This window comes from Paraburkholderia dilworthii, assembly GCF_000472525.1.
GTDB classification, from domain to species: Bacteria; Pseudomonadota; Gammaproteobacteria; order Burkholderiales; family Burkholderiaceae; genus Paraburkholderia; species Paraburkholderia dilworthii.
This window is the reverse complement of record NZ_AWZT01000008.1, coordinates 1-208,559: the sequence shown is the minus strand read 5'-3', so window position 1 is coordinate 208,559 and position 208,559 is coordinate 1. Positions and strand designations below refer to the sequence as shown.

The window sequence follows — 208,559 nt, the reverse complement described above, 5'->3', positions numbered from 1 at the left end:
GGTGTGCGGTGTGCGGTGTGCGGTGTGCGGTGTGCGGTGTGCGGTGTGCGGTGTGCGGTGTGCGGTGTGCGGTGTGCGGTGTGCGGTGTGCGGTGCGCGGTGCGCGGTGCGCGGTGTGCGGTGTGCGGTGTGCGGTGTGCGGCTTGCGGCTTGCGGCTTGCGGCTTGCGGCTTGCGGCTTGCGGCTTGCGGCTTGCGGACGATATATCCGGCGCGGCGCATACGACGTGCCGTTGTTTGACGTGCTGTACGGCAGGCGCTGTTGCGTGACGTGGCGCATGACAGGCGCCGTTGCGGCGTACGGCAACGCGCTCTTATGAAGTGGCGCGGGCACACCAGACGGCGTTGCATCACGCGTCGGTGCGCAATCGCGCACTTCGACGGAGGCGGAAACCGGCGCCGGAAATCGCTGCCGAATCGCTGTGAACCGATTGTTGCTGGCAACTGTCAACACGACATCGGACGATCCGCCATAAAATAGAAGCATCCGGCAGCGTTTCCCGGCAACATCGGGCAAGTGCTGCAGCGTGACTCGCGGCCGCCGGCCCGGCCTTTCACTCCGGCGGCGACCTCATTCTCCTGAACCATGGCGCATGCGCCCCCTGAAGGCACGAATATGACAACCGCACTCGATCAACTCAAGCAATACACCACGGTCGTGGCCGATACCGGCGACTTCCAGCAACTCGCTCAGTACAAGCCGCAGGACGCGACCACTAATCCGTCTCTGATCCTGAAGGCCGTCCAGAAAGACGATTACAGGCCGCTGCTCGAAAAAACGGTGAAAGACCATGCGTCGAAGCCGTTGGGCGCGATCATCGACCAGTTGCTGATCGCTTTCGGCACCGAAATTCTGAAGATCATTCCCGGCCGCGTGTCGACGGAAGTCGATGCGCGTCTGTCGTTTGACGTACAGGGCTCGATCGCCAAGGGCCGCGAATTGATCTCGCTGTACAAGGCACACGGCATCGACCGGGAGCGCGTGCTGATCAAGCTGGCGTCCACGTGGGAAGGCGTGCGCGCGGCTGAAGTGCTGCAGAAAGAAGGTATCAACTGCAACATGACGCTGCTATTCTCGCTCGCGCAGGCCGCCGCCTGTGCAGACGCGGGCGCGAAGCTGATCTCGCCGTTCGTCGGCCGCATCTACGACTGGTACAAGAAGAACGCCGGCAGCGCGTGGGACGAAGCGAAAGACGGCGGCGCGAACGACCCCGGCGTCCAGTCCGTGCGCCGCATTTACGCGTACTACAAGAAGTTCGGCTACAAAACGGAGGTGATGGGCGCGAGCTTTCGCACCCCCGGTCAGATTCTGGAACTGGCGGGCTGCGATCTGCTGACCATCAGCCCGGATCTGCTGCAAAAGCTGCACGAAAGTACCGATAAGGTAGAGCGCAAGCTGTCGCCGGACAGTTCGAAAGACGCGGACATCGAACGCGTGCCGGTCGACGAAGCGTCGTTCCGCTTCCTCGTCAACGACGAGGCGATGGCAACCGAAAAGCTCGCCGAAGGCATCCGCGCGTTTGCCGCGGACGCAGTCAAGCTCGAAAAGCTGATCGAAGCGCTGCGTTAAACGGTTTCGTCAGCGGGTCCGGCCGCCGGCTTCGACGGCCAGGATCCGCGTCCAGCATTGTTTCGTCTCCGTGTTCCCGGTTTGAGAGTCGGCGCGCGCCACTGCAACGCGCGCAGTCACGGATAGCACCGCAACGCGGAGCCCCGAACCGGGAGGTTCGGGGCTCCGCGCCGTTTACCGCCGGTTCGCGCCTTCGCTGATCGGGCAACGATGGCCCGGTCGTCGCAGGCTAGTCGTCTTTTCTTCACGATAGAAAGTCACAATCATCCGAAAACCGTTACCTAAAATGGTCTGCACGTCTGCTCTTTGCTTGCCGGGCACGAAGGCGTCCCACATCCATATTTCGGGAGACGATGATGGAAGTTCAACCCTACGTATTTTTCAACGGACGCTGCGAAGAAGCGCTCGACTATTACCGCCAGCACCTCGGCGCCGAAGTCACGTCCATGATGCGCTTCAAGGACGCACCGCCCGATCCGCAGAATCAGCCTCGTCCGGGCGTCGAGGACAAGATCATGCATGCGAACGTGCAGATGGGCTCGACCCAGTGGATGGCGTCCGACGGCAATTGCGACCAGGACGCGAAGCCCATGAGCGGCTTCAGCCTGTCGTTGACCGCGGACGACACGGCATTGGCGCAGAAGTACTTCAACGCGCTCGCCGACGGCGGGCAGATCGTCATGCCTTGGGGCGAGACGTTCTGGAGCAAAGGCTTTGGCATGGCGGTGGACCGCTTCGGTCTCATGTGGATGGTGACGCTGCCGCATGAGTAATTGATGGTGAGCGGCCCTTGCCCGGCGCGGCGCGACGCGTGACGGTTTGGCCGCGACGCCGACGGTCGTGAGGGTAGTCGCAATGGCCGTTGCGGCGGGGACAGGCGGCGCTGTCACGCCCGCATGCCTAGGCGTAGCCGCTGCGCGGCTGTTACAGCCTCAGCCCTAGCCTTAGCCACAGCCACACCGCCAGACCCTCAACCGACAGCACCTCCGGCACAACCACCTAAGCCTTCTGCGAAGTCCGCGAGCGCCGCTCGATGTTCCAGTTGGGCTCGGTCTCTAGCAACGCCGCGCGCAAGCGATCGACCTGTTCCGCGAGCCGCTGCGCGAGCCAATACGGTCCTTGCAGGTCGGGCGGCAGTTTAAGCACCGCATTGCCCCTCGCTTGCTCGTGCGGCAATGCCACCGGATTGCCGGCCACCGGATTGCCGGCCACCGGACTGCCGGCCACCGGACTGCCAGCCACCGGTTCGCCAGCCATCGGTTCGCCGGCCGCCGGTTCGCCGGCCGCCGGAATACCGAAATGGGTCGCGCGGCCAAAGCGCAGAGCGCGCGCGATCGCCAGCAAAATGGCGCGCACCGCCTGCACCTGCGCGGCGCACTGCTCCGCATAGGCCGTGCGCGACGCGGCGTCGGCCTGCATCAGCGGACCGGTTGCGAGCAGTTCGAGCGAACTGAGTACCGAGCGATGCAGCCGCTGAATCTCCTCGAGCTTCGCCTGCGGCACGTCGATCTCCTTCGCTACCGAAGGCATCAGGGAACGCAGTTGCACGAGGCGCCGGTTGATTTCCAGAAAACGCTTGACCTGTTCCTCGTCGCCAACCGTCTCGCCTTCCAGCAAACGCGTGTAAATGCGCGCGCATTCGCGCAGATTGGCCGCGATCCCGTAACGCCAAGAATAAGTTGCGTGCAGCGGCAGCGCAAAGGAAAAAGCCAGCGCGATCACAATGCCGATCAACACATTGAGCGTGCGCCACAAGCCAACGTCGATCACATTGTCGCCATGCCCGGCGACGATACACATCGTGATGGCCGTCAACAACCCGATATAGCCCGACGCGCCGATCGCGAACCAGGCGCAGATCGCGGCGACAATCGACATCAGCACGAAGGTGAGCGGCAGCGAGCCAAGCAGATTCTGCTGCACGATCAGTAGCAGCCCGATGGACGCTCCGAGCAACGTACCGGCGGCCCGCTCCGCCGCTTTCTTGCGGATATTGCCGTGATGCTGCAAACCGCCGATCACCACGAGCAGCGTCACCGACGACCAGATGCCGTGCGGAATGTCGATGCCGGTGGTCGCAAGAATCGAGAACAACATCGCCAGGCCCACGCGCAGGCTGTGCAGAATCTTCGCGTGTCGATAGCGGTAATACGGCGACGTAACCGCGCGAACCATCCGGCTCACCGCCGAGCGGCGCGGAATCACGGTGCGGGAATCGGCAGGAGCCATAAGGGACGCGACGAACGCTTTGGGAGAAAGTCCTGCTATCGTGCCCTGGAGTGCGCTGTAAATACAAACGCCCGCGGGCTCTCGTCCGCGGGCGCTACGACTGTTGTGGCGTTGAGTCTTAGCTCTCGACCACGTCCAGATAGTCTTCCGGACGCGTGCGGTCTTCGGCGCGCTGCATACCGAAAGCGCGCACGAGCACGCTAACCACCACGGCCACCACCAGGTTCACGATCAGCGACCACACCGCCGCATAGCCGGGAATCGCCATGCCGAACAGGTGAATCGTAAAGATCGAACCGGCGAGCTTCAGCGAAATGGCCATCCATGTGCCGGTCGCAATGCCCACTGCCCAACCGAGCAGCAAGCCGCGATAGTCGAGCACGCGCGTGTAGAGACCCAGCACGATCGCAGGCAGCGTCTGAATAATCCAGATGCCGCCGAGCAACTGCAACTGGATCGCGTACGTCAGCGGCAGGCCGAGAATGAAGGCGACCGCGCCGACCTTGACGATCAGCGACACCAGCTTCGCGACGTTGGTCTCCTGCTCGTGCGTCATGTTGCGGTTCACGAACTCCTTATGGATGTTGCGTGTGTACAGGTTCGCCGCCGCAATCGACATGATCGCCGCCGGCACCAGCGCGCCGATGCCGATCGCCGCGAACGCGACACCGACGAACCACGACGGGAAGAAGTGCAGGAACAGCGCGGGCACCGCGAAGTTCGGGCCGAACGCCTTGAAGTACGGCGCGAATTCCGGCATGTCCTTCACGCCCGAAGCGAGCGCCATGAAGCCGAGCAGCGCGAGCAGGCCGAGCACCAGCGAGTAAGCCGGCAGCATCGCCATATTGCGGCGGATCGTGTTGCCCGATTTCGACGACAACACCGCCGTGATCGAGTGCGGGTACAGGAACAGCGCGAGCGCCGAACCCACCGCCAGCGTCGCATACGCGCTATAGCCGTTCAGGCTCGACACGTCCGGCGCCTTCAGCAGCAACTTGGCCGGCGGCACCGCGCTGAAGATGTGACCGAAGCCGCCCAGTTGTGGCGGAATCACGATGATCGCGGCGAAGATCGTGATGTAGATCAGGACGTCCTTGACGACCGCGATCATGGCCGGCGCCCGCAGCCCCGACGTGTACGTGTACGCGGCCAGGATCGCGAACGCGATGATCAGCGGCAGATCGCCGACAAAGCCCTTCGTGTCGAAGCCGAGCGCACCGATCACCACTTCGATGCCGACCAGTTGCAGCGCGATGTACGGCATGGTCGCGACGATGCCGGTCACGGCAATCGCGAGAGCGAGCATGCGGCTGCCGTAGCGTGCCGACACGAAGTCCGCCGACGTCACGTAGCCCTGACGTTTGGCGATACTCCACAGTTTCGGGAACACGACGAACGCGAACGGGTAGATCAGGATCGTGTACGGCAGCGCGAAGAAACCCGTTGCGCCCGCACCGAATACCAGCGCCGGCACGGCGATAAAGGTGTACGCGGTATACAGATCGCCGCCCAGCAGGAACCAGGTGACGATGGTGCCGAAGCGCCGGCCGCCGAGACCCCACTCTTCCAGATGGGCGAGATCGCCGCGCCGCCAGTGGGCCGCGATAAAGCCGAGAATCGTGACGCCGATGAAAAACAGGACGAAGACGAAAGTTGCGATGGCGTTCATTATCGTGCGTCCCCCTGCGGACGGCCCGACGAGCGCGTCTTGGTCTTGAAGTACACGAGCGCCGTGATGACCGCGCTGATCAGCACCCAGAGGAGCTGATACCAGTAGAAGAACGGAAACTCGAACAGAACCGGTTCGACCTTGTTATACGACGGCACCCAGACCATAGCGATCCAGGGCAACAGCAACAGCCAGAGCCAGTGCTTGCTGGCTTTTTTCGCGTCGGCGTCGTGAGCCATGACGTCTCCTCTTCCCTATTATTGAAATGTTGGCCCGTGTTCGACGGGTGGTGGCCCCCAACGTGGAGGACCGCCTCGCGGCAGCAAGCCCGCGGAAGATCGCCCCGCATCTGACACGAGTGCCCCGAAAGCCTCGAAAGAGTATAGGAGCCGCGAACGTGCGGTCAAGCAGGGACGACCCGAGGCATGGGCGCTGCTGTCAGAGCCAGCGAGACGGCGTTTCAGCGAATGCCGGCGAGCGGCGAACGGGCTTGGCCAAAGCAGCCGCGCGGCGTGCCTCTTGCGGCCTCAGTCGTATTTGCACCTGGTGGGAAAACGGCGGAGTTGCCGCTTCAATGCCGGATAGATCGCAGATCCGGGTTGCGTCGCGCGGATGCGACGTTTGTTGCGGTGAGGCCAGGCTGTCATGGCCTGGCCTCTTCGGAACCGGTCGGATTCAGATGGCGAACGACGCGCCCGTCCGCCCCGTCGACTCCTGCAGGCCCTTGATCCACTTGCGCGCCGGCAAGCCGAGCTCCGCTTCGATCAGCTTCGCGCGTGTTTGCAACGCCGTGAAAGGCACGTTGAGCGCCGGGCCGGAGAATGCAATCGCGATGCGGTTGCCGTCATGCACTTCCGGCAACGCGACGACGCGGCCGTCGAACGCTTCGTTCAGACGCTTCATGTTGCGCACGAAGCTTGGGTGATCGCCGAACAGATTCACCGTGACCACGCCGGCATCCGTCAGACACGCGCGAGCCGCACGATAAAACCCGACGCTGTCGAGCACCGGGCCGCGCGCCGTCGCATCGTAGATGTCTATTTGCAATGCGCCGATGGTGCCGTGATTCGCGCGGTCGTTGACGAAGTCCCACGCGTCCGTCTCATGCACCGTAAGGCGCGCGTCGTCTTGCGGCAGTTCGAACATCGTGCGGGCCGCGATGACGACCGCCGGGTTCACTTCGACCGCTTCGACCTTGGCGCGCTTCAAGAAGCGATGCGCGAACTTGGTCAGCGCAGCCGCGCCGAGACCGAGTTGCACGATGCGCTTTGGCGTTTCGATGAACAGCAGCCACGCCATCATTTGCTGCGCGTATTCGAGTTCGATGTGATCCGGCTTGCGCAGACGCATCGCGCCTTGCACCCATTCCGTGCCGAAATGCAGATAGCGCACGCCGCCTTCTTCCGAGAACGTGACGGGCGCGAAACGAGGCTTGCGTGGTGTTTCGATTTGCGGCGCGTCGTGCAGATCGTCGTCGTTCGACGCGCGCTTCCTGTTGCGCACTGCCTCGCGTTTGCCCGCGCCGTCGGCATTGCGGTTGCGGAATGCACGCGCTTCAGCCGAAGCGCGCTTGATGAGTTTCGTCATGTAAGGATGTCGCGCCACAGGCGCAATTTTTGATCGAACGAGAGCATAGCATTGGCCGGACTCGACGAAGGCAATACGAGGGTCGTGTAGCCGGCCGCGCCGATCACGGGCGCAAAGCGCCCCGCCGTCTTGCCGTTGAAGCAGACCTTGCGCAGGTCCGGCGCGTGTTCGCGCAGCGAAGCGAAGTCGTTTGGCTGCGCGTTGCGGATCGCCGCATCGAGACTGCCTTCGCGATGGCACGCGGCGAGCACATCCCACACGCCGATGCCGTGCGAAAGTACGCGCCGCAACCGCTCTTCATAGGCGAGTTCCGCGAGCGGTTCTTCGAGCACGGTGCCGAGCAAACGCCAGAACTGGTTGCGCGGATGCGCGTAGTACTGCGTCGCGGCAAGCGACGCTTCACCGGGAAAACTGCCGAGTATCAGCGTATGCGTGTCGCCGGCGGCAACGGGAGGAAAGCCGCGCAGCATCAGCGGCTCCGCTCATTGGCGGCACGCGTCGCGGGATGCCCGCGCGATGCCGTGTGTTCGATCTGCCTGCCATGTTCGCGCGGGCGCGAGTGGCTCGCGTGCGTGACGTTGGCGGCATCGGCAGCATCGGCGTTCGGGAGACCCGCGTGATCCGCTTCCGGCAAAGCTTCCGGCAAAGACGCAAGATGCGTCCACAACGCGGGCAAAAAACATTCGGTGACCATCAGGGGCTCGCCATGCCGCTCGAACACCGAGCGGCGCGCCACCAACGCATGCGGCGGCATTGCGCCGACTTCCCGCGAGGCCAACCGGTACAGCGGATGTCGTGCAGTCACGCGGCGGCTGACCAGCGCCGAACGCGCGACGCTGCTATCGCTATAGAGCAGTTCGGCAAGCGGCCGCGTGCGCAAACGCCGCGTGGCCTGCCATACGCCGACGCTCGCGGCCAGAGGCGCAACACTGTGCGCGGCGACGAACGGCACGGCGTTGACGGACAGGACGACCTCGCGCACCCACACCGGTCCGCGCACGCGAAGACCTAACGCGGCATGCTCGTCGGCCCAGGGCAACGCCACGCCTTCACGCGTGACGCGCACGGCGACGGCGCCGAGCGCGCGCAGATGCGCGGTCAGGGAACCGCCGCGGGTCAACCAGTCTTTGTGCGCGGCGCTAAAGCCAGGCAAGGGAGCGACGCGCCAGTGCGCGTCGGCGGCATCGAAACGAATAGGCATGGGTTCGGATTATAACGGCGCCACTGTCGGACGATTGCCCGGCCCGCACGCGCGTTTTCCGGCGATTTGGCTTGATCGCCGCATCGGGATCGAAACCCTCACTCAAGCTGCCGATTTCGGAAAAGTCCGATTCTCCGTCGCCGCGACGCACGATAAAACCTCCGTGCTTCACGAACCGGCGATTCGCCCACTATCGGCGGGCGCGCCACCCGATCTGCAAACGAACGAGAGAACAAACATGAAAAAACTTCTAGGCATGAGCGCCTGCGCAATGTCGGTGCTGCTGGTGGCAGGCTGCGCGGCACCGTTGAACCGCGACACCGAAACGTCGTTGAACAAGGCCGTGGGCATCGAAGTCGCGCAAGTCCCCGACGGCGTCGCCGTCAAGCTGCCGGAAACAGCGCTGTTCGATTTCAACAAGTCGCAAGTGCGCGGCGACGCGAGCGCGGTGGTCGACCGTTCCGCCGTCCTGCTCAAGCGCAGCAAGAAGCCGATCATCGTCGAAGGCTATACGGACAACGTCGGCACGCTCGAATACAACCAGCAGCTTTCGGAAGCGCGCGCGACCGCCGTGGGTTACGCGCTCGTGGCGCGCGGCGTGGCGATGGAGCGTATCCGCACGAAGGGCAACGCGTACAACAATCCCGTTGCAAGCAACGACACGCCGGAAGGCCGCGCGCTCAACCGCCGCACCGAGATCGTCGTGCGTGGCGAAACGATGGAAACCCTGATGGGCAAGAAGTAGCCACCAGCCGTTTCATACCAGGCCTGAACTGGGTCAATACGTTGGGGCCGGCTGCGCAGCGCGCGTCCGGCTCACGTCCCGAGATACTCCCGCAGCGCTTGCGCGACGTCAGCAAGCACCGCACCCCACTGATTCAACTCGCGCTGTCTGAAAAGACGCATTGACGGATACCACGGACTATCGGCGCGCGCCACCATCCAGCGCCAGTCGGTGAAGGTGGGCACCAGCACCCATACCGGCGCGCCGCATGCCCCTGCCAGATGCGCGACCGCGGTATCCACCGTGATTACGAGATCGAGCGACTGAATGATCGCCAGCGTATCCTGGAAGCTGTGAATCTCGGGCCCGAGCACATGCATGTCGATACTCTCGGACCAGGCCGCGGCGTCGTGCTGCGCATCGCCTTTCTGTAGCGAGAACCACCGCACGCCCGGCTGTTCCAGAAGCCGCCGCCATTGCCGAAGCGGAACGGAGCGGTAGCGATCGAGCTCGTAAGCCGGATTGCCTGCCCATACGATGCCGACGCGCTTTTTGAACGGGCCTTCTGAGTTCACGGCGCCGAGCGCTTCCACGCGATCATGCCAACGCTGCGCGTCTGCGGGCCTTGCTTGCAGATACGCCGTGGCAAGCGGCAACATCGACAACTCGAGGTTCATATGCGCCGGCATCCGCAACATGCGGCACCAGTAGTCGTAGGGGCCAGGCGGCACCGAGGTCCAGGCCGCATGCACGCCGGCCGCCTGGCGAGCCACATCGCCAAGCGGCTCTTCGACCCACACGTCCACCTGCGCGCCACGCCGATGCAGCCAGTCGGCCATGCGCAAGAACTGGATCTGATCGCCAAGTCCCTGCTCGCCGATCAACAGAAACCGGCTGCCCAGAACGCGCTCACCTCGCCACTCCGGGAAATCCGGGCGAACCAGGTTGTGATTTTCCGGCAGCGCGTCGTGCCACCGGTATTGTCTCCAGCCTCGTTCGAAGTCGCCCGCCCGCAGTTGCGCTGCCGCGAGATTGAACTGCATCGGTGCGCTCTCGGGCATCAGGCGAGCGGCCTCGGCGGTATGCACGTGCATCTGCTCGAAATCGCCCAGCATATTGAGCGCGAACGATGCATTGTGATGCAGCCACGCATTGTGCGGATCGAGACCGATCGCCTGTCTCGCGACGCTGATAGCGTCGGCAAATCGCTGCGCTCCATTCAGCGTAAATGCGAGTTGTTCGAGCGCTGCGGGATCGGTGGCGCAGCGTGCGCGCAGCGCCGGCAGCAGATCGTCGATCGCAATATCGCGCTGCGCCTTCGACAAAGCCGCGATCAGCCGGAACGCATCTTCAATGCTGGCGGAGTCGAGTGCCCATGCGCGCAGCCAGTACTGCGCTGCATCGGCGTGCTGCGCTTCATCCGTGCAGATCTGCGCGAGCGCGCGAACTGCATGGTGCAGCGTGGGCTCGAAGCTCAACGCGTTCAGATAGTGCTGGCGCGCCTCGGTAAGTCGCCCGGATAGCTTCAGACAATCCGCCAGATTCCGATGCAGGCAGGCACTGCCACCGCTCAAGTTCAGCGCCCTGTAGTAGAACGCCTCGGCCGCGATCCGCTCGCCGCGCAGCACGGCAAGCAACCCGCGATGCTCCCAGACGTCCGCACGCTCCGGCGCGACGGTCAATGCGCGATCGAGCTGCTCGCATGCACGGTCGAGCGCTCCGTCGCGGAAGTACGCAAGGCCGAGGTGATGCAGTGCGTCGGCATCGCTCGGCACAGCCTCGCCGGGTAATGGAGTTGAATCGTGCATGGGCGCCCTCATCAACCGTTGGTTGCCGGCTGCACTGCGTTGCCCGAACTCACGCTGCTCGCGCCTGCTGCGATCAACGATTGCAGGCGCGCCGTCACTCGCTCGATCACCGGGGCCCATTGTCCGGGCTGCGGCTGCCTGAACAACTCGAGCGAGCCGTACCAGCGCTGCGCCTCCTCGTTGCCCCAAGCCCAATGGGACACGTGGTCGAGCATCGCGAACACCGGCCGCCCTAACGCGCCGCCCAGATGCAACGGCGCGCTGTCGATCGTGACAAGCGCGTCCAGCGCAGTCAGATGAGCGGCGACGTCGTCGAACCCGGCGTGGTAATCCGCCGTCATATCGCACACGCGATAACCCTGCGCGGTCAGCACCGCGATATCGGCCGCGCGTCCTGGCGTGAGCGAATAGAACGCGACATCGGCCAGCGACAGCAGCGGCGCGAGCGCCGCGCGGGCAATGGAGCGCTTCTCGTCGCGACGATGCGTAGGACTTCCGGCCCACACGAGGCCGACGTGCAGTCTCACCTGCGGCGTCTGCTTGCCCAGCCGCTCGCGCCACATGGCCACCTTGTTCGGGTCCGTACGAAGATACGCGTCGCCCCGCACCTGCTGCGGCTGAATATCCAGCACGAGCGGCAGGCTCATCATGGGCAGGCTGTAATCCGGCGCGCCGAGCGGGCCGTCTTCGATCGACACGCAGTCCGGGTAAAAGCGCGCCAGCAGTGCGTGCAACGACTTGCGCACGCAGAACACCAGCCGGCCGCCCTCCTCATGCACGCGCGCGGCAAGTTGCGGGACGTAGCGCACCATGTGAATGTCGTCGCCGCTGCCCAGTTCGCTGTGCACGACAAGCGTCTTGCCGGCGAGCGCCTCGCCATGCCACCGCGGACAAAGGCGAGCCATGACGGAAACGATGTTATTGGGCTTGCGGTCGTCACGTGCGAGGCGCGCCTCGAAGCGCTTCCAGCCGCTTGTCCATGCGCCGCGCCGCAGGTCCAGGTCCGCAAGATCGATTGCCGGCGTCACGGCGTGGGGATTGACCTCTAGCGCTTCACGCAGCGCTGCCGCGCTTTCCTCGTAGCGCGCCTGCTCGCACAGATACAGCCCGATCGCGGCCAGCACATCGGCATTGCCCGGCGACGCGGCATTCGCGGCACGCATGGTTGCCTCGGCCGCTGCCGCGTCGTTGCACTGCCATTGCGCGTGGCTGAGCTGCCAGGCCATTTCAGCGTCGGCGGGATTTCGCGCCAGCGCTTCACGACACACCTGCTCGACGGCGGGCCAGTCGCGCACCTCGCGCAACGCCAGCGTGAGTTGCAAGGGCAACGCGGGATCGACGGACAGATCGAGCGCGTAGGCTCGCGCGAGCGCCGCACGCCGCTCCTCGCGCGTGCCCGGATTGCCCAGTGCACCGAGCGAAATAGCGACCCACCATGACGCGCGTGCGTCGTTCGGCTCTCGCCGCCGATAGGCGCGCAACATGTGCACCGCCGCCGAATGCGCGCCGCAGCCGTTGATCAGCCAGACGATCCATTCGAGCGTCGTGGCGAGCGGCTGCGCCGCGACCGCGGCTTCGCTGTGATGCCGTGCGGCTTCGCTGCGGTCGAGCGCGTCCGCGAACAACGCGAGGCGGGCATGGCGCGCGCCCTCGGCTTCCGCTGGCGCCTGCGACGCGCTGTGATACGCCTCTTCGAAGCGCCCGGCGCTCGCATGCAGGTCGGCATGCAACTGCGACGTGACGCCAGCGGCGGCCAACTCCGCCGCGCGCAGCACAGCCGCGCCGAACCCCTCCTGCCGCAGAATCGACCACAGAAGACGAACTGTCTCCAGAGGCGTTGTCACATTGACCAGAACGGCCGGGGCTGCCAAAGCGGGATCGGACATGAAAATTTACAAAGTGCCACAACGCGAGAACACTTCAATCACAAAAGGAGATTCCGACGCGCACGGCTTGTACAGAAAGTGGCTTAAAGAACCTGTGTGATTCCTGTAGCCTCGCAGTTTGAAGCGCGAGAGGCCAAGATAATGCCGTGCCCTGCATCTCATAAACCAATCTCAATTTATGATCGTTGATTAGTTTTAGTTAGTTAACCATAATTAATTTCGCCCGATGTCGGAAAGACCCGAGACGTCGAGCAATTCACAACTCGCAGCAGGGAGTCAGGTTGAATACTACTAACGGGAAGGAAACGTCCGATCGCATCGCGCATCTTGCATCGGCTGTATTGGCTCGCCAGGGGGCCACGCATATTGAGAAAGAGCTAGCCGGGTCAGCGCTTGCTCAGCACCACACTTCTAAACAGACCAGCGTGGCAATCGGCGGCCTCGCGGCGCAAGTGCTCGGCGATCATCATTCCAGTTTCGAGGCGAAGGAACTGGCCGGGAGCGTGCTCGCGTAAGTGCGTCACTTGCACGGGCTAACACTCGACCATTAATGCGCACGGAGCGTGACCGATCCGGGATTTTTCTCGGTCGGCTCACAACGCCACAGCGTGGGAGGCAAAAAAATGCGCTGCCGAAGCAGCGCATTCTCTCTTTCATTCAGCGTCGGTTCGACGTTACGTAATCACGCTCGATTCAGGCTGAATTCAGCCTGAACCCACGCTCAATCCGCACGCGCGAGCAACAACGCGTTCGTCCGCTTGACGAAGCTCGCCGGATCTTCGAGCGCGCCGCCCTCGGCCAGCAACGCCTGGTCGAATAGCAGGTGGCACCAATCGTCGAAGTTTGCGCTCTCGGCGTGCAAGCCCTTCACCAGCGCGTGTTCCGGATTCACCTCCAGAATCGGATGGAACGCCGGCGCCTGCTGCCCCGCGGCCTTCAGCATGCGCTGCAGGTAGCCGCTCATTTCGCCATCGTCGGCAACGAGGCAGGACGGTGAATCGGTCAGGCGGAACGTGAGACGCACGTCCTTTGCCTTGTCCTTCAACGCTTCCTTCATTTTCTCGACGAGCGGCTTGAGCTCCTCGCTCACCTTTTCCTGCGCCTGTTTTTCTTCGTCGTTCAGAGCGCCCAGATCGAGGTCGCCGCGCGCCACGCTTTGCAGCGGCTTGCCGTCGAATTCATTCAGGAACGACAGCATCCATTCGTCCACGCGATCCGTCAGCAGCAGCACTTCCACGCCCTTCTTGCGGAATACTTCGAGATGCGGGCTGTGCGTTGCGGCCTGCCAGGTGTCGGCGGTCACGTAGTAGATCTTGCTTTGCTCGGGCTTCATGCGCGCGACGTAGTCGGCTAGCGACACGTTCTGCTCCGGCGTTTCCGTATGCGTCGACGCAAAGCGCACGAGCTTGGCAATCCGCTCGCGATTCGCAAAATCTTCGCCGATGCCTTCCTTCAGCACCTGGCCGAACTCCTTCCAGAAGCCGGCGTACTTCTCCTTGTCGGCGTCGTTATCCGAGTTGGCCAACTCTTCCAGCATCGACAGCGCGCGCTTGGTCACGCCCTCGCGGATCGCCTTGACGTCGCGGCTTTCCTGCAAAATTTCACGCGAGACGTTAAGCGGCAGATCGCTCGAATCGACCACGCCCTTCACGAAGCGCAGGTACGCGGGCAGCAGCTGCTCGGCGTCGTCCATGATGAACACGCGCTTCACGTACAGCTTCAGCCCGCCGCGATGATCGCGGTTCCACATGTCGAACGGCGCGTGGCTCGGCACGTACAGCAGTTGCGTGTATTCGCTGCGGCCTTCGACGCGGTTATGCGTCCACGTGAGCGGATCCTGATGATCGTGCGACAGGTGCTGATAGAACTGCTTGTACTGCTCTTCGGTGATGTCGCTCTTTGCACGCGTCCACAGCGCGCTGGCCTGATTGACGGTCTCGTCCTCGTCCTTCGTGACCATCGCGCTCTTTTCCGCGTCCCACTCTTCCTTCTTCATCAGAATAGGCAGCGCGACGTGATCGGAATACCGCTGAACGATCGACTTGAGCCGATGCGACGACAACAGTTCGTCCTCATCCGCACGCAGATGCAGCGTGATGGTCGTGCCGCGCGCGGTGCGCTCAATCAGCTCGACGGCGAAGTCGCCCTCGCCTGCGCTTTCCCAGCGCACGCCTTCCGACGCCGGCAAACCGGCGCGGCGCGTCTCGACGGTGATCTTGTCCGCGACGATGAAGCCCGAATAGAAGCCCACGCCGAACTGGCCGATCAGCGCGGCGTCTTTCTGCTGGTCGCCCGACAGCTTGCCGAAGAATTCCTTGGTGCCCGAACGTGCGATCGTGCCGAGGTTCGCGATCGCTTCGTCGCGGCTCATGCCGATGCCGTTATCGTCGATCGTGATGGTGCGCGCGTCTTTGTCATATGACACGCGAATCCGCAGATTCGGGTCGTTCTCGTACAACCCGCTGTTTTCGATGGCTTCGAAGCGCAGCTTGTCGGCCGCGTCGGACGCGTTGGAAATCAGCTCGCGCAAAAAGATTTCCTTGTTGCTGTACAGCGAATGGATCATCAGGTGCAGAAGCTGTTTCACTTCCGCCTGAAAGCTCATGGTTTCTTGTGCCACGGTCGGAGTTCCTCTCTGTTGCGAATCGGGTTTTTCGAATCGGGTTTCGGGTGTGTTTCTGGCGGGACGTCGCGCGCGCGGCCGGGTTGCCTGTCACCGGATACCGGTCGCCGGATGCCTGTCACCGGATGCCGGTCACCGGATGCCGCCCCGGAATGCCGGTCGCCGGACATCCCACCGCCGTGCCGTGCCGTGCCGTGCCGTGCCGTGCCGTGCCGTGCCGTGCCGTGCCGCCAGATTGTGCGTCTACGTGAGGGCGGTGCCGCGCGGTTTCAAGAGGCACGGCGCGCGACGCCGTCGAGATAACGACACAAAAACGTGGCCAGTTCCGGATCGCCGCAATTGGCGATATTGAAGCGCATCCACGTGGTGGGCGACTGCTGCGGCGAAAAAAGGCTGCCTGGCGTGAGCAGAAAGCCGGCTTCGTGGCCCGCCGCCGCGAGCCCATCGGCATCGACGCCCGTGTCGGCCCACACGAACATCCCCGCGGTCGGTGTGAGAAAAAGCTTCAGACCGGTTTTTTCCAGCATTCGCACGGATTTTTGCCGCACGCTGTCGAGCCGCACGCGCAGCCGTTCGACGTGTCGCCGGTAATGACCTTCGGTCAGGATCTTGTACAGCACACGCTCGTTGAGCTCGGGGCTCGTCATGCCGACCAGCATCTTCTGGTCGCTGACCGCCTTCGCGACTTCGGGCGCACACGCGATAAAACCGACGCGCAGATTCGGCGCGAGCGTCTTCGAAAAACTGCCGAGGTAAATCACGCGCTTTAACTGGTCGAGGCTCGCGAGCCGCGTGCCGGCATAGCTCGGGGGGCAAAGGTCGCCGTAAATATCGTCTTCGACAACGATGAAGTCGTACGCCTCCGCGAGCCGCAGAATGCGGAACGCCTGCGCGGCCGTCAGCGAAGTGCCGGTCGGATTTTGCAGCACGGAATTGATCACGAGCATCTTGGGCCGCCACGTCTGTACGAGCGACTCGAGCGCGTCGAGGTCCGGGCCGTCCGGCGTGTACGGCATGCCGACAAGCCGCGCGCCTTGCGACGCGAAGCGCCCGAACATCTGGAACCACGCCGGATCGCCGACGATCACCGAATCGCCCGCCTTGACGTAAATGCGCGAAATCAGGTCGATTGCCTGCGTGATGCCCGACACCATCACGATCTGCTCGGGCGACGCGCCGATCTCCAGCTCCTCCATCCGCGTCTGCAATTGCTGGCGCAGCGGCAGGAAACCGAGCGGCGTGCCGATGCCGAGCATCTGCGCGCCGCTTTGCCGGCCGAGCGCGCGCAGTGCATTGGTGATCAACTCGCCGTCGAGCCAACGCGCCGGCAGATAGCCGAGACCCGGACTGCGCTCCGGGCGCGCGCCGGTGTGCAGCATATTGCGCAGCAGCCAGACGACGTCGATGGTAGCCGGCGCGCTCGCCTGCGTGACCGGACGAATTTCTGCGAGCGCCGCACCCGCCAGGCGCTCGCGCACGAAGAAACCGGAGCCGCGCCGCGACTCGAGATAACCCTGGGCCACGAGCCGCTCGTAAGCCTCGACCACCGTGAAGCGCGACACGCCTTTGTCGAGTGCAAGCTTGCGGATCGAGGGCATGCGCATGCCGGGACGAAACACGCGTTCCTCGATGCGGCGGCGCGCCCATTGCACGAGTTGCTCGACCAGCGTCAGCGACGCCGTGTCGTGCGGGGCGGGAATCTGCGTAAGCGGGACGGACATAGACGGGCTCCAACTGTACCGAACGGTATCGAGCCGATTGTACCGTTACTGTGCCGGTCCTCGCCGCTACATTTGAGACAGAAAAAGCACGCTGCCGAAGCGCGCGGGGCACGACGTTGGCGACCCTGACGGCGATCCTGCTCATCGGATTGTGCCTGGCGCGGGCGCTGCGGCAGGCGTCGCCGGAAAGCATTCCGCAAGCGAACCCGCAAACGAACCCGCGACCACATGGCCAAGCACCGGCAAGCGGCCGGAATTACGCCAGATAGTCCGCTGACCGGTCGGTGCCGCGCCGCGGCCGCCCTGCGAGCGGTTATGCTTACGACCCCGGCGCCCGCCGTAGCCGGTACGCGGCGCGGGTCCGGCCTACAGTAGAAACCCGTTTCCTCGATCCGCAATGACCGCACATCTGCTTCGTCTCGATCATCTCGTCGTTTCCGCACGCACGCTCGACGAGGGCACACAGTACGTCGCCGACATTCTCGGCATCGCACCGGCCGGCGGCGGCGCGCATCCGCTGATGCGGACTCACAACCGTCTGCTGAACCTGTGGGGCGGCGCCTATCTGGAAGTGATCGCAATCGACCCGCATGCGGAGGCCGCGCACGACTCCGCAGGCGCGGCGCCCCGCGCGCGCCTCTTCGCACTCGACGACCCCGCAACCCACGCACGCCTTGAAAACGGGCCGTATCTGTCGCATTGGGTCGTCCGGGTGGACCGTCCAAAACATCTGCCGACATGGCAGGCCCAGTACCCGCAGCGCATCCCGCCGATCGTGCCGCTCACGCGCGGCGACTTCGGCTGGGGCCTGTCGATCCCCGAAGACGGCGCATTCCCCGCCTGGCGAGGCGCCGGCGGCGGTGTGCTGCCGTCGCTCATCCAGTGGGACACCGCGCGGCATCCGTCGGCGGTCTTGCCGGAAACCGGCATCACGCTAAAAGCGTTGAAAGCGGTGCACCCGCAAGCCGATACCGTGGCAGCGCAATTGCAGTGGCTCGGCGCCGCGCATCTGATCGAATTACAACCGACGGACGACCCCGCGAGCCCGCCCGCACTGATTGCCGAGTTCGAAACACCCAACGGTCTACGGACCCTTAAATAAGCAGCGCGCGCGGGTCGCCGACTCGCGCGATAATCGAAGTTTTGACCAGTTCCAGAGATACCAGCAGAGGAGACCATGAACCAAAGCGACTTGAAAGCCCCCACGTGGCAATTGTCCGAGCGCGCACGCAAGCTCACGAGCTCGGCGATCCGCGAGATTCTGAAGGTCACGGAACGGCCGGAAGTCATTTCGTTCGCGGGCGGCCTGCCCTCGCCGGCCACCTTCCCGGCTGAACGCATGCGCGAAGCATCCGACCGCATTCTGCGCGACACACCCGCCGCCGCGCTCCAGTACAGCGCGACCGAAGGCTATGCGCCGTTGCGCGAGTGGGTCGCCGCGCGCTATTCGGTGAACGGCGCGCAGATCCGCGCAAGCCAGGTGCTGATCACAACCGGCTCGCAGCAGGCGCTCGATCTGCTCGGCAAGGTGCTGGTGTGTCCGCAAAGCCCGGTGCTCGTCGAGACACCGACTTACCTCGGCGCGCTGCAATCGTTCTCCATGTACGAACCGCGCTACGTCCAGGTGCCGACCGACGAACAAGGTCTGATCCCCGAAGCGCTCACGCCCGAACTCACCGCCGGCGCGCGCCTGTTGTACGCACAACCGAATTTCCAGAACCCGACGGGCCGCCGCCTGCCGGCGGAGCGGCGCCGCGCGCTGGCCGAATTCGCGAAATCCGCGCCGTTTCCGGTGATCGAAGACGACCCGTACGGCGCGCTGGATTACGCGGGCGAACCGCTGCCGACCATGCTGTCGATGGCGCCCGACCACATCGTCCACCTCGGTTCGTTCTCCAAGGTGCTCGCGCCGGGTCTGCGGGTCGGCTACATCATCGCGCCGGAGGAACTGATCTTCAAACTCGTGCAGGCCAAGCAGGCCACCGACCTGCATACACCGAGCTTCACGCAGCGCATCGTCCATGAAGTGGTCAAGGACGGCTTTCTCGACACGCATGTGCCGACCATTCGCGAACTGTACCGCGACCAATGCGCGGCAATGCTGGCCTCGCTCGAACGCTATATGCCCGAAGGCGTGCAGTGGAATCGTCCGGAAGGCGGCATGTTCATCTGGGTGAACCTGCCCACGCAAATCGACAGCATGAAGCTGCTCGCGGAAGCCGTCGCGCAGAATGTCGCGTTCGTGCCGGGCGGTCCGTTTTTCGCCGACGAAGCGCAGCACAACACGCTGCGACTGTCGTTCGTCACGGTGCCGCCGGCAAAGATCGACGAAGGCGTGTCGCGTCTCGCGGCGCTGATCCGCGCTAAGCTTTGAACCCAGCCGGCCGGCGTGCCACAACCACTTCTCACTACTGACCGAGGACACAACATGGCTCAAACGAATGTGTACGACAAGCTCAAGGAACTGGGCATCGAATTGCCGAACGCCGGCGCGCCGGCAGCCGCCTATGTGATGAGCGCGCAAAGCGGCAATACGGTGTACCTGTCCGGCCACATTGCCAAGAAAGACGGCAAGGTGTGGGCGGGCAAGCTCGGCGCCGAACTCGGCACTGAAGACGGCAAGGCTGCGGCGCGCTCCATCGCGATCGATCTGCTCGCCACGCTGCACGCGCATGTGGGCGACCTCAACCGCGTCAAGCGCATCGTCAAGCTGATGAGCCTCGTCAATTCCACGCTCGAATTCACTGAGCAGCATCTGGTCACGAACGGCGCATCGGAACTCATCGCCGACGTGTTCGGCGAGCGCGGCAAGCATGCGCGCTCGGCATTCGGCGTCGCTCAAATTCCGCTTGGCGCATGCGTCGAAATCGAGATGATCGCGGAAGTCGAATAGCGCATCGTGATGCAAAGGCCGGCTCGTCCGGCCGGTCGCATCCAACGCGTCGCGAGGTGTCATTCACCCGCGGCGCGTTTTGCATTTGTGGCGAGGTGGATCGTTCCCTCGGCAGCAGATAGAATCCGCGAACCTAGAACCTATTAACCGCAGGAATCGCCGGACCTCGCCCGATGCCCGCCACCACAGTACGTTTCAAACAGGTCGACGTGTTCACGTCGGTGCCGTTTAAAGGCAATCCGCTCGCCGTCATATTCGACGCCGACGTACTCAGCGCCGATCAGATGCAGGCGATCGCGCACTGGACCAATCTGTCCGAAACAACGTTCCTCCTGAAGCCGACCAATCCTGCGGCCGACTATCGCGTGCGCATTTTCACGACTCACGGCGAATTGCCGTTCGCGGGTCATCCGACGCTCGGCACCGCGCATGCGCTGCTCGAAAACGGCTATCAGCCGAAGCGGCCGGGCAAGCTCATCCAGCAATGCGGCGTGGGACTCGTCGAATTGCAGTCCATCGATGAAAACGCGGCGGACGCGCACGGCGCGTGGGCCTTCGCCGCGCCGCCCGCGCGGATCGCGCCGCTGCCGGAGCGACAATACGCTGCGCTTTCTACGGCCTTGCGTAGCGACGTAATAGACTTCGGCGCCGCGCCGTGCGCCGTCGACAACGGCGCGCCTTGGCTCGTCGTGCGCGTGAAGTCGGCGCGGGAGTGTCTGTCGCTTGCACCCGACGCCGCAGCGCTCGCAGAAATCGTGCATTCGGTCGGCACGCACGGTGTTGCCGTGTATGGTCCGCACGATGCCGGCGGCCCCGCCACGTTCGAAGTGCGCTGCCTGATGATGGGCGGCGGCTTCAGCGTCGGCGAAGACCCTGTCACCGGCAGTGCCAATGCAGCGCTCGCGGGTCTGTTGAGCGCGCAAAATCTGCGGCCCGGCATCCATTACACCGCGCGCCAGGGCACTGCGTTAGGCCGCGCCGGCCAGGTGACCGTGCGCTACGACGACGCGAACGGCAAGACGTGGATCGGCGGCTCGTCAGTGACGGTTGTCGACGGTACGTTCCGCATGCCGTGAGCGGCGCGTCGTTTGCTTACATCCGGCAGCGTCTGCTGGAACCATAGCAAGCTTGCTGCAAGCCGGTCCTGTGCAAGCCGGGCGCGACCTGCATAGTTCAGCCACGTTTGCCACGTTCAGCCACGTTTGACCACAAAAAGCCGCTTGCTGTGCCGAGACAATGCAATTCGCATAACAAAACTGCCTGAAAAGACCACGCACCTGAGCGCCGCCATGCCGGAACGCCGAATCCCGATGGAACATCCGAATATAACGACTACTAGCGTACGGTCGCGCGCATGCCGCGACTTACCGCCTGACGGACCAGAAAGCGGACCACGAAGCGAACCACCGCGCAAACCATCACGCGGACCACGAAACAAGAAGCGGAGGCGGTCGCAAAGCCGGCCGCAAAACGGGCTGCAAAACCGGGCCGATACGGCCACGGACCGCGCGAGCGTATACCCGATGCCCGGACCCTTCCTTAATCCAGTGGCATTAAGTAATATCGAAACGTACCCGACAAAGTGCGAACGATCAGGCGCCAGGCCACGCCCCTTCTTGCGCAGCAGTTCCGGCAACTTGATCACCATGCAGCCACCCATGAAAACAGCGCAGTCGACGCTCGCGCGTTCGCAACCGGCCGGCAGCTGGGTACGGGCCGCCTGATGAGCAAAACCCGCTTTTCCGATCAGCGCGAAGCCAGAAGTCGCCGCGATCCTGCCGCGTCGCGGCGGCGTGCTTTGCTCGCGATTCCGGCGCTCGGCGTACTGGTGCTGATTCTCCTTTGGACCGTGATCTTCGCGCGTCTTTCTGTCGAGAAAGAAGCCACCTATCGCGAAGCAATGGCATCTGCCGCGATTCTCTCCGCGGCGCTTGAGCAACACACGATCAAAGCGATCCACCAGGTCGATCAGATCACCCGGTTTGTCAAATACGAGTTCGAGAAAACACCCGGACGCTTCGATCTTGGCAGCACGGTCGAAAAAGGCGTCGTGCAAAGCGAGACGCTCGTGCAGGTGTCGTTGATCGATGAACATGGACAGTTGATCGCCAACACCGCCGAGCTCAATCCCAAGCGCATCGATCTGTCGGACCGCGAACATTTCAAGGTCCACGAACACGAAAACGACGACCAGTTGTATATCAGCAAGCCTGTGCTCGGCCGCGTGTCCGGTCACTGGACATTGCAGATGACGCGGCGCCTGAATCATCCTGACGGCTCGTTCGCAGGCGTCGTGGTGGTGTCCGAAGACCCCGCGTATTTCACGAGCGACTTCTACAACAACGCCGCGATCGGCCGCGAAGGCGTGATCGCAGTCATCTCCGACAACGGCGCGGTTCTCGCTCGGCGCACCGGCAGTACGGTGAACGCGAACGGCGCGTTCTCGGCAAGCGGTTCCTATCCGACCTCGGAACACGTTTCGGGCACCTACGTCGATTCGATCGACAACGTCACGCGCATCGTGTCGTACCGGCATATCGACGGTTATCCGCTCGGCGTGCTGGTCGGTCTGTCGCAAGCCGAGGAATTCGCCGACTACAACCATACGCGCAACGTCTATCTGCTGATGGCGGGATTCATCTCGCTCGCGATGCTGAGTTTCTTCGCGGTGGCAACCGGGTTGATCGGCAAGCTGCTCGGCCGCGAGCGCGAAATGACGCATCTGGTGGAATACGATCTGCTCACCGGCTTGCGCAATCGCTATGCAACGCTGCGCACGCTGCGGCAAGAAGTGGCGCAGCCGGCCAACCTCGGCCGCCTGGCGATTCTGTTTATCGACCTCGACAACTTCAAGACAGTCAACGACACGCTCGGTCACAATGCCGGCGACATCGTGCTGCAAATGACGGCCTCGCGGCTCGCCACCGCGGTCGCGGACGACGGCACGTTGAGCCGCATCGGCGGCGACGAGTTCGTCGTGGTGATCAAGGGCGAAGACGTCGAGAAGCGCGCCGTGGCGCTCGCCGAAGCGGCGGCGGAAGCCTTCGCGAAACCGTTCGAAGTGCGCGGCAGTTCGTTCGTGCTGCATGCGAGCATCGGCATCGCGCTCCATTCGGTGGCCAACGAGAGCGAGATCGATCTGCTGAAAAAAGCGGACCTCGCAATGTACAGCGCGAAAGATGCAGGCAAGAACTGCTACCAGTTCTATTCGCCGCAACTGTCGCATCGCGCCGACCATCTGATGAAGTGGGAGCAGCAGTTGCGCGTCGCGCTCGCCGAGGGGCAACTCTTTCTCGCCTACCAGCCGAAGATCGATCTCACGCGCCGCTGCATCACCGGTTTCGAGGCGCTGGTGCGCTGGAATCATCCGCAGCACGGTCTGATTCCGGCCAACGAATTCATCCCGGTCGCGGAGTCGACGGGCCTGATCGTGCCGATCGGCGACTTCGTGATCGAGACCGCGTGCCGGCAACTGGCGATCTGGCAACAGCAAGGCTACGACACGCTGTCGCTCGCGGTGAATATTTCAGCCGTGCAATTCTGGCGCGGCGATCTGTATGGAACCGTGTCGCACGCGATCGAGGAAAGCGGTATTTCCGCGCGCCGTCTGGAACTCGAAATCACCGAAACGGCGATGATGGAATACCCGGACCTCGTCTCCGAGAAAATCTTTGCGCTCAAGCGCCTCGGCGTGCGAATTGCACTCGACGACTTCGGCACCGGCTATTCGTCGCTGTCGTATCTCAACCGTTTTTCCGTGGATACGCTGAAGGTTGACCGTTCGTTCGTCCAGGCTATTCCGGGCGACCGCAGCGTTTGCGTGATGGTCACCGCGATCGTCAATCTGGCTCGCTCGCTTGGGCTGACGGTGGTGGTCGAGGGAACGGAAACCGAGGAGCAGATTGCATGGCTCGCAGCGCTCGGCAATATCGAGGCGCAGGGTTTCCTCTTTTCGCGCCCTGTTCCGGTCGACGCGATTCCGGCGCTGCTCGAACGTTTCGGCGTCTGCGGCATGGCTGGCCGGCGCCCCATCCAGGAGGCGAACACGAGTGCCAGCGCGAGCACGAACAGCTGAGGACATGACGCCCGATGTGCCGGCTGCGGGGCTTCGGCTTAACGCTGCAATTGAGCGAGCCCGCCGATATCGCAGCCGCACGCAACCGGCTACATTCTCGCTGTATTGCATTACCGCGCGATGCCGCCGGACCGGCCGGCCGCGTGCAACATCAAGATGATCCACAGGACGGGCGCCTGCTCAGCGGGCGCTCGTGGCGCCATGCACACGATAACAAGCCACGATGCAGCAAGACGAGGGGAACGGGAACCGCTATGGACGCTGTTTCGGGTCGTGCTCGGCCTGTCGGCGTTGTCATGGGGTGGCCTCGCGCTGATGGCGCAACTCGAGAACCACTACGTCGAGCGTAAAGGACGGCTCTCGCGGGTCGCGTTCTCGGATCTGATCGCGCTTGCGTGGATGGTGCCAGGGCCGGTCGGCTGCAATGTCGCCGTGCAGCTCGGACATGCGTTGCGCGGACGCGCCGGCGCGTGGGTGGCGGGCATTGCCAGCGTGCTGCCCTTCTTCATGCTGATGACGCTCTTCGCGATCTTCTATCGCACGCCGCTCGTGCGCGCCGCCGCGTCGCAGACTTTGCTCAATCACTTCAGCGTCGTGCTCGCCACGCTGATCGGCATCACCTGGTACAAGCAGACGCGCGCCCTCGTGCGCGGCAAGCTCGAATGGACCGCGGCGGTGGTTGGCTGTATTGCGCTTTTCTATGCGCATAGCCCCGCGGCCTACGTGCTGATGCTAAGCGCGGCCTTCGGCGCGGGATGGGCGGTTAGCCCCGTGCGCGACACGCGCTTTGTCGTGTCGTTTGCGCGCGGCGACTGGCAGATACTCGCCATGCTGTGCGTGTTCGTGCTGCTGTTCGCATTGCCGCTGCCGCATCGCTACGATCTCGCGCTGCTATGGCCGCGGCTCGCGGGCGCGGGCATGACGCTGTTCGGCGGCGGCTTCTCCGCGCTGCCGGTGCTCAAGACGCTGTTCGTCACACCGGCGATTGGCATATCAGACAACGACTTCACGTTGGCGTTTTCGCTGTCGCCGTTATCGCCGGGGCCGCTTCTGAATGTGGTGCCGTTCTTCGGCTATCTCGTCGACGGGTGGGCCGGCGCGCTCATTGCCACGCTTGCGTTGTTCGTGCCGTCCGGATGCCTCGTCGTACTCGCGCAGCGGCATCTGCATCGATTGAAGATGAATCCGCAATTCGAGCATGGCATGCGGATTCTGCGCGCGGTCACCACCGCGTTCCTGGCGGTGGCCGTACTGCGTATCGCCGGACGCGTGCCGCTGCAACCCGTCTATCTGATTACCGCGCTGTTCTCGGCGATGTGTTTCGCAAAGCTGAAGGTGCCGGTCTACGTGGTGTACGGCACCGTCGCGTTGGCATGCGCACTACGGCTCGCATACGGCGCATTGCTTTAGCAGCCGCCCGGTGATTCTCCGGCGACCGTTCACCGGGTCCACGAGCGTTATGTCAGAAGCCGCGCGAAAGCACCGCGAAGCCGACGGTCACCACGCCGAGCACGATATTGATCAACACCAGACGCCGGATCGTGCCGACAGCCTGCGCGCCGTCAGGCCACTTCTGCGCCTGCACCGCGCGGCGAATGCGCGGGAATACGGCGAAGCGGATATGCCCGAAGATCAGCATCATGACGATGCCGAGCCCGGCCATTGCATGCAACGGCCATGTGGCGTGACCGCCGCCGAATTGCATCAACATGAAGCCGCCTGTCAGCAGAATGACCAGCACCGAAGCGGCAACCCAATTGAAGAAGCGGCTAAACACCGACTCCCACAACGGCAAACGCAATTGTGGCGAAAGATCGGCAATTGCCGGGCGCAAGCAGAAATGCGCGAAGACCATCCCGCCTACCCACACGGCGACGGCGAGCAGATGTAGAAAAAGCGCGAGTTCGATAGCCTTGTTCATGTTGTATTCCTCTCAGACGACGCCACACCGCTTATGCCGAATGATATGAGCAGCGGCTATTGAGCGCGTTCGACCGCACGCCATGCGTGCAGTTCCAGAACGCCCAAGGCTTTGTCGTCGTTTTTTTCTTGTTGTTATCGCAGCGCGCCTGGTATCTCGACGAAGTACCAGACATTCGATATCGCAACGCCGCCCCCGGATTTCTTGCAAAGTGCCCTTCTGCTACTAGCCGGTTATTGCGTGGCTATTGCGTGGGTATTGCCTGATTACTGCGCACGGCCGGCGTCTCGCATGCTAGCAGACGCCGGCCGTCTTCAAGGGTCAATCTTTGTCAAGCCGCCAGCACTGGACGCATGCGTTCGAGCTTGAGCTTGCTTTCAGGCGCGCGCCCCTTGCGCGCCCGCTTGCCGACATGCGGCGTCAAAGCGGCGCCGCTCAGCTTTTCTTCGTCCAGACGTCCGCCGCGACGCGTGCCGATCAGCATGACGCCCGCCGCGTTGATGGCCAGCGCCTGCATCAACGTTTCCTTGTCGTCGAGCCCCATTAGCGTGACGCCGCGTCCGCCGCCCGAGAGCGTCTTCATTTCGTCGATACCGAATACCAGCAGGCGCCCGCTCGATGAGAGACACGCCACTTGCGTCGCGTCCGGCAGCATCGGCATGGGCACGAGCGGCGCGGCACCGGCATCGATCGTCATGAACGACTTGCCCGCCTTCACGCGGCTCACCATGTCGCCGACCTTCGCGATAAAGCCAAAGCCGTTGCTCGACGCGAGCAACAAGGCCTGGTCCGCGGAAGCCGCATAGTAATGCATCAGATGGCTGCCCGATTCCAGTTCGATCAGCGACGTAACCGGCACACCGTCGCCACGGCCGCCCGGCAGCAACGCCACCGCAACCGAATAGACGCGGCCATTGCTGCCCCACGCGACGAGCGTATCCGGCGTGCGGCACTGGAACGCGGCGTAGAGCCCGTCGCCCGCCTTGAACGTGAAGCCCGCGGTGTCGAGGCCGTGCCCCTTCAGCGCGCGCACCCAGCCCTTCTGCGATACCACGACCGTAACCGGTTCGTCGACCACGCGTGCTTCGTACGTCGCGCGCTTTTCTTGCTGGATCAGCGTGCGGCGCTCGTCGCCGTATTGCTTCGCATCGCCTTCGATTTCCTTGATGAGCAGGCGCTTCATTGCTGATTCGCTGCCGAGCAGTTCCTCGAGCTTCGCCTTCTCGTCGCGCAGTTCGGCGAGCTCCCTCTCGATCTTGATCTTTTCAAGCCGCGCCAACTGACGGAGTCGAATTTCAAGAATGTCCTCGGCCTGACGATCGGACAAGCCGAACGCGGCCATCAACGCGACCTTCGGTTCGTCGGACTCGCGAATGATGCGGATCACTTCGTCGATATTCAAAAAGACGATCATCCGGCCTTCGAGGATATGAATCCGGTCGTCCACCTTCGTCAAACGATGACGCGTGCGGCGCGTGACCGTCGCGAAGCGGAACGCGATCCACTCGTGCAGGATTTCGCTCAAGCCCTTCTGACGCGGCCGGCCGTCGCCGCCGACCATCACCAGATTCAGCGACGCATTCGATTCGAGACTCGTATGCGCGAGCAGCGTGGTGACGAACTCCGTCTGATCGATGCGGCTCGACTTCGGCTCGAACACGAGGCGCACGGGCGCGTCCTTGCCCGACTCGTCGCGCACCGCGTCGAGCAAGGCGAGCATGGTCTGCTTGCCCTGCAACTGTTCGGGCGTGAGCGCTTTCTTGCCGAGCTTGATCTTCGGGTTGGTCTGCTCCTCGATTTCCTCGAGCACCTTCTGCGCGGCCGTGTTCGGCGGCAATTCGGTGATGACCAGTTGCCACTGACCGCGCGCGAGGTCTTCGATCTTCCAGCGCGCGCGCACTTTCAAGCTGCCGCGGCCGGTTTCGTAGGCCGCCGAGATTTCCGTTTCGCTCGAAATGATCTGGCCGCCGCCAGGAAAGTCGGGACCGGGAATGTGCTGCATCAACTCCGCGTGCGAGATTTTCGGATTGCGGATCATCGCGACGGTGGCAGCCGCGACTTCGCGCAAATTGTGCGACGGGATTTCGGTGGCGAGACCGACGGCGATGCCTGAGGCGCCGTTCAGCAGGACGAACGGAAGACGCGCGGGCAAAAGTCGCGGCTCGTCGAACTCGCCGTCGTAGTTCTTCATGAAGTCGACCGTGCCCTGGTCGATTTCATCAAGCAGCAGCTTGGCAATCGGCGTCAGCCGCGCCTCGGTGTATCGCATCGCCGCCGCGCCGTCGCCGTCGCGAGAGCCGAAGTTGCCCTGGCCGTCGATCAGCGGATAGCGCATCGAGAAGTCTTGCGCGAGACGCACCAGCGCGTCGTATGCCGACTGGTCGCCGTGCGGGTGATACTTACCCAGCACGTCGCCGACCACGCGCGCCGACTTGACCGGCTTCGCGTTGTCGGACAGACCCATGTCGTTCATCGCGAACAGGATGCGGCGTTGCACCGGCTTCTGACCGTCGCACACATCCGGCAGCGCGCGGCCCTTGACCACGCTTACCGCGTAGTCGAGGTACGCACGTTCCGCGTAATTGCCGAGCGTCAAAAAATCGCCTTCCGGTGGCGGCGGCTCGGTGAAAAGGTCGAGGGTGTTATCGTCGTCCATCTAGATTCCGTATCGTGTTTGGCGTGAAGTTTCGTGGCGTTCCTGCTTTCATGCGAAAGCGCGAGCGCTGAAAACCGCTCAGATATCCGCTTCCACTTCATTGCCCTTTTCTTCCAGCCAGCTGCGCCGCGATGCCGCTTCGCCCTTGCCCATCAGCATGGTCATGCGCGCGACCGTGGCGTCGTAGTCGAGCTCGCCGAGCGCGACCGGCGTGAGTCGCCGCGTGTCCGGGTTCATCGTCGTATCCCACAGTTGCTCGGCGCTCATTTCGCCGAGGCCTTTGAAGCGGCTGATCGACCATTGCGTATCGCGCACACCGTCTTTGCGTAGCTTGTCGAGAATAGCTTCGAGCTCGCCTTCGTCGAGCGCATACAGTTTTTGCGCCGGCTTCTTGCCGCGCGCCGGCGCGTCGACGCGAAAAAGCGGCGGACGCGCGACGCACACATGCCCGCGTTCGATCAACTGAGGGAAATGCTTGAAGAACAGCGTGAGCAGCAACACCTGGATATGCGAACCATCCACGTCCGCGTCCGACAAAATACAGATCTTGCCGTAGCGCAGATTCGACAGATCGACCTTGTCGTCCGGACTATGCGGATCGACGCCGATCGCTACCGAAATGTCATGCACTTCGTTATTGGCAAAGAGACGATCGCGCTCGGTTTCCCACGTGTTCAGCACCTTTCCGCGCAGCGGCAGGATCGCCTGATATTCCTTGTCGCGGCCCATTTTCGCGGAACCGCCGGCCGAATCGCCCTCGACAAGAAACAACTCGTTGCGGCCGATTTCCGTCGATTCGCAGTCGGTCAGCTTGCCCGGCAGCACGGCTACGCCGGAGCTCTTACGCTTCTCCACCTTCTGGCCGGCACGCGTGCGCGCCTGCGCCTGCTTGATGACGAGATCCGCGAGCTTCTTGCCGTGCTCGACATGCTGATTGAGCCACAACTCGAGCGCCGGCCGCGCGAACGACGACACCAGCTTCACCGCGTCGCGGCTATTCAGACGCTCCTTGATCTGCCCTTGGAATTGCGGATCGAGCACCTTCGCGGATAACACGAACGACACGCGCGCGAACACATCTTCGGCGAGAAGCTTCACGCCCTTCGGCTGCAGGTTGTGCAACTCGACAAAGCTCTTCACCGCCTGATACAAGCCGTCACGCAAGCCCGATTCGTGCGTGCCGCCCGCGGGCGTCGGAATCAGATTCACGTACGACTCGCGCGTGAGCGAACCTTCCTCGCTCCACGCAACGACCCACGCGGCGCCCTCGCCTTCGGCAAATGTCTCTTCGCTCGATCGCGAGTTTTCGGCGTAACGCTCCCCTTCGAAAAGCGGAATCAGCAGGTCACTGCCGTTCATGCCTTCGAGCAGATAGCCGCGCAAACCGTCTTCATATTTCCAGCTTTGCTGTTCGCCGGTTTTCTCGTTGACGAGCGTCACTTCGACGCCTGGCAGCAGCACCGCTTTCGAGCGCAGCAGTCGTTGCAATTCGCCGAGCGGCAGATTGGGCGAATCGAAGTACCTCGGGTCCGCCCACGCGGTGACGCGCGTGCCTGACTTCTTCTCGCCCTTCGCGGCGGCGCGCACTTCGAGCGGCTTCGCCACGTCGCCGTGCGCAAAACTCAGCGCGGCGACCTTGCCGTCGCGCCACACGGTGACGTCGAGGCGCGTGGACAGCGCGTTCGTGACCGAGACGCCGACGCCATGCAGGCCGCCCGAAAACGTATAGGCGCCGCCCGCGGCTTTATCGAACTTGCCGCCTGCGTGCAGGCGCGTGAACACGATCTCGACGACCGGCACGCCTTCTTCCGGATGCAGGCCGAACGGAATGCCGCGGCCGTCGTCTTCGACCGACACCGAATGGTCCGCGTGCAGCGTGACCGTGATTTGCCGTCCGTAGCCGCCGAGGGCCTCGTCCGACGCGTTGTCGATAACTTCCTGAATGATGTGCAGCGGATTCTCGGTGCGGGTGTACATGCCGGGCCGTTGCTTGACCGGCTCGAGACCCTTCAACACCTTGATCGACGCTTCGCTATACGCGGCGTTTGGCTTTTTCGTGGACATGGTTGACTCGGGTGCGTCGGTTCATCGTTGTCCACAGGTCCTGTGGACAGGTCCGTGGACAATGCGTTGAGTTTTCAAAAAAAGCGAAACGAAACAACGTGGTTAGGTGGTGTGCCCACAGTGCGGGCAAGCTGTTTGTCGCATGGCTTCCGCGCGCATTCGATGGGATGGCCGCGCGGTTTCCTGCGCAGCTTCGTATTCGACGCGTAGAAAACGGCACCTCGCCAGGACTATTGCCGGGCACCGTCGACGCCCGCCTTAACGCCGGGGAAGCCTGTTCGCGGGGTATTTTACTGATTTCGAACCTGGCGGCAATTCACGGCTTACGCGATTGGCCGTCCGGACAAGGCGCGGCCCACGCACGAGCGAAAGCGCCGACGACGCAACACGTCCGCGCTCGCCGCTTCATTTGCGACGCTTTTCGAGTTCGTCCCAGCGCTCGAGCGCGACCAGTAATTCTTCGTCGATGGCGGCGTAGCGCTCGGAAAGACGCGTGCCTTCCTGCGCATCCTTCGCGAATATCGAGCCGTCCTCGAGTTGCGCACCAATGGTTTTCTGCTCGGCTTCGAGCGCAGCGATTTTCTCCGGCAACGTCTCCAGTTCGCGCTGTTCCTTGAACGACAGCTTCGCCGCGCGCTGCGGGTTGCGGCCGGCCGAGTTCTCCTTGGCCGCAGTTGCGTCTTTGGCGGCGTCTTTCGCGTCCTTGCTCGCCTCTTTCTGCGCTTCCTGCGCCAACTGCTGCGAGCGCTGGCTCTGGATCTGCCAGTCGGTAAAGCCGCCCACATACTCGCGCCACTTGCCCCCGCCCTCCGACGCGATCACCGACGTTGCCACGTTGTCGAGAAATGCGCGGTCGTGGCTGACGAGCAGCACCGTGCCGTCGTAGTCCGTAAGGAGTTCTTCGAGCAGTTCGAGCGTGGGAATGTCGAGGTCGTTAGTAGGTTCGTCGAGCACCAGCACATTGGCCGGCCGCGCGAACAGACGCGCGAGCAGCAGACGGTTGCGCTCGCCGCCCGACAGCGACTTGACCGGCGAACGCGCGCGCTCCGGTGCGAACAGAAAGTCGCCCAGATAGCTCATCACGTGCTTCTTCTGGCCGTTGACTTCAACCCACTCGCTGCCGGGGCTGATCGTATCGGCGAGACTTTTTTCCAGGTCCAGTTGCGCGCGCATCTGATCGAAATAGGCGACCTGCAAATTGGTGCCGACGCGCACCGCGCCTTCGTCCGGCTGCAATTCGCCAAGGATGATTTTCAGCAGCGTGGTCTTGCCCGCGCCGTTCGGACCGACGAAGCCGATTTTGTCGCCGCGCATGACGGTTGCCGTGAACCGGTCGATCACCGCGCGCGAACCGTAGCGCTTCGTGACCTCCGTCAGTTCGGCGACGATCTTGCCGGACTTCTCGCCCTGCCCGACGTCGAGCTTGACGTTACCTTGCACGTTGCGACGTTCGGCGCGCTGGTTGCGCATTTCGACAAGCCGCGCGATCCGGCCGACACTGCGCGTGCGGCGCGCTTCGACGCCCTTGCGAATCCACACTTCTTCCTGCGCGAGCAGTTTGTCGGCCTTGTCGTTTTCGACGCGCTCGATTTCCAGTTGCTGCGCCTTGCGCGTCTGATAAGCCGAGAAATTGCCCGGATACGACAGCAGACGCCCGCGATCCAGTTCGACGATGCGCGTGGCGACACGGTCGAGAAACGCCCGGTCGTGCGTGATGAAGAGTAGTGCCGCGCGCTGCGACACAAGCAGATCCTCGAGCCAGCGGATGCCGTCGAAGTCCAGGTGGTTAGTCGGCTCGTCGAGCAGCAGCACTTCAGGCTGTACGACGAGCGCACGCGCAAGCGCGACGCGCTTTTGCATGCCGCCCGACAGCGAACCGACGCGCGCCTCGCCGTTCAGGCCGATCTGCTGCAGCGTGGTGGCGACGCGCGTGCTCCAGTTCCAGGCGTCCGCCGCGTCCAGCGACGATTGCAGCGTGTTCATGCGCGCCATCAGCGCGTCGTGCTGCGCGCCTTCCGGTTCATCGGCAAGCTGGTTGGCGACCGCGTCATACTCATCAAGCAGCGCGCGAGCGTGCGTGAGCCCAGCGGCGACCGCGTCGAACACCGTGTCGTCCGTATCGAACTCCGGCTCCTGGGGCACGTACACCGTGGTCAGATTCTGCTGGCGCGTGACGAGACCGTCGTCGGGCTTCGCCAGTTCCGCGACGATTTTCAGCAACGACGACTTGCCCGCGCCATTGCGGCCGATCAACCCGACGCGCTCGCCCGGTTCGAGAGAGAAGTCCGCGTGATCGAGCAACGCGACGTGACCGAATGCCAGTTGGGCTCCGGTAATGGTGTAAAGCGACATGGAGAATTGGAGAAAACTGCGATGAGTCGGAACTGCTCATTGTACCGGGCGCACGGGCCAGTGCCTGTAAGCCTGACGACATAGGACGAACGACCGGCTCACGAGCGGCGGCCTGTTGGCCGTCGCGCTGGTGTCGTCGAGTGCATGCGAGGGGGCAGCGCAGCAGCGGCAGCGGCAGGCAGCGCGCCGTGGCAACGCCTGCGACGACCGGCAAAAGGAGCAAAAGGGGCGACAAGCAGCGACAAGCAGCGACGGCAGGGACCGCCGCTCGTGCGAGATCGCCGCTAGGCAACGTCCAATGTGCAGGGTCGGCACACGCCCGCTATTTCTCGCCTTGCAGCGCGTCGATTATTTCACATGCACCGTGATCGTTTTGCTGAGTTCCGGCCCATACGAACGATGTGCGCCGTCGCCGAATTGCAGCGTCAGCGTGTGGTCGCCCGGCGGCAGTGTCAGATCCGTTTCAGTCTGGCCCTTGCCGAAGTGCAGGGATTTGTCGTTGGCGGGAATCACCTCGCCTTTCGGAAGCGGCTTGCCGTCCACCAGCAGATGATGATGGCCCGTGCCGTCCGTCATGGTGCCCGCCGGCGCGATCTTCATGCCCTCGACGCCGAACACCACGTGAACGGGATTGCTGACCGTGGCGCCGTCTTTCGGCTGCACGAAGGACACGCCTGCTGCCTGCGCCGCGCCCGACGCCGCCAGCAACCCGGCCAGTGCCGCGCCGGTCAACCATCTGGTTTTGAACATCGCTTTTCTCCTGTTTAGAAACATGAACCGCGCACCAGAACGCCGCGCCGTTGCGAGTCAGAGGATACACGCTGCGCAAAATGCCTCGCGCGCGAGCACGCGCGTGCATCGGTAACTTCGGGCGCGTCTGGCAAATTCCGGTAACATTGCGGGTCGCCGCGCGTGCCCAAAAAAGGGTAAGACTCCGCGGATCATTGCATTGAAGAGAGAAGAGTGCGTCGTGAGTGAAGTAATGGAAGTGACTGAATATAAGAGCTGGGTGTGCCTCATTTGCGGCTGGATCTACAACGAAGAAGAAGGTCTGCCGGACGAAGGGATAGCGCCCGGCACCCGCTTCGCGGCGATTCCGGACGACTGGCGCTGCCCGTTGTGCGACGTCGGCAAGGCGGAATTCGCGGTGGTCGAGTTCTGAGAGCGCCAGGTTAGAACGTATTGAGCCGGCTTTAGCCGGCGGGATGCAAGACAAACGCGTCGGCGGTTCGAGCGGCCCAGCAGGTCATGCCTGCTGGGCCGCTTTTCTTTTGGGACCGGCTCATGGAGTCGGCCGGATCTGATCCCCCTGCCCCCGCGCCGTACGTTTGTACCGTCGACAAACGCGCCTGTCCGCTTCCGCAGTCCCCTGCTCTCCATCGCCTCCGCACCGTACCTGCGCACACGCCGCGTACCGTTCCGCGAATTGGCGCAGCCCATCACAGATGGCCGACGGTTCGTCCCCGAGCGCACATCCGTACCCACGTCGCCTGCGTAACATGGGCGCGTGGCGACGACGGCAGTTCCGGCTGTTGCGCCGGATGCTGACGATTCGGCTGCGGTCCTGTACCGACGGGCTTTGAAGGCGGCGTTCGTTTCGAACGTTTTTGCTATACTCTTGCCCTCGCTCGCGTAGCTGTACACGTGAGCAGCTGCCCCCGAATGGCGGCGCAGCGATCACACATCAGGGGTCCGGTCCGCCCCGTTAAAAAGCTATCCGCTCCCTGTAGTTCAATGGATAGAACAAGTGCCTCCTAAGCGCTAGATGCAGGTTCGATTCCTGCCAGGGGGACCAAAAAGCTTCGCCGCGCCTCGCGAGCAGCGCATCAATTACCCACAGGCGCTGCCGTCGTACGCGTCCTGGCAACCAGGCGCTTCACCATTCTGTTCAATGGGCCTTCGAGCCATTGATACGACGCAAGCCCCACCGCGACTGACACCGCCACCACCGTTACACAGACCATATCCCCGGGCAGGCGATGCTGCCGGTCGAACATTTGCAGCAGCTTGACGGAGACCGGCACCGAGAACACATGCGTCAGATAGAGCGAATAGGAAGAGTCGCCAACGAGCTGTAGCAATGCACTCCAACGCACCTTGCTCTCAAGCGACAGCCCCGCGACGACCACTGCCAGCGCGGGCAGCCCGAAGACCAGAAAGCGGTTCGTGTCCGTAAGCGTCGGCGCGAACGCTTTGCCGGCGATGAGCGTCAACAGCACAATCGCTGCCGCCACTGCTACCGGCACCGCGCGTCCCGTCACATAGACGAGTCCGACGACGGCACCAAACACAAATTCCATGACGATCGGGTTCGTGTAGAACGAATATGCAACGCCGCCAGCGTGAACAAAATGTAAAGCGGACGTAATCGTCAAAAATGCCGCAAGGGCGATTAGCCGGTAACGCGTCAAACACATCGCGGTGGCGAATACGCCGTAAAACCACATCTCGTAGTTCAGCGTCCATCCGACGCCGATCACAGGAGCCGTCACGCCAACCCAGTTCAGCCACGGAAAGAACAGGTACGAGGCAACGGCATGCCCGATATCGAACGAGGCGTTTCCAAATGCGCCCGGCACGATAAGAAGCAGGCCGATGAAAAGCGACGTGAGCGCCCAATAAAGAGGGACAACCCGCGCAAGGCGAGCAACTATAAATGCCTTCGCCGAAGGCAGACCGGGCGGCTTGCCGTGAGTGACAAGCACCATGACGAAGCCGGAAATGACGAAAAAGACGTCTACGCCGATTTCACCAAATCGCGAGATCTGGTGAAAAAAATGCGGCGCCCAGCCATATGTGGCGACGTTCCCTTCTGCATGAAATGCAACGACCCCCAGCGCAGCCAACGCACGCAACGCCTGGATGGATCTGAATTGTCGTATGCCGCCCATGCCTTCGAGCCCGAAATATCTGGAAAGGCGACATGTTACAAGACGGGCCGCAATGACGATCGAACAGGATCGACTTTGTCACAGCGGCATTCGCATTGCCGGCCCGCACACCGTGACGGTGCCCGCTCGCCCTTACCCCCGCTTCGGACTGTCCAGCCCTCGAACCACAGCCGGACGCGCAACGAACGCAGCCAGCACGCGTCTCACGTTCGGAAAATCGTCGATGCCGACAAGTTCGCCCGCTTCATAAAAGCCGATCAGATTGCGCACCCACGGAAAGATCGCGATATCCGCAATCGAGTACTGATCGCCAAGAATCCATTTGCGTCCTTCGAGACGCTGCTCCAGCACGCCGAGCAGCCGTTTCGATTCGGCGACATAGCGATCGCGCGGACGCTTGTCTTCGTATTCCTTGCCCGCGAACTTATGGAAAAAGCCGAGCTGGCCGAACATCGGCCCGATGCCGCCCATCTGAAACATCACCCATTGAATCGCCTCGTAGCGGCCGGCGGCGTCCTGCGGAATCAACTGGCCGGTCTTGTCCGCGAGATAGATCAGAATCGCGCCGGATTCGAACAGCGGCAGGGGTTTGCCGTCAGGACCGTTCGGGTCGACAATCGCGGGAATCTTGTTGTTGGGATTGAGTGACAGGAATTCCGGTGTCGTCTGATCGTTCGTGTCGAAGCGCACCAGATGCGGCTCATAAGGCAAGCCGGTTTCTTCGAGCATGATCGACACTTTGACGCCGTTCGGCGTCGGCAGCGAATAAAGCTGAATCCGGTCAGGATGCCCGGCAGGCCATTTCTTCGTGATCGGGAAAGCGGACAGATCTGTCATGTGGTGGTGTAGTCCTGTGCGGATGGCGGAAAAAATGGCATTGGAAGGTCGAAGTTGACCGGGTAACCGGCTTCGCCTGTCCAACGCGGAGCGCCAAATATAAACCGAGTCCGCACGGCGCGCGCGCACGCCGGCACGTCCGCGCTTCAATCGGAGTTCACCACAAGTCCTTGGTCGCGCTGCCCGCGCGCACGTCATAGCCCTCGCGCCACAACGCGGCGCCCACCGTCAACAGCAGCGCCCTTTGTTCGGCGCCGAGTTGCTCCCACGTCGATGCGAGCCAGCTCGCGAAGTTCGCGCAGGTCTCCTCGAGATCGACGGGCGCTTTGCCCTCGAGATACTGCCGTTCAAACATCGAAAGCGTTTTTTCCGGTGTCATTGGCGCGGCCTCCATGTTGGATGCCTTCAGTCTAAAGGCCCCGCGCCGGGCGCGGCACGTTCGACGCGCCGGACCCGGGTTACTCCCAGGCCGCGCAGCGACTCGCGCGCCGCAGACCCGACGAAGCGCGAGAACATCGGCGCGCCGCTTTGCGCCCACGCCCGGACGGCGCCCAAACCGGAAAAGGCGCCGAAGCGCCTTTTCCTCGAGACCGCATCAAGCCAGATTACGGGGTGTTGCGCTTGGCGTCGTCCTTCGCGTCTTCCTTCGCGTCACCGTAGCTTTGCTGCACCTTGCCCGCGCCCTGCTGGAGATCGCCCTTCAGTTCCTTGCCGGGGTTGTCGGTCGCCTTCCCGACGGTTTCGTTGATCTTCCCCTTCACCTGCTCGCCCACACCTTTTACCTGGTCCTTGTTCATGTTTGGCTCCGCTTATCTGGAATGCCGACGCGACATTGCGCCAGTAACCTGATCGAGCAACAGACATGCCCGACGGTTGCACGCACTGACGCGGCGAAAAAAGCGCTGCGGCGCGATGCAGGCCCCGATAAACCTTCGAAAAATATTTCATCGAAGCCCTAAAGTTTCCCTACAGCCTGCCGTAATAGCGGTCATGGAGGAGCCATGTACCGCCAACCCATCACCCTGTCGACATCATCCAAAGCCACTTTCATCGACGGCGACATCACGCATATTTCGCGCGCGATGCGGCTCTCCCTGCAAGGCGATCTGGCGGGGCCCATTCTGCCCCCGGCCTACTGGCGCGAGCGTCTTTACAAGCTGCTCGACACCGGCAGCCTGACGCACCCGCAGCTGTGCGCGGTGGACAGCCTGCTGTTGCAGCTCGACCAGTTCGAGGCACAGCCGCCGCTTCCCTGGGACGAGCTCGCGCCCGCCACCGCTGCCCTTTTTGCGCCAACGCACGAAGCCGGCGCCGTGCATCGTGCCTAGCGCACCGCTGCTGCCGCTTCTCTAACACACGCCGCCCCGCGATATCAGGTCAAAGCGGCGAGCCGCCCGCCATCGCTGTAGATGTTGCAAAAAAACGGCCGCGAGCCACGCCACGGCCTCAACACGTCGCAACGCAGGGACTTCGCGTCACGCTGCAAGCGTACACATCCAACTGTGACAAGCGCATTTCGTCGCTCGCGGGTCCGACGCGGCATATCGCGCCCTAAAATTCCTAGACAGGCGGTTATCGAACGGTCAAAATGTCCGCCAAAATTCCCAGCGAGAACAAGTGACATGACAACGGCCACGCGGCACGACCTGCTCTTACAAGCGTTGCAGGTCTACAGCCAAGGCGAAATCGCGGCACGCTGCGGAAAAGACGTCAGAACCATTCGCCGCTGGAAGACTGATCAAAGTTGCCCCCGGATCGCGGAAGCGGCTTTGCGCGAAATGCTGCACACCAAAGCGCGCAAGGCGCTCGCGCAGAGCGGGCCGGATTTCCAGTTCATCGACCTTTTTGCCGGCATCGGTGGGATTCGCCGGGGCTTCGAAGCGCACGGCGGTCGATGCGTGTTCACAAGCGAGTGGAACGAGTTCTCGAAGAAAACCTACAGGCAAAATCATCAGGACGCCGATCGCGCACATCAGTTCGTCGGCGACATCGTTTCCTTTGCGGAAGATGCGATTCCACCGCACGACGTGCTGCTCGCCGGCTTCCCATGTCAGCCGTTCAGCATTGCGGGCGTGAGCAAGAAAAATTCGCTCGGCCGTCCGCATGGCTTTGAGTGCACGACGCAAGGCACGCTCTTCTATGACGTCGCGCGCATCATCGATGCAAAGCGCCCGGTCGCGTTCCTGCTCGAGAACGTCAAGAATCTCGTGTCGCACGACAAAGGCAATACCTTCAGAACGATTCTCGAAGTGCTGCGCGAAGAACTGAAATACGACGTTCACTACAGAGTAATCGACGGACAACACTTCACGCCGCAGCATCGCGAGCGAATCGTCATTGTCGGCTTTCGCGAGAAGACCGAATTTTCGTTCGACGATCTGCGCTTGCCGGCAACCGGGCCGCGTCTTGCGTCGATCCTGCACAGGACGGATGGCAGCGAGCCGGTGCTGCCGCACGACGGCGAACGCTTCTTCGACCACGTCCGTCGCAACGTCCAGCCGAAATACACGCTCACGCCGAAGCTGTGGGCGTACCTGCAGGCATACGCCGACAAACATCGCGCAGCGGGAAACGGCTTCGGCTTCGGACTGGTTACGCCCGGGAGTGTCACGCGCACGCTTTCTGCGCGCTATCACAAGGACGGCTCGGAGATACTTCTCGCGCAAGGCGAAGGCGAGCGGCCGCGCCGTTTGACGCCGCGTGAGTGCGCGCGTCTGATGGGTTTCCCCGACGACTTCGTGATCCCCGTGAGCGATACGCAAGCGTATCGCCAGTTCGGCAACAGCGTGGTGGTTCCGGTCATGCACGAAGTGGCGCGCATCATGACTCCGCATATCGCAGCGCTGCTCGCGGTACATCGCGAACCTGCGCGAACGGAGATGCGCCTGCACGCATAGCCACTCGGGCAACGAACCGCCGTCCGTCAACCGTTCGGGACCGAGCGGCGAAAACGATCAGTTACCCGAAGCGATTGCCGCCTCATCAATCAGCGCGGCGACCTCCACGGGCCGCGAAGCAAGCGACGCATGACTTGCTGCCAGCGTACCGATCTTCCTCGCATTAAGACGGGCGGCCATCATCTTCTGATTGATGCGGTCGAACAATGCGTCGAGCCGGCGGATGTCTCGTCGTCCGCCGGCTCGTCCTGATGGTCATCGAACAGGCTTGCCGTCGCGCGTATTGAGAATGGCGGTTTCAAGGAAGAGAAGCGCGAATTCGAGCAGACGCGCCGTGAGCGTGGGCGGCCTCTCGACCACACTCTTGAAGATTACGAGTCGGACCTGCGCAGAAGAGAAAGTCTTTGCATGCCGGTGCGCAGGTCCTGACGCGGCCCGCACGGCTTCCCCATACGCGCTCGACGCAAACAATTTTGCGTAAACTGGCAAGTGCCGGCGTGAGCCGGCTGGCTTGCGCGCGATCCACATTCAGTGCCGGCGACGCCCGACGTGGCGCGCCTCGTGCTCACGCGTAGGCAATCGCTGCTTACCGGGGAGCTCACGCATGAATCGACACAACGCCCTTCGCCTACACCTTAGTGCTCGGGCGGCGCGAGTTCGCCGCAGTGCGGCATGCAGCCCGGCATAAAGCGCTAACAATGGTCGATATCGTCGATAGCGCGACGCGCAGCCGCATGATGTCCGGCATTCGCGGCCGCAACACGAAGCCCGAAGTCCTGATTCGCAGTCTGCTGCATCGACAGGGCTTTCGCTTTCGTCTCGATGCGCGCGATCTGCCGGGACGCCCGGATATCGTGCTGCCTCGCTATCGTGCCGTCGTCCTAGTGCACGGCTGCTTCTGGCATGGCCACGACTGTCATCTCTTCAAATGGCCGCAGACGCGCCCTGAATTCTGGCGCGAGAAGATCGGCCGCAACCGCAGCAACGACGACAAGGTCCGCGACGCATTGCTTGCCGGCGGCTGGCGCGTCGGCGTCGTATGGGAATGCGCTTTGCGCGGCGCCAATCGCGATATCGAGGGCGTGCTGACGCGGCTCGTCGAATGGTTGAAAAGCGACGCGCCGAGCTTCGAAGAGCGTGCATAAAAGCCGCCCGCAGCCGGGCGCCTTGCGAGCGAACCGAAAGCCCGCGGTGATACACTCGATTGGCTAACCCGAAGCGCGTTGGCGCGTCGAGCATGACGCTGGCGCCGCGCTGCAATCGCTCGCTTCGACCCTCGAAAACCCACCAAGAAGGGAGGCACACTATGGCTGATTTCCGTCTCTGGTCCGACGATTTCCCGAACAACGGCTTCATGCCGAAGGCGCATGAATTCGACGACAAGGCCTTCGGCGTCGACGGCGAAAATATCTCGCCCGCGCTGCAATGGGAAGGCGCGCCGGCTGACACGCAAAGCTTCGCGCTCACCGTGCACGATCCCGACGCCCCCACTGGCAGCGGCTTCTGGCACTGGGTTGTGGTGAACATTTCCGCCGACGTGCGTTCGCTGCCGCGCAACGCCGGCAAGGCCGACGGCTCGCTGCTGCCGCAAGGCGCGCTGCAAGTGCGCAACGATTACGGCACGGTCGGTTTCGGCGGTGCGGCGCCCCCGCGCGGCGACAAGACGCATCGCTACATCTTCCGGCTGCATGCGCTGTCAGTGCCGCATCTGCCGATCAATGCGGAGACCACCAATGCAGTCGCGCGCTTCATGACGCATATGAACGAGATCGACTCGACGACGCACACCGGCCTGTACGAACTCAAGTAACGGCGAACTTGCGAGGCCGCGCCGCCTGAGCATGACGCAGGCGTCGCCGGCGCATGGCCGACGCGTTCACCGCGCCGGCATCGCCGCGGCTCGCGCGAACCGTTGGCAACGGCACGCATTACCCACGGCTCACCATCAGATCGGCGGGCTGTTCAAGGCAAATCGAATAACCGATGCACGCACAACCATCGCGCAATGGCCGCGCCGTACCGCCCGACGCAGCGCAGACCCTCGCTCGCGACCACGCCGCTGCGCCTAATCCCGAACACGGCCTGCCGACGCCGCAACGCTATTGGGCGATGCTCGTCATCGCACTCGCCCTCACGCTGGCGGTGCTCGACAGCGCCATTGCCAATGTCGCGCTGCCCACCATCGCGCGAAACCTCCACGCGAGCGCGGCCGGCTCCATCTGGGTCGTCAACGCGTATCAGCTTGCCATCACGATTTCGCTGCTGCCGCTTGCGTCGCTTGGCGACCGCATCGGTTACCGGCGCATCTATCTCGGCGGCCTGATTCTGTTCACGGTGGCGTCTTTCGGCTGCGCGCTGTCCACCTCGCTGCCGACACTCGCGATCGCTCGTGTGGTGCAGGGCTTCGGCGCAGCGGGCGTCATGAGCGTAAACACGGCGCTTGTCCGCATGATCTATCCGCCGACGCAACTAGGGCGCGGCGTCGCGATCAACGCGATGGTGGTCGCAGTGTCGTCGGCGGTGGGACCCACGGTGGCCTCGGGCGTGCTCGCCGTCGCTTCGTGGCCTTGGCTCTTCGCGATCAATGTGCCGATAGGCATCGCGGCCATTGTCGGCGGCTTCAAGGCGCTGCCGATGAACCGCGGCCACGAGTCGCCATACGATCTGCTAAGCGCGGTAATGAACGCGTTCGTATTCGGCCTGCTGATTTTCGCGGTCGACGGATTCGGGCACGGTGAACGGCTCGGCTACGTCGCCGCGGAATTGGGCGGCGCGGTGGTGATCGGCTACTTCTTCGTGCGTCGTCAATTGAGCCGGCCAGCGCCGCTACTGCCGATCGACTTGCTGAGGATTCCGATCTTCGCGCTGTCGATCGGGACCTCCGTTTGTTCGTTCTGTGCGCAGATGCTCGCCTTTGTGTCGCTGCCCTTCATGTTGCAGGACACACTGGGTTTCTCGCAGGTCGACACTGGCCTCCTGATGACGCCGTGGCCCGCGATCATCATCATTGCCGCGCCGATTGCCGGCGTGCTGTCCGACAAGGTGTCGTCCGGCTGGCTCGGCGGCATCGGACTCGCCGCCATGACGGTGGGACTGCTGCTGCTCGCGACGCTCGGCCCGCATCCCGATGCCATGCAGATCGCGTGGCGCATGGCCTTGTGCGGCGCGGGCTTCGGCATTTTCCAGTCGCCGAACAACCGCACGATGTTGTCGTCGGCGCCGCGCGAGCGCAGCGGCGGCGCGAGCGGCATGCTGGGCACCGCGCGGCTGACCGGCCAGACGCTCGGCGCGGCGCTCGTCGCGTTGATCTTCGGGGTTGCGCCGCACAACGGGCCGGTCGTCGCGCTGTATGTGGCGGCGGGTTTTTCGGCAGTGGCCGCGGTGGTCAGCACGATGCGGGTAATGCAGCGGGTCAACGCGCAGCCCGTCTGATCTTTGTCTTCGCGAGGCCGACGGCAAAAGGGCGCGAATCGCATCACGCGATCCGCGCCCTTCCCTTCTTCATTCTTTCAGCACCCGCTCCGACGTGACGAGCCCGCGCGGCTCCGCGAGAACCGCGCTGCCGTCGATCCACCTATGACGACGCCGTCACGTCAGCGAGCTTTACCGCTTTGGCCGTGACTGAAGACGCTGTGGCGACGTTGCGCAGATCGCCGAGGAAGGTATCGCGCCACACGGACAGGTTGTTCTCACGCATCGGCGCCATCATGTCGGCGTGACGCGCCTGGCGTTCGGCGAGCGGCATCGACAGCGCGCGTTCGAGCGCCTCGGCCATCTGCGAGAGGTCGAACGGATTGACGACCAGCGCGCCCGGCAACTGCTCGGCCGCACCGGCGAATTGCGACAGCACCAGCACGCCCGGATCGGCCGGATCCTGCGACGCGACATATTCCTTCGCGACCAGATTCATGCCGTCGCGAAGCGGCGTCACGTAGCCCACTTGCGATTGGCGGAAGAGCGCCATCAGCAGATTGCGTTCGTATTTGCGGTTCAGGTACTGGATCGGTGTCCAGTCGAGCTGCGCGAAGCGGCCGTTGATGCGGCCCGCCTCGCCTTCCAGCGTCTGACGAATCCGCTGATAGGTCTGCACGTCCGATCGCGTCGGCGGTGCGATCTGCACCAGCGACACACGGCCGTGCCATCCAGGCGCATTGAGCAGCAGGCGCTCGAACGCCTGGAAACGCTCGACAAGCCCCTTCGAATAATCCAGACGGTCGACGCTCATAATCAGCTTGCGGCCGCGCATGCCGTCACGCAGGCTGCGCACCGGCTTGCGGTCGGTGAACTGCTCCGCCGCCTTGGCGATCGCGTCCGGATAGATGCCGATCGGATACGCGCCCACCTTGAGGAAGCGGTTGTACGCGTGAACCATACCGTCTTCGCTCGACGTGCCGTGATGGGCGCGTTCGATGAAATCGACGAACGACTGGCGATCCGCCTCCGTCTGAAAACCGACCACGTCGTAGCTGCACATCGCCTTCACGAGCTCCTCGTGCGGCGGGATCGTGCGCAAAACCTCGGGGACCGGAAACGGGATATGCAGGAAGAAGCCAATCGGGTTCTTCACGCCGAGATCGCGCAGGCATCGCGCGAAGGGCAGCAGATGGTAATCGTGAACCCAGATGATGTCGTCGGGTCTCAGCAGTTCCTTCAGCTGCTTGGCAAGCGTCGCATTGACGCGCTGATAGCCCGCATATTCCTGGCGGTCGTATCGCGACAGATCATTACGATAGTGGAACGTCGGCCATAGCGTCGCATTCGAAAAGCCGCGGTAATACTGGTCGTAGTCGCGCTTGGTGAGCCCGACGGTCGCATAGGTCACGTTGCCTTGCTTCTCGATCACGGGCGCCGACGGCTCGCTGACCGTCTCGCCGCTCCAGCCGAACCAGACTCCGCCTGTTTCCTTCAATGCGTCTAGCACGCCGATCGCCAGACCGCCCGCTGCGGGCCGGCCTTCCTGGGTCGGCGCAACACGATTCGATACCACGATCAGTCTGCTCATTGGTGCTCCACCTAGTTCAGTTGTTTCGTTGCGTACGGATATGTGCCGCAAAGGTGCATGCAAATCGCGTGCCGTTTTGCCGAAACCTGACAATAAAAAATGTATGCGAATGTGACGGGCGAGCAAAAACCCGCTGTACCGAAGCGCCGCGAAGAACTTCTTTTCGTTTCCTCCGACAAAACGGTGAACGCGTTTCTCGGGTAATTCGTTTGCAGGCAGCGAGCGTCACGCGTCCTGCTCGGAACCGAGATCGCGCTGGTAGTCGAGGCCTTCCTTGCGCGCGCCGCCCTGGTTGAACTCGCCATCAGGCGGCGCGTCGGGGGCCACACGGTTTTGCGCGGACGGGTCGTGATGCGGCGCGGGCGACGCCGGTGCGGGGAAAGAATCGGTAGCGGGCGCGGAAGAGGTCGCCGGAGAAAGCGGCGGAACGTTCTTGCTCGCCGCAGGGCGGCTGTCGCGCTTCGAGTGGCGTGCCGAACGCCGCAGTGCTGGGTGTCTCATGATCGATGCCTCCGGGCAAAGCCGCGCCGCCAGACAACGACGGCACCAACACAGTCGGGGAGCGACGACGATAATTGCCGGTAAAACATGCGCCGCATTTGTAACATGTACACAAATTTGCTACGCCCCGGCAAGGCGCAACGTCCCCTCAATGTCAGAGCCGCAGAGAGATTGGCGCCTGGCGACTGGCTTGCGGAGTTTGCGTCGGCTGCGGCGGCGGATCGCCTATCGGCGGCTCCACCGGTTCGATCGGTTGAGGACTCGGGTCGGGCACCGTGTCCGGCTCGCCCGGAGTGGGTGGCGCCGAGGGCGGCTCAATTGGCTCCGGACGATGCGCATGCTTGCGAAGAGGCAACGCGGGAGCGGCAGCGTATTCCGGCATATCAGTCATCCTCGTTATGCATTCGATCTGAATGCAGCAAAGCCTGTGCCGTCAGACGTGGGCTCCCGGCCGCAACGCGGCGGTTCGCCGTCACGCGTCCGCGCCGCCTAGCGCGCGCGATTCGTCGGCGGCATCGCCGTCTTCGCGCGCGTCGTTGCCGTATTCCACGAGGCGGTTATAGAGCGTCTTCAGGCTGATGCCGAGAATCTCCGCGGCGCGTGTCTTAACGCCGCCGCATTGCTCGAGCGTCGCCAGAATCAGCTGACGGTCCGCTTCCGCGAGCGACGTGCCGAACGGAATCGTAATCGCCGTGCCCGCCGCGGGCTTCGACAACGTGATCTGCAACGGCACCGTGGCGGTACTGTCCGAGTCCGTGCCGGACATGATGTGCGCGCGCTGAACGTAGTTCTTTAGCTCACGCACGTTGCCCGGCCACGGATACGACAACAACATTTCCTTCACGGCGGGTGGGAAATGCTTGCGCGTGCCGTGACGCTCGTTGAGTTCGTCGAGAAACGCCTGCGCCAGCAACTCCACGTCCTTGCCCCGGTCGCGCAGCGGCGGCAGGCTGATCGGAAACACATTCAGCCGATGGTAGAGGTCGAGCCGCAGCTTGCCCTCCAGCACCGCCTGCTCCGGATCGCGGTTGGTCGCGGCGATCAGACGCACGTCGGTCTCGATTTCCTTCGTCGTGCCCACTCGCATGAACATGCCGGTTTCGAGCACGCGCAATAGCTTCACTTGAAGCTCGATCGGCATCTCGGTGATTTCGTCGAGGAACAGCGTGCCGCCGTTCGCGCGCTCGAAATAACCCTTGTGCTGACGGTCTGCGCCGGTGAATGAACCGCGCTCGTGGCCGAACATTTCGGATTCGATCAGGTTCGGCGAGATCGCGCCGCAGTTCACCGCGAGAAACGCATGCTTGCGGCGCAAGCTGAGCTCGTGCAGCGTCTGCGCGGCGACCTCCTTGCCGGTGCCCGATTCGCCAACCAGCATCACGGAAGCTGCCGTCGGCGCGACCCGGCCAATCTGGTCGTAGACCTCCTGCATGGCCGGCGAATTGCCGAGCATCAGACCGAAGCGGCCCATGCGGCGCAATTCGCCACGCAGCGTGCCGATCTCCGCCTTGAGGTCGCCGGCGCGCGGCAGACGCGAAAGGATCGCCTTCACGCGCTGCATGTTGATCGGCTTGACCAGGTAGTCGGCGGCGCCCATTTTCAGCGCGTTCACAGCCGATTCCACCGTGGCGTGGCCAGTGATCACGATCACTTCCACGCCGGAGCGCGGATCGAGATCTTCGAACAATTCGACCCCGCTGCCGTCTGGCAGCTTGAGGTCGGTAAAGACAACGTCCGGCATTTGCCGGACCAGCTGGATACGCGCTTCGCGCAAATCGCCCGCGGTGGCGGTGGTCAAGCCGTCTTCCCCGATGATGGCGGAAAGCGCCTCGCGGGTACCTGCGTCGTCGTCGACAATCAGTACATGTGGCATCGCGTCTCGAAAGCCTGCAAGCGTGGGAGGAACAGCATGCGCAGCGCATGCTGAAAAAGCCGCGACGACCTCGCGCCGTGCGGTTGGCAATGCATCTCAACGTGAGCGCACACCAACCTGCATAAAGCACTTGGTCACCAATTCCATTCAATATTGCAACAATACACGCAAAAAACGGGACGTGATCGGCACTATTGTTGTGTATTTACCTATTATAAGGCCTTACTGAGACAATTTAACAGTCCCGGCAGTACGCCGATGCCAATGGATTGGACCCGGCGCGCTGCCGGAAAGCCGGCTCAACTGCTGTGTGGAAATGGCCAGGCGTCCGGATGCGCCGAGCCGTTGGGGCCGTGCGCGCCCGGGCTGCCGCCCACCGCCGAGACCTTGGCAGGCGCAGTGGACGAGGCCGAGGATGCGGCAACTGCGCCGCCCTCGTCTTCCCAGCGGTTCAGCTCACGCCCGGTCGCTGCCTGGGCGGCACGATTGCGCTGAACATAACGCACTGCGAGAAAGCCGCCAAGTGCCATGAGCGCACCGAAGATGCCAATTTTGGGTCGAGCCATCGTGAACTCCTTGTGGTCGTTAAACGGGAGAAGGTGAACGGGCGCGCCGTGTTGCCGGTCACCGTCGATAAATCGCCGGGCGTCAGGCGAAACGCTGCCGGTTGCCAGTCAATTTCGGCCGGGACGCGGCCGGTGCGGAGGCGATGCAGCCGATCGCAGCCGATCGCAGCCGTTTGCAGCCGTTCGCAACGGGTATGCAGCCGGCGTGCAACCGGCATGCGGCCGACGCTCAGTCGATAAACCGGCGCTCAACGCGCGCTCAGCACGCCCAGCACAAAGCCGAGCCCCGCCGCAATGGCAACCGAGCTCCAGGGGTTTTGCCGCACATAGCGTTCGGTGTTGACGGTCGCCGAGCGATAACGCCGCTGCGCGTTGTCCTGCGCGTCGCCAAGTGCGGATTGCAGCGTTTCGACATGAGTGCCCAGTTTCTGGCGCAATGCGCCAACGCCCTCGCCCGGCACATTGGCGGCGAGCCGCAGCATTTCCTCCGAATCTTTCACCAGCACTCGCAGATCCTCGACGATCTTCTGGCCGCCGAGTGCAAGCTGTTGCGTCGTGTCAGTCATCTTTTTACTCCTCGTCTGGGGTCAGCGCTCGCGAGCCGCGGCATTCGCAGCCGGAGCACGCGCGTGTCGGCAGCACGGCGCAAATCATGTGCCCGGTAAGTTTGCAAGACCGCTGCAGGGGAACGCGTCCACGCCGCGCAGTTTCGACCGAGTGGCCGCGGCAGTTCGTCGATAGCTGTCACATAGATTGCAGGAAGCGCCGTCGAAGTGGTTAAATTGACTATTGTGAGACACGACTTCAAGAGCTGTCTCGTTCCTAGGCCTGCGCGCCGCAACAACGAACTCATTTGCACAGGACTTCCCCGTTTATGGCGTCAATCGATCTGGACTCGCCCACTGTGTCCGCCGGCGGCAGTGCTTCCGCTCAGGCTAGACAGCGCGTCGCGGACGGCATCGCGGGACTGAAATCGTACGGCCTGCTGTACGGCTCGTCCCCGGTAATGCTCGATCTATACGAGCAGATCGAGCGCGTCGCGAGCACCGACGCGACCGCGCTGATCATCGGCGAGTCGGGTACCGGCAAGGAGCTGATCGCCCGTACGATTCACGATCAAAGCGGCCGCAAGGAGGCGCCCTTCGTCGCCGTGAATTGCGGCGCGATTCCCGACGAGCTGATCGAGGCCGAGCTGTTCGGTCATGAAAAAGGCAGCTTTACCGGCGCGGTTCAAGGACGCGTCGGCTACTTCGAGCACGCGAACGGCGGCACGCTGTTTCTCGATGAAGTCACCGAAATGGCGCCTGTGCGTCAGGTGAAACTTTTGCGCGCGCTCGAGACCGGCACCTTCTATCGCGTCGGCGGCAACGAGCTGATCAGCGGCAACGTGCGCGTGATCGCCGCGACCAATCGCGACCCGGCCGTGGCCGTCAAGGAAAACGGCCTGCGCGAAGACCTCATGTACCGGCTGGCAGTTTTTCCGTTGCGTGCGCCGCCGCTGCGCGAACGCGAGAACGATCGCGAACTGCTCGCGCAGCACTTTCTGGCGCAGCTGAACCAGCAGGAAGGCACCAGCAAGAGCTTCAGCAAACGGTCGATCGAAACGCTGCGCACCTGGTCGTGGCCGGGCAACGTGCGCGAACTGAAGAACGCGGTGTACCGCGCGTTTATTCTCGCGGAAAAAACGGTCGAGTTGCCGCATCCGCATCTCGCGTCGAAGGTGAAGCGGCCCGTCACGCAGGGCGACGCGATGAGCGTGTGGATCGGCACGCCGCTCGCGGACGCTCAAAAGCAGATCATTCTCGGCACGCTCAAGTACTGCGGCGGCGACAAGCGGCGCGCCGCCAAAGCGCTCGGCGTGAGTCTCAAGACGCTGTACAACCGCTTGAGCGCATACGGCGACGAAGGCGCGGAAGAAGATACCGAACGATAGACAGACTTCCGCAGAAGTTTCCTCGTCAATCAGTTCGCACCGCCAATCAAACCGGTCTGCCTCTGAGCAGAAACCGGTTTGGCGCGCATCATCTTTTGCAATTTCTTGCACTTTCCCTCTGCCATTTACAAACGCATCCTGCAAAATGCAGCAGCCCATTTTTAACGATGGGAAGACGTGCTGCTCGTTCGTCGACTGCGTTGCACGAACCCAGGCACTTGCAAGATTGAGAGAGGGAATGCGAAAGAAAATGGTGTGGGCCGGGTGCTTGAGACCGCGCTTAAAACAATCGGCCGCCCGCGGACGTGCTTATGCAACGATCATGGTTGCATTGGCGGTGGCGGGCTCGGCGGCGCTGAGCGGCTGCGGTTCGCTCTACACGGAAGGCGCCACTGCGGGCGCGGGTATCGCTGGCGCAGCGATCGCAGCGAAAGTGACCAACAATGCCGCCGTTGCCACGGGTATCGGTCTTGGCGCAGTGGCCGCGGCGAGAGCCGGCGTGCAGTACTCGGAACGCGTGGTCCACAGGAACACGCAAGACGGCATCGCGAAGATCGCCGGGCCGCTCGAAGTCGGCGCCGTCGCGCCGTGGAGCGTCACGCACTCCGTGCCAATTGAAGACGACGAGCACGGCCGCGTCACGGTTAGCCGCACGATCAGCGCGGGTACGCTGGACTGCAAGGAAATCGTCTTCTCCGTCGATCGCATCGCCACCAAGGACGTGCCCGCGAGCAGCGCGTTTTACGTCGCGTCGATTTGCCGCGACGGCGAGAACTGGAAATGGGCGTCGGCTGAGCCCGCTACCGAGCGCTGGGGCGCATTGCAATGAGAGCGCCTGCGCTTGCGACTGGAAAGCCGCTGTGTCGCCTGAGCCTGACGGCGCTTGCCGGCGCGCTGTGCGTCAGCGCGACTTTGCTGACGAGCGGTTGCTCGTCGATCGGTGCGGCCAGCGGCGCGGCTGCGGGTGTCGCGTCGGGCCTCGTCACATCGAACCCGGCAGTCGGCATCGGTGTGGGTATCGCCGTGCAAGCTGCGACGGACGAAGCCGTGGGCCGCTACATGCGCAGCATGCACACCGACCAGCAGAATCTGATCGCGGCATTGGCGGGCGCGATGCCGGTCGGCGAAACGCGGCTCTGGTCGGTCAAACACACGCTGCCCATCGAGAACGGTCACGGCGAGGTGCGCGTCACTCGCGCATTCGGTTCGGCGCTCGCACTGTGCAAGGAATTTGTGTTCTCGGTGCGGGACGGTGACGGTCCTGGCGCGCATGAAGACTGGTACACCGCCAGCGCGTGTCAGCAGGACAAGGGCTGGAAATGGGCGTCGGCGGAACCGGCGGTTGAACGTTGGGGCAACCTGCAATAAAACGGAGCCCCGTAAAAGCACGGAACACCGCAAAAGCGCCGCAGTAAGCGCTGCCTCGACTCACGCGGCAGAACGAAAAACGGCAGGGTCTCGCCTGCCGTTTTCATTGAGCGACGCGCTACAGCGCCGACGCGCTCAAGACTCCACGTCTTCCAGACTGAAGATTTCGGTCTGATCGTTGTACGAGAAAATTTCGCCGTAACGGCCCCAGTTGATGACGGCGTCGAGCGTTTCCTCGGCGGCGCTGTCGGACAGAAAATCCTCCAGTTCCTGCTCGAAGCGCACGCGCGGCGCCCGGTGCCCCGGACGCTCGTTCAATACCTTCTTGATTCGCGCGGCGAGCGGCACATGACGCAACAGATGCTCGGCGAACATCATCTTGCGTTCCTGCGTACCGAATTCGGCGAACACGCGCGCGGGCGGCGTCAGGAAAATGTCGCCTTCGCGCACGTCGGCGAAACCGAGGTGCTGAAGCACCTCCGCCACCGGGAACAGATCGTCCACTTCCAGATGCAGCGAGCGCGCGATTTCGGGCATGTCCGCGCGGCCGTGATACGGCGCGGCGGCGAGCGTCTCGATCAAACCGGCCATCAGGTTAGTCGACACATGCGGCAACCAGCTGTGCAGCTCAAGCCCCTTCCTGGTTTTCTCGTCCGTCTGACGCGCGGTCATCTTGGCGTAAATCTCATCGACCAGACGCCGGAACGCGGGGTCGAGACGATTGCGCGGATGCTTGAACGGCACCTTGATCTCGGCGATCACGCGGCCCGGATTCGATGACAACACCAGAATCCGGTCGCACATGAACACGGCTTCCTCGATGTTGTGCGTCACGATCAACACCGCCTTGATCGGCATGCGGCCTTGCGTCCACAAGTCGAGCAGATCGGTACGCAGCGTTTCTGCGGTCAGCACGTCGAGCGCGGAGAACGGTTCGTCCATCAGCAGCAACGTGGGATCGACCACCAGCGCGCGCGCAAAGCCGACGCGCTGGCGCATGCCGCCCGACAACTCGCGCGGATACGCGTTCTCGAAACCGTCGAGACCGATCAGGTCGATCGCGGCGAGCGCGCGCTCGCGTCGCTCGCGCGCGGCCACGCCCTGCGCCTCGAGTCCGGCTTCCACGTTTTGCAGCACGGTCAGCCACGGAAACAGCGCAAAGGTCTGAAACACCATCGCGACGCCCTTCGCGGGACCGTCGAGCGGCTTGCCCATATAGGTGACTTCGCCGTCGGTCGGCTCGATCAGACCGGCGATGATGCGCAGCAACGTCGACTTGCCCGAACCCGAACGCCCGAGCAGACCGACGATCTCGCCTTCGCGCAGCGACAGATTGGCGTCGTCTAGAACAAGCAGTTCGCCCTGCGACTTGTTGAAACCGCGGCACACGTCCTTGACGCGCAGGATCTCTTCACCGAGGCGCGGCGGCTTCGGCGGCGTCTGGATCGGCGCGGCGGTCATAGCAGCTTTAGGATTTTGCATCGCGTTATGCCTTCAATTCTCAAGAAACGCCAGGCCGCCCAAACTTTTCACGCCCCAAGGGCCTGTGCGGGCGGCAGGGTCGGGGGCGCTTAGTCCAGCCGAAGTTTGGCTTCGGCGTACGCGTACATCGGACGCCACAACAGGCGGTTGAAGAGCGTCACGAACAGGGACATCACCGCAATGCCCACAATGATCTTCGGATATTCGCCCGCGGCGGTGGACTGCGCGATATAGGCGCCGAGTCCGTGCGCCGCGACTTTGGTGTCGCCCCACTGCACGAATTCCGCGACGATGCTCGCGTTCCACGCGCCGCCGGACGCGGTGATCGCGCCCGTCACGTAGTACGGGAAAATGCCCGGCAACATGGCCTGACGCCACCATTGCCAGCCGCGAATGTGGAAATTCTTGGCCGCTTCGCGATAGTCGTTCGGATACGAGGTGGCGCCGGCAATCACGTTGAACAGGATATACCACTGGGTGCCGAGCACGATCAGCGGCGACAGCCAGATATCCGGGTTCAGATTGAAGCGCACGATCGCGATCACGAACACCGGAAACAGCAGATTGGCCGGGAACGCTGCCAGGAACTGCGCGAGCGGCTGAATCTTCTCGGCGAGCGCCGGCCGCAAGCCGATCAGCACGCCCACCGGCACCCAGATCACCGACGCGATCGCAATCAGCAGCACCACTCGCAATAGCGTGATGAGGCCAAGCATGAGGACGTGACCGACTTCGTCGAGCGAAACGCCGGTGCGCACGTAGATGAACACGCGATACACCACATAGACGGTGCCGATCAGCACCAGCGCGCCCCACACGATGTCGCCAACGCGCGAGCTCTTCTGGATCTGCGGAATCTGGAAGCGCGGTCTCTGCAACGCAGGCAGCCGGAACGGCACACGCGCGGCCTTCGCGAACATCCAGCCGAGCGGCACCAGCAAGCGGTGAATCAGGCGCGTGCGGCGAATCAGATCGAGCAGCCACGATTCCGGCGCGTCGCCCGAGCTGGTGGTTTCCATGCGGAACTTGTCGGCCCATGCGACGAGCGGACGGAACAGCAACTGGTCATACGCGAGAATCACGACGGTCATCGCGAGAATCACCCAACCGATCGCGTGCAGGTTCTTGACGACGATCGCCTGCGCCAGATAAGCGCCGATGCCCGGCAGCGTGATCGTGTTGTTGCCGACGGTAATCGCCTCCGACGCGACCACGAAGAACCAGCCGCCCGACATCGACATCATCATGTTCCAGATGAGGCCAGGCATCGAAAACGGCACTTCGAGCTTCCAGAAGCGCTGCCATGAAGTGAGGTGAAAGCCGCGCGAGACTTCGTCGAGATCGCGCGGCACCGTGCGCAGCGACTGATAGAAGCTGAACGTCATGTTCCACGCCTGGCTCGTGAAGATGGCGAAGATCGCTGCGAGTTCGGCGCCGAGCACGCGGCCCGGAAACAGCGCGAGAAAGAACGTGACCGTAAACGAGATGTAGCCGAGCACCGGCACCGACTGGAGTATGTCGAGAATCGGCACGAGCACGAGACCGGCGCGGCGGCTCTTCGCGGCGAGCGTGCCGTAGATCAGCGTGAAGATCAGCGACGCAACCATCGCCGCGAGCATGCGCAATGTGGTCCGCATCGCGTACTCGGGCAGATTCGCCGGATCGAGCGAGATCGACTGGGTCTTCAACGTCGACATCGGCGCGAGCGTCTCATGAAAGCCGATCGCCGCCATCGCGATGATGCAGATGATCAGCGGGAACGCAACGAAGTCCCAGCGGTTGGGCAGCACGCGCCATGCCGACGCATTGGCGGTGCGCTTCAGGTTAAAGCTGAAATCCATCAGACCCACTCCTCGTTCATACAGGCGAACAAACGCGCGAACGAGGCCGCGGCTGCCGCGCGGCGGTCTGACGATCGGTCCGGAAAGCGGAAATCAGGCATGGCAAAACGCGTGTGCGCGGTAAATCGTTAGCGTTGGAGACACGTGGACCAGCGACAGAAGTGCCCGGGAACAAACCGCCCCGGAACCGCAACCGTCAAGCCAGAATCCTGTCGCCGCGGGCGCCGCCCGTAGGCTGGCGAGCTTTCCTTTGTTTTGGACGGCACGACACTACACCATCCTATGTTTCAGGCACAACCTTTGAAGGCAAATCGCGGCAACTTGCAGCGACCGCCTGACAACGGCCCGGCAATGACCTGACAGCGGGCTTCCGCCAGGGACAGCCGGCCGTGCCGTGCGCCTCTTTGATGAGCACTCGCATGTCCATCGACGACAAGACCGGTGGCTCTCAGTGACGCCGCAATCGCGTGGCCCCGCCTCCCGGAGCCGAACGCGGCATCAAGAAACCGGCAAGGCTGCCGTTAAGAGCCTGATGGGTGCGGCCCACATGGATCTCATTGCTTCAATAACGGTGGCGTCTGGCCCCACGACGGTTAAAATCCACAAAGATGCTCCTGTCCTGGTGGTTTTATCCTGGGCCAAAACGGCCGCGCATGACCGGCAGCCCCCATAACCACGAAACGCCGGGCGAAACAGCGCTGCGGCGCTGCCACGAATAAGCTAGTTGCATGACTCAGCCAGACGGATCAGAGGGTCGATGAACAAGACAACCTTGCGCCAGGCAGCCGGCCCAATCGGCTTCATGCTGATCGTACTGGCTTGCTGGTTCGTGGCCGGTATGGTCGCGGACCGGATGGTACAGCAAGAACTCGGCGCGGCCTTGAACGCGCAGCGCCAGATGTCCGCGTCGATTGTCGACAACATGGCAGAGGTGATCGCGAGCGACCTCGCGATGTCGCGGGCCATCCCCGCAACCATGGCCGAAATGGACGTGGTCCAGAACGCCCTGGTGCAATCCCGGAATTATGCCGCGAACGGCGAGGCGACGGAACCCGCCCTGCGCGCCGCGTTGCTAAAAGATCCACGAATGACCGGCGTGAGCACTTTCCTGCATCGCGCTCAGGGCTTCTCCGGGCTCGATCAGGTGTGGCTCGTGAATGCCAACGGCGTCTGCGTGGCTTCGAGCGATGCCCCTACCGATACGCGGGCGGCGCGCAGCTCCTTCGTCGGCGTTGACATGCGCGTGCGGGCTTATCTGACGAGCGCGCTGCTGGGCGCGTTCTCGGAAGCGTATGGCGTTGGCCGCACGAGTGGCGAGCCGGGCATCTTCATCGCCGTGCCGGTCTATGCGGACGGCGAACTGACCGGGGCGGTCGTCGCCAAGGTGGGAATCGCGCGGCTGCGCCACTGGGTTGCGCATGCCGGCACCTTCGTCGCCGACGATAACGGCGTCATCATCATGGCGCACGACAGCAGGCTCGAAGGCCACGTGCTGCCGAACTCGCGCGTGACGACGATGAGTGCCGCGGACCGCACAACGACCTATCGCCGCGATATGTTCCCGGATATCCAGATTCACGTCGATGCTCAGGTGCGCGAGCAGGCGCCGTGGGTGTCCGCGGCTGTCGCGGGACAGCTGTTCGGTGCGGCCGGACAGCCCAGTCCATCGCTGTATCAGACTCGCGGCGGCCTGAATTCCGGACTGTCCGCGCATCTCGTCGAGCCGCTCTCCGCATGGCCCGAGCTGCTGCGCAACCATAAGCGCGATCATCTGCTGGTGTTCCTGACGCTGGCCGGCACGGTGGCGCTCGCGTGGGTGATCACGGTGTCGTACGTGCGCGAGCGGCGTCACCATCGGGCCACGCGCGATCTTGCCGAACAGCTGCAATCGGCCAATACGCTGCTTTCGGCGGAGGCGCGTCACGACGCGCTGACGGGCGCGCTGTCGCGCCGCTATTTCCTCGACCTGTTGCGCCATGAGATCGACCGCGCGCATCGGGGCAACCAGCCGCTGTGCATGGCGATTGCCGACCTCGATCACTTCAAGCAAATCAACGACCGCTTCGGCCATGCCGCCGGCGACCGCGCGCTCGAACATTTCGTCGATACCTGCCGCGCGGAACTGCGCGGCACCGATGCAATCGGCCGGCTCGGCGGCGAAGAGTTCGGGCTGCTGTTGCCGGCCACCGATCTTGCCGGCGGCCGCGAAGTCGTCGAGCGCTTGCGCTTGCGCCTGAAGGCCGTGCCATCGCCGAAGCTGCCCGCCTCCGTCACGCTCAGCGTGAGCATCGGCATCACCGAACTCTCCGTGGACGATCTCCCCGAGCGCATCATGAGCCGCGCCGACACGGCACTCTACGCGGCCAAGACCGGCGGCCGCGACCGCACGGAAGCGCTGCCGCCCGACGACACCGCCCCACCCGCGCGCACCGTCGCCAACATCTGGTAACGGCGAGTCCGCTATCTGACGCAGCGCAAGCCGGCGCGTGGAGCCTCCCGCAAGCAGCAGGTATGATCGACAATGACCTCGAGTTGTCGCTACCGCTTTAACGGGAGATTCGCATGAAGGGAAATCTGGTCATTGTTTGCCGCGATCAGGATGCTGACGCATTCGATCATCTGCTGGCTGAGTACGGCGCGTTCCAGACGCGCCTGTCGTCCACCGCGTGGTATCTGAAGCTGGAAGTCGCGCCTGAAGTCATTCAGGAAGAGATACTCGCGCGCCTCGGCAAATACACGACCCACTATATTTTCGAGGCCGAAAGCGTGACGTGGAATACGGTCGATAGTGAAGCGGCGAATGCGCTGAACACTCTCTTTTCCGACTAGGCAGGCGGTTTTCGGAACGCGCTGTGGGGTTCGGTCGCTTGCCTTCGTCGCCCCGGTTGTGACTGGCGGACGCGTGCAATGGACGTGTGCAATGGACGTGTGTAACGGAGGTTTGAAACCGGCGCGTGCAACAGGCGCGTGTAACGGACGTTTGCGATCAGCCCTTGGAATCAGCGCTTGCCACCAGCGTTTGCAATCAACGTTTGCAACCAGCACTTGCAGCCGTCGTAGCGACAGGCGCGGCGCAACGCCACGCCTGTGAGCCGGATCACCAGACGCTTTCCGACGCAGTCCTCGCCTGAGGCACGGCAGAGAACGGAAAGCTCATCAAGACTCGCAAGCCGCGGCCACCGTGGTTGCCTATCTGCCACTCTCCGCCCGCGCGCCGCACCAGCCTCTCGACGATGGCGAGCCCCAAACCGCTGTGGCCATTCCCGCCGCGCGCCGGATCGAGCCGCACGAAAGGCCGGCTTGCGTTGACGAGATCCTGAGCGGCGATGCCCTTGCCGTTGTCGCTCACCGACAGCGTAAAGCCTTCCGCCGTGCGCGCGGTTGCGACGACGATCGGCGGCGCGCCGTACGCGTGCGCATTGTCGAGCAGGTTCGACAGAATCCGGTCGAGCGTGGCGGCAGGCAGCATGAACCCGGAACCAGCCTGCAAGTCAGTTTCGACGGCCGGCGCCCCCGAGGCCACCGCCCGATAGCTGCGCACGACGCGCTCGCATTGCGCATCGACGTCGACCGGTTCGCTGCGATCCGCGCCGTCGTGCGCGAACACGAGGAACTGCTCGACGATGTGAGTCATCGAATCGACGTCGCGCACCACGCCGTCGCGCATCTTCACTTCGTCCATCATTTCGGCGCGCAGCCGCAAGCGCGCAAGCGGCGTCTTCAGATCGTGCGCGACGCCCGCGAGCATCACCGCCCGGTCGTTCTCGGTGCGCGCGACTTCCTGAACCATCTGGTTAAAGCCGTGCGTCAATTGCCTCAACTCGCGCGGTCCGCGCTCGGGCACCGGCGGCACCGGCAGACCGCGGCCGAACCGCGCAACCGCCTGAGCGAGCGAGCGCAATGGCTGCTGCAACGCCCATGCGGCAAACAACGCCGCCATGACCGCGAAAGAGAAAATCATTACGAGCCACAAGACGGTGCGATCGAGCGAGCGCGGCGGCCGCAGCGGCTGCACCGGCACGACGATCCAGCTCGGGTCGCCGGTTCCGCGTACCCATAGCGTGGGCGGCCGGCCCGGCAAGCCGACGCGCACCTGCGTGCCGGACGGCATGCGATCGCGCACGTCTTCGATAAACCGTTCGAGCGGCGGCGGCATGTCCGACGTTTCGGGCGGCACTTCGGGGCTCGCCGGATCGACGAGTTTCACCCGCGAGGGCAACGGCTGGTCGGGGTTGCGGACCACGTGCTGACGCACCGCGTCGACGAGGAAAGTAGCTTCCTCGACGGCGTAGCGCGCTTGCAACTGATTGCGCTCGAGACGCATGAGCGCGTACCACGCGAAATGCGACAGCAGCAACACTGCGACGACCAGCAGCGCCAGCCGTCCGAACAGCGAATCAATGGGCCGGCGCATGTTGTTCGCCGTCGGGCACGAACACATAGCCCCGCCCGCGCACTGTCTGGATGAAGCGCGGCGTGGACGGGTCTGTTTCGAGAATGCGCCGCAGACGCCACACCTGCACGTCGATGCCGCGGTCCGTACCGTCGTATTCCGGACCGTGCAGTAGTTCCAGCAGACGCTCGCGCGTCAGCGTGCGCATGGGGTGATTGACGAAGATTTTCAGCAGCGCGAACTCGCTGCCCGACAGCGTGAGCGGCCTGTCTTCGAGATGCAGCGTGCGCGATTGAAAGTCCAGCGTGAAGCGGCCGAAGCTGAACGGCTCGCGCTGCTCCGGCGCCGCCGCCGATGGCAGCGTACGACGCCGCCGCAACACCGCCTGCACGCGCGCGAGCAGTTCACGCGGATTGAACGGCTTGCCGAGGTAATCGTCCGCGCCGAGCTCGAGCCCGACGATCCGGTCGACGTCGTCCGCGCGCGCGGTCAGCATGATCACGGGAATGTCGTCGCCCGACGCGCGCAGCTTGCGCAATGCAGTGAGCCCGTCGACGCCGGGCATCATCAGGTCGAGCACGATCAGATCGGGGCGCTCGCGTTCGAGCCTGCGCTCGAGCGAGCCCGCGTCGTGCAGCACCGACACTTCGATGCCCTGGCGGGCCAGATAGTCGCGCAGAAGATCGCGCAATTCGACGTCGTCGTCGACAACAAGTATTTGAGTAGCCATGAGATGAAGTTTAACGCGCGGCAGGAACGGTTTTCGATTTCAAACGGGCCTCAAGGGTTACCGGGTGTTACGGTGAAAGCTGCACGTAATGGCCCGTAACAGCGGCGCGAAAGCGCGTAACACAGCGCGTGACGCAGTTCTCTACGCTGTGTCTTACCGAATGCAGGCCGTCAATCCGATCGGATGCATCGTCGGCTATTCCATTACAAAGGAGCCTTACATGTCCACCAGAAAAATCTCGCGCGCCCTCGCCGTTGCCGCCAGTGCTCTCGCCCTCGGCGCGGGCGCAGCCTATGCCGCTCAACCCGCTCATGAAGCGCACGGCGGCCCCGGCGGATGGCATGGACACTTCATGAAAGAACTCACGCAACTGCATGACCAGCTGAAGCTCAACGCAGATCAGGAAAAGCAGTGGCAAGCCGCGCTGGACACCATGAAGCAGAGCCATGAGGCGATGCGCGCGAATCACGAGCAGATGAAGAATCAGTTCAAGTCCGCGCAGCAACAGCCGATTCTGGATCTGAACGCAATGGCCGCCGCTCATCAGCAGATCGAACAGAAAGACGCGCAATTGCGCCAGCAAACCACGGACGCATGGCTCAAGTTCTATAACGGTTTGAACGACCAGCAGAAAACCACCGTCAGCACCGCGCTGAAACAGCGCTTTGCGAAGATGGAATCGCGTCACGAGAAGATGCGCGAGCGCTTGCAGCATCGCCACGAGGGCGCGGCGTCTGCGCCGGCTGCAAGTCAGTAAGCCATGCGGTAGCCGCACCACCGCAGTGACCCGCGTCGCAATGCGAGGCAGGCTGAACGAAGGCGGGCCGTGCGGCCGCCTTCGCAAAGCAGGAACGCCACGGAGATTCTCCGTGGCGTTCTTCCATGATGCATTGCATATTCACGTCGCGTTGCGGGTCGTTGCGGGTCGTTGTGGGTCGTTGCAGGCGCGGCGCGCGGCTGGTTGCAGGCGCAACGAACTCGCTATGAAGTACGCAGAACCAACCGCTTCAGCCTTCCAGCCGGCCCAGGTCGAATAGGAGCACTTCGGCGTTATGGCCTTTCTCCAGCGTGACCGTGTCGGTTTCGCTGACTTTGGCCGCATCGCCTGCATCAAGCACCTTGCCGTTCACCGTCAGCGAGCCGCGCGCCACGTGCACATAGGCGAGCCGTCCTTCAGGCATCGCGAACGTAGCTTTTTCGGTGCCGTCGATCAACGCCGCATAGATCGACGCGTCCGCGTGGATCGTCACCGAGCCGTCGCGCCCGTCGGGCGACGCGACGACGCGCAACCGGCCGCGCTTGTCGGCGGCTTCGAAACGCTTTTCCTCGTAGCCCGGCTGATCGCCCGCGCGTCGCGGAATCACCCAGATCTGCAGCAGATGCGCCTCTTCGTCCTGCGACGCGTTGAACTCACTGTGCATGACGCCCGTCCCGGCGCTCATGCGCTGCACGTCGCCCGGACGGATGGTCGAGCCGTTGCCCATGCTGTCGCGATGTTCAAGCGCGCCCTCGAGCACATAGGTGACGATCTCCATGTCGCGATGCCCATGTGTGCCGAAGCCCTGGCCGCCGGCAATGCGGTCTTCGTTAATCACGCGCAACGGACCGAAGTGGACATGCTCCGGGTCGCGATAGTCGGCAAACGAGAAGCTGTGATACGAGTCGAGCCAGCCGTGGTTAGCGTGGCCGCGCTCTTCGGAACGGCGAATCTCGATCATGAGGAACTCCCTGTGAAGTTTGGCGATGGCCAGAATGTATGGGCAGAGCGCTCGCCGGACAATCGGCCAGGAACGCACCGGATCGTTTCGCAAATCCGCGTAATCCGCTGAGAAGGCGGACGATCTATCGCGGCCGATCCGCCATACGCGTCGCGCATACACAACGCCTGTGCTTCAGCGCTGCCGCCGTGGAGATCGCGCACTGGCGCCGGGCCCCTGTTCGGGTAAAATACCGCGCTTTTCAACGCACATGGTGGCCGAAGGCGCGCCCGCGGGCGGGAGACCGCGCGGCAAAGCTATAGCGGCCCGACTATTTTGGCCGCCTAGAATAGCGACGGTCGGCCACAAGCCGGCGTTCGTCGAGATCGGACACCACGACGATCAGTTTGACCCAGGAGAAACATGAAGAAGCTCGCACTGTGCGTAGCGCTTGCTGTCATGGCCACCGGCGCCTTGGCAAAAGAATGGAAAACCGTACGCATCGGGGTTGACGCCAGCTACCCGCCGTTCGAATCGAAGGCGGCTAGCGGCCAGGTAGTCGGGTTCGACGTCGATCTGACCAAAGCGCTGTGCACAAAGATGAACGTCAAGTGCGTGTGGATCGAGCAGGATTTCGACGGCATCATCCCCGCTCTGAAGGGCAAGAAGTTCGACGCAATCGTGTCGTCGCTGACCGTCACGGACAAGCGTCGCGAGCAGATCGATTTCTCCGACAAGCTGTTCGACGCCCCGGCGCGCATGATCGCCAAAGCGGGCTCGCCGCTCCTGCCCACCGCTGAATCGCTAAAGGGCAAGCGCATTGGCGTCGAGCAGGGCACGACCCAGGAAGCCTACGCGAAGGCTTATTGGCAACCCAAAGGCGTGACGGTGGTGCCCTATCAGAACCAGGACCAGGTCTATGCGGATCTCACCTCAGGCCGGCTCGACGCCGCGCTGCAAGACGAGATCCAGGCCGACGCCGGGTTCCTGAAGACGCCGCGCGGCAAGGGCTTCGCGTGGGCCGGCCCGGAAGTCAAGGATCCGAAAACCATCGGCGAAGGCACGGCCATCGGTCTGCGCAAGGATGACACCGACCTGAAGACGATGTTCAATCGGGCGCTCGCACAGGTTCATCAGGACGGCACGTTCACGAAGCTCGAAAAGCAGTACTTCGACTTCGAGATCTATCCTGGGCACTGAGCGGCGGCCACTGAACCGGCCACTGAGCGACCACTGAGCGGGCCACTGTCCCGGCAGCAAGCCGGCGGTCCACCAGACGTCGCACTAACGGCTTCGAGCGTGGCATCAGGAGACTCGGGGCTCGCCCGCATGGGCTTCCCTCGGGCTTCGTAATACAGTCAGTCTAGTTTCAAAGAGAGTCGAAAAGCGCGCTGCAAGACCCGCAACGGTCATGCAGTCATGATTTGCACAGCGGTGCGCTGTGCGCCGCGGATCACGGCGAGCGAAGCTCGCGGTACATGCGGTGCGGAGCCTGCCGCGTCTTTCGCGGTGTGTCGCAAACGCATCGTCAAGGACCCGATATGTTCCTTCAAGGCTACGGCCCGCTGCTTCTCAATGGCACCTGGCAAACCGTCAAACTGGCGGTGTTGTCGTTGGTGCTTGCTTTCTTGCTGGGCCTCATCGGCGCGGCGGCGAAACTGTCGAAGAACCGTCTTTCGCACGGCGCCGGCACCGTCTACACCACGCTCGTGCGAGGCGTGCCCGACCTCGTGCTGATGCTGCTGCTGTTCTATAGCATCCAGATCTGGCTAAACAATCTGACCGACCTGCTCGGCTGGGACCAGATCGACATCGATCCGTTCGTGGCCGGCGTCGCGGTGCTGGGCTTCATTTACGGCGCGTACTTCACCGAGACATTTCGCGGTGCGTTCCTCGCGGTGCCACGCGGCCAGCTCGAAGCCGGCGCGGCCTACGGCATGACAAGCTGGCAGGTGTTCTCGCGCATCATGTTCCCGCAGATGATGCGCTTCGCGCTGCCCGGCATTGGCAACAACTGGCAGGTGATGGTCAAAGCCACCGCGCTGGTGTCGATCATCGGTCTCGCCGATGTCGTCAAGGCTTCGCAGGACGCGGGCAAAGGCACCTTGCGGTTTTTCTTCTTCACCCTGTTCGCGGGGGCGATCTATCTCGTCATCACCACAGTGTCCAACTTCGTGCTGATGTACCTCGAAAAGCGTTACTCGACCGGCGTGCGAAAGGCGGATCTATGATCGAGATCATTCAGGAATACTGGCGCAACTATCTTTATACCGACGGCTATCGCTTCACCGGCCTCGCGATCACGCTGTGGCTGCTGGTCGTGTCGATCGGGCTCGGCTTCTGTCTATCGATTCCACTCGCTGTCGCGCGCGTGTCGAAGAAGAAATGGCTCGCGGCTCTCGTGTGGCTCTACACGTACATCTTTCGCGGCACGCCGCTCTATGTGCAACTGCTGCTGTGCTATACGGGCTTGTACAGCCTCGAGATCGTCCGCAATCACGAGCTGACCAACGCATTTTTCCGCGAAGGCATGAACTGCACGCTGCTCGCGTTCACGCTGAATACCTGCGCATACACCACCGAGATTTTCGCCGGCGCGATCAAGGCCACGCCGTATGGCGAAATCGAAGCAGCGCGCGCGTACGGCATGTCGTCGTTCACGCTGTACCGGCGCGTGATCCTGCCTTCGGCACTGCGCCGCGCGTTGCCGTACTACAGCAACGAAGTGATCCTGATGCTGCACGCCACGACCGTCGCCTTCACCGCGACCGTGCCGGACATTCTGAAAATCGCGCGCGACGTCAACTCGGCGACGTATCAATCGTTCAATGCATTCGGCATCGCCGCCCTGCTTTATCTGTGCATTTCTTTTGCGCTCGTGTGGCTGTTCCGCCGCGCCGAGCGCCGCTGGCTCGCTTACCTGCGGCCGCAAGGCAAATAACCGGGGCACCGCGCCCAGCCCGTAAGCAAGCTCCAAGGATTCCGATGAACACCACGAAGCAAAAGCTCTTCGTCGACGAGCTTCACAAACAGTACGGCGACAACGAAGTCCTCAAGGGCGTGTCGCTGAAGGCCAACGCCGGCGATGTCATCAGCGTGATCGGCTCGTCTGGTTCGGGCAAGAGCACGATGCTTCGCTGCATCAACTTCCTCGAACAGCCGAACGCCGGGCGCATCTTCGTGGACGGCGAAGAAGTTCGCACGCAAACGGACAAACACGGCGCGCTGCGCGTGTCCGATCCAAAGCAGTTGCAGCGCGTGCGCACCAAACTGTCGATGGTGTTCCAGCACTTCAATCTGTGGTCGCACATGAACGTGCTCGACAATATCGTCGAGGCGCCCGTCAATGTGCTTGGGTTGAAGCGTAAGGAAGCGGAAGATCGCGCTCGCGAGTATCTGGAAAAAGTTGGCCTCGCGCCGCGTCTAGAAAAGCAGTATCCGTCGCATCTGTCCGGCGGCCAGCAGCAGCGCGTGGCGATCGCGCGCGCATTGGCCATGCATCCCGACGTGATGCTGTTCGACGAACCCACCTCCGCACTCGATCCCGAACTGGTCGGCGAAGTGCTCAAGGTCATGCAGACGCTTGCCGAAGAAGGCCGCACGATGATCGTCGTCACGCATGAAATGGCGTTCGCGCGCAACGTATCGAACCACGTGATGTTCCTGCACCAGGGCCGCGTCGAAGAAGAAGGCAAGCCCGACGAAGTGTTCAGGAACACTCGCAGCGAGCGCCTGAAGCAGTTTCTTTCCGGAAGTCTCAAATAGCGGATATATCGCACAGCCTGGTATTTGAGACGTGCTCGAAAGTCTCAATACCAGGCTGTAGTCGAAGTAGTTTTACAAGGCGCTTACGAGCGCCTTTTTTGTTTCGGTCACCTGCGTAATCTGCAGGTTTCGGCCACGAAAACTCCGCTGCATCGCCCTCTCAGCCGCGCGTTTGCGCCTTACCCTGCCTTATTGGAAGCGTCAATAGTGGCAATCCTTGATCTTCCCTCCGCCGATCCGTGATTCCCTTGTCCCATAAGGGATTCCGCTATTTTTCAGGGTGCCGCAGAGCGCCTTTGCACACATCGGTATTGCAATTTGGAGACACAGGTCAACGCCGGTACTAATTTCTTCTCCCACACAAGTGTATTTTTGATAAATTAGTAACCAAAGTAGCAAAACAAAGTTCATTAAAAGTAGTTTTACTTCAAAGCACAGAGGAGAACCGGTCGGCGAGGGATCGGCATGACGACGAGACAGTCCCAAGGCTGCACGTCAGGACAGGAGACCTAATCCGCCCGCTAATCTCCCTGGTACCGATTTCTGTTCGGCGCGGCTTGCGTCCGAACACCATTCGCAGTACTGGGTTTCACTTTTTGACAGGGTATGGAGGAGAAGATGAAGAAAGCTTTGCTCGCCGCTGCGCTGATGTCGGCCGGCGTTGTTGCGCATGCTCAAAGCAGCGTGACACTGTATGGTCGCCTGGATGCGGGTCTCGAATATATCAGCGGTCTGCCGAACGCCAACTACACCGGTTCCACCTCGCGCTGGCGCGCGGAAAGCGGTGACTGGGGCACGAGCCTGTGGGGCATGAAGGGCGTCGAAGATATCGGCGGCGGCAACAAGGTCCTGTTCCAGTTGGAAGGCTCGTTCAACACGATGACGGGCGCGGGTCCTGGCGGCGGCGGTCTCTTCAATCGCTGGGCAACGGTCGGTCTGTCGAACAATGCATACGGTACGTTCACGATGGGCCGTATGCTCTTCATCTCGAACGGCGTGTGGGACTTCGATCCGTTCGGTCAATCGAACTGGTCGTCGGCATCGCTGGTGCGTGGCCGCAACTGGCCGCAATCGAGCAACAACATCGCTTACCAGTCGCCGAAGTTCTACGGCTTCGACATGTACGGCCAGTACGCACTGTCGAACGCAACGAACTGGAACGGCAACGGCACGACCCCGCAAGGCCGTGAAGCTGGTCTGCAACTGACGTACACGTCGTCGCTGTTCCAGGTCCGCGGTATTTACGACGAAATTCGCAACAGCGCAAACGGCAACTTCACCGACCCGTTCAGCGCATCGCGCGAATACACGGCAGCCTTCAACGTGTTCCTCGGTCAGTTCAAGATCCAGGGCGCATACCAGGCAGTGCGCACGTCTGCTGCTGCAAGCGCTGCAGGCACGTCGCCGACGTCGCTCGATCATGAATGGGGTGGTGTGACGTGGCAAGCCACACCGGCTGCCGCACTGATCGCCGCTGTGTATCACGTGAACGCGAACAAGGGCGGCGGCAACGCAACGATCTATACGGTCGGCGGTTCGTACAACCTGTCCAAGCGCACGCTGCTGGACATCCAGATCGCGACCGCACGTAACAGCAAGACGGCTAACTTCGGTCTCGACGCGAACGCGGCCGGCCCTGGCGGCAACATCACTTCGGGCGGCACGACTACGTACAACGAGAACCCGCTGCCGGGTCACAGCCAGACCGGTGTGTACGCAGGTATTCAACACACGTTCTGATCGAACGGTGTTTCCCGAGGGATTTCCCTCGGGGCGCCCCGAGGAAGTCTTTTCGGGGCGTAGTCAGAAGTTCTTCAAGAGAATCTTTTTCACGCTGCTGCGAGAGGCGCGTATCGGTGCGATGTCCGAAAGGGTATCGCACCGTTTTTTATTGGCGCGGACTGTTTGACACGGACCGGTTTGGCGCCGTTCAATTCACGCGCCGGCGCACCGCTTCGGTGCGCGAGCGGCTTAGACTGCCGCTTCGTTTTCTTCGCCGGTACGAATGCGAATGACGCGCTCCACGTCGGCGACGAAAATCTTTCCATCGCCGATCTTGCCGGTGCGCGCCGCGCCGATAATCGCGTCGATCACCTGGTCGCACTGCATGTCGGCGACCACCACCTCGATCTTCACCTTCGGCAGAAAGTCGACGACATATTCTGCACCACGATAGAGCTCGGTATGGCCTTTCTGCCGCCCGAACCCTTTGACTTCTGTGACTGTCAGGCCCGTGAGGCCGACTTCAGCGAGCGCCTCGCGCACTTCGTCGAGTTTGAACGGTTTGATGACTGCGGTGATGCGCTTCATGGCGAACCTCGTCTCGTGACTGGAAGAGTGAAAGGGAAATGGATGATTTTTATTCTACGCCGCGCGCGATGCGTTGCGGCAGTCTGGCGGCGCACAGCGCTGCGACCGGGCGCCCGCCTGCCGCTTGCCGGCCACGGGCGACCGAGTCTGCTTACTCCACCGGTTCGGTGTAGCGCGATGTAATCGGATAGCGCCAGTCGCGGCCAAACGCGCGATGCGTGACGCGAATGCCGATCGGCGCCTGACGACGTTTGTACTCGTTGATCTTGATGAGCCGCGTGACCCGCTTCACGTCTTCGGCCGCGTAACCCGCAGCGATGATTTCCGCGAGCGAGCGGTCCTCTTCCATGTACATGCGCATGATCGCGTCGAGCACGTCGTAGGGCGGCAAGCTGTCCTGGTCCGTCTGGTTCTCGCGCAATTCCGCGGACGGCGCGCGAGTCAGAATCCGCTCGGGGATCACGTTCTGCTTGCCGAACGCGGCGGCCTCGTTGCGGTAGTGGCACAGGCGATAAACGAGCGTCTTGGCGATGTCCTTGATCACTGCAAAGCCGCCGGCCATGTCGCCATAAAGCGTGCAGTAACCCACCGCCATCTCGCTCTTGTTGCCGGTGGTCAGGACGATCGAGCCAAATTTGTTCGACAGCGCCATCAATAACGTGCCGCGAATGCGGGCCTGGATGTTTTCTTCGGTGGCGTCTTCGGCGCAGCCTTCGAACTCTTGCGCGAGCGAACTGCGGAACGCGTCGAACATCGGCGCAATCGCGATTTCGTCGTAACGCACGCCGACGCGTCGCGCCATGTCGGCGGCGTCCGTGGTCGAGATATCAGCCGTGTAGCGCGACGGCATCATCACCGCGCGCACGCGGTCCGCGCCCAGCGCGTCGCAGGCCACCGCCAACACGAGGGCCGAATCGACACCACCCGACAGACCGATCAACGCGCCCGGAAAGCCGTTCTTGTTCACGTAGTCGCGCACGCCCATCACGAGCGCCGCATAAACCTGCGCTTCGAGCGAGAGTTCCGGCGCCATGCCGCTGTTGGCGTTGTTGGCGTTGTTGGCGCCGTTTGTCTGGCCGCGCAATGGCGCGCCGTTTTGGAACTCGACGATCGCAGTCGCCTCTTCGAACTGCGGCATTTTCGCGACGAGCTCGCCCTGCGCGTCCAGCACGAAGGAGCCGCCGTCGAACACCAGTTCGTCCTGCGCGCCGACCATGTTGACGTAGACCATCGGCAACCCGGTCTCGCGAATCCGCGCGCGCAGAATGTCGAAACGCACTGCTTCCTTGTTCAGATGGAACGGCGAGCCGTTCGGAATCAGCAGCACCTGGGCGCCCGCCGCCTTCGCCATTTGCGCAGCCGACGCATGCCACGCGTCTTCGCAGATCACGACGCCGTACTTCACGCCGTCCAGCTCGAACACGAACGGCTGCGCGTCCGACGCAAAGTAGCGCTTCTCGTCGAACACCTCGGTATTGGGCAGATCCTGCTTGCGATAGGTGCCGGCCACCTTGCCGTCCACGAGTAGCGACGCCGCGTTGAACGTATCCACCGGCGGCACGCCGCGCTGGATTGGCGCGTTTGCATTAACATGACCCTGGGTCGGACTGTTGCCCACGTCGCGTAACGGATGGCCGACGATCACGTGCAAGCCCGAAAACGGCATCAGCTGCGCGGCAAGATCTGCCAACGCGGCAGCGCTCGCGGTGTAGAACGCGGGGCGCAGCAGTAGATCTTCGGGCGGATAACCGGACAACGCGAGTTCGGGCGCGACCAGCAGTTTTGCACCGGCGCCGTGCGCGTCACGCGCGGCAGCGACGATCTTCGCGACGTTGCCGGCGAAATCGCCGACAGTGACATTGATTTGAGCAAGAGCGATTCGTGTCTTCATGGCAGGATCGACGGGCAAGCGAAGGGCTTGCGAAGGGCTTGCAAAAAAGGCGGCTTGTTTTGGGTTCGACGGACCGGCCAACTTGGATAAACGAACGACGCAGCGCTTGATGGTATATAACGCGCGCCGCGTCGCTCATTGGGACAGTCACACAGATTGAATCAGGAACGCTTTGATTATCGCACGGGCATTCTGGCGTCGCCCTCCGAGGTGGACGCGCACGAATGGAACGCCCTTCTTGCTCAGCAGCTGCAGCCCACACCTTTTCTGCGGCATGAATTCCTGAGCGCGCTGCACGCGACCCGTTGCGCGGTTGCCGACACGGGCTGGGCGCCGCAATTCGTCACGCTGACCGATCCGCTGACGGGCAAGCTCGCCGCGGCCGCGCCGGTTTATCTGAAGGGCCACTCGTATGGCGAGTACGTGTTCGATTGGGCCTGGGCCGATGCGTACAAGCGCAACGGCTTGCCGTATTACCCGAAGCTCTTGTGCGCCGTGCCGTTCACGCCCGTGCAAGGCAACCGCCTGCTAGCCGCCGACACAGACGCGCTGCGGCATCTCGCGGCCACATTGATGGCGTTCGCCGAGCAGGCCGACGTGTCGTCGCTTCATGTGCTGTTTCCGACCGAGACAGAAGCCAACGCGCTCACCGAAATGGGCATGATGCAACGCGAGGGCGTGCAGTTTCACTGGCTCAACGACGGCTACCGCGACTTCGACGATTTCCTCTCGACGCTCGAACAGAAGAAACGCAAGAACATCCGCGCGGAACGACGCAAAGTACGCGAGGCCGGCGTCACGATGCGCCGGATTCGCGGCGAAGACATTCAGGACGCCGACTGGCGCCTGTTCAGCAAGTGCTATCGGCAGACCTACCGCGAGCACTTTTCGACTCCCTATCTGAACCTCGATTTTTTTCGCATGATCGGCGCGTCGATGCCGGAGAATCTGCTGCTCGTGATCGCCGAATACGAAGGCAAGCCGATCGCGAGCTCGCTCGTCGTTTATCAGCGCGACGCGAAAACCGGCGGCACGCTGTATGGCCGCTATTGGGGCGCGCTCGAACACGTGCCGTGTCTGCACTTCGAAACCGCGTACTATCAGCCGCTCGAATTCTGCATCGAAGAAAAACTCGGCGCGTTCGAAGGCGGCGCCCAAGGCGAACATAAAATGGCGCGCGGCTTTTTGCCGACGGTGACGCGCTCGGCGCACTGGCTTGCGCATCCCGCCTTCGCCGATGCCGTGGGCCACTTCCTCGACAATGAAAAGAACAGCATCCACTCGTATGTGGACGAGCTGCGCGAACATAATCCGTTCAAAGGCTGACGCGCATCATGGCGTGGTTTCTCTATCTGCTCGAATGCTCGGACGGCAGCATCTATACCGGCATCGCGACCGACGTGCAGGCGCGCTTCGACAAACACCTGAGCGGCGCGGGCGCGCGCTATACCCGTTCGCGCAAGCCGGTGCGCGTGCTGGCGTCGTTCGAACTGGCGGACCGCTCCAGTGCTTCGCGCGCCGAGTATTGGGTCAAGCGTCTCGCGCCTTCGGAAAAGCGCACGCTTGCCGCAGGTGGACGCACGCTGGACTCTGTCGTGCCGTTGGTCGAACTGACCTCGACTATCGCCGAGGAGGCGAACGAGGGAAACGGCATGCCGTGATGGTGCTGCGTTGGTGCGTTCGGGCAGCAGCTTCGTTCGCCTTTCGCTCTTCCCCGTCAGCTCTTACCTTCGTCGTCGAACCATCGCACGAGAGATCAACCCCGCGCCTCGCGCATACGCTCGGTGAGCAAGCGCTGCATCAACGCAAGCTCTCCCACCGCGTCGGCTTCCAGCGACGTCAGCCGATCGCGCGCCGGAAGCTCGTGCCGCAGCGGCAGGATGGTCCGATTCAGCGCGGCCTCGATATCGTCGTTCACCGCCGCGATCCATGCACGAAGCTCCTCGTGCATATCGTCCCTACCGTCCGGACGGCGCCCGTTCACACTCAGCCGAAGTTGCGTCGCCGTGCCCGCCATCTTGCGCAGCAGACTCAATACCGTCAGCGTCACAGTATCGACCAGCGAGTCCTCGAGTTTTTCGAGGCGAATGCGCGCAATCGCTTCCTCGGCGTTGTTGCTGCCGAGGCCCGCTGCCCGGCGCAAACGTTCCATGTCCTTTTCGCTTTGACGAGGCGACTCGAGCGCCGCGATCAGATACGCGATGTTGGCGCGCACCGCATCGCCAAGATACGTGCGGTAGTCGGTCTTTTCGCGCGTCGGCCACAGGTAGAACGTGGCGAAAAGCGCCAGTACACAGCCGAGCACATTGTTGCCGAGGCGCGTGAGCGCGTACGCGAATTCGCTCGCGCCCGGTGTCGCGAAGTCGGCCACGAGCACGAACGTCGGCGTAAGAAACAGCACGAACAGGCTGTAGCTGACGGGGCGCAACGCCATCGTCGCCATGACGAGCGGAAAGACCGCGAGCGAGATGCCGAGCGGCGAATGAATTGCATAGCCGATGCCCGCCGCCAGCACCCCGCCGACGATGCTGCCCGCCGCCCGCTCGATACTGCGTGGCCAGGTCGCCGCAATCGACGGTTGAAGGATCAGCAGCGTCGCCATCGTCGCCCAATATCCGAACGGCAAGCCGAGCGCACGGATCACGAGAAAGCCCGCGGTCGTGGTCACGCCCACGCGCGCCGCATGGCGCAAACCGACGGACGCGAGCGACAGATTGGCCTTCAGCGTCGCCCAGACTCGCGCAAGCATTGCGGCGATGCGGTCGGCGAAGCGCGGCGGCGTCTGCACCGGTGCGAAGTCGACGAGTTCGAAATCCGATTTGAGCTTCACCGGCTCCATCAGCGCGTTTTCCAGACGCCGCGCGAGCCGCCGCAAACGTAGTTGCAATTCGGCAAGATGCGTCCAGCGCCCTTCGTTCGCATCCGCGCCGAGGGCGCGTAGCGTCTCGCCCATGCCCGTCAGCAAATGAGCCGCGCGCGTCGCGCGCCGTTCATCGCCGGGCATTTTTTCGCATGCTCCCGACACGGCGATCAGATACGCGAACAACGCCTCGCCTTCGGTCAGCAAGGCGAGCAGCGTGTCATACGTCTCGCGCGCGCCTGTTCTCGTCGCCGGCACGCTCGCCAGCGCCTTGCGGGAGCGTTCGAGCGCGGCGCGCGCATCGGCGCGAAATCTCGCGGCATGCGTCGCCCACTCGCGCGGCGCGCTGCGCTGTTGAAGCAGACGGGCGCTGTCGAACGCAATGTCCGCGAGCCGCAGATACACCGTGCGCAACGAAGCGCGGCTTGCGCCAAACGGTTGAATGCGCCACACCGTCAGGCTCAGCGCAACTGCGAACAGGCAGCCGATCAGATAGACGCCGAGAAACGCGAGTCCTTCGCGAACATCGCGCATGGGCCGGTCGACCATGACGACGCAAGCGGTTGCAACGAGAATCGTCACTTGCGACGTCGCCGCGCCCCAGATGCGGCCGAATGCGCCGAGGGTCGTGAAAACGAGCACCGCGAGCGCGGCAAACGCCGTTCCCTCTGCCGACGCAAAAGCGGTGAGCCCGCCGCATAGCGTGGAGAGCAGCGCGAAGCCCATCATCGAAGCGAAGCGGGCGCGGTTGGAGCCCGCGGCATCCGCGAGACAGGTCCAGAAGGCGCCGATCGCCGCCCACGCGAAAACCGGATCGTGCAGCAGGTTGCCGAGCACGAGCATCGCCGTGGATGCGCACGCGGCACGCAAGCCTTCGGAGAGACTCGCCTCGCTGGCGGAAAACGACACCATCCATACCGGCCGCTTCCGATAGATCGCCGTCATGATCGCATACAGCCGGTTCGACCAGCGAGGCGAAGAAGTTGGCGGATTGGACTTGCGGTTGATCATCCGGACGGTGCGCTCCCAAGGCGGGGTTGTTGCGGGGTTGTTGCCGACTTGCTGCCGAGTTGCTGTGAATCGTGCGTTGCCGCAGCCATAGCCGCGGCCTGGACGATCCGCCGCAGGCCACAAATCATAAGGGTTTACACCGAGATATAAAAATGGCTTTGGTTCATCGCAGGGATGCACTGCGGCTATACCTGACTCGCATGCGACCTGGCAATGCGACATTAAGGCTTCTTGTCCAGGAATCGACGCCAAATAAAAAACCGCGCGGCCCTTTCAGGCTCGCGCGGTTTATGCATGAAGCGGCTGGATCGGCGAAGCGATGGTTCGGTTCGATCAGAGCGCCAACCCGCTTACTTCTTGTAGTTCGCCACGCCTTCGCTGATTTCCTTGTGCGCGGCTTCGAGGTCCGCCCAGCCTTCGACCTTCACCCACTTGCCCTTCTCGAGCGCCTTGTATTGCTCGAAGAAGTGCTTGATCTGGTCTTTCAGGTACGCCGGGACGTCGTCGATCGACTTCAGATTGGCGGTCATCGGGCAAATCTTGTCGTGCGGGACGGCGATCAGCTTGGCGTCCACGCCCGATTCGTCGGTCATTTGCAGCATGCCGAGCGCGCGTGCGCGAACCACCGAACCTGCCAGCAGCGGGAACGGCGTGATCACCAGCACGTCGACCGGGTCGCCGTCGCCCGACAGCGTTTGCGGAATGAAGCCGTAGTTGGCCGGATAGCGCATGCCGGTGCTGATGAAACGGTCGACGACGAGCAGGCCCAGATCCTTGTCGGCTTCGTACTTCACCGGGTCGCTTTGCGCCGGGATTTCGATGATGACGTTGAAATCTTGCGGAAGGTCTTTGCCTGCGGGGACGTGATTGAAGCTCATGAGCGCTCTCTGGTCAGGATGGAATTCGGAGCACGGCATGCGGCGCGTGGGCTCGAAGGGCATGCGTCGTGAAACTCGCCTCGAGCATGAGCGCTGCGGCCGGACAGTACGGAATGCGCCATTATAGCCAATCGGCCGATGGCATCCGCCGCCGGATCGGCGCGATAATCGTCTGGCGTCTCTCGGTTGTGCCCGTGGTTTGTGAACACCGCGTAACCGCGTCCGGTTGAATGTTCAGTCGACCGTACGCCTGCTGCGCGACATCTCAAGGAGTCTGCATGGAAGAAGCCCGACACTTCATCGGCGGCGAGTGGTCCGCTGCTTCAGGCGGCGAGACGATCGCCGTACTCGATCCCTCGGACGGCCAGCCGTTCACGCAGCTCGCGCGCGGCACGGCTGCGGATATCGACGCCGCCGTCCACGCCGCCCGCCGCGCCTTCGAAGGCGCATGGGGCGCGGCGAGCGCGGCCGAACGCGGGCGCGTGCTGTACCGGCTGTCGATGCTGGTCGCCGAGCGCCAGGAAGAGCTCGCGCAACTCGAAGCGCGCGACACCGGCAAGCCGCTCAAACAGGCGCGCGCCGATTCGGCCGCGCTCGTGCGCTACTTCGAGTTCTACGCCGGAGCGGCCGACAAGCTGCATGGCGAAACTCTCCCGTACCAGGCCGGCTACACGGTGATGACGATCCGCGAGCCGCATGGCGTCACCGGCCACATCGTGCCGTGGAATTATCCGATGCAGATTTTCGGGCGCAGTGTGGGCGCGGCGCTTGCCGTCGGCAACGCATGCGTCGTCAAACCGGCCGAAGACGCGTGTCTTTCGGTGTTGCGCGTCGCCGAACTGGCAGCCGAAGCGGGCTTGCCGCCGGGCGCGCTGAACATCGTCACCGGTTATGGACACGAAGCGGGAGCGGCGCTCGCGCGTCATCCGGGCATCGATCATATTTCGTTTACCGGCTCGCCCGAGACCGGCAAGCTGGTTACGCAAATGGCCGCCGAAAACCATGTGCCGGTCACGCTCGAACTCGGCGGCAAGTCGCCGCAAATCGTATTCGCCGATGCTGACCTCGACGCCGCGCTGCCGGTGCTCGTGTCGGCGATCGTGCAGAACGCTGGGCAAACGTGTTCAGCCGGTAGCCGCGTGCTGATCGACCGCGCGATTTACGAGCCCCTGCTCGATCGGCTGAGCGGCGCGTTCAATGCGCTGCGCGTGGGCCCCTCGCACGCGGACCTCGATTGCGGGCCGCTCATCAACGCGAAGCAGCAACGGCGCGTGTGGGATTTCCTCTCCGACGCGCAACACGACGGCATCGCGATGGCGGCTCACGGCGAAGTGATTCCCGAAGCGCCGGAAAGCGGCTTTTATCAGGCACCGACGCTCTTGCGTGACGTACCCGCAAACCACCGTCTCGCACGCGATGAAGTGTTCGGACCGGTGCTCGCCGCGATGCCTTTTAACGACGAGGATGAAGCGCTCGCGCTTGCGAACGGCACGCAATACGGTTTGGTGGCCGGCATATGGACGCGCGACGGCGCGCGGCAAATGCGTCTCGCGCGGCGTCTGCGCTCGGGCCAGGTGTTCATTAACAACTATGGCGCGGGCGGCGGCGTCGAATTACCGTTCGGCGGCGTCAAGCATTCGGGCCACGGCCGCGAGAAGGGTTTTGAGGCGCTGTATGGCTTCACGGTGCTGAAGACTATTGCGATCCGACACGGTTAGGTCATACGGCCCGGTTCGCGTATCAACACTTAGGGCTCGTCACTCACAACAAACAGCGGAGACATCATGCGGTTGACAGGTAAAACGGCCATTGTCACAGGTGGCGGCTCGGGTTTCGGCGAAGGCATCGCGAAGACCTACGCGCGCGAAGGCGCGAACGTCGTGGTCAACGATCTGAACGGGCCCGCCGCCGAGCGCGTCGCCAGCGAAATTGCGCTGGCGGGCGGCAAGGCTATCGCGGTCGCGGGCAACGTCGCGCAACGCGAGGACTGGCAAAAGCTGCGCGAGGCGGCGCTGGAAGACTTCGGTAGCGTGCAGATCGTCGTCAACAATGCCGGCACCACGCATCGCAACAAGCCGGTGCTCGAAGTCACGGAAGCCGAGTTCGACCGCGTGTACGCGGTGAACGTCAAGAGCATCTACTGGAGCGTGCAGGAGTTCGTGCCGTACTTTCGCGAGCAAGGCGGCGGCAGCTTCATCAACATCGCGTCGACGGCCGGCGTGCGGCCGCGCCCGGGGCTGGTCTGGTACAACGGCAGCAAGGGCGCGGTGATTATCGCGAGCAAGTCGCTGGCCGTGGAGTTGGGCCCGGACCGAATTCGCGTGAATTGCGTGAATCCGGTGATCGGCGAAACGGCGCTGCTCTCGGAATTCATGGGCGTCGAAGACACGCCTGAGAACCGCAAGCGCTTTCTCGCCGGCATTCCGCTTGGACGCTTTTCGACGCCGCAGGACATCGCCAACGCCGCGCTCTATCTCGCTTCGGACGAAGCGGAGTTCATCACCGGCGTGTGTCTTGAAGTGGATGGCGGGCGCTGCGTGTAGAGCTTGCGTTTTGCGTCGGCGTTGAGCGTTGGCGTTTCCCGTCAGCGTTGGCGTTCGCGTCGGCGTTCGCGTCGGCATTCGCGTTGGCGCTGCGTTTGCCTTCGGCTTTGTCGTCACAGCGCCGCTGATGGCGTCCGTAGAGGCGCGTTGAGCAAGCGCCGTTCGCGCGCGCTGCTTGCCCGGCTCAGTGTTTTCCCCCGGTATCTAATTGCCGTGCGAGCCGCGCCGCACGGCTAGAATCGACCGGCGCGGCATTTCAATTCCACAACAAGAGAGGAGACGTCATGGCTAGTCCCGCAGATCCGCTCCACCATCCCGGCGCCGGTGCGCCGCCCTCCACGTTCGAACAAGCGACCTATCGCAAGGTCAACTGGCGGCTCGCGCCGCTCCTGATGCTGTGCTACGTGGTCGCGTATCTGGACCGCGTGAACGTCGGCTTTGCGAAGCTGCAAATGACGACCGACCTTGGCTTGAGCGATGCGGTTTATGGCTTCGGCGCGGGCATTTTCTTCGTCGGCTATTTTTTCTTCGAGATCCCAAGCAATGTGATTCTGCACAAGGTGGGCGCGCGGGTGTGGATCGCGCGGATCATGGTGTCGTGGGGCGTGATCTCCATGCTGACCATGTTCGTCACCACGCCGACCATGTTCTACGTGATGCGCTTTCTGCTCGGTGTGGCCGAAGCGGGCTTCTTCCCGGGCATCATTCTGTATCTCACCTACTGGTATCCGTCGCATCGGCGCGGCCGCATGACGACGTGGTTCATGACGGCCATTGCGCTGTCGGGCGTGATCGGCGGGCCAGTATCGGGCTATATCCTCAAGACGTTCAATGGGACGAACGGCTGGCACGGCTGGCAGTGGCTTTTCCTGCTGGAAGGGATACCGTCGGTGCTGGTCGGCATTCTCGTGTTCGTCGCGCTCGACGACCGTATTTCGAAAGCGAAGTGGCTGACGAAGGAAGAGAAGGAACTGCTCGAGCGTCACGTGTCCGCCGAGGAAGCCACCAAGCACGACATGCCGATTCGCCAGGTGCTGACGAGCGGCCGTGTGCTGATGCTGAGCTTCACCTACTTCTCGTTCGTGATGGGCCTGTATGGCGTGAGCTTCTGGCTGCCGACCATTATCAAGGCGACCGGCGTGACCGATGCGCTGATGATCGGCCTGCTTTCCGCGATTCCGTTCGCGGCGGCTGTTGTCGCGATGGTGTTCGTTGCGCGCAGCGCAGACCGCACACGCGAGCGGCGCTGGCATATTGCGTTACCCGCTTTCGCGGGCGCGATCGGTTTGGTGCTATCGGTTGTGTGGGCGCAGAACACGCTGCTGGCGATGGCTTCTCTCACGCTCGCGACTATGGGCATTCTCACCACGTTGCCGCTGTTCTGGAGCCTGCCGACGGCGATTCTTGCTGGTACAGGTGCGGCAGCCGGGATCGCGATGATTAATTCGATTGGGAATCTGGCGGGGTTTCTTAGCCCGTATGCGGTGGGGTGGCTTAAGCAGGCGACTGCGGCTAACGATTCGGGGATGTACATGTTAGCGGCGTTTATGGTGCTCGGCGGTTTGCTTGCGGTTAGTGTGCCGGCGAAGATGGTTAACAGGTGAATTGACTGGATGACGTTGGCGCCTTGGCTTTAATCGGCCGCTGGCCCTTTGGAGTAGTCAGCTTGCGGCGAAAAGCGGCCGCTTGCCCGAAGCAGCACTGAGCGCAAACCAGAGGATCGGCTGCTGCCAGCGGTATGAGGCAGTAGTCGGCCCAAATCGGCTGTTCGAGTTGTCGCCTGGAAGCGGCCGCGCGCACCCTCGTCCACGACGATTCCGCGCAAAAGCCGCGACCGATCTGTCTTCTATCCCTTGAGTACGAGAGACAGGTCCGGATATTGATCGCACATGAACTCCACGAACGCGCGAACCTTCGGCGCAGGAAGACGCCGCGAGGTGTGCAAGACCCAGAGCGCAGTTTCCGCGCCCGCGACTGTTCCCCACTGAACCAGCTCGCCGCGAGTGAGCTGGTTCCAGGCGATGGACTGCGGAATCAGCGCAGCACCAGCGCCGGCAACAGCGGCGTCGCGGATCATCAGGAACGAGGACAGCGTTATCTTGGGAATGGGCGCGAGGATCAAACGCCCTTCGTCGAGCGTCCAGTTGGTGGGTTGGAAACCCGCAAAGACGATGCCGGGAACCGCCCGCACCGCGCCCGGGTCCGGCATCGGTACGCCGGGCGCCGCGACTACAACCAGCCGGTCTTTCGCAAAGCACCGGCCCACCAGACTACTGTCCGGGCTCGGATTGACCCGGATCGCGACGTCGAACTGTTCCTCGACAAGATCGACCGCGCGGTCGTCGGCGACCACTTCGACCGTGACTTCCGGATATGCCGCAAAGAACTCGGCGCAGATCCGCCCCATAGCAAGCTGCGAGAACAGCACGGGCGACGCAACGCGCAAGCGTCCGCGAGGCGTCGACAGCCCCTCCCGCGTCGCCGTCATCGCTTCGGCCACCTCGTGCATCGGCCCCTCGGTTCGGGTCATCAGCATCTCGCCGGCTTCGGTAAGCCTCAGCCCCCGGGCGCTGCGCTCGATGAGCCGCACGCCCAGTTGCTCTTCCAGGTCGGAAATCCGGCGGGAAAGAGTCGCCTTCGACTTGCCACTCGCACGGCTTGCCTTTCCCAGTCCTCCGTTCGTTGCGACTAGCGCGAAGTCAGCTAAAGCGTTCAGATCCATGGTGTTCCATTTTTGAAACGACGTGTCTTCATTTTCGCGTCTTTGTTTTAACTTCGCAACGGCCTATCTTCTCCTCACCGCAACTTGACATGAGGAACCTGCAATGAACACGACTCAACGTGCTGTACTGATCCGGTCTTACGGAGGTGCCAGCGCCGCCGAAGTAGGCCGGATCGAGAGGCCGGAAGCGAGACAGGGCCAGGTACTGGTCGGCGTTCGCGCCGCCGGTGTGAACGGCATCGATTGGAAAGTCCGTGAGGGCTATGTTCGCGACGCCTTCCCACTTCAAGTGCCCGCCGTTCTGGGCATCGAGCTCGCCGGTGTTGTCGAGGCCGTTGGTCCCGGCGCCTCGCGGTTTCGTGTCGGCGATCGCGTCATGGGGTCGCTCGGCGGGCTGGGCGCGTACACCGATTTCGTCACGGTCGACGAAGCGAACCTGTCCCGCACGCCTGATGGTTTGGACGATGTTCAGGCGGCCGCCATCCCCGTGGCGGCCGTGTCGGCCTGGCAAAGCCTTTACCACGCGGGCCCAGTCCGCTCAGGCCAGCGGATCCTGATCCACGGCGCAGCGGGCGGGCTCGGCGGCTATGCCGTGCAGTACGCGAAGCGCGCAGGTGCCGAAGTCTTTGCGACAGCGGCCACTGCTCATGTCGAATACGTGCGCAGTCTCGGCGCGGACCATGTCATCGACTACCAGACTCAACGTTTCGAGGACATCGCGCGAGACATCGAACTGGTGCTCGATTACGTTGGCGGCGAAGTGCTCGATCGCTCGTGGCAAGTGCTGACGCAGACCGGCGCCGTCGTTGGCACGTCGTCGCCCGACATTCTGGCGCGCACGCCAGCGGGCCGCCGCGGCCTGTGGTTCATGAACCGGCCGGACGCGGGTCTTCTGGAAAAGCTGGCCGCAGACATCGCAAACGGCACTTTGAAATTTAGGGTGAGCGAGGTGGTCGGTTTCGAGGACATCCCCGCAGCCATCGAACGCAATCGCACCGACTCCCGCACCGGCAAGGTCGTGGCGGACTTCTCTTACTAACCAACCTCTGGCTGGAGATTCACATGAGCATTCTCGTTACCGGTGCTACGGGCACCATCGGCTCTCTGATCGTCGAACGCCTTGCCGATGCTGGCGCCGACGTCAAGGCGCTCGTTCGCAAGCAGGGCAAGCTGAACCTTCCCGCAGGCGTCGCCGAGGTCATAGGCGATCTTACGGACGTGACCTCGATGCGCGCAGCGCTGCGCTCGGTGCGAACGCTATTCCTGTTGAACGCCGTCACGCCCGATGAAGCGACACAAGCGCTGAACGCGCTGAACCTTGCGCGCGAATCTGGCATCGAGCGCGTCGTCTACCTGTCGGTGATTCACGCGGACAAGTACACGAACGTTCCGCACTTCGCGGGCAAGCACGCAGTCGAACGCATGATCGAGAGCCTCGACATTCCAGCGACTATCCTGCGACCCGCCTACTTCATGCAGAATGAACGCATGATCCAGCAGGTCATCCAGGACTATGGTGTCTATCCCATGCCGATTGGGTCAGCAGGCGTTTCGATGATCGATACGCGAGACATCGCAGACGTCGCTGTCGTCGAACTCCTGCGCCGCGACAGGGCCTCGACTGCGCTTGCGCGAGTGACGTTGGAGCTCGTCGGTCCCGATGCGCTGACGGGCGCATCAGCGGCAACGATCTGGAGTTCCGCCCTGGGACGCGAGGTGACCTATGGAGGCGATGACGTGGCAGCCTTCGAAGGGCAGATGGCCTCGCTCGGTCCCGCGTGGCTCGCATACGACATGCGTCTGATGATGGCCGGCATCCAGAAGTTCGGCATGCGCGGCACGGAGGAAACGGGGGACCGCCTGCAGGCCATCCTGGGACGCCCTCTGCGCAAGTACGCCGATTTTGTCAGGGAGGCCACTACCGCGTCCTGAAACGAGGACGTCACGCGATAGTCGCAGAAGCATAGAGTCCGGGTCTTGTACTGGGCCGACGGTACTCTATGCAGCGGGCCATACGTTTCCGGAAACCGTCAAAGCTTTGCCGATTTGGGCTGCTCTGCGGTTGTCGGTGTTTCCGCGCGACCGGCTGACTATGCATCCAGTTGATGAACCCATTCAGCATCGGATGAAACAGCGGATCATCGAACGTGTGCATTTCCTTGAAGGCCGACATGAAGGAACCTACAAACGCGGGTTGCGATTGTCGGCGTTGATCTTCAGATAAACCATCTGACTGTAAGCCGGATCAAACTTCTCTGGTACGCGGACGTCAGCGGGCTTGAGTACAGTATGGGTTGCATAAAGGCCGGATGTCGGGTCCGGCTTCTCTGCAAGCAAGGTCGAGTTGCAATCTGCGAGCAGAGCGACGAGCCCTCCATCTCTCCCGAGACCGCCCATTCCCGAGCCCGCGATCCAACCGAGGACTAATGCCAGACCCGCCTACGGCATCCTAGCTCGCAGCCGCTCGATCCAGGAAGCTGGTAACCGTACCGTATTGGAATCCTCCCCGCCCCGCATAAAACTAACCTGTCCATTGAACCAGGACAACTCCGTTTCGGCGGCATCGAACGTTCGCTCCACGAGTAACCGGCCATCCTTCGCGTCATACACCCTACCGACATAATCAGCGTCATGGCCGTTGTCGCGGAGCAGGCATAACTCGGCGACGTACTGACCATCGTCTGACTTCTTCCTTTGGCAGTCGTGCGCCCCTGACCGCAATCTGATATCTAACGCGTAATCAACCACTAGCGCAATCACGACGACCGCGACAAGGCACTTCGCACAGACCTTAACTACACGTGAGATCCGTTCCGCTCTGCCTGTGGTGGCCGCAAATGCAAACATCACTGACCAAACACCCACTACAGCCACGGTCACCGCCAGTAACACGGCTCCAAATGCCAGTAACGCGCCGTCTCCGCCTCCTTGCAGTCCCATCGTCACATACTCATTCGGACAGGCGTTTTGAGCGTCACAACACGATAATCGGAGTAGAGAACCATGTCGCCACCCGCATTGTGCTGCTCTTGCCAGCGCCGAAAATCTGAATTGTGGACTGGCCAAAATGTGCGGCCGTATGGCCCTTCCGGCTGAATCGCGTAGTGACTCCACGAGCCGAAGCCGGCCTTCTGCGCGGCGAAGCCAAACGGGACTAAGGCGATGCCGTCCTTGTTCCAATGGCCGAGATATTGCGAGCCTCCGGCATCGTCGAAAAAGGAATAAGGTTGTGCATGTAAAGAGCGACTTTGGTGATTTGCACTTCCGTCCCACGCCACACCGGTTTGATCCGCCTCCGCGATCGCAGCGCAAAACTCAAACCCGCCAAGTGCGCCCGCAAGATCGTCCGGCAATCCATGATGAAGCATCGCTCTGAAAAAAGTCTCGGCCTTTTCCAATGCCGACGTGTCGACCAACGCTCTCTGAAACTGGAAGTTCCTGTGGAACCTGTGAATGTCGTTCCCACATGCGTGCGGAGGATCGATCCAGCCGTCGTAGCCCTTGTAAGAATAAAGGCGAGCGAGGATCGACTGCACCGCGGCATTGTTCCCGAGTCGATCAGTGTTTTGCAATTCCTTGAACACGCGGGCAGCTCGTGGAACGACAGTATCCAGTCGAGCTTGACCGTCGTTGTGTCAATTCGGTCGCGTGGATATGCACCTGAGCCATCACTGTGATACCCGTGAGCGTTCTGGAAGCTATTCGTGGCCTCGTTCTTCGGCGTGTAGTGGAACCACTTGTTAAGCAGCGCGGCCGCGACGTGCCACCCCATCTTTTGCATCGCGCCGGGAATGTCGGTAAGTTCGAGTGGCTCCGCTTCTGATCGCGGCCTTGCAGGCGCTGCGACGCTTGGAGCTTGCCCCTCGCCGATGTATCAGATATCAATGCCTGGACGGCATTCCCACGCGCCGTTGTTCGGTGTGTAAAACAAAAGTTCTTGTTCGTCCATACGGGTGTCGATCGAGGTTGTTCATGTCGCTCACAAGCTCATTGCGTTCGCAGGAGGAACCTATAACGTGCCCCGCCGACTTTGTCGATATGCGTTGACAACTCTTCACAAACCCGGACATTTAGCCACCCGAAACAAAATCCGCGACAGCCACTACCTTATAAGCAGCAAGTCGCCGGGGAACGCTCAGCGGCCACGCCCAACAGTCGACGCCCTCCAGTACGAAAAGCTAGCCCTTTCTGCATTCGATCTATGCGACCGGCAGGCAGCTCAACTGGACACCTTGATCACACTCGCGTCGTAAATAGTTAGGCATCCTGCCATAACACGCGACGAGCAACGACATCGTCAGACGCTCGTCGAGGTGCTACTGGACACGGCTGAGCACTATCAGCAGGAACTTCAATGCGACCGCGAGCTGTTCCAGGTGATTGCCCTCGATGCAAAGGGCGTCCCGCACAGCCGCATTACCGCGTATCACGCGACGAAGCTCCTCGCCGAGGCATCGCAGAGAGCCCCAACCTCTACTGCCAGCGAAAGTGCACCGCGCCGCAAAAGCAAATCCGCAAAGTCCGCCGGTAGACTAACCACGAACGTCGCACACCCACAAATAACCTCCGCACACTGACTAAACCAAGCAGAAAAACAAATGGCCGCAGCATCGGCTGCGGCCATCAGGCAAAGCATACAAACGCGCATACGGTTCAGCGAATCAACACAGCGCAAAGGCCGAGTTCACACCACATTCATCGCCAACGCACTCTCGCGATAATGCTGGCTCGCCTTCTCCGTATCGCCAAGCTGCTCGTGCAAACGCGCCAACGCGCGATGCGAACGGATCTTCAGCGTCTCGTTATCGGCAAGCTTCAACGCACGCTCGAGGAACGACTGCGCCTTCCCCCACAACTGCTGATGCAGGCATAACCGCCCCAACGCGAATAGCAAGTCGGCATCGTCCGGACGATCCTTCTGCCACGCTTCGGCCTTCTGGATCAGCGGCAACGCATCGCCGCCCGCAGTATCCGGGTAGCGACGCAGCAAGCGCGCATCCCAATTCTGCGCGAGCGCATCCTCAACGATCTTGCGCGCTTCCTGCGGACGATTCAGCACCACCAGCAGTTCGGCGGCCAGATCGGCAAGACGCGGTGAATGACGCTCGGTCGGCGTGAGCGAATTCCACAGTTCGAGCAGCGCATCGGCGTTGTGCCGACGATCGCGCAGCAAATTCTCCGCCGCCAGTTGCCGCAAGCGCACTGCCACAGCCGGATGAATCGCCTCGCGCTTTTCCAGCGTCTTGACGAGCTTGAGCACTTCGCCCCAGTTCTTCAATTGCTGCTGCGCGCGCAACATGATCTGCTGCGCGTGAATGCGCCGCGCGCCCTGCGATTGCATTTCGGTGAGCGCGGTGAGCGCGCCGTCCGCGTCGCGGCCGTCGGCGCGCATGTCGGCGGTGGCCATCAGACGCGCGTCCTGCCAGTCGGCCTCGTCGATCTGCGCGAGCCATTCGTCGCGCCGCGCATATTCATGCATGCGATGCGCCGCAGTCGCCGCGATCAATCCGGCCGCACCCTTGTTGTCGCCGTTCGCGAGCGCGTCCTTCGCGGCCTTTTCCGCGCGCGAGAAGCGCCCCGCGTAGAGGTTGCCGATGGCGTCACGCAGCGCAGCGTGCGCCTTCGCGACACGCGAGCGCGCACGGTAGGCAGCCACGCGCTGCGGCATGCGCCAGATATTGCGCACGATGCGCAAAAGCGCATACAGCAGAATGAACAGCACCACCAGCCCGACCACGAACAGATTCAGCGAAATGTCGACGCGGTACGGCGGATACACCAGCAGCACCTGCCCCATGTCGAAGCGTCCGACCACCGCAAGCACGACTGCGACGGTGAACAGCAACGCGAGCCATAGAAGTCCCCGGATCGCCATGATTAACCCCGGCTCCGGTATTGATTGACGGCTTGCAAGCTCGTGTTCAGATTCGGCAATTCGACCGCGGCCGAACCGGCTTCCACCTGCTTGACGAGATCGACAACGGTCTGCGTTTTAGTCGACGACGTATCGAAGTAACGCGTCAGCGCCGTTTGCGCCGCCTGCAAGTCGGACTTGAGTGTAGTCTCGTTGCGCGAGAGCAGCGCGAGACGCGCCGAGAGCAAACGCAGCTTCACGTTCTCGCGCACGAAGTAGCCCTGGTCGGGCGCGATCATCATCGCGTCCACGTTGTCGATGCGGCGTACCTGCACGAGGCTCGTCAACTGCTGGCCGATGCCGCGCGTCAACTGGTCCCACCACACTTTCCAGCGCGGCTCGCCGGTGGCCGCAGATACCTTGGCCGTGTCGGCCCATGTCGCCGCGCGCGGCGTCGCATGCGCGATTGGCGCTTCGCCGGAGAGCGGCAAGCTGTCGACCTGATCGACCGCATTGTCGAGCTTGATCGCGAGACCCGTGAGGTCGGTGGAAGGCGCGGCCTTCAGCTTGTCGATGTCCTGCGCGATGGCCTTGCGCACCGCGACCGCCTGCGGGCTGTCCGACGCGGCGAGCCGCGTGTCGGCGCTTTGCAGCGCGAAGAGCGCGAGTTGCGTGTTGCCGGTGAGTTGCAACTGCTGGCTCGCCGCCGACAGCATCTGACCGACTTCGGCGAGCGTCCAGTCGTCGCGATTACGCGCAAGATCCGAGTACTGCTGTTGCAGCGCCTGCTGCGCGGCCTGCGCATCGGCGAGCTTGCCTTCGAGTTGCGCGACCTGCGAGTCGGACTGACGCACCGTGGCAAGCGCCTGCTCGGTCTTGATGCGTAGCTCGTTGGTTTGCGTGTCGTTCGCCTGCTGACGCTGCGCGATTTGCTGCTCGGTGCGCTCAAGCTTGCGATTGAGTGCATAGCCGCCCACGCCCGCGGCGCAAGCAAGAACCACGACGACAAACCACAGCAGCGGTCCGCTCGCACTGCGGCGCTTTTGCGCTTCGTAGGGCGTGAAGGGTTGGTTCGGCGGCAACGCTGCGGTCGCGGCCGGCTGGGGTGAAGCGTTCGTGGATGCGTTCGTTTCAGTCATGCGTGATTTAGCCGGTGAATGAGCCGGATTGGACGATACCGGTTGAACTACGGTCGGCAGGGCGGCGAGCAAGGCGTGGGCGATGCGCTCGTCGCCCGCGCCGGACACCGTAATCCTATCAAAACCCAATGCCCGCGCTGTCTCAGCAATACGCGGATGCGGCGTGACGAGCGTGGCGTGCTTGAGTTGCGCGAGTTCGTCGGCCGTCAGATGTTCTTGCGCGAGTTCGTGCAGATTGCGCACGCCTTCGGAACTGGTCAGAACCCAAGCATGCGGTTCCCCCGCAAGCAGTTGATGCACGCGCGCCCACGCGGCGATCGACGGTTCCGGCACCAGACGGCGGTATGCCGCGACCGTCTCCACTTCCGCGCCGGCTTCGCGCAGACGATCAGCGAGCCACTCGCGGCCGCCGTCGCCGCGCACGATCAGGACGCGCTTGCCTTCGAGGTTTGCTTCGCCGAGCGCTGCGTCGATCGCGGCGAAGAGGCCTTCGGAATCGAAGCGCCCGTTATCGTCATCGGCAGCGGATGCGGATGCGGGGCTGATGACCTGGTGAGCCGGAGCACTGACGCCATGACGCGAGAGCGCACGCACGCTGCCCGGCCCGACCACGCCGACCGGCAACGCGTGCGGCCAGATGGCGCCGCTCTTCGCGAACGCGTGATCGATCGCGTTCGGCGACACGAACACGACGAGCGCGTAGCGTTCTAGCGACGCGAGCGCGGCGCGCAATGGGGCGTCGTCCGCGACGGGCGCGATGTCGATCAGCGGGAAGTCGAGCGTGTGGACGCCGGCTGCGGACAGACGTTCGATCAGTTCACTCGACTGACCGGCCGGTCGCGTAATCACGACTGCGAACGCCGCCTTGCCGACGGGTGACGATGCGTCGTCGGGAATGTCGGCCGCCATCAGTCGCCGGACACCGGGCTGTCCGCTGAGCCTGAGCCTGAGCCTGAGCCTGAGCCTGAGCCTGAGCCTGCGCCTGCGCCTGTGCTCGTCGCCGTCCCAGACGCGCCAGGACCGCTCGCCGTGCTCAGCGCCCGGACGATGTCCATCGCGCCTTGCTGTTCGAGCGCGCTCGCCACTTCACGGCCCAAGGCGATAGCGCGCTCGGCGGTCGGCGCGGGCGCGGACGCCTGTGCGCTCAGCACGCGTTGGCCGTCGGGCGTCGCCACGATGCCACGCAGATGCAGCGCGCCGTCATGCCATGTCGCATATGCGGCAAGCGGCACTTCGCAACTGCCGCCGAGTGCGCGCGACACCATGCGCTCCGCTTCGACGGCGGCCGCCGTGTGCTCGTGATGCAGCGGCGCGAGCCATGCGGCGAGGTCAGCGCGATCGGCGCGAATCTCGATGCCGAGCGCGCCCTGCCCCGCCGCAGGCAAGCTGTCCTCAGGATCGAGCAGCGCGCGGATACGGTCACCAAGGCCCAGGCGCTTCAGGCCAGCCGCAGCGAGAATGATCGCCGCGTAATCGCCGCGATCGAGTTTGGCGAGGCGCGTATCGAGATTGCCACGCAGCGGCCGCACTTCGAGGTTCGGATAGCGCATGCGCAGCATCGCTTCGCGGCGCAGGCTCGAGGTGCCCACCACCGCACCGGCCGGCAGCGCGGCTAGCGACTCGTAATCGTTCGACACCAGCGCGTCGCGCGGGTCTTCGCGCTCCAGGATCGTGGACAGCGCGAAGCCGTCGGGCAATTCCATCGGCACGTCTTTCAGCGAGTGCACAGCGAGATCGGCGCGGCCATCGGCAAGCGCAGCTTCCAGTTCCTTGACGAACAGCCCCTTGCCACCCACCTTCGACAAAGTGCGATCGAGAATCTGATCGCCACGTGTCGTCATTCCGAGGATTTTTACGTCACAAGATGGATATAATTTGTGCAGCGCACATCGCACATGCTCCGCCTGCCACATGGCGAGGCGGCTTTCTCGCGACGCAATCACAAGCGTGTGGGGTGGCGCGGCAAACGTCTCGGTGTTCATTAGCTTGTCGATTGAATGACGGGATGGAATAACAAACAATGTTAGCACGCGCCCCCGCGTTCAACCCCCGGTTCGCCCGCCTGTCGCCCTTACGGATCAAGGCTCGAATCGAGGCGCGGCGGACCGCCGTGCCAACGCGGTATCGATGGAGGAGACGGGCTTCGCGCGCTGCGCGGCTGTCCCATTGCGGCCTGTCGCGCACGGTCGTTCGCGCGCCGCGCCGCTTCATGCGCGATCATGCAATGCGGCGCAACATGCGTCGAATGCAGAGCGGGCGCGCGGCCATCCTCTCCGGCGTATCCCCATCGGTGCATACCGCTTCAGTGCAGTTCACGTTGCAGTTCGAATGCAGTTCCGAGTTCCGCAGTAGCAGTTCATCACTTAACAGACCCTGGCTTCCCTGAGGAAACCCATCGTGACGTCTTCCGGATCGGCGCGCCCTGCCCGCCGCAACACTGCATCGCCCAACGCTTCCACTGCCGACGCCACGGCGTCCGCGGCTTCCGCATCGTCTAGCGCAGGCACTGCCCAGCCGGGTATAACCAAACGCGCGACCACCAGCGCGAAAGCTGCCAACGCCGCGAAAGCCATCAAGGCCGATAGAACCGCCGCGCCGGTCAAACCGGAAAAAGCCGTGAAGACCTCGAAGGCCGACGAGCCGGACCGAGCCTCCGCAAACAGCAAGGCGAAAGCCGACGCGAAGGCAAAAGCTCAGCCCAAAGCGCAAGCCGAAGCAAAAGCCCAAGCAAAAGCAAAAGCGAACGCGAACGCAAAAGCGAAGAGCAAAGCCGACGACAAGGCGCCGACGCTGCAAGCCGTGTCCGAGGACACCGCCCTCGCCGCGCCGAAAACCAACGGCCGCACGCGCGACGACAAGGATCATCCGCTGTTCCAGGACATCCGCTATCTGGGGCGGCTGCTCGGCGACGTGCTGCGCGAACAGGAAGGCGACGCGGTGTTCGACGTCGTCGAAACGATCCGTCAGACGGCCGTGCGTTTTCGCCGTGAAGACGACAATGCGGCCGCGCAGACGCTCGACAAAAAACTGCGCTCGCTGAGTCCCGAGCAAACGGTCAGCGTGGTGCGCGCGTTCAGTTACTTCTCGCATCTCGCGAATATCGCCGAGGACCGCCACCGCAATCGCCGTCACCGGATTCACGCGCTGGCCGGTTCGACGGCGCAGCCGGGCACCATCGCCTATGCGCTCGAAAGGCTCGTTGAAGCGGGCTCTGCAGCCACGCCCGTGTTGCAGCAGTTTTTCAACGACGCGCTCATCATGCCGGTGCTGACCGCGCACCCCACCGAAGTGCAGCGCAAGAGCATCCTCGACGCGGAGCACGACGTCGCGCGCCTGCTTGCCGAACGCGATCAGCAGTTGACCGAGCGCGAACGCGCCAACAACGAAACGATGCTGCGCGCGCGCGTCACGTCGCTGTGGCAAACGCGGATGCTGCGCGACTCGCGCCTCACTGTCGCCGATGAAATCGAAAACGCGCTGTCGTACTACCGCGCCACGTTCCTCGAAGAAATTCCCGCGCTCTACGCCGATATCGAAGAGGCGCTGAAGGAGCACGGCCTCGAAGCGCGGCTGCCGCCATTCTTCCAGATGGGCAGCTGGATCGGCGGTGACCGCGACGGCAATCCGAATGTCACGGCCGAAACGCTCGAACATGCAATCGCGCGCCAGGCCGAGGTGATCTTCGAACACTATCTGGAGCAGGTACACAAGCTCGGCGCTGAATTGTCCGTGTCCAATCTGCTCGCCGGCGCGAGCAGCGAACTCAAAGCGCTCGCGGACATCTCGCCTGACCGCTCGCCGCATCGTACAGACGAGCCCTACAGGCGCGCGCTGATCGGCATGTACACGCGGCTCGCGGCAAGCGCGCGCGTGCGTCTCGGCGAAGGCAGCGTGCCGCTGCGCAGCGCGGGCCGCGGCGCAGCGCCGATTCGCGCGAAGCCCTACGACGACGCCGCCGAATTCGTGCGCGATCTGCACGTGCTGATCGATTCGCTCGCCGAGCATCATGGCGCGCCGCTCGCCGCGCCGCGTCTCGCGCCGCTCGCGCGCGCGGCCGAGGTGTTCGGCTTTCATCTGGCGAGCATCGACTTGCGCCAGAGCTCGGACATCCACGAAGCAGTGATTGCCGAGCTGCTGACGCGCGCGGGCGTTCATGACGGCTACGCAGGGCTCTCCGAAAGCGAGAAGCTCGACGTGCTGCTCGCGGAACTCGCGCAGCCGCGTCCATTGCGTCTGCCGTATGCCGACTACTCGGATCTCGTGAAGAGCGAACTCGGCGTGCTGGAAGAAGCGCGTGTCACGCGCGAAAAATTCGGCGCGCGGGCGGTGCGCAACTACATCATTTCGCACACGGAGACGGTGAGCGATCTGATCGAAGTGATGTTGCTGCAAAAGGAAACGGGCCTCCTGCAAGGGCAGCTCGGCAACGCCGACGATCCGGCGAAAGCCGCGCTGATGGTGATCCCGCTCTTCGAGACGATCCCCGACTTGCGCAACGCGCCGCACATCATGCGCGATCTGCTTGCGCTGCCCGGCGTCGACTCGGTCATCGAACATCAGGGCAACGAGCAGGAAGTGATGCTCGGCTATTCGGACAGCAACAAGGACGGCGGCTTCCTCACGTCGAACTGGGAGTTGTATCGCGCGGAACTCGCGCTCGTGTCGCTCTTTAACGAACGCCGCATTACGCTGCGCCTTTTCCACGGACGCGGCGGCACCGTCGGCCGTGGCGGCGGCCCGACCTATCAGGCGATTCTGTCGCAGCCGCCTGGCACCGTCGACGGTCAGATCCGTTTGACGGAGCAAGGCGAAGTGATCGCGAGCAAGTTCGGCAATCCGGAAATCGGCCGGCGCAATCTGGAAACAGTGGTGGCCGCGACGCTCGAAGCATCGCTGCTGCCGCATGGCACCGCGCCCGCGGAATTGCCGGTGTTCGAAGCCACGATGCAGCAATTGTCCGATGCGGCGATGGCCTCGTATCGCGCGCTGGTGTATGAAACGCCCGGCTTCAAGGAGTATTTTTTCGAGTCCACGCCGATCTCGGAGATCGCCGAGCTGAACATCGGCAGCCGTCCGGCATCGCGCAAATTGCAGGATCCGAAGCAACGCAAGATAGAAGACCTGCGCGCGATTCCGTGGGGCTTCTCGTGGGGCCAATGCCGTCTGTTGCTGACCGGCTGGTATGGTTTTGGCAGCGCGGTGGCCGCGTATCTCGACAGTGCGCCGAGCGATGCGGAACGCGGGCGCCGTCTCACGTTGCTGAAGAAAATGCACAAGAGCTGGCCGTTCTTTTCGACGCTGCTCTCGAACATGGACATGGTGCTCGCGAAGACTGACCTTGCGGTGGCCTCGCGCTACGCGGCGCTCGTGTCCGACAAGAAGCTGCGCAAGCATGTGTTCGAGCGGATCGTCGCGGAATGGGAGCGCACGTCGAAAGTGTTGTCGGAGATCACCGGTAAGAGCGAGCGGCTCGCGGAAAATCCGCTGCTCGCGCGGTCGATCAAGAACCGCTTTCCGTATCTGGATCCGCTGAATCACCTGCAGGTCGAACTGCTCAAGCGCCACCGTGCGGGCGATACGAACGCGCGCGTGCGGCGCGGGATTCATTTGAGCATCAACGGGATTGCGGCGGGGTTGCGGAATACGGGTTGATGAGTCGGACGGCAGAGGCGTTGCACTGCGCCGCTGCCTGTGGAGTTGGAATGAAGCCGGGCGTGGATCTATTGGTCGCGTTCGGCTTTGTTTTTGGCGGAACGGTTCGTGGTGCGTTGGTGACGCGTTCCGCCATCTGTTTCGAGCCGCATATGCGTGGGCAACGGAATGAGATCACGGTCAACAGATCGCGAAACTTGACAGTCTTTTACAGGACGAATCGGTCTCGCCGATTATCCTCATCTGGCCACAAGCTCTGTGGCGTTCCAGCTTTTGAGGAGACAACCCATGTCAGAGAAAAAGTACCGCGAAACGCTCGGACGGCGTTGCCGGCTGCCGGTCGCCGATGCACCTATACAGGACGGAGTTCATGCGTAAGGCGCTCGTCGTGCAGGGAAGCCCCACTACGACAGGAGGTATTGTCGTTGGGGGCTCGGCCACTCATATGACGGACCGTGGCAAACCATTCGCGCTAACGGCGACGAAGCAACGTGCGGCACATGCGAAGGCCGGTTCAGGATTATCGGCACCGCAACGCGGCGAACATAACATGCACAGTGTTTCCAGACAATGGCTCAACCGACGCCTCTGTCTGCAAACCTGACTCGGTGAGGCGCATGATTGCCATCTATCCGCATTTCTGCACGTCGCCGGAAGCGCAATTATGGAGGGGCTGCAAGGTGTTGACACTGATTCACGAGTGCACCCACTTCACGGACGTATTTGATTCGAATGACGGAATGTACGGCATTAGCATCCGGTTGTCGTTCTGGGCGCAGACCAATCCGGATCACGCAATCCGCAATGCCGACAGTCTGACGTGTTACGTGGGCTTTGAGGAATAGCACCAGATGAAATGACTTATGACCTCATCCAAGACGACGTTTCTGGTGCTGTGCGTTCTTATTGCAGCGAGTCGTGCAAACGCCTGCACGGTGTCCGAAAACATGGAGGACAGCTTACCGCTTAACTCAGCCGAGGTTCCCAATTCTGACCGCGTGCGAATTACGGAATTGGTGATAGCCGCTCGCCAATGGCCAAACGTTGAAATTAGGGGAATCTTATACACAGGCGGATATGTGCTCGAACGCGATCCCGTCGCGATTGCAAAGCTGAGAGGATCGGCGCTACGAGCGTATCTAATCCGACTGGGAATTAAGGAAAGCAATATCTGGATGAATACGCGGACGATCAAACGCCCGGACATCGACAGCAAGGGAAACAAGGCGTTGAATCAGATTGCCGTGACGTTAGTTCCGATATGTGAAGGTGGTTGTGAACGCCTTTGCAGCGATCCGCAGGTAACGCCGACAACACGGGTGATGCAGTAAGCAAAACCCGCACAGCGCGGAGCCGCGCGCTCCTGAAAGCGCAAGCCCGGCTCCAGCAAATCAGTTCAGGTTCCGCATACGCCTTTTCAACACGCCTCGATCATCAACGCATCGAGCTTGAAAGAGCCGTCGTCCTTCACATCGAAATATTGCCGCACCTCATCCGGCGAACTGCGCCACAGCGACTGAATCGCGACGATGCGCGGCTCAGGCGTGCGCATGCGCGCCACCCACGAACTGAACTCGATGTCGATACGCCAGCGCTCGCGAATCGACGCATTGAAACCCGCGGCTTCGAAAAACGCGATCCATTCGTCGGCGCGGTAATCGCGGATATGCGAGCCGTCGCGCAACAGCTCGATTGCCTGAATATGCGTGTCGAGCAACGGATGGTCGATGCCGGCGATATCGATAAACAACACCCTGCCGCCCGGCTTCAGCACACGCCGCACTTCGGCAAGCGCCGCAGCCACGTCGTGCCAGTGATGCGCGCTCATCCGGCTGATCACCCAATCGAATGTGTGATCGTCGAACGGCAGTTTTTCGGCCGCGCCCTGCTGCGTGCGAATGTTGGCGAGGCCGCGCTCCTTCGCCGCGCCTTCGACGGTGGCGAGCATCGGCGCGGCGATGTCGTACGCGACCACCTCTTTCGAGTGCGGCGCGACTGCGAAACTCGCGTGGCCCGCGCCGCAACCCATGTCGAGCACCGTCGCATCCGGCGTCGCGGCGATCGATTCGGCCAGCGTCCGCAGATCGGCGCCGGTTGCATGGGTCGGACTCGTCAAATAGGCGGCGGCGGTCGACCCGAAGGCGTCGGCGACCTGATCGTGATGCTTCATTGGATAGCTCCGGTTATCTGCATGAGACTAGGTATGAGGTTCCGCGTTTGTAGCGCCGGCAGCGCGGCCTGCCGTTCGAGCCGCTACGCCGCTACAATAGAGCCCGCCATGTACCAGTACAAGTTAAGCAATTATTCTGGTATCTAAACCACCCTCCTCACGCGCCGCAACCGAATGACCACGCGAACGAGCACGCCCGCTTCCGCCGACCACCCGCCGCCGCTCGAGGCCACGCCCGCCCGGGCGCTCGGCGACTTCATCCGCGCGCATCGCGAACGGCTGTCGCCGCAAGCGATCGGCCTGCCGCCGGGTCCGCGCCGCCGCACGCCGGGTTTGCGTCGCGAGGAAGTCGCGCAGTTGTGCGGTGTGAGCCCGACCTGGTACACGTGGATCGAGCAAGGGCGCCCGGTTTCCGCTTCGGCCGATGCGCTCGCGCGCATCGCCGTCGCGCTGCAACTGTCGCGCGCCGAGCGCGCGTATCTGTTCGAACTGGCCGCCCAGCGCGATCCGGCCGAGCCCGATCCGGCCGCCGCCGACGCTCCCGCCACACTGCTCGAAACCGTCCAGCTCGTGAACGCGCCCGCCTATGTGCTCGACCGTCAGTGGAATGCGCTCGCGTGGAACGAGCGCGCCGCCGGCCTCTTTGTCGGCTGGCTCGACGGCGCGCACGACCGCAATCTGCTGCGCTACACGTTCACGGAACCGGCGGCGCGCGAGTTGATCGTCGACTGGGAAACGCGGGCGCGGCGGCTGGCCGCCGAGTTTCGCGCGGATTCGATCCGTCATCTGAACGACGCGCCCACGCGCGCGCTGATCGATTCGCTTACCGCCGCGAGCGACGCGTTCGCACGCTTCTGGGCTTCGCAGGACGTCGGCGGCCGTGAAGGCGGGCGGCGCGAATTCAATCATCCGCGCGACGGGCGCCTCGTCTACGATCAGATCACGTTCAAGCCCGCGCATCGCGAGGATCTGAAACTCGTGGTGCTGGTGCGGGAGTAAGCCGTCTTTCAGGCCGCGAATGCCAGCCAATAACCAGCTTGCTGTCTGAACGGCCGTGCGAGCCTCGGTGAGCCGACATGCGCGGCCTCGCTTACACGGGGCGTTTCAGTGATCGGCGTGGCGTTGCGCCAGTGTTAAAATCCTTGGTCTTTGTTTGTTCCGGCGGCGCCCTCGCAGTTGTGTCATGTGCATCGGCACGGTCAGCCTTCCGCCGCTCATCCAATCGCGCTTAACCGCTCCCTAACTGCCGCTTAACTGCCCAACACCATGACGTCCCAATTGCACAAAAAAGGCGAAGCCTGGTCGGCTCGCTTCTCGGAGCCGATGTCGGAGCTCGTCAAACGCTACACGTCGTCGGTTTTCTTCGACAAGCGTCTGGCGCTCGTCGACATTGAAGGGTCGCTCGCGCACGCCTCGATGCTGGCGGCGCAAAAGATCATCGCCGCCGACGACCTCGCCGCGATCCAACGCGGCATGGCGCAGATCAAGGGCGAAATCGAGCGAGGCGAGTTCGAGTGGCAACTCGATCTGGAAGACGTTCACCTGAACATCGAAGCGCGCCTGACCGCGCTGATCGGCGACGCGGGCAAGCGCCTGCACACCGGTCGCTCGCGTAACGACCAGGTCGCGACCGACATCCGCCTGTGGCTGCGCGGCGAGATCGACCGCATCGGCGAGTTGCTGAAGGAACTGCGCATGGCGCTCCTCGACATGGCGGAGAAGAATGCGTCGACCATCATGCCGGGCTTCACGCACTTGCAGGTCGCGCAACCGGTCACGTTCGGCCATCACCTGCTTGCGTACGTCGAAATGTTTTCGCGCGACGCCGAGCGCATGATCGACTGCCGCAAGCGTGTGAACCGTCTGCCGCTCGGCGCCGCGGCACTCGCCGGCACGAGCTATCCGATCGACCGTCACGCGGTAGCGAAAACGCTCGGCTTCGACGGCATCTGCGCGAACTCGCTCGATGCAGTCTCCGACCGCGACTTCGCGATCGAATTCACGGCGGCGTCGGCACTCGTCATGACGCACGTGTCGCGCTTTTCCGAAGAGCTTGTCTTGTGGATGAGCCCGCGCGTCGGCTTCATCGATCTGGCCGACCGCTTCTGCACCGGTTCGTCGATCATGCCGCAGAAGAAGAACCCGGACGTGCCCGAACTCGCGCGCGGCAAGACCGGCCGCGTGAACGGTCATCTGATGGCGCTGCTCACGCTGATGAAAGGCCAGCCGCTCGCGTACAACAAGGACAATCAGGAAGACAAGGAGCCGCTCTTCGACACCGTCGACACTGTCGCCGATACGCTGCGCATCTTCGCTGAAATGGTCGCCGGTATTTCGGTGAAGCCGCAAGCCATGCGCGAGGCCGCCTTGCAGGGTTTCTCGACGGCAACCGATCTTGCGGACTATCTCGTCAAGCGCGGCCTGCCGTTTCGCGACGCGCATGAAGCGGTTGCGCTCGCCGTGCGTATCTGCGCGGATCGCGGCTGCGATCTCGCGGACCTCACGCTCGATGAAATGCGTGCCGAGTTGCCGAACGTCGCGCATCTGATCGGCGACGACGTGTTCTCGTATCTGACGCTCGAAGGCTCGGTTGCGAGCCGCAACCATCCGGGCGGCACGGCACCGGAGCAGGTGCTGGCCGCGGTCAAAGCGGCACGGCAAGCGTTGAACTAACGCGCCGTGAACTCGCAGCGCGCTGCCGGAATCGGCGCGCTCATGCATGAGCACATTGCGAAGGCGAACTCGTTGGCGAGTTCGCCTTTTTCTTTAACGCCCTGCTCGCATACAGGGCGAACTCGGATTGAAACACGACAGTTTTTGACTACCATCAAAACAGGTTCGGCCCTTTGTCGTGGTTCATCATGCTTACCCGCACGCGCTTCCTTCGCCCTCTGACTGAACGCAGCGCTTGCCGCGGCTGCGCATGGTCGTTATCTCTTCGCGGCACCGCATCGATGGCGCTGCTCGCGCTCGCCGTCGCCGGCTGCACCTTTACACCGCCGCCACGTGCGAGCGTCGCGACGCCGCCCGCTGCAATCAACAGCGCGACGCTGGATCAGTATCGCGAGGCCGTCGCGCAACGCATCGTCGAGCGCAATCCTTCGTATGTGCTGCGCGGCAAGCCGCAAGCGATGTTGCGCTCGCTCGTCGTCGTGTCGTTCACGGTCGACCGCAATGGACACGTTGTGCAGTCGGCGGTGTATCGCACGAACGGCGACGATGAAGCCGAAAGCACCGCGCTCGCCACCTTGCGGCGCGCGTCGCCGCTGCCGTTGCCGCCCGGCAAATTGTTGAACGGCCGCGGCCAGGTCGAACTGTTCGAAGATTGGCTTTTCAACGACGACGGCAAGTTCCAGTTGCGCGAACTCGCCTCGCCGCAAGCGCTGACCATCGACTGAGCGCAGCTTGGCCGATCGGCCAGCCGCCTTGCTGCGCGAGCGCCGCGCTCGCTATAATTTTCCGATTCCCTCGCTGGGGCCTCCCGGCATGGCACAGGGCGCCCGCTCATCCGCAGGCGTGCCTTGCAGCCAACCGTCGCGGCGCCGCGCCATCCGCGCGCGTCACGCAACCGCCTTTTGCTGCGTTGCGGCGTCATCGCCATGCACGCGAGAGAAGGCCGCATTCGCGCGCGAGCCCCACGGCCGACGTTGTATGCTGCGGGTTCGTCGCCCGTCAGCTTCATCGCCGACGCAAGTTCGATTCAAGTGCGCACGAACCTCAACAGAGATGCCGATTGATCGCGCCGCTACCAGGCGACGCAACGCTGCATCACGATACATGGAGACCCTGCATGTCCACATCGCCGATTTCCGCGGCCGGGCCCAACTCGGCCGGGCAGACCAACAGCGCGCAGATCATCTTCGCGAGCTTCATCGGCACCGCGATCGAGTTCTACGATTTCTATGTCTATGCGACCGCTGCGGCGCTCGTCATAGGCCCTGTGTTTTTCCCGCATGGCTCGGCAACGGCTCAGGCCCTGTCGGCGTTCGTCACGTTCGGCATTGCATTCGTCGCGCGGCCGATCGGCTCGTTCCTGTTCGGCCACTTTGGCGACCGCATCGGCCGTAAATCGACGCTCGTCGCTTCTTTGCTCGTGATGGGCGTGTCCACCACGCTGATCGGCTTCGTGCCGGGCTACGACTCGATCGGCAGTCTTGCGCCGATCCTCCTGTGCATCTTGCGTTTCGGCCAGGGCATTGGACTCGGCGGTGAATGGGGCGGCGCGGCGCTGCTCGCCACCGAAAACGCGCCTGCCGGCAAGCGCGGCTGGTTCGGCATGTTCCCGCAACTGGGGCCGTCGATAGGCTTTCTTGCGTCCAACGGCCTGTTCTTCGTGCTTGCGATGTCGTTGAGCGACGAGCAGTTCCGCAGTTGGGGCTGGCGCGTGCCGTTCCTCGTGAGCGCGGTGCTGGTCGCGCTTGGCCTTTACGTGCGCCTGAAGATTGCCGAGACGCCCGCCTTCCAGGCTGCTATCGAGCGGCAGGAGCGCGTGAAGGTGCCGATCGCGACGCTGCTGTCGCAGCATGGGCTGCCCACGTTGCTGGGCGCACTGGCGATGGTGGTCTGCTACACGCTGTTCTATAACGCGACTACTTTTTCGCTTTCGTATGGCGTGTCGGTGCTGCACATTCCGCGGCAGACCTTCCTCGGGCTGCTGTGCGTTGCCGTGGTGTTCATGGCGCTCGCCACGCCGCTGTCCGCATGGGCAAGCGACCGCTATGGGCGCAAGCCGGTGCTGATCGTCGGCATCGTGGCGGCTGTGCTGTCCGGCTTCACGATGGCACCGCTCCTCGGCAGCGGGCAAACGCCGCTCGTGCTGCTGTTCCTCGTCATCGAACTGTTCCTGATGGGCGTCACTTTCGCGCCGATGGGCGCGCTGCTGCCCGAGCTCTTTCCGACCAATGTGCGTTACACCGGCGCGGGCGTGTCGTACAACCTGGGCGGGATTCTCGGCGCATCGGTCGCGCCGTACATTGCGCAAATGCTGGCCGCGCGCGGCGGGTTGCCGTGGGTTGGCGCATATGTGTCGATTGCGGCAGCCGTCAGCATGATCGGCGTGCTGTGCATGCGCGAGACGCGCGACTCACGCATGATGTGACGAACTGCGTCGGCATGGCGCGGAGCATCGGCGGATTATCGCGGGCGTCCCTGCGTGGCGGAGATTTCGCTGAGTGAATCCTCTGCCTTGCGCGCCTTTTTGACTTGCCTATACTCGAAGTGAAATAACCACGTGGCAAGCAGGGAGGTCTGGATGAATATCCATCTTCACAATGCCGATGTCGTCATGATCATCGCGCTCGCGCTTCTGTGTTCGCTGCTGCTGGCGCTGCGCTTCCGTCCCGCCAGCTGGAAGGGCATCGTCGTCGAGGCGCTGGCGGCGAACGCGGCGGCCATCACTGCGGTCGTCGCGTTCGAAATGCTGGTCGCCTGACGCTCAGACAGTCCTCGCAGACCGGCGTTGCGACAGGCCGCCATCTCAACGGTAGTAATAGCCGTGATGGTGATAGTAGCCGCCACCGCCGTAGTAATAGCCAGGCGCCGGCGCGACGATACAGCCGCCCAGCATGGTGGCGAGCACGGTGCCGGCGATCAGTGTCAGGACCAAGCGTTTCATATTGTTCTCCGTGGAATCTGGTTCGTTCGAGAAATCCCGAATGACTAGATTGAACACGACGCGCGCTCGCCAGAACGTTGCGAGTTGTAAGGGAACTTCACGCGCGTGTTACACGTTCGCCTGATCTTGCGTGTCCCTGTCAGACCCACGGCGATACAGACTCACATCCGACGGAAACACCGCCTATACTGGCTTGAACACATCCGCTGGTGACGGGCCTTGCCGGTCTTGCGTTACGGCTTCGCAAAGAGGAACGCCGCACCGGAACGACGCAGTTTGCGCGCGGCATAGACACCCGCATTTGCGGCACAACCAGGCGCGGGCGGCGGCCATGAGCGGTCTGGCCACCAACGAAAAGCGACAGATTTAACAACCGTGTAATGGGCGCTTCGTGCGCCGCGGTCCGCAGATTTGCGCAGGAATTCACACCGTTTTCGCCCGACGTTCCCCGACGCGGGCGTTTCTCAGGGCGTCACGCGATAGGGCCGGTTGCAAGGGCACGCTGCGCGTCACGCCCTTTTCTTTCGAGCAAACGATTGCGAAACGCGCCGCGCTCAGGCAGCAGCGGAACCTTGCTGCGCAGCGGCGGCCTGCGGATTCCTGTGCACGTAGTCGATGGCGTCGAGCACGGCGCTGATGGGCGGCACCGAAAGGCCGTCGCCGACCGAGATCGAGCGGAACGGTGCTTCCACGCCGCAATGCGAGGGCGAAGTCGCCACGAAAACCATCACCGTGCGCTTTTGCAGTGCATGCGCGAGGTGGACAAAACCGGTGTCCGTGCCGACCACCAACGCGCACGCGTCGATCATTTGGGCGATCTCCGTCACGCTCATCTTCGGCAGGATCTTTGAGCCTGGCACCTGCGCGGCGATCTGCTCGGCTTCGGCGCGCTCGCCTTCCGAACCCCAAGGCAAGACCACGCGAAAGCCGCGTTGCGCGACTTCGCGGCCGACCACCGCCCAATGCGAGAGCGGCCATTTCTTGTCGTCTTTCGATGTCGCGTGAAAGAGCGCGGCGACAGGCACGCGCTCGCCTTCGAACGGCGGTCTTGCCGGCTTGGGCAATTGCAGGTCGTAGACGGCCGGGCCTTGCACCTCGTAGCCCAGGGCCTCGCCTGCGCTGATACGCATGCCGTGCCACGCATTGCATTGCGGACGCGGACCGAAGCGCCCCGTGTACGCAAAGGCAGCACCGCGCTCGCCGAGATCCTGTGACTGATAGCCGATACGCCGCGACGAGCGGGCGAGAAACGCGATGATCGCGCTTTTGTACACGCCGTGAATATCGATGATGTAATCGTAGCGGTACGCGCGCAACTCGGAGATGGACGCCGCGATCGCCTTCAGGTCGGCCCACCGGCGCGCTTTCTTGAAACGCCGCAGCGGCGCGAACAACACGCGGTCGATGCCTTTGCACCACTGCGCCACTTCGGCGAATGCTTCGTCTGCGGCCCAATCCACCTGAACGCCTGGAAACGCGCGTTTGATGTCGGCCACGACGGGCAGCGCTTGCACGATATCGCCGAGTGAGGTGACCTTGACGACAAGGACTCGCTTCATTGAGGGCCTTTGGTTGTTCAACGTCAGAATATTTTAGCCGACGAAAGGAATAGTCTTTGCTGAACCGGGCATTGCAGCGGCCCGCAAACAATACGGCGTCTTACATCGCGCGCCTTACAGTTTGCCTTTTTACGCTATTTCAGAACGCTTTCATACGGTTTTACGCTATCCGCGCGCTTTATACTTCAGGCTTTGCTCATCAGATACTCATGTCGCGAGCGCAACCTCTTCTTTCTTCCGCAATCGTCCGTCGCGCGAGACGCCTCTGGCGCCAATACGGCATTTTCTGGCTCGGCGCGATCGCGGTCGGGCTCATCGCGGTGCTCTATGCGCGGCTAATCGATTGGGGCTACGACGAATTCCGCGCGGTGCAGCGCGAGCACGTGTGGGCGCCGCTCATCATCACGCCCGCGGTGGCCGCGCTCGCCGTGTGGCTTACGCGTAGGTTCTTTCGCGGCGCCGAGGGCAGCGGCATCCCACAGGTGATTGCCACGCTTCACTCGAAACCCGGCGAATATGGCGCGCGGCTGCTGTCGTTCCGTATTCTGCTTGGCAAGATCGCTGTGTCTTTTCTGGCGATTCTCGGCGGCTTCACGATTGGCCGTGAAGGACCGACCGTGCAAGTGGGCGCGGCGCTGATGTTCAATCTGCGCAGGCTTTATCCGCGATCGAATGCGTTGATCGAGCGGCAACTCGTGCTCGCCGGTGCGGCGGCGGGGTTGTCGGCGGCATTCAACACGCCGCTCGCCGGTATCGTGTTCGCCATCGAGGAATTGACGCGCAGTTTCGAGGCACGTGCGAGCGGCGTGCTGATTACCGCCATCATCATTGCGGGTGTGATCGCGCTCGGGTTGAACGGCAACTACACGTACTTCGGCACCATTCAGATCGGCGCGCACTTTCCCAATCTGCTTGCGCTGGCGGTACTGCTTACGGCCATCATCACGGGCATTGCGGGCGGCGTGTTCGGCTGGCTGCTGTTGAACACCGCGCGCTGGATCCCCGCGCCGCTGCGTCAGTTGCACGGCGAGCGGCCTGTTGCGTTCGCGGCGCTGTGCGGCTTCGTGATCGCCGTCGTGGGCTTCGTTTCCGGCGGCACGACGTTCGGCAGCGGCTACGCGGAAGCGCGCGGCTTGCTCGACGGACACGAACAGCTGTCGGTGTTCTATCCGTTCCTCAAAATGATTTCGATGGTCGGCTCATACCTGCCCGGCATTCCGGGCGGCATTTTCGCGCCGTCGCTGTCGATCGGCGCGGGCTTCGGCAATCTGCTGCACATGGTATTCGGCTCCATGCAACTGCCGATGCTGATCGCGCTCGCGATGGTGGGCTATCTGGCGGCCGTCACGCAATCGCCGATCACGTCGTTTGTGATCGTGATGGAGATGATCAACGGTCACGCGCTCGTGATTTCGCTGATGGCCACCGCGCTCATTGCGAGCCGTGTGTCGCGCTTTTTTGCCCCGCCGCTTTACGAGGCGCTCTCTGAGCGCTACATAGCGCCGTTGCCCCATCCGGCGCCCGCTCCGGTGCCGGAAGTGCCCGAGGTGGATGCGCCCGAAGTCGACGCGCCAGAGCAGGTGGCGGAAGTGACCGCCGCCGACGGTTTCAACGAGCCGTCTGCTGACAGTTCTGCTGATACGTCCGCTCGCACTTCTGCCGATACGCCAACTGATACGCCAGCTGGCACGTCAGCCCAAGGCGACACGCCCGTATCTCGCCCGTAAGCCCCGCTCACCTGATGTTCGCTCGCGGCGCGCGCATCGACATGCACCGCGCCGGCAACAGCCGCGGATTCGTCAGGTCTGCGGAATCTCGATCTTGACCTCGAGCACTTCGAGGTCGTCCTGACGCTCGAGACTCACGCGGATATCGTCATCCGAGATCCGCACATATTTCGAAATCACGGCCACCAGTTCGCGTTGCAACGCAGGCAGATAATCGGCGGGAGCATGACCGCCGGCGCGCTCGTGCGCGATGATCAACTGCAGGCGTTCCTTCGCTACCGACGCGGATTTCTTCTTCTCGCCCAGCAAAAACGAAAGAATCGACATAACGTGCGCTCCCCTTACTTGGTGCCGAAGAGGCGCTGCAGCAGCCCGGGCTTCTGGTAATCGGTAAAGCGAAGCGATTTCTGCTCGCCGAGAAAACGCGATACGACGTCTTTATAGGCTTCGGCCACATCGGTGCCGTCCAGATGCACGGCCGGCAGACCCTGGTTGGACGCGTGCAGCACCGCTTCCGATTCCGGAATCACGCCGATCAGGTCGATGCGCAAAATCTCTTGGATGTCGGTTAGCGACAGCATCTCGCCTTCGCTCACGCGCTTCGGGTTGTAGCGCGTGATCAGCAGGTGTTCCTTGATCGGCTCTTTACTTTCGATAGCGCGCTTGGTCTTCGACGACAGAATGCCGAGAATGCGGTCCGAGTCGCGCACCGACGACACTTCCGGGTTCGTCACGATCAACGCTTCGTCCGCGAAGTGCATGGCGAGCAGCGCGCCCGATTCGATGCCCGCCGGCGAGTCGCACACGATATATTCGAAGTCCATCGCGATCAGATCGTTGATGACCTTTTCGACGCCTTCCATAGTGAGCGCGTCTTTGTCACGCGTCTGCGAGGCCGGCAGGATGAACAGGTTCTCGCACTTCTTGTCCTTGATCAGCGCCTGGTTCAGATTCGCTTCGCCCTGGATCACGTTGATCAGGTCGTACACCACGCGGCGCTCGCAGCCCATGATGAGATCGAGGTTGCGCAGGCCGACGTCGAAGTCGATCACGGCGGTCTTGCTGCCGCGCAATGCGAGGGCCGATGCAAAACTCGCGCTCGTGGTCGTCTTGCCCACGCCACCCTTTCCCGATGTCACCACAATGATTTTTGCCATTACCCTTACCTTGTGTTCGTCAAATTCGTCAATTATGTGCGGCCATATTTCGCCTGAAACGCCGCGTGCCGCAAAGGTTCGGCACAGCGGGTTTCACAGCGCTTATGTGAGCCGCAACGGTTCGATCATCAATTTTTCGTCTTCGAGCCAGATCTGCACCGGCTTGCCTGAGACGTCGGCAGGCAGCGGGTTCTCGGTCGTCCGATAGATGCCTGCGATCGAGATCAGTTCCGGTTCGAGACATGTGCAGAAAATGCGCGCGTCGTGATTGCCTTGCACGCCGGCCAGCGCCCGGCCGCGCAACGGCGCATAAATATGGATATTGCCTTCCGCGATGACCTCCGCGCCGTAGCTCACGAGCCCGAGCACGACAAGATCGCCCTTTGCGTAGATGCGCTGGCCCGAGCGCAGCGGCTTTTCGACCACCATCGTTTGCGAAGAGGTGGCGAGGCGCACCGGTTCGGCAGCAAGCGCAGGCTCCGCCGATACGGCAGCGGGATTGCCCGTCGCTGTGTTTGCGCCGGAGTTTGCGGCTTCGGCGGTTTGCGCTACCGGCGCATTCGCGGCATCTTCGTCAGCCGATTTCGCCGACGCGCCGCGACGGTCGCGCGCTTCGAGAAGCGGCAACGCCGACTCCGCGGCCCACGACTGCTGCGCATCGGCGACGACGCCTAGCGGACGCATGCGCACGCTCTCGAGCAACTGCGCGATCTCGGCGAGCGGCACGCGTTCGTTGCCAGCGAGCCGGCGCACGTCGATCGCGACGACGTCGTTAGCGAAAAATTCGGGGGTCGCCTCGAAGCGCCGGGTCAGCTCGGCGCGCATGGCATCGAGGTCGGTTGTCTTGACCACAAACAGGAGCGTGTCGACGGAACCGCTGCGGAGTTCGAAAAAGGGCGATTTCTTGGGCGACATAACGTTGGGCAAAAATTTTGCGTATTTTACAGGCGTCCGCGCGCGCGGCGAGATTTTTTGCCCGATGACGAGCCGCTGATATCCACACGCTGCAGCGCACAAACGATCGGGCCGCGCCGCGCATGAACGAGCGAGGCGGGAAGCTGTTGAGATGCGGATGGGGAATGCGAAACGGGCGGCAGACTGTTGCGCCGCTCGATAGATCACTGATCAAGTGCGGGCGACGTGGACGGCACGTGGCGAACCAGCAGGCTTTCGACCTGCTCGGGCGCACGCGCGACGCGCCGATGTTCGCCGGTCGGGCCGAAACCAAGCGCTTCGTAAAAGCGCATTGCGTTGCGATTCGAGTCGGCGACCCACGCGTAGATTTCCGTGGCACCCTCGTTGGCCAGCCAACCGCTGGCCGTATCGACCAGCAATTCCCCGCCGCGCAGATGCCGCACCGCAGGCGCCACCCACAATTCGCACACGAACGCGCGGCGCTCCGGGGCTTCTTCGAAATGCGCCTCGACCAGTCCGGCCGGATGACCCTCGGTATAAAGGATGAAAGTGCTGATGCTCAGAGAAACGGCGTGCTCCGCGGCGACGGCGTCAAAACTGGCGGCATCCGCGGACAATGCGTCTTCTAGCGTTGCGCCGAACGCATAAGGCGCCTCGCGCAACGACGCGGTACGGAGTTCGCGAAAAACGGCGCCCTGATCAGCGGCGATACGGCGAACGGTCAGTGACGGACTCATGCAGACGAAAACCCCTTGAAACCTTAAGGCGTAGCTTTAACCGAACCGGCGCGCGAGTCAAATCATTCTTTGCCGGGCGATCTTATCGCGTGAGCCGGTTCACGCAAAGCGCGCATGGAAACCGGAGCATTTCGCGCCCGGCACGGGGCGCGTCGACGTTATGCGAAGCCCGCCCACCTCACGGTGCTGCGTAGCTGCCGGTGCCGTCCGGCCAGGGCGTAAGGAGTTCGTAGCCGTCGTCGGTGACGGCGATCATGTGTTCCCACTGCGCCGATAGGGAGCGGTCTTTCGTGACCACCGTCCAGCCGTCGCGCAGGACTGTCGTGCCGGCGCGGCCCGCGTTGATCATCGGCTCGATGGTGAAGACCATGCCGGGCTTCAGACGCACGCCCTGCCCCGGCTGGCCGTAATGCAGAACCTGCGGGTCTTCGTGATACACCTTGCCGATGCCGTGACCGCAATAGTCGCGCACGATCGAGAAGCCGTCGCGCTGCGCTACCTTCTGAATCGCATGGCCGATATCGCCAAGCGTGGCGCCCGGTTTGACTTCGCGAATGCCGGAGAGCATTGCTTCATACGTTGTATCGATCAGCTGGCGCGCCACCGTGCTCGGCTGGCCGACGCAATACATGCGGCTCGTGTCGCCGAAGTAGCCGTCTTTAATGATCGCCACGTCGATGTTGATGATGTCGCCGTCTTTGAGGACTTCGCTGCGGTTCGGGATGCCGTGGCACACCACCTGGTTGACCGAGGTGCATACCGTCTTCGGAAAACCCAGATAGCCGACGTTGGCCGGAATCGACTTTTGTGTGTTGACGATGTAGTCGTTGCACAGTGCGTCCAGCTCGTCGGTGGAGACACCGGCCTTCACGTGCTCGCCGATCATGGCCAGCACGTCGGCCGCGAGGCGGCCTGAAATACGCAGCTTGGCGATGTCGTCGGGAGTCTTGTAGGTAATGGCCATGAATTCGGTCGATGGGTTCGAAGGTAGATCGATGTTCAATCGAACGGAACGGCCAATTGTACAGAGGATCGGCGGGGGTCCGGGTAAAGCGGGGATGGCGGTTTGCGAGTCAGCCGTGGGGCGCGGTTATTCCGGGCGCGCAGCAATAACTTAGCATCGCTTACGAATGCTGGATGTCGCGTTTAACGTCGGAACGACAGGGAACTTGCCACGCAGAAACGAAAACAGGCCCCGAAGGGCCGCGAACAGGAATCCGCCAGCGTCGCCGCTGCGACACTGACTTTCGAGAAGGCAGCGCAAGATCTGCTCCTGATATTGACTGCGGAGTGTAGCGGCGAAGTGCGTGGCGCGGTATGGGATGAATTCGACCTCGAAGCAGGCACCTGGACCATTCCCGCTGCACGGATACAAGCGCAGGAAACGCACGGCTTGGCGCTGCCGATACCAGCGCTACAACTCGTCAGGACGCTAAAGGAACAGAAGCTACACGAGACGCTCGTCTTTCCGTCGCCGCGCGGGAAGGTCCTCAGTGACACGGTGCTCACGTCATTTCTACGTCGCGTGAATGCCAAAAGCGATACGCCAGGGCGCGTGTCAACCGCGCATGGCTTTAGAATTAGAAGCCCGTTTTCGGGATTGGGCCAGCCAAAATGGCTACGCGCGCGACCTTGCCGAGCGTGCACTCTCGCATACTGTGTCGAACAGGGTTGAAGCGGCTTATCACCGCACCGACTTACTGGAACAACGGCGACCGCTTACGAAGGCGTGGGCAAGCCAGTCTGCCCGGTAGCATAAGAGTTGCGCGCGGCCACGCGTCAGCAGTCGCCCGCGCTATTTCCTCGCGGCGGCCCTATGCTTGACGAGAAAGGCCGCGCAGTGGTGTCCTTCCGGGAGGGCTTGAGATACACGCTCTTTACTGTCCAGGTACTTTTCCGGCTCGATAGTGTCGTACCGTGACATAACAGAGAAAGAGCATCGCGCCGACGAATAGCGTAGCTATAGTCCAATAGAAGAGCAAGGCAAGTGTTGCCATATCTTCAGGGTTTCCTTGATATTCGGCCCCGGTGACGGATAGGCAGAACCGAATAAATGTCTCCACGAGAATCGGCATATTCAACGGCAGCACCGCAATGACATACGTTAGCTGCCATCCTCCGATAGCTGACGCCATGACCCAAGCAATATATCGCAGCAACCCTTTCACAAATGACATTTTCACTTTACCTCGACAGTTCCATAGGCTCTCAATGTTGTGCCTGGCACTGGCAAGGACTGTCCCCGCGACCGGATATACTTTTGAAGACGGTGGAACTGGGAAGGGGCCACGACCGTAATGCAGCCGTGACTCAATCCCATTGGGCCTTTGGGGTGCAACCTGAAATTACCGCGCTTGATCTTATTGATGTTGGTCGTATCGCCCGATGCTGGATTCCAAAGCATGAACCAAGTGCGTCTGTCGGTTGAACCGTACCCATGCGCATCCCACCAATCGTACAGGAAGCCTAGGTAGCCCCCAGACTGGCGATCAACAAGTTAGTACGTCCCTTTCGGAAGCGGTCCAACGTTTTCAGCCTTGCCCGCGCCGCCGCCGGAACCAGAGAGCATGGTCGATTGCTGTGAGACTTTCCAGCGCCAGCCGATTACATCAATTTCGTTAAGGTGTTGAGCGTCCTGAGACTCGCCGACAATGCCGTTAATCTTGATAAAAATGTCCTGCGCCATTCGGAACTCCGGGGGCGAAAAGCCATGTAAACCAGCCCGCTGTGGGGCCAGTTTGGGTCAGTACGGTTGGCGGCTCTGAGATACGCCACTGCGTTTTTCAGGATGACCAGCGGTGTCGGACGTTAATATCGGACAAGTCCGAAAGCCCGAGCAATTTTGCAAACAGAAATGTCCATCGCTCGATGCACTAAAGTATTTCGTCTGCCCGCTTTTCGACAAAATATTCAACGTGCATAGATTCAGGGGCGCGTAGTATCCTGTGTTGCCGCTAACAAAAAAGCCGACCACAACGGTCGGCTTCAACATCATTCCGTCATCGCCAGCGCGCAGTTACATATTGCGATCTATTACCTCTCGTACCTCGCTAAGGGCATTCTCGGTCAGGTGTCATCAATTGAGTTCGGGTGGAAGCCAGCGATTAACGCTACCGGCTGCTCGACGGTCAGCGGATCAACGAGACTCCATAGTCGGTTGATTTCTTTGAACGAATGCGTATCCATCGGTCCCACCAGGATGGTGACGATTTGGCACGTATCGCGCCACCGTCTCGGTACAGTAGTAGCGGGCGGAACGAAAAGACACAACAAGGCACGCTTGTTTTGCCCAATGATGGGTTATTTGATGGGCCGAAAAACGAAAAAACCCGTAAGTCGTTGGACTTACGGGTTTTTAGATGTGCTTTGGCGGAAAGGGTGAGATTCGAACTCACGGTACCCCTAAAGGTACACCGGATTTCGAGTCCGGCGCATTCGACCACTCTGCCACCTTTCCGTGTTTTCCGACTTGCCGCAATGAGGCGGTTTTGTCAGATTCAAGCGGGTCGTTGCTTGAGAGAGAAAGATTATAGAACAGCTGATTTGGATTTCCAAGTCCCTTTGTCGAAAAATTTCGAAGAGACCTGGCAATCCGATCACGCCGTGGCATCAGCCCAAACCAGTCAGCCCGCCGGCAGTTCCAGCCGTTCGACGCCGCCCATATAGGGCCGCAGGGCCGCCGGCACCGTCACCGAACCATCGGCGTTCTGAAAGTTCTCCAGCACAGCCACGAGCGTACGGCCCACCGCAAGGCCCGAGCCGTTCAGCGTATGCACGAGTTCCGGCTTGCCTTGCGCATTCCGGTAGCGCGCCTGCATCCGGCGAGCCTGGAACGACTCCGTATTCGAACAGCTCGAAATTTCGCGATAGGTGTTCTGCGCCGGCAACCACACTTCGAGGTCGTAAGTCTTTGTCGCCGAGAAGCCCATGTCGCCCGTGCACAGCGTGATCACGCGATACGGCAACTCGAGCTTTTGCAGAATCGCCTCGGCGTGGCCGACCATCTGTTCCAACGCGTCATACGAAGTTTCCGGTGCGACGATCTGCACCATCTCGACCTTGTCGAACTGATGCTGACGGATCATGCCGCGCGTGTCGCGCCCGTATGAGCCCGCTTCCGAGCGGAAGCACGGCGAATGCGCGGTCAGCTTGATCGGCAACGCACTCGCTTCGATGATGCTGTCGCGCACTGTGTTCGTCAGCGAAATTTCCGACGTGGAAATCAGATATTGCGTGACCGTGTTTTCGCCACCGCCCTTCTCGACGCGGAACATATCGTCCGCGAACTTCGGCAATTGGCCGGTGCCGTACAGAATCTCCGGATTCACGATATACGGCGTGTAAATCTCCGTATAACCATGCTGCTGCGTATGCGTGTCGATCATGAACTGCGCAAGCGCGCGATGCAGCCGCGCAATCTGCCCGCGCAGCATCGTGAAGCGTGCGCCCGAGAGCTTCGCGCCGGTCTCGAAATCGAGCCCGAGCGGCGCGCCTACATCCACGTGATCCTTCACTTCGAAATCGAACTGACGCGGCGTGCCCCAGCGGCGCACCTCGACGTTGTCCGCCTCGTCGCGTCCTGCGGGGACGCTCTCATGCGGAAGATTCGGCACGCCGAGCAGAAGATCCGACAGACGCTTCTGAATGTCGTCCAGCTTCGCCGCCGACGCCTTCATCTCGTCGCCGATGCCGCCAACTTCCGCCATCACGGCCGACGTGTCCTCGCCCCGCCCTTTCATCGCGCCGATCTGCTTCGACAGGCTGTTGCGGCGAGCCTGCATTTCTTCGGTACGGGTCTGGGTGTCGCGGCGTTCCGCTTCGAGCGCGGTGAAGGCCGCCACGTCGAGGGTATAGCCGCGGTCGGCGAGGCGTTTCGCGACGCCTTCGAGGTCTTTGCGCAGCAACTGGATGTCGAGCATGGGATGGGGCAGGTATTCGTTGTATGAAGATGGGATTTTAGCGCACCGGCGCCGCCGGGCCTCAACCCTTCTTCGGCTTGTTCTCGCTGCGCCATTGCGCGTCGAGCTCTGCAAGACGCGCCATCTTGTCGCCGATCTTGCCTTCGAGGCCGCGCGGCGTCGGCGTGTACCAATGCGGATCGCGCATGTTCTCGGGCAGATACGTCTCGCCGGCTGCGTAGGCATCCGGTTCGTCGTGCGCGTAGCGGTACTCGTGGCCGTAGCCGAGCTCCTTCATGAGCTTGGTCGGCGCGTTTCGCAGATGCACCGGCACGCCGCGCGACTTGTCCTTGCTCACGAAGCGGCGCGCTTCGTTATACGCGTTGTAGCCGGCATTCGACTTCGGCGCGACCGCCAGATAGATGATCGCCTGCGCAAGCGCGAGCTCGCCCTCGGGCGTGCCGAGTCGCTCGTAAGTCTCGGCGGCGTCGAGCGCAATGCGTGCGGCACGCGGATCGGCGAGACCGATGTCCTCCCACGCCATCCGGACGATGCGGCGCGCCAGATAGCGCGGGTCCGCGCCGCCGTCGAGCATGCGGCAGAACCAGTAGAGCGCGCCGTCCGGACTGCTGCCGCGCACCGATTTATGCAGCGCGCTGATCTGGTCATAGAACGCGTCGCCGCCCTTGTCGAAGCGGCGCAGATTCTCGGCGAGCGCGCTGCCCAGCAACGCACCGTCGATCTCCGTGGTCTTCTGCTGTGAAGCCGCGCGCGCGACGATTTCAAGGTTGTTCAGCAGCTTGCGGCCGTCGCCGTCGGCGGAACCGATCAGCGCGTCGCGGGCTTCGTCGGTAAACGTCAGGCCGCCGAGCTCCTGTTGCGCGCGCTCGAGCAGTTCGCCCAACTCTTCCTCGGTGAGACTTTTGAGCACGTACACGGCCGCACGCGACAGCAACGCGCTATTTACCTCGAACGACGGATTCTCGGTCGTCGCGCCGATGAACACGAAGAGCCCCGACTCCACATGCGGCAAGAACGCGTCTTGCTGACTTTTATTGAAGCGATGCACCTCGTCGACGAATACGAGCGTCTGATGCCCGTTCGCGCGATGAATCTGCGCGGTCTCGACCGCCTCGCGAATGTCCTTCACGCCCGAAAGGACCGCCGACAACGCGATGAACTCCGCGTGAAACGCGTCGGCCATGAGCCGCGCGAGCGTGGTCTTGCCGACGCCGGGCGGCCCCCAGAGGATCATCGAATGCGCTTCGCCGGATTCGAACGCGACCCGCAGCGGCTTGTTCGGGCCGAGCAAGTGCTTCTGGCCGATGACTTCGTCGATATTGCGGGGCCGCAGGCGTTCGGCGAGCGGGACATTGGCACGGGGTTCTTCGAACATGGCGTTTTTGGGGATAATCTCGGCTTTTCCGGACGCGGTCCGCGCGATGGTCCGTGTGAAGATCGGCCTGAAGGCGGCGTGCTGCCGGACGAGCGCAAAGCCTGCACGAGAAAGGCGCGGGCAACGTCCTGCATTATGACAGTGACGGCGCATGAGCGAGCGCGGCGCATCTTGGACGGGGCGCGATCTCGCCGACAAGAGGACCAAAGCCGCGATAGCGCAGCAATAACGCAGCAGCACGAGCACCGACAACCGCAGTAACGCAAGCAGCCGGTAACAGCAACACACACGACTTACGGACACTCACCCGATGGCACAAGATCCACTCGCCGGCGACGCCGGTTCCACCTACGCACCGCTCACACCGGTGCCCGACGCGCGCCGCGCATTCCGTACCGGCGACGCCTTCGCGCTCTGGTTCTCGCTCGGCATCGGCCTGCTGGTCGCGCAAGCCGGCGCGCTGCTGGTGCCGGGGCTCTCGCTGCCGCATGCATTGCTGGCCATCGTGATTGGCAGCGTCATCGGCGTGGTTCTGCTGGCGCTGGCAGGCGTGATCGGCACGGACACCGGGCTCGCCGCGATGTCCTCGCTGCGTCCGACGCTCGGCGTGCGCGGCGCGTCGGTGCCCGCGGTGCTGAACGCCGTGCAACTGGTCGGCTGGGGTTCGTTCGAAGTGATCGTGATGCGCGATTCCGCCGACGCCCTCGCGAAGCAAGCCTTCGGCCTCTCGATGCCGCTGATCTGGACCGTCATCTTCGGCCTGCTGGCGACGCTGCTCGCAATCAGCGGGCCGCTCTCGTTCGTGCGGCGCTTTCTGCGCACATGGGGCATCTGGCTGCTGCTCGCGGGCGCGGCATGGCTCACGTGGAGTCTGCTCGCGCAACACGACCTTAGCGCGATGATGCGCCGCCCCGGCACAGGCGAGATGCCGTTCGGCGGCGCCATCGACCTCGTGGTGGCAATGCCGCTTTCCTGGCTGCCGTTGATCGCGGATTACACGCGCTTTGGCCGCCGCGCCGGCGACACGTTTCGCGGCACACTGCTCGGCTACGGCATTGCGAACATCTGGTTCTATGCGTTGGGCGCGGTCTACGGGCTCGCCGCGGGCGGCGGCGACGCGCTGCTGACAAGCGCGCTCGCGCAAGCCGGTGGCGGGCTCGCGTTGCTGCTCGTCCTGATCGACGAAGTGGACAACGCATTCGCCGACATTCATTCGGCAGCGGTTTCGACCGGCACGTTCTGGGCGCGCGGCAGCGTGCCGATGCTGTCGGCCGCATTCGGCGCGCTGTGCACGTTGATCGCGTTGCTTATACCGATGGCGAAGTATCAGAACTTCCTTCTGTTGATCGGCTCCGTGTTCGCGCCGCTTTTCGGCGTGGTGCTGGTCGATCACTTCATCGTGCGCAAGCGCCGTATCGAAGCCGCCGTGCTCGGCGACGTGCGCGGCCGCTACGGCTTCTCGGGCGGCTGGCACCTGAGCGCGTTTATCGCGTGGGTGATCGGCATTGCCGCTTATCAGGCGATTAACCAATGGCTGCCGAATCTCGGCGCAACGTTGCCTGCGCTCGTGATCGGCGCGGTGTGTTATCTGGCGTTCGTGTCGACGCGTAAAACCGCTTATGCGTGAACCTGTAAATCCGCCGTGGTGAAGAAAAGGCCTGCATTTGCAGGCCTTTTCGTTGCGATGCGCGGCGTCGCACGGCGCATCGGATGGCATGGCGACAGAACTCAGCGAGCAGCCATCCGATATTCGACGCCCGGCAGCACGCACAACAACTCGAACGCGAGATTCGCGGCAAGCAGCGCCGTCGTGCCGAACGGATCGTACGGCGGCGCAACCTCCACCAGATCCCAGCCGACGATGTTCAAGCCGCGCGCGCCACGAATGATCTCGAGCGCCTGCGGCACAGTCAGCCCGGCGATTTCCGGCGTGCCGGTGCCGGGCGCAAACGCCGGGTCGATACCGTCGATATCAAATGTGATGTAGACCGGGCCATCGCCCATACGCTCGCGCACGCGCGCCATCAACGGCGTCAGCGACTGGTTCCAGCAGGCCTCGGCCTGCACCACTTCGAAGCCCTGGTCGCGGCACCAGTCGAAATCTTCCGCCGCGTAGCCGGTGCCGCGCAAACCGATTTGCACGACGCGCTCGCAATCGAGCAGCCCTTCTTCCACCGCGCGACGAAACGGCGTGCCGTGCGCGATTTTCTCGCCCATCATCGTGTCGTTGACGTCCGCGTGCGCGTCGACGTGGATCAGGCCGACCTTGCCGTGCTTGCGATGAATCGCGCGCAGAATCGGCAGCGCGATCGTGTGATCGCCGCCGAGCGTGACCGGTTTGCAATCGTGCTGGAGTATTTCGTCGTAAGCGGTTTCGATGCGCGCGATCGAATCGTGCAGGTTGTACGGATTGATCGCGACATCGCCGAGATCCGCGACTCGCAGGGAATCGAAGGGCGCCGCGCGCGTCGCCATGTTGTAGGGGCGCAGCAGCACCGATTCGCTGCGGATCTGGCGCGGCCCGAAGCGCGCGCCGGTGCGGTTGGACGTACCGAGATCGAACGGCACGCCGACGAAACACGCGTCGAATCCGTCGGCCGAGCCGACGTTCGGCAGCCGCATCATCGTCGCAATGCCGCCGCAGCGCGGCATCGCATTGCCGGACAGCGGCTGCGGCCGTTCGCCGGCTTCGGGAGAAATGAAAGAGGAAGTATTCATCGTGGCTCGGCCATGAAAGAAAACGCAGCGGATGGGGAATCTGCAAACCGGCTGAAGACGAACGTTCGAAAGGCAATCTGAACGCCCGGACGCCGGGTGAATCCGCATTCTTGAGCACTTATCGCCAACTTAAAATAGCCGCGCAATAACCTTTACATCGATCCTCAGCGATGTATTCTGACGCATGTTCTCCCAACTCACCGACCTCGATCTGCGGCTCATCCGCGTGTTTCTCGCGATTGTCGACGCGGGCGGCGTCTCGCCGGCGCAAGTCACGCTCAACGTGGGCCAGTCGACCATCAGCACACAACTCGCCACACTCGAAACGCGCCTCGGTTATCGGCTATGCGAACGCGGCCGCGGCGGCTTTCGTCTGAGCGCGCGCGGCGAACAGTTCGTCGATGCCGCTCGCGCGCTGCTCGATGCGGTCGACAGCTTCGGCATGCAGGCGCGCAACGTCGGCCGCAAGCTCGTGGGCACGCTCGACATCGGGATGATCGGGCACACGCCGGTATCGGCAAGCGCGCGTATCAGCGACGCGATCGGCCGATTTCGTTCGCGTGATCAGTCGGTGAGATTTTCGATTCTGGTGCGCTCGCCCGGCGAGCTCGAAGAGCTGCTGCTCAACGGCCGGATTCAGGTCGGCATCGGCTATTTCTGGCATCGCGTGCCGTCGCTCGAATACACCGAAGTGTTCGCTGAGGATCAGTTTGCGTATTGTGCGAAGGGGCATGCGCTGTTTGCGTCAGCCGGTAAGCTGTCGCCCGAGCAAGCCGCGGCGCACGAATGGGCGTGGCGCAGCTACCCGTTGCCTGAAGCCGAAAGTTCGACAAGCCCGCGCAACGTCACCGCGGTCGCCGACAACATGGAAGCGGTCGCCATGCTCGTGCTGTCCGGGCACCACCTCGGCTATCTGCCGGGACACTTCGCGGCGCCGTTCGTCGAGCAAGGGCTGCTCTCGGCGTTGAATCCCGCGCTGATGCGCTATCGCGTCGCGTTTCATATGGTCACGCGGACACGGCAACATCGAACGGATATCGTGGAAGCGTTCATCGACGATATGAAGGCCGCGCACGCGCTGGAAGTGAACGCGTAGCGTGCTTATCGGTCGTCTGTCGGGTGCTGTCGGGTGCTGTCGGGTGCTGTCGGGTGCTGTCGGGTGCTATCGGCGGCTCTGTCGGCAGCGCTAACGGCACCTCTGTCGGCGCTCCTCTCGGCGCTGCGTCTGCACTGTAACGGCGATAAAAAAAGCCGCGCGTCCAGCGCGGCTTCTTGCCAACATTAACCCACGGCAGCGGACTAGCCGTTAATCACGTCAGCGCCTTTCGGCACGGTGAACTTGAACGCGTCGGCGGGCAGCGGCGGATTTTTCTGGATGTTCGAGAACGTCAACAACGTCACGTTGCCGAACACGTCGTGCAGTTCCATTGCTTGCAGATTGCCGTCCTTGAAGCCGATGCCCACGCGCTGGAACTGCGTGTCTTTCGCTTTCGGCGTGAGTTCGAGCCAGTCGATGCCGGCCTTCACACCCGCATCGCGCAACGTGAAGTTCTTGTCCAGGTCGTTGCTGCCGAACAGGATCGCCGCCGGGCTCGCGCCAAGCGCGCCGCCGAGGCTTCGCACCGTCACTTGGTTCAGATCCTTGTCGTACACGTAGAGCTTGTCGCCGTCTGCCTGCAACAATTGCGCGTAGGGTTTTTCGTATTGCCAGATGAACTTGCCGGGACGCGCGAACGTGAAGGTTCCGCTCGACGTGCCGTTCTTGCCGCCGCCCGTGGTGGACAGCACGCCGCTTGCGCCGCTTGCCGCTTGCGCCTTGCTGGGCGCACGCACTTCCTGCTGCACGAAAGTGCCGCGAGCCGAATGAACTTGCGCGACGAACGCCTTTAGTTGCTCGGTGCCGCTCGCAAAAGCCTGCGAAGCGACGAGCATCGACGCGCCGATCGCCACCGTGCCGACGCTACGCGCGATTGCCCGGGCGAATCGGCCCACGCTACTGTATTGAGCATGCTGCTGCACGAATAGCTGCATATGGTTTTTCTCCCTTGATTTGAATTCGTTGAGCGACCGCGATGTTGGCGGCGCATCGACATAAGCGTGTTTGCCGGTGGCGGTGAACACAGTGCGAGGCTGCTGCGCGAGGCTCCCGGCCAACGCGTGAGGCCTGGATCTTTGCGGCCTGCATTGCTACGCTTATCGCAGAGCTTAGGCAGGCTGTCTTAAACGGGCCTTAGAACCAGCCTTAGAACCAGCCGCGACGGACCTTCGAAGCGGACCTTCGAAGCGAGCCTTCAAAGCAGACGGTAGATCAGGCCGCAGAAGCCACCGTTGCAAGCAAGCACTAAAGGTCAACCCCGGAAGTCAGCGAGGCAAGCGGCACAGAAACACTGGCCACTTGCCTCACGCCATAACGGCTACTCCGCCTCGCGCGCCGGCGCCAGAATCTCGCGATTGCCGTTCGACGACATCGCCGAGACCACACCGGAATTTTCCATTTGTTCGAGCAGACGCGCCGCGCGGTTGTAGCCGATGCGCAAATGCCGTTGCACCAGCGAGATCGACGCGCGCTTGTTTTTCAACACCACGTCCACCGCCTGATCGTAGAGCGGGTCCGACTCGCCATCGCCCGATCCGCCTCCAGCGCCCGCCGAGCCTTCGTCGCCCTCGCCCGTCACGCCGCCTTCCAGGATGCCCTCGATATAGTTCGGCTCCCCCTGCTCCTTCAGCTTGTCGACAACGCGATGCACTTCCTCGTCCGACACGAACGCGCCGTGCACGCGCACCGGCAAGCCGCTGCCCGGCGGCAGGTAGAGCATGTCGCCCATGCCGAGCAGCGATTCCGCGCCCTGCTGGTCGAGAATCGTGCGCGAGTCGATTTTGGACGACACCTGGAACGCCATCCGCGTCGGCACGTTGGCCTTGATGAGCCCGGTGATCACGTCGACCGACGGACGCTGCGTGGCGAGAATCAGGTGGATGCCCGCCGCGCGCGCCTTCTGCGCGATCCGCGCGATCAGTTCCTCGACCTTCTTGCCGACCACCATCATCAGGTCCGCAAGTTCGTCGATCACGATCACGATGTTGGGTAGGCGCGTGAGCGGTTCCGGCTCGTCGGGCGTGAGGCTGAACGGGTTCGGCAGCTTTTCTTCGCGCTTGGCCGCTTCGTCGATCTTGTTGTTGTAGCCGGCGAGATTACGCACGCCGAGCTTGCTCATCAGCTTGTAGCGGCGCTCCATTTCGGCGACCGCCCAATTGAGCGCGTGACCGGCCTGACGCATATCCGTCACGACCGGACACAGCAGATGCGGAATGCCTTCGTACACGCTCATTTCGAGCATCTTCGGATCGATCAGGATCATGCGGACCTGATCCGCGCTCGCCTTATAGAGCAGCGACAGAATCATCGCGTTGATGCCGACCGACTTGCCCGAACCGGTCGTGCCCGCGACCAGCAGGTGAGGCATTTTCGCGAGGTCCGCGCATACCGGCTTGCCGCCGATATCCTTGCCGAGCCCCATAGTGAGCGGCGACGCGGCATCCGCATACACCGCCGAGCCGAGAATCTCAGAGAGGCTCACGGTCTGACGGCGCTGATTCGGCAATTCGAGCGCCATGAAATTCTTGCCCGGAATCGTTTCGACAACGCGGATCGACACGAGCGACAGCGAACGCGCGAGGTCTTTCGCCAGATTCACGATCTGGCTGCCCTTCACGCCGGTGGCCGGCTCGATCTCGTAGCGCGTGACGACCGGCCCTGGATACGCGGCGACCACGCTCACTTCGACGCCGAAATCCTTGAGCTTTTTCTCGATCAGACGCGAGGTGAATTCGAGCGTATCGGCCGAGATGGTTTCCTGCGCGGCGGGCGCCGGATCGAGCAGCGAGATAGGCGGCAACGTGGAATCGCCCGGCAGATCGGTAAAGAGCGGCACTTGCCGTTCTTTTTCGACGCGCTCCGACTTGGCCGGCGTAACAACCGGCGGCACGATCACGACGGGCTCGTGTTCCTCGATCCGCACGCGGCCCTTTTCGACCTTGCCTTCGCGCTTCACCGCGGCGGCTTCGCCCAGTTTGCGATCGCGCCCGGCTTCGCGGCGCAGCTTCGCGAAGGTCACTGCCGAAATGATCGACTCGCCGACCTTCTCCGACACCGACAGCCACGAAAAGCGGAAATACAGCGACAAGCCAATGCCGAGCACGATCAGCAGCGCCAGCGTGCCGCCCGTGAAACCAAGCGCATGCGACACGCCGCGCGCGACCGCCTCCCCGATCACGCCGCCCGGCGCGCGCGGCAACTGCACCTTGAGCGACCACATGCGCAACGCTTCGATGCCGTCGCAGGCGAGCAGCACGAGCATGAATGCAAAGGCGTCCGCAAGCCAGCTGACGTCGCGCGGCGCGTCTTCCTGCAATTCTTCGTGACGGGTGATGCGCTTGTAGTTCGCGGAGATATGGCGACCGAGCAGCACGATCCACCAGTACGCGGACAGGCCAAACAGCAGTAGCAGAATGTCCGACGTCCACGCGCCCACGCGGCCGGCCCAGTTTGCAATGTGGTCGACCTGCGCGGCGTGCGTCCAACTCGGATCGCGCCGGCTGTAGCTGACGAGCGCCATCAGCAGGAAAACGCCGAGCGCGACCTGCAGAATCCAACGGATTTCGGTGAAGAGGCGCGACATGCGGTGCGGCAATGCCTGCGCGCTCGCGGAATAAGGAGCTTTTGCCATTGATCCTGTTGCTTGTGTGGCCGATCCGGTGCGCCGAGCCGCGGGCCGTGCGTCGGCCGGCGCGGCTGCGGGCGCTGCACCGGCGACCCGAAACTTCGATCCGGCCTATTGTAAACGCAGTGCCCCGCGTGAGGCTGTAAATGACGGTAACCTGGCCGATTGACGACACTCGCTCACCACGGACATTGGCCAAAATCGGGAACGACGGCGTGCGCCAAGGGCTATCGCCGCGATCGGAAAGCTTCATGGAGCAGGCCGCCGCCCCGCCCTTTATAATGCCCGACTGATACCCATCTACAGTTTCAGCCCAAGTCGCGCAGCCTCGCATGGGCGGGCAGCGCGCCGTAAAAGGATTCGATCATGCCAGCAACTTCCACGAAACACGCCAAGGTTCTGATTCTCGGTTCCGGTCCCGCCGGCTACACGGCCGCCGTTTATGCGGCGCGCGCCAACCTCGCGCCGGTGCTCGTCACGGGCCTCGCGCAAGGCGGCCAGCTGATGACCACGACCGACGTCGAAAACTGGCCCGCCGACGCCAACGGCGTGCAGGGCCCGGAACTGATGGCACGCTTTCTGGAGCACGCTGAGCGCTTCAACACCGAAATCATCTTCGACCATATCCACACGGCCAAACTGAACGAAAAGCCGATCCGTCTGATCGGCGATTCGGGCGAGTACACGTGCGACTCGCTGATCATCTCGACGGGCGCATCGGCGCAATACCTCGGCCTGCCGTCCGAAGAAGCGTTCATGGGCAAGGGCGTGTCGGCCTGCGCCACCTGCGACGGCTTCTTCTACAAGCAGCAGCACGTGGCCGTGGTCGGCGGCGGCAATACCGCCGTTGAGGAAGCGCTCTACCTGTCGGGTATCGCGAAGAAGGTTACCGTGATTCATCGCCGCGACAAGTTCCGCGCCGAGCCCATCCTGATCGATCGCCTGCTCGCGAAAGAAACAGAAGGCGTCGTCGAGATCAAGTGGAACCATACGCTCGATGAAGTGACCGGCGACCAGTCCGGCGTGACCGGTGTGCGCATCAAGCACACGCAAACCGGCGAGAAGACCGACATCGCGCTGCAGGGCCTGTTCGTCGCGATCGGCCACAAGCCGAACACGGACATCTTCGAAGGCCAGGTGGAAATGAAGAACGGCTACATCATCACGAAGGGTGGCCTGAACGGCTTTGCGACCGCCACCAGCGTGCCGGGCGTGTTCGCCGCCGGCGACGTGCAGGACCACGTGTACCGTCAGGCAATCACGAGCGCAGGCACGGGCTGTATGGCCGCACTCGACGCGCAGCGCTATCTGGAAACCATCAACGAGATGGCCGGCGAGCATGCGATGAGCCAGGAAGCCGAGCGTTGATCGGCAGCGCTCGTTCGCGAACGCAACGGTAAAATAGCGGCTGGGCCTTGCCCGGCCGCTCGCTCGATGAAAGGCCGCGGCTCACAAGCCGGCGGCCTTTTTGCATTCAGCCTTTTATCCGGCCGCGCGAGACGCCGTGTGCCGCCGTGTGCCGCCGTGTGCCGCCGTGTGCCCGACTCATTTTCCGCGTGTATTGCCGCTATGAAGAATCTGCCTCATCCGAACGAGCCCAAGCGCGCCCGCGCCGCTGCGCGACCCGCGCCGGAACCCGCTACGCCCGTCGCCAAGCCGGCAATCGAGCCGGCGGCGGGCCTGGCGGGCCTCGGCGCGCTGCGCGATGCGTTGAAGGTCGACGCACAACGGCGCGAGCGCGAACGCGCGGCCGCGGCGGCCGCACAGCGCGAAGCTGCCATGGACGCCGATCTGTTTCGGCGCGAGATCGGCGAAGTCGCGCCGCTCGCGGTGCCGCCACGCGCGTCGTTGCCGCGCAATCCTCCACCGCCGCTGCCGGTGCAAACGCGGCTCGACGAAGAAGCCGTGCTGCACGAAGCGATTTCCGACGAGTTCGATCCCGAGGTGCTGCTCGACACCGACGAAACGCTCTCCTACTGCCGGCCCGGCGTCAGTCAGGAAGTCGTGCGAAAACTCCGGCGCGGCGACTGGATCGTGCAGGCGCAGATCGACCTGCATGGCATGCGGCGCGAGGAAGCGCGCGAGGCGCTGGCCGAGTTCATCCGCGAATCGGTAAAGCGCGGCTTGCGCTGTCTGCGCGTGATTCACGGCAAGGGGTTGGGCTCGATCGGCAAGGAACCGGTGCTCAAGGGCAAGGTGCGCGCGTGGCTCGTGCAGAAGAACGAGGTGATCGCGTTTTGCCAGGCGCGCCCGCATGACGGCGGCGCCGGCGCGGTGGTAGTGCTGCTGCAGCCGGGCGCCACGCCGGCTCACGCCAGGCCTTTCACGGAGCCGCAGTGATCCATCCGAGGCTCACGCTCGCGCTCACCTTCATGGAAGCGCTGGCAATTTTTGCGTACGCCATTTCCGGTTTCATCGAGGCGAAGACGCGCCGGCTCGATGCAGTGGGCACCTTTCTCGTCGCGATCGCCACGGCCTTCGGCGGCGGCACGCTGCGCGACGTGCTGCTGGAACGCCGCCCGTTCTACTGGGTCGAGCATCAGGAATACCTGATCGCGATCTTCGTGATGTCCCTGTTCGCGCCCACCTTGCTCAAGATGACCTCGCGCCTGCTGTCCGAGCGCGTGCTGCTGGTGGCCGACGCAATCGGCCTCGGCCTTTTCAGCATCGCGGGAACCTCGATCGCGCACGACGCGCAGATGCCGTGGTTCACGTCCGTGATGATGGGCGTGGCGACGGGCGTATTCGGCGGCGTGATCCGCGACGTGCTGTGCAACGAAGTGCCGTTGATTCTGCGCGACTCGCGGCCTTACGCGACATGCGCATTCGTCGGCTGCTGGCTGTATGCGTTGCTGGACTATGTGAACTTCGACACGGTGTATAGCGTGCTGATCGCGACCGCCTTTATTCTGCTGTCGCGGCTTGCAACGTTCAGGCTTGATGTGCGTCTGCCGCATTAGCGGCCTTGGATATGCCGTAGCCGTAGCCGTAGCCGTAGTCGACCTTGCTTGCGGAAGGCCTGTCGATTTGCATCGCATTCGTTCGTCGTGATGTAAACGCGGCCCACAATTCTTCGCTGGGTCCGCAGCGAACCCGCCCTCTCCAAGGTGACCACGATGAGCCCGAAGCTATACGCCCACCCCTTCTCCTCTTACTGTCAAAAGGCCCTCATCGCGCTCTACGAGAACGGCACGCCGTTCGAGTTCCGCCTGCTCGCGCACGATGATCCGCGAATCATGGCCGAGTTCGCCGCGCTGTGGCCGATCAAACGCTTTCCGGTTCTGGTCGACGGCAGCCGAACGGTGACGGAGGCGAGCATCATCGTCGAATATCTTGGCTTGTATCATCCGGGGCCGGTGCCGCTTCTACCGGCCGACGCCCGCGCGGCGCTCGAGGTGCGCAGCATGGATCGCTTCTTCGACAACTATATTTCGACGCCGCAGCAAAGAATCGTCGGAGACAGCTTGCGCCCACAAGCGGAACGCGACGCGCGCGGCGTCTCGGAAGCTCGCGCGATGCTCGACACCGCCTATGCATGGCTCGACAACGTGATGGCCGGGCGCCAATGGGCCGCAGGCGACACATTCAGCCTCGCCGATTGCGGCGCCGCGCCGTTCCTCTTTTACGCCGACTGGACGCACGCAATCGATCCGTCGTTTGCGCATGTGCGCGCCTATCGCGAGCGGCTGTTGGCGCGTCCGTCGTTCGCACGCGCGGTCGACGAAGCGCGGCCGTATCGTCCGCTGTTCCCGCTGGGCGCGCCTGAGCGGGACTGAGCGCCCCACCGCCCCCTTGCGGACAACATCAAGTTCAGCCTATACACTTCACGTCGAACCTATTTCCGCCAATCACTCACAAGGCCAAACATGGACCGTTTTGAAGCGATGGAGATATTTACGCGTGTGGTCGAGGCGAACAGCTTCACCAAAGTATCCGAATCGCTCGACCTGCCGCGCGCCAAAGTCAGCCGGACGATTCAGGCGCTCGAAGAACACGTCGGCGTGCGGCTGTTGAATCGCTCGACGCGCCAGGTCAGCGTTACGGAAGACGGCGCGCTCTTCTACGACCGCTGCGTGCGCATTCTCGCCGAAGTCGCCGACGCGGAGTCGTCGCTGTCGAACAAGCGCGAAAATCCGGTGGGCACGATCCGCGTGGATACGTCCGGCACGCTCGCCCGTGCGCTGCTTTTGCCCGCACTCGACGACTTCTACCAGCGCTACCCCGAAATCGACGTGCGTCTCGGTCTCGCCGACCGCAACATCGATCTGATCCAGGACGCGGTGGATTGCGTAATCCGCATGGGCACGCCGGAAGAGTCGAGCCTCGTCGCGCGGCGCATCGGCCAGGCGCGGATCGTCACATGCGCGTCGCCCGCGTACCTCGAGAAACACGGCACGCCGACCACGCTGGAACAGTTGAGCGAGCATCGCGCTGTCAATTATGTGTCGGCGCGCACCGGCAGGACTTTTCCGTTCGAATACGAAGTGAACGGCGAGATCACGAAGGTCGCGATGAAAAGCGTGCTCGCGGTGAACGACGGCTCGGTCTACATTCGTGCGGGCGCGCTCGGCCACGGCATCATACAGCCGTCGCGCTTCATGGTCGCGCATCTGATCGAGCGCGGTGTGCTCAAGGAAATCCTCACGAACTACACGAGCCCCAGCACACCGCTGTCGATCCTTTACGCGCATCGCCGCAATCTGAGTTCGCGGCTGCGCGCATTCACCGAATGGGTAACGGAACTCGTGCGCAACAATCCGGATCTGCGCATTCCGGAGGCTTGACGCCATGCAGCGAAAAGCCCCTTGCGTGGTGAGACGCAAGGGGCTTTTGTCATTCAGACGAGATGCTGCGCCCGGATTCGCGCGCAGGCAATCCGCTCAGGCAATCCGCTCTTCATTCGACGGATCGAACAACACCGCCTTCGACGTATCGAACAGCAGCGTCGTGTTCGTCAACGGCTGCGGATTGGAAGCCGGGTGCACGCGGCTCACCACGCGCTTGCCGTTGACCTGCGCGAAGACGAGCGTGTCCGGACCGGTCGGCTCGATCACGTCGACCTTCACTTCGATCTGTTGCAGCTTGGCGTGGTCGCCATGCGCGCCGCGCGAATCGGTGATGCGTTCCGGCCGCAAGCCGAGAATCACTTCGCGGCCGACGTGCGACTTGACCTTCGCCGAATCGAACGGCAGGTTCAGCACCGTGCGAGCAACGCCCGTATCAAGTTCGATGCCGACGCCCGCGCCCTGCTCGACGAGCTTGCCCTGAATGAAGTTCATCGGCGGCGCACCGATAAAGCCGGCCACGAACAGGTTCGACGGCGAATCGTAAATGTCCTGCGGCGCGCCGAACTGCTGCACGATGCCGTCCTTCATCACCGCAATGCGGTCGCCGAGCGTCATCGCTTCGATCTGATCGTGCGTCACGTAGACGATCGTCGTACCGAGGCGCTGATGCAGCAGCTTGATTTCCGAACGCATTTCGATACGCAGCTTGGCGTCGAGGTTCGACAGCGGCTCGTCGAACAGGAACATCACTGGGTCGCGCGCGAGAGCACGCCCCATTGCCACGCGCTGACGCTGGCCACCGGACAACTGGCCCGGCTTGCGGTCCAGCAGGTGAGTAATTTGCAGCGTGTTCGACACGCGGTCGACGATCTGCGCTTGCTCCTGCTTCGGCACCTTGCGGATATTCAGGCCGAAGGAGATGTTCTCGCGCACCGTCATCGACGGATACAGCGCGTACGACTGGAACACCATTGCGATGTCGCGATCCTTCGGCGACAGATTGTTCACCGTCTTGCCGTCAATCTGGATCTCGCCCTTGGTCACGGTTTCGAGACCGGCAATCATGTTGAGCAGCGTCGACTTACCGCAGCCCGAGCCGCCGACCAGAATCAGGAACTGGCCGTCTTCGATGTCGATGTTGACACCCTTCAGAACCGGCACCCCGTTCGGGTAAGTCTTGTACACGTCACGGATGGAAAGGCTTGCCATGCTGTGAATCCTCTTGTCTCTGGTACTGCTTGAAAACGTCTTGTCGGGTATCAGCGGCGCTTCACGTGTTCGTCACGTAGCGCCGCCGCGCTCGGATGGTTAGCGTGGTTCAGCCCTTCACCGCGCCCGCCGTCAGGCCGCGCACGAAATAGCGTCCGGCGATGATGTAGACCAGCAAGGTCGGCAACGCGGCGATGATCGCGCCGGCCATGTCCACGTTGTATTCCTTCACGCCGGTCGAGGTGTTCACGAGGTTGTTCAGCGCCACCGTGATCGGCATCGAATCGACGCCGGAGAACACAATCCCGAACAGGAAGTCATTCCAGATCTGCGTGAATTGCCAGATCAGGCAGACCATGAAAATCGGCAGCGACACAGGCAGCAGAATCTTCGTGAAGATCGTGAAGAAACCAGCGCCGTCGATACGCGCGGCCTTCACGAGTTCAGCCGGAATGCTGACGTAGAAGTTGCGGAAGAACATCGTGGTGAACGCGATACCGTAAATCACGTGCACGACCACCAGACCGGTCGTTGTGTTCGACAGGCCGAGCATGCCTTCGAAACGCGCCATCGGCAGCAGGATCGCCTGGAACGGAATGAAACAGCCGACCAGCAGCATCGTGAAGATCGGATCGGCGCCACGGAAACGCCAGTGCGTGAGCACATAACCGTTGAACGCGCCGATGATCGACGAAATCAGCACGGCCGGAATCACCATCCGCACCGAGTTCATGAAGAACGGCTGCATGCCGTCGCAACGCACGCCGGTACACGCGCCGCTCCATGCCTTGATCCAGGGATCGACGGTCCAGTGCGAAGGCGGCGTGAGCAGGTTGCCGGTGCGCAACTGGTCGATGTCCTTGAACGACGTCGACAGCATCACGTACAGCGGAAACAGGAAGTACAGGGCAAACAGTATCAACGCCGCGTAAATGACGGCGCGGCTGATCGTCATTTTAGGCTGCATTGCGGGTGCTCCTCGATTCCAGATACATGAGCGGCACGAGCACGGCCACTACGGTTGCGAGCATCATGATCGACGATGCGGCGCCGACGCCGAGCTGCCCGCGATTGAACGAAAACGTATACATGAAAATAGCCGGCAGCGACGACGACGTACCTGGACCGCCCGCCGTCAACGCGACAACCAGGTCGAAGGTCTTGATCGTGATATGGCAAAGAATCAGCAGCACCGAGAAAAACACCGGACGCATGCTCGGAATCACGATCTTGCGATAGATGGTGGGCAGGTTCGCGCCGTCCATCTGCGCGGCCTTGAAGATTTCACCGTCGACACCGCGCAGGCCCGCGAGGAAGAGCGCCATCACGAAGCCGGTGGATTGCCACACCGCCGCGATCACGACGCAGAAAATCGCCTTGTCGGGGTCGCCGAGCCAACTGAACGAGAAGCTCGTCCAGCCCCAGTCGTGAAAGACTTTTTCGAGGCCGATGCTCGGCGTCATGATCCATTGCCACGCCGTGCCGGTCACGATGAACGACAGCGCCATCGGGTAGAGAAACACCGCGCGCAGCGCGCCTTCATTGCGGATCTGCTGATCGAGCAGGATCGCGAGGAACAGACCGAGACCGATACAGATACCGATGAACGGGATGCCGAACCAGCCGAGGTTGGCCGCCGACGTCCAGAACACGTCGTTATCGAACAGTTCGCGATAACGGTCGAGGCCGACAAAATCATAACGCGGCATCAGTCGCGAATTGGACATCGACAGATAGCCGGTGATGGCAATGAAGCCATACACGAAGACCAGGCTGATCACGACGCTGGGTGCGAGCACCAGCTTCGGAATCCAGCGATCGGCAAGGGCCGCCATAGGCGACACGCGGCGGGCGGCGCTAGCCGTTTTCCCGTTTCCGCTGATAGAAGCAGTCACTACTCGACTCCTGCTGAAACTGTACCGCCCGGCCGCTCACGTCGACGCACACGATAAACCGGCAACGTGAGAACGTGACAAACGCGAAGCCGCAACGGCATAGGTGTGACTCTATGAAACCAGGGTGAAGCCGCCTGCGCCTGAATCTACATCGGGCGCCGCGGAGCGGAAAGCCCACATCGCACGGTGCAACACAATCCGGCTCAACGGAAGGCCATCAGCGGCGCAAAGCGGCGCGCCCAACCGCCGGGCGCGCCGCTTTATCACTTCACTTACTTGGTCTTCGCTGCCTTCGCGAGCGCTGCAACCGCGCTCTTCGAATCCTGCTGCGAGTTCATGAACTTCGTGACCACGTCGGAGATCGCGCCGGCTGCTGCATCCGGTTGCGCCATGCCGTGTGCGAGCGACGGCACATAGCCGCCCGACTTGATCGCGACCTGTTCATCCGCGTACGACTTCTTCGCGCAGTCGTCGAACTTGGCCATCGACACGCCCAGACGAACCGGAATCGAGCCCTTGTTCAGGCTGAACTGTTCCTGGAAATCCGGCGACATGATGGTTTTCGCGAGCGCCAGTTGACCCGGCGTTGCCGCCTTCTGGCCTTTCTGCTGGAAGAACACGAACGAGTCGACGTTGAACGTGTAGGCCTTCTCCGTGCCCGGCACCGCGGCGCAGATGTAGTCCGAGCCCGACTTCTTGCCGGCGTTGGCGAATTCGCCCTTCGCCCAGTCGCCCATGAACTGCATGCCGGCCTTGCCGTTGATGACCATCGCCGTGGCGAGGTTCCAGTCACGGCCCGTGCGGCCCGCGTCGAAGTAGCCCTGAATCTTGCGGACGGTGTCGAACACGCCAACCATCTTGTCCGACGTCAGCGTCTTTTCGTCGAGGTCGACCAGCGCCTTCTTGTAGAAGTCCGCGCCTTGCGACAGCACGACGTCTTCCCACAGCGTCAGGTCTTGCCACGGCTGGCCACCCATCGCGATCGGCTGGATGCCCGCGGCCTTCATCTTGTCGGCCACCGCAAAGAATTCCGGCCATGTGGTCGGCGCCTTGCCGCCTGCCTTATCGAGCGCAGCCTTGTTGATGTAAAGCCAGTTCACGCGATGCACCGAGAACGGCGCCGCGACGTAGTGACCGTCCGCGTGCATGATCTTGTCGATTTCCGGCGGCAGATTCTTCTTCCAGTCACCCGCGACCGAGTCGATCGGCACGAGCACGCCTTGCGAAGCCCAGTCCTGAATCAGCGGGCCCTTGATCTGCGCGGCGCTCGGGGCGTTGCCCGAGATCACCTGCGTCTTGAGTGCCGTCATGGCAGCCGCGCCCGCGCCACCTGCAACCGCAAAGTCTTTCCACGTGTAACCCTGCTTCGTCATGTCGTCCTTGAGGACACCGACGGCTTTCGATTCGCCGCCCGAGGTCCACCAGTGCAACACTTCGATCGACTCGGCAGCCTGCACGGCCGAGACGCCACACATCAGACCTGCGGCGCACAAAGCGCCCATGATCGCGCGAAATTTCATTGCTTATCTCCTCCAGACACCTGAACAAAAAACAAATGGGCCCTGATGTCGCCAGGGTGCTGTGGTTGGTTCAAACAGGCAAAACACTGGGCGATCGAGCACGGTCGGGCGCATGCGCGAGGCATGTGCCGGCGGACCGATGTCCGGCCGCTGGAAGCTCAAGAGATGAGTGGTTCGGGATGCAACTGACTGTCTCCTCTTTTGATTTTTGCCCGCCCGCGTCGCGCGGCAGACTCGAGGTGCCTTGCACGTCAACAGAGGCAATCTGCTTGCCGGCGCTGCACTGCCCCGGCTTTCCGTAACGGCTGCCGGGACAGGCTGGCCTATGCCGGCACGCAATGTCCGTTAACATGCAGGGGACGCCTGCCGATTCGCGAAAACGCGCAACTTACCTGACAGCGCACGCTTTTTTCATCGAATTAGCGCTACCTCTTGATTTGGATTGTAGTTAAACTACAATTCAGTGTCAAAAAATATTTTATCGGACTACGGTCGCCCTTTTCGCGGCATTCCGGCGGCCCCAGGACATCGACGGAGACTCATGCAAACCGATTCAAGCTTCACCTTCGTTCTCTTCGGCGGAACCGGCGATCTGTCGATGCGCAAGATTCTCCCCGCACTGTTTGAAGCACACCGTGCGGGCGGCATGCTGGCCGACAGCGGCAAGATCGTCGCGGTGGCGCGCCACGCGGCCGATCGCGGCGAGTATCTTCAGTGGGTCAATGAGCACGTCAAACCGCATGTGTCGAAGAACGGTGTCGACGAAACGGCATGGGCGAGCTTTCTCGAACGCATCGAGTTCGTGAAGATCGACCTGGGTAATCCCGAAGACTTCACACTGCTGCGCGACGCGGTGAAAGACCTGCCCGGCATCCGCGTGTTCTATCTGGCTACCGGTCCGTCGCTGTTCGTGCCCATCTGCCGCGCGCTCGCGTCGGTGGGGCTCAACGAAAACGCGCGCATCGTGCTCGAAAAGCCGCTCGGCTACGACCTGAAGTCGTCGAATGCGATTAACGACGCGGTCGGCGAAATCTTCGCTGAAGAACAGATCTACCGGATCGACCACTACCTCGGCAAAGAGCCCGTGCAGAACCTGCTGGCGCTGCGCTTCGGCAATGCACTGTTCGAGCCGCTGTGGCGCCGCGAGTGGGTGGAAAGCATTCAGATCACGATTGCCGAGGAACTCGGTGTCGAAGCGCGCGGCGATTTCTACGACAATACCGGCGCACTGCGCGACATGGTGCAAAACCATTTGCTGCAACTGCTTTCAATCGTCGCAATGGAGCCGCCGCATTCGATGGACTCCGACTCGGTGCGCGACGAAAAGCTGCGCGTGCTGCGTGCGTTGAAGCCGATCAATCCGCTCGACATCGGCAAGGTTGCGGTGCGGGGCCAGTATCATTCGGGCGTGATTCGCGGCAACGCGGTCCCGGCCTACGCGACAGAGCCTGGCGTGAAGCAGAACAGCACGACGGAAACCTTCGTCGCGTTGAAGGTCGAGATCGAGAACTGGCGTTGGGCCGGCGTGCCGTTTTTTCTGCGCACCGGCAAGCGGCTTGCGGACCGCGTCGCGGAAATCGTCGTGAATTTCCGCGCGGTGCCGCATTCGGCGTTGGGTGTTTCGGCGTTGCGCGCGGGCGCGAATCGTCTGGTGATCCGCTTGCAGCCGAACGAAACCATTCGCCTCTACTGTCTCGCGAAGCAGCCGGGCGAAGGCATGAACCTCGCAAGCGTTCACCTCGACCTCGCGTTCGACCAGTTCTTCCGCGAAGGGCAGATGGAGGCGTACCAACGCCTGCTGCTCGACGTGATCAACGGCCGTCTCGCGCTCTTTGTGCGGCGCGACGAACAGGAAGCCGCGTGGCGTTGGGTCGAACCGATCCTGAACGAATGGAAGGCTTCGAACAAACCGCCGAAGCCGTATGCGTCGGGCACATGGGGTCCTGCCGCCGCGAGCGCGATGCTTGCGCAGCACGGCACCTGCTGGCTCGAAGAAGAGAACTGATTCGCAGCGGATTTACGCAGCTCTAACAAAAAAGCAGCACGGAGGAGAAGTGATCGAGCTTCATGCTTTCGACGATCAACGCGCCCAATCCGACGCGTTGGCGAAGGCCGTTGGCGACGCGCTACATGCATCGCTGGCCGCACAGACGGCGACGTCGGATGCCGGCATTTCCGGCGCGTCCACAGCCGGTACGTCCACAGCCGGCACGCACCCGGCCCTGCTCGCCGTGTCCGGCGGCAGCAGTCCGCGTCCGTTTCTTCAGATGCTGTCCACCCAACGCTTCGACTGGCCGCGCGTTGCCGTGACGCTCGTCGATGACCGCTGGGTGCCAGAGACGGATAGCGCCAGCAACTCGCAACTCGTGCACGCCACGTTGCTGCAGAACGCCGCGAAAAACGCGACCTTCTGGCCGCTCGCCGACACGACGCAAGACCTGCACTCGCATGTCGCCGCACTCAACGCCGACCCGCGCTTTGCGAACGTGCCCGACGTCGCGATTCTCGGCATGGGTGAAGACGGCCACACCGCGTCGATCTTCGCCGACGCGCCCGAGTGGGATCACGCGATCACCACGACTGAGCGCTTCGTCGTCGTGCATCCCGGCAGCGCACCGCATGCGCGCGTGAGTTGGTCGCTCTCCGCGCTCAAAGAAGTGAAGCACCTGTTTTTGCTGATCGCCGGACCGCGCAAGATGGACGTGCTGAACGCAGCCGCATCTTCGCTACAGAAAAATGCCATCTCGCAGTTGGCGAACGACAAGGGAGTGAGACTCGATGTCTACTGGTGTGCAAACTAAGGCTGTTCCGGGCGCGGGCCAGCACGCCGATGGACCGAGACTGCTGGCCGACATCGGCGGCACGAACGCGCGCTTTGCGCTGGAAACCCGGCCGGGCGAGATCGGCTCGGTGCACGTCTACCCATGCGCGGATTACCCCGGCGTCGCCGAAGTCATCAAGAAGTATCTGAAGGACACGAAGATGGGCCGCGTGAATCACGCGGCGATTGCGATTGCGAACCCGGTCGATGGCGATCAGGTCAGCATGACGAATCACGACTGGAGCTTTTCGATCGAAGCCACACGCCGCGCGCTCGGCTTCGACACGCTGCTCGTCGTGAACGACTTCACCGCGCTCGCTATGGCCTTGCCCGGCCTGACGGACGCGCAACGCGTGCAGGTCGGCGGCGGCACGCGCCGCCCGAACAGCGTGATCGGCCTGCTCGGTCCGGGCACCGGCATGGGCGTGTCGGGCCTGATTCCCGCCGACGACCGCTGGATCGCGCTCGGCAGTGAAGGCGGCCACGCCACGTTCGCGCCGGCCGATGAGCGCGAAGACATCGTGCTGCAATACGCGCGCAAAAAGTGGTCGCATGTATCGTTCGAACGCGTGGCCGCGGGGCCCGGCATCGAAGTGATTTATCGTGCGCTCGCGGGCCGGGACAAGAAGCGCGTGGCGGCGAACGTCGACACCGGCGAAATCGTCAAACGCGCGCTGGAAGGCGAGCCGCTCGCGGCCGAATCCGTCGACGTGTTCTGCGGCATTCTCGGCACCTTCGCGGGCAATATCGCGGTGACGCTCGGCGCGCTCGGCGGCATTTATATCGGCGGCGGCGTGGTGCCGCGGCTCGGCGAGTTCTTCGCGCGCTCGTCGTTTCGCAAGCGCTTCGAGGCGAAGGGCCGCTTCGAGGCGTACTTGCAAAACGTGCCGACGTATGTGATCACCGCGGAATATCCGGCCTTTCTCGGCGTGTCCGCAATCCTCGCCGAACAGTTGTCGAATCGCGCGGGCGGCAGCTCGTCGGCGGTGTTCGAGCGGATCAGGCAGATGCGCGACGCGCTTACGCCGGCCGAACGCCGCGTCGCCGATCTCGCGTTGAATCATCCGCGCTCGATCATCAACGATCCGATCGTGGACATCGCGCGTAAGGCCGACGTGAGTCAGCCGACCGTGATCCGCTTCTGCCGTTCGCTTGGTTGCCAAGGTTTATCGGACTTCAAGCTGAAGCTCGCGACCGGTTTGACCGGCACGATTCCGGTGAGCCACAGCCAGGTGCATCTCGGCGATACGGCGACGGACTTCGGCGCGAAGGTGCTGGACAACACCGTGTCGGCCATTCTGCAATTGCGCGAGCATCTGAACTTCGATCAGGTCGAACGCGCGATCGACCTGTTAAACGGCGCGCGGCGCATCGAGTTCTACGGCCTCGGCAATTCGAATATCGTCGCGCAGGACGCGCACTACAAGTTCTTCCGCTTCGGTATCCCGACTATCGCGTACGGTGATCTGTACATGCAGGCGGCTTCGGCTGCGTTGCTCGGCAAGGGCGATGTGATCGTTGCAGTGTCCAAGTCGGGACGCGCGCCCGAACTGCTGCGCGTGCTCGACGTCGCGATGCAGGCCGGCGCGAAGGTGATCGCGATCACGTCGAGCAATACGCCGTTGGCCAAGCGTGCAACGGTCGCGCTCGAAACCGATCACATCGAAATTCGCGAGTCGCAACTGTCGATGATTTCGCGGATTCTGCATCTGGTGATGATCGACATACTCGCGGTCGGCGTGGCAATTCGCCGTGCGGTGCCGAGCGCCGACGTCGCGGAAACGGTGGCAAAAGCACGTCAAGGCGCCGACGACGATGCGACCGCCGTGCTCGACTGGCTCAGTCACGGCGCGGCTTCATCGGCTCGCGACTGATCTGTGCACGAAGGCCACGCTACGGCGTGGCCTTTCTTCATCTCGTGCAATGCGGATAAAAGTAATAGCCCGTTCGAGTACTGAGCGCCAACAGTGCGGCTCGAACAACAAGCGATAATAGAAACTCCATCGCTCACGGCACATCACACCGATGATCATCCGCCCGCATCTCCACTGGTTCCGCATGCTGCTCGCCTGGCGCGGCTCGGTGCTTCCGCAGTTGCTTCCGCGGCTTTCCCTGATTTTCATGATCTCGGTGATTGCGGTCGCAGCACACGATCATCTGCTGCCGATCTCGCTGAACCTCAACACGACTGCGCCGTTCTCGCTGGTTGGCATCGCGCTCGCCGTGTTTCTCGGCTTTCGCAATAACGCGAGCTACGACCGTTGGTGGGAAGCGCGCAAGCTCTGGGGTCAGCTGCTGAACGACGCGCGCTCGCTTACTCGCCAGGCGCTGACGCTGCGCGCGAATCCGTTGCCAAAAGAAGAACTGGTCGAATTTTGCGCCGCGTTGAGCGCGTTGGCGCACGCACTGCGGCATCAGCTTCGCAAGAGCGATCCGCGCGACGACCTGGCCGCACGCCTGCCGCCCGCACTGTTCGAACGCGTCATGGCGTCGCGCTACAAACCCGCGACGTTGATGCTGGTTCTTGGCGAATGGGTACAGCGCCAGGCACAGAAAGGCGCAATCGATCCGATGGCTGTACTCGCGCTCGACCGGAATCTGAATGGGTTGTCGGGTGTAATCGGCGGATGCGAGCGCATTGCATCGACGCCGCTGCCGTTTGCCTACTCGGTGATGATTCACCGCACGGTGTATTTCTTCTGCGCGTCGCTGCCGTTTGGACTCGTGGACAGCATCGGCATCTTTACGCCGGTGTTCGCGGTGTTCGTCGCGTACACGTTCATGGCGCACGAAGCGATCGCGTCGCAAATCGAGGAGCCGTTCGGCACCGACGACAACGACCTCGCACTGAACACCATGTCCCTGATCATTGAAGACGCGCTGCGCGATCTGCGCGGCGAACCGGCGCTTGCACTGCCCGACCCGCAAGCCGAAAGCTATGCGCTGACCTGAATCTCCCGATCAGGCAGCGGGGTGCCGTTCGCGTCGCTAGTGGTTGCCGACCGTTTCCGACAAACGTTTGAGCGTGGCCACACGCGCGCCGATGATGTCGATGCGGCCGCGCTCGTCGACGACCCGCGTCGTCGCGTTCAGATAGGCAGTCCACGCCTTTTGTGCGCGCGTTAGCGTGGAACGCGAGTGCGCCGGCATTTTCGTTCGCAGACGGCGGTAATAGCGGTTCATGTCGAACATTGCGTGTTCGCAGCGCGCGTCCGCGCGGCAAGCACGGAGGCGGCGCACGGGATCGCCGCCGGCACTCGCGTTGGCCGCCGCGCTACGCAGCACGAGTGCGCGGTCGCGCACCGGCTGCAATTGCATATCGGCTTCGGCTAGAACGTACATCGTGCCGCGCGTGGTGGCGAACACCGCCGCTAGCAACTGCTTTTCGGCATCGCGCGAAGCCTGCCAGCTCGTCTGACTCTTTTGCCACTGCTTGCGCGTTGCCGGCGACAACTCCGGCTGCAATTGCTGCCACGCGTTGTCCAACGCGGTCTTCCAGCCGATGCGCGCGGTTTCCATGCACTGCACCTGCCCCGCCGTCGACGACATATCGCTGCGTGCGAGGCACGTTCGCATTGCCGCGTCGATCGGATCGGCTGCGGCGACTTCAGCGCGTGCGGCGAGCGGCGCCAGGCCAATCAGCAGCGCGCACATCAACGTACGCATCAGCGCGCCGGCAAGTGCGCCCTGTGCCGCGCACCTCGAAGCCGGCGCGCGCAGCCAGCGCCGCCGGCCTCGGTTGCCGTCGACGAACATCGTCAACTGCATTGTCAAACGCGCACGCAATCGACGAAATACTCGATGCGCCCGTTGATCATTTCTCCGACAAGCCCGTGAATGTCCGTATGGAAACCCGGGAAACGCTCGTTGAATTCACGCGCGAATCGCAGATAGTTGACGATGGTCTTGTTAAAGCGCTCGCCCGGAATCAGCAGCGGGATGCCCGGCGGATACGGCGTCAACAGAATCGACGTGACGCGGCCTTCCAGTTCGTCGATAGGCACGCGGTCGATTTCGCGGTGCGCGAGCTTCGCGAATGCGTCGGACGGCTTCATCGCCGGTTCCATGCTCGACAGGTACATCTCGGTCGTGAGACGCGCAATGTCGTTCGCGCGGTAGACGCTGTGAATCTGTTGGCACAGGTCGCGCAGCCCGACACGCTCATACGTGGGATGCAGCGCGACGAAATCCGGCAGCACGCGCCACAGCGGCTGGTTGTTGTCGTAATCGTCCTTGAACTGCTGGAGCTCGGTCACCATCGAGTTCCAGCGGCCCTTCGTAATGCCGATCGTGAACATGATGAAGAACGAGTACAGCCCGGTCTTCTCGACGATGATGCCGTGCTCGGCCAGATACTTGGTCACGATCGCGGCTGGAATGCCGGTTTCGCCGAACCCGCCGTCCATGTCCAGACCCGGCGTGACGATGGTCGCCTTGATCGGATCGAGCATGTTGAAGCCTTCGGCGAGCGGGCCGAAACCGTGCCACGAATCGTTCGGGCGCAGCATCCAGTCTTCGCGCGAGCCAATGCCTTCTTCCGCGAACTGGTCCGGACCCCAGACCTTGAAGAACCAGTCGTCGCCATATTCGGTATCGACCTTGGTCATCGCGCGGCGGAAATCCAGCGCTTCGGCAATCGACTCTTCAACGAGCGCTGTGCCGCCTGGCGCTTCCATCATCGCCGCGGCCACGTCGCACGACGCGATGATCGCGTATTGCGGGCTCGTCGACGTATGCATCAGATACGCTTCGTTGAAACGGTGCTTGTCGAAGCGGCTGTTCTTCGAATCCTGCACGACGATTTGCGAGGCCTGCGAAATGCCGGCCAGCAGCTTATGCGTGGAGTGCGTCGCGAACACCATCGCGCCGATGCGCGGACGGCCTGCGCCGATCGCATGCATGTCCTGATAGAACTCGTGGAATTCGGCGTGCGGCAACCAGGCTTCGTCGAAGTGCAGTGTGTCGAGCCATTCGCCCAACATCTCCTTGATCATCTCGACGTTGTAGATCACGCCGTCGTACGTGCTTTGCGTGATCGTCAGAATGCGCGGCTTCAGATCCGGGTTCTTCGCGAGTGCTTCGCGCGCGAACGGATTCGCCTCGATTTTCCTGCGGATGTTTTCCGGCTCGAACTCCGAACGCGGAATCGGACCGATGATGCCGAAGTTGTTGCGTGTCGGCGTGAGAAACACGGGAATCGCGCCCGTCATCGTGATCGCGTGCAGGATCGACTTGTGGCAGTTGCGGTCCACCAGCACGATGTCGCCTGGCGCTACCGTGCCGTGCCAAACGATCTTGTTCGACGTCGACGTGCCGTTGGTCACGAAGAACACATGGTCCGCGCTGAAAATGCGCGCCGCGTTGCGCTCGGAAGCTGCGACCGGACCCGTGTGGTCGAGCAGTTGCCCGAGTTCGTCGACGGCATTGCAGACGTCCGCGCGCAGCATGTTCTCGCCGAAGAACTGATGGAACATCTGGCCGAGCGGGCTCTTCAGGAACGCAACGCCGCCCGAATGGCCCGGACAGTGCCACGAGTAGGAACCTTCTTCGGCGTACTGCACCAGCTCCTTGAAAAACGGCGGCGCGAGGGAATCCAGATAAACCTTCGTCTCACGGATGATGTGGCGCGCGACGAACTCCGGCGTGTCCTCGAACATGTGGATGAAGCCGTGCAGTTCACGCAGGATGTCGTTCGGCAGGTGGCGCGACGTGCGCGTTTCGCCGTACAGGAAAATCGGAATGTCCGCATTGCGGCGACGCACTTCGGTCACGAACGCGCGCAGCGCGACGATGGCGGCCGCGAGTTCCGGCGTCTCGCCTTCGACAACCACGTTCTCGACGTAGGGCAGCAGCTCGTCGTCGTCGATCGACAGGATGAAGCACGACGCGCGGCTCGACTGCTGCGCGAACGAAGTCAGATCGCCGTAGCTCGTCAACCCGAGCACTTCCGCGCCTTCTTTCTCGATTGCTTCGGCCAAAGCCCGGATGCCGGAACCCGAGATGTTCTCGGAGCGGAAATCTTCGTCGATGATGACGACGGGAAAACGGAACTTCATGGGCGATTCTCCAAAAAGAACGACCGCTGCACTGGATAGATTGCAGCGGTCACCCTGTGTATCTGGTGGGTCAATGCGCTGCCGACGTCACGTCTTCGGCAACGTGACGCCGTGCTGACCTTGATATTTGCCGCCGCGATCCGCGTACGACGTTTCACAAATCTCGTCGCTTTCGAAAAACAGCACCTGGGCGACGCCTTCGTTCGCGTAGATTTTCGCAGGCAAAGGTGTCGTATTCGAGAATTCGAGCGTGACATGGCCTTCCCATTCCGGCTCGAACGGCGTGACGTTCACGATGATGCCGCAGCGCGCATAAGTGGACTTGCCGAGACACACGGTGAGCACCGAGCGGGGAATGCGGAAATACTCGACGGTGCGGGCGAGCGCGAACGAATTCGGCGGGATGATGCAGACGTCGCCCTTGAAATCCACGAACGATTTCTCGTCGAAATTCTTTGGATCGACGATGGTCGAGTTGATGTTGGTGAAGATCTTGAATTCGTCGGCGCAGCGAATGTCGTAGCCGTAGCTCGATGTGCCGTAGCTGACAATCTTCCGGCCGTCTTCTGAGACGCGAACCTGATCGGGCACGAACGGCTCGATCATTTTGTGCGACTCGGCCATGCGCCGGATCCACTTATCGGATTTGATGGTCATAGGTGAACGCTGCTCGACGTGAATAACAGGTGTGTGACGGATAACAACCCGGTGTGTGCCGGGCACGTTGCGGCTCGATTTCCCGCTGACGCCGGATCGGCCTGAATGGCTCGCTCAACCTCGGGTTACCTCAGCGGAGCGCCAGATAAAGGCGGCCGCCCGGGCACCGCGGCGAAAGGCGCTTATTTTACGCGATCACGAGAATGCTGCCGCACATACCGGCCGCGGAGGGCGACGCGTGGCAACGCGTCGCAACGGCCCTGCAATCGCTCATTGGCGGATCAAACCGCAAGCAAGCGCGGGACCCGCGCCATGCTGCGGATAGGCGTAGGGGTCGGTTGCGTCGTGGTGCAGCAGCACCGCACGCTGCAGGACCGAGCGGATACCGTCGAGCGACACATCTGGAGCAACGATGAAACCCGTCGCCACGCCGTTTGCATCCGCATGAATGTTGCCGAGATCGCCTTCCACGCGCGCGCCCGCTTTCAGGCGCTCAGCGGCTGGCGAGAACACCTGGCCGGCGCTGGAGCCGTCGGTGGCGTTGCAGTCGCCGCGCTCATGAACTTGCAGCGCGTGATCGCTATTGGGCGGCAAGCCCGCGAGATTGTAGGTGACCTGCACGCCATCCGAGCGCTCGATGAACGTAACGAGGCCGCGCGCCTGATTGCCCACGGTGGGCAGCAACTGCGCGTCGGCGCGCTTTTCCTGTGGTCTCAGGAAGGCGCTGCAGCCGCATAACAGCACACTGCTGGCAGCGAGGACGATGAAGGCATGCACCGCCTGCCCGTCGATTCGTTTTCCCATGCGATCCTCTTGCCGGCTGGCGGCCGCCCCTGCGGCCGCCGGGCCGAACCTGTGAAGTCGACATGATACCGCGAGACCTGCCGCAAATAGACGCTCCGGCCCCGCCGCTGCCCGTCGCTGGAACGGTTCGTCAGGTGTTTTGCACGACGATGTTGGGAAACTTCGAAGTCATGTCGCGGGCGCGCTCGGCAATATGAACCGCCATCTTACGCGCGATCGAGCGGTAGATTTCCGCGATGCGCCCTTGCGGATCGGCCGCGACGGTCGGTCGGCCGGAGTCGGTCTGCTCGCGAATCGCAATGTCGAGCGGCAGGCTGCCGAGCACGTCGACGCCATACTCCTTGCCCATGCGCCCGCCGCCTCCCGAGCCGAAAATATGCTCTTCGTGGCCGCAATTCGAGCAGATATGCATGGCCATATTCTCGACGATGCCGAGAATCGGAATGCCGACTTTCTCGAACATTTTCAAGCCTTTGCGTGCGTCGAGCAGCGCGATGTCCTGCGGTGTCGTGACGATCACGGCGCCGGTCACGGGCACGCGTTGCGAGAGCGTCAATTGAATGTCGCCGGTGCCCGGCGGCATGTCGACGATCAGGTAATCCAGATCGCGCCAGTTCGTCTGCCGCAGCAGTTGTTCGAGCGCGGACGTGGCCATCGGGCCGCGCCACACCATCGGGTTATCCTGCTCGATCAGAAAGCCGATGGAGTTGGCCTGCAAGCCGTGGCCCGTCATCGGATTCATGGTCTTCTCGTCCGGCGATTCGGGGCGCCCTTCGATGCCGAGCATCAAGGGCAGCGACGGTCCGTAGATATCGGCGTCCAGTATGCCGACCGACGCGCCCTCGCTAGCCAGCGCTAGCGCGAGGTTCACGGCAGTCGTGCTCTTGCCGACGCCGCCCTTGCCCGACGCAACGGCCACGATATTTTTAACGTTCGGCAAGAGTTTCACGCCGCGCTGCACCGTATGCGCGGCAATTTCCTGCGACACCTGGATGTGCACCTGCGCCACGCCGGGCACGGTCCGCAACGCGTCGGCGAACTGCTTGCGGATAGCGTCGAACTGACGCATGGCCGGATAGCCGAGTACCACTGCGACGCTAACCGTGTCACCCTCCACGGCGACGTTTTTAATGTTCCTGGCAGCGGCATACGGCCGGCCGGTGTTGGAGTCAGTGACGGCTGCGAGGGCAGCGTCGACCAAAGCCCGATCGATACTCATTGACACTCCAAGGGGAACCCCGCGGCGCGGCGGATCGAAGTCTCGGCCACGCGCCGGAAATTGCAAGAAATTGTTAGGCAGCATTGCGAAAACCAGGCGTGCCGGGCACCCTTCGGGCAGGCGAACCGCCGTGGGGCCGCATCGCTGCGTGCGCCAGGCTTTATTGTAGTGGCTCGCGTCGAGCGCTGCCGGAAGACCCTTCTTCACTGTCGGACCGGGACTGAAGAACGGCTTTGGGTTTCCGCCTGCGTTTTCCGCCTGCGTTTCTCGTATTGACGAGCAGTCTGCTTTGCTGCCGTGGCGTTCGCCGCCTAGGCTTAACACTATGGAATGCTTTACTTGCGCGCTTTATGCGCGTTGTTCGCTTCACTCGAGAGGAATTAAAAATGAATGCAAAAATCATGACTCGCCTGGCCGTTCTGGCCGTTGCCGGCTCCGTGCTGGCAGGCTGCGCTAGCCAACAGGGCACCAACACGGCCGTTGGTACGGGCGTGGGCGCCGGCACCGGCGCGGCGCTGGGCGCGATTTTCGGCGGCGGCAAGGGCGCGGCGATTGGCGCCGGCGTCGGCGCTGCGGTGGGCGGCATCACCGGCTACAACTGGCAAGCCATTCATAACAAGCTGTCGGGCGCCACCAAGGGCACCGGCACGCAGATCACCGAGCAGCCGGACGGCTCGCTCAAGCTGAACATTCCGAGTTCGGTCACGTTCGACACCAACAGCTACGCGATCAAGCCGTCGTTCGCGCCGGTGCTGGATCAGCTGACGCAAACGCTGCAGCAGAATCCGGAGGTGGTCGCTCAAGTGGTCGGCCATACGGATAGCACCGGCCAGCCGGCTTATAACCAGACGCTGTCGGTCAATCGCGCGCAAAGCGTGACGGGCTACCTCGCGCAACGCGGCGTCGCGCCGCAGCGTCTGTCGGCAGAAGGCATGGGCCAGAACCAGCCGATCGCCGACAACAATACGGAAGCCGGTCGTGCAGCTAACCGTCGCGTGGAAATCTATCTGCGCGCCACGGCTCAGCACACCACGCAGTAACGGCAACGCGCGACACACGCGCAGGGAAATTGGGGGCCGGAGGCGCACAGCGTCGGCCTGCTGGCCTGACCGGCGTCGCCGGTCCGGTTAACTTCTGGCCGACGGCCCGGTAGTGACGAAGCCGTAAAAAATGCAGCGCGGAAATTTTCTCGCGAGGGCGAAAAATTATCGAACTCTCCCGAAAATCCGCTGTCTTTCTTTACGGTACGTGGCTGGCGAAGCCGCCGCGTTACCATTCTCCTCTTGTCGTTGTTGCTCCGGGGTTAATCGCCCCGGTTTTTTTTGGGCGCTCGCTTTTCGCACCGCCCAATGCAGCGCGGCAAAGTAGCCACCGCGCGGCAGCCCGCGCGCGGGCGCCCTGCTAGAATCGACCTTTCGTCCCACCGCAGGCTCCCACCATCCTTATGTCAGCACCCGCAAACGATCTCCTCGCAGGCACGCCGTCGGGCCGCCGCCAGATTCTCGTCACGTCGGCCCTTCCGTATGCGAACGGGCAAATTCATATTGGCCATCTGGTCGAATATATCCAGACGGATATCTGGGTCCGCGCGCTGCGAATGCACGGGCACGAGGTCTACTACGTGGGCGCCGACGACACGCACGGCACGCCAATCATGCTGCGCGCGGAAAAGGAAGGCTTGACGCCGAAGCAGCTGATCGACCGCGTGTGGCAGGAGCACAAGCGGGATTTCGACAGCTTCGGCATTTCGTTCGACAACTATTATTCGACCGATTCCGAAGAGAACCGCGTGCTGAGCGAGAACGTCTACCTCGCGCTGAAGGAAGCCGGCCTCATCGAGGCGCGCGATATCGAGCAGGCGTACGATCCGGTCAAGGAAATGTTCCTGCCGGACCGCTTCATCAAGGGCGAATGCCCGAAATGCGGCGCGAAGGACCAGTACGGCGACAGCTGCGAAGTATGCGGCTCGACCTATCAGCCCACCGAACTGCTCAATCCGTATTCGGTAGTCTCGGGCGCCACGCCGATTCGCAAGACCTCGACGCATTATTTCTTCCGCCTGTCCGACCCACGCTGCGAGAACTTCCTGCGCGCGTGGGTGGGCGGCCTCGCCCAGCCGGAAGCGACCAACAAGATGCGCGAGTGGCTCGGCGACGCCGGCGAAGCCAAGCTCGCCGACTGGGACATTTCGCGCGACGCGCCGTATTTCGGCTTTGAAATTCCGGGCGCGCCGGGCAAGTATTTCTACGTGTGGCTGGATGCACCAGTCGGCTACTACGCGAGCTTCAAGAACCTCGCGGCAAAGCGCGGGCTAGACTTCGACGCGTGGGTTCGGCAAGGCTCGAAGGCCGAGCAGTATCACTTCATCGGCAAGGACATTTTGTATTTCCACACGCTGTTCTGGCCGGCCATGCTCGAGTTTTCCGGCCACCGCACGCCGACCAACGTGTTCGCGCACGGCTTTCTGACCGTGGACGGCGCGAAGATGTCGAAGTCGCGCGGCACGTTCATCACTGCACAAAGCGTGATCGATACGGGGCTCAATCCGGAATGGCTGCGCTACTACTTCGCGGCCAAGCTGAACAGCACGATGGAAGACCTCGACCTGAACCTCGACGACTTCCAGGCGCGTGTGAACAGCGATCTGGTCGGCAAGTACGTGAATATCGCGAGCCGCGCCGCGGGTTTCCTGATGAAACGCTTTGACGGCCGCGTGCAGGACAGCGCGATGCAGCATCCGCTGCTTGCGTCGCTGCGCGCCGCCGTGCCGCACATCGCCGCGAACTACGAGGCCCGCGAGTACAACCGTGCGCTGCGTCAGACGATGGAACTGGCGGATACGGTCAACGCCTACGTCGACACGGCCAAGCCTTGGGATCAGGCGAAAGACCCGGCGAACGCCGTCGCGCTGCACGAAACCTGCAGCGTGAGCATCGAGGCGTTCCGCCTGCTGTCGCTTGCGCTCAAGCCGGTGCTGCCGAAGCTCGCGGAAGCGGTCGAAGCGTTCCTCGGCATCGAGCCGCTCGTCTGGGCCGACGCCGACGTGCCGCTCAGTTCGGCGCGTCCGATCAATGCATACAAGCATCTGATGACGCGCGTCGATCCGAAGCAGATCGAAACTTTGCTCGCGGCCAATCGCGACTCGCTGCAAGCCACGCCGGAAGCGGGCGCACCGGGCGCGGATACCAACGCCAGGTCGAAGGCTGCGAAGACCGCCGCGGCGGGCAAGGACGAAACGCCCGAAGTCATCTCGATCGACGACTTCGCGAAGATCGATCTGCGCGTGGCAAAGATCGTCGACTGCAAGGCGGTCGAAGGTTCGGACAAGCTGCTGCAACTCACGCTGGATGTCGGCGAGGAAAAAACGCGCAACGTGTTTTCCGGCATCAAGTCGGCATATCAGCCGGAGCAGCTCATCGGCAAGCTGACGGTGATGGTCGCGAACCTCGCGCCGCGCAAGATGAAGTTTGGCCTGTCGGAAGGCATGGTGCTGGCGGCATCGGCGGCGGACGAGAAAGCGGAACCCGGCCTTTACGTGCTCGAACCGCACAGCGGCGCAAAGCCGGGCATGCGGGTGAAGTAACGCGCAAACGCCTATCCAGGGTTTAACCGCAACAAGCACAACGGCACGCTGTAAAAGGCGTGCCGTTTTTTTGCGCCTGCTGCTTCTCTTTATGCGCAGGGCATTGCACTGTCCAGGACAGCCCGCGCCGCCCGAAGCACGTCACCACTTGATCCGGTCGTAGCGCCGCGTATAGAGCAGCTCGAGTCCGTCGAAGGTGCCGCCATAGGCCGCGACCGACCAGTAGCGCGTCAGGTTGACCGTCGCCTTGATCGCATTGCTCGCCGATTGCAGCCCCTGCTCGTAGCCGATCACGAGCCATTCGTTGATCGCCTTCGACACCATCACGACCTGCGGATCGGTCAGCCCGACTTCGCTGCGGCCAATCGAAAACTCGTCGAGACCGAAAGTCTGCGCAATCCGCTTGCCGCTCGCGCTGCCGAGTAGCGCGAGCGCCGTTGTCATCGTGCTCTGCTGACCGAGGTTGTTGCCCTGATCCGTGCCGTGGCCAAACAGCAGCCACGAGAGCTTTTCGTTATCCGGCACGTTCGGCTCGGACACGAGCTTCGCGACCGGGAAGTTCACCGTGCCCGTCACCTGCACGCCTGCCTCCACCTGCTGATTGCGGCGCATGGCCAGAATGTTGATGCCGGGATTCGCCACTGGACCGTTGAATGTAAAGAAGCCGTTCTCGATATTGAGCTTGCGGCCGAATGCCGTGTAGGTCGAGCCCGGCGTCACACGTACGTTGCCAACTGCGCGCAGCGGCAGGTTCGGCGCGCTCATCGCGGTAATGGTGCCGGTCAGGCCGAGGTCGGCGCCTTGCCCGCGAAAGCGGAAGCTGTTGCCGAGGCCGATGTCGATGTTCGCGCGCGGCGCGAACGGGCCGATCGGCTTATTGGTGCCCGGCACCGGCCGTGGCCGCTCGCCGGCCACGGTGCCGTCAGGGCGCACGACCACCACGTCGTCGCCGAGCTTGGGCGCCGATTGCTCCGGCATATCGAACAGCGCGTGATCGACGACGAATTTGCCGTTGATCGCCATGCCGCCCTGCGCGCCCGCGTTGGCGACGCTAGCGCTGCCCGTCAGCGACAAATTGCGATCCGGCGCGGCAAAGAGTTCGAGCTTGTCCGCGACGATGCTCGCGGTCAGATCCGGTTGCGCGCCGTCGAGACGCACGCGGCCGGTCGCCCGCAATGTGCCGCTCGCGCCGTGAAACTCGACCTGCTGGAAGTCCACGAGGTTTTGCGACAGCGCGATGCGTACGACGCCGTCCTTCAACTGCACGCCCTGATCGACGAGCGTGGCGGAGAGTTCGTCGCCGAGCAGTGAGCCGGTCAGGTTAGGTCTCGCCACCGTCCCGCCGAGCGCGAGCTTGAGCGCAAGATGGCCGTCGAGCAGATAGCTCGGACCGAACAGCCCGCCGGTCGTTTTCAGCGACGGCACATTCGCGTTGACATTGCCGGTAAGCGCGCCCTCCTCGTTGACGGTGAGAAAGCCGTCGCGCGCGACGAGCGTGGTGTGCGCATCGGCGTCGATCACGCCGATACGGCTCGCCTGCGCATGCACCGTCGCGTTCAGGCGATTGCCGCCGCTGAACTCGGCGCGCGCGGCGATATCCGTAATACCCAGCGACGCCAGCCCGCGGCCGATCTCAACCGTAACGTCGCCGCTGCGGCGCTTCAGCTGGATATGACCGCTCGCGGTGCTGCCGAGCGCGAAGTCCCAGTCGCCGTCGAATATCAAATCGGTTTTGACGGCCGGCGGCGTGCCGGTGATCTCGTGCCGCAAGTCCTGCAGACGCGCGACCGAAATGCCGGTCAGACTGCCCGCCGATTGAACCTTGCCGTGGTCGAACGCGAATGACTTGAGGCTCAGCACCGCGCCTTCGAGCGTCAATCGTGTCGCGCCGAGCGTCAGGCGGCGCGGCCCCGCGCTCACCGCAAGCGGCGACTCGAGGTTCAAGGCGGGTGTGCCGCGGTTTTGCAGACGCGTCACCGTACCATCCCAATGAGTGCCGTCGCGCGCTTCGGTGAGCTTGCCGTTGGCCGCGAGCGTCAGATCCAGCGGACGGTCCTGCAGCTTGCCCGTAGCTGTGGCTTCGAGCGAATGACTGGCGCGCGTGCCGGTCAGACGCGCTGTGAGTGTGGCAAGATCGACGCCGCCCGCGCTCACGTTGCGGGCGTCCGTCGTGAAGACGAGCGGGCCGTTCGCGCCGTCGCGCAGTTCCGCATGACCTTCCGCATGGCCGATGCGGTTGCTGCTCAACACGACGCTGTCGGCCTTGTAGTTCAGCACCACATTCGGATGCTCGAATGAGCCGGTGAGGTCGCCGTCGGCAGCGACGAGCCCAGCGAGGCCGAAGCCGAGGCGCTCGAGCGCCGGTGCGTCGATATGGAAGCGCAAGCGGTCGCCGCGCGCGCCGAAGCTGCCTTGCAAATCCACCTGGTTGCCCGCCACCGACAGGTTCGCGCGGCTCGGCAGAATCCGCGAGCCCGCCAGTTGCACGGTGCCGCCGCCGGTTAGCGGCAGGCCGTCGTAGACGCTCGGGCCCAGTTTGAATTCGGCTTTGGTGGTGAACACCGGGGCAAGCATGCCGGTCGCGGAGAGCGTGCCGTTCACTCTTGCCTCGATCTTGCGCGCGGGCGGCGCGGCGCGTTTCGGCGCGGGCGTCTTGCGCTCGATCACCTCTTTCTTGACGACGGCCTTGCCGGTGTTCCTGACGGCAGCCGCGGCTTTGTCGGCAGGGGCTGCGCTTTTCGCGCCAGCGGTGCTGCCCGCTTGCGCCGCGGCCTGCGCCGACAGCTTGGCTTTCGCTGCGCTCTGCGGCACGGCGGGCCCCTTGACCGGCGTGCGGGACGGCATCTGCGAGGTCAGCGTCAACGGGTCGAAATCGGTGAGCTGCGCCTTCAGGTTGTAGCTGGAATTCGCGTCGTGCTTGAGCGCGCCGGACAGGTCGATGCGGCCCTTGCCCGACGTGATGCGCACGTCGTTGAAGCTGAGCCGCGCGGGGTCCATCGTCAGCTTGCCCTGCGCGCGCAGCTCCGCTTTCGGATCGGCCAGATCGAGGGTGACGCTTTGGATATCGTCGTTGAGCCGGATCGCGATCGGGCCGGAAAGCTCCGTGGGACGCACCGTCGCCTGAAACGCGTTGAGGTCCAGGCCGGCAACCTTCAGATCGAACTGGCCGCGTTTGCCGGCCAGCGAGCCGCTACCCGTCAGCGTAGCGCTCTTCACGAGGCGCACGGCGAGGTTCGAGATGCTCTGCGCGTGGGCGTCGAGGCGCACATTGGCGCTGGCGTCAATGAGCGGCAGCAGGTTCTGATCGATGGCGCCGGGGCGGGCGTTGACGATCGAGACGTGGCCGGCGACTGCGAAGCCAGGGGTGGTTTTGTCGGCGGTGCGATTCTGGTCGGCGATTGCGGGATGTTCCGCGATGGGGCGTTGCGCGGGGCCGGGTGGAGTGGTCGCGCTCGCATTGCTGGCCCCGTGGATGGCGTTGGTTGCACTGTTCGCGTTTGCGGCTGCGGTGTTGCTGGTGTTGCTGGTGTTGCTGGTGTTGCTCGCGTTGCCGGTGTTCCCGGCGCCGCTGGCGCTGTCCGCACCGCCGGCACCGACAGCGCTCCCCACATTGCTACCGCTCGCTACACTACTGCCGCCAGCGGCATCGCCCGGACCCGCCTCCTGCCCCACCGGCTGCAACTCCGCCCGCACGGCCAGATCGGCAAGCGGTGCGCCCGGCGCAAACGCCTGCGGATTGACGTGATCGAAAGTCAACGTCGCGCGTTTGAGCGGCACATCGCCGAACGGCGTCGCCTCGATCTGCGCGTGCCCGGCAAGCTTCATCCCGCTCGCGTCGAGCTCGGCGACGAGGTTCGCCAGCGAGCCGCTCAGATGCCCGCCAACCTGCACGGCTTCGTCGTTGACCTTGCCGGAATAACTAACATCGCCGGTTAGCGGAAACGGCTTGACGCCGTCGAGTTTCGCCGACGCCGTCACCGCGCCGAACGGCGTATCGAGCCGTTCGACCGCGGCCTCGTGATGACGCCCGTCGCTGCGGCCCTGAAAAGCGAAGTGCGAGAACTCGGTCGTCGACGTGCCCTGGCGCAACAACAGCTTGTCCACCTGAACGTCCCGGATCTCGAGTTGCATCGGCAAGCGCAGATCCTGCGGCAGCTTCAGCGGCTCGTTGCTGCTGGGCGACGAAGCGCCGATGCGCGCATCCACCGTGCCGACATGCAGATAGTCGATGGTGAAACGCCAAGGTTCGCGAGAGAGCCGCCAACGGCCGGTCACACTGTCGATCTGGATGTCTGTGCCGCTGCCGTCGAGCGCGCGCCAGCGCACAGCGCGCAGCCGCACGCCATTGGCGAGCGCGCCGCCTTCGAGCGTGCCGCTCAGCTTGCCGCCCAATAGCTTCACCGCCGCCTGCCACGCGTACGCCGTGCCGCGCTCGGTGGTGAGTGCGCCGTACAGCAGGCCGAGCGCCAACGCGATCAGCAACACCAGCACAGCGACCGTCCACGCGAGCGTTTTCAGCAGCAGGCGGCCTGCGCTGCGGCGCTTCGCTGGCGGCTGCCCGGGCGATCCGGGCGGCCCCGGCGGTTGCGCGCCCGGCGGCTGATTGCCCGGCGGCTGTGCGGGAGCTTGGGCGGAATCGTCCGTGGTCATGCGTGGTTCGCGTACAAGAAGGTTGCCATCAGAAGGCGATACCGAGCGTCAGATAGGGCCGCACACTTTTGTTTCGGATGCCGTACGCCACGTCGACATTGACCGGGCCCACCGGGCTGCGCCAGCGTGCGCCGACGCCCACGCCCGGATAAAACACTTTCTCGCCCCAGGTATCGGTGGCCGTGCCGACGTCGAAGAACGCCGCCGCGCCCCAGTCGTGCGTGAACCAGTGCTGGTATTCCGCCGACGCCGTCACGAGATATTTGGTCGGCAGCACCGAACCCTGAACCGTGTTACCGATGCTCTGGTAACCATAGCCGCGCACCGAATTCGAGCCGCCGGCGCGAAACAGCAGCGAAGCCGGAATGCCGCTCGAACTCCCGCTCGTAAACACGCCGCCGAGTTCGGCGCGAAACACCATGAGGTCTTGCTTGCCGATCGGCATGTACTGCTGACCGCGGGCGTACCCGCGAATGAAGGTCTGGTCGGTGAGCACGCCCTTCACCGCGAAACCGGCTTCGACGTGGATCAGGTTGCCCTTGCGCGGGAACAGCGGGTCGTCGGTATTGCGCCGGGTCCACGACCATGACGGCACCAGCGCGCGGCTCGTCGTGGGCGCGCCCACGTTCTGGTCGAGCCGATCCTGATAGAACAGAAGCGCGTACGTGTAGTCGATGAATTGCGACGTGCGAGTACGCTGCACACCGCCGCGGATGCTGTAGATGCGCGTGTCGGAAACGTCCGTGGTCGTGTAGGACGCCAGCACACTATTGGTCCACGCCCGGGGTCCCGGCGGCATCGCAAGCTGAATCTGGCCGTACTGCTGCACCTGATCGATGCGGCCGTCGATGGTAAACGGCCATGCCTTGCCGAACGTGTTCAGATATGAGTACGCGCCCTGCACGAGCGCACCGTTATCCGTCGAGTAGCCGACGCCGCCGCGAATGCTGTTGTACGGATACTCCGATACCTTCACATGCAGCGGCGTTTCGACGGGCTTTTCCGGGTCGCTGTCCACGTCGATGGCGACGCTCGCGTAGTACGGCGTGTTCTGCAACTGCCGCTGCAATTCGGCGATGCGCTGCACGTCGTAGATGTCGCCCACCGAGATCGGATTCACATTGTCGACGATCTGTTCCGGATAGCGCCGCGGGCCCGATACGTCCAGCTTGCCCATCGTGAAAGTCGGCCCGCTTTCATACGCGACCGACAGCGTGGCCTCGTGCGTCCGCGGATCGACGCGCGCCTCGGAGTGGTAAATCTTCGCGCCCAGATAGCGGCGCGCCTGCAACGCCTTGAGCGAGGCGTTTTTCGCGTCGTCCCAGCCGCCCTGCGAAAAGGCATCGCCTTCGTGCAGCGAAAACGCGAAGCGCGCGGCGTTTTCCTGCGCCGGATCTTCGGTCAGCACCGGGCCGCGGAACGACAGTGAGATCGACGTGATGACGGTTTGCCGTCCCGGATCGACGCTCACGGTGACGCGCCTGGTGTTCTCGACCGTGCGCACGTCCGTGCGTACAACCGGCGTGAAGTAGCCCTGAGTGGCGGCGAGATCGCGCACCTGCTGCGGCGTCGCCGTGATCAGAAATTCGAACTGGTCGCCGCTGATGTCGGGACGCTTCGCGAAGCGCGCAATATCGAGGTGCTCTTCGAGCAGCTTGCGCAGCGAGCGCGGCGAGGCTTCCACATCGACCTTGTAGCTCGCCGCCGCGCGCGCCGCGTGGGCGGAGCCGCCCGCCAGCGTCAACATCACGATGCTGAAGGCGAGCCACGCGCGCAGCCAGCGCCGCAGCAGCGTGGGACCACGGCCCCCGCCGGTATCGCCGCGCCGCCGATGCGGTTTTTCGATCGCACACCCCGCCAAGCAGGACCTCCGGCCATAGTTGATGAATTTTGTCGTTCGGGCGCAGTGCCGCCGAAGCTCGCTATTTGACCACATCGGCAGCGCCGCGCTACCTCTAAACGCACGCTCTGAATTCACCCGCGAACGCAGCTGCGGCGCATGGCGCGGCCCACGCGCACGCCTTCGATGTGCCCGCCTTTGACGCGTGGCACGACACGCGGGTTCCAGCAACGCACGCCGAGCGGAATATCGCATACGATGCGTGCGCCGCCGACGGGGTTTTTCGACCGCGCGCGGCGCATGCGCTAAAATTACGGCAATAGCAGCGGCCCCGCGCCTTGAGCAATGCCAATGCGAAGCCGCCATTTTCCTAACCACGGACGTCGAGCCATGTATCAATCGGACATCACCCAGTTCCTGAATCAGCTCAAGCAACAGAAGCCCAGCCTCGAAGCCGAGCAACGCCGCGGCCGGGCCTTGCTGTGGGACAAACAGCCGATCGACCTGGAAGAGCGCGCCGAGCAGAAAGCCTCGCGCATCGAACAAACGCCTTACTCGTATTACCAGAACTTCTGAACGCGTCGCCGCAACCGATGAGTCACGCCGACGAGGCACACGGCGCGCCGCCGGCTCCGTCCGACGCCGCGCTTGCCGCGCCCGCCACCGATTCGACGCCCGACACCGTCGACGGTATCGCCTTCGCGCGCCTGTACGGCGAGCCGCTCTTCAAACTGCCGACCGATCTGTACATCCCGCCGGACGCGCTCGAAGTGTTCCTCGAAACGTTCGAGGGACCGCTGGATCTGTTGCTGTACCTGATCCGCAAGCAGAACTTCAACGTGCTCGACATTCCAATGGCGGATGTCACGGTGCAATACCTCGGCTACGTCGACCAGTTGCGCCAGACCAATCTCGAACTCGCGTCCGAATATCTGCTGATGGCCGCAATGCTGATCGAGATCAAGTCGCGCATGCTGTTGCCCGTGAAGAAGGCAGACAGCGGCGAGGAAGCCGAAGACCCGCGCGCGGAACTGGTGCGGCGCCTGCTGGAATACGAGCAGATGAAGCTTGCCGCACAGCGCATCGACCAGCTGCCGCAACTCGGGCGCGACTTCCTGCGCGCCGAGGTGTATATCGAGCAAAGCATCACGCCGCGCTTTCCAGACGTGAACAGCGAAGATCTGCGCGCCGCCTGGGCCGACGTGATCAAGCGCGCAAAGCTCGTCCAGCATCACAAGATTTCGCGCGAGGAACTGTCCGTGCGCGAGCATATGAGTTCGATCCTGCGGCAACTCCAGAACGCGCGCTTCATCGAGTTCTCCGACCTGTTCGACACAAGCAAGGGCGTGCCGGTCGTGGTCGTGAACTTCATCGCGATGCTCGAGCTGTGCCGGGAATCGCTCATCGAAATCACTCAGGCCGAGCCGTTCGCACCTATCTATGTGCGCCTCGCCTATTTGCCGGCCTGAAACTGACGCCGCTGACGCCGTCCACGCCGATGCCGGCTTCGGCGCAGCAGCCAGCCGGGCCTTCATGCTCCGGAATGGCCGATCAGGCCTCGTTTCGGTGCGTGCGGCGGACAAATCCACTACAATCCCGCGCTTCGATCCTGTCATTACCAGTGAGGCCGCGGGCCGCGCAATTGCCTGAGGCCTTTGCGTCAACCCAGTCTCGCGCCGTGCGAGGAATCCCTGTCCGATCATGAAAGTCATCAGCTCGATCCATGAATTGCGCGACCAGTTGCGTGGCCAGAATCGCACTGCGTTTGTGCCGACGATGGGCAATCTGCACGAGGGGCACCTGTCGCTGATGCGCCTCGCGCGCCAGCACGGCGATCCGGTAGTGGCGAGCATCTTCGTCAATCGTCTGCAGTTCGGGCCGAACGAAGACTTCGACAAGTATCCGCGCACGCTCGAGGCCGACATCGAGAAGCTGCAGAAGGAAAACGTCTACGTGCTGTTCGCGCCGACCGAGCGCGATCTGTATCCGGAGCCGCAGGAATATCGCGTGCACCCGCCGCACGATCTGGGCGACATTCTCGAGGGGGAATTCCGGCCGGGCTTCTTCCAGGGCGTGTGCACCGTCGTGATGAAGCTCATGTCATGCGTGCAGCCGCGCGTGGCGGTGTTCGGCAAGAAGGACTACCAGCAGTTGATGATCGTGCGCCGCATGTGCCACCAGTTCGCGCTGCCGACCGACATCATCGCGGCCGAAACCGTGCGCGATACCGACGGCCTTGCGCTCAGCTCGCGCAATCGCTATCTGCAGGCGGCCGAGCGCGCGGAGGCGCCGGTGCTGGCGACCGAGCTCAATCGCGTTCGCGACGCGGTGCTCGCGGGCGAGCGCGACTTCGCGGCGCTGGAGCGCGCGGCAATGGCAACGCTGACCGCACGCGGCTGGCAACCCGACTATATCGCGGTGCGCAAGCGCTCGAATCTGCTGCCACCGGGTCCGCAAGACGCGAACGCGGAACTCGTGGTGCTGGCGGCCGCCAAACTTGGCGCGACGCGTCTTATCGATAACCTCGAAATCTGAAACTGTCTCGTACCGCGCAGACACGCCTAAGAAGCTACAAAGATTGATTGGCCATGCAACGCAACATGCTGAAGTCTAAGATTCACCGCGTCGCGGTCACGCACTGCGAGCTGCACTACGAAGGCTCGTGCGCGATCGACGAAGACCTGCTTGAAGCGGCGAACATTGTCGAAAACGAACGGATCGACATCTGGAACATCAACAATGGCGAGCGTTTCTCGACCTATGCGATCAAGGGCGAGCGCGGCAGCGGCATGATTTCGTTGAACGGCTCGGCGGCGCGGCGCGCGCAACTGGGCGATCTGGTGATCATCGCGGCCTTCGCGGTGGTCGACGAAGCGGAGTTGAAGGCCGGCTGGAAGCCGGACCTGGTGTTTGTCGACCAGAACAATAAGATCAAGGGCAGCCGCGACCACGTGCCTACCCAGAACTGGACCTGAACGAGGCCGCTCGCTTTTTTGCAACCGGGCGCGGCGGTCTCTTCGGGACAGATGTTTGGCCCGGCTCAGCGCCGCGCGCCCGGTTGAAGCGGACAGCCATGCCGCCTTGCTACGGCTGGCTCTGGCGGGCTCGGCTGGCTCTGGCGGGCTACGGCTGGCTACGGCCGACTTCCGGCTAGTTTCCGGTCTCCTCCGCCCGACTGCGACACTTCTGGCCACACTCAACCCTCACTGCAAGCCCCGCCGTCATCCCACCTTCTTGCCGGCCCCATTCGTCCACTCGATGATCGGCTGCCACTGCTCCAGATCCTTCTCCACCCGGCTTTTGGCAACGTCCCACAAAGTCAGCCCGTGCGCCGCCAGTTGCACGTAGTTCTGGGTGTCCCGCAGATAGCCAAGCACCGGCAGCTTCAGTCCCTCGACGAAGCGATGCAGTTGCTCCGCCGAGCGCGTGCGCGCATCGACGCGCATGCCGACCACGCCGATTTCGATCGCACCTTTCCTGACCGCCTTTTCCTTGGCTAGCCGTTCGAGGAATTCCTGCGTAGCCAGAATATCGAACATGGACGGCTGCAGCGGCACGATGACCTTGTCGGCCAGTTCGAGTGCGATATTCATGCGATTGCCGTGCAAGCCGGCCGGGGTATCGACAATCGCGCGCTCGAGGCCCTTTGGCGGTTTGACTGGCGTCTCCGGATTGACCTCCCACGTCTCGATGGCCGGCAGCGTGTCCGGCCGCAATGACAGCCACGCGTGCGATGACTGCTGCTTGTCGAGATCGGCGAGCGCAACCCACTCGCCGGTTGCGGCGAAATAGCCGGCCAGATTGGTCGACAGCGTGCTTTTGCCCACGCCGCCCTTCGGATTCGCCACCACGATTACCGTCATGAATACTCCCGGAAAGAAGACTGGACGACGCCAGCCGGTTTGCCGCGCTTTACCTTGAGCTTTCTGCCCAAGCTTTTCCGCCTGAGCGTTCCGCCTTCAACTTTCTGCCTGGAACCTTCTGCTTGGATCTTTCTAGCCCGATTCTTCCGCCTGCCCGGTATGCCGACGCGCCGATTTGCACAGGTTTGATTCCGTGCGCCGATCCAGCCGTTGATAATATCGACAAATGCAGCGAGGCCGAAGCCCCCGAATGGCTAATCAGTCGCCCTCCATCACCGATTCACCCTTTTCAGGAAGCTAATTCATGAGCAAACTCCGGCCGGAATACACCGTCGAACGCCTGCACGAACGCCAGCAAGGCAGGCTGCCAGGCTTGCTGGGCGTGCGTGTGCTGTCGCTCGATGAAGGCATGTTGACCGCGGAATTGACGGTGCGGGCGGAACTGCTGGCGCCGAACGGTTTTCTGCACGCGGCCACGATAATCGGTCTCGCGGACACGGCTTGCGGCTACGCTTGCCTCGCGCATCTGCCGGAAACGGCGCGCAACTTCACGACCGTCGAGCTGAAAAGCAACTTTCTCGGCACGGCGACCGAAGGCACGATCCGCGCGGTGGCCAAGGGCGTGCATCTCGGCCGCAGCACGCAGGTTTGGGACGCGACGGTCACCGATCCGAACGGTAAGACGATCGCCCTGTTCCGTTGCACACAGATCGTGTTGTATTGAGAGGTATTAAGAGAACCGCGGGAAACCGCAAGAAGCGCGACGAGGCGCACTCGCCACAAAAAAGCACGCGACCTGACGGCGCGTGCTTTTTTTCGCATTGCCCAACCTGACGGGCTTTGCAAACAGATGCGGCGACGCCAAGGCCGCACGCACACTACCGCCGGGCGCGATTCAAACAGTCGCCGCGCGCGGCGCATTCGCGCCGCGCAGCGCGAATGCGCCGCTGCCGAGCAACGACTGCACGACGAGCGTCACCGCCCAGAACGCCGGATATTCCCAGCCGCCATGCGGCGAGCCGAAACCCCAGCCGTTATGCCAATGCGCCGACATTGCACCGAGCATGAACGGCAGCAGCACGAGCGCGACCCAGCGCACCTGCACGCCCAGCAACAGCGCAATACCGCCGATCAGTTCGACGAACGCAGTCACATAGCCCAGCCATCCCGGCAGGCCGAGCGAGACGAAGAACTGTGCGGTGCCTGGCAGCGTGAACACCAAAATCTTTTGCAGGCTGTGCGCGAGATACAGCACGCCAAGCGCGACACGCAGAATCAGAGCCGCCAGATCGGCGGAGCGGTTCGAGTTCATGACGAATCCTTGATGAAAAGAGGACGGCTTGGGAGAAAGCCGTCGATGTCCGACACTCTATTCGAACCCAGAAAAGCTAAAAACCGTCTTTCTGGCTTTGATTATTTCCTTCAGGATGCAATCCCAGGTGCGGCAGATTCGAGCATCAACCTACGGTAGCCATCAACTTCGCCAGATCCAGATGTTCGGCCAGCGTGTCGGCGAGCCGATCCAGCGACGCTTCGCGCAATGCCGGATAGTCGATAGCGTCTGCGTCGCTCAATCCGGCCCAGGCCAGCAGCGCCGCACAGGCGGCCGACGTATCGAACAGGCCGTGCACATAGGTCGCGAGAATCTGGCCATCGGCGGAAATAGCGCCGTCGGGACGCGCGTCGCCCGGCTGCCCCAGGCGCAGCGCCGGCGATTCCAGCGCCGGTCCCCGCGTTTCTCCCATATGGATCTCGTAACCGCCCACCTCCGGCGAGCCCGGCAACGCGAGGCGGCCGGTCACGTTCTTCAGCGTCTTTTCGCGCGTGAGCACCGTCGAGTAGTCGAGCCAGCCCAAGCCCGCCGACATTCCCGGCACGCCTTCCACACCGTGCGGATCGGCGACCTCGCGCCCGAGCATCTGCATCCCGCCGCAGATGCCGATCACGCGGCCGCCATAGCGCAAATGCCGTTGCAGCACCGCGTCCCAGCCTTGCTCGCGCAAAAAAGCCAGATCGCCAGGTACGTTTTTCGACCCCGGCAGGATGATCAAGTCCGCGGGCGGCGGCGGCATGCCGCTTCGCACGTAATGAAAATCGACCTGCGGATGCGCGCGCAGCGCGTCGAAATCCGTGTGGTTGCTGATGTGCGGCAGCACCGGCACGACCACGCGCAACGTGCGGGCCGAGTCGCTGCGCTGCGCCGCGCGCAGTTCGGGCGGCAGCATGTCCTCGGCGTCGAGCGTCAGACCGTGCAGATACGGGACGACGCCCAGCACCGGCTTGCCGGTCTTCGCTTCGAGCCAGTCGAGGCCCGGCTTCAGCAGTCCAATATCGCCGCGAAAACGGTTGATGATGAAACCCCGCACGCGCGCCTGCTCGCTCGCCGACAGACATGCAAGCGTCCCTGTCAGATGCGCGAACACCCCGCCTCTGTCGATGTCGGCCACGAGCACGACTGGGCAGTCGACCGCTTCCGCAAAACCCATGTTGGCGATGTCGCGCTCGCGCAGGTTGATCTCGGCCGGACTGCCCGCGCCTTCGACGAAAATCGTGTCGTACGCCGCTTGCAGCCGCGCGTACGACGCGAGCACCGCTTCGAAAGCGACCGGCTTGTACTCGTGATACGCGCGGGCGTCGAGATTGATGCGCGCCTTGCCGTGGATGATCACCTGAGCGCCGCGATCGCTCGTGGGCTTGAGCAGCACAGGGTTCAGATCCGTGTGCGCGGCGATGCCGGCGGCCACTGCCTGCAACGCCTGAGCGCGCCCGATCTCGCCGCCATCGACGGTCACCGCGCTGTTCAGCGCCATGTTCTGCGGCTTGAACGGCGCGACGCGCACACCGGCGCGCCGTGCGAGCCGGCATAGACCGGCGACCAGCGTGCTCTTGCCCGCATCGGATGTGGTGCCCTGAATCATCAGCGTGCCGCGCGGCACGGATACGGCGTCATGCGAGATCGAATGGATGGTCACGGAAATGTGGGACTCGACGATGGAAAGGACTAGTGGAGCGGCAGGCAAACAAGAGTGGCAAACGACAGGCGAGCAACGCACATGCGCGGGGGCAAGCGCGAGCACCAGCCAGACGCCAAACGACACAGCCGCGATCGCAGCAACCGATTCTGACCACTCATCGCGGCCACGAATCACGTTCGCCATTAGCGGGCAGCATTGACACCTACCGTTAATTGAGGCCAATCGCGCCCGGCATTCGCCGCATTATCCCATCGTGCCGCCCCGCGCTGCACGCCGGTACAATCACGCGATGATTTCCCGCGACCTCACCTTCGTTCTCGGCGGCGCGCGCTCAGGCAAGAGCGTGCACGCGGAACAGCTTGCCGTTCAAAGCGCGCTGCCCGTCACCTACATCGCCACGGCACGCATGACCGGCGACGCCGAATTCACCGCGCGCATCGCGCATCATCGTGCGCGGCGTCCTGCACAGTGGCAGTTGCTGGAGGCGGACGTCGACCTCGCGGGCGCTGTCTTGCAAGCCGACGCGCCGGGGCATTGCACGCTGATCGACTGCTTCACGTTATGGCTCGCCAACCTGCTGTGTCCCGCCGATGGCGACGGCCTGCCGTCCGATCAATATCAAGCCCGTATCGAAGCACTGGAGGCCGCGCTTGCCGACGCTCGCGGCAAGATCATCGCGGTCAGCAACGAAATTGGCCTGGGCGTGGTGCCGCTCGGCGCGGCCACGCGTCTTTACGTGGACGAACTCGGGCGGCTGAATCAGCGCGTCGCGGCGCTCTCCACGCAGGCCACGATGATGGTCGCGGGCCTGCCGCTCACCCTCAAAACCGCAGGCGGCGCGTGATGCTCTCGCTTCCTCTGATCGTGACGCTCGCGACCGCGGGCGTGGCCGTCGACCGCTGGATCGGCGAGCCGAGCGGTGCTCATCCGCTGGTGGCTTTCGGCAAATGGGCGGCGCGCCTCGAAGCGCACTACAACCGCGGCAGCCGCCTGCGGCCCAAGGGACTGCTCGCATGGTCGCTCGCCGTGCTGCCGCCGGTGCTGGTCGCCTGGTGGCTCGTCGCCGTGCTGCCGTTTTTCGCGGGCTGTGCCGTGCACATTGCATTGCTGTGGTTCGCGCTCGGCGCGCGCAGCCTGCACGACCATATCGAGCCGATCGCACGGGCGCTCGCGCATCGAGATCTCGCTGAAGCGCGCCTGCTGACCGCGCGGATCGTCTCGCGCGAAACCGCCAATGCCGACGAAGCGGCGCTGTCGCGCGCCGCCGTCGAATCGGCGCTCGAAAACGGCAACGATGCGATCTTCGGCGCGCTGTTCTGGTTTGCAATCGCGGGCGGTCCGGGCGCGCTTGGATTTCGTCTCGCCAACACGCTCGATGCGATGTGGGGCTACCGCACGCCTCGCTATCTGCGCTTCGGCTGGGCCGCCGCTCGCCTCGACGACGTGCTGAACTGGATTCCCGCGCGCCTCACCGCCGCGAGCTACGCGCTGCTCGGCGACACGCGCACGGCATGGCGTTGCTGGCACGAACAGGCGCCGCGCTGGGACAGCCCGAACGCCGGCCCGGTAATGGCCTCGGGCGCGGGCAGTCTGAACGTGCTGATCGGCGGTCCCGCGGTTTATAACGGCGCGCTCGAACATCGCCCCACGCTCGGCTTCGGGCACCCCGCGAAGGCCGCTCACATCACGGCCGCGTTGATACTGGTCGAACGGACGGTGATCTTGTGGCTCGCAGTGCTGATCGTACTGGCCTTGCTGAGCGTGCCCTTGCATGTCTGAACGAATGGTGGAACCACGCTCACATCAAATTACACAGCCCGCGAATGCTGGCGCAGCGCCGACTGCCTGCGCGTCATCCAGCGCGACGATCGTGCACGGCGGCAATCTGCACGAAGCGGCTGAACGCTATCGCATTCCGTACGAGCAGTGGCTCGATCTGTCGACGGGAATCAATCCGCACGGCTATCCGGTGCCGCCTGTTCCCGCCGACGCCTGGCGCCGCCTGCCCGACGAAGGCGACGGTCTCGCCGACTGCGCCGCGCGCTACTACGGCGCGCCGGATGCGGCGCATGTATTGCCGGTTGCCGGAAGCCAGGCGGCGATTCGCGCGCTGCCGGCGTTGCTGCCGCGTGCCGGGGTCGGCGTCGCGCCGCTCACCTACAGCGAATATGCGCCCGCGTTCGAGCGGGCCGGCCATCGCGTGATACCGCTCGATGTTTGGTGCGACGTGTTGCCCGATGCGCTCACGCATGTGATCGTCGCGAATCCGAACAATCCGACTGCGGATCATCTGGGCGCGGCGAAGCTTCTGGATTGGCACGCGCAGTTAAGGGTGCGCGGCGGCACACTGCTCGTCGACGAAGCGTTCGCGGATACGATGCCCGCCGCTTCGCTTGCAGCCTGTGTGGGTCGCGACGGCTTAATCGTATTGCGTTCGCCTGGAAAATTCTTCGGACTCGCGGGCGTTCGCGCCGGTTTCGTGCTGGGCTCGCCCACAGTGCTCGATAGCTTGCGCCGCATGCTCGGCGCGTGGACCGTCAGTGGTCCCGCGCGTCATGCCGTGAAGGCCGCGTTCCTGGACCACGCCTGGCAACAGCAGATGCGCACACGGCTTGAAGCGGACAGCGCGCGCCTCGTCGATCTGCTGCAAGGTCACGGCATGCGCACACGCGGCACACCACTCTTCGCATGGACCGACGATCCACGTGCCGCGGCCTTGCATGAAGCATTGGCCACGCGCGGCGTATGGACGCGGCTTTTCGCAGCGCCAGGCAGCGTACGTTTCGGTTTGCCCGCGAGCGAAGAGGAATGGGCGCGTCTTGCCTACAGCATGCGCGCGGCAGTTGAGACGATTGACCGGCGCGAGCGCGCCTGACGCCTTGACGACTGCAAAGCTGACCTACATCGCAGAGCATTGATACGCTCAACGCAAACTCGACGTTCGACCCGATGATCCCTTTCACACGATTCCCCCGCCTCACTGTCGCCGTCACGCTGCTTGCCATTGCGTTGCACGCGCAAGCCGGCATCGCGGTGACCGACGACACGGGCGCGGTGCTCACGCTGCCAGCACCCGCGCAGCGCGTGATCAGCCTCGCGCCGCATGTCACCGAACTGCTATATGCGGCCGGGGGCGGCTCGAAGATGGTGGGCGCCGTGTCGTACAGCGACTATCCGCCCGAGGCGCAACAACTGCCGCGCGTCGGCGACAACAAGTCGCTCGATCTCGAGCGCATCGTCGCATTGAAGCCCGATCTGATCGTGGTGTGGCGGCATGGCAATGCGCAACGTCAACTCGATCGTCTGCGCGAGTTGCACATACCGTTGTTCTTCAGCGAGCCGCACCATCTCGACGATATCGCGGTCTCGTTGACGAAGCTCGGCCATTTGCTCGGCACGTCGTCCACCGCGGATGCAGCCGCCGCCGCATATCGTCGAGACATTGCGGGTTTGCGAGCGCAATACGCGAAACGGCCAGCAGTCAGCGTGTTTTATCAGGTGTGGGATCAACCGTTGATGACGCTCAACGGCGAGCATATGATTAGCGACGTCATCGAGCTATGCGGCGGCCGCAATGTGTTCGCGAGACTGCAACCGCTGGTGCCGACGGTTTCGACCGAAGCCGTGCTCGCGGCGAATCCCGAAGCGATCGTCACCGCAGCGCCCGGCGCGACGAGACCCGACACCACGTTGCCGCAGCTCGGCGCTTGGCGCGCGTGGCCACGTCTGGCGGCGGTGGCGAATAACAACCTGTTCGCCATTGACGGTGATCTCATCAACCGGCCCGCGCCGCGAATCGCGTTAGGCGCGAAGCAATTGTGCGAGGATCTGGATCTCGCTCGCTCGCGCATCAAGCAAAACGCGCAGTAATGCGGGTTTTGCGAAGCGTCGCCCGGCTCACGCGTTCCACTTCACGAGCGACCACTGCTGCCCCTCATCGCCGCGGCGCAACCAGACAATGCCCGCGGTTTCCAGCGACCATCGCAAGCAACGTTCAAGCGGCACGTCGAGCGCGAACGAGGCAATCGCGCGCATCACGCCGGCATGCGTGACCACATACGTCGGCGAGAGTTCGCGAGTCTGCGCGTAGGCATCGAACCATGCGCGCACTCGCATGACGAACTGCGCAACGCTCTCGCCGCCATGCGCGCGCGCGTGTTCGAAGTTGGACGCCCAGTCGTCGAGCAGTTCGCGATCGATCGCGTCCCAGCGTCGCTCCTCCCAATCGCCGAAATTCATTTCCTTCAAACGATCGTCGTGGCTCAGCACGCAGCCAAAGTCGTTCGCCATTTCGACGGCGAAGGCCGAGCAGCGCGTAAGCGGACTCGACATCACGACGCGTGGCGCCGGCACCTGCAAGCTCGCGAGCCTCAACGCGAGCGCCGCGGACGACACGTCGGCCGCCTCGGCGAGCGCAACGTCGCTGTGGCCATAGCACACGCCCGCGTCAAGTGCGACAGCGGGGTGGCGGATCAGGACGATATCCATGCGAGCCCCAGGAGATAGATGCTCAGTTCAAAGATCTGCTGCGCGAAGCCGAGACAATCGCCGGTGTAGCCGCCGATGCGCCTCACGAAATAGCGGCCCATTGCGAACCGCAACGCGAGTAGCATCGCAAGCGCCGCGCCCGCGAAGCGCCAGTCGGCCGCGAGCCACCCGCGTGGTCCGTCCGGCCACAACAGCCACGGCAATCCGAAGACGGCGGCACATAACAACGCCGTGCCGCTTAGGCGCTGCGCGACCGGCTTTGCTTTGCCTTCGGCGCGCACATAGTCGAGCGTGGCCAGATAGCTGATCGCGCATGCGCGGCTTGCCGCATGGGCCGCAATCATCAGACTTGCGGCGCGCATCGGAGGCAATGAGGCGAGCGTTTGCCATTTCAGCGCAAGCGCGATCACAAGTGCGATAGCGCCAAAAGCGCCGATGCGCGAATCATGCATGATGCGCAATGCATCGTCGCGCGTATAGGCGCCACCGAACGCATCGACGCAATCGGCGAGCCCGTCCTCGTGAAACGCACCGGTTATCAATAGCGATGACGCCATCGACAACAACACCGCAACGCCCGCCGGAAACACGCGCAACGCCGCCAGATACACAAGCGCGCTCACGCCGCCGACAAGCGCGCCGACGAGCGGGAAATAGCGAGCCGCCGCGTTCAGATAATGCGGCTCATAGCCGACCCAGCGCGGCATGGGCACGCGCGTGAAGTAACCAAGGGCCGTGAAAAAATAGCGCAGTTCCGCCAGCGGATTCATATATGGCTCGCGTACACGTTATGTGAAAAGCGATGTGCCGAGCGGCTCACGCTTCGCGATTTGCCACGCCTGCCGATTCGAAGCTCGCCATCTCGTTGATGAACGCGCAGGCCGCGCGCAGCAGCGGCACCGCGAGGGCGGCACCGGTGCCTTCGCCCAGCCGCATGTCGAGCGACAACAGCGGCAACGCGCCGAAATGATCGAGCATGCGCCGATGTCCCGCCTCGTTCGACGCATGCGCGAACACGCAGTACTCGCGCACGTCAGGCGCGAGCGCATGGGCAATCAGCAGCGCCGAACTGGCGATAAAGCCGTCGACGAGTATCGTCATTCGCGCTTGCGCCGCGGCGAGATACGCGCCCGCCATCATCGCGATTTCGAAGCCACCGAACGTTGCGAGCACATCGAGCGGAGCGTTGGATGCGTCGTGATGCGCGAGCGCCGCTGCGAGCACGTTGCGCTTTTTTGCGAGCCCCGCGTCGTCGAGGCCAGTGCCGCGGCCCACGCATTCGTCGATCGGCACGCCGCATAGGCGGCTCATCAGACACGCCGCCGCCGACGTGTTCCCGATTCCCATTTCGCCGAAGCCGATCACGTTGCTGCCGAGCGCAGCGTGGTGCCGCACGCGCGCCGCGCCGGCTTGCAGCGCCGCGAGCGCCTGCTCGTGCGTCATTGCAGGTTCGTGCGCGAAGTTGCGCGTGCCTGCGCCAACCGGAATATCGATGAGTTCATCGGTGCGCGGCAGCGGCGTCGCAATGCCGGCGTTCACGACTTCCAGTTCGATGCCCGCAACGCGGCTCAACGCATTCACCGCTGCGCCGCCCGCGAGAAAATTCGCGACCATCTGCGCGGTCACCGCTTGCGGGTAGGGGCTGACGCCTTCGGCCGCAATACCGTGGTCGCCGGCGAACACGATCAGCGCGGGGCGCGCGACGCTCGGATGCGTACTGCGCTGGATCAGCCCGATCTGACGCGCGAGCGTTTCGAGCCGGCCGAGACTGCCGGGCGGCTTCGTCTTCGTATCGATGATGCGCTGAAGTTCGGCGCTCAATGTCTGATCGAGCGGTTCTACCTGGGGCAAGGCGGACAGGGGTGGGAAGAGAGTCATGAGTTCTTGAGGATAGGTGATGTTCTGTTCTGAGTGTCAGCTTGCCGATACATCATGATGGGAAGCGGAGTCTTGACGCGAACGCGGCGCGGGAATGAGCGCCTCGTGCTCGCCGTCACGAATCAGAATCAGCGGATAGCCGAATACGCGGCTCGTCAACGCAGGCGTCAATACTTCGTGCACGCGCCCCGCGTAAGCTGCGCCCGCGCCGTCGAGAAGCAGCGCATGCGTCGCGAACCGGCGCGCGAGGTTCAGGTCGTGACAGGAAAACAGCACGGTGCGCCCCGGCTCGCGCGCCCATTCGCTTAGCGCTTCCAGGCAGTCGATCTGATGATGCAGGTCCAGATGCGATAAAGGTTCGTCGAGCAGCAATAGCGGCGCCTGCTGACACAGCACCGCCGCGAGCGCCACGCGCTGACGTTCGCCGCCGGACAGCGACAGCACGTCTCGCGCGGCCAATGCTGTGAGTCCCAGCAAGTCCAGCGCGGCACGCGCGGCCTCGCGATCGGCCTCGCCCTCCCAACCCCAGCCCGTCAAATGCGGAAAGCGGTTCAGCGTCACGATGTCGAGCACAGTTGCGCTAAATGCGTCGGGCGCGCTTTGCGGCATCAACGCGCGACGCTGTGCAAGGTGCCGTGCGTGCCAGCCGGCCAGGCGCACGCCGTCGAGCTCCACATGCCCCGCCGATGGTTCGCGCAAACCCGCGAGCGTGGACAACAGCGTCGTCTTGCCCGCACCGTTCGGACCGGCCACGCACCAGATCTCGCCCGGATAGAACGTATGTGTGAACGCGTCGAGCAAGGTGCGCGCGCCCGCACGCAACGTCACCCGTTGTGCGCTGAGCGAGGGATGCGCGAAGTTCGCAGTCGGCATCATCGGCGGGCGCGCAGCAGCATCCACAGAAACACCGGCACGCCGATGATCGACGTGATTACGCCGACCGGCAGTTGCGCCGGCGCGATGACGAGGCGCGCGATCAAATCGGCGCCCATCACCGCGACGCCGCCGCCGAGCGCGGCGGCGGGCAGCAGCATGCGTTGATCGTTGCCGAATGCGAGCCGCAGCATATGCGGCACGACGAGCCCGACAAAGCCGATGGTGCCCGCCGTCGTCACGGCCGCGGCGGCAGCGAGCGAAGCCGCGAGATAGACGCGCAACCGCAGCGGTATCACTGCAACGCCCAGCGCTTGCGCAGCGGCATCGCCTCGCAACAGCACATTCAGGCGCGGCGCAACCGGCACAATGGCAATCAATACGACGACGAGGGCCGCAAGCGCAGTCCACGGCATCGCATTGCCATTGAGGTCGCCGGTCAGCCAGAACAGCATGCCGCGCAAACGATTGTCGGGCGCGAGATTGAGCAGCAAGGTAATCAGTGCGCCCCAGCCTGCCGCGATTACCGCGCCCGTCAACAGCAAACGCGGCGACGTGTCCTGCGGTTCGCCGCGCCACAACTCGCGGCGCGCAAGGCCGAGCACGAGAAGAATAGACACGAATGCGCCCGCGAATGCCGATGCATCGACGAGCCACCATGCGCAACCGGCGATCATCGCAATCAGCGCGAAACTCGCGGCCCCGCCCGATACGCCTAATACATAGGGCTCCGCGAGCGGATTGCGCAACAGCACTTGCAACAGCGCGCCAGCCAATGCAAGCAACGCGCCGCAAGCGAAACCGGCCACCGCGCGAGGCAAACGCAGCGTGCGCACGATCTCGCCGGCGAGATCGGCAGAGCTTGCATCAGACGCGCTCGCATGCAGCGGCGAAAGCGCCTCGATCACGCGTGCGGGCGCAACAGCCACGCTGCCCAATGCGAGCGACGCCATCAACACGGCAAGCGCGACGACAGCAAGCACGAGCCAGATTGCGGCGGCGCGCTTCGCAGTCATCGCGTGAAGAGTGGCGGGCATCGAACCTAAGTGACGGCTCATCGGCGCGCTCTCAGCATGGCGCGCGCATCACTGCTGCTGCCAGCCGACCGTGACATACGCACCGCGCCGAGGCGAGTTATACGAGTAGGCCGTTTCATAGTCCTTGTTGAACAGATTCTGGATTTGCGCGGCCACGTACCAGGCCTTCGTCACGTTGTAGCGCGCGGCCAGATTCACGATACCGTAGCCGCCGAGCTTGCCGCTGCTGTCTTCGCGTGGACCGCTCACGATCCACTCGCCGCCCACGCGCCACCCTGCAATACTGCGATTCACCGCCAGCGACGCGAAACGCCGCGCGCGCCGCACGAGGTCCACGTCGTTATCGAGATCGACCGGGTTTTGCAGCGTCACGGACGCGCGCACGTCGGTTTTGCCCACATGTCCGCTCCACGATCCTTCGAGTCCCTGTACTTTTGCATGACCCACGTTTTCGGCCAGATAGATGCCGGGCGTCACCTGCTGATAGTCGATCAGATTCGAATAACGCGTCTGGAAAGCACTCAAACGCATCACACCGAGCGCGTTCGACGCATACTGCACCGCTGCTTCGAGCGAATGACTGCGCTCGGGCTGGATCGACGGATTGCCGCTAATCGGATAGTACAGATCGTCGAAGCTCGGCGCGCGAAACGAATCCGAATAACTTGTACTGAGCTTCCAATGCGACGTGACGTCGAAGCCATAGCCGAGATAGTAACTGTTCGCTCCACCGAAATCGGAGTACTGGTCGCGCCGTACGTTCGCCTGAATCTGATTGCGCCCGAAGCGTCCGGTGTAGCCGGCGAAGCCCGAATCCACATGACGGGTCGGCGCGGCAAACGTGTCCGAGTCGAGGCTCTGGTCCAGATGTTCGTAGCCGACCTGTAGTTTCTGCTGCGCAGCGAGTGCGAAATCGTTCTGCCACGTGTACTGCCGGTTGTCGGTATCGAAGCGGCCGTTATACAGGCCGTTGGTGTTCGAGACGCTGCGGTCGTCGCCTTCGGAAACGATGAAGTGCGTGGTCCACCAACCGGTCAACTTGCCGTTCGCGAACGCGGATACCTGGCGCACTTTCGTGTACAGGTTGTTCAGATCGGTCGGCGCGCCGTAAGCATTGTCGTAGCTGCTATTGCCGTTCGACTGGAAATAGCGGACGCCCGCGTCCCACTTGTCGGTGAACTTGTGACGCAGCGAAGCCGAAATGCTTTCGTTCAGATAGCCGTTCGCATTCGGATTGGCGTTGGGCGCCTCACGCGGATTGAGTGCGGAAAAGCCGTCGTCTTTCGAACGCGCGAGCGAGATGCTGAAGGTCGTGCGGCCGTCTTTATCTAGTGCGCCGTTCGCGCCCAGCTGCTGCGTCTGCGTGTGGTAGCTGCCGTAGCCCACGGAGAAATTGAAACGCGGCGGATGATCGCCGCCGTCTTTCGTGAACACCTGGACCACGCCGCCGATTGCGCCCGAGCCATACAATGCGGACACGTTGCCGTTCACTACTTCGACATGGTCGATCTGATCGAGCGGGATCTGCGCGATCTGCGCGGTGCCGAGACTCACGGAATCGACGCGCACGCCGTCGACGAGAACGAGCGATTGCGTCGACGACGCACCGCGCAAGTACAGGCTCGTTGTCGAACCGGGGCCACCTGTGCGCGATATTTGCGCGCCGGGCGCGAGTTGCAGCAGGCCCGGCAAATCGGTCGCGGTGGTGTCGGCAATGTCCTGCTGATCGAATAGCGACGTTTGCGGGATCGTGTCGGCGAGCGCTTGCGGTCCACGCCCGGCGGTGACGACGACCGGCGATAAAACAGTGGACGACGAATCGGCGGTTTCGGTGGAGGATGTGCTTACAGCGTTTGCAGTATCTGGTGCGGTCGGTGCGGTCGGTGCGATAGGTGCAACTGCATGCGACGGCGCAGACGGATCTGCAACAGCCTGCGCATGCGCGACATGCGGCAGCGCTGCGAAGGCGAGCAACGCCGCGCGGGCGATAGGGGACAGCATGGAATGAAGTTTCCCGTGGATGGCGTGCGCGGCCCGCTTCCCCGCAGGCCGTCGCGTACGAGGCACGTGCGCTTTTGACATTTTGCGGGCGCGCGCCTCTCCCTCTGGCCGGTATCCGGGCTGACGACGTTCGATCCCGCCTTCCCACGCGTGACGCGCAGTGGCACACTCGCATGTTGAACCGGAACACGCGATGGGGATCGAACTGCAAACGTGAAGTACGAAACGAATGCGGTCGCTTACCGTTGCGGGGGCAGCGCAGGTTCGCGCGTTCGGATGAACGCCGCGCCCTGCTTCCCGTTTAACTGCGCGCGCAGTGAAATGCGCGCGCGGGCACCAGAGTGCGGCCAGTGTATGAGCGCACTCGGGGTCAGTCAAGAATGCGGGCCGTGAGAGCGATTCATTCCGACAGGTGCGGGGTATTGTCCGACGCAATCTCCGGCACACGAGTACTTTTTCATCTTCAGTCGAAAAAAGCCTGCATAAAGCGGTGTTGTTACGTCTCGAAACGAGACAATTATCGGAACGTGCGACATTCCGCGCTAAAATGCGAGGTCTTTAGAGGACGCAGCACATGCTCACCGAACTCGAAACACTGTCACAGAATATCGGCAAGCTGATCACGATCAGCCAGCGCCACAACGAAGCACGCATCGCGCTCGAAGAGCAGCTCGCCCAGTCGCGTGCGGAAGCAGAAGCCACACGCACGGAACTTGCGCTGCTGCGCGAGGAACGCGATGCACTGCAAGCGGAGCGCGACGCACTCTCCGCCAAAATCGACGACGCGCAGGTGCGGCTGAACGCCATCCTCGAAAAATTGCCGCGCGCTCGCGGGCACAACGAGCCGGACAATCAGCTCGATCTGCTCGAGCCCGCTCAGCATGAAGTCGAGGCACAGAGCGACGCCACTCGCCACGGAGAAAATGCATGACCACCAAGCAGATCGAAGTATCGATTCTCGGCGTGCCCTATCGCCTCGCCTGCTCGCCGGAAACGGAAGGCGCGCTGCTTGAAGCAGTCGCGCGAGTCGACGCCGAAATGTCGAAGATCCGCAATAACAGCAACGTGCGCGGCACGGATCGTATTGCAGTCATGGCTGCGCTGTCGCTGGCATCGGAACTGCTTAAGCTGCAAACGAGCGTGCGTCACGGAGAAGCATTTCCCGCAGAGGAAATCCGGCGTACAATGCATCAAATGAACGAACAACTGGGTACTGTGATCGAGCAGTACACCATGCAGTAAGCAGCAAGTTGCAAGATGGTTTGCAACTGAAGGTTGCTGGTTTCTTAGGCTGCGGATTCAAACGAAGTGGCTCGAGGTGGCTCACGAAGTAGCTGGGCAAAGCGCGTGAGAGCATGCAGGAGCAACACTCGGCAAACGTTTGAATGTAATCGTTTCAGCTTCATCGGTTTAGCTTCCCTGCCTGGTTCGCCAAGGTCATATATTCCTTGAACCAATGCCATGTGCACGGTTGCGGAAATTTGTAGCACGGGTGTGCGCGTCACTCTGTCTGATGTACCCGAAGTGCTGCTAACTGCGACCAATTCTGAACCCCCGGTTCAGGATGCCGGCCTAGCGGCTAAGGCGGGGACCTTATTTGGAACGGCATCGGACTTCGGTTCGGTGCCGTTTTTGTTTGGGCTTGGGCTTTTTCTGCGTCTCTTTCCTGCTCCTTCAAACCCTTAACGTTCAATTCGATTCATGCGCTACTGGCTAATGAAGTCCGAACCGGACGAAGCAAGCATCGATCATCTCGCCGACGCCCCGCATCGCACATTGCCGTGGACCGGCGTGCGCAACTATCAGGCGCGCAACTTCATGCGCGATGCGATGCAGGTCGGCGACGGGGTGCTGTTCTATCACTCGAGCTGTCCGGAGCCCGGTATCGCCGGGCTCGCTGAAGTGGCGTCCACGGCCTACCCTGACCCGACCCAGTTCGACAAGAAGAGCCCATATTACGACCCCAAGTCGTCGCAAGAAACGCCGCGCTGGCTGCTCGTCGACGTCGTGTTCAAAAAGAAGATTCCGTTGATTCCGCTCGCCGCTTTGCGCGAGCACGAACAGCTGAAAGACATGCGCGTGCTTGCGAGAGGCAACCGTTTGTCGATCACACCCGTTACCGAGGCCGAATGGCGCTTCATCACGACGCGGCTCGTTTGAGTTCGTCGGTGCGCGCTGAAAAGGCGTCGCGGGCGATGCGGCGAATCGAAGCTCACAGCGCGGCTAAATTAGGGAACCAAGCTCAGGTTACAAGCGCCTAACGCACTTGCAAACGGACTGCACACGGCGCGGGACGCGCCGAGCCGTTGCATCGCGCCGCTCGATCGTGCGCAACCCTGTTCAAGCAAGGAGTCCAACAATGATGAAAAACACCGCACGTGCACTCGCTTTCGCGCTTGTCTGCGCTGCACCTGCAACGCTTGCGCTTACGCCCGCCATCGCGCGCGCGCAGAGCGTCGCGCCCTATCAACCGGCCGGCGTATTGTCGCTGAACGCGCAGGCTAGCTCGGAAGTACCGCAAGACGTGGTCGACATCACGCTCTTTTACGAACAGGAAGCGAGCGACCCGTCGGCTCTCACCTCAACGCTGAATCAGCGCGCCGATTCGGCGCTACAAAAAGCCAAGGGCGTGAGCGGCGTGACCGCGCGTACGGGTTCGTTTTCGATTTATCCGTCCACCGATCGTGACGGGCGTATCTCCGCTTGGCGTGGCCGCACCGAGGTCGTGCTCGAATCGCACGACTTTGCCGCGGCGTCGAAGCTCGCCGGCCAGATGGCATCGATCATGCAAGTCGGCAATGTGCAGTTCTCGCTGTCGCCCGCGGCGCAGCGTGCCGCCGAACAGAAGCTCACCGGCGAGGCGATCAGGTCGTTTCGCGAGCAGGCGGCTTCGTCCGCGCAGGCATTCGGCTACAGCGGCTATTCGATTCGCGAGGTCAACGTCGGGCATAACGGCGTGATGCCGCGCCCCGTCATGATGATGAGCGCACGCGCCATGGGCGCCGACGCGAAAATTTCGGCACCGGTGCCGATCGAAGGCGGCACGTCGACGGTAACGGTCAATGTGTCCGGGTCAGTGCAGATGAAGTAACGCGCGTTTAGCGCGCCACTCTTCGCCACAGGAACAAACGCCACGGCATGCCGTGGCGTTTGTTTATCGATCGAATACAGTGTGCCGCGCGTTACGGTAGCGCGTGCGCTGGTTCGCTGCGGCCGCGGCGATACGACCACACGAGCATGGCGATGCCCACGAGGATCATCGGCAGCGAAAGCCACTGGCCCATCGAAAGGCCCATTGCCAGCAGTCCGAGGAAATCGTCCGGCTCACGCGCGAATTCGACGATGAAGCGCGCGAGGCCATAACCGATCAGGAACACCGCGGAAATCGCGCCAAGCGGCTTCGGCTTGCGCGAGAAGAAGAACAGCACGAAGAAGAGCGCGACGCCTTCCAGTGCGATCTCATACAACTCCGACGGATGACGCGGCAGCATGTGATATTGCGCGAACACTTCGTTCAGATGCCATTGAGCGGCCAGTTGCGGATGCGCGGAGAGCCAGGCTGCGTCGTCGGGCGCCGCACCTGGAAAGAGCATCGCCCACGGCGCTGACGGATCGGTCACGCGCCCCCACAGCTCACCGTTGATGAAGTTGCCGAGACGCCCCGCCGCGAGTCCGGTCGGCACCATCGGCGCGACGAAGTCTGTGACTTGCAGCCACGAACGTTTGCGCTGATACGCGAACAGCACCATCGCGAGCGTCACGCCGAGGAAGCCGCCGTGAAACGACATGCCGCCTTCCCACACCTTGAAGATGTCGAGCGGATGCGCGAAATAAAAGCTCGCCTTATAGAACAGCACATAGCCGAGCCGGCCGCCGAGAATGGTGCCGAGCACGCCGTAAAACAGCATGTCGTCGATGTCCTTCGGCGTCCAGCCTTGGGCCGCGACGAACGGCAAACGCAGCCGCAGCCGGCCGACGACGATCGCCGCGATGAACGCGACGAGGTACATTAGTCCATACCAGCGCACGGCGAGCGGCCCCAGATGAATGGCAATGGGGTCGAAGTTCGGGTGAATGAGCATCGTGTTGTTATGGTCAGTTCGGTTCAGAAGCTAGTTTGTATTGATGACGCGGCTTGTTCCGCCTGCGTTGGACGGCCCGGCGCGCAATGCGTTCGCCGCCATCGCGCTAATTGCGCGACGCCGCGGCTTGTGCCTCGACAGTGGCCGCATGCGCCCGCACGATTTCGATGAAGCCCGCCAGCACTGGACTCACCTCCGAGGTACGCCAGACGAGCCCCGTTTCGATAGCGGGCACCGACTCGGACAACGGCCGGTAGACGACCCCGGTGCGGCGCAGGTTACGCAACGATTGCGGCACCAGTGCGACCCCCATGCCGGCCGACACGAGGCTCACAATGGTCTGCATCTGGATCGCCTCCTGGCCGACGCGTGGCTGGAGCCCCGCCACGCCGTAGCAATCCATAATGATGTCATAAAAGCCTGGCGCCAAACGTCTTGGGAAGATTACGAGCGGCGCATCGGCGAGCTCGCGCAGGCTGATCGGCGTGTCGAGCCACTCGGCGTGCGGGTCGTTGGCGCTGTCCGCAGCGGCAGCCAGGCGCGCCGCCGTCTCTGTCGACATCGCGATCACCAGCGGCTCGCGTGCGATCGGCAGCCACGAAAGCTGTGTGGCATGGCGGGACGGCAGCGGCGCGATCACGAGGCCCGCGTCGATGCGCCCGGCCACGAGTTCGTCCACCTGCACGTCGCTCGTTGCCTCAGTGAGTTCAAGTCGCACGCGCGGATGACGTGCGCCGAAGTCGCGCAACAGTAGCGGCAACAGGCCGTAGTCGGCGGTCGACACGAACGCGAGCGACAGCACGCCCGCCTCCCCGCGTGCGAGGCTCTGCGCGAGCGGCCGCAAGCCCTCCGCACCCGCCAGCAGGCGTTGCACTTCCGGCAGCAGATCCGCACCCACCGGCGTCAGTTCGACCGAACGCTTGGTGCGCGCGAACAGTTCGACCCCGAGCGTCTCCTCCAGCGCGCGGATCGCCTGCGAAAGCGGCGGCTGCGTCATCGAGAGGCGCGCGGCCGCGCGGCCGAAGTGCTTTTCTTCGGCAACGGCCACGAAATAGCGCAGCTGGCGCAGGTCGGGAATGGCAGGCAGCATCATTAATACATTTTACGACCTAATGAGCCTTTAATAATATATTGGACACGCGCATCGCAAGATCGCATTCTTGCCCGACGGGCCCGAACTACACTGGACCGACGAGCAAGACAAAACAGACCGGAGATCCCCATGCCATACAACCGTCGTTCGAAGAACATCACGCAAGGCGTGGCCCGTTCGCCGAACCGCTCGATGTACTACGCACTCGGCTACCAGAAAGAAGATTTCGATAAGCCGATGATCGGCATCGCGAACGGCCATTCGACCATCACGCCGTGCAACGCCGGCTTGCAGCGTCTCGCCGACGCGGCGGTCGCCGCGGTCAAGGGCGCGGACGCGAATCCGCAGATTTTCGGCACGCCGACGATTTCCGACGGCATGTCGATGGGCACCGAAGGCATGAAGTACTCGCTCGTGTCGCGCGAAGTCATCGCGGACTGTATCGAGACCTGCGTGCAAGGCCAGTGGATGGACGGCGTGGTCGTGATCGGCGGCTGCGACAAGAATATGCCGGGCGGCATGATCGGCCTCGCGCGCATTAACGTGCCGGGCATTTACGTGTATGGCGGCACGATTCGTCCGGGCAACTGGAAGGGCACTGACCTGACCATCGTGTCATCGTTCGAAGCGGTCGGCGAATTCACCGCGGGCCGGATGTCGCAGGAAGATTTCGAAGGAGTCGAAAAGAACGCGTGCCCGTCGACGGGCTCATGCGGCGGCATGTACACCGCCAACACGATGAGCTCGTCGTTCGAGGCGCTCGGCATGTCGCTGCTGTATTCGTCGACGATGGCCAATCCGGATCAGGAAAAGGTCGACTCGGCCGCTGAATCGGCGCGCGTGCTCGTCGAAGCGGTGAAGAAAGATCTGAAACCGCGCGACATCATCACGAAGAAGTCGATCGAAAACGCCGTGGCGGTGATCATGGCGACGGGCGGCTCGACCAATGCCGTGCTGCACTACCTGGCAATCGCGCACGCGGCCGAAGTGGAGTGGACCATCGAGGACTTCGAGCGCATGCGCAAGAAAGTGCCGGTGATCTGCAACCTGAAGCCGTCGGGCCAGTACGTCGCAACGGATTTGCACAAGGCAGGCGGCATCCCGCAGGTCATGAAGATTCTGCTGGATGCGGGTCTCTTGCATGGCGATTGCATCACCATCACAGGCAAGACGCTCGCTGAGGAACTGAAGGACGTGCCGGGCAAGCCGCGCGCCGATCAGCAGGTGATTTTCCCGATCGAACAGGCGCTCTATAAGGAAGGCCACCTCGCGATCCTGAAGGGCAACCTGGCCGAAGACGGCGCGGTCGCAAAGATCACCGGGCTGAAGAATCCGGTGATCACCGGTCCGGCTCGCGTGTTCGACGACGAGCAAAGCGCGCTCGAAGCGATTCTCGCCGACAAGATCGGCGCCGGCGACGTCGTGGTGTTGCGCTACCTCGGCCCGAAGGGCGGTCCGGGCATGCCGGAAATGCTCGCGCCCACTTCGGCGATCATCGGCAAGGGGCTCGGCGAAAGCGTCGGCCTGATCACCGACGGCCGTTTTTCGGGCGGCACGTGGGGCATGGTGGTCGGCCACGTCGCGCCCGAAGCGTTCGTGGGTGGCACGATCGGCCTCGTGCAGGAAGGCGACTCGATCACGATCGACGCGCACAAGCTGCTCTTGCAACTGAATGTCGACGACGCTGAACTCCAGCGCCGCCGCACCGCATGGCAGCAGCCGAAGCCGCGCTATACGCGTGGCGTGCTGGCGAAATACTCCGCTCTCGCACTGCCGGCCAATAAGGGTGCGGTAACGGGCTGAAGCCACACGCGCGGGGAGCGGCGGGTCGGCCGAAAGCCCTCCTGAAGCCCTACGTAAAAGCGAAAGGGGCGCACGAAAAACCGTGCGCCCCTTTCCTTTTATAATGCTCGGACCACAAGCCGGGCAACTGCACCGGCGGAGACCAGAATGAAATCAATGTCGTATGCGGTGCTTGCAGCGGCTGCTGTGTTCGCCGCCGTCTCGATCGGCGTCAGTCCGGCTGCGCATGCGGAGGCGGCGACGGGACTCGCGCTTGCCCAACAGCAGAACTGCATGAGTTGCCACTCTGTCGCGCGTCCGTTCATGGGGCCGGCGCTGCACGATGTCGCGGCGAGATATGCCGGCCGCGAGGACGCCGCCATCTATCTGAAGCACAAGATTCTGGACGGCAGCACTGGCGTGTGGGGCCAGGTGCCGATGCCCGCGAATACGCAGCTCACGCCCGAGCAGGCGGCTACGCTGGCGGGCTGGGTGCTGACGCTCAAGTAGCGCGGGCTGATGCGATTCGTTGATTCGATCGATCGCGCGCGTTGGCACGGCTCGATTGGTCTCACCGCGCTCGAGGCGCCGCTACACCAACTGTCACGCGCGGCCAACTGTCACGCGCGGCCCGATTGCCGCGCAATCTCCGCTTCGACCGCTTCGCGTACCCAGCCGGCCATCTCGCTTTCAAGCGTCATCACGACTTCGCGCGTGATCTGATCGACGAGCCGCGCCGTATGCTCCTCCACGGCGCTACGGCAGCGTGCCTCGATGACGCCGCGTCCGTCGCCCGCAAGAAAGTCCGCGAACCGTTCGCGCACACGCTCGCCGATGTGTCCCGCATCGACGCCCGATGGTGCCTGCGTGTCTGCTTCCTGAGCAATATCCGGCGGCACCGTGGCGGCTGCTTCAAACGGCGGCGGCGGCTCGGTCCGATCGAACGTGGCCGCCGATGCCGCCAGCGCGTCGTCATGCGCATGGTCAGCTTCTGCAGCGAGATGCGGCCGCGATTTGTTTATGACATGAGCATGATCAGGCTGAGGCGCGTGATGAGCCGGATGCACGTGATCCGTCGAATGCGCACGATCCGCAGCCGAACGGGCCGCAGCGCCAGCCCCAATCTCAGCCCCCAAAGGCTGCGGCGCAAGCACCGGTTCGGGCGCAAGCGTTTCTTCCGGTGTGAGAACCGGCTGCGGAGCGAGTTCGGGCTCCGCTGTGATGTCCGTTTTGCGAAGCGCCTCGGGTTCGCGCAGCGGCGCGTCGGCCGGAGCAGCAGCCGGAGCATCCGGCGCGGCGCCACCGCTTTGCGGCTCACGCCGCTGGGCCGTATGGCCCGGCACGAGCACTTCGCTCAAAACCGGGATCGAGTTATCGTTGGGATCGGACACGTGCGCCCTCCGTGTTTGAGTCCTGGCGGAAGCAGGCCGCGTATGCGCCGGATACGTCTGGCAAAGGACACAACGCGGCGCGGGACGAAGACCTAGCCGCCCTGCTTGTAGTTGTTCAAAGCATAGCCGCGATCGCGATAGAAGCGATAGCGTTCGCGACCGGCAATGAGCTCGTCCTGTGCGTTACCGACCACTTCCAGCAATCTTTCGAAGCGCGCGAATTGCGCGGGTACGCTCGCGCCCAGATTGAGCAGCACCTGGTGATGAGGGACGTCGTCGAGATTCGTGGCCAGCACGATCGGCGTTTGCGCGGCGAGCGGCGTGCCCGCCATGCAATGCGGCACGAAGTCGAGCGCCGAAAAGGTCCACAGCTGTTCGTCGAAAGCGCGCAGGCGCTCGGGCTCGGCGACCACGATGGTCGGCTGCCCCGCCAGGTACGCCTTGCGCACCAGGCGGCACGCATACAGCAGCGAGTCGCCGACGTTCGAGTGAAAGTCGATTCTCGTCATCGGCGACTCCGCTTTGCGTCGAGTGCGACCGCTCGCACGCGTGCAACGTTACTGCGATGCGTCATTGCGCGGCGCGACCGTCCGCGGCCCGGTCGATCAAAAACTGCGCGAGCAGCGGCACCGGACGGCCCGTGGCCCCCTTCGCCGCACCGCTCTTCCATGCGGTGCCGGCGATGTCGAGATGTGCCCACGGGTACGAATCCGTGAAGCGCGACAGGAAACACGCCGCCGTCACGCTGCCGGCCGGACGACCGCCGATGTTGGCAACATCTGCGAAATTCGACTTCAGCTGGTCCTGATACTCGTCATCGAGCGGCAGGCGCCAGGCCGGGTCCGATGCCTCACGCGATGCGTCGAGCAGCTCACCCGCGAGCGCGTCGTCTTTCGAGAAGAGACCACTGTTGTGGTGACCCAGCGCGATGATGCAAGCGCCCGTCAGCGTGGCAATGTCGATCACCGCGGCGGGCTTGAAGCGCTCGGCATACGTCAGCGCGTCGCACAAAATCAGGCGCCCTTCGGCGTCCGTATTCAGCACTTCGATCGTCAAACCCTTCATGCTGGTGACGATATCGCCCGGCTTGGTGGCCGTGCCCGACGGCATGTTTTCGACCGCCGGAATAATGCCGACCACGTTGATCTTCAGACCCATTTCGGCGACGGCGCGCAACGTGCCCAGCACCGAACCGGCGCCGCACATGTCGTACTTCATTTCGTCCATGCCTTCGCCGGGCTTCAGCGAAATGCCGCCCGTGTCGAACGTCACGCCCTTGCCGACCAGCACGACCGGCGCAGCCTTCGCGGCGCCGCCCTGGTACTGCAGCACGATGAACTGCGCGGGTTCGACCGAGCCGGCCGTGACCGACAGGAACGAGCCCATCTTCAGCGCTTCGCACTGTTTTTCGCCGAGCACTTCGACCTTCAGCTTCCAGTCTTTCGCGAGCTTCTTTGCGGTGTTCGCGAGATAGGTCGGCGTGCAGACGTTGCTCGGCAGATTGCCGAGGTCGCGCGTCAAGTCCATGCCGTTGGCGAGCGCCGCGCCCTGCTTCGCGGCGAGCTTGGCGGCCTTCTCGTCGCCGGTATTCACGCTGAAGACGATGCGCTTTAACGCGCGCACCGAGTTGTCCGGCTTGCTCTTCATCTGCGTGAACTTGTAGGTCAGTTCGCGCAGCGCGAGGATTGCGGCGCGCACGCCCCAGTCGGCCGAACGCTCGAGGATAGGCAGTTGGGCCAGCGTAAACGTGACCTGGACGATCTTGGTGCCAAGCAGCGCGCGCCATGCCGCGCGCACCGCTTCGCCATAGGCTTTCTGGCTGAAAGCGTCCTGTTTGCCGAGGCCGACGAGCAGCACGCGCGATGCGCCGATACCCGAGACTTCATGCAGGAACAGCGTGGTGCCCGCTTTGCCGTCCATGTCGCCCGCCTTGATGATGCGGGTCAGGAGGCCCTTGGTGGCCGCGTCGATCTCAAGTGCCGCGCCCGAGAGCGTTTGCGACTCGAACACGCCGATTACGATGCAATCCGATTTCCCGGTGAGGAAACCGTTTGACGAGCCTTTGGTCCAATCACAGGCTTTTATGCTAAAGTCCATCGCGCTTGTCCTCGGATAAAATCTGGGCTTAGGATGAAAGCCGCAATTATCCGCTATTTTTCCCGCGGCGGCTGCACCGGAGGCGTGACGGGAAGCAACCCGCGCGTCGCTGAGAGCGCCCCCTCTCGTCATCAATAATGATCTTCGAACGCTCCCTCCAGCGCGAACTCGCGTATACGGCTGGTGCCGTGTTCATGGTTCTCCTCACGCTCGTGCTGACCACGATGATGATCCGCATCGTCGGCTTCGCAGCCTCGGGCGAGATCGACCCGCGCGACGTGCTGGTCCTGATCGGCCTGACCGTGATCGGCTATCTGGCCATCATGCTCGTCGCCACGCTGTTCGTGTCGATTCTGTTCGTGCTGACGCGCTGGTACAAAGACTCCGAGATGGTCGTGTGGCTGTCGTCAGGCGTGAGTCTCACGCAATTCATCAAGCCAATCGGCATCTTCGCCACGCCGATCATCATCCTCATCATGTTTTTCGTATTCGTGGGCTGGCCGTGGTCGAATCAGCAGAGCAAGCTGATCCGCGCGCGCTTTCAGCAGCGCGATGAAGTCTCGCTGCTCGCACCGGGCCAGTTCCGCGAATCGGCTGCAAGTCACCGGGTGTTCTTCATCGAGAAGATGTCGCCCGATCAGGGCCACGTCGAGAACGTGTTCGTGACGAGCACCGAGAACGGCAAGGTCAATGTGGTGGTGTCGAAGAACGGCCACACGGAAACGCATAAGAATGGCGACCGCTTCGTCGTGCTGGAAAACGGCCGCCGTTATGAAGGCGAGCCGGGGCATCCCGATTTCCGCATCATGGAGTTCGAGCGTTACGGCGTCAAAATCGAGAGCCAGCCGGTCGTCAATACGCCGAGCACCACCGGCACGCCCACCCTCGCGCTACTGCGCAATCCGACGAGAGAAAATCTCGCGGAGTTTGCCTGGCGCGCAGGTTTACCGCTCATCGCGATCAACCTGATGCTGCTCGCCATTCCGCTTGCGCATCAGAATCCGCGGCGCGGCCGCACGATCAATCTCGTCATGGCCGTGCTGATCTATCTGACGTATTCGAATCTGTTGAACGTGGTGCAGTCGTGGATCGAGCAAGGCAAGATGTCGTTTGGGGTTGGGCTCGTGATTCTGCATGTGATCGTGGCCGCGATTGTCGCGTTCATCTTCTGGCTGCGCGTGCGCAACCGGCCGCTGTTCACGCGGGCCATGTTCACCCGTTCGCAGGGAGCGTGACCGATGCGCATCTATGAAAGGTACTTCGCGCGTCAGATTTATCTCACGTTTGTCTTCATTCTGTTCGCGTTTTCGGGTCTGTTCTTCTTCTTCGACCTGATCAACGAACTGAACTCGGTCGGCCACGGCAACTATAAATTCCAGTACGCGGTACTACGCGTTGCGCTGCAAACGCCGTCGCGCTTCTATGAAATCATTCCGGTTGCCGCGTTGATCAGCGCGATCTACGTGTTCGCGCAGATGGCGGCGAATTCCGAGTACACGATTTTCCGCGTGTCCGGGCTCGCCACCAATCAGGCATTGCGCTCTCTGCTGAAGATCGGCATTCCGCTCGTGTTCCTTACTTATCTGATCGGCGAAGTGGTGGGTCCATACACCGATCAGTTGTCGGAACGTGTGCGGCTGGAGGCGCTGGGGTCGTCGGTATCGAGCAACTTCCAGTCGGGCGTGTGGGTGAAAGATACGCTCACCGCGCGCTCGGATGGCGAGCAGGTCACGCGCTTTGTCAATGTCGGCGAACTGAAGCCGGACGCGACAATCAGTAACGTGCGGATTTACGAGTTCGATTCGAAGTTCCGGCTCTCGAACGTGCGCATTGCGAAGACCGGTGTCTATCAGCCGCCGGGGCATTGGCAATTGACCGGTGTGACCGATACCCAGTTGATCGACGTGCCTCCTCCGGGCACGCCGGCCGATGCACTGAACCCGGTGTATCGTGCGAGGCAAGTTGCGCTGCCTGAATATTCGCTGCGCTCGGAGTTGACGCCGCAGATTCTGTCGGTGCTGCTCGTGTCGCCGGATCGCATGTCGATGTTCAATCTGTTCCGCTACATCCAGCATCTGACCGAGAATCATCAGGACACGCAGCGTTATGAAATCGCGCTATGGCGCAAGCTGCTGTATCCGTTTGCGGTGTTCGTGATGCTGGTGTTGTCGCTGCCGTTCGCGTATCTGCATACGCGGGCCGGCGTGGTCGGCATGAAGGTGTTCGGCGGGATCATGCTCGGCATGAGCTTCCAGTTGTTCAACACGCTGTTCTCGCATATCGGCACGCTGAATACCTGGCCCGCGCCGTTGACGGCGGCAACACCGGGGCTGGTTTATCTCGTGCTGGGCCTCGTCGGGTTGAAGTGGGTCGATCGCCATTAGGAGCCTTTCATGGCTACGCATGGGTTGGTTCTGTTTGGGCATGGCGCGAGGGATACGCGCTGGCGCGAGCCGTTTGAGCGGCTTGCTCAGAAGTTGCGCGCGGCGCGTGCTTCTGATGACGGCGATGGGCTCGTCAGGCTGGCGTTTCTTGAGTTGATGAAGCCGGATTTGCTCACGGCAGTGGGCGAGCTTGTTGTCGACGGCTGCGACGTAGTCACCGTTGTGCCCGTGTTCTTCGGGCAAGGTGGACATATCCGGAAGGATTTGCCGGAATTGATTCAGCGGTGCCGGAACGCGCAGCCTTCTGTTGAAATCAGATGCGCTGTTGCCGTTGGTGAGGATGATGCTGTGCTTGATGCTGTCGCGATGTATTGTCTGCGGCAGGTTTGATGCGGCGGTTTCCACAGTCGATTGGCGACGCGTTTCAACCAGGCTAAGCGCCGCCACGCAGTCAGGATCCTAAGCGGCCACCAACATCCCACCCACTGACCGGACCTCGCTCAGCTCCCGCGCCGCAAACGCCTCCCCAATCATCACCAAACTCGGCTGCGAAGCATCCACCCACCTTTGCGCTTCGCCAGCCGCCAGTTCTTCCAGCGTCAACGTCAACATCCGCTCACGCTCGGTACTGCAAGCCTCGACAATCGCGACAGGCGTGGAAACCGGCTTCCCTGCATCGATCAACTGCTGCGCAATCTCAACGCCGCTATCACGGCCCATGTAAAACACGAGCGAATCGGCGTTCACCTGCTCGCGAATTTCATCGGAGCCCGGCGCGCGGCTGAACGTCGCCAGCGCGACACTGCGCGACACGCCGCGCAGTGTCAACGAGCGCTTCAGCGAAGCGGCGCTCGCCAATGCGGCCGTAATCCCGGGCACCACCTCGTACTCGATGCCCGCAGCCTCAAGAGCGCGCATCTCTTCATCAGCACGGCCAAACAGCATCGGATCGCCGCCCTTCAGGCGCACCACCACTTCGTGCTCCAAAGCGGCATCCACGATCTGCTTGTTAATGAACTGCTGCGCGGTCGACAGTTGTCCGCAGCGCTTGCCCACTGCAATGCGCCGCGCGTGGGACGGCGCGTAATCGAGCATCGCCGGCTCGACCAGTGCGTCGTGCAGGACCACATCGGCGGCGGCGAGAAGCCGCGCGCCGCGCACCGTAATCAGGTCCGCCGCGCCCGGTCCCGCACCGATCAGATAAACCTTACCCATTTGCCTAAGCCTGTTCGTCAGGGGCGTTCGCCGCGCGCGGCAGCGCTAACCATTTACGCCGAAAACGCCCGGATCATCCCGGCCGCGACGGTGTGATGCGTCGCTTCGTCGATCAGCACGAACGCGCCTGTGCCTTGATGCGAGTCGTACACGTCGCACACCAGCGGCTTTTGCAACGTCAGCGCCACGCGGCCAATATCGTTCATCGCCAGTTCCTTGCGATCGGTCGACTGCGACAGCGTATGCACGTCGAGCACTTCCTTGATCGAACCGATGCGCGCGAACACCGTATTGGTGGTCTGCTTCAGCAGATACTTGCGCTGCGTTGAGAGCGGCGTGTCGTCGAACCAGCACAGATCGGCTTCGAGCTTCTTCGCCGGTTCCGGAGCGGCTTCGCGAAGCACGAACGTATCGCCACGCGACACGTCGACGTCTTCCGCGAGACGGATCGTCACCGTCTGGCCAGCGAACGCGCGGTCCACGGCAGCCGTGCCGCCCACCACCGGTGCAATGATTTCGGCAACCGTCGCTTCGCGATTGGCCGGCAGCACGACGATCGTATCGCCAACCTTCACCTCGCCCGCTTCGACGCGGCCCATGTAGCCGCGGAAATCGTCGGCCTGGCTACCGTCCTGACGCGCCACCCATTGCACCGGGAAACGCAGCGCCTGGCCCGTCGCCACTTCAACCGGCAACGCTTCGAGCAGATCGAGCAGCGGCTCACCCGCATACCACGGCATGCTTTCGCTTGCGGTCACGATGTTGTCGCCCTTGAGCGCCGACACCGGCACGAAACGCACGTCGCTCAAGCCGAGCTGACGCGCGAGTTCGACATACGCGTCGCGAATCTCGTTGAAGCGCGCTTCGCTGTATTCGACCAGATCCATCTTGTTGATCGCGACGATCACATGCTGCAAACCGAGCAGCTTGACGATCGCGCTATGACGCTTGGTTTGCGGCAGCAGTTGCGCGGCACCGTCGATGAACGTCACACGCGTTGCGTCGACAAGAATAATCGCCGCGTGTGCCGTCGACGCGCCGGTCACCATGTTGCGCGTGTACTGCTCGTGACCCGGTGTATCGGCGATGATGAACTTGCGCTTCGCGGTCGCGAAGTAGCGATACGCGACGTCGATCGTGATGCCTTGCTCGCGTTCGGCTTCGAGGCCGTCCGTTAAGAGCGACAGATCGATTTCATCGCCAACGGTGCGCTTGTTCTTCGCGCGCGACAGCGCGGAAAGCTGGTCGGAGAGTACAGCCTTGCTGTCGTACAGCAGGCGGCCGATCAACGTGCTCTTGCCGTCGTCCACACTACCCGCGGTAATGAAACGCAGCACGCCGAGGTCTTCTGGTTGGTGAATGCCACTCATGATTGTCTTGCCCTCGTTCGTGTGCTTAGAAATAACCCTGCTTCTTACGCTGTTCCATCGCGGCTTCGGAGACCTGATCGTCCATCCGCGTCGCGCCGCGCTCCGTGATTTCCGTCACGGCCGTTTCGGCGATGATCTTCTCCAGATCGTCGGCATCGCTCTCAACCGGGCACGTGCAGCTGATGTCGCCAACAGTGCGGAAACGCACCTGTGCGGTTTCGCTGATTTCCCCTTCGCGCATCGGCGTGAGCGGCGTGACCGGCACGAGCAGCCCATTGCGTCGAACGATCTCGCGTTGATGCGCGTAATAGATCGACGGCAGTTCGAGCTTTTCGCGAGCGATGTATTGCCAGACGTCGAGCTCGGTCCAGTTCGAGATCGGGAACACGCGCAGATGCTCGCCGTTGTGCAAACGCGCGTTGTACAGGCTCCACAGTTCCGGGCGTTGCGCTTTTGGATCCCATTGGCCGAACTCATCGCGAAAAGAGAAAATGCGCTCTTTCGCGCGGGCCTTTTCTTCGTCGCGGCGCGCGCCGCCGATCAGCGCCGTATAGCCGTGTTGTTCGATGGTTTCGAGCAGCGTCACGGCTTGTGCGGCGTTGCGCGAATCCGTTTCGCGACGCAGACGCACGGTGCCGCGTTTGATCGAATCTTCAACGTGGCCGACCACCAGTTCCGCGCCAATCTCTTTCGCGCGACGGTCGCGGAAGTCGATCACTTCCTGATAATTGTGACCCGTATCGATATGCACGAGCGGAAACGGCAGCACGGTCTTGCGATTTGTGCCAATGCCGAACGCCTTGAGCGCGAGCGCGAGCACGACGACCGAATCCTTGCCGCCCGAAAACAGCAGCGCCGGCTTACTGCATTCGGCAACCAGTTCGCGCAGGATGTGAATCGACTCGGCTTCGAGCCAATCGAGGTGATCCATCCGGTTCGCCGTGTTGGCAAGCGGAGCGTTGACAGTGGAATCGAGCGTGGTGCTCATGTTTGGGTCCTTCGTTGATTCGCTTGTCGAGCGGTTGCTCGTCAAAGCGCTGATATTCAATTCGGTATGTGCGGCGTGAAGCGGCAAAGCCAAGCCTTCGACGCCGCACAAATCAGGCAATGCGTCAGGCCGGAGTGTTCTCGCTGCGGTCGACCGCAATCGGCGTAATCGTCGTGATATGCAGCCCGCATTCCTTCGTATCGCGCGACTCCCACCACCAGCGGCCCGCGCGGCTATCTTCGCCGGGACGCACAGCACGTGTACAAGGCTCGCAGCCGATGCTCGGATAACCGCGCGCATGCAGCGGATTCACCGGCACGTCGAACGCTTTAAGATAATCCCACACTTCGGCTTCGGTCCAGTCCGTGAGCGGATTGAACTTCGCGATGTTGCGCGCGGCATCGTGTTCTTCCTCGTGCAGTTCGGCACGCGTCACCGACTGCTCGCGGCGCTGACCCGTCACCCATGCGCTGACATTCGACAGCGCGCGGTTCAGCGGCTCGACCTTGCGGATTTCGCAGCAGCGCTTGCGCAGATCGACGCTTTCATAAAACGCGTTCAGACCGTGCGATGCGACGTATTCGTCGATTGCGGCAGCTTGCGGACGGAATTGTTCGATGTCGTAGCCATAGCGCTCTTTCACGCGATCGATCATGCCGAGCGTCTCGGCATGCAAGCGGCCCGTATTCAACGAGAAGATGCCGATTTTTACGCCGCGCGACAAAATGGCGTGCGTGAGCAGCATGTCTTCGGCGGCGAGGCTGCTTGCCAGTTTCACGTTCGCGTGACGTGCGGCGATCGAATCGAGCAGCGCGTCAAGGCGCTCGGCTTTCGCGGCGAGTTCCGGCGTGAGCGAATCCGACGGGACGGCGGCGCTCATGCCGGGACCTTTTGCGAAGCAGACGCAGCAGCCAACGCAGCACGGCGGCGGAACAGCGGTGCCGGTTCGTCGAATGCGCCCTGGTACTGCACGGTAAAGTCGTCGAATGCTTTCAGCGCGTCGCTGATGTCCTTGTCCGCGCGCACCGCAAAAGCGTCGAAGCCGCAACGGAACATCAAACGCACCTGGTCGCGCAGCACATCGCCGATCGCGCGCAGTTCGCCTTTATAGCCATAGCGCTCGCGCAACAGGCGGCCGATGCTATAGCCGCGGCCGTCGCGAAACACCGGGAAGTCCACGGCGATCACCGCGACCTTGTCGAAGTCGCCGGCGATGTCCGCCGGTTCGCCGTCCGGCGCGAGCCATACACCGAGTTCGGCGGCACTGCGCGACGCGCTCAATGCATCACGTTCAGCTTGCCAGAATGCGAGCGGTACGAGTACTTTGCCGGCCGGCAGTTCATTCACCGTGGGCAGGGAACCGTCTTCCGCCGGGCGCACCACCGTCCAGTCATCGTTGACGATCGCGCGGTTCTTGATGATAGAAGCCATCTGTTCTGTATCCTTTGCGCGGTTACGCGTGAGCCGGTTGACGCGACGCGTACACGCGTTCCTTGAACGGAGCAATGCCGATGCGGCCGTAGGTGTCGATGAAACGCTCGCCTTCTTCGCGGTTTTCAACGAACGTGTCGATCACCTTCGAGATCACGTCCGGCATTTCTTCCGCCGAGAACGACGGGCCGATCACGCGGCCGAGATGAGCGCCGGTCGCGCCCGTGCCCTGCTCGCCGCCGAGCGTCACCTGATACCACTCCGAGCCGTCCTTATCGACGCCCAGAATGCCGATGTTGCCGACGTGGTGATGACCGCAAGCGTTGATGCAGCCGGAGATGTTCAGCGACACGTCGCCCAGGTCGTACACGTAGTCGAGATCGTTGAAACGTTCCTGGATCGCGAGCGCAATCGGAATCGACTTCGCATTTGCGAGCGAGCAGAAATCGCCTCCCGGGCACGCGATGATGTCGGTGAGCAAGCCGATGTTCGGCGTCGCAAAGCCCAGTGCCTTGGCCTTTTCCCACAGCGCGAACAGGTCGCGCTTCTTGACGTTCGCGAGAATCAGGTTCTGTTCGTGCGAGACGCGGATCTCGCCCAGCGAATACTCGTCGGCCCAATCGGCGACCGCTTCCATTTGTGCGTCGGTCGCGTCGCCCGGAGCGACCACGCCGTTCTTCAGCGACAGTGTGACCGCTGCATAACCCGACACCTTATGCGGACGCACATTGCGCTCGACCCAGCGTGCGAACGCGCGGTTTTCCAACAAATGCTTTTCGAACGATGCGTCCGTGTCGGCCAGCTTCTCGTACACCGGCGGCTGAAAGTATTGCGACACACGGTCCAGTTCGGCTTGCGTGAGCGTCGAAGGACCGTCCTTCAGGTGCTGCCATTCTTCCTCGACTTGCGCGGCGAACTTCTCGGGGCTCAGCGCCTTCACGAGAATCTTGATACGCGCCTTGTACATGTTGTCGCGGCGACCGTAGCGGTTGTACACACGCAGCACGGCTTCGCTGTAAGTCAGCAGGTGCTGCCACGGCAGATCTTTGCGGATCACCGCGCCGACGATCGGCGTGCGGCCCAGACCGCCGCCCGCCAGAATGTCGACCACCAGTTCGCCCTCGGCATTGCGCTTCACGTACACGCCCATGTCGTGAATCTGCACGGCCGCACGGTCTTCGTGCGAACCGGACACGGCGATCTTGAACTTGCGCGGCAGCCACGCGAATTCGGGGTGGAACGTCGACCATTGACGCAAAATTTCCGCCCACGGCCGCGGATCGACGAATTCGTCGGGCGCCACGCCCGCGAACTGATCGGCGGTGATGTTGCGGATGCAATTGCCCGAGGTCTGAATACCGTGCATCTGCACCGACGCGAGCTTGCGCAGAATCTCCGGCGTGTCCTCAAGCTTGATCCAGTTGTACTGGATGTTCGAGCGCGTGGAGAAATGGCCATAGCCGCGGTCATGCTCGCGCGCGATCGTGGCGAGCATGCGAAGCTGGTCGCTGCGCAAATTGCCGTACGGAATCGCGATGCGGTGCATGTACGCGTGGCGCTGGTAGTACAGGCCATTCTGCAGGCGCAGCGGACGGAACTCCTCTTCGCTCAATTCGCCCGACAAGCGGCGGCGAACCTGATCGGCGTACTGCGCGACCCGTTCATCGACGATGGTCTGGTCGTACTGATCGTATTGGTACATTCGGGGACCCCAATTTTTTTGCGTTACCGCGTGACCCGCGACGGTCCGGTTCCGCCGCGCTCCTGAACGTCCGTGTTTGTCAGCTGACGCGAGGCAGGGTTTAGACCTATCTCTCATTTGCTTATAACAAATACAGATATCCATATTGAAAATGATGGACAGATCGTAATAAACTCGCCTTATATTTCAAACGACTAAAAAATTCTTTTGATATGCGGAGAGGTTATATATGAACCTGCATCAGTTCCGCTTCGTCCGCGAGGCTGTGCGGCAGAATTTCAATCTGACCGAAGCGGCCAAGGCACTGTATACAAGCCAGCCCGGCGTTTCCAAGGCGATCATCGAGCTCGAGGACGAATTGGGCGTCGAGATCTTTACGCGGCACGGCAAGCGCGTGCGCTCGCTGACCGAACCGGGCCGCATCATTCTTCAGTCGGTTGAGCGGATCTTGCAGGAAGTGGAAAGCCTGAAGCGCGTCGGCAAGGACTACGCGGCGCAGGATCAGGGCAACCTCGTGATCGCCGCCACGCACACGCAGGCGCGCTACTCGCTGCCTGCCGCCATCGCCGAGTTCAAGAAACGCTTTCCGAAGGTACACCTTTCGATTCTGCAAGGCAGCCCGACGCAGGTGGCTGAGATGGTGCTGCACGACCAGGCCGATCTCGCCATCGCCACGGAGGCGATCGCCAACTATAAGGAACTCGTCTCGCTGCCGTGTTTCCAGTGGCATCACGTGGCGGTGATGCAGCCGGACCATCCGCTGCTCGACCGCAAGCTTTTGTCGCTGGACGATCTCACCCAGTATCCGCTGATCACTTACGACAACGCGTTCGCCGGCCGCACCAAGATCAACGAGGCGTTCCGGCTGCGCGGCCTGCATCCGGACATCGTGCTCGAAGCGATCGACGCCGATGTGATCAAGACCTATGTGGAACTGGGTCTCGGCGTCGGCATCATGGCGGATATTGCGTTCAACGCGGAGCGAGACCGTCATTTGCGCGCGATGCCCGTCGGCCACCTGTTCGGCAGCAACGTGACACGGGTCGCGCTGAAACAGGGCGCGTATCTGCGCAGCTATGTGTACACGCTCGTCGAACTGCTGTCGCCGAGCATGAACCGCAAGCTGATCGAACAGGCGCTCAAGGGCGAACACGAAACCTACGAACTTTGAACCCACCACCGCTTCCTGCTATCCCGCTACGGAGACCCATCGATGACGTCGCATAAAAACAGACTTCGCGGCCTCGCCGCTCTCGGCGCTCTTTTGTTCGCCACCGCCGCACACGCCGACATCAAGGTCGGCATCGACCTGTCGAGCACTGGTCCGGCGGCCGTCATCGGCATTACGAGCAAGAACGCGATGCTGATGTGGCCGGCCACCATCGCCGGCCAGAAAGCCGACTACATTTTTCTCGACGACGCCTCCGACCCCGGCGCCGCCGTGCGCAACATCCGCAAGCTCATCAACGAAGACCACGTCGACGTGATCGTCGGCCCGAACATCACGCCGGCCGCGATGGCCGCGCTCGATCCGGTCGCCGAAAGCCAGACGCCGATGATCACGCTAATCGGCTCGGCAAGCGTCGTGGAGCCGCAGGAAGGCAAAAAAGTGTGGGCCTACAAGATGGCGCAGACCGACAGCGCGATGGCCGACGTGATGACGCGCTACATGTCGAACCACAACGTGAAGACGGTGGGCTTCATCGGTTTCGCGGACGGCTACGGCGAAAGCTGGCTCAACGAGTTCAGCAAGTTCGCGGCGCTGCGCCACATTCAACTGGTCGCGACGGAGCGCTATAACCGCACCGACGCGAGCTTGACCGGCCAGATTCTCAAGCTGATGGCCGCGAAGCCCGACGCGATTTTGATCGCAGGCGCGGGCACGCCGACGGTGCTGCCGCAGCGCACGCTGATCGAGCGCGGTTTCAAAGGCCCGATCTATCAGACGCATGGCATCGCGACGCCCGAGTTCATCAAGCTCGGCGGCAAGGATGTGGAAGGCACGCTGTTCCCGACGCAGCCGGTCGTGGTCGCGCGCACCTTGCCGGCCGATCATCCGGCGAAAAAGGCGGCGCTCGCGTTCGCGAACGAATATGAAGCGAAGTACGGCCCCGGCAGCGTCACGCAATTCGCAGGCGATGCGGCCGGCGTCTATCCGCGCTTGCAGGACGCGGTGACGCGCGCGCTCAAAACCGCGCAGCCGGGCACGCAGGCTTTCCGCGTGGCCTTGCGCAATGAACTGGAGCATGCGCATGAACTCGTCGTGCCGAACGGCGTCGTCAGCACGAGCGCGAAAGACCACGTGGGGCTGGATCAGCGCGCGAGCGTGATGGGCATCGTCAAAAACGGCAAGTTTGTTTATTTGAGTCAATAAGCCATTTAAAGTACGTCCGTGCGCGCGGCGGCGTTGCAGGCTCAACCTGCGCGCCGCAACCTCCGTGTACCATGCTGACGGCCAGCTTGCGGTGAGCGCGAGCTCAGGCTAATTTGCCGATTGCGCGACGAGCGTGCGGCGCGCCCGCTTGTCGAGGCCACCGCCGATTCCGCGTGTATCGCCAGTCCGTGAAGTCCGTCAGATCGCGCATGATAAAGACCAGAAAACGCATCATCATCGCCGCTGTCGTCGCCGTCGTGGTTCTCGCGATCGCGATCGCCCAGGCGATTCGAAAGCGCGAGACGCCCGCGGCCACGGCCGACACGATCTCTTCCGTCATCGAATTCTCCCCCGACGATCTCACCACGGTCGGCCGCCGCACGCTCGTCCAGACGCTGCCGCTGACCGGCTCGCTGCGCGCCGTCACGCAAGCCGCGGTCAAATCGAAAGTAGCGGGTTCGGTACTCGAAGTCGCCGTGCGCGAAGGCGATTCGGTCAAAGCCGGGCAGATCCTCGCGAAGATCGACGCGCGCGACTACGTGGCCCGTGCCGAGCAAAGCCGCGGTCAGATGGCCGCGATGGCGGGCCAGCTCGACATTGCGAGACAAACGCTCGAAAACAATCGCGTGCTCGTAGAAAAAGGCTTCATTTCGAAGAACGCGTTCGACACCGCGCAAAGCCAGTACGACATCGCCCGCGCGAATCTCGATGCGGCGCGCGCGGCGCTGGCGTCGTCGAATCTGTCGCTCGCCGATACCGTGGTGCGCTCGCCGCTCAACGGACAGATCGCGTCGCGATCGGTCGAGCCAGGCGAAAAGATCGCCGTGGATACGAAGCTCTTCGACGTGGTCGATCTGCACACGCTTGAGCTCGAAGCGCCGGTGCCGGTCGGCGAGATCGGCCGCGTGCGAATCGGCCAGCCGGTGCGAATCGCGTTCGATGGAATCGATACGCCCGTAGCAGGCGCGATCACGCGCATCAATCCCGCCGCGCAGCCAGGTTCGCGCTCGATCATGGTGTATGTCCAGGTTGCGAATCCATCGGGCGTATTGCGCATCGGCATGTTCGGCACCGGCACGATTTCGGTGGGCAGCCGGCCAGATGTTTTGGCGGTGCCCGCCACTGCGGTGCGCACCGATGCCGCGCGCCATAGTGTGTATGCGCTCGTCGGCGGCAAGCTGATCGAAGAGCCGGTGCAGACCGGAATCACCGGTGACGCAGACGGCGGCACGTGGACCGAGATCGTCGGCGGCCCGCTCGCACCCGGCCAGCAGATCGTGAAGAACAATCTCGGCTCGTTGCGCATCGGCAGTACGGTGCATATGGTGCCCGCTGCCGGAGCGGCAATGTCCACACCGGCGTCCGCGCCGACGCCTGCCGCCAGTGCCGCCAACGCGTCCAACGCGCCCGGCTCCGGCCAGCGCTGAGCGGAGCCCTCGTCCATGTGGTTCACGCGCATCAGCATCGGCAACCCGGTGCTTGCCACGATGATGATGATGGCCTTCCTCGTGATGGGCCTCTTCTCGTATCAGCGGCTGAAGGTCGATCAGTTCCCCGACATCACCTTTCCGATCGTGGTCGTGCAGACGGCGTATCCAGGTGCTTCGCCGGAATCGGTCGAGTCGGACGTCACGCGCAAGATCGAGGAAGCCGTCAACACGATCAGCGGCATCGATCAGATCACGTCGCGCTCGTACGACGCGCAATCGGTCGTGATCGTGCAGTTCGATCTTGCGGTCGACGCGGTACAGGCCGCGCAGGACGTGCGCGACAAGATTGCGCTGATCCGCCCCGATCTGCGCGACGGCGTGAAGGAGCCGCGCGTATTGCGCTACGACCCCGCGGATATGCCGATCGTGACGGTGGCGGTATCCAACGCGCCGGGCGCGTCGCTGTCCACGCGCGATCTGACCACCGTCGCCGATCAGATCGTGCGCAAGCGGCTTGAGACGGTGCGCGGTGTCGGCTCGGTGTCGCTCGTCGGCGGCGTGAAGCGGCAAGTGCAAATCGACGTGAATCCGCAGAAACTGCAGGCGCTTTCCGTCGGCGTCGATCAGGTGATCCGCGCGGTGCAGAACGAAAACCAGGAGATTCCCGCCGGGCCGCTGACGTCGAGCAATGTCGAGCAAACGGTGCAGGTGAAGGGCCGCTTCGAGACGCCGGCCGACTTCAAGCGGATCATCGTCGCGCGGCGCGGTGCGCAGTCGGCGATTCCCACAGCGTCCTCCACCACGCAGCCGGTGACGCTCGATCAGGTTGCCGACGTGGTCGACGGTCAGCAGGAAGCGGACAGCATGGCTCTGCTCAACGGCCGCCGCGCGCTGTTCCTCTCGATCATCAAGGCGCAAGGCGAAAACACGGTCGACGTCGCGCATGGCGTGCGCGCGGAAATTGCACGGCTGCAGCCGCAGTTGCCGCCGGGCGTGAAGCTCGACATCACCGACGACTCGTCGATCAACATCGAAGAGAGCGTCAATGAAGTGAAGCGCACGTTGCTCGAAGGCGCTTTGCTGACGGTGTTCATCGTGTTCCTCTTTCTCGGCTCGTGGCGCAGCACGGTCATCACCGGCCTCACGCTGCCGATCGCGTTGATCGGCACGTTCGCGGTGATGTACGCGTGCGGCTTCACGATCAATGTGATTACGCTGATGGCTCTGTCGCTATGCGTGGGCCTCCTGATCGACGACGCAATCGTGGTGCGCGAGAACATCGTGCGGCACGTGCAGCTCGGCGCGGACCACCGCACAGCGGCGCTCGACGGCACGAAAGAAATCGCGTTGGCCGTGCTCGCGACCACCTTCTCGATTGTCGCGGTGTTTTTGCCGGTCGGCTTCATGGGCGGAATCATCGGCCGCTTCTTCCATCAATTCGGCATCACGGTCGCGGCCGCCGTGCTGATCTCGATGTTCGTCTCGTTCACGCTCGATCCAATGCTCTCGTCGATCTGGCCCGACCCCGATCTGCACGACGCCGACACGGGACGCAAAGGCTATCGTTACGGCCGCTTCGTCGAGCGTTCGCTGCATCTGTTCGACCGGCAGATAGAGCAGCTCAGCGCGCTCTATCAACGCCTGCTCGGCTGGTCGCTCGAACATCGAGCTATCACGCTCGTCGTGGCCGCGGCGACCTTTTTTGGCAGCCTCTTTCTGGTGCCGTTTGTCGGCACCGAGTTCGTGCCCAACGCGGATTTTTCGATTACGAAGATCGGCTTGAATACGCCGGTGGGCACGTCGCTCGAAGCCACGTCGGAAAAAGTCCAGCAGGTCGAGGCGATTCTCGCGACTTACCCGGAAGTGCGCTACACCTATGCGACGGTCAACTCGGGCAACACGCAAGGCAAGAACAACGCGCTCATCACTGTTCGGCTGAAAGACCGCCGCGACCGCACACGCGGCGTAGCTGAACTGAATCAGGTGTTTCGTGCACGGCTCGCTTCGGTGGCGGGCGTGACGGTGACCGAAATCGGCATGCCGGACGGCGCAGGCAGCACGAAAGCGATCCAGTTGAGCTTGCAGGGCGACAACATGGAAGAACTGCGGCGGCTCTCCGATGCGGCGCAGGTCCGCATGCGCAAGATTGCCGGCCTCGTGGATCTCGATTCCAGCCTGAAGGCGGATAAGCCGATCGTCGCGATCAACGTGAAGCGTGAACTCGCCTCCGACCTCGGCGTGGGCGTGGCGGACATCGGCACCGCATTGCGGCCGCTGCTGTCGGGCGATGCCATCAGCACGTGGCGCGCGCCCGACGACCAGGATTACGACGTCAGCGTGCGCTTGCCGCGCGCGCAACGCGAGAACATCGACGATCTTTCGAGGTTGATGATCGCCACCAATCGCACCGACTCCAACGGCGCGCCGGTGCTCGTGCCGCTGAGGCAAATTGCGGACATCGCGAACACGACCGGCCCGGACGTGCTAAATCGCCGCGACCTGCAACGGGAGGTGATGCTGACGACGAACGTGAGCGGCCGCTCGTCCGGCGAAGTCGCGTCGGACATTGCGAAGACCCTCGACGCAATGCATCTGCCCGCCGGCTATCGCTATCGCTTCGAGGGCTCGACGACGAACATGAACGAGTCGTTGGTGTTCGCGGCCGAGGCGCTCGCGCTCGCGGTGATTTTCATCTACATGATTCTCGCGTCGCAATTCGCGAGCTTCGCGCAGCCGCTTGCGATCATGGCGTCGCTGCCGCTTACGCTGATCGGTGTGCTGGTCGCATTGCTGCTGTTCGGCAGCACGCTCAACATGTTTTCGATCATCGGCTTCGTGATGCTGATGGGGCTCGTCACCAAGAACGCGATTCTGCTCGTGGACTTCGCAAACCAGGCGCGACGCGGCACGCTGCTCGACGCATCGGGCAAAGGCCGCGTGATGGAACGGCGCGAGGCTCTGCTCGAAGCTGCACGCGTGCGCTTGCGGCCCATTCTGATGACCACACTCGCGATGATCTTCGGCATGCTGCCACTCGCCGCCGCGCTGGGCGAAGGCGGCGAGCAACGCGGGCCGCTCGGGCAAACGGTGATTGGCGGCGTGATTACGTCGTCGATATTGACGCTCGTCGTTGTGCCTGTCGTGTACACCGTGCTGGAGGACTGGGCGGACTGGTTGCGACGGAAATTGCAGCGCCGTTCGGGCTGAGCCGCGCGGCGTCGGCGAAATTGTTAAAGTACTAGTCTTTCTCCGACGGGCAGCCTCACATCATGCGCACCACGCGAGCCATCCACGCTGTCGAGCGGCTGAAAACGCGCAGCGGCAATCCGCAGTTCGCTGCGATCAGCCTTTCCGGCGGTCTCTTTTATCTCGTCGACAAATCGGGCGGCACGGACAAGAAAGTCTCCGATCCCCTCACGCTCGACGACTTCGTCAAGTTCGTCGATGCGTACGGTCCGCAAAAACCGCGCAAGGCGAGCAAGCTCGATATTGCGTTCGAAGAACAAATCAAGAAAAGCAAGGGCGGTTGAAGCGGACATGCATGGCGGGTAGTGCTGCGCGGCTTTAAGCTCGCGCAGCGAATCACGACTTCGAGCCTGCGCTGCAAGCCCCTGCGCCGAGGCAGCTCCATGCGCACTTAAAACCCGCTTCATGCCTTCTCAATCTCCCACCACTGCCCATCCGCCGCGCTGCTCGCGAGCACGGCATCGATAAAGCGCAGACCCGCCACGCCGTCCTCCACTGTCGTGAGGAGCAGACTTTCAGCCGGCAATGCGCGGCCCTCGTTCAACGCTTCGATCTGCAACGCAGCGTCCCTATACAACTGCGCGAACGCTTCCAGATAGCCTTCGGGATGACCCGGCGGCACGCGCGTCGCATGGGCCGCGCTCACGCCGTCCACGCGCGCGCGCGTCAAACGCTGCGCTGTTGCGCCGAGTGGCGTGAACCACAATTCGTTGGGGTTCTCCTGATCGAACGCAAGGCTCGCTTTCGTGCCATAAACGCGCAGACGCAATGCGTTCTCCGCGCCGCTCGCCACCTGGCTCGCCCAAAGCATGCCGCGCGCGCCGTTCGCATAGCGCAGCATCGCCTGCACGTGATCGTCGATGCGGCGCCCCGGCACGAACGTATGCAACTCAGCCGAGAGCGCTACAGGCGTCATGCCGGTGACGAAAGCGGCAAGGTGATATGCATGCGTGCCGATATCGCCGAGACAGCCCGCCGGGCCCGCCAACGCGGGGTCCGTGCGCCAGCCGGCCTGCTTGTTCAAGCCGCCGGTTTCTATCGGTTCGGCCAGCCAGTCCTGCGCATATTCGACCTGCACGACGCGTATCTGACCCAACTCGCCTGCTTCGATCAACTCGCGCGCGTGACGCACCAACGGATAGCCCGAATACGTGTGCGTCAGCGCAAAAAGCTTGTTCTTATCGCGCGCGAGCTTGGCGAGCGCTTCGCCTTCAGCGAGAGAGATGGCAAGCGGTTTGTCGCACACCACATGAATGCCCGCTTCGAGAAACGCGGTTGCGACCGGCGCATGCAGATGATTCGGCGTGACGATCGCGACGGCGTCGATACCGTCGTCGCGCGCGGCTTCGGCCTGCGCCATTTCTTGCCAGCCGGCGTAACTGCGCGCAATGCCCACCTCGGCGGCGCTCGCTCGCGCGCGTTCGGGATCGGACGACAACGCACCCGCCACCAGTTCGAAACGATCGTCGAGCCGCGCCGCGATCCGATGCACCGCGCCGATAAACGCGCCCTGCCCGCCGCCGACCATGCCCAACCTAAGTCTTCTGTATGGCATCGTGCCCGCTCCGTTCGCTTAAAGTTGCAATGCGCTCAGATACCGAGCACACGCTTTAACTGCGCTGCATCGACACCGCTGCCCGCGAAGTCGTCGAATGCATGTTCGGCCACGCGGATGATGTGCTCGCGAATGAACTCGGCACCTTCGCGCGCGCCGTCGTGTGGATGCTTGAGCGCGCACTCCCATTCGAGCACCGCCCAGCCAGGGAAATCGTATTGCGCCATCTTCGAGAAGATCGCGCGAAAATCGATCTGCCCGTCCCCGAGCGAACGAAAGCGCCCCGCGCGCTCGACCCAGCCGCTATAACCGCCGTAGACGCCCTGCTTGCCGTTCGGCCGGAACTCCGCGTCCTTCACATGAAACGCCTTGATGCGCTCGTGATAGATGTCGATAAACGCGAGGTAGTCGAGTTGCTGTAGAACGAAGTGGCTCGGATCGTAAAGAATATTCGCGCGCGGATGCTCGTGCACCGCGTGCAGAAACCGTTCGAAGGTCACACCGTCGTGCAGGTCTTCACCCGGATGCAGTTCGTAGCAGACGTCCACGCCGGCGGCGTCGAAGGCATCGAGAATCGGCGTCCAGCGGCGCGCGAGTTCGTCGAACGCGGCGTCGACCAGACCGGCCGGACGCTGCGGCCACGGATACAGATACGGCCACGCGAGCGCGCCCGAAAACGACACATGCGAATCAAGCCCCAAACGTTGCGACGCCTTTGCGGCGAGCTTCAATTGCTCGACGGCCCACTGGGTGCGCGCTCCCGGATCGCCGCGCACATGCGGCGCCGCGAAGCCGTCGAACAAAGCGTCATATGCGGGATGCACGGCCACAAGCTGCCCTTGCAGATGCGTCGACAACTCGGTGATGATTACACCCGCGTTATCCACGGTCTCGCGCAACTCGTCGCAGTACGCCTGACTCGACGCCGCCTGTTCGAGATCGATCAGCCGCCTATCGCACGGCACCTGAATGCCCTTGAAACCGAGACCCGCGGCCCAGGTAGCCAGATGCGCGAGATTGTCGAACGGCACTTCGTCGCCCATGAATTGAGCGAGAAAGATCGCCGGACCTTTGATGGTTCTCATCGTATGGTTCCTTTAACCGGGACGCGAATGCCGCGAGCGCCCCGCTGCCGATAGACGCTGCCAAGAATCAGAACGGCGAGTCCGGGAAGTAAAACTGTTGCGCGTTTTCCTTCGTGATCAGCACCGACGGAATGATCGTCGTGGCCGGTAGTTTCTCGCCCTTCAGACGCGCTTCGGCGGTGAGCTTGATCGCGTCGTAAATGAATTTCGGCGAGTACGATACGTCGGCCTTGATCAGCGGCGCGCCGTCCATCACGTTCTTCACCATCCCCTTCGAGCCGGCGCCGCCGAACACGATCTTGATGTCGCTGCGCTTCGACTGGTCGATGGCCTTGATGACGCCGACCGCCATGTCGTCGTCGGCGGCCCACACGGCGTCGATGTGCTTGAAGCGCGTCAGATAATCCTGCATCACCTTGAACGCGTCGTCGCGATTCCAGTTCGCGTATTTCGCATCGAGGATCTTGATGTTCGGATAACCTTTCAGCACGCCGGTAAACGCGGTCCAGCGTTCGTTGTCGAGCGTCGTCGGAATACCGCGCAGCGCGACGATATCGCCTTTGCCGTCGAGCGCCTTCGCCAGATATTCAGCGGGGATTCTGCCGAACGCCGTGTTGTCGCCGGCCACGTACGCATCCTGTGCGCTGGTGTCGGTCAGGCCGCGATCCACCACCGTCACGTATACGCCCTTCTTCTTCACCTGCGCGACCGGCTGCGTGAGCGACGCCGATTCGAACGGGAAAATCACCAGTGCATTGATCTTGTTCACCGTGACGAGATCCTGCAACTGGTTCGCCTGCTCGGGCGAGCCGGCCGCTGTCTTCACTATCACTTTCAGATTCGGATGTTCTTTCTCAAGATCGGCCTTCGCCTTATTCGCCCACCAGACGATGCCGCCCGTGAAGCCGTGGTCGGCTGTCGGAATCGCGACGCCTAACGTGACCTTGCTGTCGTCGGCGCGCGCAACGCCTGCCGTGCCCAGTATGCCCAACGCCAGCATGCCGGCGCCGATCGCTCGAATGACCTGCTTCATGGTTGTGTCTCCAATGTCTGCTGTTGCGGGGCGGTCAAGCGCCCCTCCCATTGTTTCGCTTTAAAGCGCCACACCTACCGCCGTCCACGTTGAACGAACGCGACGAAGATAATCACCACGCCCTGCACCGCCGCGTTCAGATACACGCTGATGATGCTGGTGAGATTCAGAATATTGGCAATGACCGACAGCAGAATTGCGCCGATCACCGTGCCGATGACGCGCCCTTCGCCGCCCTTGAGCGCGGTGCCGCCCACCACGACCGATGCAATCGCTTCGAGCTCCCAAAGCAACCCGGTGGTCGGCGTGGCCGAGCCGAGTCGCGGCACGTACAACACGGTGGCCACGCCGACGCAGATTCCGAGCAGCACATATGTGACGATCTTCACGGTATCGACACGAATCGCCGCATAGCGCGCGACCTGTTCGTTCGAGCCGATCGCCTGCACATGACGACCGAACGCGGTGCGATTCAGGATCAGCGCGCCGCCCGCCGCCGTCACGAGGAACACCCAGATCGGCACCGGCACGCCGAAGAGACTCGCGTAATAGACCGGTCCATATAGATCGGATAACGAATTATCGAGCGTCAGCGCGCCGCCGTCGGCAAGCCATGTCAGCACCGCGCGAAAGATGCCGAGTGTGCCGAGCGTGACGATAAACGGCTCGATGCGTCCTTTGGTAATCAGCAAGCCGTGCACGCAGCCGAACAGTCCGCCGAGCACGAGCGCAAATGCAATGCCCAACGACACGATGACGAGCGGCGCGAACGTATGCCCGCCAACGCCTGCCGCGAGCCCGTTCATCAGCCAGATCATGCTGCCCGCGATCAACGCGGCCATCGAGCCGACCGACAGATCGATGCCGCCCGAAATGATCACGAAGGTCATGCCCACCGCGATGATGCCGATGAACGACGTACGCGTGAGCACGTTCATCATGTTGTCGAGCGTGGCGAAATCTCGGTTGAGCAGCGTGCCGACGATACACAGCGCGATCAGGCCGGCGAGCGGCCCAAGCGCATACAGCCGATGCGCAAAGCGCAAAGCACGGCCGGATTGCACGGCTTCAGTGGGTGCCGGTCGCATGGGCGATCAACTCCTCTTCGGTCAGATGTTCGAGCGTAAGCGTGGCTTGCAGGCGTCCCGCGCGCATCACGGCGACGCGATGGCACAAGCCGATCAACTCGATCAGTTCGGATGAAATGACGATCACCGCGCGACCCTGCGCGGCGAGGCGATGAATCAGGAAATAGATGTCGCGTTTCGCGCCCACGTCGACGCCGCGCGTCGGTTCGTCGAGCACGATCACGTCCGGCTCCGGTTGCAAGAACTTGGCGAGCGCGAGCTTCTGCTGATTGCCGCCCGACAGCATGCGCGCGCGGCTCGACAGGTCGCCTGTGCGAATGCCAAATTCGCTCACGGCGCTTTTCAACGCCTCGCGGCCCGCTTTCATGTCGAGCAGCGGATGCGCGTAGCGTTCCAGTGTCATCAGCGTGACGTTGTCCTGCAGGCTCAGGTTCACGTGCAGGCCCTTGCCTTTGCGGTCTTCGCTGAGATAGGTGAGGCCGTGGCGCATTGCTGCGCGCGGGCTTTTCAGATCGACGGGACGGCCCGCGATTTCAATGCGCCCAGCCGTGCGCTTGCGCAAGCCGATGATCGCTTCGAACGCTTCGGTGCGTCCCGCGCCGACGAGCCCCGCGAAGCCAAGCACTTCGCCCGCGCGCACGTCGAAGCTCAGATCGTCGACCCACTCGGGGACGGCGAGCCCTTCCACTTTCAGTGCAACCGGCGCGGCCGCGGACACGGTTATCTTCTCGGGGAACATATCGGACACGTCGCGGCCGACCATCAGGTTCGCCATCTGTTGCCGCGCGAGCGCCGCCGTTTCGTTGCGCGCGACGAAGCGGCCGTCGCGCATCACGATCACTTCGTCGGTAATGCGCTCGACTTCGTCGAGCTTGTGCGAGATGTAGACGATGGTCACGCCATCGGCCTTCAACTTCGCCATCAGTGTGAAAAGACGCTCGGTTTCGGAGGGCGTGAGCGTCGCCGTCGGCTCGTCCATGATGAGCAAACGCGCGCGGCGCGACAGCGCTTTAGCGATCTCCACCATCTGCTTTTCCGCGACGATCAGCTCGCGCACTTTCGTATCCGGCGACTTGTCGAGTCCGACTTGCGCGAGATAACGCGCGGCTTCAGTGCGCATTGCCGCATCGTCGACGAACCAGCCGCGCCGCTTCTCGTGACCGAGATACATGTTCTGAGCGATGGTCAGATGCTCGGCGAGATTGAACTCCTGGTGAATCAGCACGATGCCTTGCGCCTCCGCGTCGCGCGAACCGGCAAAGTGGCACGCATGGCCGTCTATCAGCAACGTGCCCGAAGTCGCCGTTTCATAGCCGGCGAGGATTTTCATCAGAGTCGACTTGCCGGCGCCGTTTTCACCGAGCAGACCGTAGATGCGCCCCGGCGCGAGATCGAAGCTCACGCCGTGCAGCACACGAACGGGGCCGAAGTCTTTGCGGATGTCGTCGAAGCGGATTGCGAGGCTCATGATTCACGTGCTCCCGCGAATCACGAGCCGATGCGGCAGCAGCACGCCCGGCACGTTCGCCAGCGGATTGGCGAGCCGCTGCAATAACAGACGCGCGGCGGTTTCGCCGAGTTCGCGCATCGGCTGCGCGATGGTGGTGAGCGGCGGGTCGATTTGCGCGGCGATGGAGATGTCGTCGAAACCGACCACGGCGACGTCGTCCGGAACCCGCTTGCCGATGCTGCGCAAGCCGTGGAGCACGCCGGTCGCGAGCGTGTCCGACACGGCAAAGATCGCGGTGGGCGCGTCCGGCGGCAGCATCAGCGTGGCCGCTGCCGATGCGCCCGCCTCGTAGTCGAGGCTGTTCAGATTCATGCGCCAGCCGTCGAGCGGCGTGATGCCGGCTTCGGTCAGCGCGTCGAGATAGCCTTGCTGACGCTGCCGCGCATACAGGTAGTCGACATCCGAATTGATCAGGCCGATACGCCGATGCCCGCGCGAAAGCAGATGCCGCACGGCGTCGCCCGCGGCCCGATAGTTGTCGATGCCGACATACGGCACGCCTACCTCCGGATCGAACTCGCAGCATGCGACCCACGGCAGGGCGCCGGATGCATCGCTCTGCGCCTGCTGGATGGTCGCCGGGTCGAGACAGATCGCGCCGTCGGCGCGGCGGCGACGCAGCAGATCGAAGTAGCTGCGCTCGCGGCCAGGGTCCGCGCCGGTGTCGCACAGAAGCATGAAGTAGCCGTGCTGACGCGCGACGCTGTCGATGCCGCGCACGATCTCCGCATAGAACGGATTGCCGAAGTCGGGGACCATCGTCAACAGCAAACGGCTTTCGGCCGTGCGCAGATTGCGCGCGAGTTCGTTGACGCGGTAGCCGCTTGCGTCGATGGCAGCCAGCACCTTGTCGCGAGTCGCGGGCCGCACATTCTCGTGAGCGTTCAGCACGCGCGACACGGTTGCTACCGAGACACCCGCTTGCCGCGCCACGCCGGCGATCGATAACCCTTGCGCTGCGCGCGCCGCACCCGAAGGCGGCTGCGGCTCGTCGCCGGTCGCGGATACCGCTGCGGGTTTCGCTTTTGATGTCGATCTGGACAAGGGAGCCGCTTCCAAAATGTAATCGATTACATTTTTTGGCGAAAATGAGACGAAGTGCAAGGCCGGATTGCTAGGGATTAACACGGGGGAGCGGGCAAACCCGGGCGACAGCGCGCATGGTGCGCTGCCCGTCCGCGGCGCGGACTTGCTGCGCCATTTGGTACAATCCCGCAGTTACTCCGCCGCGGCTTGCGTGCTGGTTTGCGTACTGATTGTCCGCACGCCGTGCCCGAAGCCGCCGCGCAGTGGGAAAATCGCAAAAACTCGCCAAACCCGAACCGCCAAATCCACCATGAACATCGAGCAAGCGCGTTTCAACATGATCGAACAGCAGATCCGCCCCTGGGAAGTGCTCGACCAGGACGTGCTGAATCTGCTGTCGATCGTCAAGCGTGAAAACTTCGTGCCGGCCGCGTACCGCGACTTGGCTTTCGTCGACTTCGAAGTGCCGCTGCCGGCCGGTCAGCATATGCTGGCGCCGCGCGTCGAGGCCCGCGTGCTGCAGGAACTGGCGGTGAAGAAACACGAAAGCGTGCTCGAAATCGGCTCCGGCTCGGGTTACATGGCGGCGCTGCTCGCGCACCGCGCGCAACACGTGCTGACGGTAGACATCGAACCGGAACTCGCGGAACTGGCAAAAACCAATCTGATTGCTAACGGCGTGCTGAACGCCGAAGTCGCGACCGGCGACGCCGCGCGCGGCTGGGCCGCCGCGGCTCCGTACGACGTTATCTGCGTGTCGGGCGGCCTGCCCGTGCTGCCGCAGGAAATTCTCGAACAGCTGAAAGTCGGCGGCCGTCTGGCGGCCTTTGTCGGCACGGCGCCGGTCATGAAGGCGCAAATCATCGCGCGTATCGACGAAAAGCAGTACCGCATTGCCGACGTGTTTGAAACGTATGTCGAGCCGCTCGTCAACGCCGTGCAGCCGCCGCGCTTCAAGTTCTGATTCGCCTGTTTTTCACGGACGGCCGGCGCGCCGCCGTCCTCTGAACGGAAGTCTCGCTGATGCAAAATCTAACCGCTCCTGCGCTCGCCGAATGGCTCGCCGACACGTCGCGCCCCGCGCCAGTACTGCTCGATGTACGCGAGCCGTGGGAAATCCAGACGGCGTCGATTGCCGGCATCGTGTCAATCCCGATGCGTGAGATTCCTGCGCGCAGCGAAGAACTCGACGACGACGCGCAGATCGTCTGCATCTGCCATCACGGCGCGCGCAGCGCGCAGGTCGCGATGTTCCTCGAGTCGCGCGGCCACGCCAACGTCTTCAATCTGCAAGGCGGGATCGACGCATGGTCGCGCCAGGTCGACCCGTCGGTTCCGACCTACTGATCGTCCACGCGCGATGAAGCGTCAGCGCGCGCCGTCCCTGGCGTCTGCTCTGGCGCTCGCTTGCGGGCTGGCCTGTGTGTTTCACGCGCTGCCCGCGCAAGCCGTCAACCTCTCCCAACTCTACGACGAAGCGCTCTCCAGCGACGCGCAGCTGCAAAGCGCACGCGCCGCGCTTGCCGCGAACAGTGAAGAACTGCCACTCGCGCGCGCCAAGCTGCTGCCACAACTGTCGGCGTCGCTCAATGGCAGCCGTCAGAACACGGACTTCGGCGGCAGCTTTCCTTCCTCTTATGGCAACAGCTACGGCTACGTGATTTCGCTGACGCAGCCGCTGATTCATGTCGATAACTGGTACGGCTATGCGCAGGGCAAACTCGCGGTGGCGTCGGCACAGGCGTCGTTCGCGCAGGCGCGCCAGGATCTGATCGTGCGGCTTGGCCAGGCCTATTTCGACGCGCTTTCGGCGCAAGACAGTCTCGCGATCGCACAGTCGCAGAAGGCGTTGATCGCCCAGCAGCTCGAGTCGGCCAAGCGTTCGTTCGAAGTAGGCAATACGACGATCACCGATACCAACGAAGCGCAGGCCAAATACGATCAGGCGATCTCGCAGGAAATCGCCGCGCAGAACGATCTGGCGGTGAAACTGGCGGCGTTGCAGCAGATCGTCGGGCATCCGGTCGAGCATGTCGACGGCCTTGCCGCCGGCGCGCCGTTGCCGCCGCCCGTGCCGGCCGACATCAATCAATGGGTCGACGCCGCAAGCGACGCGAACTATCGGGTCGTGCTCAAACAGATCGCGCTCGATAACGCGCAGCGCGAAACGTCGAAGGCGAAAGCGGGCCATCTGCCGACCGTCGATCTCGTCGCGAGCCGCTCGCATAGCAGCCTGGGCGCGGCCGGCGCCGGCAACTTCGGCGGGAATTTCGGCGGCGGCTTCGGCAGCGGCGCGAATACTGCCGCGCCCGGCACGCCCGCGCTTGCTGCGGAACTGGGCAACCTCGGCTCGTCGTACACCAACAGCTCGATTGGCGTGCAGGTCACGATTCCGCTTTTCGCGGGCGGCGCAACGCAAAGCCGCGTGCGCCAAACGCTCGCACTCGAAGACCAGGCCGCCGCCGATCTCGACACCGCGCGGCGCAATGCGGCGCTGTCCGCGCGCCAGGCGTTCCTCGGTGTAATCAGCGGGCTCGCGCAGGTGCGCGCGCTGCAGACTGCCGAGCGGTCCGCGCGTACTTCACTCGAATCGAATCTGCTTGGCTATCAGGTCGGCGTGCGCATCAACATCGACGTGCTCAACGCGCAGGACCAGCTCTTCTCCGCGCGCCGCGACCTGGCGAAGGCGCGTTACGACACCTTGATCAACAGTCTCAAGCTGAAGGCCGCGACCGCGAATCTCACTGATCAGGACGTTCTGCAACTGAGCACCCTGCTGTCTCCCGTCGACGATGGCGCCTTGACCGCGCTGCCGCAAGCGCCCACGGTGCCGCATCCGGGAGCGGCGGCGAAGGGGGCGGCGGGCAAGCTGGGGCGGCGAGGGGCGACGGGGCGGTAGGCATTGTCGATCACAGCGGATGGTTCGGATCTGCCGTCAGTTGCGAAGTAATGCGCGGCTTTTCTTGCTGAACTGGCGTGGGGCTGCGCTGCCGCTGCACGTCCGCTTTTCCGCTCATCCGCTCTCCGCTCTATCCGCGCGTATGCCTTTCGAATCGTCTCCAACCTTTCGGAATGTCATCGGGGCTTAACCTGGATTACCCAAGATCCGTCGGCAGTGGACCTTTTACAACCGACATCAGGAAGCTCATGTTGTTTCAATCACCCGTAACACGCCGCCCGCTATCCAGTTTCGTGGCCCTCTGTACCCTGCTGACGCTGGGTGCCTGTGGCGGCAGTGACGAACTCCACGGCAGTGCGGCCATCGCGCCCACCCCACCAGCAGACCCTGGTTTCGTGGACAGTGCGTCCATTCCTCCTGTGCCCGCATTCGTCGACAACGTCGCTTCGAATCAAAGAAACGATGCTCGCTTTGCGACCCTCGATACGAATGCCGGCGTACGTGTCGTCGCACGATTCCTCGACCTGTGGCAGCCGTCGACCCTGATCGTCGACGCGGGGGCATCCGCGCCAGCCGTCGACGGCTTTCCCGCCGTGGTCGCCTCCACATGCTCCGGACTCGTCAACTCGGATACGGCTTGCGGCACCATCGTCAACGCGGCTGTGTTGGGTAAGAACACGCAGTTCGTCGTCGACGAAACGGTTTCCCGCACTCAGGCGCAGGCCGATGCGGCTTATTTCGACGATCGCCGCAACAAGGGTTACAGCGTCACCGACGGTATGGGACCGTTGACCAATGCATGGCGAGGCCTGACGCAGCAAACGACGACGATTACATCGATTCCTGCTAATGCGACCACCACGCTGTACAACGACACAGGCAACAACACCGGCGTTGGCCGTCCGACCAATGCGGCGTTTGGCACCGTGGTCGATTTTGTCAACGCAATGAGCACCAACGGTTCCACTGAACCGGCGAAGCGCTTCTACAAATACGCGCGGCCATACCGCTGGAGCAGTTCGGTGGTGGTCGCGCCGACACTCGTGCCGGCCGAAAGCACCACGCCCGCCACGGATGGCGGATTCATCAGCGGCCATACTGCCGAAGCGGTGCGCGACTCCATGGCGATGGCTTACGTAGTGCCGCAGCGCTTTCAGGAAATGATGAGTCGTGCGATGGAACTGGGTGAAAACCGGATCATTGCGGGCATGCATTCGCCACTCGACGTTACGGGTGGACGGATGCAGGGCCTCGCGGTAGTGGCCGCCAACCTCTATAACCCGGCCAACGCATCGCTGAAGGCCTCGGCATATGCGCAGGCTCAAAGCGCGTTGATGACGCAGACGAACTCGACAGGCAGCACGTTCAATACGTTCGCGCATTCGGGTACAGCCGCAACGGACCGCTTCGCCGACTACACGGCCAACCGGTCGAACTACATGCGGCGCATGACATTCGGCTTTGCACCGATCGGACCCAACGATGCGGCGCCGGTCGTTCCGAAGGGAGCAGAAATGCTGCTGGAGACCCGGTTCCCTTACCTCAGCGCGGACCAACGCCGCGTCGTGCTGAAGACGACTGAACTTCCGTCCGGCTATCCCGTTATGGACGACGCCGAAGGCTGGGGACGCCTGAACATGTTCGCAGCGGCGGACGGCTATGGCGCGTTCAACGGCAACGTCGTCGTATCGATGGACGCAACGCAGGGCGGCTTCAACGCGGCCGACACCTGGCGCAATCCGATCTCGGGCGCAGGCAAGCTGACCTTGCAGGGCACGGGCACGCTGAAACTGGCAGGCGCCAACACGTTTTCGGGTGGGTCACAGATCGCCGGGGGCACGCTCGAAGCTGACTCTTCGTCCGCGTTCGGCACGGGTGATGTCTACCTCGGTGCGGGCTCGCTGGTCATCAATGCACCTGGTGTGGTTTCAGTCGTCGGCAAATTCACGCAGCTCGCGAATACGACGTTGGAACTGAACATCGGCGCAAACGGACAAGGTTCGATGAAGGTCGGCGCACAGATCACGGTTCTCGGCGGAACGCTGCATGTGAAGTTCGTCGACGGCTTTATACCGAAGGCGGGCGATACGATCAGTCTCATCAGCAGCAATGGTTCGAACGTCAAGTTCTCCACCGTTGCCGTTGACGGCTTCAAGGCCACGCCTATCTATACGTCGAGTGGCGTTCAGGTTCGTCTCGATTCGTAACTGAGTCACGGCCCCTTCTGCCATCAAACCGGCTGCGAGCCGCCCGCTTAGCGCGGACTCGCAGCCTCATCACGCTTATCCCTGCACAAAAGCCAGAAGATCCGGATTGAGCACATCCGCATTCACGGTCAACATGCCGTGCGAGAAACCCGGATACGTCTTCAAGGTGCCGTTCTTGAGCAGCTTGATCGATTTGAGCGCCGCATCGGCAATCGGCACGATCTGGTCGTCTTCGCCGTGCAGCACGAGGGTCGGCACGCCGATCGCGCGAAGGTCTTCGGTCTGGTCCGTTTCCGAGAAGGCTTTGATGCCTTCGTAGTGCGCCTTCGCGCTACCCATCATCCCCTGGCGCCACCAGTTCTGGATCACGCCTTGATGGACCGTCGCGCCGGAGCGATTAAAGCCGTAGAACGGACCGGCCGGAACGTCGACGAAAAACTGGGCGCGGTTGTCGGCAAGCGCCTTGCGAAAGCCGTCGAAAACTTCGAGCGGCAGGCCTTCCGGGTTCGCCCCGGTCTTGAGCATCAGCGGCGGCACGGCGCTCACCAGCACCGCCTTCGCGACACGGCCAGCAGGTTCGCCATGCTTCGCCACATAACGCGCGACCTCGCCGCCACCGGTCGAATGGCCGATATGCACTGCATTGCGCAGATCGAGCGCTTCGACTACGGCGAAAGCGTCGGCGGCGTAGTGATCCATATCATGTCCGTCCGAGACTTGCGACGAACGGCCGTGGCCGCGCCGGTCATGAGCGACCACGCGAAAGCCCTTCTGAACGAAGAAGAGCATCTGTGTATCCCAGTCGTCGGAAGACAACGGCCAGCCGTGATGGAAGACGATGGGCTGCGCGTCTTTCGGACCCCAGTCCTTATAGAAAATCTCGACATTGTCCTTCGTTGTCACGTACGGCATGGTCGTTTCTCCTGTTCATGTTTGGGCGATAGCCGGCTACATCTTCCGGCGCCAATGTTACGAAAGCCACCACGGTGGCAACCAACGATGAAGCGAACTGCAGAACACGCTGAAGGGAGAATACTGACACGCGCCGCTTTGTGGAAGCGCGCCGTTTAAGAACGATCGTTGCATCATTGCTATCAATCCACGATCGAACGCCACTGATGTGGCAATTGATTGCGCCGCTTCGTCCATCCAATTGGAAAACTTCGCAGGTTTTTGCGAATACCAGAGAGGCACCATGCTCGGTCCATTTAGGGAGCCGTGTGATGAGACGAATAAAGATAGCGATGCTGACCGCGAGCCTGGTGCTGGTGCCGCTGTCGGCGTACGCCGCGCTGGGCGGCGCGCCGGTCAGGGCGGCATCCGCGCCGCTCGTGTTGTGGGCTGCCACGAGCCAGTCGGCCCTGGCGCCCGCAAGCAGTCAGCGGGCGAGCGGGCCCATTAGCGCGGCGCCCTACTCGGTGCGCCAGTCGGTCGACGCGAACGGCGTCACGATCCGCGAATACGTGCTGCCCAGTAACGTCGTGTTTGCCGTCGCGTGGCAAGGGCCGGTCCGCCCCGACATGAACACGCTGCTCGGCAACTACTTTCAGCGCGCTGCGTCCGCGGGTGCCGGCCATCCTCGCGGCACCGGCCCATTGATCGATCGCAGCGGCGACTTTCAGATCGAGTCGGTCGGCCGGCCAGGCAATTTCCTCGGCAAAGCCCTCCTGCCGCGTTTGCTGCCCGCGCATGTACGTGCTGAAGACATCCAGTAATGCCGCGCGTCGCTTCACCGGACAAAAAAATGAATACTTTTAGCAAGACACTTTGCTTCGCCCTGCTAACGGCTAGCGTCGGGCTCTCCGCCTGCGGCGGTGGCGGTGGCGGCGACGGCGGGAGTACGGACCCTGCGCAGAGTAACGATAAGGCGGGATCTTCGGGTCCGGCTTCGGGGCCCGCTGTGGGGCGAGCCTGTCAGATTTTTAGTGTGTCGAGGTCATGAGACGATAACGGAAATAACGTCCAATGACCGAAACAACANTGACCAGGAAGAGCAAGAACCCGAAGGCGCCGAAGCTGTTCCCCNATGAGCTGATCGATCAACTGCTGGCGCAGGTGCAGAACAGGAACGCCGAGTCGGTTCTCGGGGAATCGGGCCTGGCCGGGCGACTGAAGAAGCAACTGGCTGAGCGCATGTTGGCCGCGGAGCTGACGCATCCCCTGGAGAGCGAGGCGGAGCAAGGCAGCGC

General features: G+C 62.9%; 174 protein-coding genes, 2 tRNA genes, 1 other RNA gene, 6 pseudogenes and 1 riboswitch. Of the genes and pseudogenes, 89 read left to right on the top strand and 94 right to left on the bottom strand.

Annotation, left to right across the window (positions count from 1 at the left end):
• Window positions 1-279: pseudogene (locus F759_RS43620) on the bottom strand (hypothetical protein); the annotation flags it as partial.
• Between the two features lie 336 nt (window positions 280-615).
• Here F759_RS43620 and tal point away from each other — a divergent pair.
• Both tal and F759_RS0110585 read left to right on the top strand, forming a co-directional pair.
• Window positions 616-1,569, top strand: a complete 954-nt coding sequence (gene tal, locus F759_RS0110590) for a transaldolase (RefSeq protein WP_027799828.1) — start codon at window positions 616-618, stop codon at window positions 1,567-1,569.
• 356 nt (window positions 1,570-1,925) lie between these two features.
• Window positions 1,926-2,342, top strand: a complete 417-nt coding sequence (locus F759_RS0110585; protein ID WP_027799827.1) for a VOC family protein — start codon at window positions 1,926-1,928, stop codon at window positions 2,340-2,342.
• 226 nt (window positions 2,343-2,568) lie between these two features.
• Here F759_RS0110585 and F759_RS0110580 read toward each other — a convergent pair whose 3' ends face one another.
• The 6 genes from F759_RS0110580 to F759_RS0110555 all read right to left on the bottom strand — a co-directional run bounded on the left by F759_RS0110580 (window position 2,569) and on the right by F759_RS0110555 (window position 8,255).
• A complete protein-coding gene (locus F759_RS0110580) occupies window positions 2,569-3,798 on the bottom strand; it encodes an FUSC family protein (protein ID WP_027799826.1) in 1,230 nt (409 codons plus the stop codon).
• 118 nt (window positions 3,799-3,916) lie between these two features.
• A complete protein-coding gene (mctP, locus tag F759_RS0110575) occupies window positions 3,917-5,467 on the bottom strand; it encodes a monocarboxylate uptake permease MctP (protein WP_027799825.1) in 1,551 nt (516 codons plus the stop codon).
• Complete coding sequence (locus F759_RS0110570) at window positions 5,467-5,706, bottom strand: DUF3311 domain-containing protein (protein WP_027799824.1); 240 nt, start codon at window positions 5,704-5,706, stop codon at window positions 5,467-5,469. Before F759_RS0110570 ends, mctP begins: the two co-directional genes overlap by 1 nt.
• A gap of 436 nt (window positions 5,707-6,142) precedes the next feature.
• Window positions 6,143-7,054 (bottom strand): class I SAM-dependent methyltransferase, encoded by a 912-nt coding sequence (locus F759_RS0110565; protein ID WP_027799823.1) that lies wholly within the window; start codon window positions 7,052-7,054, stop codon window positions 6,143-6,145.
• Window positions 7,051-7,524: a DNA-deoxyinosine glycosylase gene (locus F759_RS0110560; RefSeq protein ID WP_027799822.1), complete on the bottom strand. Its 474-nt coding sequence runs from the start codon at window positions 7,522-7,524 to the stop codon at window positions 7,051-7,053. Before F759_RS0110560 ends, F759_RS0110565 begins: the two co-directional genes overlap by 4 nt.
• Window positions 7,524-8,255, bottom strand: coding sequence for a chorismate--pyruvate lyase family protein (locus tag F759_RS0110555; RefSeq protein ID WP_027799821.1), 732 nt, complete (start codon window positions 8,253-8,255; stop codon window positions 7,524-7,526). The genes F759_RS0110560 and F759_RS0110555 overlap by 1 nt, the downstream gene beginning before the upstream one ends.
• A 238-nt stretch (window positions 8,256-8,493) precedes the next feature.
• Between F759_RS0110555 and F759_RS0110550 the strand changes: the two genes are divergently transcribed.
• Window positions 8,494-9,000 (top strand): OmpA family protein, encoded by a 507-nt coding sequence (locus F759_RS0110550; protein ID WP_027799820.1) that lies wholly within the window; start codon window positions 8,494-8,496, stop codon window positions 8,998-9,000.
• Between the two features lie 71 nt (window positions 9,001-9,071).
• Here the strand turns inward: F759_RS0110550 and F759_RS0110545 are convergent, their stop codons facing one another.
• Both F759_RS0110545 and F759_RS37550 read right to left on the bottom strand, forming a co-directional pair.
• Window positions 9,072-10,787: a tetratricopeptide repeat protein gene (locus F759_RS0110545; protein ID WP_027799819.1), complete on the bottom strand. Its 1,716-nt coding sequence runs from the start codon at window positions 10,785-10,787 to the stop codon at window positions 9,072-9,074.
• An 11-nt stretch (window positions 10,788-10,798) separates the two neighbouring features.
• A complete protein-coding gene (locus tag F759_RS37550; RefSeq protein WP_036024056.1) occupies window positions 10,799-12,673 on the bottom strand; it encodes a hypothetical protein in 1,875 nt (624 codons plus the stop codon).
• A 281-nt stretch (window positions 12,674-12,954) separates the two neighbouring features.
• Between F759_RS37550 and F759_RS37545 the strand changes: the two genes are divergently transcribed.
• Window positions 12,955-13,188, top strand: a complete 234-nt coding sequence (locus tag F759_RS37545; RefSeq protein ID WP_036024053.1) for a hypothetical protein — start codon at window positions 12,955-12,957, stop codon at window positions 13,186-13,188.
• Between the two features lie 206 nt (window positions 13,189-13,394).
• Here the strand turns inward: F759_RS37545 and htpG are convergent, their stop codons facing one another.
• The gene (gene htpG, locus F759_RS0110530) at window positions 13,395-15,293 is read right to left on the bottom strand and encodes a molecular chaperone HtpG (RefSeq protein WP_027799818.1); all 1,899 of its coding nucleotides are present in this window, start codon (window positions 15,291-15,293) and stop codon (window positions 13,395-13,397) included.
• 272 nt (window positions 15,294-15,565) lie between these two features.
• The gene (locus F759_RS0110525; protein WP_027799817.1) at window positions 15,566-17,017 is read right to left on the bottom strand and encodes an aminotransferase-like domain-containing protein; all 1,452 of its coding nucleotides are present in this window, start codon (window positions 17,015-17,017) and stop codon (window positions 15,566-15,568) included.
• Between the two features lie 397 nt (window positions 17,018-17,414).
• On the opposite strand from F759_RS0110525, the gene F759_RS0110520 reads away from it, so the two are divergent.
• From F759_RS0110520 to F759_RS0110495, 6 genes are all read left to right on the top strand, one after another.
• Entirely contained in the window at window positions 17,415-18,119 is a 705-nt protein-coding gene (locus tag F759_RS0110520) for a VOC family protein (protein ID WP_027799816.1), read from the top strand.
• A 75-nt stretch (window positions 18,120-18,194) separates the two neighbouring features.
• Window positions 18,195-19,391: an aminotransferase-like domain-containing protein gene (locus F759_RS0110515; protein ID WP_027799815.1), complete on the top strand. Its 1,197-nt coding sequence runs from the start codon at window positions 18,195-18,197 to the stop codon at window positions 19,389-19,391.
• Window positions 19,392-19,445: 54 nt separating this feature from the next.
• Window positions 19,446-19,910 (top strand): RidA family protein, encoded by a 465-nt coding sequence (locus tag F759_RS0110510; RefSeq protein WP_027799814.1) that lies wholly within the window; start codon window positions 19,446-19,448, stop codon window positions 19,908-19,910.
• A gap of 173 nt (window positions 19,911-20,083) precedes the next feature.
• A complete protein-coding gene (locus tag F759_RS0110505) occupies window positions 20,084-20,986 on the top strand; it encodes a PhzF family phenazine biosynthesis protein (RefSeq protein WP_027799813.1) in 903 nt (300 codons plus the stop codon).
• 647 nt (window positions 20,987-21,633) lie between these two features.
• On the top strand, window positions 21,634-23,985 hold the full coding sequence (locus F759_RS0110500; protein ID WP_027799812.1) for a bifunctional diguanylate cyclase/phosphodiesterase: 2,352 nt from the start codon (window positions 21,634-21,636) through the stop codon (window positions 23,983-23,985).
• 201 nt (window positions 23,986-24,186) lie between these two features.
• Window positions 24,187-25,395, top strand: coding sequence for a chromate transporter (locus tag F759_RS0110495; RefSeq protein ID WP_027799811.1), 1,209 nt, complete (start codon window positions 24,187-24,189; stop codon window positions 25,393-25,395).
• A 52-nt stretch (window positions 25,396-25,447) separates the two neighbouring features.
• On the opposite strand, the gene F759_RS0110490 is transcribed toward F759_RS0110495, so the two are convergent.
• Window positions 25,448-25,906, bottom strand: coding sequence for a CopD family protein (locus F759_RS0110490; RefSeq protein ID WP_027799810.1), 459 nt, complete (start codon window positions 25,904-25,906; stop codon window positions 25,448-25,450).
• 59 nt (window positions 25,907-25,965) lie between these two features.
• On the opposite strand from F759_RS0110490, the gene F759_RS42070 reads away from it, so the two are divergent.
• Complete coding sequence (locus F759_RS42070; protein WP_152530617.1) at window positions 25,966-26,172, top strand: hypothetical protein; 207 nt, start codon at window positions 25,966-25,968, stop codon at window positions 26,170-26,172.
• A gap of 65 nt (window positions 26,173-26,237) precedes the next feature.
• Here the strand turns inward: F759_RS42070 and parC are convergent, their stop codons facing one another.
• The 4 genes from parC to F759_RS0110470 form a co-directional block, all read right to left on the bottom strand.
• Window positions 26,238-28,562, bottom strand: a complete 2,325-nt coding sequence (gene parC / locus F759_RS0110485) for a DNA topoisomerase IV subunit A (protein WP_027799809.1) — start codon at window positions 28,560-28,562, stop codon at window positions 26,238-26,240.
• A 78-nt stretch (window positions 28,563-28,640) separates the two neighbouring features.
• Window positions 28,641-30,626, bottom strand: a complete 1,986-nt coding sequence (locus F759_RS0110480; RefSeq protein WP_027799808.1) for a DNA topoisomerase IV subunit B — start codon at window positions 30,624-30,626, stop codon at window positions 28,641-28,643.
• Between the two features lie 405 nt (window positions 30,627-31,031).
• Complete coding sequence (locus F759_RS0110475; RefSeq protein ID WP_027799807.1) at window positions 31,032-32,978, bottom strand: ATP-binding cassette domain-containing protein; 1,947 nt, start codon at window positions 32,976-32,978, stop codon at window positions 31,032-31,034.
• A 348-nt stretch (window positions 32,979-33,326) separates the two neighbouring features.
• Window positions 33,327-33,728 (bottom strand): DUF4399 domain-containing protein, encoded by a 402-nt coding sequence (locus F759_RS0110470; RefSeq protein ID WP_027799806.1) that lies wholly within the window; start codon window positions 33,726-33,728, stop codon window positions 33,327-33,329.
• Between the two features lie 232 nt (window positions 33,729-33,960).
• On the opposite strand from F759_RS0110470, the gene F759_RS0110465 reads away from it, so the two are divergent.
• Window positions 33,961-34,140 carry a rubredoxin gene (locus tag F759_RS0110465; protein ID WP_036024048.1) on the top strand — a complete coding sequence of 60 codons (180 nt, stop codon included), beginning with the start codon at window positions 33,961-33,963 and terminating at the stop codon, window positions 34,138-34,140.
• Window positions 34,141-34,698: 558 nt separating this feature from the next.
• Window positions 34,699-34,773: transfer RNA gene (locus tag F759_RS0110460), tRNA-Arg, on the top strand.
• 31 nt (window positions 34,774-34,804) lie between these two features.
• Here the strand turns inward: F759_RS0110460 and F759_RS37540 are convergent.
• The 4 genes from F759_RS37540 to F759_RS0110440 all read right to left on the bottom strand — a co-directional run bounded on the left by F759_RS37540 (window position 34,805) and on the right by F759_RS0110440 (window position 37,503).
• Window positions 34,805-35,869 carry an acyltransferase family protein gene (locus F759_RS37540; RefSeq protein ID WP_036024046.1) on the bottom strand — a complete coding sequence of 355 codons (1,065 nt, stop codon included), beginning with the start codon at window positions 35,867-35,869 and terminating at the stop codon, window positions 34,805-34,807.
• A 132-nt stretch (window positions 35,870-36,001) separates the two neighbouring features.
• Entirely contained in the window at window positions 36,002-36,706 is a 705-nt protein-coding gene (locus F759_RS0110450) for a glutathione binding-like protein (protein WP_027799804.1), read from the bottom strand.
• 157 nt (window positions 36,707-36,863) lie between these two features.
• Complete coding sequence (locus F759_RS0110445) at window positions 36,864-37,085, bottom strand: hypothetical protein (protein WP_027799803.1); 222 nt, start codon at window positions 37,083-37,085, stop codon at window positions 36,864-36,866.
• A 226-nt stretch (window positions 37,086-37,311) separates the two neighbouring features.
• Entirely contained in the window at window positions 37,312-37,503 is a 192-nt protein-coding gene (locus F759_RS0110440; protein ID WP_027799802.1) for a CsbD family protein, read from the bottom strand.
• Window positions 37,504-37,707: 204 nt separating this feature from the next.
• Here F759_RS0110440 and F759_RS0110435 point away from each other — a divergent pair, with 204 nt between their 5' ends.
• A complete protein-coding gene (locus F759_RS0110435) occupies window positions 37,708-38,034 on the top strand; it encodes a hypothetical protein (RefSeq protein ID WP_027799801.1) in 327 nt (108 codons plus the stop codon).
• A gap of 294 nt (window positions 38,035-38,328) precedes the next feature.
• Complete coding sequence (gene dcm, locus F759_RS0110430) at window positions 38,329-39,603, top strand: DNA (cytosine-5-)-methyltransferase (protein WP_027799800.1); 1,275 nt, start codon at window positions 38,329-38,331, stop codon at window positions 39,601-39,603.
• Window positions 39,604-39,660: 57 nt separating this feature from the next.
• On the opposite strand, the pseudogene F759_RS40765 reads toward dcm, so the two are convergent.
• Window positions 39,661-39,795, bottom strand: a pseudogene (locus tag F759_RS40765) (alpha/beta hydrolase); the annotation flags it as partial.
• Window positions 39,796-40,301: 506 nt separating this feature from the next.
• Here F759_RS40765 and F759_RS0110415 point away from each other — a divergent pair.
• The 3 genes from F759_RS0110415 (at window position 40,302) to F759_RS0110400 (ending at window position 43,035) form a co-directional block, all read left to right on the top strand.
• Window positions 40,302-40,748: a very short patch repair endonuclease gene (locus F759_RS0110415; RefSeq protein ID WP_027799798.1), complete on the top strand. Its 447-nt coding sequence runs from the start codon at window positions 40,302-40,304 to the stop codon at window positions 40,746-40,748.
• 161 nt (window positions 40,749-40,909) lie between these two features.
• Window positions 40,910-41,413 (top strand): YbhB/YbcL family Raf kinase inhibitor-like protein, encoded by a 504-nt coding sequence (locus F759_RS0110410; RefSeq protein ID WP_027799797.1) that lies wholly within the window; start codon window positions 40,910-40,912, stop codon window positions 41,411-41,413.
• 173 nt (window positions 41,414-41,586) lie between these two features.
• Window positions 41,587-43,035, top strand: coding sequence for an MFS transporter (locus F759_RS0110400; protein WP_084534236.1), 1,449 nt, complete (start codon window positions 41,587-41,589; stop codon window positions 43,033-43,035).
• Window positions 43,036-43,177: 142 nt separating this feature from the next.
• Here the strand turns inward: F759_RS0110400 and otsA are convergent, their stop codons facing one another.
• The 6 genes from otsA to F759_RS0110365 form a co-directional block, all read right to left on the bottom strand.
• Window positions 43,178-44,605, bottom strand: coding sequence for an alpha,alpha-trehalose-phosphate synthase (UDP-forming) (gene otsA / locus F759_RS0110395; RefSeq protein WP_027799795.1), 1,428 nt, complete (start codon window positions 44,603-44,605; stop codon window positions 43,178-43,180).
• A gap of 225 nt (window positions 44,606-44,830) precedes the next feature.
• The gene (locus tag F759_RS0110385) at window positions 44,831-45,106 is read right to left on the bottom strand and encodes a hypothetical protein (protein ID WP_027799794.1); all 276 of its coding nucleotides are present in this window, start codon (window positions 45,104-45,106) and stop codon (window positions 44,831-44,833) included.
• Between the two features lie 154 nt (window positions 45,107-45,260).
• Window positions 45,261-45,488: a hypothetical protein gene (locus F759_RS44030; protein ID WP_027799793.1), complete on the bottom strand. Its 228-nt coding sequence runs from the start codon at window positions 45,486-45,488 to the stop codon at window positions 45,261-45,263.
• 90 nt (window positions 45,489-45,578) lie between these two features.
• A complete protein-coding gene (locus F759_RS0110375) occupies window positions 45,579-46,979 on the bottom strand; it encodes a sigma-54-dependent transcriptional regulator (RefSeq protein ID WP_027799792.1) in 1,401 nt (466 codons plus the stop codon).
• 299 nt (window positions 46,980-47,278) lie between these two features.
• The gene (locus F759_RS0110370; protein ID WP_027799791.1) at window positions 47,279-47,545 is read right to left on the bottom strand and encodes a hypothetical protein; all 267 of its coding nucleotides are present in this window, start codon (window positions 47,543-47,545) and stop codon (window positions 47,279-47,281) included.
• A gap of 248 nt (window positions 47,546-47,793) precedes the next feature.
• Window positions 47,794-48,111 (bottom strand): DUF883 family protein, encoded by a 318-nt coding sequence (locus F759_RS0110365; RefSeq protein ID WP_027799790.1) that lies wholly within the window; start codon window positions 48,109-48,111, stop codon window positions 47,794-47,796.
• A gap of 308 nt (window positions 48,112-48,419) precedes the next feature.
• Here F759_RS0110365 and F759_RS0110360 point away from each other — a divergent pair, with 308 nt between their 5' ends.
• The 3 genes from F759_RS0110360 to F759_RS0110350 all read left to right on the top strand — a co-directional run bounded on the left by F759_RS0110360 (window position 48,420) and on the right by F759_RS0110350 (window position 50,846).
• Window positions 48,420-49,478, top strand: coding sequence for a sigma-54 interaction domain-containing protein (locus F759_RS0110360; protein ID WP_027799789.1), 1,059 nt, complete (start codon window positions 48,420-48,422; stop codon window positions 49,476-49,478).
• 238 nt (window positions 49,479-49,716) lie between these two features.
• A complete protein-coding gene (locus tag F759_RS0110355) occupies window positions 49,717-50,307 on the top strand; it encodes a hypothetical protein (RefSeq protein WP_027799788.1) in 591 nt (196 codons plus the stop codon).
• Window positions 50,304-50,846 (top strand): hypothetical protein, encoded by a 543-nt coding sequence (locus F759_RS0110350; protein WP_027799787.1) that lies wholly within the window; start codon window positions 50,304-50,306, stop codon window positions 50,844-50,846. The genes F759_RS0110355 and F759_RS0110350 overlap by 4 nt, the downstream gene beginning before the upstream one ends.
• Window positions 50,847-50,981: 135 nt before the next feature.
• On the opposite strand, the gene F759_RS0110345 is transcribed toward F759_RS0110350, so the two are convergent.
• Together F759_RS0110345 and F759_RS0110340 are read right to left on the bottom strand one after the other, a co-directional pair.
• Window positions 50,982-52,328: an ABC transporter ATP-binding protein gene (locus tag F759_RS0110345; RefSeq protein WP_013338552.1), complete on the bottom strand. Its 1,347-nt coding sequence runs from the start codon at window positions 52,326-52,328 to the stop codon at window positions 50,982-50,984.
• Window positions 52,329-52,417: 89 nt separating this feature from the next.
• Entirely contained in the window at window positions 52,418-54,169 is a 1,752-nt protein-coding gene (locus F759_RS0110340) for an ABC transporter permease (protein WP_027799786.1), read from the bottom strand.
• A gap of 757 nt (window positions 54,170-54,926) precedes the next feature.
• Here F759_RS0110340 and F759_RS0110335 point away from each other — a divergent pair.
• Window positions 54,927-56,618, top strand: coding sequence for a sensor domain-containing diguanylate cyclase (locus F759_RS0110335; protein WP_027799785.1), 1,692 nt, complete (start codon window positions 54,927-54,929; stop codon window positions 56,616-56,618).
• Window positions 56,619-56,731: 113 nt separating this feature from the next.
• Complete coding sequence (locus tag F759_RS0110330; protein ID WP_013338549.1) at window positions 56,732-56,998, top strand: double-stranded DNA-specific endonuclease; 267 nt, start codon at window positions 56,732-56,734, stop codon at window positions 56,996-56,998.
• 268 nt (window positions 56,999-57,266) lie between these two features.
• Here the strand turns inward: F759_RS0110330 and F759_RS0110325 are convergent, their stop codons facing one another.
• Both F759_RS0110325 and F759_RS0110320 read right to left on the bottom strand, forming a co-directional pair.
• Window positions 57,267-58,583, bottom strand: coding sequence for an ATP-binding protein (locus F759_RS0110325; RefSeq protein ID WP_027799784.1), 1,317 nt, complete (start codon window positions 58,581-58,583; stop codon window positions 57,267-57,269).
• Window positions 58,567-59,292 (bottom strand): response regulator, encoded by a 726-nt coding sequence (locus F759_RS0110320; RefSeq protein WP_027799783.1) that lies wholly within the window; start codon window positions 59,290-59,292, stop codon window positions 58,567-58,569. Before F759_RS0110320 ends, F759_RS0110325 begins: the two co-directional genes overlap by 17 nt.
• Before the next feature lie 220 nt (window positions 59,293-59,512).
• Here F759_RS0110320 and F759_RS0110315 point away from each other — a divergent pair, with 220 nt between their 5' ends.
• On the top strand, window positions 59,513-60,049 hold the full coding sequence (locus F759_RS0110315; protein ID WP_027799782.1) for a periplasmic heavy metal sensor: 537 nt from the start codon (window positions 59,513-59,515) through the stop codon (window positions 60,047-60,049).
• Window positions 60,050-60,299: 250 nt separating this feature from the next.
• On the opposite strand, the gene F759_RS0110310 is transcribed toward F759_RS0110315, so the two are convergent.
• Window positions 60,300-61,010, bottom strand: a complete 711-nt coding sequence (locus F759_RS0110310; protein ID WP_027799781.1) for a pirin family protein — start codon at window positions 61,008-61,010, stop codon at window positions 60,300-60,302.
• Between the two features lie 402 nt (window positions 61,011-61,412).
• Here F759_RS0110310 and F759_RS0110305 point away from each other — a divergent pair, with 402 nt between their 5' ends.
• From F759_RS0110305 to F759_RS0110280, 5 genes are all read left to right on the top strand, one after another.
• Window positions 61,413-62,189, top strand: coding sequence for an ABC transporter substrate-binding protein (locus F759_RS0110305; RefSeq protein WP_027799780.1), 777 nt, complete (start codon window positions 61,413-61,415; stop codon window positions 62,187-62,189).
• Window positions 62,190-62,530: 341 nt separating this feature from the next.
• Complete coding sequence (locus F759_RS0110295; protein WP_027799779.1) at window positions 62,531-63,220, top strand: ABC transporter permease; 690 nt, start codon at window positions 62,531-62,533, stop codon at window positions 63,218-63,220.
• Window positions 63,217-63,930, top strand: a complete 714-nt coding sequence (locus F759_RS0110290; protein ID WP_027799778.1) for an ABC transporter permease — start codon at window positions 63,217-63,219, stop codon at window positions 63,928-63,930. Before F759_RS0110295 ends, F759_RS0110290 begins: the two co-directional genes overlap by 4 nt.
• 44 nt (window positions 63,931-63,974) lie before the next feature.
• On the top strand, window positions 63,975-64,754 hold the full coding sequence (locus tag F759_RS0110285; RefSeq protein WP_027799777.1) for an ABC transporter ATP-binding protein: 780 nt from the start codon (window positions 63,975-63,977) through the stop codon (window positions 64,752-64,754).
• A 618-nt stretch (window positions 64,755-65,372) separates the two neighbouring features.
• Window positions 65,373-66,494 carry a porin gene (locus F759_RS0110280; RefSeq protein ID WP_027799776.1) on the top strand — a complete coding sequence of 374 codons (1,122 nt, stop codon included), beginning with the start codon at window positions 65,373-65,375 and terminating at the stop codon, window positions 66,492-66,494.
• A gap of 231 nt (window positions 66,495-66,725) precedes the next feature.
• On the opposite strand, the gene F759_RS0110275 is transcribed toward F759_RS0110280, so the two are convergent.
• Both F759_RS0110275 and F759_RS0110270 read right to left on the bottom strand, forming a co-directional pair.
• Entirely contained in the window at window positions 66,726-67,064 is a 339-nt protein-coding gene (locus F759_RS0110275; protein WP_027799775.1) for a P-II family nitrogen regulator, read from the bottom strand.
• Window positions 67,065-67,215: 151 nt separating this feature from the next.
• Window positions 67,216-68,955, bottom strand: a complete 1,740-nt coding sequence (locus F759_RS0110270; protein ID WP_027799774.1) for an NAD+ synthase — start codon at window positions 68,953-68,955, stop codon at window positions 67,216-67,218.
• 156 nt (window positions 68,956-69,111) lie between these two features.
• Here F759_RS0110270 and F759_RS0110265 point away from each other — a divergent pair, with 156 nt between their 5' ends.
• Complete coding sequence (locus F759_RS0110265; RefSeq protein WP_027799773.1) at window positions 69,112-70,281, top strand: GNAT family N-acetyltransferase; 1,170 nt, start codon at window positions 69,112-69,114, stop codon at window positions 70,279-70,281.
• A gap of 8 nt (window positions 70,282-70,289) precedes the next feature.
• Window positions 70,290-70,616 carry a GIY-YIG nuclease family protein gene (locus tag F759_RS0110260; RefSeq protein ID WP_027799772.1) on the top strand — a complete coding sequence of 109 codons (327 nt, stop codon included), beginning with the start codon at window positions 70,290-70,292 and terminating at the stop codon, window positions 70,614-70,616.
• 95 nt (window positions 70,617-70,711) lie between these two features.
• Here F759_RS0110260 and F759_RS0110255 read toward each other — a convergent pair whose 3' ends face one another.
• Together F759_RS0110255 and ppa are read right to left on the bottom strand one after the other, a co-directional pair.
• A complete protein-coding gene (locus tag F759_RS0110255; RefSeq protein WP_027799771.1) occupies window positions 70,712-72,826 on the bottom strand; it encodes an FUSC family protein in 2,115 nt (704 codons plus the stop codon).
• A gap of 350 nt (window positions 72,827-73,176) precedes the next feature.
• A complete protein-coding gene (gene ppa, locus F759_RS0110250; protein WP_027799770.1) occupies window positions 73,177-73,704 on the bottom strand; it encodes an inorganic diphosphatase in 528 nt (175 codons plus the stop codon).
• Between the two features lie 278 nt (window positions 73,705-73,982).
• Between ppa and F759_RS0110245 the strand changes: the two genes are divergently transcribed.
• The 3 genes from F759_RS0110245 to F759_RS0110230 all read left to right on the top strand — a co-directional run bounded on the left by F759_RS0110245 (window position 73,983) and on the right by F759_RS0110230 (window position 77,851).
• Window positions 73,983-75,422 (top strand): aldehyde dehydrogenase family protein, encoded by a 1,440-nt coding sequence (locus F759_RS0110245; RefSeq protein ID WP_027799769.1) that lies wholly within the window; start codon window positions 73,983-73,985, stop codon window positions 75,420-75,422.
• Between the two features lie 66 nt (window positions 75,423-75,488).
• Window positions 75,489-76,247, top strand: a complete 759-nt coding sequence (locus F759_RS0110240) for an SDR family oxidoreductase (protein WP_013587565.1) — start codon at window positions 75,489-75,491, stop codon at window positions 76,245-76,247.
• Window positions 76,248-76,531: 284 nt separating this feature from the next.
• Complete coding sequence (locus tag F759_RS0110230; RefSeq protein WP_027799768.1) at window positions 76,532-77,851, top strand: MFS transporter; 1,320 nt, start codon at window positions 76,532-76,534, stop codon at window positions 77,849-77,851.
• Between the two features lie 242 nt (window positions 77,852-78,093).
• Here F759_RS0110230 and F759_RS0110225 read toward each other — a convergent pair whose 3' ends face one another.
• A complete protein-coding gene (locus tag F759_RS0110225) occupies window positions 78,094-78,969 on the bottom strand; it encodes a LysR family transcriptional regulator (RefSeq protein WP_027799767.1) in 876 nt (291 codons plus the stop codon).
• Between the two features lie 103 nt (window positions 78,970-79,072).
• Between F759_RS0110225 and F759_RS0110220 the strand changes: the two genes are divergently transcribed.
• Window positions 79,073-80,008 (top strand): NADP-dependent oxidoreductase, encoded by a 936-nt coding sequence (locus F759_RS0110220; protein ID WP_027799766.1) that lies wholly within the window; start codon window positions 79,073-79,075, stop codon window positions 80,006-80,008.
• Window positions 80,009-80,031: 23 nt separating this feature from the next.
• On the top strand, window positions 80,032-80,901 hold the full coding sequence (locus F759_RS0110215; RefSeq protein ID WP_027799765.1) for an SDR family oxidoreductase: 870 nt from the start codon (window positions 80,032-80,034) through the stop codon (window positions 80,899-80,901).
• A gap of 1,010 nt (window positions 80,902-81,911) precedes the next feature.
• Here the strand turns inward: F759_RS0110215 and F759_RS0110200 are convergent.
• Window positions 81,912-82,741: pseudogene (locus tag F759_RS0110200) on the bottom strand (DUF6402 family protein).
• 337 nt (window positions 82,742-83,078) lie between these two features.
• Between F759_RS0110200 and F759_RS44020 the strand changes: the two are divergent.
• Window positions 83,079-83,546, top strand: a pseudogene (locus F759_RS44020) (hypothetical protein).
• A 107-nt stretch (window positions 83,547-83,653) separates the two neighbouring features.
• On the opposite strand, the gene F759_RS0110190 reads toward F759_RS44020, so the two are convergent.
• From F759_RS0110190 to hemC, 3 genes are read right to left on the bottom strand one after another with little or no spacing between them, the layout of a single operon-like run.
• On the bottom strand, window positions 83,654-84,844 hold the full coding sequence (locus tag F759_RS0110190) for a heme biosynthesis protein HemY (RefSeq protein ID WP_027799761.1): 1,191 nt from the start codon (window positions 84,842-84,844) through the stop codon (window positions 83,654-83,656).
• Between the two features lie 2 nt (window positions 84,845-84,846).
• Window positions 84,847-86,871: a fused uroporphyrinogen-III synthase HemD/membrane protein HemX gene (gene hemDX / locus F759_RS0110185; RefSeq protein ID WP_036024039.1), complete on the bottom strand. Its 2,025-nt coding sequence runs from the start codon at window positions 86,869-86,871 to the stop codon at window positions 84,847-84,849.
• On the bottom strand, window positions 86,871-87,944 hold the full coding sequence (hemC, locus tag F759_RS37535) for a hydroxymethylbilane synthase (RefSeq protein WP_036024037.1): 1,074 nt from the start codon (window positions 87,942-87,944) through the stop codon (window positions 86,871-86,873). The genes hemDX and hemC overlap by 1 nt, the downstream gene beginning before the upstream one ends.
• 415 nt (window positions 87,945-88,359) lie before the next feature.
• On the opposite strand from hemC, the gene ppc reads away from it, so the two are divergent.
• The 3 genes from ppc (at window position 88,360) to F759_RS42065 (ending at window position 92,945) form a co-directional block, all read left to right on the top strand.
• Entirely contained in the window at window positions 88,360-91,614 is a 3,255-nt protein-coding gene (ppc, locus tag F759_RS0110170; protein WP_027799758.1) for a phosphoenolpyruvate carboxylase, read from the top strand.
• A gap of 491 nt (window positions 91,615-92,105) precedes the next feature.
• The gene (locus F759_RS37530; protein ID WP_407668528.1) at window positions 92,106-92,459 is read left to right on the top strand and encodes a M35 family metallo-endopeptidase; all 354 of its coding nucleotides are present in this window, start codon (window positions 92,106-92,108) and stop codon (window positions 92,457-92,459) included.
• An 18-nt stretch (window positions 92,460-92,477) separates the two neighbouring features.
• On the top strand, window positions 92,478-92,945 hold the full coding sequence (locus F759_RS42065) for a hypothetical protein (RefSeq protein ID WP_152530616.1): 468 nt from the start codon (window positions 92,478-92,480) through the stop codon (window positions 92,943-92,945).
• Window positions 92,946-93,031: 86 nt separating this feature from the next.
• Here F759_RS42065 and F759_RS0110155 read toward each other — a convergent pair whose 3' ends face one another.
• On the bottom strand, window positions 93,032-93,784 hold the full coding sequence (locus F759_RS0110155; protein WP_027799757.1) for a class I SAM-dependent methyltransferase: 753 nt from the start codon (window positions 93,782-93,784) through the stop codon (window positions 93,032-93,034).
• Between the two features lie 174 nt (window positions 93,785-93,958).
• Between F759_RS0110155 and F759_RS0110150 the strand changes: the two genes are divergently transcribed.
• The 5 genes from F759_RS0110150 (at window position 93,959) to F759_RS0110125 (ending at window position 99,215) form a co-directional block, all read left to right on the top strand.
• Window positions 93,959-94,783: a helix-turn-helix transcriptional regulator gene (locus F759_RS0110150; protein WP_027799756.1), complete on the top strand. Its 825-nt coding sequence runs from the start codon at window positions 93,959-93,961 to the stop codon at window positions 94,781-94,783.
• Window positions 94,784-95,050: 267 nt separating this feature from the next.
• Complete coding sequence (argH, locus tag F759_RS0110145) at window positions 95,051-96,457, top strand: argininosuccinate lyase (protein WP_027799755.1); 1,407 nt, start codon at window positions 95,051-95,053, stop codon at window positions 96,455-96,457.
• Window positions 96,458-96,645: 188 nt separating this feature from the next.
• A complete protein-coding gene (locus F759_RS0110140; RefSeq protein WP_027799754.1) occupies window positions 96,646-97,182 on the top strand; it encodes an energy transducer TonB family protein in 537 nt (178 codons plus the stop codon).
• 392 nt (window positions 97,183-97,574) lie between these two features.
• On the top strand, window positions 97,575-98,882 hold the full coding sequence (locus tag F759_RS0110130) for an MFS transporter (RefSeq protein ID WP_027799752.1): 1,308 nt from the start codon (window positions 97,575-97,577) through the stop codon (window positions 98,880-98,882).
• A gap of 153 nt (window positions 98,883-99,035) precedes the next feature.
• Entirely contained in the window at window positions 99,036-99,215 is a 180-nt protein-coding gene (locus F759_RS0110125) for a hypothetical protein (protein WP_027799751.1), read from the top strand.
• Window positions 99,216-99,260: 45 nt separating this feature from the next.
• Here F759_RS0110125 and F759_RS43270 read toward each other — a convergent pair whose 3' ends face one another.
• Both F759_RS43270 and waaC read right to left on the bottom strand, forming a co-directional pair.
• Entirely contained in the window at window positions 99,261-99,398 is a 138-nt protein-coding gene (locus F759_RS43270; RefSeq protein ID WP_167334016.1) for a hypothetical protein, read from the bottom strand.
• Between the two features lie 554 nt (window positions 99,399-99,952).
• Window positions 99,953-100,957: a lipopolysaccharide heptosyltransferase I gene (gene waaC / locus F759_RS0110115; protein WP_027799750.1), complete on the bottom strand. Its 1,005-nt coding sequence runs from the start codon at window positions 100,955-100,957 to the stop codon at window positions 99,953-99,955.
• A 209-nt stretch (window positions 100,958-101,166) separates the two neighbouring features.
• Between waaC and F759_RS0110110 the strand changes: the two genes are divergently transcribed.
• Window positions 101,167-102,684, top strand: a complete 1,518-nt coding sequence (locus F759_RS0110110) for a chloride channel protein (RefSeq protein WP_027799749.1) — start codon at window positions 101,167-101,169, stop codon at window positions 102,682-102,684.
• A 72-nt stretch (window positions 102,685-102,756) separates the two neighbouring features.
• Here the strand turns inward: F759_RS0110110 and minE are convergent, their stop codons facing one another.
• The 9 genes and pseudogenes from minE to F759_RS0110060 all read right to left on the bottom strand — a co-directional run bounded on the left by minE (window position 102,757) and on the right by F759_RS0110060 (window position 111,787).
• On the bottom strand, window positions 102,757-103,011 hold the full coding sequence (minE, locus tag F759_RS0110105; protein ID WP_006048489.1) for a cell division topological specificity factor MinE: 255 nt from the start codon (window positions 103,009-103,011) through the stop codon (window positions 102,757-102,759).
• Between the two features lie 14 nt (window positions 103,012-103,025).
• Window positions 103,026-103,841 (bottom strand): septum site-determining protein MinD, encoded by an 816-nt coding sequence (gene minD / locus F759_RS0110100; protein ID WP_027799748.1) that lies wholly within the window; start codon window positions 103,839-103,841, stop codon window positions 103,026-103,028.
• 102 nt (window positions 103,842-103,943) lie between these two features.
• Window positions 103,944-104,756 (bottom strand): septum site-determining protein MinC, encoded by an 813-nt coding sequence (minC, locus tag F759_RS0110095; RefSeq protein WP_027799747.1) that lies wholly within the window; start codon window positions 104,754-104,756, stop codon window positions 103,944-103,946.
• 203 nt (window positions 104,757-104,959) lie between these two features.
• Window positions 104,960-105,493 carry a GNAT family N-acetyltransferase gene (locus tag F759_RS0110090; RefSeq protein WP_027799746.1) on the bottom strand — a complete coding sequence of 178 codons (534 nt, stop codon included), beginning with the start codon at window positions 105,491-105,493 and terminating at the stop codon, window positions 104,960-104,962.
• Between the two features lie 178 nt (window positions 105,494-105,671).
• A complete protein-coding gene (gene map, locus F759_RS0110085; RefSeq protein WP_027799745.1) occupies window positions 105,672-106,457 on the bottom strand; it encodes a type I methionyl aminopeptidase in 786 nt (261 codons plus the stop codon).
• Window positions 106,458-107,672: 1,215 nt separating this feature from the next.
• Window positions 107,673-108,179: pseudogene (locus F759_RS44015) on the bottom strand (tlde1 domain-containing protein).
• 681 nt (window positions 108,180-108,860) lie between these two features.
• Window positions 108,861-108,950, bottom strand: a tRNA-Ser gene (locus tag F759_RS0110070).
• A gap of 166 nt (window positions 108,951-109,116) precedes the next feature.
• Window positions 109,117-110,412: a serine--tRNA ligase gene (gene serS, locus F759_RS0110065; protein WP_027799742.1), complete on the bottom strand. Its 1,296-nt coding sequence runs from the start codon at window positions 110,410-110,412 to the stop codon at window positions 109,117-109,119.
• A 61-nt stretch (window positions 110,413-110,473) separates the two neighbouring features.
• Window positions 110,474-111,787: a replication-associated recombination protein A gene (locus F759_RS0110060; RefSeq protein ID WP_027799741.1), complete on the bottom strand. Its 1,314-nt coding sequence runs from the start codon at window positions 111,785-111,787 to the stop codon at window positions 110,474-110,476.
• A gap of 310 nt (window positions 111,788-112,097) precedes the next feature.
• Between F759_RS0110060 and cytX the strand changes: the two genes are divergently transcribed.
• Complete coding sequence (cytX, locus tag F759_RS0110055; protein WP_027799740.1) at window positions 112,098-113,414, top strand: putative hydroxymethylpyrimidine transporter CytX; 1,317 nt, start codon at window positions 112,098-112,100, stop codon at window positions 113,412-113,414.
• Window positions 113,415-113,515: 101 nt separating this feature from the next.
• Here cytX and speB read toward each other — a convergent pair whose 3' ends face one another.
• Window positions 113,516-114,505 carry an agmatinase gene (gene speB, locus F759_RS0110050; RefSeq protein WP_027799739.1) on the bottom strand — a complete coding sequence of 330 codons (990 nt, stop codon included), beginning with the start codon at window positions 114,503-114,505 and terminating at the stop codon, window positions 113,516-113,518.
• 184 nt (window positions 114,506-114,689) lie between these two features.
• On the opposite strand from speB, the gene F759_RS0110045 reads away from it, so the two are divergent.
• Complete coding sequence (locus F759_RS0110045) at window positions 114,690-115,601, top strand: LysR family transcriptional regulator (RefSeq protein ID WP_027799738.1); 912 nt, start codon at window positions 114,690-114,692, stop codon at window positions 115,599-115,601.
• A gap of 203 nt (window positions 115,602-115,804) precedes the next feature.
• On the opposite strand, the gene lolA is transcribed toward F759_RS0110045, so the two are convergent.
• A complete protein-coding gene (lolA, locus tag F759_RS0110040; protein ID WP_027799737.1) occupies window positions 115,805-116,536 on the bottom strand; it encodes an outer membrane lipoprotein chaperone LolA in 732 nt (243 codons plus the stop codon).
• A gap of 383 nt (window positions 116,537-116,919) precedes the next feature.
• The gene (locus F759_RS0110035; protein ID WP_027799736.1) at window positions 116,920-119,232 is read right to left on the bottom strand and encodes a DNA translocase FtsK; all 2,313 of its coding nucleotides are present in this window, start codon (window positions 119,230-119,232) and stop codon (window positions 116,920-116,922) included.
• A 360-nt stretch (window positions 119,233-119,592) separates the two neighbouring features.
• Between F759_RS0110035 and trxB the strand changes: the two genes are divergently transcribed.
• The 5 genes from trxB (at window position 119,593) to F759_RS0110010 (ending at window position 124,010) form a co-directional block, all read left to right on the top strand.
• Complete coding sequence (trxB, locus tag F759_RS0110030; RefSeq protein ID WP_027799735.1) at window positions 119,593-120,594, top strand: thioredoxin-disulfide reductase; 1,002 nt, start codon at window positions 119,593-119,595, stop codon at window positions 120,592-120,594.
• A gap of 201 nt (window positions 120,595-120,795) precedes the next feature.
• On the top strand, window positions 120,796-121,566 hold the full coding sequence (locus F759_RS0110025; RefSeq protein WP_036024032.1) for a Smr/MutS family protein: 771 nt from the start codon (window positions 120,796-120,798) through the stop codon (window positions 121,564-121,566).
• The gene (locus tag F759_RS0110020; RefSeq protein ID WP_027799733.1) at window positions 121,566-122,186 is read left to right on the top strand and encodes a trimeric intracellular cation channel family protein; all 621 of its coding nucleotides are present in this window, start codon (window positions 121,566-121,568) and stop codon (window positions 122,184-122,186) included. Before F759_RS0110025 ends, F759_RS0110020 begins: the two co-directional genes overlap by 1 nt.
• Window positions 122,187-122,342: 156 nt before the next feature.
• Window positions 122,343-123,002: a glutathione S-transferase family protein gene (locus F759_RS0110015; RefSeq protein WP_027799732.1), complete on the top strand. Its 660-nt coding sequence runs from the start codon at window positions 122,343-122,345 to the stop codon at window positions 123,000-123,002.
• A gap of 90 nt (window positions 123,003-123,092) precedes the next feature.
• Entirely contained in the window at window positions 123,093-124,010 is a 918-nt protein-coding gene (locus tag F759_RS0110010; RefSeq protein ID WP_027799731.1) for a LysR family transcriptional regulator, read from the top strand.
• A 96-nt stretch (window positions 124,011-124,106) separates the two neighbouring features.
• Here F759_RS0110010 and F759_RS0110005 read toward each other — a convergent pair whose 3' ends face one another.
• From F759_RS0110005 to F759_RS0109990, 4 genes are all read right to left on the bottom strand, one after another.
• On the bottom strand, window positions 124,107-125,222 hold the full coding sequence (locus F759_RS0110005) for an ABC transporter ATP-binding protein (RefSeq protein ID WP_027799730.1): 1,116 nt from the start codon (window positions 125,220-125,222) through the stop codon (window positions 124,107-124,109).
• Between the two features lie 109 nt (window positions 125,223-125,331).
• Window positions 125,332-126,189: a carbohydrate ABC transporter permease gene (locus F759_RS0110000; RefSeq protein ID WP_027799729.1), complete on the bottom strand. Its 858-nt coding sequence runs from the start codon at window positions 126,187-126,189 to the stop codon at window positions 125,332-125,334.
• Window positions 126,179-127,117 (bottom strand): carbohydrate ABC transporter permease, encoded by a 939-nt coding sequence (locus F759_RS0109995; RefSeq protein ID WP_027799728.1) that lies wholly within the window; start codon window positions 127,115-127,117, stop codon window positions 126,179-126,181. Before F759_RS0109995 ends, F759_RS0110000 begins: the two co-directional genes overlap by 11 nt.
• Before the next feature lie 272 nt (window positions 127,118-127,389).
• A complete protein-coding gene (locus F759_RS0109990) occupies window positions 127,390-128,637 on the bottom strand; it encodes an ABC transporter substrate-binding protein (protein WP_027799727.1) in 1,248 nt (415 codons plus the stop codon).
• 541 nt (window positions 128,638-129,178) lie between these two features.
• Here F759_RS0109990 and zwf point away from each other — a divergent pair.
• From zwf to F759_RS0109970, 4 genes are all read left to right on the top strand, one after another.
• A complete protein-coding gene (gene zwf, locus F759_RS0109985; protein ID WP_027799726.1) occupies window positions 129,179-130,642 on the top strand; it encodes a glucose-6-phosphate dehydrogenase in 1,464 nt (487 codons plus the stop codon).
• Between the two features lie 49 nt (window positions 130,643-130,691).
• Window positions 130,692-131,438, top strand: a complete 747-nt coding sequence (pgl, locus tag F759_RS0109980; RefSeq protein WP_027799725.1) for a 6-phosphogluconolactonase — start codon at window positions 130,692-130,694, stop codon at window positions 131,436-131,438.
• Window positions 131,416-133,332, top strand: coding sequence for a bifunctional transcriptional regulator/glucokinase (locus F759_RS0109975; protein WP_027799724.1), 1,917 nt, complete (start codon window positions 131,416-131,418; stop codon window positions 133,330-133,332). Before pgl ends, F759_RS0109975 begins: the two co-directional genes overlap by 23 nt.
• Window positions 133,333-133,483: 151 nt before the next feature.
• Window positions 133,484-134,410 (top strand): bestrophin family protein, encoded by a 927-nt coding sequence (locus F759_RS0109970; RefSeq protein WP_027799723.1) that lies wholly within the window; start codon window positions 133,484-133,486, stop codon window positions 134,408-134,410.
• Between the two features lie 36 nt (window positions 134,411-134,446).
• Here the strand turns inward: F759_RS0109970 and F759_RS0109965 are convergent, their stop codons facing one another.
• The 5 genes from F759_RS0109965 to apbC all read right to left on the bottom strand — a co-directional run bounded on the left by F759_RS0109965 (window position 134,447) and on the right by apbC (window position 140,194).
• The gene (locus F759_RS0109965; protein WP_167334017.1) at window positions 134,447-135,124 is read right to left on the bottom strand and encodes a lysozyme inhibitor LprI family protein; all 678 of its coding nucleotides are present in this window, start codon (window positions 135,122-135,124) and stop codon (window positions 134,447-134,449) included.
• A 104-nt stretch (window positions 135,125-135,228) separates the two neighbouring features.
• Window positions 135,229-137,514: an arginine/lysine/ornithine decarboxylase gene (locus F759_RS0109960; protein ID WP_027799721.1), complete on the bottom strand. Its 2,286-nt coding sequence runs from the start codon at window positions 137,512-137,514 to the stop codon at window positions 135,229-135,231.
• An 87-nt stretch (window positions 137,515-137,601) separates the two neighbouring features.
• Window positions 137,602-138,171 (bottom strand): dCTP deaminase, encoded by a 570-nt coding sequence (gene dcd / locus F759_RS0109955; protein WP_006048517.1) that lies wholly within the window; start codon window positions 138,169-138,171, stop codon window positions 137,602-137,604.
• 270 nt (window positions 138,172-138,441) lie between these two features.
• Window positions 138,442-138,975, bottom strand: coding sequence for a superoxide dismutase family protein (locus F759_RS0109950; RefSeq protein ID WP_027799720.1), 534 nt, complete (start codon window positions 138,973-138,975; stop codon window positions 138,442-138,444).
• Window positions 138,976-139,105: 130 nt separating this feature from the next.
• Entirely contained in the window at window positions 139,106-140,194 is a 1,089-nt protein-coding gene (gene apbC / locus F759_RS0109945) for an iron-sulfur cluster carrier protein ApbC (RefSeq protein WP_027799719.1), read from the bottom strand.
• A gap of 386 nt (window positions 140,195-140,580) precedes the next feature.
• Between apbC and F759_RS0109940 the strand changes: the two genes are divergently transcribed.
• A complete protein-coding gene (locus F759_RS0109940; RefSeq protein ID WP_027799718.1) occupies window positions 140,581-141,234 on the top strand; it encodes an OmpA family protein in 654 nt (217 codons plus the stop codon).
• 404 nt (window positions 141,235-141,638) lie between these two features.
• Window positions 141,639-143,777 carry a methionine--tRNA ligase gene (gene metG / locus F759_RS0109935; protein ID WP_027799717.1) on the top strand — a complete coding sequence of 713 codons (2,139 nt, stop codon included), beginning with the start codon at window positions 141,639-141,641 and terminating at the stop codon, window positions 143,775-143,777.
• Between the two features lie 141 nt (window positions 143,778-143,918).
• Here metG and F759_RS0109930 read toward each other — a convergent pair whose 3' ends face one another.
• Complete coding sequence (locus F759_RS0109930) at window positions 143,919-148,427, bottom strand: translocation/assembly module TamB domain-containing protein (protein WP_027799716.1); 4,509 nt, start codon at window positions 148,425-148,427, stop codon at window positions 143,919-143,921.
• 28 nt (window positions 148,428-148,455) lie between these two features.
• Entirely contained in the window at window positions 148,456-150,288 is a 1,833-nt protein-coding gene (locus F759_RS0109925; RefSeq protein ID WP_027799715.1) for an autotransporter assembly complex protein TamA, read from the bottom strand.
• 369 nt (window positions 150,289-150,657) lie between these two features.
• Here F759_RS0109925 and F759_RS0109915 point away from each other — a divergent pair, with 369 nt between their 5' ends.
• From F759_RS0109915 to panD, 4 genes are all read left to right on the top strand, one after another.
• Complete coding sequence (locus tag F759_RS0109915) at window positions 150,658-150,843, top strand: DUF3460 family protein (protein ID WP_027799714.1); 186 nt, start codon at window positions 150,658-150,660, stop codon at window positions 150,841-150,843.
• A gap of 17 nt (window positions 150,844-150,860) precedes the next feature.
• Complete coding sequence (locus F759_RS0109910; protein ID WP_027799713.1) at window positions 150,861-151,736, top strand: segregation and condensation protein A; 876 nt, start codon at window positions 150,861-150,863, stop codon at window positions 151,734-151,736.
• Window positions 151,737-151,968: 232 nt separating this feature from the next.
• Window positions 151,969-152,802, top strand: a complete 834-nt coding sequence (gene panC / locus F759_RS0109905) for a pantoate--beta-alanine ligase (protein ID WP_027799712.1) — start codon at window positions 151,969-151,971, stop codon at window positions 152,800-152,802.
• Between the two features lie 53 nt (window positions 152,803-152,855).
• Window positions 152,856-153,242: an aspartate 1-decarboxylase gene (panD, locus tag F759_RS0109900; RefSeq protein ID WP_027799711.1), complete on the top strand. Its 387-nt coding sequence runs from the start codon at window positions 152,856-152,858 to the stop codon at window positions 153,240-153,242.
• 246 nt (window positions 153,243-153,488) lie between these two features.
• Here the strand turns inward: panD and F759_RS0109895 are convergent, their stop codons facing one another.
• On the bottom strand, window positions 153,489-154,130 hold the full coding sequence (locus tag F759_RS0109895; protein ID WP_027799710.1) for a ParA family protein: 642 nt from the start codon (window positions 154,128-154,130) through the stop codon (window positions 153,489-153,491).
• Between the two features lie 304 nt (window positions 154,131-154,434).
• On the opposite strand from F759_RS0109895, the gene F759_RS0109890 reads away from it, so the two are divergent.
• Window positions 154,435-154,854: a PaaI family thioesterase gene (locus tag F759_RS0109890; protein ID WP_027799709.1), complete on the top strand. Its 420-nt coding sequence runs from the start codon at window positions 154,435-154,437 to the stop codon at window positions 154,852-154,854.
• A 171-nt stretch (window positions 154,855-155,025) separates the two neighbouring features.
• Here the strand turns inward: F759_RS0109890 and F759_RS0109885 are convergent, their stop codons facing one another.
• Window positions 155,026-155,442, bottom strand: a complete 417-nt coding sequence (locus F759_RS0109885; protein ID WP_027799708.1) for a DoxX family protein — start codon at window positions 155,440-155,442, stop codon at window positions 155,026-155,028.
• A 145-nt stretch (window positions 155,443-155,587) separates the two neighbouring features.
• Window positions 155,588-157,048 carry a cobyric acid synthase gene (locus F759_RS0109880; RefSeq protein WP_209440481.1) on the bottom strand — a complete coding sequence of 487 codons (1,461 nt, stop codon included), beginning with the start codon at window positions 157,046-157,048 and terminating at the stop codon, window positions 155,588-155,590.
• Window positions 157,049-157,394: 346 nt separating this feature from the next.
• Between F759_RS0109880 and cobU the strand changes: the two genes are divergently transcribed.
• The 4 genes from cobU (at window position 157,395) to F759_RS0109860 (ending at window position 160,975) form a co-directional block, all read left to right on the top strand.
• Window positions 157,395-157,949: a bifunctional adenosylcobinamide kinase/adenosylcobinamide-phosphate guanylyltransferase gene (cobU, locus tag F759_RS0109875; RefSeq protein WP_027799706.1), complete on the top strand. Its 555-nt coding sequence runs from the start codon at window positions 157,395-157,397 to the stop codon at window positions 157,947-157,949.
• A complete protein-coding gene (gene cbiB / locus F759_RS0109870) occupies window positions 157,949-158,884 on the top strand; it encodes an adenosylcobinamide-phosphate synthase CbiB (protein WP_027799705.1) in 936 nt (311 codons plus the stop codon). Before cobU ends, cbiB begins: the two co-directional genes overlap by 1 nt.
• Window positions 158,877-159,980, top strand: coding sequence for a threonine-phosphate decarboxylase CobD (cobD, locus tag F759_RS37515; protein WP_084534232.1), 1,104 nt, complete (start codon window positions 158,877-158,879; stop codon window positions 159,978-159,980). Before cbiB ends, cobD begins: the two co-directional genes overlap by 8 nt.
• A gap of 74 nt (window positions 159,981-160,054) precedes the next feature.
• The gene (locus tag F759_RS0109860; RefSeq protein ID WP_027799704.1) at window positions 160,055-160,975 is read left to right on the top strand and encodes a cobalamin-binding protein; all 921 of its coding nucleotides are present in this window, start codon (window positions 160,055-160,057) and stop codon (window positions 160,973-160,975) included.
• Between the two features lie 27 nt (window positions 160,976-161,002).
• On the opposite strand, the gene cobC is transcribed toward F759_RS0109860, so the two are convergent.
• Genes cobC through F759_RS0109830 form a run of 6 tightly spaced genes read right to left on the bottom strand, consistent with a single transcriptional unit; the run spans window position 161,003 to window position 167,382 of the window.
• Window positions 161,003-161,593: an alpha-ribazole phosphatase gene (gene cobC / locus F759_RS0109855; protein ID WP_027799703.1), complete on the bottom strand. Its 591-nt coding sequence runs from the start codon at window positions 161,591-161,593 to the stop codon at window positions 161,003-161,005.
• Complete coding sequence (locus F759_RS0109850) at window positions 161,578-162,363, bottom strand: adenosylcobinamide-GDP ribazoletransferase (protein WP_027799702.1); 786 nt, start codon at window positions 162,361-162,363, stop codon at window positions 161,578-161,580. The genes cobC and F759_RS0109850 overlap by 16 nt, the downstream gene beginning before the upstream one ends.
• 46 nt (window positions 162,364-162,409) lie before the next feature.
• A complete protein-coding gene (cobT, locus tag F759_RS0109845; RefSeq protein WP_027799701.1) occupies window positions 162,410-163,471 on the bottom strand; it encodes a nicotinate-nucleotide--dimethylbenzimidazole phosphoribosyltransferase in 1,062 nt (353 codons plus the stop codon).
• Between the two features lie 36 nt (window positions 163,472-163,507).
• Window positions 163,508-164,347, bottom strand: a complete 840-nt coding sequence (locus tag F759_RS0109840; RefSeq protein ID WP_027799700.1) for an ABC transporter ATP-binding protein — start codon at window positions 164,345-164,347, stop codon at window positions 163,508-163,510.
• Window positions 164,344-165,402 (bottom strand): FecCD family ABC transporter permease, encoded by a 1,059-nt coding sequence (locus F759_RS0109835; protein ID WP_027799699.1) that lies wholly within the window; start codon window positions 165,400-165,402, stop codon window positions 164,344-164,346. The genes F759_RS0109840 and F759_RS0109835 overlap by 4 nt, the downstream gene beginning before the upstream one ends.
• A gap of 27 nt (window positions 165,403-165,429) precedes the next feature.
• Window positions 165,430-167,382 carry a TonB-dependent receptor domain-containing protein gene (locus tag F759_RS0109830; RefSeq protein WP_027799698.1) on the bottom strand — a complete coding sequence of 651 codons (1,953 nt, stop codon included), beginning with the start codon at window positions 167,380-167,382 and terminating at the stop codon, window positions 165,430-165,432.
• A gap of 89 nt (window positions 167,383-167,471) precedes the next feature.
• A riboswitch (cobalamin riboswitch) is annotated at window positions 167,472-167,738 on the bottom strand.
• 218 nt (window positions 167,739-167,956) lie between these two features.
• Between F759_RS0109830 and F759_RS0109825 the strand changes: the two genes are divergently transcribed.
• The 5 genes from F759_RS0109825 to F759_RS0109810 all read left to right on the top strand — a co-directional run bounded on the left by F759_RS0109825 (window position 167,957) and on the right by F759_RS0109810 (window position 170,473).
• Window positions 167,957-168,313, top strand: coding sequence for an ATPase (locus F759_RS0109825; RefSeq protein ID WP_027799697.1), 357 nt, complete (start codon window positions 167,957-167,959; stop codon window positions 168,311-168,313).
• Window positions 168,310-168,624, top strand: coding sequence for a cell division protein ZapA (locus F759_RS0109820; protein ID WP_027799696.1), 315 nt, complete (start codon window positions 168,310-168,312; stop codon window positions 168,622-168,624). Before F759_RS0109825 ends, F759_RS0109820 begins: the two co-directional genes overlap by 4 nt.
• Window positions 168,625-168,795: 171 nt before the next feature.
• Window positions 168,796-168,977: non-coding RNA, 6S RNA (ssrS, locus tag F759_RS40395), on the top strand.
• Between the two features lie 106 nt (window positions 168,978-169,083).
• Window positions 169,084-169,542 carry an EVE domain-containing protein gene (locus F759_RS0109815; RefSeq protein WP_027799695.1) on the top strand — a complete coding sequence of 153 codons (459 nt, stop codon included), beginning with the start codon at window positions 169,084-169,086 and terminating at the stop codon, window positions 169,540-169,542.
• Between the two features lie 199 nt (window positions 169,543-169,741).
• On the top strand, window positions 169,742-170,473 hold the full coding sequence (locus F759_RS0109810) for an SIMPL domain-containing protein (protein ID WP_027799694.1): 732 nt from the start codon (window positions 169,742-169,744) through the stop codon (window positions 170,471-170,473).
• 91 nt (window positions 170,474-170,564) lie between these two features.
• Here the strand turns inward: F759_RS0109810 and lgt are convergent, their stop codons facing one another.
• Window positions 170,565-171,464 (bottom strand): prolipoprotein diacylglyceryl transferase, encoded by a 900-nt coding sequence (lgt, locus tag F759_RS0109805; RefSeq protein ID WP_027799693.1) that lies wholly within the window; start codon window positions 171,462-171,464, stop codon window positions 170,565-170,567.
• Between the two features lie 106 nt (window positions 171,465-171,570).
• Window positions 171,571-172,554, bottom strand: coding sequence for a LysR family transcriptional regulator (locus F759_RS0109800; RefSeq protein ID WP_027799692.1), 984 nt, complete (start codon window positions 172,552-172,554; stop codon window positions 171,571-171,573).
• Between the two features lie 132 nt (window positions 172,555-172,686).
• Here F759_RS0109800 and ilvD point away from each other — a divergent pair, with 132 nt between their 5' ends.
• On the top strand, window positions 172,687-174,360 hold the full coding sequence (gene ilvD, locus F759_RS0109795) for a dihydroxy-acid dehydratase (RefSeq protein WP_027799691.1): 1,674 nt from the start codon (window positions 172,687-172,689) through the stop codon (window positions 174,358-174,360).
• 147 nt (window positions 174,361-174,507) lie between these two features.
• Window positions 174,508-174,849 (top strand): c-type cytochrome, encoded by a 342-nt coding sequence (locus F759_RS0109790; RefSeq protein ID WP_027799690.1) that lies wholly within the window; start codon window positions 174,508-174,510, stop codon window positions 174,847-174,849.
• 110 nt (window positions 174,850-174,959) lie between these two features.
• Here F759_RS0109790 and F759_RS0109785 read toward each other — a convergent pair whose 3' ends face one another.
• From F759_RS0109785 to F759_RS0109775, 3 genes are all read right to left on the bottom strand, one after another.
• The gene (locus F759_RS0109785) at window positions 174,960-175,730 is read right to left on the bottom strand and encodes a DUF2486 family protein (RefSeq protein ID WP_027799689.1); all 771 of its coding nucleotides are present in this window, start codon (window positions 175,728-175,730) and stop codon (window positions 174,960-174,962) included.
• 92 nt (window positions 175,731-175,822) lie between these two features.
• Window positions 175,823-176,239: a DNA polymerase III subunit chi gene (locus F759_RS0109780; protein WP_027799688.1), complete on the bottom strand. Its 417-nt coding sequence runs from the start codon at window positions 176,237-176,239 to the stop codon at window positions 175,823-175,825.
• A 61-nt stretch (window positions 176,240-176,300) separates the two neighbouring features.
• The gene (locus tag F759_RS0109775; protein ID WP_027799687.1) at window positions 176,301-177,827 is read right to left on the bottom strand and encodes a leucyl aminopeptidase; all 1,527 of its coding nucleotides are present in this window, start codon (window positions 177,825-177,827) and stop codon (window positions 176,301-176,303) included.
• 137 nt (window positions 177,828-177,964) lie between these two features.
• On the opposite strand from F759_RS0109775, the gene lptF reads away from it, so the two are divergent.
• Genes lptF through F759_RS0109760 form a run of 3 tightly spaced genes read left to right on the top strand, consistent with a single transcriptional unit; the run spans window position 177,965 to window position 180,601 of the window.
• Window positions 177,965-179,062, top strand: a complete 1,098-nt coding sequence (gene lptF, locus F759_RS0109770) for an LPS export ABC transporter permease LptF (RefSeq protein ID WP_027799686.1) — start codon at window positions 177,965-177,967, stop codon at window positions 179,060-179,062.
• Window positions 179,063-179,065: 3 nt separating this feature from the next.
• Complete coding sequence (lptG, locus tag F759_RS0109765) at window positions 179,066-180,211, top strand: LPS export ABC transporter permease LptG (RefSeq protein ID WP_027799685.1); 1,146 nt, start codon at window positions 179,066-179,068, stop codon at window positions 180,209-180,211.
• A gap of 9 nt (window positions 180,212-180,220) precedes the next feature.
• On the top strand, window positions 180,221-180,601 hold the full coding sequence (locus tag F759_RS0109760) for a sirohydrochlorin chelatase (RefSeq protein ID WP_027799684.1): 381 nt from the start codon (window positions 180,221-180,223) through the stop codon (window positions 180,599-180,601).
• Window positions 180,602-180,670: 69 nt separating this feature from the next.
• On the opposite strand, the gene cobA is transcribed toward F759_RS0109760, so the two are convergent.
• From cobA to F759_RS0109730, 6 genes are all read right to left on the bottom strand, one after another.
• Window positions 180,671-181,426, bottom strand: a complete 756-nt coding sequence (gene cobA / locus F759_RS0109755; RefSeq protein ID WP_027799683.1) for a uroporphyrinogen-III C-methyltransferase — start codon at window positions 181,424-181,426, stop codon at window positions 180,671-180,673.
• A gap of 53 nt (window positions 181,427-181,479) precedes the next feature.
• Window positions 181,480-182,796, bottom strand: coding sequence for a sulfate adenylyltransferase subunit 1 (locus F759_RS0109750; RefSeq protein ID WP_027799682.1), 1,317 nt, complete (start codon window positions 182,794-182,796; stop codon window positions 181,480-181,482).
• Window positions 182,797-182,821: 25 nt separating this feature from the next.
• Window positions 182,822-183,784, bottom strand: coding sequence for a sulfate adenylyltransferase subunit CysD (gene cysD / locus F759_RS0109745; protein WP_027799681.1), 963 nt, complete (start codon window positions 183,782-183,784; stop codon window positions 182,822-182,824).
• 124 nt (window positions 183,785-183,908) lie between these two features.
• Window positions 183,909-184,664 (bottom strand): phosphoadenylyl-sulfate reductase, encoded by a 756-nt coding sequence (locus tag F759_RS0109740; RefSeq protein ID WP_027799680.1) that lies wholly within the window; start codon window positions 184,662-184,664, stop codon window positions 183,909-183,911.
• Window positions 184,661-185,215 (bottom strand): DUF934 domain-containing protein, encoded by a 555-nt coding sequence (locus F759_RS0109735; protein ID WP_027799679.1) that lies wholly within the window; start codon window positions 185,213-185,215, stop codon window positions 184,661-184,663. Before F759_RS0109735 ends, F759_RS0109740 begins: the two co-directional genes overlap by 4 nt.
• A 22-nt stretch (window positions 185,216-185,237) precedes the next feature.
• Window positions 185,238-186,917, bottom strand: a complete 1,680-nt coding sequence (locus F759_RS0109730; RefSeq protein ID WP_027799678.1) for a nitrite/sulfite reductase — start codon at window positions 186,915-186,917, stop codon at window positions 185,238-185,240.
• Between the two features lie 229 nt (window positions 186,918-187,146).
• On the opposite strand from F759_RS0109730, the gene F759_RS0109725 reads away from it, so the two are divergent.
• From F759_RS0109725 to F759_RS0109705, 5 genes are all read left to right on the top strand, one after another.
• Entirely contained in the window at window positions 187,147-188,088 is a 942-nt protein-coding gene (locus tag F759_RS0109725; RefSeq protein WP_020065144.1) for a CysB family HTH-type transcriptional regulator, read from the top strand.
• Between the two features lie 42 nt (window positions 188,089-188,130).
• Window positions 188,131-189,291 carry an ABC transporter substrate-binding protein gene (locus F759_RS0109720; protein WP_027799677.1) on the top strand — a complete coding sequence of 387 codons (1,161 nt, stop codon included), beginning with the start codon at window positions 188,131-188,133 and terminating at the stop codon, window positions 189,289-189,291.
• Between the two features lie 209 nt (window positions 189,292-189,500).
• Window positions 189,501-190,718 (top strand): efflux RND transporter periplasmic adaptor subunit, encoded by a 1,218-nt coding sequence (locus F759_RS37510; RefSeq protein WP_063829652.1) that lies wholly within the window; start codon window positions 189,501-189,503, stop codon window positions 190,716-190,718.
• 15 nt (window positions 190,719-190,733) lie between these two features.
• Entirely contained in the window at window positions 190,734-193,928 is a 3,195-nt protein-coding gene (locus tag F759_RS37505) for an efflux RND transporter permease subunit (protein WP_036024018.1), read from the top strand.
• Window positions 193,929-193,990: 62 nt separating this feature from the next.
• Entirely contained in the window at window positions 193,991-194,251 is a 261-nt protein-coding gene (locus tag F759_RS0109705; protein ID WP_027799676.1) for a hypothetical protein, read from the top strand.
• A gap of 119 nt (window positions 194,252-194,370) precedes the next feature.
• Here F759_RS0109705 and F759_RS0109700 read toward each other — a convergent pair whose 3' ends face one another.
• The 6 genes from F759_RS0109700 to F759_RS0109675 all read right to left on the bottom strand — a co-directional run bounded on the left by F759_RS0109700 (window position 194,371) and on the right by F759_RS0109675 (window position 201,282).
• Window positions 194,371-195,522: a Gfo/Idh/MocA family protein gene (locus tag F759_RS0109700; protein WP_027799675.1), complete on the bottom strand. Its 1,152-nt coding sequence runs from the start codon at window positions 195,520-195,522 to the stop codon at window positions 194,371-194,373.
• 35 nt (window positions 195,523-195,557) lie between these two features.
• Window positions 195,558-196,607: a sugar phosphate isomerase/epimerase family protein gene (locus F759_RS0109695; RefSeq protein ID WP_027799674.1), complete on the bottom strand. Its 1,050-nt coding sequence runs from the start codon at window positions 196,605-196,607 to the stop codon at window positions 195,558-195,560.
• Window positions 196,608-196,674: 67 nt separating this feature from the next.
• Window positions 196,675-197,640, bottom strand: a complete 966-nt coding sequence (locus F759_RS0109690) for a substrate-binding domain-containing protein (protein ID WP_027799673.1) — start codon at window positions 197,638-197,640, stop codon at window positions 196,675-196,677.
• Between the two features lie 74 nt (window positions 197,641-197,714).
• Complete coding sequence (locus F759_RS0109685; RefSeq protein ID WP_027799672.1) at window positions 197,715-198,728, bottom strand: ABC transporter permease; 1,014 nt, start codon at window positions 198,726-198,728, stop codon at window positions 197,715-197,717.
• Window positions 198,709-200,196, bottom strand: a complete 1,488-nt coding sequence (locus tag F759_RS0109680; RefSeq protein ID WP_027799671.1) for a sugar ABC transporter ATP-binding protein — start codon at window positions 200,194-200,196, stop codon at window positions 198,709-198,711. The genes F759_RS0109685 and F759_RS0109680 overlap by 20 nt, the downstream gene beginning before the upstream one ends.
• Window positions 200,197-200,199: 3 nt before the next feature.
• The gene (locus F759_RS0109675) at window positions 200,200-201,282 is read right to left on the bottom strand and encodes a LacI family DNA-binding transcriptional regulator (protein WP_027799670.1); all 1,083 of its coding nucleotides are present in this window, start codon (window positions 201,280-201,282) and stop codon (window positions 200,200-200,202) included.
• Window positions 201,283-201,574: 292 nt separating this feature from the next.
• Between F759_RS0109675 and F759_RS0109665 the strand changes: the two genes are divergently transcribed.
• From F759_RS0109665 to F759_RS0109645, 4 genes are all read left to right on the top strand, one after another.
• The gene (locus F759_RS0109665) at window positions 201,575-202,228 is read left to right on the top strand and encodes a protein-L-isoaspartate O-methyltransferase family protein (protein ID WP_027799669.1); all 654 of its coding nucleotides are present in this window, start codon (window positions 201,575-201,577) and stop codon (window positions 202,226-202,228) included.
• A 59-nt stretch (window positions 202,229-202,287) separates the two neighbouring features.
• Window positions 202,288-202,611: a rhodanese-like domain-containing protein gene (locus F759_RS0109660; protein WP_027799668.1), complete on the top strand. Its 324-nt coding sequence runs from the start codon at window positions 202,288-202,290 to the stop codon at window positions 202,609-202,611.
• Window positions 202,612-202,624: 13 nt separating this feature from the next.
• Entirely contained in the window at window positions 202,625-204,163 is a 1,539-nt protein-coding gene (locus F759_RS0109655) for a TolC family outer membrane protein (RefSeq protein ID WP_027799667.1), read from the top strand.
• Between the two features lie 248 nt (window positions 204,164-204,411).
• Window positions 204,412-206,370, top strand: a complete 1,959-nt coding sequence (locus F759_RS0109645; RefSeq protein ID WP_027799666.1) for an acid phosphatase — start codon at window positions 204,412-204,414, stop codon at window positions 206,368-206,370.
• A 75-nt stretch (window positions 206,371-206,445) separates the two neighbouring features.
• On the opposite strand, the gene F759_RS0109640 is transcribed toward F759_RS0109645, so the two are convergent.
• On the bottom strand, window positions 206,446-207,282 hold the full coding sequence (locus F759_RS0109640; protein ID WP_027799665.1) for an alpha/beta fold hydrolase: 837 nt from the start codon (window positions 207,280-207,282) through the stop codon (window positions 206,446-206,448).
• 311 nt (window positions 207,283-207,593) lie between these two features.
• Between F759_RS0109640 and F759_RS0109635 the strand changes: the two genes are divergently transcribed.
• On the top strand, window positions 207,594-208,085 hold the full coding sequence (locus F759_RS0109635) for a DUF2844 domain-containing protein (protein WP_027799664.1): 492 nt from the start codon (window positions 207,594-207,596) through the stop codon (window positions 208,083-208,085).
• 250 nt (window positions 208,086-208,335) lie between these two features.
• Window positions 208,336-208,559, top strand: a pseudogene (locus F759_RS37500) (IS256 family transposase); the annotation flags it as partial.

Excerpts from the sequence above, each read along its gene's own strand:
- map (WP_027799745.1), bottom strand. The coding sequence starts at position 106,457 with ATGGCCATTACCTACAAGACTCCCGACGACATCGCCAAGCTGCGTATT.
- F759_RS0109730 (WP_027799678.1), bottom strand. The coding sequence starts at position 186,917 with ATGTACCAATACGATCAGTACGACCAGACCATCGTCGATGAACGGGTC.
- F759_RS0109780 (WP_027799688.1), bottom strand. The coding sequence starts at position 176,239 with ATGACGAGAATCGACTTTCACTCGAACGTCGGCGACTCGCTGCTGTAT.
- F759_RS0110470 (WP_027799806.1), bottom strand. The coding sequence starts at position 33,728 with ATGTTCAAAACCAGATGGTTGACCGGCGCGGCACTGGCCGGGTTGCTG.
- F759_RS0109880 (WP_209440481.1), bottom strand. The coding sequence starts at position 157,048 with ATGATTCAGGGCACCACATCCGATGCGGGCAAGAGCACGCTGGTCGCC.
- F759_RS0110550 (WP_027799820.1), top strand. The coding sequence starts at position 8,494 with ATGAAAAAACTTCTAGGCATGAGCGCCTGCGCAATGTCGGTGCTGCTG.
- cbiB (WP_027799705.1), top strand. The coding sequence starts at position 157,949 with ATGCTCTCGCTTCCTCTGATCGTGACGCTCGCGACCGCGGGCGTGGCC.
- F759_RS37540 (WP_036024046.1), bottom strand. The coding sequence starts at position 35,869 with ATGGGCGGCATACGACAATTCAGATCCATCCAGGCGTTGCGTGCGTTG.
- F759_RS0110225 (WP_027799767.1), bottom strand. The coding sequence starts at position 78,969 with ATGGATCTGAACGCTTTAGCTGACTTCGCGCTAGTCGCAACGAACGGA.
- F759_RS0109810 (WP_027799694.1), top strand. The coding sequence starts at position 169,742 with ATGATGAAAAACACCGCACGTGCACTCGCTTTCGCGCTTGTCTGCGCT.
- F759_RS0109915 (WP_027799714.1), top strand. The coding sequence starts at position 150,658 with ATGTATCAATCGGACATCACCCAGTTCCTGAATCAGCTCAAGCAACAG.
- F759_RS0110010 (WP_027799731.1), top strand. The coding sequence starts at position 123,093 with ATGGACCGTTTTGAAGCGATGGAGATATTTACGCGTGTGGTCGAGGCG.
- F759_RS0110290 (WP_027799778.1), top strand. The coding sequence starts at position 63,217 with ATGATCGAGATCATTCAGGAATACTGGCGCAACTATCTTTATACCGAC.
- F759_RS0110240 (WP_013587565.1), top strand. The coding sequence starts at position 75,489 with ATGCGGTTGACAGGTAAAACGGCCATTGTCACAGGTGGCGGCTCGGGT.
- otsA (WP_027799795.1), bottom strand. The coding sequence starts at position 44,605 with ATGAGCAGACTGATCGTGGTATCGAATCGTGTTGCGCCGACCCAGGAA.
- F759_RS0109660 (WP_027799668.1), top strand. The coding sequence starts at position 202,288 with ATGCAAAATCTAACCGCTCCTGCGCTCGCCGAATGGCTCGCCGACACG.
- F759_RS0110450 (WP_027799804.1), bottom strand. The coding sequence starts at position 36,706 with ATGACAGATCTGTCCGCTTTCCCGATCACGAAGAAATGGCCTGCCGGG.
- F759_RS0109820 (WP_027799696.1), top strand. The coding sequence starts at position 168,310 with ATGACCACCAAGCAGATCGAAGTATCGATTCTCGGCGTGCCCTATCGC.
- F759_RS0110515 (WP_027799815.1), top strand. The coding sequence starts at position 18,195 with ATGAACCAAAGCGACTTGAAAGCCCCCACGTGGCAATTGTCCGAGCGC.
- F759_RS0109720 (WP_027799677.1), top strand. The coding sequence starts at position 188,131 with ATGACGTCGCATAAAAACAGACTTCGCGGCCTCGCCGCTCTCGGCGCT.
- tal (WP_027799828.1), top strand. The coding sequence starts at position 616 with ATGACAACCGCACTCGATCAACTCAAGCAATACACCACGGTCGTGGCC.
- F759_RS0110275 (WP_027799775.1), bottom strand. The coding sequence starts at position 67,064 with ATGAAGCGCATCACCGCAGTCATCAAACCGTTCAAACTCGACGAAGTG.
- F759_RS0110000 (WP_027799729.1), bottom strand. The coding sequence starts at position 126,189 with ATGCAGCCTAAAATGACGATCAGCCGCGCCGTCATTTACGCGGCGTTG.
- F759_RS0109750 (WP_027799682.1), bottom strand. The coding sequence starts at position 182,796 with ATGAGTGGCATTCACCAACCAGAAGACCTCGGCGTGCTGCGTTTCATT.
- F759_RS0110245 (WP_027799769.1), top strand. The coding sequence starts at position 73,983 with ATGGAAGAAGCCCGACACTTCATCGGCGGCGAGTGGTCCGCTGCTTCA.
- F759_RS0109655 (WP_027799667.1), top strand. The coding sequence starts at position 202,625 with ATGAAGCGTCAGCGCGCGCCGTCCCTGGCGTCTGCTCTGGCGCTCGCT.
- F759_RS0109725 (WP_020065144.1), top strand. The coding sequence starts at position 187,147 with ATGAACCTGCATCAGTTCCGCTTCGTCCGCGAGGCTGTGCGGCAGAAT.
- F759_RS0110525 (WP_027799817.1), bottom strand. The coding sequence starts at position 17,017 with ATGTCCGTCCCGCTTACGCAGATTCCCGCCCCGCACGACACGGCGTCG.
- F759_RS0110335 (WP_027799785.1), top strand. The coding sequence starts at position 54,927 with ATGAACAAGACAACCTTGCGCCAGGCAGCCGGCCCAATCGGCTTCATG.
- F759_RS0110565 (WP_027799823.1), bottom strand. The coding sequence starts at position 7,054 with ATGACGAAACTCATCAAGCGCGCTTCGGCTGAAGCGCGTGCATTCCGC.
- F759_RS0109705 (WP_027799676.1), top strand. The coding sequence starts at position 193,991 with ATGCGCACCACGCGAGCCATCCACGCTGTCGAGCGGCTGAAAACGCGC.
- F759_RS0110280 (WP_027799776.1), top strand. The coding sequence starts at position 65,373 with ATGAAGAAAGCTTTGCTCGCCGCTGCGCTGATGTCGGCCGGCGTTGTT.
- F759_RS0110340 (WP_027799786.1), bottom strand. The coding sequence starts at position 54,169 with ATGGATTTCAGCTTTAACCTGAAGCGCACCGCCAATGCGTCGGCATGG.
- F759_RS0109800 (WP_027799692.1), bottom strand. The coding sequence starts at position 172,554 with ATGCTGCCTGCCATTCCCGACCTGCGCCAGCTGCGCTATTTCGTGGCC.
- F759_RS0109790 (WP_027799690.1), top strand. The coding sequence starts at position 174,508 with ATGAAATCAATGTCGTATGCGGTGCTTGCAGCGGCTGCTGTGTTCGCC.
- lptF (WP_027799686.1), top strand. The coding sequence starts at position 177,965 with ATGATCTTCGAACGCTCCCTCCAGCGCGAACTCGCGTATACGGCTGGT.
- F759_RS0110440 (WP_027799802.1), bottom strand. The coding sequence starts at position 37,503 with ATGAACAAGGACCAGGTAAAAGGTGTGGGCGAGCAGGTGAAGGGGAAG.
- ppa (WP_027799770.1), bottom strand. The coding sequence starts at position 73,704 with ATGAGCTTCAATCACGTCCCCGCAGGCAAAGACCTTCCGCAAGATTTC.
- F759_RS0110355 (WP_027799788.1), top strand. The coding sequence starts at position 49,717 with ATGCGAAAGAAAATGGTGTGGGCCGGGTGCTTGAGACCGCGCTTAAAA.
- F759_RS0110585 (WP_027799827.1), top strand. The coding sequence starts at position 1,926 with ATGGAAGTTCAACCCTACGTATTTTTCAACGGACGCTGCGAAGAAGCG.
- lgt (WP_027799693.1), bottom strand. The coding sequence starts at position 171,464 with ATGCTCATTCACCCGAACTTCGACCCCATTGCCATTCATCTGGGGCCG.
- F759_RS0110350 (WP_027799787.1), top strand. The coding sequence starts at position 50,304 with ATGAGAGCGCCTGCGCTTGCGACTGGAAAGCCGCTGTGTCGCCTGAGC.
- F759_RS0109835 (WP_027799699.1), bottom strand. The coding sequence starts at position 165,402 with ATGAGCCGTCACTTAGGTTCGATGCCCGCCACTCTTCACGCGATGACT.
- F759_RS44030 (WP_027799793.1), bottom strand. The coding sequence starts at position 45,488 with ATGCCGGAATACGCTGCCGCTCCCGCGTTGCCTCTTCGCAAGCATGCG.
- F759_RS0110475 (WP_027799807.1), bottom strand. The coding sequence starts at position 32,978 with ATGTCGCTTTACACCATTACCGGAGCCCAACTGGCATTCGGTCACGTC.
- mctP (WP_027799825.1), bottom strand. The coding sequence starts at position 5,467 with ATGAACGCCATCGCAACTTTCGTCTTCGTCCTGTTTTTCATCGGCGTC.
- F759_RS0110320 (WP_027799783.1), bottom strand. The coding sequence starts at position 59,292 with ATGGCTACTCAAATACTTGTTGTCGACGACGACGTCGAATTGCGCGAT.
- F759_RS0109830 (WP_027799698.1), bottom strand. The coding sequence starts at position 167,382 with ATGCTGTCCCCTATCGCCCGCGCGGCGTTGCTCGCCTTCGCAGCGCTG.
- F759_RS0110125 (WP_027799751.1), top strand. The coding sequence starts at position 99,036 with ATGAATATCCATCTTCACAATGCCGATGTCGTCATGATCATCGCGCTC.
- F759_RS0109635 (WP_027799664.1), top strand. The coding sequence starts at position 207,594 with ATGAGACGAATAAAGATAGCGATGCTGACCGCGAGCCTGGTGCTGGTG.
- F759_RS0109735 (WP_027799679.1), bottom strand. The coding sequence starts at position 185,215 with ATGGCTTCTATCATCAAGAACCGCGCGATCGTCAACGATGACTGGACG.
- parC (WP_027799809.1), bottom strand. The coding sequence starts at position 28,562 with ATGGACGACGATAACACCCTCGACCTTTTCACCGAGCCGCCGCCACCG.
- F759_RS0110005 (WP_027799730.1), bottom strand. The coding sequence starts at position 125,222 with ATGGCAAGCCTTTCCATCCGTGACGTGTACAAGACTTACCCGAACGGG.
- F759_RS37505 (WP_036024018.1), top strand. The coding sequence starts at position 190,734 with ATGTGGTTCACGCGCATCAGCATCGGCAACCCGGTGCTTGCCACGATG.
- F759_RS0110220 (WP_027799766.1), top strand. The coding sequence starts at position 79,073 with ATGAACACGACTCAACGTGCTGTACTGATCCGGTCTTACGGAGGTGCC.
- minE (WP_006048489.1), bottom strand. The coding sequence starts at position 103,011 with ATGTCGATTCTTTCGTTTTTGCTGGGCGAGAAGAAGAAATCCGCGTCG.
- F759_RS0109840 (WP_027799700.1), bottom strand. The coding sequence starts at position 164,347 with ATGATGCCGACTGCGAACTTCGCGCATCCCTCGCTCAGCGCACAACGG.
- F759_RS0110400 (WP_084534236.1), top strand. The coding sequence starts at position 41,587 with ATGCACGCACAACCATCGCGCAATGGCCGCGCCGTACCGCCCGACGCA.
- dcm (WP_027799800.1), top strand. The coding sequence starts at position 38,329 with ATGACAACGGCCACGCGGCACGACCTGCTCTTACAAGCGTTGCAGGTC.
- serS (WP_027799742.1), bottom strand. The coding sequence starts at position 110,412 with ATGCTCGACATCCAGTTGCTGCGCAAAGACCTCGAAGGCGTCGCGAAA.
- dcd (WP_006048517.1), bottom strand. The coding sequence starts at position 138,171 with ATGACCATCAAATCCGATAAGTGGATCCGGCGCATGGCCGAGTCGCAC.
- F759_RS0109645 (WP_027799666.1), top strand. The coding sequence starts at position 204,412 with ATGTTGTTTCAATCACCCGTAACACGCCGCCCGCTATCCAGTTTCGTG.
- F759_RS0109640 (WP_027799665.1), bottom strand. The coding sequence starts at position 207,282 with ATGCCGTACGTGACAACGAAGGACAATGTCGAGATTTTCTATAAGGAC.
- F759_RS0110215 (WP_027799765.1), top strand. The coding sequence starts at position 80,032 with ATGAGCATTCTCGTTACCGGTGCTACGGGCACCATCGGCTCTCTGATC.
- cobD (WP_084534232.1), top strand. The coding sequence starts at position 158,877 with ATGTCTGAACGAATGGTGGAACCACGCTCACATCAAATTACACAGCCC.
- F759_RS0110330 (WP_013338549.1), top strand. The coding sequence starts at position 56,732 with ATGAAGGGAAATCTGGTCATTGTTTGCCGCGATCAGGATGCTGACGCA.
- F759_RS37550 (WP_036024056.1), bottom strand. The coding sequence starts at position 12,673 with ATGTCCGATCCCGCTTTGGCAGCCCCGGCCGTTCTGGTCAATGTGACA.
- F759_RS0109970 (WP_027799723.1), top strand. The coding sequence starts at position 133,484 with ATGATCATCCGCCCGCATCTCCACTGGTTCCGCATGCTGCTCGCCTGG.
- F759_RS0110015 (WP_027799732.1), top strand. The coding sequence starts at position 122,343 with ATGAGCCCGAAGCTATACGCCCACCCCTTCTCCTCTTACTGTCAAAAG.
- cysD (WP_027799681.1), bottom strand. The coding sequence starts at position 183,784 with ATGAGCACCACGCTCGATTCCACTGTCAACGCTCCGCTTGCCAACACG.
- F759_RS0110155 (WP_027799757.1), bottom strand. The coding sequence starts at position 93,784 with ATGAAGCATCACGATCAGGTCGCCGACGCCTTCGGGTCGACCGCCGCC.
- F759_RS0110305 (WP_027799780.1), top strand. The coding sequence starts at position 61,413 with ATGAAGAAGCTCGCACTGTGCGTAGCGCTTGCTGTCATGGCCACCGGC.
- panD (WP_027799711.1), top strand. The coding sequence starts at position 152,856 with ATGCAACGCAACATGCTGAAGTCTAAGATTCACCGCGTCGCGGTCACG.
- panC (WP_027799712.1), top strand. The coding sequence starts at position 151,969 with ATGAAAGTCATCAGCTCGATCCATGAATTGCGCGACCAGTTGCGTGGC.
- cobT (WP_027799701.1), bottom strand. The coding sequence starts at position 163,471 with ATGACTCTCTTCCCACCCCTGTCCGCCTTGCCCCAGGTAGAACCGCTC.
- waaC (WP_027799750.1), bottom strand. The coding sequence starts at position 100,957 with ATGAAGCGAGTCCTTGTCGTCAAGGTCACCTCACTCGGCGATATCGTG.
- zwf (WP_027799726.1), top strand. The coding sequence starts at position 129,179 with ATGCAAACCGATTCAAGCTTCACCTTCGTTCTCTTCGGCGGAACCGGC.
- F759_RS43270 (WP_167334016.1), bottom strand. The coding sequence starts at position 99,398 with ATGAAACGCTTGGTCCTGACACTGATCGCCGGCACCGTGCTCGCCACC.
- F759_RS0110035 (WP_027799736.1), bottom strand. The coding sequence starts at position 119,232 with ATGGCAAAAGCTCCTTATTCCGCGAGCGCGCAGGCATTGCCGCACCGC.
- F759_RS0109775 (WP_027799687.1), bottom strand. The coding sequence starts at position 177,827 with ATGGACTTTAGCATAAAAGCCTGTGATTGGACCAAAGGCTCGTCAAAC.
- F759_RS0110555 (WP_027799821.1), bottom strand. The coding sequence starts at position 8,255 with ATGCCTATTCGTTTCGATGCCGCCGACGCGCACTGGCGCGTCGCTCCC.
- F759_RS0110465 (WP_036024048.1), top strand. The coding sequence starts at position 33,961 with ATGGAAGTGACTGAATATAAGAGCTGGGTGTGCCTCATTTGCGGCTGG.
- F759_RS0110365 (WP_027799790.1), bottom strand. The coding sequence starts at position 48,111 with ATGACTGACACGACGCAACAGCTTGCACTCGGCGGCCAGAAGATCGTC.
- F759_RS0109695 (WP_027799674.1), bottom strand. The coding sequence starts at position 196,607 with ATGAGAACCATCAAAGGTCCGGCGATCTTTCTCGCTCAATTCATGGGC.
- F759_RS0110510 (WP_027799814.1), top strand. The coding sequence starts at position 19,446 with ATGGCTCAAACGAATGTGTACGACAAGCTCAAGGAACTGGGCATCGAA.
- lptG (WP_027799685.1), top strand. The coding sequence starts at position 179,066 with ATGCGCATCTATGAAAGGTACTTCGCGCGTCAGATTTATCTCACGTTT.
- F759_RS0110410 (WP_027799797.1), top strand. The coding sequence starts at position 40,910 with ATGGCTGATTTCCGTCTCTGGTCCGACGATTTCCCGAACAACGGCTTC.
- F759_RS0109815 (WP_027799695.1), top strand. The coding sequence starts at position 169,084 with ATGCGCTACTGGCTAATGAAGTCCGAACCGGACGAAGCAAGCATCGAT.
- F759_RS0110270 (WP_027799774.1), bottom strand. The coding sequence starts at position 68,955 with ATGAAGACACGAATCGCTCTTGCTCAAATCAATGTCACTGTCGGCGAT.
- hemDX (WP_036024039.1), bottom strand. The coding sequence starts at position 86,871 with ATGGCGGCCGACATTCCCGACGACGCATCGTCACCCGTCGGCAAGGCG.
- F759_RS0110545 (WP_027799819.1), bottom strand. The coding sequence starts at position 10,787 with ATGCACGATTCAACTCCATTACCCGGCGAGGCTGTGCCGAGCGATGCC.
- metG (WP_027799717.1), top strand. The coding sequence starts at position 141,639 with ATGTCAGCACCCGCAAACGATCTCCTCGCAGGCACGCCGTCGGGCCGC.
- F759_RS0110570 (WP_027799824.1), bottom strand. The coding sequence starts at position 5,706 with ATGGCTCACGACGCCGACGCGAAAAAAGCCAGCAAGCACTGGCTCTGG.
- trxB (WP_027799735.1), top strand. The coding sequence starts at position 119,593 with ATGCCAGCAACTTCCACGAAACACGCCAAGGTTCTGATTCTCGGTTCC.
- F759_RS0110435 (WP_027799801.1), top strand. The coding sequence starts at position 37,708 with ATGTACCGCCAACCCATCACCCTGTCGACATCATCCAAAGCCACTTTC.
- F759_RS0109950 (WP_027799720.1), bottom strand. The coding sequence starts at position 138,975 with ATGGGAAAACGAATCGACGGGCAGGCGGTGCATGCCTTCATCGTCCTC.
- F759_RS0110255 (WP_027799771.1), bottom strand. The coding sequence starts at position 72,826 with ATGATCAACCGCAAGTCCAATCCGCCAACTTCTTCGCCTCGCTGGTCG.
- F759_RS0110110 (WP_027799749.1), top strand. The coding sequence starts at position 101,167 with ATGTCGCGAGCGCAACCTCTTCTTTCTTCCGCAATCGTCCGTCGCGCG.
- F759_RS0109930 (WP_027799716.1), bottom strand. The coding sequence starts at position 148,427 with ATGACCACGGACGATTCCGCCCAAGCTCCCGCACAGCCGCCGGGCAAT.
- F759_RS0110480 (WP_027799808.1), bottom strand. The coding sequence starts at position 30,626 with ATGTCCACGAAAAAGCCAAACGCCGCGTATAGCGAAGCGTCGATCAAG.
- cytX (WP_027799740.1), top strand. The coding sequence starts at position 112,098 with ATGGCACAAGATCCACTCGCCGGCGACGCCGGTTCCACCTACGCACCG.
- F759_RS0110150 (WP_027799756.1), top strand. The coding sequence starts at position 93,959 with ATGACCACGCGAACGAGCACGCCCGCTTCCGCCGACCACCCGCCGCCG.
- cobU (WP_027799706.1), top strand. The coding sequence starts at position 157,395 with ATGATTTCCCGCGACCTCACCTTCGTTCTCGGCGGCGCGCGCTCAGGC.
- cobC (WP_027799703.1), bottom strand. The coding sequence starts at position 161,593 with ATGGATATCGTCCTGATCCGCCACCCCGCTGTCGCACTTGACGCGGGC.
- F759_RS0109760 (WP_027799684.1), top strand. The coding sequence starts at position 180,221 with ATGGCTACGCATGGGTTGGTTCTGTTTGGGCATGGCGCGAGGGATACG.
- F759_RS0110310 (WP_027799781.1), bottom strand. The coding sequence starts at position 61,010 with ATGATCGAGATTCGCCGTTCCGAAGAGCGCGGCCACGCTAACCACGGC.
- F759_RS0110045 (WP_027799738.1), top strand. The coding sequence starts at position 114,690 with ATGTTCTCCCAACTCACCGACCTCGATCTGCGGCTCATCCGCGTGTTT.
- F759_RS0110490 (WP_027799810.1), bottom strand. The coding sequence starts at position 25,906 with ATGAACAAGGCTATCGAACTCGCGCTTTTTCTACATCTGCTCGCCGTC.
- F759_RS37510 (WP_063829652.1), top strand. The coding sequence starts at position 189,501 with ATGATAAAGACCAGAAAACGCATCATCATCGCCGCTGTCGTCGCCGTC.
- F759_RS0110375 (WP_027799792.1), bottom strand. The coding sequence starts at position 46,979 with ATGCCACATGTACTGATTGTCGACGACGACGCAGGTACCCGCGAGGCG.
- hemC (WP_036024037.1), bottom strand. The coding sequence starts at position 87,944 with ATGAACACCGAGACGTTTGCCGCGCCACCCCACACGCTTGTGATTGCG.
- F759_RS0109885 (WP_027799708.1), bottom strand. The coding sequence starts at position 155,442 with ATGAACTCGAACCGCTCCGCCGATCTGGCGGCTCTGATTCTGCGTGTC.
- F759_RS0109910 (WP_027799713.1), top strand. The coding sequence starts at position 150,861 with ATGAGTCACGCCGACGAGGCACACGGCGCGCCGCCGGCTCCGTCCGAC.
- F759_RS0110580 (WP_027799826.1), bottom strand. The coding sequence starts at position 3,798 with ATGGCTCCTGCCGATTCCCGCACCGTGATTCCGCGCCGCTCGGCGGTG.
- F759_RS0110060 (WP_027799741.1), bottom strand. The coding sequence starts at position 111,787 with ATGTTCGAAGAACCCCGTGCCAATGTCCCGCTCGCCGAACGCCTGCGG.
- F759_RS0110360 (WP_027799789.1), top strand. The coding sequence starts at position 48,420 with ATGGCGTCAATCGATCTGGACTCGCCCACTGTGTCCGCCGGCGGCAGT.
- F759_RS0110025 (WP_036024032.1), top strand. The coding sequence starts at position 120,796 with ATGAAGAATCTGCCTCATCCGAACGAGCCCAAGCGCGCCCGCGCCGCT.
- F759_RS0110345 (WP_013338552.1), bottom strand. The coding sequence starts at position 52,328 with ATGCAAAATCCTAAAGCTGCTATGACCGCCGCGCCGATCCAGACGCCG.
- F759_RS0110130 (WP_027799752.1), top strand. The coding sequence starts at position 97,575 with ATGTCCACATCGCCGATTTCCGCGGCCGGGCCCAACTCGGCCGGGCAG.
- F759_RS0109940 (WP_027799718.1), top strand. The coding sequence starts at position 140,581 with ATGAATGCAAAAATCATGACTCGCCTGGCCGTTCTGGCCGTTGCCGGC.
- F759_RS0110415 (WP_027799798.1), top strand. The coding sequence starts at position 40,302 with ATGGTCGATATCGTCGATAGCGCGACGCGCAGCCGCATGATGTCCGGC.
- F759_RS0110445 (WP_027799803.1), bottom strand. The coding sequence starts at position 37,085 with ATGACACCGGAAAAAACGCTTTCGATGTTTGAACGGCAGTATCTCGAG.
- F759_RS0109850 (WP_027799702.1), bottom strand. The coding sequence starts at position 162,363 with ATGAATCCGCTGGCGGAACTGCGCTATTTTTTCACGGCCCTTGGTTAC.
- F759_RS0110370 (WP_027799791.1), bottom strand. The coding sequence starts at position 47,545 with ATGGCTCGACCCAAAATTGGCATCTTCGGTGCGCTCATGGCACTTGGC.
- ilvD (WP_027799691.1), top strand. The coding sequence starts at position 172,687 with ATGCCATACAACCGTCGTTCGAAGAACATCACGCAAGGCGTGGCCCGT.
- F759_RS0109890 (WP_027799709.1), top strand. The coding sequence starts at position 154,435 with ATGAGCAAACTCCGGCCGGAATACACCGTCGAACGCCTGCACGAACGC.
- speB (WP_027799739.1), bottom strand. The coding sequence starts at position 114,505 with ATGAATACTTCCTCTTTCATTTCTCCCGAAGCCGGCGAACGGCCGCAG.
- F759_RS0110295 (WP_027799779.1), top strand. The coding sequence starts at position 62,531 with ATGTTCCTTCAAGGCTACGGCCCGCTGCTTCTCAATGGCACCTGGCAA.
- cobA (WP_027799683.1), bottom strand. The coding sequence starts at position 181,426 with ATGGGTAAGGTTTATCTGATCGGTGCGGGACCGGGCGCGGCGGACCTG.
- F759_RS0110140 (WP_027799754.1), top strand. The coding sequence starts at position 96,646 with ATGCTTACCCGCACGCGCTTCCTTCGCCCTCTGACTGAACGCAGCGCT.
- F759_RS0110495 (WP_027799811.1), top strand. The coding sequence starts at position 24,187 with ATGCACACGATAACAAGCCACGATGCAGCAAGACGAGGGGAACGGGAA.
- F759_RS0109825 (WP_027799697.1), top strand. The coding sequence starts at position 167,957 with ATGCTCACCGAACTCGAAACACTGTCACAGAATATCGGCAAGCTGATC.
- F759_RS0109965 (WP_167334017.1), bottom strand. The coding sequence starts at position 135,124 with ATGCGTACGTTGATGTGCGCGCTGCTGATTGGCCTGGCGCCGCTCGCC.
- F759_RS0110260 (WP_027799772.1), top strand. The coding sequence starts at position 70,290 with ATGGCGTGGTTTCTCTATCTGCTCGAATGCTCGGACGGCAGCATCTAT.
- F759_RS0109685 (WP_027799672.1), bottom strand. The coding sequence starts at position 198,728 with ATGCGACCGGCACCCACTGAAGCCGTGCAATCCGGCCGTGCTTTGCGC.
- F759_RS0110315 (WP_027799782.1), top strand. The coding sequence starts at position 59,513 with ATGTCCACCAGAAAAATCTCGCGCGCCCTCGCCGTTGCCGCCAGTGCT.
- F759_RS0109990 (WP_027799727.1), bottom strand. The coding sequence starts at position 128,637 with ATGAAATTTCGCGCGATCATGGGCGCTTTGTGCGCCGCAGGTCTGATG.
- F759_RS0110385 (WP_027799794.1), bottom strand. The coding sequence starts at position 45,106 with ATGAGACACCCAGCACTGCGGCGTTCGGCACGCCACTCGAAGCGCGAC.
- F759_RS0110505 (WP_027799813.1), top strand. The coding sequence starts at position 20,084 with ATGCCCGCCACCACAGTACGTTTCAAACAGGTCGACGTGTTCACGTCG.
- F759_RS0110090 (WP_027799746.1), bottom strand. The coding sequence starts at position 105,493 with ATGAGTCCGTCACTGACCGTTCGCCGTATCGCCGCTGATCAGGGCGCC.
- F759_RS0109680 (WP_027799671.1), bottom strand. The coding sequence starts at position 200,196 with ATGAGCCTCGCAATCCGCTTCGACGACATCCGCAAAGACTTCGGCCCC.
- F759_RS0110560 (WP_027799822.1), bottom strand. The coding sequence starts at position 7,524 with ATGCTGCGCGGCTTTCCTCCCGTTGCCGCCGGCGACACGCATACGCTG.
- F759_RS0109895 (WP_027799710.1), bottom strand. The coding sequence starts at position 154,130 with ATGACGGTAATCGTGGTGGCGAATCCGAAGGGCGGCGTGGGCAAAAGC.
- F759_RS0109690 (WP_027799673.1), bottom strand. The coding sequence starts at position 197,640 with ATGAAGCAGGTCATTCGAGCGATCGGCGCCGGCATGCTGGCGTTGGGC.
- F759_RS0109665 (WP_027799669.1), top strand. The coding sequence starts at position 201,575 with ATGAACATCGAGCAAGCGCGTTTCAACATGATCGAACAGCAGATCCGC.
- lolA (WP_027799737.1), bottom strand. The coding sequence starts at position 116,536 with ATGCAGCTATTCGTGCAGCAGCATGCTCAATACAGTAGCGTGGGCCGA.
- F759_RS0109975 (WP_027799724.1), top strand. The coding sequence starts at position 131,416 with ATGTCTACTGGTGTGCAAACTAAGGCTGTTCCGGGCGCGGGCCAGCAC.
- F759_RS0110230 (WP_027799768.1), top strand. The coding sequence starts at position 76,532 with ATGGCTAGTCCCGCAGATCCGCTCCACCATCCCGGCGCCGGTGCGCCG.
- argH (WP_027799755.1), top strand. The coding sequence starts at position 95,051 with ATGACGTCCCAATTGCACAAAAAAGGCGAAGCCTGGTCGGCTCGCTTC.
- minD (WP_027799748.1), bottom strand. The coding sequence starts at position 103,841 with ATGGCAAAAATCATTGTGGTGACATCGGGAAAGGGTGGCGTGGGCAAG.
- F759_RS0109960 (WP_027799721.1), bottom strand. The coding sequence starts at position 137,514 with ATGAAGTTCCGTTTTCCCGTCGTCATCATCGACGAAGATTTCCGCTCC.
- F759_RS0109740 (WP_027799680.1), bottom strand. The coding sequence starts at position 184,664 with ATGAGCGCCGCCGTCCCGTCGGATTCGCTCACGCCGGAACTCGCCGCG.
- F759_RS0110285 (WP_027799777.1), top strand. The coding sequence starts at position 63,975 with ATGAACACCACGAAGCAAAAGCTCTTCGTCGACGAGCTTCACAAACAG.
- minC (WP_027799747.1), bottom strand. The coding sequence starts at position 104,756 with ATGTCGCCCAAGAAATCGCCCTTTTTCGAACTCCGCAGCGGTTCCGTC.
- F759_RS0110325 (WP_027799784.1), bottom strand. The coding sequence starts at position 58,583 with ATGCGCCGGCCCATTGATTCGCTGTTCGGACGGCTGGCGCTGCTGGTC.
- F759_RS0110500 (WP_027799812.1), top strand. The coding sequence starts at position 21,634 with ATGAGCAAAACCCGCTTTTCCGATCAGCGCGAAGCCAGAAGTCGCCGC.
- apbC (WP_027799719.1), bottom strand. The coding sequence starts at position 140,194 with ATGAGTATCGATCGGGCTTTGGTCGACGCTGCCCTCGCAGCCGTCACT.
- F759_RS0110520 (WP_027799816.1), top strand. The coding sequence starts at position 17,415 with ATGACCGCACATCTGCTTCGTCTCGATCATCTCGTCGTTTCCGCACGC.
- F759_RS0109700 (WP_027799675.1), bottom strand. The coding sequence starts at position 195,522 with ATGCCATACAGAAGACTTAGGTTGGGCATGGTCGGCGGCGGGCAGGGC.
- F759_RS0110190 (WP_027799761.1), bottom strand. The coding sequence starts at position 84,844 with ATGGCGATCCGGGGACTTCTATGGCTCGCGTTGCTGTTCACCGTCGCA.
- F759_RS42065 (WP_152530616.1), top strand. The coding sequence starts at position 92,478 with ATGACCTCATCCAAGACGACGTTTCTGGTGCTGTGCGTTCTTATTGCA.
- F759_RS0109860 (WP_027799704.1), top strand. The coding sequence starts at position 160,055 with ATGATCCCTTTCACACGATTCCCCCGCCTCACTGTCGCCGTCACGCTG.